The sequence below is a fragment of the Desulfitobacterium chlororespirans DSM 11544 genome (assembly GCF_900143285.1).
Classification (GTDB): Bacteria; Bacillota; Desulfitobacteriia; order Desulfitobacteriales; family Desulfitobacteriaceae; genus Desulfitobacterium; species Desulfitobacterium chlororespirans.
On sequence record NZ_FRDN01000008.1, the window covers coordinates 67,926 to 298,611 of the forward strand.

A 230,686-nucleotide genomic window follows, 5' to 3' on the forward strand; every position below is an offset into this window, starting at 1 on the left:
AATTTCTAAATAAAGCCGACCTGGGATCCCCAGGTCGGCTTTGTATTACATAGCTATTTTTGATTCCAATATTTCTATTCTTCTACGAAGCTCATTTATTTCAGTCTTATCGTCTCTCAGTTCCTTAACTGCTTGCCAAGTCATCTCCGGCTTAGCGGAGATTTCATCCAACTTATCAAGCTTTTTGTATGTTTCTCGATTGTCAGCCTTCAATGCTTTGATATCGGATTCAATCCGGGCAAGAATATCCAGCCTTTCAAGGATAATATCCAACTTGTCTATTGCTTATCCCTCCCGAGTTTTATAGTACCACAGTGATATTTGTAATACAATGCTTGGAGCTACCACTGGCTGAAATGAATGGATTAAGACACATTTTTTAAATCCTTTGCGCAAGCTCTAAAAGGGTCATTTAAGCTACGTTGCTCCCTGTGAGAGAGCGTGGAATACTGGAGAGATATATTTCTATTGAGGTTTTGCAAATAATCTGATAAATTATAGTTAATCGGTCGGCTGGCCGACTGAGAAGGAGGTTTTTTCAACTAGATGGCCAAGAAAGAAGCGACAGAACAACCCATCGACATGCGCCGGCATATTCTCACTGTGGCCGGTGGATTGATGATTGAAAAAGGAGTCAAGGAAACCAGCTTAAAGGACATTGCCCAGGAAGCGGGGATTAGCAAGGGGACATTATATTACTACTATTCAGCTAAAGAAGACATCATCTATGACATTGCCAACCATAACTTAAAACAAATTACGGACGGTCTGCTGGCCTGGATTGAAGATGCCAATACAGAAGTTGCCCCTGAAGACATTCTGAAAACATTATTTGAACAAATACTAGAGGCTGAGACCAGGGGAAAGCTTCATCTTTATCTTCTCAGCGATGCAGGAACAACCAATACCCTTCTCAAAGAAAAATTTAAAGAACAATATCAAGAGTGGAGAAAAACATTGCAATATGGTTTAGATAAGATCTTACCCTCCCAAAACCAAAAGAACGAAATGCTCTCTTACTTAATTCTGGCCGCCCTTGACGGACTGATTATTCAGAGGTTGTTCGGAACCGAAGAGATTCCTGTGCAAGAAATCGTCAAGCTCATGGTAAGTGCCGAATAACTTTTAAAAAAGGTCTCCCAAGAGTTGCTTAGAATAGGGAAGCTAGACCGTTGATTAAGATACCCAAATTGTAAAAGAAAGTGAGACGATCGAGATGAATACCTTGTATTGCAGATTGTATCAGAGGACTTTGCAATTAGCATCTTATTTCCTTCCCTGGCGCAAACCTACCTTGCTGGAAGGCGCAAATAGTTTAAACAAGCTGCCTGAGGTAATAAACCGCAAGGGTATGAGCAAAGTCCTGATTGTCACGGATCAGGGAGTTTCTTCATTAGGGCTGATGAATAGCTTTCTTCAGGGTCTTGATAAGGCAGGAGTCAGGTATAGTGTTTATGATAAAACCGTACCAAATCCTACCCTTGATAATATTGAAGAAGCCCTGAAAGTGTACCAGGAACATCGGTGCGAAGGCATTGTGGCCTTTGGCGGCGGTTCTCCCATGGACTGTGCCAAGGGGGTGGGAGCCAGAGTAGCCAATCCCCATAAGAGCATTTCGCAAATGAAGGGCGTTCTTAAAGTGAGGAGAAAGCTTCCGCCTTTGTTTGCCATTCCTACCACAGCCGGGACAGGAAGTGAAGCCACCCTTGCCGCCGTTATATCAGATCCCCGAAACCGTGAAAAATACCCGGTTAACGATACGGCACTTATCCCTCACTATGCCGTCCTCGATCCGTTGCTGACTGTGGGTCTGCCGAAACACATCACTTCCACAACAGGCCTGGATGCCCTGACCCATGCGGTGGAAGCTTACATTGGCAGAAGCAATACCCAGGAGACCAAGGAATTAAGCCGGAAAGCAGTGCGCCTGATTTTTGATAATCTCTATATAGCCTATTCTCAGGGAGAGAATATAAAGGCCCGGGAGAATATGCTCAAGGCCTCCTATTATGCCGGAGTGGCCTTTACCCGCGCTTATGTGGGATATATTCATGCTCTGGCTCATGCTTTGGGAGGCTTTTACGGAGTTCCTCATGGTTTGGCTAATGCCGTAATCCTTCCTTATGTTCTGGAATACTATGGAGAGGCGGTCCATGAACGGCTGGCTGAATTAGCCGATGTCCTGGAAATGGGTTCGCTTGGGGATAGCCATGAGAAAAAAGCAACCCTATTCATTGAGGCCATCAAGGAACTAAGTAAAAAAATGGACATTCCTCGAAAAATTGACGGTATTCTCGCCGAAGATATCCCTTTGCTGGTAGAGCATGCCTGGAAGGAAGCCACCCCACTTTATCCCGTCCCCAAGTTCTTGTCCAGAAATGACCTGAGTAATATCCTGCACCTGATTAGTACAGCCAAAAAGGAGGAGGTCTAAGATGTCGGATATAAAAGAAATTTTGGCCAAGCAAAAGGCTTTTTTCGAAACAGGGAAAACTAAGGAGCTACAGTTTCGGGTGAATATGCTGAATAAATTGCGGTCGGCCATAAAAACCCATGAAGAGGAGATTATGGCGGCTTTGAAGGCTGACCTGAATAAAGCGCCTTTTGAAGCCTATGCCACAGAAGTGGGCATGGTTCTGGAAGAGCTTAACTACACGCTTAAACATATCTCAAGCTGGGTCAAACCTAAACGTGTGCGGACTCCTCTGGTGCACTTTCCTTCCGCCAGCTATCTTTATACAGAACCCTACGGCTCCGTCTTAATTATGTCGCCCTGGAATTATCCTTTTCAGCTGACCCTGGCTCCTTTGGTGGGGGCCATAAGTGCAGGAAACTGCGCCGTTCTCAAGCCATCGGAGTATTCGGCCAACACTTCCGCAATGATCGAGAGGATAGTCAAAGAAATCTTTGACGAGTCCTTTGTGGCCGTGGTGCGCGGAGGCCGAGAAGCCAACAAAACCCTGCTCAATGAAAAGTTTGACTATATCTTTTTTACCGGCAGCATCCAGGTGGGAAAAACGGTGATGGAATCCGCCGCCAGGTACCTGACCCCGGTAACTCTGGAATTGGGCGGGAAAAGCCCCTGTATTGTCGATAACACTGCCGATCTTGAATTGGCGGCCAAAAGAATCGTCTGGGGAAAATTTCTGAATGCGGGACAGACCTGTGTTGCTCCAGATTATTTGCTTGTGCATAGGACTGTTAAAGAAAAACTCATCCAGGAGATCAAGAAATCCATCACCGCCTTTTATGGCCATGATCCTTTAGGCAACGAGGACTATCCTAAAATAATCAATCAGAAGCACTTCGAGCGGCTTTTAGGCTTGCTGAAGAGCGGGCGGGTTATAGAGGGAGGAAGGTCCGAAGAGAAAACCAGGCGGATTGCGCCCACCATTTTGGATGATGTAACCTGGGAAAGCCCAGTGATGAAGGAAGAAATCTTTGGGCCTCTGCTGCCGGTGTTGGAATTTGAGAGCTTTGACGCTGCCCTTTCTATGGTCAATCAGCATCCCAAGCCGCTGGCTTTGTATCTGTTCACCAGAAGCAAGGATCATGAGGCCCAGGCCATCGGCAAAACATCCTTTGGCGGTGGATGCATCAATGATACGATTATACATCTGGCTAACCCCAATCTGCGCTTCGGAGGTGTGGGGGAGAGCGGCATGGGTCAGTATCACGGCAAAGGAAGCTACGATACCTTTTCTCATGTGAAAAGCATTATGAAAAAATCCAATATGCTGGATATCCCGCTCCGGTATCCGCCTTTTAAAAATCATTTGTCCCTGCTTAAGAAGATTATGAAGTAAAAATTTCAGCACAGACTGCGATCAGTCTGTGCTGAAAACTATCCCTTGAATTTTAGAAGACAAGACCGAGAGCGATCAGAATAAGAATAGCAATGGCGATAATGCCAATTCCTGCTGCACATAGAAACATACATTCAACCTCCTTTAGGTTATATTCCATAATATGCAAAAAGTGCTCTTGTGGAATATTAAGGAAGAGGGATTGAATCTGATTTCAGGGAAGGACGACTTGGTATAGTAAGTTCACTTGAAGCATAAATCATTTTCGAATAATGTATCTTAGCATCTGGATGTGTAATGCTTGATCAATGACAAGCTGTACGAGCTTGGCGTTTTCAGCTCTCAATCTGCTGATATCAGAGGTTCTATTCAGGTTATAGTTCAGAGTATTTAAGAGTTTCTCGGTACAATATTTTATCATTGTAATATTTCCTCCTTTTTGAAAATCCTAAATTTGTTAATTAATTATATTTTGGAGGATAACATAATATGACAAGACCGACATAATTACATCTTATCATAAAATTAAACCTATATGAATCTGGATATAAGTTGTTGATATAATTTACATTTATTGGTAGAATAAAGTTGCCGGACCTCATAAGTCTGTGGATTGAAATATATATGTTTTTTTGTACGAAAAGGATGTCTTTCCATAAGATCTGGTAAAGATGTTCTTTTTCTTTATTGGGTTTGAAAAACGACAAAATACAACACAAAATATGGTAAAAGAGGAGCTATAATAAAAGACAAGCTCGAATTTAATAGAGAGGAGGATGTTCATGGTTCGATTATCTTATCCTATTGCCATGGAGATAGCCGGCAATACCGCTATGTGGACAAGGCCGGATAGCGGTGACTGTCCGGTTAGCTATCCAGCTCCGACCTATTCTGCAGTCAAAGCTATTTTTGAATCTGTGGCATGGGGGCCCGGCGTGGAAATAATTCCTACAAAAGTAGAGTTGTGTGCGCCTATACAATACCACTCTTATTGCACCAACTATGGAGGACCGTTACGAAGTACTAAATCGATTAAAGAGGGAAATAATTATCAGTTGTATGCTACCGTGTTAATTGATGTCTGCTATAGAATCTACGCAGAAGTTGTTCCTTTTAAAGATAAAAGCCGATTGCCGGAAAGTGCTGTGCAATGGGATAAAAAGACGACCTCACCCGGACATGCTTATCAAAGTATTTTTAAAAGAAGGCTTAAACGAGGTCAATGCTATTCCATTCCCACATTAGGATGGAAAGAATTTACCCCTTCTTATTTCGGCGAATTTCGGGACACAACCCAGGTGCTCTCCGATGCACTTCCCATCGTCATACCATCGATGCTAAGGCGGGTTTTTGCCAAAGGATATGGGTCTCCGGTTTCCTATGTCTATGACAATGATCTCGTCATCCGGAATGGCGTGCTGGAGTATCCGCAAAGGAGTGAAAACTATGCTCAATGAATTGTATAGTTTGTCCACTGCCATGAAAAGTAAAGGGATCAGCGCCAAGGAATGGCATAGGGAATATAAATCTTTACCTAAAGTAACAGCCAAATCACCCTGTATTAGAATATGGCTTGCTCAGGATGGCTCGATCTGTGGACTTGAGAGCATAAGTGCTGAACTTGCCCAGTCGTTGAGAAAATACGGGAACAACCAGGGAACTTTTCCCGCTTTCAATATCGCTCCCCTTTACCGTATCACAGAAGAAGAGCAGCTTACCCTGTTGGAACAAATTGAAAAAGGCACTATTCCTCTTGATCTTGACAAAATCAAATCATGGTGTGTCCATGACAACTGGAAAGGAAGCATTGTCAAAAAAGTCGATAGAAGCTTGCATACTATTCCTCAGACTCTTTCGGGTCTAATTGGGAATCAAGAACAACCCGAAGGAAGGCTCATTTCCAAGCTGATCCAGTTAGCCTCCGGTTTCAGAAATGAGCCAGATAAAAGCTTTAAGTCTGCCCTGGAAAAGTGCGTTTTCGCCAAGCTTCAAAAACAAGAGGACATTGGTACTTTGCTTGCAGTGCTATTCCATAAAGGTAACCCCAAAAAAGAACATAATGGTGATACAGGCTCAATTTCAATTGTATTGGATTTATTTGATTGGCAACAGTATGGGTACCCTGTAACAAGCCAACACTTCACCGAATGGCTCAACGATATGTTGTTGAAATCCAGCTTGCAGAGTGCGTCCCAACCATCTAAGGATGTTGAACGTGATGCCTTTGGTATTCCTTTTATCAATCCCGATGAACCGATGCCAAGCGTGAAGCTCAGTGGTTTTGAGGTAACCCTGCGTTCGATGTTCAACGGACAGCCTTGCCAGTACCGTTATGAACAAATCGATGATGGCTCTTATCCCATTGCCATGGAAAACCGCTCGCTTATCAAAAAATCGCTGGAATGGGCTGCCGATCTGGAGCGGGAGGGTGTCACATGGCGGAAAATTGATAAGAGCGAAATCGTATTTGCCTATCCTTCCAAGCTGCCGGAAGTTTTACCGAAATTTGTTTCAATCTTCGGCTCCGGTCAGGCAGAAAATTCGGCCCAGGCAGCAGCGCGTTTTGAGAATATCGCCAACGATTTTATTAGGACACTTAGAGGCCTTCTTCCAAAGGAAACTCCCCGATTTATTCAAATTTTCACGATCCGCAAACTGGATAAAGCCCGCTCAAAGGTGATATTTACCCGCAATTGTTCGCCGGATCAGCTTATTCAAGCGGCGGAAGACTGGCAGGCCGGTTGTGGGAATATACCGGAAACAGATCTAGGTAAAAGAGAGATTCCTTTTCCGCTGCAAGTAGCTCGAATCGTCAACAATGTGTGGAAGCAAAACGGGGAATTGGCTCAGGGTCAGACTGCCGTTGAACGAATGAAATATTATCAGGGCATGGAATTGCTTCTTGATCCTATGCAGGAAAATATGATTGATAATTATCTTCATGTCGCACTCACCCATTCATCCGGGTTAGCAAGCTATATTGGCAACTGGGTGCATGGCGGTTCGAACTGCAAGAGCAGGACAGAAGAGAAAGCTTTAGAGAAATTAAAAAATGAAACAGTTCTTCTGTTGGCTGTCTTAGGGTTGCTGCTGTACAAACGGGGGGAGAGAAAGGAGAAATACATGGAAAATATGGCGTATTTGGTCGGACAGCTCTTGAAAATATCCGACGAGCTGCATACCTTGTATTGCAAAGTTGTGCGGGGTGGGGATGTTCCTCCGCAACTGGCGGGCAGCGCTTTGTTTGCAGCGGCCAGCGAAAGGCCTTACCAAACGATAGCTCAGTTGTCCCTTCGCATGAATCCTTATATAACCTGGGCCAAACACTACCGCTTTAAAAATATTTCAACTAAAGATGAAGAAAGCTGGAGAGCACGCTGGTATCTCAATTTGTATGAAGATGCGGCAAATAAATTGCTTCCTGTAATGACGGATTCAACACGTTTTAATGATTTTGAAAAGGCACAGCTTTTTATTGGCTATCTGGCATCCTTTCCTAAAAGAGGGTCTTCAGTAACTGTGGCCGATGAGAGCGATAATGATAATATGTAGGAGGGGCTAATTATGAACAGTGAAATCAAGCGCGCAACCGGTTTAATGGTCATTGAAGTTGTAAATTCAAATGCAAACGGCGACCCGGACAGGGAGAGCGATCCCCGTCAGCGTCCTAATGGTATAGGGGAAATTTCACCAGTTTCCTTCAAACGCAAGCTGCGTGATTTGGTGGGAGACCACGATAGTGTGTTTTATCAAAATCTCCCGGCGGTTTACATTAAAAACTCGGATCACTACTGCATATTGGAATCGCGGGGGCGTGACAGGAAATCCATTCAAAGTGAGATGTCGAAAGATATTAAAAACTTTGAACAGAAGAGTTTTTTGGAGAGCACTTTTGTTAAAAAATATTGGGATGCAAGAATCTTTGGCAACACTTTTTTGGAAGAGGGAGCGAATAAAGGGTTTATCAAAACAGGTGTTGTTCAGTTTGGTGTAGGTACGTCGATTTCTCCGGTCAATATCATTCGTCATACCAATACGAATAAAGCCGGTGTGCAAGAGGGTAAAAATGCCGGAATGGCTCCCTTAGCCTTTCGCATCGTGGAGCACGGTGTTTATTGTATGCCGTTTTTTGTGAATCCCAATTATGCAGCCAAGACAGGCTGCACTCAAGAAGATATTGACCTGCTTAAGCTATTAATTCCCAAAGCGTATGACCTGAATCGTTCTGCCATTCGCCCCGATGTGCGCATTCGGCATGCCTGGTATATTGAACATCTGAATGCTCTGGGCAGTTGCCCGGATTATCTCCTCCTGGAAGCGCTTACACCAAAACGTACTGGCGATGTGACCACAGCATCGAAAAGCTGGGCTGATTATGAAGACAAGACAGATCTACCGGAAGAATTGAAGGCCAAAGTGAGCTCTGCAACCGACCTGATGCTGGTATGATATACTACGCGCACAGTCGCAAAGATGACATTCCTGAGCAGACGTATGCGGAGCATGTTTGTGGTGTAAGGTCGCGGGGCCGCGATTATGTTCAAGAGATAAGCTGCTATGCAAAATGTGATAATACACTGCTGTCACAGATTATAGAAAAAGCGTCCACCATTCATGATCTGGGCAAACTGAATAAGGAAAATCAGGATGTGCTTGCCGGTAAAAATACAGCCAAATTTCTTCCGCAAAATCATGTTGATGCAGGAGTCGCTTATTTTTTGAATAGCCAACACCCTTCAGTTCTTTCTGCTGCTGTGATTCAGGCCCATCACGTTGGTTTTCCTGATTTTACTGTCGAAGTGGATAGGGGTGATGCAGCTTTTCGAGATAGAGCCATTGCGTCTGATGTAGATAGAGAGTTGTCGGAACTTGAAGCCATCCATAGCCACCTCGTTGATAGTCAGTTTGAGTATGGTGAGGAAGAAATCAAGGGAGATAAATCAGTTTTTCTGAGGATGCTCTTATCATGCCTCGTCGATGCGGATCACACCGATACGGCCACCCATTACCGGAAGTATCCGGCCGAAATGAGCCCGGTCAGATTGCGCGCTGCGGAACGGCTTGCCCAATTAGACCGGCACATTGCCGGGCTGAAGCAAACAGGAGCTGATGATGATCGGAATGCTTTACGCAATGAGATGTATGTGGCGTGTCGAAACGCTGACATCGATGCCGGTATAACTTCCTGTGATAGTCCAGTTGGCTCCGGAAAGACGACGGCGATCATGGCCCATTTGCTTGCACAGGCAGAGAAGCGCGGACTGCGGCGTATCTTTGTTGTACTGCCTTTTACAAATATCATTAAACAATCCGTAGACATCTATCGGAAGACACTTGTTTTGCCGGGGGAAAACGCTGAGGAGGTTGTAGCGGAACTGCATCACCGGGCGGACTTCGAGAGCAAGGACGCCAGACACCTTACTGCGTTATGGAGAGCGCCCATTATTGTGACAACGGCTGTTGCTTTTTTTGAAACGCTGGCCTCGAATTCCACCGCAGCCCTGCGCCGCTTGCATGAATTGCCCGGCAGTGCTGTTTTTGTGGATGAATCCCATGCTGCATTGCCGGTGAAACTTCTGCCTATTGCCTGGAAGTGGATCAATGTTTATGCTGCGGAATGGAGCTGCTATTGGGTTCTGGCGTCCGGTTCATTGAATCGATTCTGGACAATACCGGAAATTACAGGAGACGAAAGTTTCCACCCTGTACCGGAAATCATTGATGATGAACTGCGCAAACGCCTTGCAGTCTATGAAAACAATCGGATTTCTTATCATTGTGATTTATTCCCCAAAGGCACGGCGGAGCTTGCTCAATGGATCAGCGGTTTTCCGGGGCCGAGACTGGTTATCTTGAACACAGTTCAAAGTGCTGCTGTATTAGCGGACTATTTTTCAGAGCACTTTGGCCGAGAATGTGTCGAGCATCTGTCTACAGCTTTGACTCCAGATGATCGGGGCAACACTCTCGAACGGATAAAAAAGCGCTTGATGGATAAAAAGGCTACGAATTGGACCCTGATCGCAACATCATGTATTGAAGCCGGTGTAAACCTGTCTTTCAGAACTGGATTTCGTGAACTTGGTCCGTTGGTATCGCTGCTGCAAGCTTCGGGGCGTGTCAATCGGGAAGGGGTTCTTGATAATGCGGAGATGTGGACATTTTGTATTTTAGAAGATGGAATGCTGAAGCTTAATCCTGGTTTAAAAGAGGCCGCCGCTGTTCTTAAAAGGTATTTTGAAGGGAACAGAGCCATTGTGCCGGAATTGAGCACCCAATCCCTCACTGATGAAATCGCTTTATATGGGCTGTCTGGAAAACATAAAAACTTGGTCACCAATGAGAAATTGCAAAATTTTCGTAAGGTAGAAGAGGATTTCAAGGTAATTGACAGCGATACTCGTCTTGTAGTTGTTGACCCGAGTATGGCAAAACGTTTGCAATATGGAAAAGTCGATTGGAAAAAACTTCAAAAAGCCTCGGTTCAAATTGCCAAATATAAATTGGATGAACTGAGAACGCCTATGGTAATGGATAAAATATACAGGTGGAACCTGGAATACGATGGCTTTCTCGGTTATATGGCTGGTATCGTGAAATTAAAAAAGTATAGCGGAGGGGCAATCATCATTTGATTTACTGGAGATTGTGAATGGCGAAAAGACACGACATTATCTGGAGGTTTTGAATGGAATACCAAGAAGACGATTTCCTGCTCTTATCGGGCATCCAGCACTATGTGTTTTGCAAACGCCAATGGGCCTTGATCCACATTGAACAGCAATGGCAGGAAAACTTCCGTACCATCGAAGGGGCAATCCTGCACGAGAAAACCCATGACTCGACGATCAAGGAAAAGCGGGGAGCGCTGATTATTTCCCGGGGTATGGGGATTTTTTCCCGTACCCTGGGGATCACCGGAGCCTGTGATGTGGTGGAGTTTCATAAGTCCCGGGACGGAGTCACCCTTTATGGCCGGGAGGGGACTTACCAGCCGGTTCCTGTGGAATACAAGCGGGGCAAACCCAAGCAGGATAATGCGGATGTGCTGCAGTTATGCGCTCAGGCCATGTGTTTGGAAGAGATGCTCCTCTGCACCATACCGGAAGGATTTCTATATTATGGTGAACCCAGACGCAGAACGAAAGTTATCCTGGATGAGGAGATTCGAGAGGAAGTCAAAAGGATTTGCCAGGAGATGCACGATCTCTATGCCAAGAGATATACCCCTAAAGTTAAAACGACAAAAGCATGCCGAGCCTGCTCCCTCAGTGAACTCTGTCTGCCCAAGCTGTGCAAGAACCCATCGGCCCTGGACTATATGAAGAAAATGATTGCAGAGATCGAGGTTGAGCCATGAGAAAATTATTGAATACCCTCTATGTGACTTCTCCCAATACTTATCTATCTCTTGACGGGGAAAATATTGTGATTTTGAAGGATGATGTGGAGGCCTTGCGAGTCCCTTTGCATAATCTGGAGAGCATCATTGCCTTTGGCTATACTGGGGCCAGCCCGGCTTTGATGGGTGCCTGTGCCAAGCGCAATATCTCCTTGAGCTTTATGAAATCCAGCGGAAAATTTCTGGGCAGAGTAGTGGGGGAAGTCAGAGGGAATGTCACTTTAAGAAAAGCGCAATACAGACTTTCGGATGATGAAGCGGCAAGCCATAGAATTGCCAAGAGTTTTATCTTGGGGAAAGTATATAATTCCCGCTGGGTAGTGGAGCGGGCCACCCGGGATCATGGGGCAAGGCTGGATGTAGAGAAATTAAAGGGAGTCTGCCAAACCCTGGCTAATGCTCTGAAATTGGTCGAGAACAGTAAGGATTTGGACCAGCTGCGGGGTGTTGAGGGGGAGGCTGCAGCCCAGTATTTCCGGGTGCTGGATGATCTGATTCTCCAGCAGAAGGAAGACTTTTACTTCAAATGTCGTAATAAACGGCCTCCTCTGGACAATGTTAATGCTATGCTCTCCTTTGTCTATACCTTGTTGGCTCATGATGCCGCTGCTGCTCTGGAAACAGTGGGGCTGGACCCCTATGTAGGATTTTTGCACCGGGATAGACCGGGAAGAATCTCACTGGCCCTGGATCTGATGGAAGAGCTGCGGGCAGTTTTTGCAGATCGCTTTGTTCTTTCTTTGATCAATAGAAGGGAAGTCAATCCCAGCGGGTTCACCCGGATGGAAAACGGAGCAGTTGTAATGGATGATGATACAAGAAGAGATATCCTCAAGGCATGGCAAAGCAGGAAACAGGAAGAGATAAAGCATCCTTTTTTGCAGGAGAAAATGGAGTGGGGGCTGGTGCCCTATGCTCAGGCTATGCTGCTGGCCCGGTTTATCCGGGGAGATTTGGACGGATATCCGGCCTTTATGTGGAAGTAGGTGAGGAAGATTTTAGTGCTGATCACGTATGATGTTAACACCCAAACCGCGGCAGGAAGAAAGCGGCTGCGTCAGGTTGCTAAGCAGTGTGTGAACTATGGACAACGTGTCCAAAATTCTGTTTTTGAATGTGTGCTGGATGCGGCAAAATTCCGCGAGGTTCAGCATAAGCTGGAGCAGATCATTGATACAGAGACGGATAGCCTGAGGTTCTATATGCTGGGGAATAATTATAAGAACAAGGTTGAGCATATTGGGGCCAGGCCTTCGTTTAATGTTGAGGATACTTTGATTATTTAGTGCGAACCTATAATGCACAGCAAATCCTCGGGAGGTTCGCACCGCGAAATGAGAGGGAATTTGCTGAAATTTGTAGGGGAAATGATAGGAATGTGCTGTAGTGGGGGGAAGAAGTTTAAGAAAATGAACAAAAGTTGACTTTAAGTAGATAGTTTTGATTACTTTTTGCAGTCGAGGCCTCTGCGAGGCTCGAGGGTTGAAATTTGATGGCCTCCCGTTGCTCCGGGGCATAGATGACGGTCGAGGCCTCTGCGAGGCTCGAGGGTTGAAATATGGCAGGGCGAATACCTGGTTGACCAGCATAAGGTCGAGGCCTCTGCGAGGCTCGAGGGTTGAAATAGTCTGAGCTTTACTGTCCTTTGTGACCTTTGCGGTCGAGGCCTCTGCGAGGCTCGAGGGTTGAAATTGCGACAAAAAACGACTTTCAGCTTAAAAATATGGTCGAGGCCTCTGCGAGGCTCGAGGGTTGAAATCTCATCGTTTGTGGGAAGATTTCGATGACCTTTTGGGTCGAGGCCTCTGCGAGGCTCGAGGGTTGAAAGTGCTAAACGCGGGGCCCTTTTCCTCTTAGCAGGGTCGAGGCCTCTGCGAGGCTCGAGGGTTGAAATAAAAGGATAATAAGAAGAAGGAGGAGGAATATCAGTCGAGGCCTCTGCGAGGCTCGAGGGTTGAAATATTACTTGTCCATGTTTATATTACACCAATCAGGTCGAGGCCTCTGCGAGGCTCGAGGGTTGAAATACTCAAGATCAGATGGCTGATGCCCTGGGTGTAAAGTCGAGGCCTCTGCGAGGCTCGAGGGTTGAAATCTATATTTGTATAGTTGTAATCTTGTCCTCTATGTCGAGGCCTCTGCGAGGCTCGAGGGTTGAAATGGGTTATATCTCTGAAATATGATAGAGGATGCCAAATAAAAGGCATCCTCTAACTTTTGTATTGAAGTTATTGCGGTTTCTTATATTTTAAGGTTCTATAGATTGCCTGACCACACTCGGCCAAAGAGCAAACTACGATAACAATGGAAATAAAAACAACAAACAAGTTCGGTCCGCTCGCTCCCATGAAGCTTAACAGGTCAAAGCTGCTCCAATCAACACTTTGCAGAAAGGCTATAAACTCCGCGCTAAACAAATCCGGCCTATTAAATAGATAAATCATGATGCACATGTTGATTATAGTGCTTACAACAACTGCACCGCAAACAATTGGCGTCCATCTGCGGACCTTGATTTTGAAAATACATGCTCCCACACCTAATATAGCCATGACTGCAATAGCGGGGACACAGCTTGCCAAAAAGCTGGGACTGAAAAGGGTGCGTATTTGTGTATCACCATTTAGGATAACAAAAGCGATGGGTAATACTCCGCGGCATATCAAAATACCTAAAATAGAGAATACAACAGTTAATACCAGCTCTGCAATGCTGTCTGACAATTTTATTTTACCTTTGTCATCAGGCAAGGCTTCCGGCAAATCTTCGATTTTCCATTCCTGCTCTTTGCTTTTATCGGACTTAGCACCTGTACGATCGGCGATTACAAAACCAACCGTTGTCCATATGAGTGCTTGAAAAACCGCAGATATGCCCATAGCAATACCCTTTGAGAAAATATTGCTCATCAAATAAGGCAAATCAACCATGCCATCTTTAATAGCATCGATAGCTCCCAGAATCATGCCGATAACCAAAACCACAACGCCAACCAGAGGCAAAACCCACTTTAAGACACGCACATAATCGTCGTAAACAGCCGGAGATATCAGGTAGCGGGGTTTTTGCCGGTATTTTTCCGCTAATGAAGCGGGCGAGCCTAAATTATACAACACCATTTTTCTTGCGTTTTCGTCCGCATTCTCCGGCAGCATGTCATAGATATTGGATTTCAACTCTTTACTTACTTCATCCCGGTCTTTTTCCGGGAGGCGGCGTATAACATCATAAACATAACGCTCAATCAGATTATCCATTACATTTATCCTCCCCGCAAATGGATTCAATGCTGTTCTGCAGTTTTTTCCATTCTGTCATCAATGCTTTATACACCATTTCGCCTTTTTCGTTGACAGTATAATATTTTCTTGGCCTGCTTTCACCTGTGTCCCAATCGCTGACAAGTAAGCCCTGATTTTCCAGCCGCCGCAAAAGGGGGTAGAGTGTGTTGGCTTCAACGTCTATTTGCTTTTCCTGCATTGTTTGCAGCAATGCATAGCCATAGTGCGGTTGTTTCAAACATCCCAAAACCGCCAGTGTCAAGCTGCCCCGGCGTAGTTCCGTGATAAAGTTTTGCATTTGCTCATTCTCTGACATCGTATCACCCCGTCATTATTATACTGTGTCATACACAATATCGTCAATTCAAACTTATTGTAATAATAATCGAATGTCGGAGAATCCCGGTGTCGTAATCCTTTTTTAGTCATCGCAGTGGGGAAAGTTGCTCTTTTTCCTTTTTCCCTCACGATTTGCCACCATTCGTGAATTTTTAACTTTTTCGTAAGAATTTTTAAAGGTTTTTGTAAAGCACTCCGGCTCAAAACTTGATAATGTGAAGAGGATGAAAGAGGCATGACGGAAAGCACCGCAGCCTGGCATAAAGTGGAGAGTGAGCAGATATGGATTGCAGCACAAAAACAAATCAATTCAATGAGCAGCCGAACCGGCAGTATAGGGGAAGAAGATTGAAGACAGTTGACCACGGCTATATGCCGGGGTTGGATGGCCTGAGGGCTTTGGCGGTGTTCGCCGTGATTTTTTATCACCTCAACTTGTCTTGGGCACCGGGAGGGCTTTTAGGGGTAACTTTATTTTTTGTGTTGTCAGGGTATTTGATCACCAATATTCTGCTGAAGCAATGGGAGAGCACCGGAACCATCGATTTGAAAGATTTCTGGCTGCGCCGGGCCCGGCGGCTACTGCCCGCGGTTTTTGTGATGCTGGCGGGGGTCATGGTCTGGATGCTGTTTTTCGCTCCGGAACGTCTGGCCGCCTTGAAGCAGGAAGCCTTGGCTGCGGTCTTCTATATCAGCAACTGGTACCTGATTTTCCATCAGGTCTCCTATTTTGAAAGCTTTGGCCCCCCATCTCCACTGGGGCATCTCTGGTCTTTAGCGGTAGAAGAACAATTCTATCTCTTTTGGCCCCTTCTTTTGGGACTGGGTCTGCGCTGGATTCGGCAGCGCAAATGGCTGGCTGTGGGAACCATTGCGCTCACTTTGGCATCGGCTGCGGCTATGGCCTTGATCTATAGTCCGGGTCAGGATCCCAGCCGGGTCTATTACGGAACGGATACCCGGGCTTTCTCCCTGCTTGTCGGTGCCGCCCTGGCTATGGTGTGGCCCGGCGGGAAAATGACCGGCGAGCTTACCGGCTCCAAAAAGCTGATTCTGGATGGGGCAGGGGCACTGGGGCTATTAACGGTTCTGCTGATGCTCGTGAAAACCAACCAATACCAACCCTTTCTCTATCAGGGCGGTCTGTTGCTTTTCTCCATTGCCGCGGCTGTTTTGGTAGCGGTTCTGGCCCATCCGGCCAGCAGTTTGGGCCGGTTCTTCAGTTGGGGGCCTTGGCGCTGGCTGGGAGAGTGCTCCTATGGAATCTACCTGTGGCATTACCCGGTGATCATTCTGACCAATCCGACTGTCAATACGGGAGGCGCGGACCTTTCCCGCAGCTTTTGGCAAATTGGCTTAAGTATCATTCTGGCTGTCCTGTCCCGCCATTTTATTGAGGACCCCATCCGCTACGGAAGGCGGAAACGGGGGCGGAGGCGGGTCCAGACCCTGCAATGGTGGCAGAAACCATTGGGTGCTGGTGCCAAAATGTCCCTGGGGATCATGCTGATGGTTTTACTGTTGTTTGTAATCCCTAATGGAGGGACAGGAATCTCAGCAAAAGCTATCGCCCAAAATCATGAAACAACAGAACAGGCCCAGAGCCAGACTCAGGAACAGGCTCAGAACCAGACTCAGGAACAGAATCAGAACCAAGATGGACATGGGACTCAGGCTCAGGAGACGGAGCAGGAGGATAGTAAAGACAAGGGAGAAGCCGCGGGGGCAGGGCAGGAAAATGAGATAACGATCATCGCCGATTCCGTCATGATCAATGTAGCACCCATATTACAGGAACAATTTAAGGGAATTGTTATCGACGCCCAGCTGGGCAGACAGATGTACCAGGCCTCGGAGGTCATTGCCGGGCTTCGGGAAGAAGGGAAGCTGGGAAAAACCGTCGTGATTCAATTAGGCAACAACGGTCCCTTCAGTGAGAAACAACTCAAAGAGACCTTGGACACCCTGCCGGGAAGTACGGAAATTCTCCTGGTCAATACCCGGGTTCCCAAGCCTTGGGAAGGGGAGGTCAATGAGACTTTGAATAAAGTTGCCCAGTCTTATCCAGGGGCTAAATTGATCGATTGGCATACGGTCAGCAAGGGCCACAACGATTACTTTTATAAAGACGGAGTTCATCTCACCCAGGCCGGGGTGGAAGCCTACGGGGAAATGTTGGTCAAAGCCTTAGCTGTTGAAGAAAATGATTACTAAAATGATCGAATGAAAATCGTGTTATAATAAAGGCCTAAAGTAAAAAACTAAGGGATGGGACTATGCGCGAAAAAAAGGTTAAAGTGTTGGTTGTGGAAGATGAAGCGTCCATCCGGCGTTTCATTACCCTCAACCTGGAGATGGCCGGATATGAGGTGGGAGAAGCGGAGAGCGGGGAAGATGCCCTGGCTCTCCTTACCGCATTTCTCCCCGACTTGGTGGTGTTGGATCTGATGCTGCCGGGGATAGACGGTCTGGAAGTTTGCCAGCATATTCGTGAAACCATGCCGGACCCTCTGATCATCATCCTGACAGCTAAAGGGCAGGATACGGACAAGATTATGGGGCTTGAACTGGGAGCAGATGATTATATGGTCAAGCCTTTTAATCCCTTTGAACTGATTGCCAGGATCAAAGCCATGCTAAGACGCCGGGATCGCTATGAAGCCGGAAGAACAGGTTATACCTACGGCAGCCTGCATCTGGACACTGCTGCCAATAAACTCCTCAAAAACAATCAGGAAGTGGAGCTGACCCCTACGGAATATTCCCTGCTGAAAATGTTTATGGAGAATCCGGGGAAAGCGCTGCGCAGAGAGGAAATGCTCAATGGAATCTGGGGAGAGGATTATTTCGGGGATACCAAAACTTTAGATGTGCATATTCGGCGGCTCCGGGAAAAAATCGAGGATAACCCCTCCGATCCCCGGTATATTAAAACAGTTTGGGGCTCGGGTTACCGATGGCAGCCGGAAATGGTCAGGAGGCTGCCATGAAAGGGATCCGCGGCAGACTGACGGCTAATTTTATGATCGTGATTCTGGTTTCGGTAGCCATTTTGGAAGTGCTGCTGATCTATACTGTCCAGCAGAATTATTACGGCAGCCTCAGGGGCAACCTGACCAATCAGGTAAAAATCAGCGCTGATATGTATTCCAAGTACTATTCCGATACCTCTTTGGAAGATAATATCCTCTATAATGTGGATGCTTTTTGGAATCAAAGCAATGCCCAAGTGGAAATTGTCGATAGAGACGGGAAGATCGTCATGGACTCCCTGGGAGCGATTTCAGAACAAGAGGGACCCACGGAGGATATTCAGGATGCCCTCAATGATAAGATGGGGGAATGGATAGGAAAATTAAACGGCCAGAAGGTCATGGCCGTAGCTTATCCCTTAAAATCTGAGGGGGAAATTGTCGGAGCCCTGCGGTTTATTGCTTCTACACATGAAATTGATCAGGATATTCAGGACACGGCCAAAATTTTTATCGCCATCGGTCTTTTTGTGGCCATGGTGGTGGGTTTCCTCAGCATTTTCTTAGCCAATACCATCCTTATTCCCTTGAAGGAAGTGACAGCCATTGCTGAAAGCATGGCTGCCGGCAATTTTCAAATCAAGAGCAGGAAAAAACAGGATGACGAGATCGGTAAGCTTGCCGATACCTTGAATTATATGGCTGAAGAAATAACCAAAAAAGAAAAGCTGAAAAATGATTTTATATCTTCGGTCTCCCATGAATTGCGTACTCCTCTGACCTCCATTATGGGCTGGGCCATTACCCTGCAAAGCGAAAAATTCCAGCAGAAAGAAATGCTCAACGACGGTCTTGGCATCATTGCCAAAGAATCCGAACGGCTCACCCGGATGGTGGAAGAGCTCCTGGACTTTTCCAAATTTGTTTCCGGCAGGATCAAGCTGAGTTATGAAGAGGTCAATATGGCCGAACTGATGGAGCATATCCGCAAACAACTGACCCCCCGGGCCACCAGGGAAACTATCCAGTTTACAGTGGATTATCCGGAAAACCTCCCCGACCTGTTGACAGATCCTAATCGGTTAAAACAAGTCTTGATCAATATTCTGGATAACGCCTTGAATTTTACGGCTGCCGAGGGGAGTGTCCGTTTTCAGGCCGAGGTAGGGGAGAAAGACTACACCTTTACGATCTCCGACAACGGATGCGGCATTGCTGCCGGTGAACTGCCCATGGTGAAAGAAAAGTTTTACAAAGGCAAGAGCTCACGTTCCCGCAACGGGATTGGTTTATCCATCTGTGAAGAGATCATTACCCTGATGAAAGGCCGGTTGGAAATCCACAGTGAAGTCAATGTCGGGACAACGGTGGTCATTACTCTGCCCAGAGAGGTGAGTGCCCATGGTTAAAAAAAGCCTCCTGCTCCCGCTGTTTTTCTTGCTGTTTTTCCTGGGCGGTTGTGCCGAATTTTCAGGGGCATCGGCCGGTAAGATTATTCCGCCCTCCGATCAGGTCAGCCCTTTAGGAGGCAAATGGACGGTGCTTGAGGAACTGGACAGCAACGGCAGCGAAGGAGGAGCGGGCCAGCCATGGTTAGGAAGTGATGTCCAATTTGCTCCAGGTGTTGTTTCTTTCGGCGGCCATGTCTGGGATAACCCTGCTTATAAAATCAAAAGGGTGAAGGCAGAGGATTATTTGTTGACCAAGTATATTCCATCTGTTGGGAGTTCCGGACTGAAGTCTCAGAAGGTGGATGTGATTACTGTTTACGCCTCCGGCAATTATCTGGGTGAATTTATGAAGCTGGATGATACCGGTATGATTTTTTTTGTGCAAAACAAAGCTCTTTTATTGAAGAAAATTGCCGATGAAGCAGACAGCACCCTGGTGGCCGGGAATACCGATGCTCAGGAGCTGAACCAGGACAGCAGGGAAGGAATTTCCGGAGTTTTGCTGGGACTGAGGATACCTTCGGCTACAGGATATACCTATCAGACCCTCTGGATTGCTGTTGATCATCAGCAGCTCAAACCGATTCTGACTTCCGAACAAATCTTTTTTCCGCGGACCAGCGGTTTTTGGGAACTCAGTGTCCGGAACCTCCCCACTGACGGCACGACAGATAATCTACTGACCGCTCGTAATGTAACAGCCAAGGCCCCCGACCTGAAGAGAGAGGATGGGGAAAGGGAAGGGGGAGCAGGAATAGAGGAGCAACCCTATGCCGAGGCGGCGGAGAGAGTGATCAATTATATCGGCAATGATTATGTTGCCATCGAAAAGAGAACCCCCGGAATCAATCACTTGCAGGTGCTTCCCGTGGATAAACTTTTATCCCCCACTGAAATCAAGGTGTCTGATTTACTGGGGGACAAGGGATTTAATGCCTATTTAAACGCCAGAGAGCAGGCAGCCGCTGCCTTAAGGGAGAAAGGGATCACCTCGATTAGCCAGGATGAATCTGGGGAAAACTTCGGCCTGATTCGCAAAAACGGCCGTTGGAGTTTAGTGGGAAGAATCCATTATCAAAGCGGCAGTAATTTTGAATATAAAGATTTCGATCTGAAAATTATTCCTCCGGCCAATTTGATCTTCTATGATGCCTTGATGTTAAGCTGGTACAATATCAAAGACCGGGTTCCCGATGCCACGGACGCTTTTACTTCCCCCAACCGGGATATCGCCCTGGTCAAAACCAAGACTAAGTTAACCATTTATCCTATCGGTGCTGATAAATTAGGAGAAACCCATTTGGCGGAGCTGGAACTGCCGGAAGGGGCCACCGTGATCATGGCGGAATGGGCTACCGGGTCCTATGTGGACAGCTGGGAAAAATCCTTTCTAGCTTATGGGGCCCAGGCCTTAGGCAGCGGCTCAGTGCGGGTGCGCTGATAATGCCGGAGAATAAGGGGTAACCTGAGTGCTTTCGATATAAATCTAGTGATATAAATCATATTAATTTGTATAGAAGAAGAAAGCTGAACAACCGATTACTACACTCGGGGTTCAGCTTTTTTTATGGGCTGGATACCTTAATGAAGCCAGATGCAGCATTCATTCTCTGAAATGATATAGCAGATAGTGCTTGGGCACCAACCAAAAGATTATCTTGAGAAATATTTCCCGAGTGGGGAATTATTTCTCAGGATGTTTCCCAAAGAGGGAAAAATAGAGGGCTTTCTTAGGATAAAAAAGAGAGCAAAAAATGCTTGAAATGGCTTGTTATTCGTATTTGTTCTGTTTGGTACAAAAATTGCAATTATTGTCTGCAGATTTCGAAATCAAATAACAGGTATAAGGTGGTGAGCGAAAGGATTGATAACGTAAGTTTCAACGCTGTTTTACAAATAAGAAGGTGGTGCACAAATTGAAAAACAGAGTATGGCTGGTAACGCTCATTGTAGTATTGACGGGGGTTGTCGTTGCAGCTTGCAACTTTAAGGTCCCGCCGACGATGGTTGTGCTGATGGATGAGATGCAGGTCAGTGTAACAGAAGGCGGCATTCTGATGTCAATGTCTGTTATTGCCGGAATTATCTTGGCCTTACCCGCAGGTGGCATAATCATGAAAACCGGGCCGAAAAAACTTGGCGCCTTTTCTTTGGCCTGTACCCTGGCTGGCAGTGTGGTTGGCGCAGTGGCTCCGAACTTTACAATTCTGATGATCAGCAGGGCCATTGAAGGGATAGGCTTCGCATTTATCAGTGTAGTGGCTCCATCCATTATTGCTTTATGTTTTCCCCCTGAAAAAAGGGGTCTGCCAATGGCCTTATGGGCGTTGTGGATCAGTATAGGCATGTTGTTCATATTTAATGTGACCAATGCCATCGTACCGGTTTTTGGGTGGCGCGGTGACTGGTGGCTGGTAGCAATTCTGGCGGCTGTTATGCTGGTGGTGTTTGTGATCTTTGTAAAAGTTCCCGAGCCGGAGGCAGACCCTGCTGAACAGGGAGCCCCTCAGCCTTCCTTAAAAGAAGGGCTCCAGTCCGTACCCTCATGGCTTTTGTGTCTGATCTTCATATGTTTCGCTACGGTGGTCTCCGCATTCACCACCTATTTCCCAACATATATCGTCCAAGTGCTGGGGCTGGATGTTGCCGCCGCCAATTCCTATTCCGGCTTTATGGCTATCGGGATGATCGTAGGCGGGCTTGCCATGGGGTTTGTATTGAATAAAGTGAAAAACCGGCCGGCCTTGCTGGTCCTATGTATGGTTTTAACGGGAGCAGCCGGTTACTTCACCTTTGAGGTAAGTAACCCCAATACCCTTCTGCTCTACGTGTTTTTGGCTGGTCTTGCCTACTCCATGCCTGCAGCCACTATTTTTACGGTAGCGCCGGATTCGGCAAGGTCTCCGGCGGCCATAGGCATGGCCATGAGTTTATGTGTTTTAGGTCAAAATATAGCCAGCGGCATTGCACCGGTGATTATTGGGGCAGTAGTTGAAAGCAGCGGCTATGTTTGGGGTTCGGCGACTCCCATCCTTCTGGGAGCGGGAGCCATGGGAGTGATTTTCGCCCTCCTTTTTGTCGTAGCGATGAATAAAAAAAATAGTGTCTTCCAACCATCGGGGAAAGGCATTTAAGCTTTTTTAAAATTTATTTGTTAACATGTTTAGAGGCTTAGAGTCCATTGTCCGCTGTGGATATTGCATTATGCAATATCCACAGCGGGCAATTTCCATTTCCTTCAGAGGTATCTGAATAGGCATTCTGTTTCTATGTTATGTTAATTGAAAGATTAGCCAAAATATAATAAAATTTTATTGTACTCATTAGTACTACCTATCATTGATATAGGAGGGCCTTAAGGATGTTAAAACAAGAATGGGATGGTATACTGGCTGAAAAAGAGCTTTACCTTAAAGGTGAATGGAAGGATTTGACGGAGTTCCGATTTATCCGTCAGGAGGTTATCGTCTCATGGGAGAAGGCCAAGAAATATAATATCAGTGAGGATATGACTACCAAACGAAAAGTGGCAAAACCTGATTTACTGGATCAGATCTCACAAAAATATTCCTTTCTTATCGAGCTTACCTCCTCGATTTTGAACATATTTTATAGTTTTGTGAGAGCTGATTTTGCTTTTTATCTTTGTGACACAAGCAGTGTAGTTTTGCTGCAGGGAGGTGACCTAATCGAGCAGACGACTAAAACAGATCAGATCGTTGGCTTTATCATGGACGAGGAGTCCGTTGGAACCAGCTCCCATCTTCTCTGCATGGAACAGCAAAAACCCGTTCAGCTTATCGGTCCGGAACACTATTGTCAAGACTTTTGGAATATTGTTGGTTCTTCAGCGCCAATCTTTGATCAGAATAATCAGCTGATCGGTGCCCTTGTTTTAATCCAGCCCATGCCCAATGAACCCTGGCAAAAGCAAATGGAGGATTTTTTTGCCTATACTCTGGGTTTTTTGACGACAATGTCCAGTGTGATCAACCTGCAATTAAAGCTAAGCAGTAAAAATGAGCACCTGAAAGCGATAAATCGATCGTTAATCGAAAGCCATAAAAATCTTAAAACTATGGGAGATACTTTAAATACGACACTGACACTGATGGACTATGGAGTCGTTACGATTAACTATGAAGGGAAAATTATCCATGCCAACGAAAAAGCCTATGATATTCTGCGTCTGAATAGTAATCATGAACATAAGATTGCGGATTTTTTTGGTGGCTACCCTGATTTTATCGAAGATGTAAAGAGCGGGCAAAAAACAGAAATAGAAGATAATTTTGTAGTGAATTTTTATGGCAAAAAATTTATTGTTACGGCGAATCCTATTATCAATCAAGAAACCGGAGCCATGGAAGTAGCGGTGCTTTCCTTTTTAAATGATCAGTCCATCAGTACCGTAGCCCACAATCGGTCCGGCTCCTATGCCCAATTCAGTTTTGATGGGATTATCGGCAACAGCATTGTTATCAAAGAAGCCATCAGGAAGGCCAAGCAGTATGCAGCTTCACCTGAAAACATATTGCTGCTTGGGGAGAGCGGTACCGGCAAAGAACTTTTTGCTCAGGCTATTCACAACAGCAATGATGAGCAGCAGCCTTTTATAGCGGTAAACTGTGCCGCCATTCCCCGCAGTCTGATCGAAAGTGAACTTTTTGGTTATGAAGGGGGAACTTTTACCGGGGCTGAGCGCAAAGGAAGGCCGGGCAAAATTGAGCTGTCCAACGGGGGGACTTTGTTTTTGGACGAAATCGGGGACATGCCTTTGGAATTGCAGGCTGTGCTTTTAAGAACCCTGCAGGATAAAAAGATTATGCGGGTGGGGGGGAATAAATATCTGGAGATCTCTTTCCGCCTGATCGCTTCGACCAACAGGGATTTATATCAAATGGTCAATGACGGGCTGTTCCGCCCCGATTTATATTACCGTCTTTCCGTTTTGACCGTCCGTATACCGCCACTGAGAGAGCGCTTTGGTGACGTTGATCTCCTCACGGATTATTGTATAGATAGTTACTGTAAAAAAGTCGGCATGCCCAGGCCGGAAATCAGCGCTCAAGTACGCAGTATGTTAAATAAGTATTATTGGCCCGGCAATGTGCGTCAGTTGGAAAATGCCATTATATACGGTATCAACACCGCAAAAGGCAATACAATCCTGCCTCAGGATTTGCCATGGGAAATACAAACAGAGAGTTATAACCCTCTTCCGGAAAAACATAAGGAGCAAGGAGATACGGTACTTTCCATGTCCGAGCTCGAAAGAAGATCCATGCTCATGGCCTTGGCCAAGACAAATAATAATGCCATCAAAGCCGCAGAGATTCTCGGCATGGGCAAATCTACCTTTTACCGTAAGTTAAAAAGATACGAGATAGAAATCTAATCCTGGGTATGAGATGATAATGGATCTTGAATAGAAAAAGTTTCGGGAATAGAGAGGCGCATCCTGCGCCTTTTTTATTTTATAGGATTGACTGGGCTGTTTTTCCCAAAGAGGGAAGGCATCTGCCCTTGTTTTAGGGTAATTCCCATTCGGGGAATGGCAATAAAGAGGGGGATGTTTAAAACCTTGTATTTTCCTGAAAATCACGGCTTGTAAGGGTTGGCATATAAATTGCATATTTAAAGGATCGATTTCGAAATCAAATAACTAATATAAGGAGGAATAATTGTATGACAAAACCATGGAAACGCGAAGAAAATGGTGAAACCATTATTCGCACCTGCGCCTGGTCGCCGCCGGGCTGCCATCCGGTGGGATGCGGCTTGCAGCTGCACGTCAAAGACGGCGTACTGACGAGTGTGGAAGGAGATCCTGAGCATCCCATCACCCGGGGGGCGCTCTGCCCCCGCTGTCTGGCGCTGAAGGACGTCGTCTACCACAAGGATCGGATCATGTATCCCATGAAGCGCGATCCCAAAGATCGCGGCAAGGACAAATGGGAGCGGATCACCCTTAAGGAGGCCTTCGATCTCCTCGAAGAAAAAACCAGATACTTCACCGAAAAACATGGCCCCGAATCCATCGTCGTCTTCTGCGGTACCGGCCGCGAGGCGACAGTGTTTCACAATGAATTGACTTTCATGGGTTTCGGCTCGCCCAACGCCTGCTACGCCCAGAGCGGCTGGTCATGCTATGCACCGCGGGTTTCGCAGATGGCTTACCTGATGGGCGGCGGTTATCCGGAAATCGATTATGCCGCCCGCTATCCCGACCGCTATGAACACCCCGGCTGGGAAGCGCCCAAGTACATCATGCTCTGGGGCAAAGAACCGCTGAAATCCAATGCCGACGGTCTGTGGGGCCATGCGATCATCGATATGATGAAAAACTATGGTACGAAACTCATCTGCGTTGATCCCCGCATTAACTGGATAGGAACCCGCGCCGAGATCAATCTGCAATTGCGCCCGGGTACCGACGCGGCGTTAGCCTTAGGACTCTTAAACGTCATTATCACGGAAGACCTGTACGACCACGAAGCCGTGGAAAAATGGACGTTCGGCTTCGACCAGCTGGCCGAGCGCGTTAAGGAGTACCCGCCCGACAAGGTGGCCGAAATCACCTGGGTTCCCAAAGAACTGATCATCGACGCCGCCCGCAAGTTCGCCACCAGCAAACATTCGGCTCTCGGCTGGGGTTTGTCGGTGGATCAAAACCCCAACGGCATCCAGGTCGGCCAAGCCCTGCTTGCTTTGCTGGCCATTACCGACAATATTGACGTTCCGGGCGGCTGTACCCTCGGCCTGCCGATCACGGATGATACCAATGTGGATATGATCAACCGTGCTATGGAGGCCGGAACCGTTTCCGAGGAACTGTTTGAGAAACGCATCGGCGCCAAGGAGTATCCCTTTGTCTGCCAGCTGATGTCCACCAACCACCCGGACGCGGTGCTGGATACGCTGGAAAGCGGGGAACCCTACCGCCTGCGCATGGGCGTGTTCCAGAGCAGCAATGTCATCGGCGGTGCCATCTCCGCCGCGCAGGTACGCTGGCTGGAGGCTATGCAGAAGAGCCTGGAATTCGTCTGCGCCACCGAACTGTTTCATAACGCCACCACCATGGCTCTGGCAGATTTGGTGATCCCGCTGAAAACCTTCGCCGAGCATAATACCATGGTAGAATCCCACTACGGCTTCAATGTCGCTTTCAACGGCGCCTGCAACGCGGCTGTGGAGGTGGTGGAAGGCGTCAGCGATCTGGGCTTCATGATGGAAATCGGCAGGCGGATGTTCCCGGATTATTGGAACCAGTTTGAGAGCGAAGAAGATTATCAATCCAAAGTACGTATACCTGACAAACTGAGCTGGGAAGAATTCCGCGAGATCGGTATCCAACAGCCCGAGGAGATTTACCGCAAGGCGGAGAAAGGCTTGATGCGCTTTGACGGCGAGCCGGGCTATATGTCCACCACCGGCAAGATCGAGCTCTACTCCACCGTTTACGAGCATTTCGGCGACGATCCCCTGCCCTACTTTATCGAGCCGCCCCGCAGCCCGGTCAGCACCCCGGAGTTATTTGAAAAATATCCTTTCGTCCTCACGACCGGCGGGCGCGTCTATCCTTTCTTCCATTCCGAGCATCGCCAAATCGATCGGCTGCGCGAAATCAACCCTCAGCCTATTGTGGAGATCAATTCCGCGGCGGCGAAGCGCCTGGGCATCGCCGAGGGTGAATGGGTGTGGATCGAAAACGAGTTAGGCCGCGTCAAGCAGGTCGCTCATCTCACGGAGGGAATCGGCGAACGGGTCGTCCACGCTCAGCACGGCTGGTGGTTCCCGGAGCAGGACGGCGAAGAACCCAATCTTTTCGGCTTCCGGCAGTCCAATATCAACGTGATCATGCCCCATAAAGCCATCGGCAAGATGGGCTTCGGCGATACCTTCAAATGCGAAATTTGCAATATCTACAAAGCAGCAGAGCAATAAGCGGAGGAGGAAAAACTGTGAAGAACGGATTACTGATTGACTATAGATACTGCTCCGGCTGCCACTCCTGTGAGGTGGCCTGTAAAAGCGAACACGACATCCCCGTGGGCAAATGGGGAATCAAGGTATTTGAAAACGGCCCGTGGAAGCTGCCCGACGGCACCTGGCACTGGGATTGCATCCCGGCACCCACGGAGATTTGCGACTTGTGCGCCGACCGTGTAAAACAAGGCAAAGAACCTTCTTGTGTCCAACATTGCCAGGCTAAGGTTATGCAGTACGGCCCCCTTAGCGAACTGGCGAAAAAAGCCGAAGAAATAGGGGAGAAGGTTGTTATCTTCCTGCCGTAATAGGGGTAACCGACCGCTCATACCTTTGGCTCAGGAAGAGGGGTGATTTATGATGGCGTGTTTTGTCTGTACCAGCACATGTGAAAGATGCAGGCCCAAAATGGTTAGCTGCCCCAATTGCGGAAAAAAAACCTACTTGCTGGCGGACTCCTGTATCTTCTGTAAAACGCATATCCCGGAAGAATTGAAAGAGGCCGCCAGACAGGCGTGGCAGGCAAAGCACCGGAAAACAAGGAGTAAAGAAAAGGGCCGCTCGGACGTCTAATCTAAAGGTTGAGAAAGATGCTTGGGCCGGGCCGCCGGACTTAAGTCCGGCGGCCGGAGCCCAGGCATTCGGTAATCAGATGAAAAGGAAAGGAGAACTATTATGTGTTTTAGACCACCTTCGGCAGGCAAAAAAGTTATATGCGAAGCATGCGGAACACCAAATCCGGAAATCGTTAAGAACTGCATTAAGTGCAAGGCTGAACTTAAAAAGGATACAAACCCCCCCAAAGAAGAACCGCCAAAATAGTCAAGGATATAGAAAAAGAAAACCTGATGCCCCTGACTGCCGGTAGGCAGCAGGAGCACCAGGTTCTTGGGTTAAACTAATCAATCATAAGCAGCCTTTCTGGTAAGTGCGGATGCTGCCAATCCGACTAAGGCAGGAATGAGAAGAAAACGGAAAATATCCACCGGTGTCATCCCCTGGGCAACAAATATGCCGATAACGATGGGGGAAAGGGCTCCGCCCAAACGGGTTACACCGGCGCCAAAGCCCAGACCGGTACCACGAATCGTCATGGGGTAATTGGCAGAAGTAAAGGGATAGATTAAACTTTGCGCACATAAGGTGAAACCTAACAGGAAGAGTAAAACTGCAAATACCGTGGTTGTCGACTTAATCGTCATTAAAAGGATGAACCCTGCATTGACGATATAGTAAAAGATAAGCGTTTTCTTATAGCCGAATCTTTGGGCAATTTTGCCGCTGACAATACCGCCGAAGATTAAACCCAGGTAGAGCAAGGAGTTTAGCAATAAGGCCGAATTCAGACTATAGCCCATTAAGGTGATGATCTTCGGCAGCCATACCAACAAAGAAGAAATGATAAACATATTGACAAAGAACATAATCCAAATCAAGATGGTATTCCAGGCCAAACCGCCTTTGAATAGCTCTGTTACGGATTGCTTCACTGTTTGTACGGAGTCCACCACATACTCATCATCCTCTTGGGGAACAAAACTGGGATCTGCTTGGGTCAAAACGGAGGCGATTTTACTCTTAGGATCTTTCTTCAGGGCAATAACCATTGTTTCCGGGATCTTAAGCAGGAAAGGGATGATGACCAAGCCCAAGATTGATATGCCAAAGAGTCCTCTCCAGCCAATTAAGGGAATCAATCCGATAGCAATCAGGGATGTAACCATTTGACCGATGTTGATACCGATGATATTGCTTGTGAGTAAAAAGCGTCTTGAGCTTTTCGGCGTAAATTCCGATAAGATTGAATTGGCGATGGGAGTAATCGCGGCGATGCCCATTCCCGCTAAAAAACGACAGGTGGCAAAAAGGAGAATATCATGGGCAACTATGGCGCAAAGGGCAGTAAAACTAGTATATAAGATAACGGCCACAACGATCATTTTCCTTCTGCCAACTCTGTCGGTTAGGTAGCCTAAAAGCAGTGCTCCTACGACAGCTCCCCAGAGACTGGCGCTGCCAAGAAGACCGCCTACTGAAGCACTTAGATTCAGATCTTTCATAAGCATGGGCAGTGCTGCTCCATAAACCGCCTGATCAAAACCATCAATGATTAGTGCAAATAATATTATGGTCCAGATTGAACGAAAGTAATTATTCATCTTACTGTTGTCAATGACGTCATTAACATTTACTTGGCGCATGGATTTAACCCTCCTTTAAAAATAATGAGAAGACATTGGAGCTGGAGCTTCATGGCATTAGTTCATTAAAGTTCACCTCCAAACCCTTAGGGGGTAATTGCCTGTTTTGTTCTATAAAGCACTTGTCTGCCTGGAGGATACTGGTTTTCATAACCCATAACTCATAACCCATAACTCATAGCTCGATAGATCGTTGTTTGAGTTTTTAAAACCGAACACAGGCTATGAGCTGAACCTCATGTTAAGTGATCACCTATTCACTAATAACCCTTATTTTTGTTGATTTTATTTAATATATCTTGGTTATTGATAAACTTTTTAAGACTTTCGCAAAATTGATTCATGGCTCTATCCATATAGAAAGGAGAATCCGCCGCCGTGTGCGGTGTGATAATCACGTTAGGCATATCCCACAGAGGGCTGTCTTGGGGCAGCGGCTCATCTTCGACACAATCCAGCCCGGCGCCCCCGATATCACCGTCTTGGAGGGCTTTGACCAAGGCCTTTTCATCAATGACCTTACCGCGGGCAATATTGATGATATATGAAGTTTTCTTCATAAGCTTAAACTCTTTTTCGCCAATAAGTTTTGTGGTTTCTGGTGTAAGGGGGACCACTACGACAACGAAATCCGCTTGGCAAAGCAATTTGTCCAGCTGATGGTCAGGATACAGCTCATCAACCCATTCACAGGCGACAGGCGTTCTTTTGGTCGCGACAACCTTCATTCCGAACAGCTTGCATTTCTTGGCAACTTCCTCGCCAATACTGCCTAGGCCGATAATTCCTACGGTTTTGCCCTGAGTTTCATCAGGCTTATGCTTCAGCCATACCTTTTCCTGTTGTTGTTTGAGCAATACCGGCAATTGGCGGAGAGAGGCCAGAATCAGGGCCATGGTATGCTCAGCCATTGGGATGCCATGTATTCCTTTAGTATTGGACATAACCGCATCCAAACTCATGATTTCCGGTATGGTTAGTCCTTCGATTCCGGCGGATACAGCGTGGATCCATTTTAAGTTGGTGGCTTTAGTGCAGAATTCTACGGGAGAGTACTGTCCCCAAGTGATGAGAACATCGGCGTCCAGCTCCCCGGGCAACAGCTCTGATTCAGTATAAGCCCGGACAACATTTACCCCTGGGACCGTTTGCCTGATCATGTCCAGATGCCGTTCTTCAAATTCGATAGGAACTTTGTTGGTGGATTGAAATAAGATTGCGATTTTCTTAATCTTCATTTTCTTCCCTCCAGATTTCGTAATTTATAGATTGGCTGGTCATTTTAAATTGTTAAAGTATGATCAATTCCTGGGGTGTTTTTTGAAGACGTTCAGCACCATTTTCTGTAATTAAGAAATCATCACAACAGCTGGCAAAAGCTTTATCATTCGAAAGTACCGGGTGTAAGGCAACAACCATATTGGCTTTTAAGGTGAGAGTTTCATGCCTGACAAAGGCCGGTCTCTCCACAAGATCATACCCCTGGCCATGTCCGAACAAACGGCCTTCCGGAGGAAATCCGATCTTGGTCATAAAATTGTTAACCTGATCAATAATTTCCGGCGGGTTAATGCCGGGTTTTAACAGGCCCGCAGCATACTGCTGAATTTTTTTAGAGGCTTCCCATGTATCATGCAATTCCTGAGACGGCTCGCCCAAACACCAGGTCCGCATAATCTCTGAATAAAATCCTCCTGGGCCATTGGCTTCCACCATGATCAGGATTTGATCCCCATTCATAAGCTGCCGGTTTTGAAAAAATGTATCCAAATGGGGGGTCGGTGTCCCGGATGGAGATGAGCCAAGCATAATGAGTTGTTCTTCACTGCCCAAGTTCTCCAGCAACCGTATGATTTCGCTTCTGATTTCATATTCATATATCCCGGGACGAATGATAGAGGGCATAGCGGAAGCAAAAGCATCATGCACTTTGACGGATTCTCTGACATAAACCAGCTCATCTTCACTTTTAACGGCTTTTATTTCGTCGACTAAATCGGAAGCATCAACCCAGTCTACATTAGGAAGATGATCATGCAAGTACTGATATAGAGCTGCATTGATCAGCCCCATGCCCACAAACCCCACTTTTTTGTCGTTTCTCCCTTTAACAATTTTGACAATTTCTTCAGCGTCGTAATGATTAGTATAATGCAGGGTTCTTAGATAAGGAGCGCCTAACCTTGTTTTGACACCTCTTGTCGACCAGGCAGGAGGCGCGGGATTTTCGGCAGAAGAGTGGAAGATTGTCGTTATTTCATCATCAACAGGAAACAGCACCGAAACAGGATAGGCATGCTCAGCGGGAATATCGATGAAATATCTTACATATCCACCCAGAAACTGATTATCATTTTGCATGATAAGCAAGTCTATACCCTGGGCCTTCATAGCGTTCCTAACCAGACGCCAACGCCTTTCCAATTCCCGTGTTGGAATAGGGAATCTGATTCTTTCTTTAAAAATGTTGTTTTCGGCCATAATATCACCACTCCTTTTGTAATTGAGATCAGTATAAGCTGCGGAGTGGATTAGGTATGTTAGCTGGCTAACAAATCGGAAAATTATCAATTTAAAAACAAAGGCAAAAAAAGAGAAGTGTTGCGAGTTTTTAGCGGTAACAACACTTCTCTTTTTAGGTAGGGAAATTAAAGATTATCACGCTCATGTTTGGGAAATATCAGCTTGTTCCTTTCCATTATGATGTGCTTTTTTTTAGATAAGTCTTTTAAGATCAGGGATACGGTTGGCCTGGAGCAGCCTGTTAAATCAGCAATGGTTTGATGAGTTATCGGTATGTCCACCTCGATATATCCTGATTTTTCTTGGCCAAAATTTTTACATAACCCTAATAACAGCTTTTCAACACGGTCCTCAGCTTCTTCAAATAGTTGTTCGCTTAATTGCTGGATCTGGATCTTTATTTTATAAATAGTTGAATATAATAGAGTCTTATACAATTTCTTTTCATGATAGTCGGAATTCAACGATAAAGAAATGTCCAAAACGGCTACAGTTACATCAGTTAAACAAACAGCAGTCGTAAGTCGTGGTGAATTGTCCAGGATTAACTCTCCAAAAAGACATTTGGGCTCATGAATACCGAGAATACTCTTTTTGCCGTACTCGCTTACCATGTGGATTTCTATTCTGCCTTTAAGAAGTAAATAAATTTTGTCGCTTAGCTCGCCTTGTTTAAAAACCATTTGACCTTTTGTATAGTCTTTTTTCATATAGATTTGGAGAATTCTTTCGACCAAATCTTCATCTATCATATTGGTCGTCCAAGGTACGTATTTTTTATTTTCCATAATTTCATCACCTTTTACTATTGTCTCTACGCGCCGTGAGGATACTGAATTACGGATGTTTTTTAAATATAATTTTGTTTCTTTCCATGCTTAGTTTGTCTTTTTTGGCTAAGTCGCTGATTATTTGAGATACTGTCGGTCTGGAGCAACCAGTCAGGTCTGCAATCATTTGATGGGTCAGAGGCAAATCAACTTGTACTTGTCCGGATTCTTCTTTGCCGAAATTTTTGCACAGAGCCAAGAGCAGCTTCTCTATACGCTCTTCAGCCTCTTCAAATACCTGGTCGCTTAATTGTTGAATCTGGATTTTCAGCTTGCGGCTTGTTGAATAGAATAAAGCCTGATACAGCTTCTTCTCATAATAATCCGACCCCAAATTTAAAGAACTGTCCAGGGCAGCCGCGGTGACGTTTGTCAAACAAACAGCGCTGGTAAGCCGGGGGGAATGATCCATGATCAGCTCGCCAAAGAAGCACCTTGGTTCATGGATCGAGAAAATAGTTTTCTTGCCATCTACGCTGACCATATTTATTTCAATTCTGCCCTGAAGGAGAAGATAAATCTGATCGCTCAGCTCACCTTGTTCAAAAACAAACTGTCCCTTTTTATATTCTTTGATTTGATAGACTTCCAGCACTTTTTTTACCAGATCATCATCGAGCATATTCGTAGTCCAAGGCAGCCATTTATTTTCTTCCATAAGCTCACCATCCGTTAATTATTTTATGGTCTTAGGACAGAACTATCTGTGTGTTGAAAATCAAAAGGCTTCGTGCAATTGACTCGAGTATAAAATTGAGTATAAAAAGGCTTAGGATAAGTATAAGCGGAAATTTATCTGTTTTCTGTAAGCTATCTAACAAGTAAAAAAATTATAATAATTCGGATAGAGCCCAAAAAAGGCTGTGAGCTGACTGCTCCAGCCTTTTCTCAGTTCTATGCCCAATTATAATTAAGGGAAATGTAGCCTCTAACTATCAAGTTTTTCCGTCAGGATATTTTTCTCATCAGCATATTTTCTGCGGTATTCCCCGGGAGTAAGTCCATAGGTTGCTTTAAAACAACGGTAAAAATAGCTCTTGTCGTGGAAGCCCGTGCTTTCCGAAATATTCTGCACGGAAAGCTCTGTGGAGACCAGAAGCCGGCGGGCTTGTTCCAGCCGCATTTCCTGCATTTTAGTCGTGAAATTGCAGAGAGCCTTTTTTTGAAACATGGCCGAAAAATAAGCGGGATGGTAGTTAAAATGGGCGGCTGTGCTGGCAAGGGTGGCGGTCGTGAAATGATCGGACATGTATTTGAGAATATCCCCGATCAAATAATCTTTCATCATACTGGATTCGTTGATCACCAAATGGGTACGGTGGATGCGATTAAGATTGGTCATGAAAAGCACTGTGGAACAGCGCACCGTTTTGACGGACAGATCATCCGTATTGCTCAGCTCCAGCTGCAGGGCTTTGGCGAACTGCTGAATCGGCATTTCCCGGCTGCAGTCAAAATAAAGAAACTCATCCTTGCAGTTGCTGAGGCCAAAGAAACTATAAATAAGTTGGCAATCGGCCAGCATGGAAATAAACAGGCTGTCAAACAGTTCTTTTTTGTACAGGGCCAGATAGATCTCCGCACCATCTTTAGGTTCAACGACAAAATTGCATTGGCTGCGGAATAAAAAGATGTTTCCGGCAAAACAGGTTGTTTTTTGTTGCCCGATCAGAACAGTGGCCGGTCCGCCGCAAAACAAAATGCTGACATGGCTGCTGGAGCAGTGTACGGGGTTGCCGTCAGCGGGCAGAAGCAGCAGAGCAAAGAGGGCGTCACTTTGTTCGAAAAGTAATTTGTCTTGAGAGAAGGAGCCGCTTGCCGGGTCAAAACAGAACTGCTGCTTTGATGCTGCCAAAACGTTTGGAAGCTGCCGGGAAGGAATAGTTGACATAAGACGTTCTCCTTTCTGAATGACCTGGATCTCTTTTGCATGTATAGTATAGCCTGTTTTAAGGCAAATGATAAGACCAATGATAAGACAGCTGATCATGTATTGAATTGAAGATATTAAAATAAACCACTTTTTTGACTAAATCAGAGAGATGTCCGGAGTAATAGGGCCTATGGTATCATTTTCATGTGAATTCAAGAACAAAAACTGAGGCCAATAAAGGAGGAAGCTCAAATGGAAGGTAGAGAAAAGGAGAACAGAACCGGAATGTCCCGCAGGGATTTTCTGAGAGGTGCGGCAATCGGTACAGCAGGGGTAGCTATGACTGGTGTATTGGGAGCGTGTGCACCGGCTTCGACTCAGGCCCCCGTGGGGGAAACTCCGGCAGGGGAGCCCACACCTTCAGGTAAACTGCCCTGGCTGGGCAAGGAACCGGAAATTGCCGATGCCAATGTGGAAGCGACGACCACGGTGGATGTTATTGTGATCGGTGCAGGTGTGGCAGGCGTCGCGGCGACCCGTTCGGCCAGTGAAGAAGGGGCCGCGGTAGCGGTATTTGAGAAGGGCAAGGGCCCTCAATGCCGCAGCGGTGAATACGCAGTGATCAACGGCAAGCTGCAGGCACGCTGGGGCCGGGACACTATGGACCCGGATGAATTGGTGGACAGCCATATGAAGGAAAGCTCCTATAAAATCAAGCGCTCCATCATGTCGCGCTGGGCTAAGGAAAACGCTGAAGTCTTTGACTGGTTTATCGCCGCCAAACCGGATCTATATATTTGCGATACCGCCCGCAGCGATGTTCCGGATGAGCATAAAGACGCCTTTTTAGCTCCCCTTCTGCACCCGCTGCCGGAGCATTACAATTTCAAAGAGGAGCAGTTTCCCACATTTCCCACTTCAGTCATTCTTTCACCGTCCCAGGCGCCGGTGGTCAACGCCAATATGGATAAAGCCATCAGCACCGGCAAGGTTAAGACTTACTATGGTCACTTCGTGGAAAAACTGATTATGGAAAACGGTCGCTGCACCGGGGTATACGCCCGCAACGCCCAAACCGGCAAATATGTCAAAGCTATCGCCAATAAGGGTGTCATTCTGGCTACCGGGGAATATGCCAGCAACGATGAAATTGTCAATTACTATTGCCCGGAAGTCTTGGAAAACAATATTCCCCGCATCTGGGTCAATATCGATGTGGAAGGAAATAAGACCAATACCGGAGACGGGCTGAAATTAGGGGCCTGGGCCGGGGCAAAGATCCAGCAGCATCATGCCCCCATGATTCACCACATGGGCGGGGAAGCCGATATTGAAGGAATCGGGGTCATGGGTATTGCCGGATTCCTGCAGTTGGATGCTAATGGCAAACGTTTTATGAATGAAGATGTGCCCGGCCAGCAGGTGGAAAACCAGATTGAGCTGTTAAAGGGGCAATACTCCTACCAGTTCTGGGATGCTAAATGGAAGGATGAAATCCAGTATATGCCGGCCGCCCATGGCACTCCCTGCTATTACGATGAATCCACGCCTAAAAACAATGCAACCAGTGCCAATCATAAAAGCCAGGCACAGCTGGATAAAGCCGTTGCCGATGGGCGCTGCGTTAAAGCGGATACCCTGGAAGAGCTGCTGAGCAAGTTGGAAATCGATCAGGAGACAGCCCGTAAATCCATTCAACGCTATAACGAATTATGCCATAAGGGCAAAGATGAAGATTTCGGCAAGGTAGCCAAGCGCCTGTTCCCTCTGGAAACCGCACCATTTTACGCCGTAAAAATGACCACAGCGGCCATGCTGGTTTGCATCGGTGGTCTGGAAAGCGATGAAGAGTGCCATACCTTTGATGAGAATCGCAATGTGATTCCCGGACTCTATGCGGCAGGCAATATTCAAGGTAACCGTTATGGCGTTGAATATCCCATCAGTTTAAAAGGAGTTTCTCATGCCACGGCTTTATTCTATGGCTACATTGCCGGGAAGAATGCTGTAAAACAGATTTGATTCCGAACCAAAACAAGGGCACCGCACCTTAAGACTGTAATATAAGAAGATTTAATGGACTTTTTGATGAAGCGAGGGGGAGAATAAAATGAAAAATACTAAAATGATCGCGTTAATGGGTGTTGTTTTATCCACGGTAGTTTTGCTGACGGGGTGCGGATCCCAATCTGCAGATGCCGGACTGTACAAGGACGGAACCTATGAAGGGTCCAGTGATAAAGGCATTCATCCTGGGCTTAAGGTCTCGGTTACTGTCCAGGGCGGAAAAATCGCTGAAGTTGCCGTCGTTGAGAATCAGGAGACCCCAGGCGTGGGCTCCATGGCCATCGAAGCCCTGCCTGCCAAGATTGTCGAAGCTCAATCCACTGAAGTAGAGGCAGTCAGCGGCGCCAGCCTCTCCTCGGCAGCTATTAAGGAAGCTGTCGACAAGGCCTTGGAGCAGGCTAAGAAATAAGCTCATCTAAGATCCTCTTCACCGTATTGGTGACGAGGATCTTTTGTTTTTAATTCTTCGGTTTTATTTCTGCATAGTTTTATTTTGCGTAGATCAGGATTGCCGATTTTCTGTTATCAGCGTTTGTTTACTATTATTTTTTCCGCAGCAACGACTCCGCAATAATCTGTTAAATACGAGGAAAGCTTTTCCAGCCAATAATCCAGTTCCTCTGCACCATCAAAAGAATAGATAATGGTAACTATGTTATGCCCGCCGGGTTGGATCATCGCTCTGCGGCTGTCGCTGCTGGGGTTGCCAAAAGGCCCTGACTGATCATAGAGAGTAGGCAGGTATTCGATGTTCACAGCAGACTTCCCTATACCATCGTAATGGGTTCCCTTTTCGGCACGCCGGAGTTCAAGGTTCCCCTGGAGTTGGTCTGCATCATATGAGCCGATGGAGTAGCCGGAGGAAATGGAAATCAGATTATTGATCTCGACAATGTTATTGATGCGATAAAGCCCTTTGCCTTGCACAATACGGCGAAGCATAGCTTCCGCTGCATTGCGGTAGTCATGGGGAGATTTTCCAAGGGCTTTATAGGCTTGACGGGTTGCCGCAATATGGGAGTTTTGAGCTATTTTTTCAGTTGAATAGCTCTCTGATAATACTGCAATCGCAGAGTCAAATAGTATGATCAATTCCTGGGTGCTGGGAACAACGTCAGCCTTGTAAGACAAAACGCCTAAGGCAGCTCCCGGACAAAGCGAATAGACCTCGTCTGAAATAGAAATTTTCATGTTTTTACCCACTCTTTCTATCATTGTCCTTAAATAAATGACCATAGCATAAATGACACTAGAGAGCATAGTTGTCCCTCTATGTAATCGCATTGTATAATTTCTTTTGTAGTAAGTAAATATGGAATGACTCAGGCATGATTTACACTGCCAAAACCTGTGATCATCCGCAACATAACTATCAGGAATTCATTTTAACGCTTTGCTATGATTCATTGGAAAGGAGGCGATAAGCAATGAATATGTTGGCTCAATTTAATGAGGTCATGGCTTATATTGAAAAAAACTTGCTGGATGTTATTGAGCCGGGGCAGATTTCCCGTATAGCCGGCTGCTCAGAATACCATTTTCGCAGAATGTTTTCTTTTCTGGCCGGAATGCCCTTGGGTGAATACATTCGCCGCAGACGGCTGTCATTGGCGGGTGCGCTGTTGAGGTCTGAACAAGTCAAGATTATCGATTTGGCATTGCAGCTGGGCTATGAGTCCCCGGAAGCTTTCAGCAAGGCCTTTCAGGTCATGCATGGAGTAGCTCCCTCCCAAGCCAAAAAAGCAAATGCGGAACTTAAAGTCATGCCCCCCATGACCTTCCAATTAACGATTAAAGGAGGAACAGAAATGAACTATCGCCTTGTGGAAAAAGATGAATTCTATATCGTTGGGTTTAAAAAACGGATTACCATGCAATTCAAAGGCATTAATCCGGAAATGGATTCCTTAGTACAAAAACTGACACCTGAAGTCATCGCTGAATTAAAAAGTTTGTGCGATACCGAACCGAAAGGCATGCTCAGTGTTTCCGCGAATTTTGATGAACGCACCGCAGAAGGCTCCCAGCTTGACCAGTACATTGGTGTTGCCGCATCCCAGGCAAATTCCAATCACTATGATCTTCTGCATGTTCCGGCAGCCACCTGGGCAGTGTTTAAAGCGGTGGGTACTTTCCCGGAAGCTCTTCAGAATACATGGGCCAAAATATACGCCGAATGGTTCCCCGCATCAGGATATGAAATGACCGGGGGTCCTGAATTATTGTGGAACGAAACCCCGGATACCAGCAAACCCGATTATAAAAGCGAAATCTGGATTCCTGTTCGCAAAAGTATCGGTTAAATTCATAACGGCTGTCCCGGCAGGACAGTTGGAAAGGCAGCAAAAGACGACAACCGGCGGAAGCTGGAAGTCGTCTTTTGCTGATTGTTGACATGGAAGGAAAAAAAACCTATACTTAGAATTGCTTCCATGGAAGTAATATGAGTAAGGAGTATAAAATGAAGATCGCCAAAGATATTATGGACACCTTGCTGAGCATACAACAAGATATGGATTCCATGACTCATAAATTTGATGACCTAAATTTTTCCCAGGTCCATTGCCTTCATTGGATTGGAACCATGGAAAACCCCAATGTGACCAAGATAGCAGCGGAGTTGAGAATGACCACCGGCGCAGTCACTAAAATATGCAAGAAACTGTCCGACAAAAATTACATTGTGAAGTATCAGAATCCGGAAAACAATAAGGAGGTGTATTATCGGCTGACAGAAAAAGGCCAGGCCATCTATGAAGCCCATGAGGTCATTCATGACAAAGCTCATCATTGTCAAACAGATGTTATAGACAGATATAGTATTGATGAACAAAGGGTTATACTGAAATTTCTGCAGGATATATATGCCCTGATGAATAACGAAGCTGAACAAGTAACAGAAATGGTTGAGAATAAGGAGAAACCGGATGCCTAAAATCGTGATATGCAAAAATACAAAAAAACATGCTGAAGTAATCCAAGCTTTAACCAATAGAAAGATTGATTTTGAGATCGTAGATTGTACCAAGAAATGCTTTAAATGCCGCACCAGTGTGATGATTAAACAGGATGACAACTATATCTCAGCCTCTACAGTGGAAAAATTACTGACAAAGCTGTCTCTTGACTGAGTTTTTTAAACCTCATATCCGAAAAGGGTGAGCTGGTTTTGGCCTGTGGTGCAAATCTCAATCTCCACAGCGTCCAATTGAATGGTATTGCCTATGCCTAACCCGGTATGGCTGCCGATAAATGAGGTTTGCAGGGTTGTGATGACATCCCAGGGGTTAGCGGCACCCAGCACAGCAGCGGTGATGTCGAATTCAACAGGGTTAGTTAAATAATTAAGAGTGCCGATGATGGAAAGGCTGATTTGATCCAATTGAGTCCAGGCTGCCTGAGGATTAGACCGCCAATTAAGGATCATCGAGCTGATACCTACGGCAAGGGTCAGGTTGAGCCGGCAATAGAATTTGATCACAACCTGCTCAATGTCCAAATAAGCAGCCAGGGCGGGGAGCAGGCTGTACCCCAGGACGATATTTCCTCCGGTTTGGGTGAGCAATGCCGAGGCTAAAGAGGCAACACTGCCGTTGTGAAGCCCTACGGCATTATTGACATTGGTGAAATCCGTGCGGCCGTTATAAGCTGTCTGAGTAGCGGTAACAGCGCCGGAAGTTTGGCAGTCTATCTGCTCGTCGGATGTTCTCACCATGAGGGTATTGTTCGTCTTGAGCTGATAGGGTGAAGGAAAGTTCTGACTCACGGTGCTGAAGGGCCCGGTTGCTCTCAGGGAAAGAAAGTCGTCATTGCCGTCACTTAAGATGATGGATGCCGCCAGAGGAGCCGACACCTGAGCCGCTGTCAGACAGACGCTTTTTCCTGTTTCCGGAGTCCAGAGGCTCTGCCTTGTGGGTAGAACACCGAAGCGGTCATATTTGATCATGGGGGAGCTTTTCTCAATTGCCACGGGAATAGCATTGGATGTTTGAAGAAGTTGTTTCATAATTCGTACCCCATAAGGGTGATATTGACTGTCCCCGCGGCACTTGTCGTCACTGAGATGGCTTCATCCTGGTTAAGCTGAACAGGGGAGGGAAAGCTTGCCCCATAGGTTGCCAGGGCGCTGGTAAGCATGATGGACATAAACGCAGCGTTGCTTCCTCTGTTCAGTTGAATGGTGACGGGAACGGAAGCGGACACTTGCAAGGCCGTCATAAAGACGCTTTTGCCGGAAGCCGGTGTCCAGAGCGCTGTATTGGTCTGAGCCGAGGTGAAGGTCCGGAACAGGACAATGTTCGACGGATACTCCCTCGTAATCAAGGGATCTTCCAAACTAAAAACGATGCTCATGAGTTTCGTGTTATCGCCCATCAAAAAACCCCCTTATAGCGTTACTTACTCATAGCCTCCACAGAGTCATGAATATAAAGACACAAATTGGATGGACATGGGTACTCCTTCCAGGGGCAGACAGACAACCTCCAGAGTAAGGAGACCTTTGCGCAGGGTATAGTTGCTCTTAGGCTGGCTCACTCCATTGATAAAGAGAGTGTGATAAGAAGTTTGCCGGGGATCGAGGATTCCTTCATGGCCGTACATGGTTATTTCATCAGCATTGGTATACTCTCTTTGGCCATTGGCACGAGTGTTGTATTGATTGAGTTCCGCTTTTAAAAGGGTATCCTTGCTGTCCCTGATAATCAGTGATTCAAGAATAACGGGAACTCCCTTTTGGGGAGGGCTGTCTACGGTCAGGATGAGAAGTCCTGGCCTTACTTTATAGTTGGTTTGAGGCTGCAATACCCCATTGATATAAAGATTAAAAAAAGAGATATCCTCAGGGGCGGGTATTCCCTGATTGCCGTAGATGATCAACTCATCACTGTCGGTAAAAGCAGTCTTGACCCCATCGGCAAGGGCATTGTACTGCTGGTTTTCGCCTTTGAGAAGTGCATCGGCTTGGGCATTAAAAGAACCTTTTACCTCTGCCGCCAAAACAACGGTCTCCATTGAATTCAGGGTCCCGATATCCCAGATCAATTTATTCTCTCCTTGGGATACTGTACCTTGGGTAAGGCTGAGGACGTTAAGGGAGGCTAAGCTGTCTGCCAGTATAGTATCGGTCATAACCACATTGCTGACCGGACCATAGCCGTCATTGGCAAGCTTGATTTCAATGGTCCAGATACCATTCGTTTGAGGATTTATTGCTGTAGGTCCTGTTGTGATGTATTTTTCCAGAGTCAGGTTGCCAAAGATCGGGGGACAGAGGAGGGCTTCCCTGAGCTGGGCCGGGGGATTGGGGGGTAAGACTTTGGCTTTAAGCTTATCTTGAGGGTTATCTTGAAATTTATCTTGCAGGTTACCTTGCAGTTTATCTCGCGCCGTATTCTGCAGCATATTTTGCGCAGGATAAAAATCCGGGAAAACCGCTGTTTTAAAACTATCGCAGATCTGATTCGGCAAAAACCCCTCGCACAGGGAAGGCTCCGGATCAACCTCCAGGCTGGGGATCAATAACTGTACTTTGCCTACGGCTTTGATCACGATAAACACACCTACGGTACAATGCCGGCCTTCCTCACAACCGGCGGGAGGGCCGAGCAGCTGGGAACGGGTTTCCACCACAATATCATAAGAAAACTCATCCCGTGGTTCCGGCATGAACATGATGAGGTCGATAGGGATAGGGGGCAGGGAGTCTTGGCCCAGAGTCGTGTCCCCGGCAACGATTGTAAAGGGTATCTTTAAAAGGAATTGAACTCTTTGGCAATGGGGGCGATCTCTTATAGCAGTGATCTCCAGAGTGTCTTCCATAATACGTCCCGGTTTAAAGAGAATCCTCTGAAAAGCGGAGATGGGGAGCGCTATATCTTCAAAGCAATACCGATCCTGACACTGAGAAAAGACTTTGTCTACAATAACACAAGCAAAAATATAGCCTGAGATGCGGATGAGTGAGCCGGAAGCAATATTGGACAGTACGCAAGAATTCAGGCTCCATCCTGAGGCGACAGCCCTGCTGAGAGAACGCAGGCCGGTAGTATTAAAAAGCCCTTCGACTGCAAATCTGGCAGTTAGGGTTCTGCCGGGCAAGAGCTCTTCTATAGTCCAGAGCAGGGTATTATGAGCGGTAGCCACCTCCCCTGGGGAGACAAAGACCGTGTCCGTCCACTTAAATTCATCAAGCAGGATAGTGTCGGTGACCAGGATATTGCGGATCACTTCATTGCTGAGGTTGGTGATTTCTAAAGACAGCTCCCAGCGTTTGGGAGTACCTATGGACCCGCTCAGAGGTATAGTTAATACAGAGGTTTGCAAGAAGAGCGCTTCCTGAACCGGAGTGATTTCCGGCAGAACGATGATTTGAACATCCCGGGCAAGATTTGTGGATAGCCTGCCGGTGTCTGGTTTGCCGTTTTCCAGCTTGCCCGAACCAGATGCAGTATCTAAGGGCCTCAAACCTTCCTGGGTAAAAGACCCTGTTATATCCAGGATGAGAACAGCCATTTCCAAAGGCTTCAGTCCGGCAAGGTTCCAGAGGATTTCCCTGTTTACCGGATGAGCATCACCATGAGAGAGGCTGATCACATTCACTTCGCCGATGTTCTCAATCAACAGGGTATCGGTGACCAGAAGATCGGACAGCTCGACACCACTAAGATTAGTCACTTTGAGTTCCACTTCCCATGTCCGGGTTTGGCCTCTGGTTACCTGGGTAGGCCCGGACAGAATTGTGTTGGTAAGCTCCAGTCCTTTGCTGACCGTGACGGGGCTTCCTCCCACCATGCCGGTTCGTTCAGGCGCTGCCGCGCTGCGGCCTGTGGCTGAACTCCTGCTGACGAAGCGGGTGCCGGCGGATTTAAACAGACCTTCCACACGGAAGCTTGCGGCGGCAGATTCTTCAGGATTTAAATGATCAATAGTCCAGGTGATAAGCTCATCATTAAGATCCAGATTCCCTTGAGACAAAGACAGAGTTTCTATAGCCAGCACAGAATCCAGGAGGATAAATTCCCTGACCACAATATCACGAATAGGCAGAGCCCCTTGATTGCTTATGGTAATGGTAAATACCCAAGTGGCCGCCTGACCGGCGGCCATAGATTCGGGCCCGGACAGGGTCAGCTTTTCCAGCTTTAGATCAGGGCGGACAGTATCACTTACCTCAATCCCCCTATCGGTCACCGGGCCGCGGGATAGCAGCCCCGAAGGCAAGAGCCCTTCAGCCAGGGCGGAATTGAGCAGAGTGGGTTCCTCATCCCTGAAAGTAACGAAAGTGATGATTATAGGAGAGCCCTTTAAAGGAGCATCTTCTGTTTTAAGGACGAGCAGGCCTTCATGAAGCTCATAGTTAACCCTGGGCTGCAATACACCGTTGATAAATAAATTGAAATAAGAGACTTGATGAGGATCAAGGATGCCCTGATCCCCGTATTCCTTTATCTCATCATCATTGGTATAAACTTTCTTAATGCCGTCAGACCGTGCATTATATTGATAAGCTTCCGCAGTCAGTAGATTCTTAGTGGGATTGAAGCCTATTTCCCCTTTAAACACAGACATCACTCCGCAATAAAGACATGGTTTCTGCCTTATTCTTTCCTTAGTCTATGTTTCTAATAGGAAGCAGGTTCTTTAAAGTGAAACAGAAATATAATAATGTAACAAACAACGGCAAGACGGCCTGGCTAAAATGACCAGGCCGTCTTGCTGTACGCTCTTATTGGGGGTGTGCCTTTGCGTAAGCTCCTTATTGTCGCCAGTCCGGATGTGGATGGCTGCACATCTTCAAGCTTAAAAATTAGGTTGTTACAGTGGTGTCGGAATCGGAAACCGGAGCGAAGTTAGTGACGACTAAGGTAATGGGGGCGCCGACAGGAACTGTATCAGCATCTGTGATCACTACTTGGGAACCGTCACCGCTGACCGTGTATAAGCTGGTTTGCTGCAACACGCCGTTGATAAACAATAGATAATAGCCATTGTCCGCAGTTACAGGAGTAAGGTTGCCTGTCATGACATTACCGGCATCATCAGTAAATTCGGTAGCCGGAATAGTGACCGTTCCGCCGGTTCTTTGATCTTCGCTTAACTCATAAAAATAGCTTTCGACGGCTGGATTGATCTCAGTATCTGTAGTCGTAACAGCGTCTATGGCGAGTTTGAATAATTTAGTGGCCATGAGTCGACCTCCTATTGTAATATTTTGGGAATTTACTTTACTATATTCTGTAAGTTGACAAGATGTGACCGAATAGCTCAGGGTTTTTATATTGCCAAGTTTTTAGGAGAAAATACTTCGACTGGCGGGAATCCAGCGGAAACTTATAAAATGGCAATTTATAAAAAGGAATAGGGAGCAAAATTTATGGTGGCAATGATTTGTAATACGAAAAGAAAAGCCGGCCAGGGATCCCCGGGCCGGGTATGTATTACATAGCTATTTTATTGAGCTTTTAAAATTGTAATATCTTCCTGGGCATCGACTACCGCCGACGCAATAACATCAAGCTTTCGATGTATAGATTTGTTATCCAGCCTCAAAGAGAGGAGATCAAGTTCTATTCTATCCAGGTCAGCTTGCATTTCTTTCATGTCAGCTTGCATTTCTTTCATGTCAGATTGCATTTCATTTTGCCCGGCTTCTAGCTTTTCCAACTTTTCCAGAATAATATCCAACTTATCCATTGCCTATCCCTCCCGATTTTTATGTTACCACAACAATATTTGTAATACAATCCCAGAAAAATTTATAAAATACAGTAGCTTTGGCAGCCACTAAGCTTCATTAATCTTTTAGGATAAAATTCCTGCCTCAACATTACTTGGCTTGTAATTCCCACCCAATACCCCTATAATGGATACAGGTGGAAATTAAAAGGCCGCCGCGGCCCGAAAGTGGAGGAACACTTCCAGGCACGCGCAAGGTGTACGAGCACCTACACGTAACAGCAAGCTGTCCACGACGACAGATCCATTATACAATGCCCTTCGCTCCAGTACAACAGTACGGGCGGCCAGGGGGTATAATCGGACTGCCGCTCAGGGGGCGTGCTGATTGTGTGCGACTTGAGCGCAGAAACTTGAGACAGAATGAATTCAGGCGCATGTGTAGGGATAAAAACCCTTGCATGCGTCTTTTAATTTCCCCTGATCACCGCCGGGCTGCCGGAAGCGGACCCTTGATGGGGGTCCGGTCCGGGGCCGGGCGGAAAAGGGGGAAGTATATGGATATGGATAGCAGAGCAGGAACGGATGGACCTATCCTCATGGTCACCCGGTGGAAGCCATGCTGACCGCCGGGTTGACTATTAGCCTATGTGATGACGGTGCACTTCAGCGGGCGTACATAAAACTTATCATTCAGGACTATGAAAGCAGATGCGGAGTCAAGTTTAACCTTTATGAATTCAGCAGCGGGGAGGAACTGCTGGAGAAATTCAACGAGAACCCTAATCTATTTGACCTTTTCTTTCTGGATCACCGGATGAAAAACATCACCGGTCTTGAGGCTGCCTCCTCTATAAGGCAGCGCAATAAAGCGTGTCACATCGTTTTTATAACAGCGTCGGAGGAGCAAGCGGATTTTGAAGCCGTGTCGCCGCTCCGGGTCTTGAATAAACCGGCCCAGCCGGCAGCCGTCTGGGACATTCTGGACAAGGTCACGGCAGAAAAAATAAGCTGCAGTCATAGTGGCTGATGAGCCCCGCCTTTTGTGCATGAGCTTCACGATTCATTACCGCCTGGCATATTCTGGATTATACTGTTGATGAAAGGGCGGGAAATGGAGCGTGAATGATTTATCCACTGAACGGACGCCGCTGGTGATCGCGGCTGAAATAAATATGATTACCCAGCAAACCCGGAAAATTCTGCTGGCCAGCGCCGTGGAAATCGGCCGCCGGCTCAAGGAAGCGAAGAGTATGATCAACCACGGGGAATGGGAGAAGTGGCTGGAGGAGTCGGTGAGCTATTCCCTGAGTACTGCCAGAAGACTGATGCAGCTCTACGAAGAGTATGGGGCAAGCTTCCTGGACGAGCTGGGCCTGTCAAATCACGCACCAGTGCGCGATTTGACATACACCCAAGCTCTCCTCCTCTTGGGCCTGCCGGAAGATGAACGGGAAGAATTCCTGGCCCAGAACGATGTGGCCGGTATGACCAAGCTGGAATTGCAGCAGGCTCTAAAAGACAGAGATCTGGCCAAGCAGAAGAGCGAGGAGATCCAGCAGGAAAATAAAGCCCTCAAAAAAGGGCTGGAGGGGATCAACAGTGCAATCTCCAGTTTGATGGTCCAGTCTGTTCTTCCGGAGAATGTCCAAAGGGAATCACCCGCTGCCGGTGCATCCTCCTCAGTCAGCAGTGCCAGCACTACCAGCACTACCAGCACTACTTCGTTGCAAAGCAATGCCCCCTTGCCGACTCATAACCTCAAAACAGAAATAGATCCCAATGCTCCAGCTAAGTATGCGGAACGTTGTGACACCTGCCGTGCCACTATTAGCACAGCCTTTTTTGAACTGACCACAGCCCTTACCAATCTGCATTATCTTGATGAGGAGCTGAAAGAGAAAAAAAGAAAAGAAGCTCAGAAGCTGCTTGAGACAATTGCGGAGACGATTAAGGTATGGCCGCCCCCCAAAAAGCCCCTGAAGGTTATGCGCTGATTGTCAGCGGATATTCCTCATGGCCAACAGCACACATACCGGCGTAGAGGGGCCGTTGCAAAACGAACCGAATGATTCGTAAGCAGCGGCCCCTGTTTTTGTGCAAAAAACTGAGGGCTTTTCAAGCCATACAGGGAGTAGCTCCCTCCTAAGCCGCTGGCGATCGGGAATCACCACCTGCCGGTGCATCTCTCCTAATTGTATGCTTGACATACAAAAGAAATGAATGTATGCTAGGTATACAATAGTTAGACATGGCTAACTGCATGAATGGGGGTGAGGTGATGAAATCAGAAACCATGATCAATGATTATGGTATTTTGGATCAATATCGGTATTATCCCGGTTAGAAGTCATAAAAGGGTTTTAGAACACGCCAATAATTTAATACAAAACCATGTGTAAACATAAGGAGGAAAAATGAGAAAGATACTGATACCTTTATTGCTGACAGCCCTTATCCTTTGCTCTTTGGCTGGTTGTGAGACAAAGCCATCAAATCCAACGAAGGCAAACATAACCAATAACACAGCTCTTCCCCCATCTGCAGCACAAACGAGGATTATTACTGATTTGGGCGGCAACGAGGTCGCAATACCATCCATATCGGAAATTAAGCAGGTGGTTATTATCACACCGCCGGTTACCTCTGTGTTGCTTGAGGCTATACCTGATAAAAACATGATTGTTGGACTAAGCCCCAAAGCCTTTGCTTTTTCCAATGCTGATATAATGGCAAAACTGTTTCCGAATTATACTGATGTAGACACTACCTTTGTGGGTGATGATTTTTCCATCAATACCGAGGCACTTCTGCAACTTAACCCGGATATAATTCTTTACTATGGCGAAGTACAAAAAAAGGGACTTGCGAATATTGGGTTGCCTATTATCAATTTCTTTTCACCAAAACTGACCGATCCGAAAGATGTCACAGTTGCGTGGGATAATCTGCTTCGTGAGATTTTTGACGCAGATACTAATGAGGGGTTGCAATCGGAGTGGCAGCTTTCCGACGAAAGGGTTGCAGAGCTGCTGGCAAAGCAGACCGGGGAGCCCAAACGAGCACTGTGCGTTTTTAGCAATGTAGGCGGCAGTTTGGTGGTTTCCGGGAGCAGTTCTTTTGATTCGTATGCCCAGAGTTTTTTTGATAAGGCTGGGCTTATCAACGTGGCGGCAGATATTGAGGGAACCGCCGAGGTTGACATGGAGCAAATATATAACTGGAATCCCGATCTGATTTTCATTTTCCATAACGCCCCGGCAAAAGCGTTTTTAGCTAACAGCATAGCGGGTCAGGATTGGTCACTGTTAGATGCCTGGAAAAATAAAGCAATCTACGATATCCCCCAAACTGCTTACTCTTGGGGTGCGCCTTGCGCTGATTCTCCCATGATGCCGTTATGGTTAATATCAAAAGCATACCCCGAATTGTTAAGTGAAAATGATTTTCGTGCCGAACTGACAAACTACTATGAACGTCTACATAGGGTAACACTCACGGATGGTGATATTACCTCGATTCTAAGTTTGAGAGAAGCCCGGTAGCTATGGATAATATCACACAAAAACAATATGTAGTAATAATTATCGCGTTATTTGCTGCCCTCACATTGGCTATTATCGGCTCAATGCTTTTCGGACGTTATGAAATGGGTTTTATGGACATTTATAATGTGCTGTTGAATCGGTTAGCAGGGACGTCCGATGATGCACTTAAAATCATCGACCACGTTTTGATAAACGTTAGACTTCCGAGAATTTTATTAGCTGGCTTGGTTGGCGCTGGATTATCAATATCCGGCGCCGCCTTGCAAGGCACATTTCAAAATCCACTGGTAAGCCCTGACCTTTTAGGAGTATGCGCCGGGGCGGGTTTTGGGGCAGCACTTGGCATTTTACTATTTTCTGATAGCAGCGTATTTATATCTTTGCTCCCTTTTCTCTTGGGCGTATCCAGTATATTGCTTGTATTCTTTCTTGCAAACACGAAGGGCCAAACGGAAACCCTGTCGCTGGTGCTATCAGGTATTATCGTATCGTCCATATTTAATGCGCTGATATCACTTGTTAAATATGTAGCTGATACGGGGGACAAATTACCGGCTATTACCTTTTGGCTGATGGGCAGCTTTGCCAACACATCATATACACAATTGCGGATTGCAATTATCCCTGCCTTAGTGGGGATTATTGGCGTATTAATTTTACGTTGGAAAATCAATATCCTTTCCCTTGGCGACGAAGATGCTTATACCATGGGAATCAACCCGCAACATACCCGTTGGTTGATTATTCTGTTTTGTACGCTGGTTACAGCCGCTTGTGTAACGGTATCGGGCATTATCGGCTGGATTGGCCTTGTAATACCACATATAGCCCGGCGAATTGTTGGGGTTAACCATGGGAAGTTACTCCCGGTTTCGTGCCTGTTGGGTGCGGTATTTATGATTTTGGTTGACTGCCTTGCGCGAAACCTAACAACCTCCGAGATACCCATCAGCATTTTAACGGCCTTAATCGGAGCACCCTTCTTCGCGGTGATTTATCGGCGCACGAAAGGAGGCGCATAATGCTGGTTGAGGTTAAAAACGGAACTTTCTACTACGACAAACATATACCGATACTTCAAAATGTTAATTTCACCATGCAAAACGGTGAGATTATGGCGGTCATGGGACGAAACGGAATAGGCAAAACGACACTGATTAAATGTATCGCAGGCATTTTGAAATGGAAAAGCGGCCAATCTTTTGTAGCCGGGCAAAATAGCTCTGAACAAAAAGCAAACCGTTTTATCGGATATGTTCCCCAGGCGCATAAATCCTCTTTTTCATATTCCGTGCTGGATATGGTGGTATTCGGTAAAGTTGGTCACGCCTCCTATTTTGCTGCTCCCAGTAAAGAGGATTATAGACAAGCGGCGAATATCCTTGAACGCGTTGGGATTGGAGATTTAGGTGACAAACGCTGCAATGAACTAAGCGGAGGCCAGCTTCAACTGGTTTTTATCGCAAGGGCATTGGTTAATTCTCCCCAACTTCTTATCTTGGACGAACCGGAGGCCCATTTGGACTTTCGCAATCAATTGCGGCTATCAAAGCTACTGCAAAGCGTTGTTTGCGAACAGAATATATCTTGCATTATCAATACCCACTATCCAAACCATGCCATAAGAATTGCGGATACGTGTTTTTTGTTGGGTGAGCATGATTATGAGGTTGGAGACGCTAAAGAGGTAATGACGGATAAAAATATTAAGAAATACTTTTCTGTATGTTCTCAAACCCTTTATACAGAGTATAAAGGAAAAGAAATACCAACATTCGTCTTTTTAGACGAGGCATGAACCAGTGATTCGTCCAACAGAACATTGTTGGGCGAATGATCGCAAACATTCAAAAAGCAGATAGGGCCGTTGCATCGCAATCAACAAAAGGATTGGGAATTTGCGGATTACACTGTCCGGGTCAAGGTACAGCTAGCTTTTGGCCAAAACAGCCCGGAAACAGTTTAAGCCATATCCGGCGATAGCATCAGCAGGGAGGGTGAAATCCACGGAACCATAAAAGGATAGGCCTTGCTGCTTGATCACAGTTTGCAATAAATCCAGGTTAATTACAGGGTAATCAAAGGTCAGGATAATGAGACCATCTTGTTTTAAGATACGGTTGAATTCCTGCAGTGCTGACTGAAGGGTAGGAAGATCAAGATGCTCCAAAACCGAAATACAGAATATCGTATCGAACATGCTTTCCGAGTAGGGGAGTTGAGCCAGGTTTGCCTGACTAAAGTGAATACGCTCAAAATATCCGGGGTGGATGGACTGAGCAGCTTCATAGCCCAGGTCATCCGCGATATCCTGGATGATCGATGCAGGATGAAGAATGCGTTCATCGATATCGCAGGCATAAACATGGGCACAATTATCGGCTAAAAAAAACTTAAAAGGGTGGCTGATGCCACAGGCGGCATCGAGCACCGTTGCTTCCGGTTCAGCAAAGGAAGCCGCCCAGGCATATTCATAAAACCGGCTCCACCATGTTGAACGCAGTTTGAAAATCATGGAGTCGATTTGAGCATCGGACTTAGTAATAAACCTGGAAGTATACTTGTCATTCATCTGCTGTAAGCTCCTTTCAACAATGTGATTATTTTTAAGCAGATTTTGCGGTAGGGTACGATGAATTCACTAATATTCGTATGCTTATTGATTCCGGAAAGTGCCTGCAACATGCTGAGTGCTACGCAAATAGCGTCCAAACCTCTAAATCCCCATAAGCCCTGGAGTTTAGCATAGCCTACTCTTTGAAACTTCCCCCAAATATTAGCGCCTAATAGACAATTTATTTAATCCCCGCTTGCTGTTATTATATAGATAACACTATGGACAGCGAAGGATATTAAAATAGATGAAAAAATTGGTCATTGGTCTATGTGCCCATGTGGACGCGGGCAAGACAACCCTATCGGAAAGTATGCTTTACTTGAGCGGTGCCATTCGCAAAATGGGCCGAGTGGATAATAAGGACGCTCATCTGGATAATTTCGAACTGGAACGGGCCCGAGGGATTACGATTTTTTCCAAACAGGCCATACTGGAAGTGGATCATACCCAGATTACCTTACTGGATACCCCTGGTCATGTGGATTTTTCCCTGGAGATGGAAAGAACCCTCCAGGTACTGGATTATGCCATTTTGGTGATCAACGGAGCCGATGGAGTACAGGGGCATACCAGGACCTTATGGCACCTGCTGGATATTTATCAGATACCGGTCTTCCTATTCATCAATAAAATGGACCAGGTGGGTACGGATCAAGAAAAGCTGCTGAGTGAATTAAAAAGCCAGCTCAGCGACGGCTGCCTTGACTTTGGACAACCTGAATCCGCTGATTTCTATGACCAGCTGGCATTATGTGATGAACTGCTGCTGGACGCTTATCTGGATACGGGACATATTGAGATCCCCCTGATCAGGGAAGGGATTAGGAAGCGCAAAGTGTACCCCTGCTTTTTCGGTTCCGCTTTAAAGCTGGAGGGTGTCGAGGAATTGCTCCAGGGTATTGTGGATTATGCTCACCTGCCGGCCTATCCGGAAAGCTTTGGGGCTAAAGTATTCAAAATAGGCAGGGACGAACAGGGCAATCGCCTTACCTATCTGAAGATCACCGGCGGAAGGCTCAAGGTAAGGGAGAGTTTAAGCAATGGAGTATGGGAAGAAAAGGTTAACCAGATTCGCATCTATTCCGGGAAAAAATTCGAGGCAGTCAATGAAGTGGAAGCAGGTTCGGTCTGTGCGGTAACAGGGCTTACCCTAACCAAACCGGGAGAAGGCTTAGGCACGGAGGCCGCCGCCCATGCCCCTCTCTTGGAACCCGTATTGGCTTATCAAATGATCCTTCCGGAAGGCTGTGATCCCCAGGTGATGATGCCTAAGCTGCGTCAGCTGGAGGAAGAAGACCCAGGCTTGCAGGTGGTCTGGGATGAGGAACTCAGGGAGATCCAGGTGCAGATGATGGGCGAGGTCCAGCTGGAAATCCTGCAAAGCCTGATCCGGAGCCGGTTTGGCCTGGAGGTGTCCTTCGGATCAGGGAGGATTGTTTATAAAGAAACCATTGGTAATGCCGTGGAAGGAGTAGGGCATTTTGAACCCTTGCGGCATTATGCGGAGGTCCACCTATTAATGGAGCCGGGGGAGCGGGGAAGCGGCCTTCAGTTCGGGTCGGAATGCAGCGAGGATAGCTTAAGCAAAAGCTGGCAAAGACTCGTTTTATCTCATCTGGAAGAAAAAGTTCATAAGGGAGTTCTCACAGGGTCACCGATTACCGATCTAAAAATCACCTTAGTGTCAGGCCGGGCCCATACCAAGCATACCGAGGGCGGTGACTTCAGAGAGGCCACCTATCGCGCGGTGCGTCAGGGTTTAATGGAAGCGGAGTCCATGCTCCTGGAGCCTTATTATGCTTTCCAGCTGGAATTGCCGGAAAAAATGGTGGGGCGGGCCATGAACGATGTGGAAAAAATGCATGGAACTTGCCAGCTTGCCCAGATCGAAGGGGAGCGGGCAACCCTTACTGGAAGTGCTCCCGTGGCAACGATGAGAAACTATCAGCAGGAGGTCATGGCTTACAGCAAAGGTCTGGGCAGGCTTTTTTGCAGTCTGAAGGGCTATGAACCCTGCCATAATCCCGATGAGGTCATAGCCATGGCTGGGTACGACCCGGAAAGGGATGTGGATAATCCTGCCGATTCCGTATTTTGTGCCCAGGGTTCCGGCTTTTTGGTCCCCTGGTATCAAGTCAAGGAACATATGCATGTGGAGAGCTGTTTCGCCAAAGAGAGTGAATTCATAGAAGCAGAATCTCATCTTCAGATACCCTATGCCGAGGAAAGGTGGATCGACCCCGAGGAGATCGACAGGATCCTCAACCAGACCTATTATGCCAACCAAGGCAAAAAATCCCTTTGGCAGAAACGGAAAAAAGCTGCGGAAAGCTATTATAGACCACCTGCTGATTTAAACAAACCTAAAGAAAGCCAAGCAGAATATCTGCTCGTGGACGGCTATAATATTATCTTTGACTGGCCGGAACTGAAAGAGCTTGCTCAGGATAATATGGATGGAGCCAGGATAAGGCTTCTTGATATCCTCAGCAATTATCAGGGGATTCGCAAGTGCCGGATTATCGTCGTCTTCGATGCTTATCGTGTTCAGGGGCATCCTGAGGAAGCCATCGATTATCATAATATCCTGATGGTCTATACCAAAGAAGCGCAAACCGCGGATCAATATATTGAAAGATTTGCTTATGATCATCAGAAAAAGTATAAGATCACCGTGGCTACCTCCGATGGCCTGCAGCAGATCATTATCAGAGGGGCAGGATGTGCCTTATTATCCGCCCGAGACTTGAAGGAAGAAGTCATAATGGCCAATAAACAGGTCATCGAGGCTTATCAGGCACAACAAACGCCAACCCGGCATTATCTGAAGGATGCCTTATCTGCCGAAAGCGAACAGCAGATGAAAGAGTTCCTTAAAAGAGAGAAGGATTAGCTCTCAATACCCCTTCATCTTTAAATATATTCAGCAATATATTTAGCGATGAAGGGGTATTTGCTATAAGTCTGTTGGAAATGCAACCGACATGGACAGGGAGTTGTGTTATACTTGCTTATATCAGAGAAAATTGTGTTGAGTTTGTTAGCTTTATAATCATTCCTGTTGTAATTATTTATGTTATGAGTGGTTGTGTCATAATCCATTGCATAGAAACCCAACAGAATAGTGGAATCTTTCGAATCGTTTCCCGCTAAAGCCATGCTATGCTGGGGCGATCTGAGCAAAGGCTCACAGGGTCGGCATAGAAATGTACCGGCCTCCCGTAAATGCGGCATCCTGTTCAGGATACGGCAGGAAAGAAAGGTGCAAAGACCCAGAATGATGGGATTTTAGGCGCATTTTCGATTGTGAGCGAAAGTGCGCTTTTGCTGTTGTTTTTGCTTTTGCTGGCCAAGGGTTCCGTAGAGGCCTTAGACGAGAGAAGGGGGAAAAAGGATGGCAGACTGTCTTTCCGCAATGCGTTCGGTGGAATTTCTGAGTCACTTTTCCGATGATGAGCTCCAGGAGATTGGCAAATGCCTGCTGACCAGGGTCCAGAGGTACAAAAAGGGTGAAAAGGTTTTTGAGGCGGGTCAGCCCGCTGTTTCCATGGGTGTTATTCTGCAGGGAAGGGTGTATATCGAGGATGATGATGCCTTCGGGAACAGGAGCATTCTGGCGGAACTGCACCGGGGGGATACCATGGCCGGCAGCTGTGTCTGTGCCCAAAGGCCCAGCTATCTCACCTCCTTTGTCGCGGCGGAACCGTCGGAGATTCTATTGCTGAATTGCGGAACCATCTATACCAACTGCAATAAAAGCTGCAGTATTCGCGGCAAGATGCTGGAAAATCTCCTGAAAATTATTGCGGCGGAGGCAGTCACTCAGAGCCGCAAACTCAAATGTTTATCACAACGGAGTATCAGGGGAAAATTGCTGGCTTTTTTCTCTTACTGTGTTCAGGAAAAGGGAGAAAACAGCTTCACTATCCGTTTTTCCAGACAGGAATTGGCGGATTTTCTTTGTTTAAACCGCAGTGCCATGTCCAAAGAGCTGGGCAAGATGCGGGATGATGGTCTGCTGCGCTTTGACCGGAACTATTTTGAGATGTTGTCTTGTGAAGTTAAAAGGGAATCACCGGAACAGGATAAGACAAATACGTTTTTGAAAGCTATTTGATGTGGGGTGCTGATCATCGAATTAAAGCGAACCAATAATCAGCCCTGGCAGCTGGGTGCCATCCTGGGGACCGGTGTTTTGACCGTTGCCTTAAGCCTGACCGCTCTTTGCCTGGGCCGTTATGAATTGTCCATAATTGATGTGGTGAAAATACTGCTTTCCGCTTTTTGGGATTTGCAGCAGACCTGGACCGACGCCATGGCGGATGTGGTCTTTCAGGTGCGGTTGCCCCGGGTTTTCGCCGCTTTATTAGTGGGAGCCGGTCTTGCCATTTCCGGGACAACCTATCAGGGAATATTCAAAAATCCCCTGGTCTCCCCCGATCTTTTGGGGGTGTCTTCCGGCGCTTGTGTGGGAGCGGCCATGGCCATCTTAAACGGCCTGGATGCGGGGGGAATCCAGATCTGTGCCCTCCTGGGCGGGCTGCTGGCCGTAGCCATTACCACAACCATTCCCAAGTTGCTGAGAAACAGCTCCAACTTAATTCTGGTGCTGGCGGGAATTATTGTCGCCGGCTTTATGAGCTCCGCTCTGGGATTGCTGAAATATGTGGCAGACCCGGAAACCCAGCTGCCGGAGATCGTCTTCTGGCAAATGGGCAGCCTGGCCACCACCTCCATGAGTGACGTCATGATGATTGTGCCGGCGATGCTGATCAGCATGGCCTTATTGATAGCCGTACGGTGGCGCATCAATATTCTCTCTCTGGGAGATGAAGAGGCCGGTTCATTAGGGATTAATATCAGGGTGATCCGCGGCTTGGCCATTGTTTGTTCCACCGTCACTACGGCTTGTGCGGTATGCATCAGCGGTACTGTAGGCTGGATTGGCCTGGTTGTTCCCCATCTCTGCCGGATGCTGGTTGGGCCGGATAATACCCGGGTCATTCCCTTATCCATCTTCGTGGGAGCCTCATTTATGCTGGTGGTCGATACGGTTGCCCGCACTGTGACCAGCGGTGAAATTCCCCTGAGCATTCTCACCGGATTCATCGGTGCACCTCTTTACGGTTGGCTATTATTTAAGCAGAGGATGAAAATAAAATGAACAGCTTATTGGAAGTCAATCAGGCAGCCTTCGCTTACCCCAGCGGCAAGACTGTGTTGAAAGATGTTAACTTTACGATCTCCCCGGGGCAGATACTGTCCATTATCGGGCCTAACGGTGCCGGCAAATCGACGCTGCTGAACTGTATCGCCGGGTTTAATACTTTGGATCGGGGCAATATCCGCATCGAAGGGATACCTTTGCCGAAAATGAACCGCAAAGCCATAGCCCGCTATATCGGTTATGTTCCCCAGATCCATAACCCGGCCTATGGTTATTCCATACGCGATTTTGTGGTGATGGGCCGTGCTCCTTATATCAGCACCTTCCGCATGCCGGGCCGGGAAGACTTCGCCAAAGCGGATGCGGCCATTGCGGCCATGGGGATTTCTCATCTGGCTCAGCGGCCATACACCGATGTGAGCGGAGGGGAGCGGCAGCAGGCCACCATTGCCCGGGTGATTGTGCAGGAGCCGCAAATCATTATGCTGGACGAACCCACTTCAGCCCTGGATTTTGGCAACCAATTAAGGACTGTCCGGATGATTAAGGAATTGGCGGGACGGGGTTATGCCATCATCATGACCACCCATAATCCCGATCAGGCCATGATGCTGGAAGGGCAGGTGGGAATCTTGGAGAAAAACGGGCGTTTTTCAGTAGGCAAAGCCCAGGAAATAATCAATGAAGAGACCTTGACCGAATTGTATCAAACTGAGGTCAAGATTCCCTATGTTGAACAGATTTCCCGCAATGCTTGTCTGGCCCGCTTATAAGAGTAAAAACTTGCTTATAGATGTGAAACCTGCTTATAGGTATGAAAAGTGTTGATTAGAATCGATCAGAATCGACTAGCTTGAAGGGAGTTCACTATGGAAAAAGCCTACTTACAGATTATGGATTTATACAGGCAAGAGGGACTAAAGCCGGGCCGATTAACCCAACTGGGTTACTTCCCTAAATGGACGGTAGTGATGGGGGATAATGGGCAGATCGGAAGAGCCTTTCATTTTGATGGGGAACACTCGGTATACCCCTTGCGCGATCCGGATGCTTTGCTGCCTCTCCAGCGCTTCGTGGGCAAAAGCTTATTGGCCTTGGCGGAGGAACTCCTGACGGAAACAGATATTCAATTGCGGGCCGTCTGTCTGGCCGTACTGAATGCCCTTTCCCATCCCCTGAATCAGGCCGAACAGTTAAAAAAGCGGGGGTTCGAACCTGTAGAATTCGACAATTTGGAATTTATCAATGCTGAGGATCGGGTGGTTTTGGTAGGCTATGGCGCACTGATCAAAGAAACCCTGGCCCGCTGCCCTGTCATTGATGTCTGTGATATGCGTTCCTTAAGCAGCCTGCGGACGGTGTCCATTGGCAGAACGATTGAATATGGGCCGCCGGGAATTCGCTTTCACGGAGCGGCGGAAAATCAAACCCTGCTGGCGGATGCAGATATCGTGCTGCTGAGCGGTTCCACCTTGGTGAACGGCACTTACAGGGATTTGATTCGTTACGCCCGGAAAGCACGGGTGATCGGCATGTTTGGTCCCAGTGCCCAGCTTATCCCGGAATTTTTGCAAGGAGGTGGCATTAACTACATTACAACCTCCGGCATCGCGGATGCGGACAGATTCTATCAGGTGCTGAGCAATCCGTATGCAGGGGAAGGGGAGTCCGGTACCTATAAGTACACCATCAGGATGTTTTAGAGGCTTCAGTCAAGATGTTCTAGAGGTTTTAGTTTAAACGAGTAGACAAGGAGTGTGGAGCGTGAGGAAATATTTTGCTGTTTTGCTGGTGACCGTCTTATTGATGGTCAGCACCTTAGCCGGATGCAGCCCCAAAAGCAGTCCGGCCAGTAACGCGCCAGGCAGCCCGGCAGGGGATTCTGCCCAGAATCCGGCCCCCGCCGCAGCTGAAAGAACCGTAACCGATGCCAAAGGGAGAGAAGTCAAGATCCCGGATAAGGTGGAGAAGATAGCCGTCACCTGTTACGGAGGCGCCACCCATGAAATGACAGTTCTCGGCTTTGCCGACGCTATTGTCGCCCAACCCACCATGAAGAGTTTTCCTCAGTTGAAAAAGATGTTCCCTCAATATGAAACAGTGATTGATCCGGGCTCCTTCAATGAAGTCAATATTGAAGAGATCATCAAGGCTGATCCGGATATGGTCTTTGTGGGAGTCAGCTCTCCGGAAGGGAACAAGAAAATTGAAGAAGCCGGATTCCCCACCTATACCATGTGGATTGGCTGGGCAGCCATCGATACTCTGAAGCAGGAATTTCTCAATATCGGGATGATCATGGGCAACGAAGAGCAGGCCAAAAAGCTGGTTGCTTACTGGGACGAAAAACTTGCCGCTCTGGAAACGATGCTGGCTAAGGTACCGGAGAGTGAGCGCAAGGTTGTCTATTATACCGGGGCCGATATAACCAAAGCCAATACCAGTGACTGGGCCTGGACCTTCATCGAAGAAGCCGGTGGCGTCAGTGCCATCAGCAAAGGAACCACCGGTGACGTCAATGTGGAAGTGGTTTTGGCCGCTGATCCTGATGTCATCATCACCCAGGGAGGAAACGGAACTGCGGGATTCCTTCAGGACAACCGGATTCAGAACTTAACCGCCATCAAGAACAAAACGGTCTATGAGTGTCCGATTGCCGCTTTCTGGTGGGACCGCCCATCTCCTGAAGCTCCCTTAGGGTTTATGTGGCTTGCCCAGACCCTCTATCCGGAATACACCAAGGATATCGATCTGAAAAAGGAAACCAAGTATTTCTTCTCGGAGTTTTATAATTATGATTTAAGCGACGAAGAGTACGCATCCTTTTTTGTGCATAAGAAAAAATAGACAGACCTGTCCAGCGTAAAATAAACAGATCTAAAAAATAAGCAGATGTAAAAAAATAAAACAGACGCAAATAAACAGATGTAAATGGGGGAGAGCATGTTTAATAACAAAAAATGGTTAGCAACACTATTGGCCCTGGGTATGGCGCTTACCCTTCTGGCAGGCTGCGGCAGCGGGCCGGCAGCATCACCTGCACCAGCGGAAAAACCGCCGGAAAAGCCGGCGGAATCCTTGAGCGGGAAATCCCTTTTCGTATACTGCGGGGCGGGCATGACCAAACCTTTTGGCGAAATTGCCGAAGCCTTCAAAGCGGAGAGCGGGGCCGAAGTGGAAGTGGTTTACGCTAATGCTGCCCAAATCCAGACCCAAATCAAAACAACTCAGGAAGGGGATCTGTTTATAGCCGGTTCCGTTGAAGAGCTTAATCCTGTCAAGGATGTTGTGGCCGGCAGCAAAGAGCTTGTCAAGCATGTTCCCGTCCTGGCCGTAAAAAGCGGCAACCCGTTGAAGATCACCGGACTGAAGGATCTGACGAAGAAAGATGTGGAAGTTGTCCTGGGGGATGCGGAGGCTACGCCAATCGGCAAAATCGCCAATAAAGCTCTCACTGATTTAGGAGTGCTGGCAGAGGTCAATGTCATTGCCAGAACGGCTACTGCACCGGAAATGATCACAGCCTTATCTGTCGATCAATGCGATGCCATTATCGTCTGGAAAGAAAATGTCAGCGGGTCCGGGATCGAGATCGTCAATACGACGGATTTGGACGCCCAGATCAAAAAGATTCCGGCAGCCACTTTGAGCTTCAGTAAGAATACGGAAACAACCGCAGCCCTATTGAAATTCTTTGATACAGATCAAGCCAAAAGTATCTGGGAAAAATACGGATATGAAGTGGTAAAGTAAAGATTTAAGGGGTTGCCATGAAAAAGAAGCTTTCGCCGTATAGCCTGTTCGATGTTTTTACCGCTGTTGTGACGCTGATCGTCGTTGCCTTTATTTCTGCGGCAATCTTGTCTATACTTATTAAAGGCTTCCCGTACCTTGGGGAAGCCTTTTTCTCAGAAGAAGTGAGGTTTGCGGTGAAATTGAGCCTGTATACAGCCAGTATCTCAACCTTTGTTTGCTTTGTGCTTGCTGTGCCCACCGCCTATTCACTGACGAGGGGAACATTCCCCTTTAAGAAAATAGCTCAGATTATTATTGAACTGCCTTTATCCATGCCCTATTTGGTCTTGGGTTTGTGTCTGCTGCTCATCTTCTCCTCGGAATTCGGCAAAGCATTGAGAGATATGGGCTTTAGGGTGGTATTTGATAAAAACGGGATTATTATGGCTCAGACCATCGTCAATCTGCCCTATATGATCCGTTTGATCAAGACAGCCTTTGCAGAAGTGGATGAACGGCTGGAGATCATTGCCGGAATGCTGGGTGCTTCCCGCTGGAAAAGGTTTTTGACGATCACCTTACCCCTGGCCCGCAATGCGGTGATATCCGCGGTGATTCTGGTCTGGTCCAGGGGCCTCGGCGAATTCGGCGCCACATTAATGGTCGTCGGCGCTACCAGAATGAAAACGGAAACCCTGCCGGCCAGCATTTATCTGAATATGGCCACAGGGGATATAGGAGCGGCCATGGCTTCCGCGATCATCATCCTGCTCATTTCTTTTGTATCGCTTTTTGCAACAAGCCGTTTAGAGGGGAAAAATCTTCAGGCAAGCCGGATGAAGGACGTGTATTGGCAGTGAACCCACTTGTTGAAATCAGGGACTACTCCCTCCGATTAGGAAAATTTAAATTGCAGCCGATCAATCTAATGATCAATGAAGGGGAGATTTTCGGAGTTTTAGGGAAAACCGGCTCAGGAAAAACCGTGCTTCTGGAATCTATAGCAGGTTTTTACCGGGGCTGCTCCGGGCAGATATGGATTCAGGGTCAGGATATTGCCGAGGTTCCTCTGGAGAAAAGGGGCATTGGTTTCGTGTACCAGGACTTTGGCTTATTTCCTCACATGACGGTAGCCGACAATATTGGGTATGGTTTGAGAATGCAAAGGAAAGAAAAGCAAACCATCAAGGATGAGGTAAACCGGATGGCTGAGATCCTCGCCATCAGCCCGATTCTAAAACAATACCCCGGAACCTTAAGCGGCGGGGAGCGGCAGCGGACAGCCATCGCCAGGGCCCTGGTCCTCAATCCCAGAATTCTTCTGCTTGATGAACCCTTTTCTTCCCTGGACCCGGCTACCAAAGAAACCATGTACCGGCAGGTGAAGGAGATTCATCAGCTCTTTGGCTGCACCATTCTCTTTGTAACCCATGACTTTAAGGAAGCCCAGACCATGGCGGACCGGATCGGCATTATGATCAAAGGGGAATTGAAAAGTATCCGCCGCAGCGAGGAGCTTTTTATCCGGGACAGCGATGAAGAAGTCAATCGGTTTTTGGGGCTGAGCGACCGGGTGTAAAGCAAAATCCTGGAGACAATAATGACAACGATAAGACAATTAGGGGCTAAGCATAAATCACTATTACAAGGGAGGTTTCACTATGCTGTACTTAACTCGTGAAGAAATAGACCGTTGGCTCAAGGAAGATGTTCCTTATATTGACCTGACCAGCTGGACCCTGGGGATCAGGGAGCAGCAGGGGAGCATCACGTATTTTACCAGGGAAGAGGCCGTGGTGTGCGGAACTGAAGAAGTCAGGCAGATTTTTGACCATTTGCATATCGAGACGGACCACATCATCCCCTCCGGTCAGCAGGTAAAGCAGGGCGAAGTTTTGATCACCGGGAGAGGAAGAGCCGAGGATCTGCATATGGCCTGGAAGGTGGGGCAAAACATTTTGGATCACTGCTCGGGAATCGCCACCAAGACACGAAGAATGGTGGATGATGCGAAAAGCATTAACCCTAAGGTAGCTGTTCTGACCACCCGCAAAGGATTTCCCGGCACCAAATCCCTGACCACCAAGTCCATCATGGTTGGCGGCGCACTGCCCCACAGATTGGGTATATCCGAAACGATTCTGATTTTCAAGCAGCATATGAACATGATCGGTGGGTTTGAGGTTTTGCTGAAAAAGCTGCCGGATCTGAAAGGGGAATGCTGTGAAAAGAAGATCATCGTGGAGGCCGGGTCTTTGGAACAAGCGATCAGCCTTTGCCAGGCCGGCGTGGACGGGATCCAGTTCGATAAACTAAAGAGCGAAGAGCTTAAAAATGCGGTGAAGTATTTGCGAGCGGAATTTCCCCACGTGGTTGCTTTGGCTGCCGGCGGCATCAATGAAACCAATGTCAAGGACTATGCGGAAACCGGGGTGGACGGCATCGTCACAACGAGCCTCTTCAATGCCAAGCCCCTGGATATCGGGGTGAAAATAGAACCGATACAGATACATTTATAATTATTAAGCCTTTGAAAAGGTATCAAGAAGTCGTTATCACAGTGGTGAGCGGCTTCTTTTGTTTAAAGAAGCGGCCTATATTTCACTATAAAAGTGGAATAAGGCCGCTCCATAATTACCCTTTGTGAACTTCTCCTTCCGGAACCATGGGCAGAACAATGGAGATCCGGGTGCCGACTTCCAGCCGGCTGAGAACTTCCAGGTGCCCGCCGTGCCGCTCCGTAATCCACTTGGCAATGGCCAGGCCCAGGCCCGAGCCGCCGGTGGCCCGGGTGCGGGACTCATCGGTGCGGAAGAACCGGTCGAAAATCAAAGGAACCGCTTCCGGTTCGATGCCGATTCCTTCGTCCTGAACCGTGAGGCGGGCCAAGTTTCCCTGGCCGGAGACGGATAGGGTGATCTGTTTTCCGGCAGGGGTATATTTCATGGCATTGTCCATAAGGATCCGGGTGGCTTGCTTAATCAGGCCTTTATCTCCCTTGATGTAAACCGGAGTAAGTGTGGTGGAGTATTCGTGACCCCCATCGATCATTTGGGTTTCCCGCAGAATCTCCTGGGCAAGGGCGGATAATTCAAAGGACTCGATTTGCAGAGCCATAGTGTTGTTGTCCCCCCGGGCGAGAAACAAGAGCTGTTCCACCAGGGTCTTCATATGGGCAGTCTCATTTTTGATGGCATCGATGGATTCCTGGAGCGTTTTTTCATCCTTTTTACCCCAGCGGTCCAGCAGATTGGCATAGCCTTGAATCACGGAGATCGGGGTCCTGAGTTCATGGGAGGCATCGGAGACAAAACGCGCCTGGGAGCGGTAGGATTCGTTAATACGGTCCAGCATACCGTTGATAGCAGCGGCCAGGCTTTGCAGCTCACTCTGGGTTTCGTCCACGGAAATGCGTGTATCCAGATGTGTGGCATTGATATCATCCAATTTGCCCGCCAAATCCTTGAGCTGCTCCGGTGAGAAAATCCCTTCATGACTTAAATTCCGGGCAGTTTCGGCCAATTGCTCAATAGGCTGGAGTGTACGGCGGATGACCCTGGCACCGGAAGCAATGCTTCTGAGCAAGGTGATTCCTTCGATCAAGAGCATAATACCGAACATGGCCGCTAAGAACCTGATCGTCTGCACAGGGCGGTAGGAGAGAAGATAAAAACTGTCGTCCATGGGCAGGACCACATTATAGCTTACCTGCTGAATTCGTCCCCAAATCCCCAGACCTTCTCCCCGGGGCGGCAGGTCAATACTCCTGATCTGCTGAGCGGTCAAAGAGGGAAGGTAAGCCTGTATCCCGGAAGGAATATGGAATCCTTCCGGTTCTGCGGCACTATGCTCAATACGAATTGGGGTAAGCTCAAGCCAATCGTCCACCTCCAGAGGGGGCGGCGGTCCTGCCTGAGTCAGCTTTTCAGCAACTGTTCCTGCGGTCTGTTCAGCATGGACAAACAGCCCGACTGCGGATATAAGAATAAGACAGATGTTCAGATTTATAAATATCCAAAACAACCGGAAGAAGAGCTTGATATTCAGTTTCCAGACGATGGAAAACCGCATTTTGTTACGAATGCGGCCAGGAGGACGGGTTGGGGATTTATTGGTCATCTTTAATCACATATCCTACTCCTCTGACGGTGTGAATAAATTTAACATTGAACACTTCGTCAATTTTTCCGCGAAGAAAGCGTATGTAGACATCCACAGCATTGGTGTCTCCTGCAAAATCAAAGCCCCAGACATTTTCCAGAAGGGATTCCCGGGAGAGGACGATTCCTTTGTTTTTCAGGAGAAAGTGCAAGAGGTCGAATTCCCGTTTGGTTAAATCAACGGGCTTGCCCCTCATGGTTACAGTACGGCGGTCGGCATCGAGCTCCAGACCGGAAGCAGAGAGGACCTCTGTAGAGGATAGGGGGGCCGTGTTTCTCAGGGCGTTGCGGATACGGGCCAGCAGTTCCTCGATGGCAAAGGGTTTGGTGATATAATCATTGGCCCCGCTGTCCAGGCCGGAAACCTTATCCATGACACTGTCCCGGGCCGTGAGCATGATGATGGGGACGGCAGAGGTCCGGCGGATTCTCCGCAGAACCTCCGTACCGTTTAATTTAGGCAGCATGACATCAAGCAGGATTAAGTCAAACCGGCCGGTTTCCGCCAGCTCAAGCCCTGTTCGGCCATCAAAGGCCTTGGTTACAGTATACCCTTCATAACCAAGCTCAAGCTCTACAAAGCGGGCAAATTTTTCTTCATCCTCAATAATCAGGATAGTTTGGCTCAAGGGAAGTCCCACCCTTTTCAAAATATTATTTATCCATGGACTTTTTGAGGTTTTCAGCGGCATCGGCTGCGCTGTCCATGGCATCATTGATGGTGGTGCCTTTAATATCAGTTCCCACAAAACGATAACGGAAGCCGAAGAACAACCCGATCACCATCAGGGGAATGGTCACCCAAAAGGCGAAGATCAGAAGCAGGACCAGAGCTGTAATGGGAACTGAGCCCTTCACTTCCTCACCGTGGAGCACTTCGAAGGAATTCGCGTTGCCCTTGCGCAGAAGTTTTACGAAAAGCTTCCAGGTATCTTTTAAGAAAGAAAGGAAAGGGTTTTCCTTATCGCTGCTATGGTGCTGTTTTTGCCAATCCTTGGCCTGATAAGAGACCACATGGGCATCGACGGTTTTTTCACTGTTGTAATAACCACCGCCGGCAGGGGCGTGGATTTTGCCCTGCTTTTCCAGATAGATGATGGCGTCCAGCAGATCACCGTTAGCGGCATCCAGGGCAGCTTTAGCCTCTTCAAAAGTTATATTGCCCATTGAGCATAGTTTTTCTACTTTTTCTAAAAGTGTCATCATGGGTTCCTCCTTGTTTTTTGGTATTTCAACTGGCACTATTTGAATTCTAACCCAAAAAACTTTAAGGATCGTTTGCTGGAAATTAAAATGGGATTAAAAAACGGTGAAAGTAAACAATGTATGTCAGGGTGCGTTGCAAGTGCTTAACTGCTGGCCCAGAATCCTGATTTTCTGTGCGTAATATATACGTAATAAACACATAATATACAAATTTTAGATTAAGTCAATGATTTCCTATAATTAAGTCATCAAACAAAAATGAAGGGCAAGATTTGTGTGGTAGATAGGTATTTCAGTAAATTGGAATTTACAGTAAACTATCATAAGAGTTTTCTATTACATTAGGTAATAGTGTGTATATATTGCAATCGCACAATTTATCAAAATAATTTTTTAACCCTAAAAATGCCTTCCATTTATCAAGAGTGAAACCTAGTAAACCATGTCTTAATGCTACATCAATTAACCTTTTCTCTATTATACAAGCACCATTTGGCAATGATATTGCGTCACACAATTGTATCAATCGGTCATAATCATCATATACCGCATTCTTTATAAAGCATGACAAGAAAGCCTTCTGTTCCTCTGTGCAATCAAATTTTCCGAAAAACGTATTTACATCTTGTATTGGATATGAATGAGTTAAACATATTCTGGCAATCTCCTCTTGGTTTAAACTCATCATATAATCATACCCGTCAATCGTATGCATAATTGATTTTGTGCCTTCTCTGCGGCCTATATCATGTAATAATCCCATAACATAGGCTTGATTGCCATCTAATATGCCAATTTTATCTGCAATCAATTTAGCATTCAGGCCAACTGACATGCTGTGTTTTATCCAGGGGCCTGGATTTAGTTTTGCACCTATTGACAGCTCTCTTTCTGCTTCTTGGGGACTTAACATAATAACTCCTTTAGTAAACTAAATTTTAATATATCAAAATTTAGTTTCATTTTTGCACAAATTCCGGTTAGTTTAGGAGATTATCTTTGTAAATGCACACGGATTCTTTCCAGATCAGAGCTGCAAAGAACATCAAGATTGCGGAATAGTTTCTCAGCCGGCCAATCCCACCATTTCAAGTCCAGCAGATAGTTTATCAGATCGTCGCTGAACCGCTTTTTGATGAGCTTGCCCGGATTCCCGCCGGCGATATGGTAAGGGGGAATATCTTTTGCCACGACGGTGTTGGCCGCGATAACAGCGCCGTCGCCGATATGTACGCCGGGCATGACCGTAACATTCTGTCCAATCCAGACATCATTGCCGACCACCGTATCCCCCTTAAAGGGCAAGTCCGCTAAAGAAGGGGTTGCGATCTCCCAGCCGTTGCCCATGATGTTGAAAGGGTAGGTAGTAACGGAAGACATCCGGTGGTTTGCCCCGTTCATGACAAACTCTATCCCTTTGGCGATAGCACAGAATTTCCCGATGATCAGCTTATCTCCCAAAAACTCATAGTGATGTGTCACATGGTCTTCGAACTTTTCCGGTCCCTGATCATCATCATAATAGGTATAATCCCCCACCATGATGTTGGGACGGGTAATGACATTTTTGATATAGCAAAGGCTTTTAATAGCTTCGTTGGGATAGATGGCATTGGGATCAGGGCCATACCGCATGCTTGTCACCTCGTACAAGGAAAGAAATATCGGATTCTCAAAAATCAGTGTATCATTTCTGCACAAAAAATGGAACTGCAACACCGACACCACCAAGGCACCATCAGGACATTATCAGCTGAGAGTGGAAGGATACAAAGGTAGGGTCCTTTATTGTGATAAAGTTAAATGATTTTATTTAATAAATATAAATGATATTAATTTAAAAAAATAAATAAATTACTGGAAATATTACTTTGTGTAGTTTATAATTATTGCAAAATAGCTGAAGGGGGTATAGAATTTGAGAAAGCTTGCATGTTCTATATGCGGGTATATCTATGATGAAGCCGCCGGCGACCCTGAGAGAGGGATTGCTCCAGGCACCCTGTGGGCGGATGTGCCTGAGGAATGGGAATGTCCCCTATGTGGTGCAACCAAATCCGACTTCCAAGAGCAAAGCGGTGCTCCAACCGTTGCCCAAGAGCTAAGTGACGAGCATGATGAGGAGGATATGCGGGAGTTATCCTTCGGTGAACTGAGTGCTTTGTGCTCAAACCTGGCCAAAGGGTGTGAAAAGCAATATCGGAATGAAGAAGCCGAGCTGTTTAACCAATTGGCAGAGTACTACAACAGCAGGAACAGCCTGGCAGAAGAAGGCAGCTTAAAGGATCTCATGGCACTTATTGAAGAGGATTTGAATTCCGCTTATCCCCATGTCAATGGTGTTGCGGCCCGGGCAGCCGATCGGGGGGCTCTCAGGGCTCTTGTCTGGGGAGAAAAAGTAACCAGAATCCTCAACTCTCTTCTCAATCGCTATAACAAACAAGGAGAGGCCTTATTGGCAAACACCCATGTCTATGTTTGTGAAATTTGTGGTTTCGTCTACATAGGTGAGGAAGCGCCTGAGATCTGTCCGGTGTGCAAAGTCCCCAGGAAAAAAATTACTGAGGTGAAAAGGGGGTAAGCAAGCTATGCCTGCAGTTAGAAATATTGATCTCTGTACCAAGGATTGCCTGTGTCTTTATGTTTGCTCGACAGGAGCAACCGATACAGAAACAGGTCAGATTGACCCTGACAAATGCCTGGACGGATGCCGGGCCTGCGTCGACGCCTGCCCATCCCACGCCATATCCTTTGTGCCTGAGGTATATCCTCCTCAGCAAGGAAAATCCCCTTCGGTAAAAAGAGCCATGTTATCTTTAGCGGCAAGTAAAACCAAACAGGAAAAGATCGCGGCCCAAGTGGCACAACGATCGGGCAGCCCGATTTTGCGTCAGTTTGCCGAAGCCCTAAGCGCCTCCAATCGGTTAATGGCCGAAGATATTCTGCGTGAAGCAGGGTATCTGCTGCCCCAGAGCGTCAACGCTCAGGATTTTCTTCAATCCTTGCTGGACAGCCCCCAAGGAGAGGATTTTCCCCGGGAAGCGGCGGCAAGATTATTAGCTAAACTAAAAGCCAATCAGGCAAAAGAGCAGGAGGAGAAAAAAATGACTCACTATCGTTGTTCAATTTGTGGTTACCTTCATGAAGGAGAATTAACCGAGGACTTTAAATGTCCAATCTGTAAACAACCCGCTTCCGTATTTCAACTGGTAGAAGAGAAGGGGACTGCAGGCAATCCTTACGCCGGCACCAAAACAGAGAAAAATCTTCTGGATGCCTTTGCCGGAGAAAGCCAGGCCAGAAATAAATATACTTATTTCGCCGCCATAGCCCAGAGAGAAGGATACGATCAAATTGCCGAACTCTTTTTGCATACGGCAAGAAATGAGCAGGAACATGCCCGCATCTGGTATGAAGAGCTGGGCAATCTGGGCAAGACCGCCGCAAACCTTTTGCATGCGGCTGAAGGGGAAAACTATGAATGGACGGATATGTACGATCGCTTTGCCAAGGATGCTGAAGCGGAAGGATTCAAGGATTTAGCGGCAAGATTCCGCAAAGTGGGTGCTATCGAGAAAGCCCATGAAGAAAGATACCGTGCCTTGCTGAAAAACGTGGAGATGCAGCAGGTCTTTGCCAAAGGGGAAGAAGCCATGTGGGAATGCCGCATCTGCGGACATCTTGTCATGGGCAGGAAAGCGCCTGATGTTTGCCCGGTATGCAAGTATTCCCAGAGTTATTTTGAAGTAAGGAAAGAAAACTATTAAACGATTCATGCTTATAGACTAAAGGAGGGGAGCTGTCGCGGGACAGCTCCTTATTTGCTCAGCCGTTGCTATGCTTGTTTTATATCTGCAGGCGACTGTCAGCACGAAAAGCTGTGCTATATTTGTCATACCAAAACTTTCAAGACATAGAAAACAGCGGCTTTGAATTAACGCTCATATCTTGATCTTTTACCTTCAGCTTTTTTCTCAATAAGGCTTCTTTGTTTGGTGCGTTTTCATCTCTTAAAAACGAGGCCCAAGTCATATCGACCTTATCATGATTAGCTTCCCAATACTTTAACCGATCTAAAAACCAATTACATTCTTTTGTCACAAAAGCATCGAAATCATCTGGCTTTTCAGCATACACGAGAGCAGTAAGGCCATAAAAAACAATACCCAAAGCATGAGTTTCTACATGGATAGTTGCTGCTGCATGGCCTATTGCTCTGGCGGCGGCTTGAGCCGCCGGATAACCCTCTGCGTCTGTTGCCGCATTGTGGGCCGCATGAATTGCCTTTTTGGCAACGGGCATTTTCACTTCGCCCTTTGCCCATTGTTTCGCTATCCCAATAAGTTCTCGTGGCCTCTTTTCATTTGGAAAATCCTTTTCAAATATATCTAAAAAACGTGGAGTGCAGTCAAGCGCCCATAATACTAATGTTTTGTGTGTTTGCTTTTCTATTAGGGAGCGTAGCGGCTGAATACAAGCGCTTTCTCTGGAAAAAAGTATTTTTCTCATTTTTAACCTCCTCTCTATCTTTTTTTAATTATAAAACATTAAAGCAAGCTGTAAGGTTTATGTGTATGATATTGCCTTTTGTGTAGAATTATATTGTAAGAAGTCTACTATATATTTATAATGTTGATTGAATAAATTTATCCATAGAACGGAGGTGTAGATACGCGTATTCGCCCTAAAGACATTGCTCAACATTTTGGAATAAGCAATACTACGGTGAGAGTATATGAAGAAATAGGGTTAATTCCTCAGCCAACTCGAACAAAGAGTGGGTATAGGATTTATACTAATGAACATGTTGCCTATTATGCTTGTATTAGAATAATGCTATCGGGGTTTTCATTAACAAAAATTGCAAAAATACTCACACCTGTAATTAACAAAGATATTGATACTGCTTTGTGGTTAGCAAACAAGGCACAGGCTGATTTGCAGCAAGAAAAAATCATATCTCAAAAAATGATGGAAAATCTCTTTGAAAGAATTGATAAATCCCAGAACAGCATTACGCAACTTTTAACTGTAACGGAAATGAGTAAATTAACAGGTGTCCCTGCAACAACAATACGATATTGGGACAAAGTAGGGTTACTAACTGCAATGCGCCAAACTGAAAATAATTACCGTATTTTCACTATTGCTGATATAAAAAAAGTTCATGTTATATATGCTATTAAGTTCGCTTCATTTGCAAGCAGCAAAAGATATTCCGTTAATATTATTAGGCAACAGCTTGATAATTTTGATTATGATAACAAGGAGCAGATCGAGAAACTTGCACAAGATTTTTATAGATATTTAGACAATCTAAACCGTAATCAAATAAAAAGCATTGCGGCTCTGTATCATTTATGCCAACAAGTTGAAGCAGATATTTTTGAACCGCTTATTGGGATATAAGAGCGATACTTTCCGATTTCCATAAAACGGTAAGCGATTCAAGACATTTTCTGATATCGATCAAGACATCGTTGATGCTGCCCATAAATTCCATGCCGAGAATAAAGATCCCCACTTGAATTATGGTCTTACTCATGAATTATATGGATACTTGAGTCAGGCTATTGAAGCGATGAATGCTGAATGATGAATGTTAAATGCAGAATGCTGATTAAATTCTATAAAAAATTGACCCCCATGGCAGGGACAGTTACTTGAAAAAGAGTGGAGGGCAAACGAATCATGTCCAAAGAACTAAACATCATCGCCCGCATCCGCACGGATTTTCCGACCAAGTTCGGAATTCCCCGGCAAAGCGGCCTTATTGATGACCTTAAAGCAGCCGTCGTCTTCGAGCCGGAATACCGCAATGCCGACGCTCTGCGGGGGTTGGAAGGGTTTTCCCATATCTGGCTCATTTGGGAGTTCTCCGCCGCCCTCCGGGACACCTGGTCGCCCACAGTGCGCCCGCCGCGGCTGGGGGGGAACAAACGCATGGGTGTCTTTGCCACCCGCTCCCCCTTCCGGCCTAACCCCCTGGGACTCTCTTCCGTCCGCCTGGACAGTATTGAAGTTGATCCGGAGCTGGGGCCGATTCTCCATGTATCAGGAGCCGATCTCCTGGATCAGACTCCCATCTTCGATATTAAGCCCTACCTTCCTTATACGGACTGTCACCCGGAGGCAACAGGAGGATTCATCGAGCCTCTTGCGGACCATGAATTGGTGGTGGATTTCCCTGAACAATGGCTGAACCGCGTTCCACCGCAGCGACGCCAAGCCCTGGTAAGGGTACTGGCCCATGACCCCAGGCCCTCCTATCAAAAGGACCCCCAACGGATCTACGGTCTCGAATTCGCCGGATTCGAGATAAAGTTTACGGTGCTGGATAAGGTGCTGACCGTGTGTGACGTGAAACAAACCGGAACACATCCTGTTTCTTAAAAAAACCACCCCAAGCCTCACTCCACGCTTTTCAGGGATGCCACCATATCGACATGTTTGAATTGTCTTCCCATCATAAAATTTACAAGCATGGTAAAGCCCAGCATGAAAGCAAACCCCACAGCAATGCTGGAAAGATCAATCATGGGCAGAATTTCCAGGTCCGGCGTTGTGGCCTGGTCAACAATGACGCCCAGCAGCAAAGAGCCCAGGATGTAGCCGAAAGGCAGACCGAATACGGTAATCCAGATCGTTTCCCGCAATACCAGCCTTTTCATCTCATTTTCATAAAACCCCAGGACTTTCAGGGTCGCAAGCTCGCGGATTCGCTCATAGTAATTCATCCGGCCCAGGACCATCATAACGGCAAAGGCCAGCAAGCCCGCAAATAAAATCAAGATCATTTGAAAGCTTTGCAGGCTTTCCAAAACAATCAGCATATTGCTGCGCATTTCCTCCTTTGTTTCTACCAGGGAAATTCTCGGATCGCTGTTCAGCTTGCTTAAATCAAGATCCTGGCCCTGTATGAGAAGGGTTCTGACCAGGAAGGGGAGAGGGGACACCTTGGCAAAGGCGGTTTTGGATAGATAGATTTCATTACCCACAGGGAAATCCACAATATCAGCGACTTTCAGGGCCATGACCGTTCCATCCAGGCTTTCCGCTCTGAGGGTATCCCCTACGTCCACGGCCAGAGCCTTGGCCATTCTGGGAGTAATCAAGGCCCCCTCCTCCGGTAAAGGAATCCCATTACCTCTGGTGTCCTTGAAGTTGAGGCTTTTTTGCCCTTCCTCCATCACGACAAGATAAGGGCTTTGTACATCGCCCTCTTTCCCATAGAGATAGACGCTGAAAGCCATGGTGGCGTCCACATGCTGCCCGTTCAATGTATTATAAATATCGGCAAGCTGTTCAACGGTGGCTGGAGTACGGAGTTTGATTTCCACGTCATAGTGAACCGTTTCCTTAAAGGCCCTGTCAAGCATCCCGTTAATGGAATTCATCAGTCCGAAGCCGCACAAAATCAGGGAAGTGGAACCGATAATCCCCACAAGCCCCATGAGCATCCGGCCTTTGTTGCGGAACAGATTCCTTGTCACGATTTTGCCGCTGAAGCTGAGCCGGCGCCAATAAGGAGTGATTCGCTCCAGAAAAATCCGGTGACCTTGAGCCGGTGGCTTGGGTCTCATCAGAGCAGCCGGTGTCAGCTTCAATGATCTGCGGCAGGAGAAGAAGGTCCCGCCGCAGGTAACCGCCGTCACACAGAGGGCCGACAGGAAGAAGTGGGGGGTAAAGGGGATGACACCGATGGCTTCGATGGTGTAATAGGTCATGCCAATCCTGTACAAAAATTCCGCGATCAGACAGCGGGCCACAATCCATCCCAAAATCATGCTGGGCAGGGTGATCAAAACCCCAAAAAGCGCGTACCGCCCGGTAATTTCCTTTTTGGAGTAGCCTAAAGAGCGAAGGGTTCCCAGATGCTGGCGCTGGTTCTCCAGCATTCTGGATACAGTAATCCAGGTCACCAGGGCCCCTGTCAGGAAAAAAGCCAGGGAAAACAGCAGGCCGATTTGTTTGATCCCGGTCATAGCATCCGCAACCTTCCGGTAGCTTGTCTGATGGTGGCGGCTGAGGATAGTGGCTCCGGCCAGCCTTTCTCGTATTTGGGCCGAAATTTCCGCCTGGGCAAGAGTTGAGCCTTCAGCAACAGTGAGGATGATTTCATTGAAAGGAACCTCCGGCAAAGAGGAAGCGTTGGTGTAGGCGAAGCCATATTTTGGGTAGTCGGGAACGGTTAAGCCTTCCGGCGCGTAATAAATGTATTCCCCGGCCCGGACAATTCCTTGGATCAGCCACTCTGTCTGTTTTTCCCCTTCTCCTGCCGTAATTCTGTCGCCGACAGACAGTTTATGAGCCTCAGCAAAGCGGCTGTCCAGCAAAAGGGCGTTGGCTTCACTGCCATCCAGTCCGCTGCCTTCCAGAAGCTCCGGCACATTGATGGTGGCTGTTTCATCCAGTCCGTGCAGATGAAGCACCGCCCCTGAGGCTCCGGGGAGAGTCATGTCGGTTACTTTCCGCCGCTGAACCTCTTGAACTTCCCCCCAAGATCGCAGGCCAGCCAAATGGGCAGGAGAAATTTCCCCTTTATAAATCCAGTAGTCAGCAAGATTTGCCTGCTTATAGGCAGCGGATACTGCAGTTTCGACCGTAGTCACATACATGTTAATGCCGCTGAACAGGGCAATTCCTAGTGAACAAATGCACACGATAGCCAGAAAGGACCAGCGATTTTCCCTTGTATCCCGAAGAACTTTTTTTTGCAGCATGTTTACCATGGGATCCCCTCCAGATCAAGGGGCGATTTTTCAAGGTGTTCGTTGCTGATCGCCCCGTTCTTCATCTCAATCAAGCGGTCGGCGATGGGTGCGAGCAGAGAATTGTGGGTAATGATGATTACGGTTTTACCCATTTGGCGGCTCACATCCGCTAATACTTTCAATACAGTTTTGCCTGTTTCCGTATCAAGGGCGCCGGTGGGTTCATCGCAGAGAAGCAGGTCAGGGTTTTTGCAGACAGCTCTTGCGATAGCAACCCGCTGCTGCTCCCCGCCGGAAAGCTGGGCCGGGAAATTATGAATCCTATCCTGCAAACCCACAATTCTCAGGGCCTCTTCCGGCTCGAGGGGGGATTTGCAGACTTGCCTGGCCAGCTCCACGTTTTCAATAGCAGTAAGATTAGGAATCAGGTTATAAAACTGAAAAACGAAACCAATCTTGTGTCTGCGGTAATCGGTCAATTCCAGATCGTTCATAGCGGTAATCTCCTTGCCGTTAAAGAGAATTCTCCCGGATGTGGCTGTATCTATGCCGCCCAGCAGATTAAGCACCGTGGTCTTGCCTGCGCCGGAGGGGCCGAGTATGATACAAAGCTCACCGCTCTTCACCTGAAAGGACACATCATTTGCCGCACAAATGACGACTTCTCCCATCTGATACTCTTTTCTAACCTTTTCAAAACGAATGTCCGCCACATCAATACCTCCTTCAAATATATGAACTAAAAATACCATTATAGTTCATATATTACTAGTCGTTCCTTGACTGGTCAAGGGCCCTATGCTATATTATTTACGTTTAAGGTATATATAGTTCATAATTTGAGGTGATTTGTTTTGGATGGATTTGAAAAGAGAAGAAGTGATAAGAAAAAAGCCATCATGCAGACGGCTTTGGAATTATTCGATCACTATGGATTTGATAAGGTCACGATGACGGAAATCGCCGAGAAAGCCCATGTTTCCAAAGTCTCTATTTATAACTTTTTTGAGAGCAAGGATAATCTGCGGCGTATCATCATCATGAATATGCTGGATGAAAGCATTGCCAAAATAAAAGAGCTCATTGAAAAAGAGGGGGATTTCTTCGCTAAAATCGAGCAGTATATCCAGATCCGCACCTGGTATTATGGCCAATACAGTTTGCGGTTCTTTTTTGAAGCCGTTGAGAGTGATCCGGAGCTTCGGAATTATTTTGACCATTACAATACCGCGAATAAAGAGCTGTTTATTAAATTCATAGCAGCCGGTAAGCGCTCCGCAGTTTTCGCGCAGGATGTTTCCGATACGGCAATAGGCATTTATCTTGATATGATTCAGTCCTATTTTTTGCATAATAAAGAAATCCGCAATCAGCTTGAGCACAATCCGGAATTGGTCCGACAGCTTAATGTGCTTTTCCTTGATGGATTAATTCAGCAGAAAAATAGAAAAAAAGTATGAAATTAAGTCTATTTAGATTTTTTATACTTTGATAAAAATATCTATTGACTAACTCTTAAAGCTATGTTAATTTTTACATGTCAGATACTTGTCGGTGCAATACTTGTTTATCTAATACTTGATTAGATAATAATTGTATCTGCAATAATCGAAGGATTTATGAAAGTTAGAACTTAGACTATATTTAAACAGTCAGTCCAAAAGCTACATAATTTTGCCTGTGTTTACCATGATTCTCACAAAGTGATATTGCCAGATAGCAGATAGATAATAAGCAATTATTGAGGGGTTAGATTTGGGGTTCATGAACTCAGGTTTGTGAATCCTGGAATAAAAAAATTTAAGGAGGAGTAACATGAAAAAAACCCTGGGTATTATTCTATCAATTTCACTCGCTTTTTCCGTACTGGCACTCCCGATTTTTGCTGCAGTTGATACCACAACGTCAGCAACAGTGGAGGCGACAACACCAGCTGCACCTGCGACACCGGCAAAACCAGCAGCAACGGCCCCAGCAGCAACCCCTAGTGTTGATACTTCTAAAATGGCAGCAGGAACTTACTACACAGTAGTAAGCGGTGATTTTTTCTGGCAAATTGCAGCAAAACATGGACTGACAATTGATGCATTAGCAAAATTAAATCCACAGATTAAGAATGTTAACCTGATTTTCCCCGGTCAAAAAATTCTTGTTAAAGCTGAAGAAGCTGCTGCTTCTACTTCTACTGCTGCCGTTGCCCCAGTAGCCAAGAAACTTTACCAAGGAATTGGTATGGCAGCCAACTATCGTGATAACACCGCCAGACAAAAAGATCATGACAATTTAAACGTTACTACAGTAGCCGCACTTTTTGATGATGCCGGCAAGATTGTAAAATTACAGTTTGATGTTGTGGAAATCCTTCCTGATATGTTCCCAGGTTGGATGGATCCTGAAGCTGCAGACAAATCGCTCTACAAAGATGCTCAAGCCAAAGGCTTTAACTGGGAAACCAAGAAAGAAGAAGGCGATGCTTATGGCATGAAAGCCAGTGCTGTTTCCGGTAAAGAATGGTGGGAGCAAATGAACTTCTATGAAGAGTACTTCAAAGGAAAGACTGTCGCTGAAGTTCAGGATTGGTTTGTTAAGTATTGCGATGCCAACGGAAGACCTTACAAAATGGCTTATCCTGATAAGTTAACTGACGCTGATAAAGCTAAAGTTGCAACCTTCACAGAAGCTGAAAAGAAAATGTTGGTAGACGTTACTACCGGTGCTACTATGTCACTCCAAGATCCACATTCCCGCTTCATAGATGCTTTGGTAAAAGCTTATGAAGTCAGAAAAGAAGTTAAATAAACATAGCAGATAATTACAAAGCATTGCCTTGAATTGGTTGTCTAATTCAAGGCATTTTTTTGCGCTAAATACCCCGTACATTTTCTGCAGATACAGAAGACATACGGGGTGCCAATCTTAGCAACAGCTTGAGCTGAGAATTGTTTTTGCTATTGTATAGAGCTGCTTTGCTCAATGTGAAGCTGTATTATAGGAATTGCTGCATCTTCATGGCAGCGGACATATTGCCTTTGATCTTGATTTTGCCAGTCATTACCGCAGACATAGCGTTGAGTTTCCCTTGGTTTTAAAGAAGTTGTGAATCTTAACTTAATATTAATTGAAAATATTTCAGGAAAAGATTATAATGTTGCATAGCAAACAATTCGTTGTGCAACATTATAATCTTATTGGCATAGAGAGGGATAAAAGCATGAAATCAATCCATAAAGACAAAAAAGAGATAGGCTTTCAGATTCGTTCTCTTAATCATCTGATTAAACGGCATGTGGAGAACTCGGCAAACTTTCAATATGCAAAAAGCATTACCGGAACGAACAGCTGGATTATAGCCTATCTGGCGGAAAACAGGGATAAGGATATCTTTCAGAAAGATATCGAAGAGATGTTTACAGTGAATCGGTCCACGACCTCAAAAGTGCTGAAGCTTATGGAGCAGAAAGAGCTTATTGAGCGCCGGAGTGTACCCGATGATGCCCGTCTGAAAAAGCTGGTGCTTACGCCTAAGGCCCTGGCTCTTCACCAAAGTATCGTTGAGGATATCGACAGCCTGGAAGCCATGCTGATTCAAGGTTTTACGGAAGAGGAAATTCAGCAATTCAATGCTTATATCGAGAGGATGAAAGAAAACTTAACAGGTAAAAGAGCTGACGACGGTCAGAGTAAGCAGTTATAAGTAGTTATAAGTTCATAAGTAGTTATAAGGTAGTTAATTGGGGGAGTTTGATCTATGCTTAAAAAACTGGCTGGAAGTATCCGGCAGTACAAAAAAGCCACTCTATTGACGCCGTTTTTCGTGGCTTTGGAAGTGACTATGGAAGTGATCATTCCTTTATTGATGGCCCAGCTGATCGACTATGGCATTGATGCGGGCAATATGAATTATGTGGTTAAAATGGGGGGTGCTCTTCTACTCGCCGCCTTGATCAGCCTGGCTTTCGGACTGTTGGCGGGGAGGACTGCCGCCGTTGCCTCGGCAGGCTTTGCCCAGAATCTGCGTAAAGACATGTTTTATAAAGTCCAGAGTTTTTCATTCTCCAATATCGACAAGTTCTCCACAGCAAGCATTGTGACCCGGCTGACCACAGATGTTACCAATGTGCAGAACTCCTTTCAAATGCTGACCCGTATGGCTATACGCAGTCCGATCATGCTTTTCTTTGCCCTCTTTGTCTCCTTTAGTATCGATCAGAAGCTGTCCCTTATTTTCCTGGGGAGCATCCCTATTCTCGGCGTGGGTCTATGGCTGATTATGAGCAATGTTCATCCCATCTTCGCCAGGGTCTTCCGCACCTATGATAAGCTCAATAATGTCGTTCAGGAAAATCTCCGGGGCATGCGCGTGGTCAAGTCTTTTGTCCGCGAAGACTTTGAAACCCGAAAATTTATGGATATTTCCAAATCCATTTACAAGGACTTTAGCAAAGCTGAGCGGTTGTTGGTCTTTAATATGCCGCTGATGCAATTTTGCATGTACGCCTGTATCCTTTTCGTATCATGGTTTGGAGCCCGGGCCATTGTGGCTTCCGGCGGTGATCCTGTGACCGGGCTTTCTACTGGAGAGCTTTTGAGTTTGATTACCTATGCCACTCAGATTCTCATGAGTCTGATGATGCTTTCCATGGTCTTTGTGATGCTGACCATCTCCCGGGCTTCTGCCACGAGAATCGTGGAACTCCTGGAGGAAGAGAGCAATCTGCAAAACAGGGACCATCCGGTCAGCCAGGTCCGCAATGGCGATATCTCCTTTGAAAATGTCAGCTTCAGCTATAGCAAGGATGCGGATAAACCGGTCCTGGACAGGATCAATCTGGACATTCGAGCCGGTGAGACTCTTGGCATTCTGGGGGGAACAGGATCTTCTAAGTCTACTTTAGTCCAATTGATTCCCCGTTTGTATGATGTGACTGAGGGCAAGGTCAAAGTGGGCGGTGTTGATGTCCGGGATTATGACCTGGAAACGCTGCGCAACCAAGTGGCCATGGTGCTGCAGAAGAATGTGCTCTTCTCAGGAACGATTAAAGAGAATCTGCGCTGGGGGAATGAGCAGGCTACTGAGGAAGAGATGGTTCAGGCCTGCAAGCTGGCTCATGCCCATGACTTCATCGCCGGGTTCCCGAACCAATATAATACCCTGATCGAACAGGGAGGGGTCAATCTCTCTGGAGGGCAGAAGCAGCGGCTCTGTATCGCCCGGGCTTTGCTGAAAAGCCCGCAAATTCTGATTCTTGATGATTCGACAAGTGCCGTGGATATGGAGACGGACGCCCAGATCCGCAAGGCACTGGCTGAGCATCTGCCGGATACGACCAAGCTGATCATCGCTCAGCGGGTTTCATCGGTCCAGGATGCCGATAGAATCATCGTCATGGACGATGGGAAAATAATGGCTGTGGGTTCCCATGAGGAATTGCTGCAGACCAGTGAGATTTACAGAGAAGTCTACGAGTCACAAGCGAAAGGAGGGGATGAAGGATGATAGGGAAACCGCCTGCCAGATTCAGCCCCCAGACTGCAAAACGGCTTTTGTCTTATTTGCGGGATTACAAGGTGCAAACCTTCTTTGTTATGGTCGCTATTCTGATCAGTGCCCTGGTCGGAGTGCTGTCTTCCGTATTCCTGAAAATCCTGATCGATGATTATATTGCCCCTCTTCTTCTGGAGGCTGTTCCCAACTATGCCGGATTGCTGCGGATCATGATGGTGATGGCCGGGATTTACCTGATTGGAGTTCTGGCCACTTTAATGTATAACTGGATTATGGTGTCGATCTCTCAAGGCATCTTAAAGAAAATCCGGGATGAGATGTTTTCCCACATGCAGAAGCTGCCGGTTAAATACTTTGATTCCCACACTCATGGGGATGTGATGAGCCATTACACCAATGATACGGATACTTTAAGACAGATGATCTCCCAGGGTATCCCTCAGACCTTTTCTTCCTTCATTACGATTGTGGCGGTTTTCTTTGCCATGCTTTATCTCAGTGTCTGGCTGACCGTGTTTGTGGTCTTGTGTATTTTCCTGATCCTAAAGGTTATTGGCAGCATCGCCGGCAAGAGCGGTAACTATTTTATTCAGCAGCAGCAATCCTTGGGAGCTCTCAATGGTTATATCGAGGAGATGATCAATGGCCAGCGGGTGGTCAAGGTCTTCAACTATGAGGAAAAAAGCAAAGAGGCCTTTAACCGCAAAAATAAAGAGCTTTGTGCCCATGCCACCGCTGCCAATTCCTATGTCAATATCATCATGCCTATGATGAGCAATTTTGGCTATCTCCTTTATGTAGCATTGGCCATTGTGGGCGGTCTCCTGGCGATTGGAGGAGTCACCAATCTGACCATCACCGGGACCAATGTGCTCACCTTAGGAACCATTGCCTCTTTTCTGCAATTGTCACGCAGCTTCATTATGCCTATTGCGCAGGTGTCCCAGCAGTTGAATGCCATTATCATGGCTTTGGCAGGGGCGGAACGGATCTTCAAACTCCTGGATGAAAAGCCGGAGAAAGATGAGGGGCAAGTGACTTTGGTCCATGTCAAGCAAGAAAAGGGCCGCATGGTTGAAACCAGATCGCATACCGATGGGTGGGCCTGGAAAGTTCCTCAGGAAGATGGCAGGGTGGACTATCGGGAGCTTAAGGGAGAAGTCCGCTTCTTCGATGTGGACTTTGGCTACGAGGAGAACAAGGTGGTTCTGCACAATATTACCTTGTATGCCGAACCTGGGCAAAAGGTGGCCTTCGTAGGGGCTACGGGAGCGGGCAAGACCACTATTACCAATCTCATCAACCGTTTCTATGATCTGGCCGACGGCAAGATCCGCTATGACGATATCAACATCAATAAAATCAAAAAGGAGGACTTGCGCCGCTCCTTAGGTATCGTGCTCCAGGATGTCAATCTGTTTACAGGCACAGTGATGGAAAATATCCGCTATGGCCGCCTGGAGGCCAGTGATGAGGAATGCATTGCCGCAGCTAAGCTGGCCAATGCCGACGGTTTTATCCGCATGCTGCCCCAAGGTTATCAGACGGTTCTTTCCGGGGACGGCAGCGGCTTATCCCAGGGTCAGCGGCAGCTTATCTCCATTGCCCGTGCCGCGGTAGCGGATCCGCCGGTGATGATTCTCGATGAAGCCACTTCCTCCATCGATACCCGTACCGAAACCATCGTCCAGCGGGGGATGGACTCTTTAATGGAAGGGAGAACGGTCTTTGTCATTGCCCACAGGCTTTCTACCGTCAAGAACTCCGATGTGATCATGGTACTTGAGGAGGGGAGAGTCATTGAACGAGGCAGCCATGAGAAGCTGATTGCGGAAAAAGGAAGGTATTATCAGCTTTATACGGGAGCTTTTGAACTGGAGTAGCGCTCAAACATCCCGCTGCTCGAAATGGCGGATTGCCCAGAACAACAAAGCCAGGGCATAGAAGACCCCATATCCGAGCATCAGGTTGCTGAGCTCACTCCCTGCCCCGCCATTCAACATGGCCATGGCGCCGTTTCCGGAATCGGTCAGCAAAGCATCGGTTTTGCGAAAGAGAGCATTATAGGGAAAGATGAGGCTGGAGGCGATGCCTGTGTTGATTAAGGACGGGTTATTGAGCAGGGTTCCGATCTGTTCCACCAGCCCGCCTACAAAGCCTACCCCATAGAGAATAATGAGAATGATGCCGCTGTTGATCGTGCTCATACGGGTACTCAGCCATAAACCTGCGGCGACGATGAGGAGAGGGGATAGGACGAAGATCAGCCCCCCTTGAATAACAGAGGAAGGTTCAAGGCGGGCGGCAATATCCCCGCCGGTCAGCTGATTAATCAGCAGTACACCAACGAATAAGCTGAGGGCATAAACCACGACTACGGTTCCCAAGCCGAGGAATTTTCCTAAGACATAAGAACGGCGGGGGAGGGGACGGGCCAGGATCGTGTCGATCTGATGGTTTTCAATTTCCCCGGCTACTCCTCCCACTGTGGAGAGGATGGTGAGCAGGGCCAGAATCATGCTGGAAAAATTAAGCCCCATCATAATAATCTGGGAACGTATGGAGTTTTGGATAACTGTGTTGGTGCTGTCAAAACCGTGCATGGCTTGAATAAAGCCTTGGGCAGCATAATGATTGGTCACCCCAAAGAAGATCAAAAAAGCGAGGGTCATGAGCAAGGTGATGAAAAAGATCCGCCGCGAAAGAATCTCCCTGAAGGTCAGCTTAATGATGGACAGCATGATCTTTCTCCTTTCGCTCCACCCAATGCATAAAGACCTCTTCTAAATGAGGCTGCAGGGAAACCACTTCATAAACCCCGATCCCCATCCCGCTGAGGTGATGGACCAGCTCCGGCACAGCCTCCCCGGAGCTGAGCTGCACCCGCCATTCCGTGATTTCCTGGGTCTGGGATAAAAGCTCGGCTTCCTGAACCGATGAGTTCATCGTGTTGAGGATTTCCCGGGTTAACCCCTGAGTCCGCAGTCTGATTTCCGATTTAAAGTCACAAAGGGTCCGCCAGTCTCCTTGGGCGACCACTTCTCCCTGATTGATAATAGCCACTTGGTCGCAGACATTTTCCACTTCGGCCAGGAGATGGCTGTTGAGAAACACTGTCTTTCCTTCTTTGCGCAGGGCAAGGATGAGATCCCGCACGTCCCGGCGGCCGATGGGGTCCAGGGCGGAGGTAGGCTCATCAAGAAAGATCAATTCAGGATCGGAGATCAAGGCACAAGCCAAGCCGATGCGCTGCTGCATTCCCTTGCTGTAGCGTCGGATTTTTTCCCGCTCACGGCCGGATAAACCTACACGTTCCACTAAGTTCTGAATCCGCTGTCTCCGCTCCGTGGGAGGCACTCCGGCCAAATCGGCATGGAGCTCCAGCAGTTGAACCCCTGTCAGCCAATCGGGATAACGAAAAAGCTCAGGGAGATAGCCTACTTTCGCCCGGGCCTTAACATTCTTGAGGGGATGGCCGAGGATTTCCGCCCGCCCTGAGGTTGGGTGGATTAAGCCCAGCAAAGTTCTGACAAAAGTGCTCTTGCCCGCGCCATTGGGTCCGATGAAACCATAGACGACACCGGGAGGGACCTGTAAGCTCACATCCGAGCACCCGGCTTTGCCATCATAGTGTTTGGTTAAATTCCAGGTTTGAATAACGAATTCCGACATAAGCCACCTCATTGCTTGATAAGCCTAAAGAGCAGCCGTGGGGCTGCCCTTTAGGTATTATGAAGGATTTAAATTTGGCTTGCTATAGCAAGCAAGCTGTTTCTCAGTTCCTTATTGCTTTGGGCTTCCGTTCCCTGAGAGCCCAGCATGTGCATTAAACCATCCTTTTGCCAAATCAGTACGGCATGCTCCCCGCCGGCATAAGCGACAAATACTCCGGGGTTCCCCTGGACTTTAACATCCTCGGAATAGTCCTGGCCTTCGACATAAGGAATGGGAAGGGTGGACTCCCAATCCTGGATATTGGCTAACTGCTGACGGACATTTTCGGGAAGGAGAGGAGTCATTAAGAGAGCACCTCTTACCTGATCTACATCAATCCCCTCGGGAACTTTGAGCTGGGGTGAGGCGGATACAGCATAATGCAAACGAGCCTGTGGGTTGCTCTCCGAGCTATACTCAATAAAACTGCTTTGACCAAAGGAGATAAAAATGGTTTCCTTATTCAGCTTGGGATCCAAGGCTACGGAAGTGCCTAATTGCTGGGCAAAGGCTTCAAACTGGGCTACATCAATTTGCATATTGGCAGAAAAAGGCTCCTGCTTCCCGGCTCGAAGCATGGTATAACCTGTTAGTTCAGGAACCGTTACACCGGCTTGGTGGGCTGCTTCAGTTGAGGTAAAGACTGCCGGTTCAGGCTGGCCGGCCACAGACATATGGCCCATGCCTTTAAGATCGATCTCCCCGTTGTGGAGGGCGCTCATATTGGCTTTAATCTGTTCAATATCTTCCGGAGTAAGTTTAACAGTTTGCAGTTTGTCAATGCGCAATAAACCCAGCATATCGCTGGCGACAACTCTCACCTGGGGTATGAACAGAGCGGAAGCCAGGACCGCAGCCGCTACTCCTCCGGCTATCCAGCGTTTGGGACTGATTTTCATCGTTGACCATCTTCCTTTCTTCAAGAGACCCTTTGACAGGTCTGGGGATAGTTCTGTATTTTGGTTGGGTAATGCCGAGGTTTCCAGGGCGTTGTCAAGGGAATTTGGACCGGGGGCTGCAGCCAACCGGGCTTGTAATTTCTCCCAAGCGGCCTGGGTATCGGGAGATACCTCGCTTTCGGTGTTTAATTTCAAGCTTTCCGTCAAAGCTGTCTTAAGCCATTCATCCAGTCTTTTCATCTTTTCCAGCTCTTCCCGACAACCGGGGCAGCTCCGTAGATGTAGAGCCATCTCTTTTCTTTCCTCTCTTGACAATTCCCCGTCAAGGTAAGCTTGAATAGTTGATTGTTCAAGGCTGCAGGACATTAATATTCCCCCCTTTTCAGGTAACGTTTGCGGAAACGCTCCTTGGCCCGTACCAAGGATTTTCCCACGGAAGCAAATTCCATGGGCATCGCCTCGCTGATTTCTTTGTAGCTTAACCCTGCAAAGCGAAGCAAGAGCAGAGACCGCTCCCGCTCAGGCAGATCTGTCAATACTTCTCTGACTCTTTGAATCTCCTCGGCTCTGAGCCATTGTGTCTCTGCTGAGGGTTCATCAGAAAAAGTCTGGCGGGTGAGCCTTTCCCAGAGACTATGCTGTCGTTTGTTGGTACGCAAATGATTGTAGGCGGCATTGATCCCGGATTGGATTAAGTAGGCCTTGAGATTCTCGATGTCTTGCCAGGGTGTATGATATAAACGCCAAAAGACATCCTGGGCTAAATCTTCAGCGGTACTTCTCTCCTGAACGATCTTCTCGATAGTCTGAATCACCATAGGGTAGTAGTATTGAAATACAGCGCCAAAATCAGAACTATCAGGAGACTGTTCTGCCGTCCGTTCCGCAGTAACTATAGGATCTTCTTTCATTTCCGACCCCCTCTCGACATTACTATAAAACCGCTGGCGGGGTTTTTGTGACAAGAAAAAATGGCAAAAATATATTCAGAATGGCTTCCGTCCGGTTCGGAAGAATTGAACGATTTGAAAGAGGATTTCCCATGATGCAAGCGAAAACATATGCATAATAGTCAACTATCTCCAGAAATTTAAAAAGTGAGGTGTAGTTCTTATGCAAAGCAAAATTGCCGAAGCGATTAAATTGGGAAACCAGCCTGTCGCAGTAATGCGCTCCGATGCCAAGCCCGAAGGGGCTATGCAGTTTAAAGAGGGGAGATGGGGGTGTGCCATCTCTCTGCTCAACATGGCGGCTAAAGGGCAGGTTGCGGTATTTGCCAACTCTACGACTACGTGTAACGGTGGTAAGGTAGGACTGGGATTCAGACAATTTGAGTTGGGCTTTATCGAGCATTTCTTATCTGTAGGCGGTGTAGGCGGACGGGAAGGGGAGTTTTATAAAAAGAACCCTGAACTGGCCGGTAAATTTGCTCTTGAGCTGCCTAAAGTGACGGCCAAAGAATATATTATCTTTAAGCCTCTGTCCGAACTAAAGGCTGACGAAACCCCGGAAGGAATCATCTTTTTAGCTAATGCGGATCAGATTTCCGCTTTGACCGTGCTGGCCAATTATGATCGGCCGACTCAGGATAATGTTAAAGTTGATTTTGGAGCAGGCTGTCACCAGACCGTGCTCTTTACTTTGGCTCAAGTGGATAAGGACGAGGATCACTGTTTTATCGGGCTCACGGATCCTTCGGCCCGCAAATTTATCGATAAGGATATCCTTTCTTTCAGCATGACCTATAAACGTTTTCTGGAATTGGAGGAACAGGTGGCAGAAAGCTTTTTGACCAAGGAAACCTGGCTGAAGGTTGCGGAGCGCATCTAGGCGTTTGGAGTGCATTTAAGCCTTTCTTGTCTTCCACCAGGTTCGGATGATTAAAGAGCAGAGGATAGCTGCTCCCAGAGTGAACAGGGAGCCCCAGAGAACCCGCAGAATTAAGTAAGGGTTGATGACTGAATTGACCGCCATGAAATCCATACCCATGATCCGCCACAGATAAGTCTGCAAAAAACCGGCTAGGATCAAGCTGCTGCTCATGCCGATCAGGCCAAGATTGAGGAGAATGACTCCGGATAGGCCATAGCCATAGGCTTTTTTGTCCAAGGGTTCTTTCTCACTTAAAATAGTATAGGCACCGGCCAGAACCAGAAAGCCGATGGTGCCGAACAAGGCCAGGTGGGCATGGCCTGAGGTTATATAGGTGCCATGGACATAGACATTGATCCAGGGGATCGTGATCAAGATCCCGAAAAGAGTCGCTCCGGTAAGATGATGAAAGATACTGCTTAAAATCAGCCCAACAGCAAGCTTTTCCCGGAGGCTGAAAGGTTTATGTTTCTTAAAGCCTTTATAGACCAGATAAGCCAGGAGAAAGACGGGCAGGACCTGAATGAGGCTGAAAAACGTGCCGAGAAAGAGCCAAACCGGGGGAAAGCCAATCCAGAAGTAATGGTGCCCCGTGCCGAATAATCCTCCGATCACTGAGAGAGTGGCTTCTAAGTAAAGCCACTTTTCTATATCCCTTTTCTCCGCAATACCGGCTGTGACAAAAAAGGAAGCGATGAAACCACTGGTGGTGAGTTCAAAAGCCATCTCTTCCCACAGATGGACGACCCAGAATTTTACCGCTTCATCAGCCACGGGATTAGTGAATCTTAAAACATTAGGGATGATCAGCACACAGAGAAACACTGCCCCTACTGCCATAATTCCGGCAGCAGGGGTTATTTTTTGTTTGTTCTGCCAAAGGGTCCGGATTAAATTATAGGCCCCGAGCAACAGCCCCAGAGAAATTCCCAGATAAAAAACAGGCAATCCATCCAGATACTCCCGACCGTTGCCGATCCCCAAGGCTAATGTTCCCAGGAGCCCTCCTGAAGCCATTAATAAGATCAGAAACTGCCATCTGGCTATCTTCGGCGAGTAGATATCTGCCTTAAGCTGCTCCACGGTGTAGTAATAGACCATCCCCATCATACCGATCACCGGCCAAAAAGTAGCCAGGGCCAGGTGCACTGCCCGGCCGTATGCATAGGAAACAGGGGAGGGCAAATCGGGAAATATCAATGAAGTCGCTCCCAGCAGGGCGACTATGCCCTGAATGGCAAAAAGGAACACACCATAGAGGACATATCTGCGGGCGATTTGTTTTCCGGAGAAGGTTTTCAAGGGGCATCCCCGCCTTTTAGCACCCTTGGCTGAGGAGGCCAGCCTAAAGTGGGAATGGTGTTCAGGTAGTCGAAATAGGCAGTCATAGCCTGGGTTTCTTTTTCAGTTAAAGCGACATGGGTCTCTTTTTGATGGGGTGGAATGACTGGCGGGTTGCTGAAAAAATCACTCAGCTGCTCAGGGCTGCGCCGCGCCGTGATCTGAGTTAAATCTCCGCCTACATAGCCGCCATTGCCGAATAAAGTATGACAGCTGACGCAGTTATAGCGCTGCCATACTTCTTTACCGGCCACCGCCTCCTCACTCATGGGAGCATCCAGCGCCCAGGAGGATTTAACGGCCCAGGCAAACAGGGCGAAAGAAGACAAGGAAATGAGAATAAAGGTTCTGAGTTTCAAAGCGTATCATCCGTTCTTTATACTGAAGCAGTATGCTTACGGGTCACTACTCTTTAGTATTCACGAGTTGGGCAGATCAATACCTCCCCGCCCTTAAGAATAATCTCTTTATAAACATAATAAATCCCCGGCTGTCTGTTCAGCCGGGGTCAGAAGCTAAAATTTATTTCCGCTAAAACCTATACTATCAACAATGCCAATTAGGAAAGCATGGTTTAATAGCTGATCAGCGCTGGCTCTTGTCGTAAGGTATCCCTTCAGCTTTCGGCGCTCGGGATTTTTGTGAGGTGAAGGCCAGGACCACCATTGTCGCCAGGTAGGGCAGCATTTTGTAGAAGGTTTGGTTGATGTTCAGGTCATGGAGGAAGGGAATAAGGGCAATGGAATAGGCTAAGGTGCGCAGGAAGGCAAAGAAGAGGGCTGCCAGCAGAATCTGAAAAGGCTTCCACTGTCCGAAGATCATGACGGCCAGGGCTAAGAAGCCGAATCCCGCTACTCCGGTGTGGCCGTTGATGTTGCTGTTCATGACTCCCACAGCATAGAAAAATCCGCCCATTCCGCCCAGAAAACCGGACATACTGACTCCTGCGTAACGCATAACATAAACATTGATGCCCACTGAATCCGCAGCATGAGGATGCTCGCCGCAGGCCCTCAGGCGCAAACCAAAGCGCGTCTTATAGAAGATGATCGCGGCGATAATCAGGAAAAGGAAACCGATATAGACGGTGATATAGGTGTTTTGAAAAAATAATTTGCCGATGACTGGCAAATCTCCCAGAACGGGAACCTTGCGCAGGTAAAAATTCACGTTGGTGGTGATACCGTCGCTGTTAAAGAACATTTTCGCATACAGCAGGATCATGCCGGGAACCAGCATATTTAAAGCCGTTCCCGAGATGGTTTGGTCGGCCTTCATCGTCACTGTGGCGAGAGATAGCAATAGGGAAAAGATGATGCCAGCCAGGGCGGCCACTGCCATGCCCAGCAAGAGTATATACTGCGGGTTCAGGGAAGAGCCTTGAATAAAGTAAACAAAGAGACAGCCGAAGAAGGCGCCGAAGAGCATAATCCCTTCCAGGGCGATGTTGATGATGCCGCTGCGTTCGCTGAACATCCCGCCCAAGGCCACTAAGAGCAGGGGGATTGCCACAGGAAGCGTGTTCTGAACCAAATAATATACGGTATCCATAATTACGCCTCCTCCTTGGATGTTGCGGAGCTTTTCTTGAAAAGCTTTTTAAAGAAGGATACTACCGTAGTATTCATCAGCATAGCAAAAGCTGAGAAATAGATGATGACGGCGATAACGATATCAATAATCTCCGGCTTGTAACCGTAGAGGCTGGCCAGGGTGCCCCCTCGTTGGATGTGAGAAATAAATACTGCGGCAAAGATAATTCCCAGGGGATTATTGCTGCCCAGAAGGGCTACGGCGATCCCGTTAAAACCGTTGGCGGCGATGACGTTAATGGGTTCATAAGTCATACTGCTGCCCTGAATAGTGGAAGGAGCCAGAATAGCAAAAGCGCCCCCCAAGCCAGCCATGGCTCCGGCGATCCCCATGGTGAGAATAATATTGCGCTTGCCGTTCATTCCGGCGTAAGTGCTGGCAAATTTATTAAAGCCTGTGGCTCTGAGCTCATAGCCAAAGGTGGTCTTATTTAAGATGATATAGAGAAGAACAGCGATTAGGACAGCCAGGATAATCGAGATATTGGCATTGGAACGCTCTATGCCTAGACTGGGTAATTGAGCGGAAGCGGGAAGATAGGCAGTACGGGTCTTGGAGGAAACATACATAGCAGCATTGCTCTGAATAAGCATATCCACCAAATACATTCCGATGTAGTTGAACATGATGGAGGTGATGACCTCGTGGACATTAAGCAGAGCTTTAAAGAGACCTGGAATCAAACCCCAGAGAAGTCCGCCGATCATTCCAGCTATAACGCAGGCCACCCAGTGGATGCCATCGGGAAGGTCCCACATAAATCCCACATACAAGGCGAAGAACATGCCCATGGTGTATTGACCGGCGGCCCCAATGTTGAAGAGCCCCATTTTAAAAGCAAAGCCAACGGCTAACCCGGTCATCAGGATCGGTGTGGCAAAATAGAAGACATCAGCCAGGCGCTTGAAGCCGCCGAAGAGCAGCATTTTCAGTCCGGAAGCGGCGTTGTCGGGACTGGCAAAGGCCATGATCAGGAAAGCAAAGACAAAGCCCAGGAAAATAGACATCAGGGCGGCCGTGAAGGCCGAAAAGCCTTTGCTGTGGATAAACTTATTGATTAGAGAGGGTTTTGAAGTAAGCGATGTTTTATCCTGCATGGGAGCCCTCCTTCAGGTTGCGTTTTGCCCCGGACATGTAAAGACCCAGCTCCTGTACGGTGGTGGTTTTGGGGTCCAGTTCGCCCACGATTTCCCCTTCATACATGACCAGAATCCGGTCACTGACATTCATGACCTCATCGAGTTCCAGGGAGACCAGCAAAACCGCTTTTCCGGCATTTCTCCTGGCTACCAGTTGCTTATGGATATATTCGATAGCACCTACATCCAGGCCCCGGGTAGGCTGCACGGCCACCAACAGTTCGTGATCCTTATCGATTTCCCTGCCGATAATAGCTTTTTGCTGATTTCCCCCGGACATACTGCGGGCGATGGTCAGAGGTCCTTGTCCACTGCGTACATCGTATTGTTTGATTAATCCTTCGGCATAGGAGCGCACGGCTTTGCGCCTGATAAAGCCAAACCGTTGGAACTGTGGCTGCCAATAACGCTGGATGACCAAATTGTCTTCCAGAGTATAATCCAGCACCAGGCCGTATTTGTGCCGATCTTCAGGAATATGGCTCATCCCTGCTTGGGAACGGGTGCGGACGGAAGCTTTGCTGATATCCTGATCGCAAAGGGTAATCGTACCGCCGGTATGTTTTTCCAGCCCGGTCAGGGCAGAGACGAATTCGGTCTGTCCATTGCCGTCGATACCGGCCAGGCAGACGATTTCACCGGCGCGAACATCGAAAGACACGTTGCTGACAGCATTTTTCTTACTGGTTTTGGAGGGAACGGAGACATTTCTTACAGATAAGACCACCCGGTCTGGGGTGCTGGTTTCTTTTTGAACCCGGAAACTTACATCCCGGCCCACCATCATCCGGGAGAGTTCTTCTTTTGTGGTATCTTTTATGTCAACAGTGCCTACATATTGTCCTTTGCGCAATACGGTGCAACGATCGGCAACTGCCATGATCTCGTTTAATTTATGAGTGATGAATAAGATCGATTTGCCTTCTTTGGCAAAACGGCGCATGATTTCCATAAGTTCATCAATTTCCTGAGGGGTTAAAACCGCTGTGGGTTCATCAAAGATTAAAATCTCATTATCCCGGTAGAGCATTTTGAGAATCTCAACCCTTTGCTGCATGCCCACGGATATTTTTTCAATGAGAGCATCAGGACTGACTTCCAGTCCATACTGCTTGCTCAGTTCAACGACTTTTTCCCTGGCTTTTTTCTTTTGTAAAAAACCAAGGGCATGGGGCTCAACTCCCAAGATAATATTTTCGAGAACGGTAAAGATCTCCACCAGTTTAAAATGCTGATGGACCATGCCGATTCCTAAGGCATTGGCGTCATTGGGATTGTTGATTTTTACGGTGTTGCCGTTCTTGCGGATTTCGCCTTTTTCCGGTTGATACAAACCGAATAAAACGCTCATCAGGGTGGATTTTCCGGCACCGTTTTCTCCCAGCAGAGCATGAATCTCGCCTTTTTTTAAACGCAGAGTGATATTGTCATTGGCGATGATGCCGGGGAATTCTTTGGTGATGTTGAGCATCTCAATAATATAATCGTTCATAATAACCCCTCTTCGTAGGTAGTCATGGACATGCGAATAGAGGAAAGGGGAAAGGGTATTCCCTTTCCCCGATCAAGTGCTGTTTAAATTATCTTACTTCAACCTTAACTTTGCTGAGCTTAAGTCCGGATACCAGCTCATCCGCAGTGGCGTAACCGTTGGCGTCTTCAACATCGATGGTGCGGATCGGATCCACAGTACCATCCACTAAAGATTTAAACGCGCCTTCATATTGTTCCATGGTGAATTTTTCGAAGCGGTCAAAGGCTTTGGCATTGGCATCCCCGATGACAATGGTGGGGAGTCCGATTCCCTCGTTGGCTGCTGTGAAATAGGTGGTTTGTCCGGCAAAAGTGCTCCAGCTGTTGGTTTTGTAAATGGACTCCAGAACTTGAACGACGGAAGCCCGCAGACCTTTGGTTGCGGAAGTGATGACGGTTTCACTGTCATAGCGTTGGTCAACGTCAACACCGATGACTTTTTTACCGGCTTCAGCAGCGGCAGACATGACGCTCTTGCCAACGGAACCGCCGCAGGCAAAGATCACTTCAGTACCGCCTTGATAGATGGTTTTAGCGGTGGCTTTATTGGTATCTGTCTCAGCGAAATCCCCGGTGTAATGGTAAATTGCCGAGATTGCTCCATCAGCCAGACCGAGTTCTGCGGCAGCTTTTTCAGCACCCTGCAAATAGCCGTAACCGAAAGCTTGTACGGCAGGAACAGCCATACCGCCCATGAAGCCAAGCTTGGTCATGCCATCCATAACGGCGGCGTAACCGGCTAGATAACCGGATTCTTCTTCAGCATACATAATGCTGGCTACATTGTCTTTGGTTTCAAAAGTTGCATAGTCGGCAGTGTGAGGTGCTCCATCCAAAAGGATGAACTTTACATCAGGGTAGATTGTTTGGGCTTCAAAGATAGGTACCTCAAACAGGAAGCCGGGGGTGACAATGACCTTGGCACCGCCGGTAACGGCTAAATCAATGGCGGCCAGATAGCCTGCGTCGGTAGCTTCTTCAGGTTTGTAGTATTTGTGGGTAACCTTGTTGGCTTCGGCGAATTCAACGACACCTTCCCATGATCCCTGATTAAAGGACTTGTCATCGATATTGCCTTTGTCGGTAATGAGAGCGATCTCAAAACCCTGGCCGGAGGCGCTGGGGGTGCCGCTATTGCCTCCATCTTTGGCGGCTGGAGCGCTGCTGCCGCATCCGGTAGCTAAAAGGGCTACCATCAAGACAGCCAATAGAACGGATGTAACTTTTTTCATCTTCTCTTCTCCTTTTTGTTCCTTTTTCTTCTGTGAGTTTCTAATGTATTTTGTATCCCAAATGTATTTTATCATTCTTATAGGAATTTACAACTATTCAATTTTTAAAGGTTCAGATAATTTTTTAGATTAACTTAACAAATGTTAATGAGGAGATCAAAAGAAAAGAGAAAGAAGGCAGGAGCATCGTTGATGAATACTTCATGCCTTCTTCAATTAATTAGAGAACCAGCGAAGGTGCGGAATAGACCCGAGCTCCAAGCTCTTGGTTCAGCATATAGAGGCTTTTGGGATCTTGGCCAAAAAGTTCAAATTTGCTGATCAGATCTGTGGAGGTTTTCTCTTCTTCACCTTGCTCCTTGACGAACCAGTCTAAAAACTGCATGGTACGGAAATCTCTCTTCTCGTAGGCCGCGGCGTAAATGGTGTTGATAGAGGCTGTCACCAATTGCTCGTGCTTCAAGGCAGCCAGAAGGGGAGCCTTAAAATCTTCATAAGTAAGGTCGGGAGCTGCTATGGCGCCGAGAGTGACTTTCTCATCGTTGTTGAGAAGATAAGTCCGGAAGAGCATGGCATGATCTCTTTCCTCCTGGGCTTGGATATAAAACCAATTTTCAAAGCCATCCAAACCATTGTCGGCATAATAACCGGACATATCCAAGTAGAGATAAGCAGAATAGAGTTCCTTGTTGATTTGTTCATTGAGCAATGAAGCAACTTCACGATCAAGCATAAGCAATTCTCCTTCTTTTTTATTTTTTAGATTTAACCATATTATAGCAGAAATTTACTCATAACCCAAGCAATCGCACTATTCGGTCAGCAATGCGGAGAAATATTTCTTTAATTTAGTAAATCCTTTCCGGGTAAAATAGAATGTCAAAAGTTGATATTTCATGCAGACATTTTTTAATTTATAATAGTGTCATTAAGTTTAATATTACATCTAAAGGAATAAGAAGCTATGAAGCAAAAGCAGCATCAAAAGCCTTCGTTTTTGATTATTTTACTGATATCCATCGTGAGTATAGGTTCTTTGCTCTATTGGGGCTGGCCCTACTTAGCTCTTTTAAGTGATCCGGATCAGGTCAGGGAGATCATCATTCGCTCAGGGACGTGGGGACCACTGGTTTTTATGCTTCTGCAGATCGTGCAAATCTTGATTGCTCCCATACCCGGCCAGGTGATTGGGGTCATTGGCGGATTTTTATTCGGCCCCTTACTGGGCTTGCTTTACACAATGCTGGGTGCCACCCTTGGTTTTACTCTGGTTTTTCTTCTTTCCCGGAAATTGGGGCGTCCTTTTGTGGAACGGTTTGTGGACAAGAAGACGATGGAGCGCTTTGACCATCTGACGGAGGAAAAAGGAGCCTGGGTATTCTTTTTCATTTTTCTTCTGCCCGCTTTTCCAGACGATCTTATTGCCTTTATTGCCGGACTAACGACAATTCCCATCCGCACCTTGGTTCTGATCTCTGTGGCAGGCCGGCTGCCGGGTTATGCTGTCCTGACCTTTATGGGCAATGGCTTAGCCTTGGAAAACCTCAACCCTGTGGTGGTTACCCTTGTGGCATTGATTCTTATCTTCATCCTGGGCTGGTGGAAACGAGAGTGGCTGAGGAAGTTTGTCGAACACAGGAACCGGACTCAATTCATAAGTGAGCAATGGAATCTGTATTGGCATAAGATCATTTTTGGGACTATTGTGCTGGTCATTATTTTTGTGATCCTTTATTATGCCGCTACAGTCACTCCCATTCAACGGTAAAAGCAAAGAATAATTACTCTTTGATAGGATTTTCACTTATGTTATAATGAGAAGGAATTATAGGGACTAATTATAGGAATTATTTGAGGAGAGAGTGAAAGGAGTCAGTCTATGATCTGGAAGGAAAAATATAAGGTCGGCGATCCTCTTATTGACAGTCAGCATGAGGAGCTGTTTTCACGGGTAGGGAGCTTTGTGGAAACATTGCGTTCCGACAAACCATGGGAACAAAAAGTTGAAAAGGTCAATGAAACCCTCGAATTTATGAAAGACTATGTGGTGACTCACTTTGCCGATGAAGAGGCTTATCAATTGGAGATTGGCTATCCGCATTTTGAAGAGCATCAGATGATACATAAAAATATGGTTGCTTATGTGGTTGTTGTATCCCGGGAGTACGCAAAAGAAGGCTTTAAAGAAGAGCTTATGCAGCAATTTGGGGGGAAACTTTTGGCATGGCTGATCAATCATGTGGTAGCTGATGATCAGAAAATAGCCGAATATGCAAGAAGCAAGGAGGGCAAGCAATGAGCACGAAAGACCTTCTGACCCCCTTTTCCAATGCAGCCAGCCAAACCTTTAAGCTCTTACTGGATCTGGATGTATCTACGGACTCAAGTCAACCCACAGAAAACTGCGAGGAAACTAAAGAACAAGTTAATATTGTCATTGAGATTACGGGAGATCTGGCCGGAGAGGTAATGTACAGCTTTCCTAAGGACACCACTCTGGAAATGGTCAAAATGATGAGTGGCATGGAGTTTAATGAAATCGACGACTTTGTGAAATCGGCTTTAGGTGAAATTGCCAATATTATCAGTGGCAATGCCATGACCGGGCTCTCACAATCTCAAGTCGTGTGCGATATCCGTCCTCCTAAAATTCTTGAAGGAGGAGCCCTTCCCGCTGGTAAGGAATGTTCTATTTACCGGACCAAAGTCAAGACCTCGATTGGGGATGTGGAGCTTAATTTCCGTACGGTTTAAGACAGCCAGCCCTATGAGTATCAAGCCCTATTCATTGCCAATGAACAGGGCTTGATTTTTGCTATGTTGAAAATAAGGAGAAACCAATGACCATACATAGTTTGCTTTCAGCATTTTCTTTACTTGCCGCAGTTATTTATATGTCTTTTGGTATTTACACATACAGACAGAGCCCTCAATCCCGCATTCATCAATCTTTTCTCCTTTTATGTCTGAGTTATTCAATTTGGTCTTTTGCCTATGCCTTTGCTTATTTGGCTCAGGATGCCTTCACCTTTTCCTTTTGGAATAAGCTGGCCGCCTTGGGTTGGTGCAGTTTTAGCGCTCTGATTCTTTACCTTGTTCTGCACATCACCGAAAGCCCTCTTGTCAAAAACACCGGGGTTAAGTTCATAATCTTTTTGCCTGGTTTTGTTTTTTACGTACTTGCCGTATTCTTTTTTGGCCCGAATCTGGAGACTCCTGCCCAAGTGGTCAAATTTTTCTATGCCGGTGACTTTTTGTATAACTTTTCCTATTTGCTTATCGCCATTGCCTTGATGTTTAAGTGGGGGTATGCATCTCCCCATATCCGGATTAAAAAACAATCCCGGATCCTCGTCATCACAAGCCTGATCCCATTTTTATTAAACTTGATGACCCAAACCATTTTACCTGCCCTGCTCCACATTGATTTTCCCGGGATGGGACAACTTTACTCTCTCATCATGATTTTGGGTGTTTTTGTTGTGGTAACCCGTTATAACTTTTTTAAACTTCCTGAAAGCATCATTATGCAGGAGATTATGAATGAAACGCTGGATATGGTGATTGTGGCGGACCAGGAAGGCCGGATACGGAAGGTATCCAGCCAAATGAAAGCTTTGCTTGGTTATGATGCAGATGAGGTTATGGACCACACTTTGGGATTTCTTTTTCGGGAAGGGGATCAAGGCAAATTTGACTTGCTCCAAATGAAAAACAGGGATCTTAAGTATACGGATATAGAAGTAATCAAGAAGGATCAAGGGACCTTGCCCGTCAATGCAGTATGCAAACAGATTAAGGATAGAAGACTCCATGATGTCATAGGTTTTGTGTTCATCTTGCAGGATAGTCGTCTTGTTAACGAACTCAGGCAAAAGAATGAGGAGCTCTTTTGGGAAAAAGAAAGGTATAAATTAAGTTTACAATCTGTTAAAGAAAAGCAAGAGAAGATCGAATATTTAAGTTACCATGATCAGCTTACCGGTCTCTATAATCGCAGATTTCTGGAAGAGAAGCTCACCCGCATTGACTTTAATCAGGATTTGCCCTTGACGATTACGATGGCGGATGTCAACGGGCTAAAGCTTGTCAATGATTCTTTCGGGCATGCTTATGGGGATCTGTTGATTCGCAAAGTAGCTGAAGTCATTCAGGAGGGGTGCCGGCAGGATGACGTGGTGGCCAGGATTGGTGGGGACGAGTTTATTATTCTCATGCCCAGAACCACTGAACTTGAGGCGCGAAGGGTGATCAAGGGGATTAAAGCCATGGCCTTGCAGGAAAAAATCGGTGCCTTCGAATTGTCCGTCTCTTTTGGTTACGAAACCATGGAAACTTCCGAAATGACCATTAGTGAACTGTTGAAAAAAGCCGAAGATTATATGTATAAGAACAAGCTGTCGGAAAGCCCCAGTATTAGAAGCAACACCATTGACACCATTATTAAGACCCTGCATGAAAAGAACAAACGGGAAGAGCAGCATTCTCATAGAGTCTCAGAATTATGCAGGAAAACAGCTACCGAACTGGATTGTTCCAATGACGAAATTGAGGAACTTAAGACAGTGGGTCTGCTCCACGACATTGGGAAAATTGTCATTAGTGAAGCCATTTTAAACAAGCCGGGTAAACTCCAGGATGATGAATGGAAAGAGATTAAGCGTCATCCCGAGATCGGTTACCGTTTGCTGTGTACTATCAAAGAGATGTCGGAAATGGCAGAGTACGTCCTCGCCCATCATGAACGATGGGATGGCACAGGATATCCTAAAGCTTTAAAGGGGAAAGAAATTCCTCTTCAGGCTAGAATTATAGCTATTGCCGATTCCTACGATGCCATGATCAGTGAGAGAAGCTATCGCAAAGCTTTGCCTGAAGAAGTGGCCGTAGCAGAATTGATCAAGAATGCAGGAACCCAGTTTGATCCCGAACTTGTGAAGGTTTTCGTAGAGAAAGTTCTGGGTAAAAAGATCTATAGCGGGTCCGGATGTGTACATTAATCCGAAATGGATTCTTATGTCTCTGGTGGTATCATCGGAGTGTAAAAAGGTGGTTCGGGTCGCGTAGCTTTACGCACAACGCGTACTCCATAGCTTCGGGGCTGGTTCACTCGCTTTCTTAACAGCTACGCCAAACCCCGCTGCTTTCTGCATGTTAACCGTGGCTCCGCTACGTTAAGAAAGCTTCGTTCACCAGACCGCCCCTCCGCTAAATCCGTTCGCTTATGTACGTAAAGCTACTGCTTGCGGGCCTTGCGTTAGTTTTTCTTGGGCCTTCTCCAGAGCCTTTCTTGAGCCACGCCGACCTTGCCGCTCAAAGCGGCGTCGGTAAAGACGGAAAAAACGGCTCAGATCATCTTACGGCTTCCCTTCAGTTCCCCCAACGCCTTGCATGCACAGACCCAGGAAGCGGCCCAAGGATTTTGATTTACACGAGGGAAGCGAATTTAAGCGAGCGGAAACAAAACTTCGCGAAAAGCACGCAGCGGAGAAAGGTCGGAAACAGGACGTTTCCAACCGCCCATTGAGCAGGAGCGATTTGGGCGGGCACCTTTCGGAGCGGCGGGCTTTTCGCGTTAGTTTTGTCCGCGCAGCTTATGGAGCGACCGGTGTAAAGCAAAATCCTGGAGATATAACTTTCGTCTTCTCACCACAAAGCTATTGCCATCAAGATGCAATTTCTGCCAATTCCTATCTAGAACGCCTGGAATAGGGTATTATAGAGAAGGGGGTGACTCAAATGGCAGATATTTATTTGCATGGGGTTAAAGAAGGGAATCTTAAGGATATTTCTTTAACCCTGCCGAGAAATAAATTAGTGATCTTTACAGGCTTGTCGGGTTCAGGAAAAACAACTCTGGCGATCGATGTCCTCTACCAAGAGTGTCAGAGACAGTATTTGGAGGCTATCGGGTACCAAGGGATTCATAAACCGAAGCTGGATGAGTTGCGCAATGCCTCTCCAGCCATACGCATCACTCAAAATGAATACCGCAAAAATCCTCGTTCTACAGTGGGTACGGTAACCAATATCTATACTGAACTGCGGATGATTTATGAGAAGCTTAGTCAACGGACCTGTCCTCATTGCCATAGAGACATCAGAGCGGATCAATGCCAGGAGGAACTGGAGAAGAGGGAAGATGAGTTTAAAGTCTATATGTACTGCAATCATTGCGGCTACAAAATGGACAAACTAACCCGGACTTATTTTTCCTATAACACCCGGGAAGGGGCCTGCCCGACCTGTCAAGGCTTAGGGAAGATACTACAGGTCAATAAGGATAATGTAGTCAATGAAAAGCTGTCGTTGGAAGCTGGAGCCGTCGATTTTTGGGAGCAAAAATATAAGGACTACCAAATCTCAGTTCTCTACAATGCCTTTCAGCATTATGGTGTTCCTATTGAACCGGACACCCCGGTGAGAGAATTTACTAATGTGCAAAAAGCCATTCTCTTTTACGGCGTGGACAGCGACCAAGTTAAGGAGTTTTTCCCGGATATCCAGGCACCAAAAACGGTGGGGGGAGGAAGATTCGAAGGAATCTATCCCGTTTTGTGGCGGCGCATCGCTGAAAAAAGCGGTGACTCCAGAGGGTTATCCGCTTACTTTGCCGAGCAAATCTGCCCGGACTGCGCGGGGGAACGCTTGAATGGGTTAAGCCGCAGTGTGACCGTATTAGGAACCCGCTTACCGGAACTGGCTTCATTATCATTAGAGGAGTTGCAGGATTGGCTGATCAAGCTGGAGGATTCGGTAACCGGCACCCATCAAGACCTTGTGGCATCCTATCTTAATGATTTGAAAACAAAGATACGAAGGATTGTCAAGGTGGGGTTGGGCTATTTATCTCTGGACCGCCAAACCATGACCTTATCCGGCGGGGAAGCCCAGAGAATTAAATTGGCGGCAATTTTAGACTCCACATTGACCGGGATTATCTATATTATGGATGAACCCACTATCGGTCTTCATCCCCAGGATACCCAGGGGATCATCCAGATTCTTAAGGAGTTAAGGGACTTAGGCAATACCGTCATCGTTATTGAACATGATACGGATGTGATGAGTGCCGCAGATTTCATTGTCGATATAGGTCCGGGTGCAGGGAAACTTGGCGGCGAGATTGTCGGCCAGGGCAGCATTGCTGAACTGAAGGAGCAAGGCAGCTCCGTTACCGGCCTTTATCTTAACCAGCCTGTACGGGAAATCCACTCTTACCGCAAAGGAACGGGGGAGTTTATCGAAGTCCATCGTGGCGATCTCTATAATCTTAAGAACGTCAATGTAAGATTTCCGGTAGGGTGTTTAATAAGTGTGACCGGTGTCTCGGGCTCCGGAAAATCCACCTTGGTGTTTGAGGTCTTAGCCAAAGGAAAGTTCAGAAATCAAGGGGATCCCATGAAGCGCAATCATGTCACGGGTACTGAACTATTTGAGCAGATTATCACCGTAGAGCAATCTCCCGTTACCCGGATGAAACGCTCTAATGTGGCCACCTATTCCGGTGTCTACACAGAAATCAGGAAGATTTTTGGCAATCTAAGTGAGGCGAGAAGGAAGGGAATTACCCCCAGGCACTTTTCCTTCAATAGCCGGGGAGGCCGCTGTGAGAATTGCGAAGGGCTGGGCTATGTGGTCAGCAATATGTTGTTCTTTGAGGATTTGGAGGTTTCCTGCCCGGTCTGTCATGGCGACCAGTTTCAGGATGAAGTGCTTTCAGTAAAGTATAAGGGACACAGTATTAAAGATGTCCTGCGCATGTCCGTGGAAGAGACCTTGGCAGTCTTCGCCCTGCATCCCCGGATTACTAAAGTCCTGGAGCTGCTTAAAGAAGTGGGCTTAGGCTATCTTGAGCTGGGGCAGACTCTGACTACTTTATCCGGCGGTGAAGGGCAACGCCTCAAGCTGGCTAAGGAACTGATCGGCAACGAGGGAAAGCCGAATCTCTATCTCATTGATGAACCCACAGCAGGACTCCATCCGCTGGATGTAGAGAACTTTCTGGCTCTGCTGAACCGGATGGTGGATGCCGGGAGCACAGTCATTGTGGTGGAGCATAACCAACAAGTTATGCGGGCATCCGATTGGATTATCGACCTCGGTCCCGAAGGGGGCCACAAAGGGGGCAGGGTCATGGCGGCTGGAACACCTGAACAGATAAAAAGTGAGCAGGGCTCAGTTACGGGAAGGTTTCTTTGAGGAAACTAAGTTCAGCTTTGCTGGAACGATGAAAACTGAAGGGATGTGAGGAAAATGCTCGGAGCTGTCGTTGGCGATATCATTGGTTCTGTCTATGAATTCGCGAATATAAAGAGTAAGGACTTTCCGCTGTTTTCCTCCCGTTCACGGTTTACGGATGATACTGTATTGACCATGGCCACTATGGATGCACTTATCCATAAGCTGCCTTTCGGGAAAGCCTATCGGGCCTGGTTTCAGCGGTACCCCCAGGCAGGATATGGGCGGAGTTTCAAAGCCTGGGCCGAGTCCGGTCAGAATGAGCCCTACAACAGTTGGGGCAATGGTTCCGCTATGCGGGTCAGCCCCATCGGCTTTTACTATAAAACACTGGATGAAGTGCTGGCGGCAGCCAAGCAGAGTGCCGAAGTCACCCATAGTCATCCTGAAGGAATCAAGGGAGCTCAGGCCACGGCAGCGGCTGTATTTCTCGCTAAGCATGGAGAAACAAAAAGTAAGCTGAAAGAGACGGTTGAGCAGGAGTTCGGTTATAATCTGAATGAACCCTTAGCGAAGATCAGGAATGGGTATACCTTTGATGTCTCCTGCCAAGGCAGTGTACCCCAGGCTATCCGGGCCTTCCTGGAGTCTGAGAACTTTGAAGATGCCATAAGAAATGCCATATCCATCGGCGGGGACAGTGATACCATCGCTTGCATAACGGGAGCCTTGGCAGAAGCCTATTATGGTCATGTCCCCGAAGAGATTAAAAAGCAGGCCTTAACTTATCTGGATGATCCGCTCCAGGTCTTATTGAATAACTTTTATGGAGTTGTTCAAGATTAGCCCTTCATCGGTCCAATAAGCCATCCTGAGCTGAGGATGGCTTATTTTGCTGTCTCAGAAAAAATAGCTTTAAGCAAGGATAAAAAATTATCTATAAAAATCTTGCTTAATTCTATGCAGATAAGATAAAATTAATTGTTTAAAGCCTAATGGTAAAAAATGTATAAGATGAAAGAGTGGAGGAATGCATATTGGTTGAAGAAGAAGCTATAGTACAAGCCTGTTTAACAAGAAATCATCAAAAGATGAAAATAAGAAGCCTCGTGAAGAGGGCGTTTTTTATAACCTTCGGAGCGGTTGCAATGGCTTTTGGCCTTGAGGGGATATTGATTCCTAATCATATTATTGATGGAGGAGTTACCGGAGTCTCCATGATGCTTTCCCATTTAACCCCCATCAAACTCGGGGTATTTTTATTTCTGCTTAACTTACCTTTCTTTTTTCTGGGGTATAAGCAAATTGGCAAGACCTTTGCGGTGAGCATGCTTTACGGAATTCTCACTTTGGCTGTTTCAACCTTCCTCATGCATGATTTGGCCCCTGTAGTGCATGACGAGATTTTGGCTGTGGTTTTCGGTGGTTTGATGCTGGGCTTTGGAGTCGGCTTGGTTATCCGTAACGGCGGAGTTCTCGATGGAACGGAGACATTAGCCATTCTTATCGAGAAAAAACTTCCTTTCTCCGTAGGCGAGATTATCATGATTATCAATGTTATTATTTTCTCCGTGGCTGCCTTTGTCTATGGCCTGGATAACGCCTTATATTCCATGTTAACCTACTATATTGCTTTTAAGACCATCGATATCGTGGTTAAAGGCTTTGAAGATATGAAGTCCGTTTATATCATCAGTGAATGCAATCAGGTCATCGCCGAAACCATTATGCAAAGATTAGGCCGTGGAGTGACCTATTTAAAAGGAGAGGGCTCCTTCTCCGGAGACGATAAGAATATCATTTTCTGTGTTTTTACCCGGCTGGAAGAAGCCAAAATGAAAGATATTATCAGGGAAATCGATCCCTCTGCCTTTGTGATTATCTCAGATGTGGGAGAAGTCAAAGGTGGGAGGTTTAAGAAAAGGGATATCCATTAATCTTGAGATTGGCAATAAGCTGCACGGAGGTCTAAGCGGCCTTGTGTGTTAAAAGGATAATAAAAAGGCTTAGTCAGCAGGGAATAGTTCTCTGATGGCTAAGTCTTATTTTATAAAAAGATTCTATAAAAAGAATGTAACAAGCAGTGTTTACGATCTGAGGATTTTAGTGTATAATAAAAAAATAGGCATAAAAATAACATTATAAATACATCTCACATATATCATATCATGGCTTGAGAAGAATGTCAAGATAAACATTTAATGAAAAGTGTTGAAGCAATACACCATGGTCACTAGACAGAGGGAGGAATTCTGATGCAGGACGATATACAAGGCCAAGACCAGGAGGGGGGCCAAGCAGAGGAGGAGCAGTACTATCTGTCGGAAGTCCTGGATTTAGTCAATCAGCAGATGGAGGAAGAACTGAAGAATGCGGCATTAAGCAAGGAAGAACTGATCGCCTTTCGTAAAGAAATGTATGAAAATACTGTTCACTATTCCAGGGATTTTACCCGGCTGACTGAAATGAATCAATACCTTGCTGTCGTTAAAAACCAGACAGAAAAGGTTACCCATACCACCAGGAGAGTGGAGCGCTATAAAAAAATCCTGGGCTCTCCCTATTTTGGACGCTTTGATTTTCAGGAAGAAGGCTATGAGCGGGAGAAGATCTATATCGGCCTTTATAATGTGATTGATGCCCGCACTCAGGATGTCCGGGTATACGATTGGCGGGCACCCATCTCCAGCATTTTTTACCGCTATGAGTTAGGTGAGGCCAAGTACCAGGCTCCGCTGGGGGAAATCAAGGGTGAGGTTTCCTTAAAAAGACAGTATAAGATTAGACACTCCCAGTTGAAGTATTTCTTTGACAGCAGTCTCCGCATCACGGATGATGCCCTTCAGGAGATTCTGGGCAGGAATTCTTCGCCCACTATGCGGCAAATTGTGGAAACACTGCAAAAGGAACAGGACGAAATTATCCGGGATAGGTCAAATGAAGTGCTGATCGTGCAGGGGGTGGCCGGCAGCGGTAAAACCTCCGTCGCCTTGCATCGCATTGCTTATTTAATGTATGAGGGCTTTAACTCCCGCCTGCGTTCCAATAATATCCTGATCATCTCGCCCAATGATGTGTTCTGTCAGTACATTTCCACAGTGCTTCCTGAATTAGGGGAAGAGAATGTGTTGCAGGCTACTTTCGACGATTTAATCTGCCGCGTCTTTTCAGGGAGATTCAGGGTGGAGACCAGGGATCAACAGCTGGAGCTTCTGCTGAACCGGCAGAACACACCACTGGGCAGCCGCAAGGAAAAGAACATCATGTTCAAAGGGTCCCGGTCCTTTTTAAAGCTCTTGGATCGCTTGATTTATCATTATGGCCATCAGCTTATCGAGTTTGAGGATGTCTATTACCACGGCCAATTAATCGAATCCAAACAGTTGATTAAAAGCCGCTTTTTGAATAATAAAATTGGCATACCCATGACCAAGCAGCTTAAACGTATCGAGAAAACTTTATGGGAACGGATTCATCCTTTGCAGAAAGAACGCAGAGTTGTTCTGACCCGACTTGTCGCCGTAAACCCGGAGCATTTGCTGGAGATCAAACCCTATGCCCGGCTTCTGGCCTTAAGGGAGGCTCATGCTTTAAAAGAAAGAATTCATCGATTTACCGAGGTGGATTATCAAGCGGTTTATGAGCGCTTATTGAAGGACCGCCGGCTTTTGGGCAAGCTGGCCCACGGCTTGGAGCTTCCTGAGGGGATTGAGGAGCTGTTGGCGGGAACCCTTGAAGATATGGCTAAAGGAGAGCTTAGTTATGAAGACAGCGCCGCCTTGTTCTATCTTAAGCTGAGACTGGAGGGAGAACATTACTCGGATATAAGGCAAGTGGTGATCGATGAAGCCCAGGACTATAGCCCCCTGCAGTACCAGGTGTTTAAGCTTTTGTTCCCCAACGCTCATTTCACTGTCCTGGGGGATGTGGCCCAAAGCATTGAGCGCAGTGGGGATGAGGCAGCCTATGACCAGGTTAAGGAAATCCTTGACCGCCCCCATACCCTTAAACTTACCTTAAGCAAAGGTTATCGCTCAACCTTTGAAATCAGTGCCTTTGCCCAGAGAATTTATGGAGAAAGCCGAGGCGGTTTTCCCTTTGAACGACACGGTCCGGAACCGGAAGTAAAGCTCGCCGCCAACCTGCAGGAGATGACGGAAAAAATGGTTCAGGACATTGCGGCTTTTCAGGAAGAGGGATTTGAAACCATTGCCGTGATCGGCAAGACCTTTGCGGAATGTCAGGAGATCTACAAGAGGCTTCAGCAGAAAATCAAAGTCCGTCTGGTTCATCCCCGGGAAGGGGAAATGGAGAAAGGGATTTTAATCATCCCGGCCTATGGGGCAAAAGGGCTGGAATTTGATTGTGCGTTGATTCATGGAGCGGATGCGCAGAATTACCAAAGCGAACTGGACAAACGGCTGCTCTATATCGCCTGCACCAGGGCTCTGCATCGTTTGCAGCTCTATGCTGTAGGCGAAGAAAGCCCTTTCTTGCGGTTCAGTATGCTTTAAATTTTGTTTTGGTGTGGTTTGGGCCAAGATTTGTTGTATAATAAATAACCAACACTTGGCAGCGCCTAAAATAAGGTCCGACAGTAAGGAGGGAAATAATGCAATTTATATGTTATTCCAGATGCACGACGTGTCAAAAAGCACGGAAATGGTTAGAGGAAAAGAAGCTTTCCTTTGAAGTCCGCGATATCAAAGGAGATAATCCAACCTTTGCCGAACTGCAGACATGGTATAAACTTAGCGGGTTGCCCTTGAAACGTTTCTTTAACACCAGCGGTCAACAGTATAAGAGCTTAAATCTCAAGGATAGGCTGCCGATGATGACTGAAGAAGAGCAGTTGAACCTTCTGGCTACCGATGGCATGCTGGTGAAACGCCCCCTTTTGCTGGGGGAGGATTTTGTACTGACAGGTTTTAAAGAAACTGAATGGGAAGAGAGACTAAATAACTTATAAGGCCGGCGCCGATAAACCCAGTATCCTGATCAATCGGGATACTGGGTTTGTTTTTGGCACAGAGTATGAATGACAAATCATGGTTGACATTCCTTTGGGGTGAATGCTATTCTATAATAGTTTTTAAAAAATAATATAAATATTAGAATTCCCATCAATACCACTATAAGGAGTCGAAAAGATGAAGCTTTCCAGCAAGGACATTTTAATTACAGGATTCGCACTTTTAGCTATGTTTTTTGGGGCAGGTAACCTGATTTTTCCCCCTATGCTTGGTTTGCAAAGTGGAGAGCAGCTTTCCTGGGCTTTATTGGGTTTTATTGCCACAGGAGTTGGCCTTCCTTTTTTAGGAGTAACTGCGGTGGCGAAAGCCGGCGGCGATTTGGAACTGCTCGCCAATCGGGTTCACCCCGCCTTCAGTAAAATTATCACCACGATTTCCGTTCTCTGTATTGGTCCGCTTCTGGCTATTCCCAGAACCGCCGCTACAACGTATGAAGTAGCGATTGCTCCTGTGACCCAATCCATCCATCCTCAGTTAGCTTTGCTGCTGACGTCGGTGGCCTTTTTTGCCATCACCTTATTTTTTGTGTTAAGACCGACCCAAATCCTCGACAGTGTGGGTAAAATCCTTACCCCCCTCATGCTGATTTTTTTAGCGATTATTATTTATGTCGGAGTCACCCATCCCTTGGGAACGATGGCTCAAAGCAGCTACACCAACCCCTTTTCCCGGGGATTTTTAGAAGGTTACAATACCATGGATGCCATTGCCTCGGTGATTTTTGGCATGATTATCGTTAAAGGCATCAAAGATAAAGGGGTTACCGATAACAACCAAATAGCCAGAATCACCATTACGGCAGGGATGATTGCGGCGGCAGGTTTATGTTTTATCTACATCGGCTTAGCTTATATCGGAGCGACGACGGGTACCTTATTTACCGGTACTAATCATGGACAGATGCTGATCTTTGTCAGTGAATCCTTGTTAGGGGTCCTGGGCCGGACTATTATTGGGGTCGTGATGGCTCTGGCCTGTCTCACCACGTCGATTGGACTGGTGGCCAGCTGCGGAGAATATTTCAGCCGTTTAACCCATAACCGGGTGAGCTATAATACCGTAGCAATCATCACTACTTTGGTCAGCTTTATTTTGGCGAACATGGGCTTAGCTAATATTCTGAAGATATCCGTACCCCTGTTGGAGTTCGTCTATCCGATCATTATTGTGCTGATTATGCTTGCACTTCTTCACAACTTCTATAAAGGCCGGCGGGCAGTTTATGTATGGACAACGGGCATCATTGTACTCTTCGTCATCCTCGATACTCTCTATGATTTGGGAGCAGCCCTGGGAATCAATCTGGCCTTTATCCGGGATGGGCTGAATCTGCTGCCTTTCTATCATTTAGGTTTGGGGTGGCTGATTCCCGCTGTACTCACCTTGGTTTTAAGTGTCGTCTTTACCGCCAATAAATCCGTTAAAGCTTAGTACTCTGTAACAGGGAAAATCATGATCAAGCAGAACTCTTCTAAGGGTTCTGTTTTTTTACAAAAAATTTTCATGATCAGGGAAATGAAAAACCCCGGTTAGTTTCTCTAATAGATAGGAAGGGGGGCGGACATGGGGATATTTGGCGCCCAAGAAATCGATAAAAAGACCTATGTGGCTTTGGTCACAGAGTATAAAAGCACGATGTATCGCCTTGCTTTCGGCTATCTCGGCGATGAAGACAAGGCTCTGGAGGCAGTGGATGAAGCTGTCTATTTAGGCTATGTTCATAGAAAAGAGCTGCGGGAACCCGGTTTTTTCAAGACATGGCTGACCCGAATTCTCATCAATGAATGCTATCGGCTGTTGAGAATGGGAAAACGGGAAGTGAGCATGGAAGTCCTGCCGGAGCAAGGGCAGCCTTTTCCGGAAGGCACATTATCGATCAAGATGGCCATACAAGACCTGTCTGAAGACCTCAGAAAGGTTGTCGTGCTGCGTTACTTCGGCGGTTATACCATTGCCGATACGGCCGTACTCTTGGGAATTCCGGAAGGGACGGTAGCCACCCGTACACGAAAGGCCCTAAAGATCCTAAGAGTGGAACTGAGCGATCAGGAGGGGGGAGAGCAGTATGACGGAAGATAATCAAGATATGTCCAGGAACAGCCTTAATGGTGGGCAAGGCTGGGAGGCTTTGCTGGCAGAAGCTCATGCTGAACCTGAGGGCTTAGACTTTGTCGAAGAACGGCTGGAAAACAGAATCGGGCTGACTAAGAGGAAAAAGAGAAGAAAGAGAGCAATCTACAGTTCCCTCTCAACAGTTGCCGCGGCACTGGTGTTCATCTTTTTGGTCAATACCAATGCGGCTTTTGCCCACACACTGTCCCGGATTCCCGTGATCGGCCAATTGATTGAGTATATCCAGTTTGATAAGAGTCTGAGCAGAGCCATCGACAATAAATATATCCAGGAGGTCGATCTGACCGCCTGGGATGGGGATAAGCGCTTAGGGCTGCCTTATGTGCTGGCCGATGCCAAGAATTTAGTGCTCTTTTTTCAGCTGCCCGATGATTTTGAGCTGGGGGCTGATCAATGGGCCCATATCCATCTCAAGGAGATGAGGGAGGGCAGGACAGGAGAGAAATTGGAGGGTTTTGCCTATACCACCTCCGGTTTGCCCCAGAATGGTCTGCAAGAGAATCATGGCTTTATCATGCAGCGCTATCACTTTTCGGAGGGTGAGCTTCCTGAACAGATCTCTTTTGAGGTGCTTTTGGAGTTGGAAACCCTCCCCCATGAAAAGAGCGATGCTCCCGTAGGGGAATTCTCAGACGATGTTAATGAGCACCAGATGAAAGAAATAGGGAGCTTTACCTTTGAAGTCAAATTTAAAAAATTTGCTGAGCCCCTTGTATCGGAATTTCATGAGCAGCTCAGCATCCGTGGTCAGAGCATCACTCTGGAAGAGATGAGGGTTTACCCTACAGGAACGGAAGTGTCCTTTGCCTTTGCCGACGAGAATACAGCCTGGGTCAAAGGTTTGGATTTGACTGTAGAAGAAGGGGAAAGCGTGCTGAAAGGCAGTCAGGGGATCAGTGCCATATATAAAGAAGATTACAGCGGCATGACGGTTTTTATCGAATCGAATTATTTTGACAAGCCCCAGGAACAGGAGCTTCTGATTCGGGGCATGCGCTTGCTGGCTAAAGAAGAGGAATTTATTACGGTGGATCTGGAGACACAGGCCATCACCCCGGCGATTGAGGGTATGGAGCTTAAAGAAGTGAGCAAAGGAGAAAGGAAAGCCAATCTGGTGTTTGCCACCAAAGTGATGGGAGAGGAAGCCTTCGGTGCCTTCGCTTTCGATTATCAGGACGAACAGGGGAATACCTATACCCTGAAAAACATGGGCACTTCTTCATCCCAAAATTCCTGGATGGAAACGCACATAACTGTGGACTATCCCAAGTCCGGCCGGATCATCCTGCAAAGAGTGTCGGCCCCGCTGCTTACTTTGGAAGAGCCAATCCGCATCCCCCTTCCTCAACGTTAGATTGATCTGAATTTATTAGTAAACGTTAAATTAATCTAAGTTCATTAATATTAGTTGTTTTTAGGGGAGGAGAAATAAAAGCGGAAGTAGAATTATATAACTTATAGTGAAATTACTTTTTTGGAAAGGGGAGGAATTAATGAAAATTAGCAGGAAACATTTTGCGATATCTATTCTGTTAACAGCAGTTCTTGTCTTAACAGGATGTACAGCAAACCAAAAAGCCATCTTCGATGCCTCAATGAAGATGCAAAAGGTCAATTCCATACAACAGCACATGACATTGTCTATGGAACTTAAGGGTACAGGACTGGACCCCATGATTCAGGAGCAAGTCGATCAAGTGGCGGCAATGCTCAATGGCACTAAGATCGAGCTTAACCTGAAGACCAAAACCAATGAAAAGCAAACCATGGTTCAATCCCAGGCAGATATGAATTTCAGTATGCCGGGACTGGAAATGAAGATGCCCCTCTGGATCGACATGGATCTGACAGGAGATCAGCCTAAGTTCCTGGAGATCATTCAAATGCCCCTCATGGCTAAAGCATCCTTGCCGGCTGAGTACATGAGCAAAGATTATATGGTTATGGATCTTGCTAATGCAAGCAACCCGGGCTTAAGCCCCATGGACATGACCAAGCTGATGGATTTCAGTGTGAACTTTCAAACCAAGTGGACGGACTTTTTGATGAGTTATGCTGACCGTTTTAACCCTGGCCTGGAGGTAGTCAGTGTACCCGTTCAGGATCCTTCAACGCAGAAATACGCCATTCACCTTGATGACAAAGCATTTAAAGAGCTGTTAAGCTACACTGTCAACAATTTTGCTCAGGATAAAGAAGCTCAAGGCTTTTTGAAGGATTATTTCCAAGCCGTTTTCGATCTGAGCGGTGGGGCGGCCTCTTTCGAAAGTGCCCTGGATGCCGAAGAGATTTTTGGCGACTCGGAAAGCTCTGCAGAGGCTTTAAGCCAGTTCAATACGATCTTGGAATCCCTGCAGGATGTAACTCTGGTCGGTGAGAGCGGTATTCAATTGAACTACACCATTTCCGGCGGTTACATTACTCAAACTGATGGAAGCTTTGATCTGCAGATTGATTTAGCCCAAATGGCAGGGTTGTTGAATATTCCCAGTGAAGATGAGGAATCAATAGAGGGCACTCTGAATTTTGTCATTAACTATAAGGCAGAGAATTCCAATATCAATCAACCTTTGGATATCCAAATTCCGGAATTAACCCCGGAGAACTCTTTCGACTACTTTGAATTTATGGAAGCATCTCTGTCTGCGCTGGAGAACGTCGAGGTAGGTGTTGAGGAAGTTATTGAGACACCTGCTCCGCAACCCAGCCCGGAACCTGTTTCGCCGGCAGCCAATTCTTCTGAGGAATCCGTTGCAGCGGCATCCGCATCTACGGATTATACAGTGCAGCCGGGAGATACATTAGCTACTATCGCCCTTAATCACTACGGAAGCTATGAACAGCATGCCGGCATCTACCAAGCCAATTCCGCAGCTTTTAAGAAGAATGGCAACCGGCTGGATGCAGGAATGGTCTTAACACTTCCGGCTGAAGGACTGCTTGCACCATTGCCTACAGAGAATGTAAAGCAAGTCTATACAGTAAAAGCAGGGGATACTTTAGGGACTATAGCTAAACAGATCTACGGCGACAGTTCCCTCTATACCAAAATCTATGAAGCCAATCAAGGAAGACTAAAGAGTCCCAACCTGATTTTTGAAGGACAAAAGCTGATCATACCTAACTAGAGTTTTTAATTATTGAATAGAAAAGACTGCTTTAAAGAGAGTGAATCTACCTTCGGGTAAATCACTCTCTTTAAAAATAAAAGATTAAAGGAAATGGCTAATCCAGAGAGAATAACTATAAAGTAAATTTCGAAATTTGAAAATTCGGGTAAGTAGAAAAGACAAAGGAAATGATGAGCAGAGAAGACTAAAGAGACCAAGTCCATGAAGAGGAGGATGAATGATGGATTTAGAGCAGGCTTTCTATGAAAGTTCCGCAGGCCTGTTGGTTACCGACGCAGACTTCAAAGTGATTTGGGCCAACCGTTTCGAAGAAGAGTTCTATAATAAGCCCGTCATTGGTTTGGAAGTGGTGGATTGTCATAGGCCCGAGAACAGAGAGAAGATTCGCGAATTCCTCGCTCAGTTTAAGGCCGGAGCGATGAAAGAATTTACGAAAACTGCCGTGGGCATGATTATTACCTATAGCAGCTATACAGTGGATGGCGAGTTCGCCGGACTAGTCAGGACCAGAATTCGGCTGCCCAAATGAATTGACTATCTGTATAACAAAGCCCCTCAAGCTATGTTTGATATCTTGAGGGGCTTTGTTATATATAAAAAACTATTGACTAAACGTTCATAGTGTATATAATGAGTATATACACTATGAACTTAGATAACAGGGAGGTGATCCTTTGGATATTATCATCAGCAACTCCAGTGGGAAGCCTATTTATGAGCAGATCACTTCTCAAATCAAAAATCTAATTATCACAGGGGAGCTCAAGCCCGGGGAGGCACTGCCCTCTATGCGCCTCTTAGCTAAAGAACTGCGTATTAGTGTGATTACGACGAAAAGAGCTTATGAGGATTTGGAACGGGATGGGTTTATCCAGTCCATCATGGGGAAGGGAAGCTTTGTAGCTACGCAAAATACAGAGTTTATACGGGAAGAGCATTTACGGAAGGTGGAAGAGTACCTTCAAAAAGCTATTGAGACGGCTAAACTCTCTGATATATCACTGGAAGAGCTTGTCGAGATCACGACCATGCTTTATAAGGAGGGGGAGGAATAAATGGAGAATGTCCTTGAAACAAAGAATCTATCGAAAAGATATCAGGAGTTTGAATTGAAGAATGTCAGCTTTTCCTTACCCAAGGGCTGCATTATGGGGTTAGTCGGGGAGAATGGAGCGGGAAAAAGCACAACTATTAAGCTGCTGCTCAATTTAATCCGGCGTGATGGGGGAGAGGTGAAGATTTTAGGCAAGAATAATTTGAGCCATGAGAAGGAGATCAAGGAAGACATAGGAGTTGTATTTGATGAGAGCAACTTTCCGGATAATATGAATGCTGTGGATATATCCCTGGTGATGAACAATATCTATAGGAACTGGGATCAGAAGCTTTTTGAGGGTTATCTGCGGAGATTTAGTTTGCCGCCCCAGAAAAAGGTCAAAGATTATTCCAGGGGTATGAAAATGAAGCTGTCCATCGCCGCGGCCTTGTCTCATCACCCTAAGTTCTTGATTCTTGATGAACCTACCAGTGGTTTGGATCCTATGGTACGGGAAGAGATTCTGGATATTTTCCTGGAATTTATCCAGGACGAAGAACATTCTATTTTGATCTCCTCTCATATCATCAGTGATCTGGAGAAAATTGCCGACTATATTACGTTTATTCATAAGGGAAAAGTATTATTTAGCGAGGCCAAGGATCAGCTCCTTGAGGATTATGGGATTCTCAAGTGTAGCCATACGGAACTGGACCAATTGGATAAAGGGTTGATCATCAGCTATCGAAAAAATCAGTTTGGCGTTGAAGCCCTGGTCAAAAGAAAAAAACTCAAAGGTAAATTCCTGATCGATTCAGCGGGACTCGAGGATATTATGCTGTTTCATAGCAGGGGGGTAGGGAAATGAAAGGATTGATTATTAAGGATATCTTTGCTTTAAGGCAGCAAGGCAAAATCTTTTTAGCGCTGCTGATGTTCTATGCTGTATATTCGGTCGTATATGAAAATCTAAGTATGCTGGCGGCCATGATCGTTCTTCTCTGCGTTATACTGCCGATCACGACTATGGCTTATGACGAAAAAAGCAAATGGGATAAATATGCTCTATCCATGCCTATCCAAAGGAAGACCATTGTCTGCAGCAAATATCTGTTGGCGATCATAGCTGAGTTTTTAGCAGTAATTACAGTGAGCATTATCGGTGGGATCATCGTCTTTTTTACAGGTGAAATAGCCATCGGGGAGATGATCATCATGACCTTGGCCCTAGGTGGAGTTGGTTTGTTCTCTCTTGCTCTGATCCTGCCGCTCCTTTTTAAATTTGGTGTGGAAAAGTCCCGGCTTATTATGCTGCTTATCCCTTCAGTGATAATAATTATGCTTCCCCAGCTGGGGATTGAGCCTCCCAGTGCTCAAACCCTAAGATTTTTAGGATATCTATCACCTTTGCTCATTGCCGGGATACTCCTGCTTTCCGTAAAAATCTCCGTCGGTATCTATAATAAAAAAGAGTTTTAGCCTTTGCTCTCATCAGAAGGGGCTGGGAGCCGTTGAAAAAGAGGATCTTTGGACTGATGTTCAGAGATCCTCTTTATATTGAGGATGGGGATTCCCTTTATTTGGCATACTAACTCAAGATAGTCAGCTGTTGAAAATGGCGAGAAGGTCAGGGAAGTGTATGTTTAAGGAATTGATTCAAAAAGCCCTCTCTCCGGGGAATGAAAAAAATGACAATGAAAAAGATCAATGGGAAGTCCAGGCTAAGGCTTTGGATCATTCCCTTCAGGAAAACCTGCAAAGTTTGCAGCAGATCTTTGAGCGGTGTGGCGATATTGCCTTTCGGGAGTTCAAGATTAATGCCGGTGAGTCCATCGATGCCGCCTTGATTTATTTCCAGGAGATTACCGATGCCAAGAAAATTTCCGAGTATATGCTGGGGCCGATAATGATGCATGAAGCATCCGGGGCGGTTGATGATGGTCAGCCGGTGGCTGAGAAAATCGTCGACTATGTCCGGGATCACTTAAGCACGGCGGCCAATGTGGAAACGGCCCGGGACATAGGCGAACTAACCAAAGGGATATTGGACTCCAAGGTGGCTTTACTTATCGAGGGAGCGTCGACTGCCTTATTGATGGATGCTCATGGGGAAAGAGCGAGGAGTATAGCAGAACCTGATTCAGAGCCGGTGGTCAGGGGACCTAAAGACGGCTTTGTGGAGTGTTTGGCCACCAATGTCATGCTGCTCCGCCGCCGTATACGCACCAGCCGCTTTAAGATGGAGGCCTTCGAGATAGGTGATCTGACCCGCACGAAAGTAGGTGTCTGCTATATTCAGGGAATCGCTGATAATAAAATCGTGGAAGAAGTAAAGATCCGTCTGCACAGGATTAAGATAGATGGAGTTCTGGCCAGCGGCTATATCGAAGAAATGATTCAGGATGAATCCCTATCGAATTTTCCTTTGATCTTCACCACGGAACGCCCTGACCGGGTCGCGGGCTGTTTGCTGGAGGGCAGAGTCGCTATTATGGTGGACAATACTCCTGTGAGTCTGGTGGTGCCCTGCACTTTTATGACACTGCTGCAGGCCTCTGAGGACTATTTTACGACTGCCGAATTTTCCACCTTTATTCGTATTTTGCGTTTTATCGGCCTCAATTTCTCTCTGATGCTCCCGGCCTTAACGGTGGCTGTTTTTTCCTTTCATCAGGAATTGATTCCCCTGCCTTTGCTCGCCACTGTGGCAGGCGCCCGCCAGGAATTGCCCTTTCCCATTTTTCTGGAGATTCTCGCTATGGAGATAACCTTTGAATTGCTGCGGGAAGCAGGGGTCCGCCTTCCTAAAACCATAGGCCAGGCGATCAGCACCGTAGGGGGTATCGTCATCGGCCAGGCTGCGGTAAACGCCGGGTTTGTGTCGCCACTGTCCGTGATTGTCGTGGCCTTGACAGCCATCTCCTCCTTCACGATACCCAACTATCCGGCCGGGACGTCCATTCGTATTTTGCGCTTTTTCCTTTTGATGTGTTCGGCGGTTTTAGGAATCGTCGGAATTATGTTTGCGCTTATGTTTATTCTTTTTCATCTCAACAGTTTAAGATCCTTTGGGGTGCCTTATCTTACCCCCTTTGCACCCTACAGCTTCAAGGATCTTAAAGACACTATCGTTCGTGTGCCCTGGTGGGCCATGATCACCCGTCCCCGGTTGGTGAATGAGGGGACGGAACGTCAGGCACGGAATCAGGGTCCGCAAAAGCCGGATCAGGAGGGAGGGGACTCCCATCGCTAGAGTGCGCATATCTACTTTACAATTTGCCGTGCTTTTGTTTTTAACGATTATGGCGACGGCTGTTCTTATCATCCCCAGCGTTACGGCTAAGACGGCCGGTCAGTCGGCCTGGCTGGTACCTTTTCCGGCAGCGGGATTGGGATGCCTCACTCTTTGGCTGACGACAAAGCTTAACCGGCGTTTTCCTGAAAAAAATTTAATCCAATACAGCAGGATTATTGCCGGAAAGTATCTGGGGAAAATGATCGGGATCGGCTATATGATCTTTTTCTTTGTGTTCAGTTTCTTGATTGTACAACAAGTTGCTGAGGTTCTGTATTTTTTTCTTTTGAAAAATACTCCTCCCTGGTTTCTCGCTCTTTGTTTTGTCGTGGTTTGCAGTTACGGTGTTTCCCTGGGAATTGAAGTGATCGCCCGTACCGCTCAATTTGTGCTGCCCCTGTTTGTGATCAGTTTTCTTAGCATTGTATTTTTTGCTTTTCAAGATATGCAGCTGAAAGAATTAATGCCTTTGCTGGAAGGAGGAGTGAATCCGATCATCAGGGCCTCCGTAGTTCCGGGCTCCTGGTTTGGTGAATGCATCATTCTGGCTTTTCTGTTTCCCCACATCCATAAGCAGCAAGAGATTTTTCGCCAAAGCCTTTGGGCTATCCTGGCCGCCGCCGTTTTCCTTACCGGAAATATACTCTTAACCGTGCTCATTTTAGGTCCGGAATTGACTGCCGCCTACGATTTGCCTTTTTGGCTGGTCATTCGTTTTATTGAAGTGGGAAGCACTTTTCTGCGCATTGAGACGATCATTGTTTTTCTCTGGATTTCCGCAGTTGTCGTGAAATCTACCCTTATCTATTATTTAGGATGTGTCACGACCGCCGAAGTGTTTGGCTGGAAATCCTATCGGCGGCTTGTGATCCCTTTTGGGGTAGTTCTCGGCGCAGCTTCCAATTTTCTTTTGAACAATTCGATGGAGTTAAATTCATTCTTAAGCAACTATTGGCCGCCTTTTGCCTATGTTTTTGAACTGGTGATACCAGGTCTGTTATTGGCGGCGGCGGTACTCCTTAAGAAAGGAAGAAAAGCACAGTGAAGAAGAAGGTTCATGGTTTATTATTGCTCAGCCTTTTGGCAAGCGTCCTTCTGATGAACGGATGTTGGGACAGCAGGGAAGTGGAAGACTTAGCTGTATCAACTCTTGTTGCCTGGGATAGGGTTACCGTCGAGGGAAAGGATCTATGGCAGATCTCCACCCGTATCCTGGATTTAAGAGTACCTCAGGGCAGTGGGCTAAAAAAAGATTCAAGTGCGCGGGAGCTCCTGCTGAAGGGGACAGGAATTACGATCCAAGATGCTTTTAATAATCTGGTCAAGCGTTTGCCGGCTACGGATTTTGTTGAGCATAATGTGGCGATTGTTATCGGGGAAAGAGTGGCTCGGGAAGAACTTCCCAATATCATGAGTGCGGATCTGCGCTTACCCTTCTCCCGTATCAGTGTTTATATGTTTGTTTGTGAAGGGGAAGCTAATAAAATATTGCAGACAGAACCGGAATTGAGTTCAGCTTTATCAAAAGAGGTACGCAAGATTGCTGATAAAACCATGGAAGAAAGCGGAGCCGCCCTTAAAATGACCGCATTGGATTTCAGTAAGCAGCTTATTCGCAAGGACCGGGATACAGTATTGCCCCACATCAAAATTTATACCAGACAGGAGGGAGAGGAAAGCGTCGAATCCTCTATAGAGATTCAGGGATTTGGAGTGATTCGTGACTCGAAGCTGGTTGGGTGGCTGGAGGACGAAGAAGCTTTAGGGTATGTTCTCAGTGTGGGACGTCCGACGAATCCGGAAATCCCTCTGGCAGTGACGGTGGGCGATGTTCTCTTCAGTTTTTATATGACCAATATCAAGGGGCAAATATCCTCGGGGCTGGTGGAAGGGAAACCCAAGTTTACCATCCATATCAAAGCCGACGGTGTAGTCCACGAGGCAAGCGTACCTATGCTGAATGAAGGGGATCGGCCGGTCTTGGAAAAGGCTATTGAGGAAAAGATTATAGATGTGGTCTGGAAAACTGTCGCTAAGGCGAAAGAATATGATGCCGATATTTTCGGCTTTAACGAACATCTGCATCGATATCACCTCAAACAATGGGAAACCATTGCTCCTGAATGGCGCAGGTATTTTAGAGATGCTGAAATTGAAGTGGAAGTAGATGCGGAAATTAAGGCTTTCGGTACATCCAACACAGGGTTTGATCTTTAAAGATTTGATTTTTAAAACGATCCGGGCAAGTCAAAGCAGGCCTCTTGCTTTTGACATAGAAATTTACAGAAAAAAATTATACAATAGAAGAGATTGATTAAAAACAGAATGCAGAGGAGAAAGAGGATTATATGCAAGGAGTCAGTGAAGGCCAACAAGACAAAATGGGCCAAAAGCGCCTGGGTAGAAAAGGCATTATTGCCTTTATCGTATTGATGAATATGTTCATTCCTTTATCCATGGATCTCTATTTGCCGGCACTGCCGACGATGAACGAGTATTTCGGCAGCAGTGCCTCCATAACCAATTTGACCCTAAGCCTGTTTTTCTTATTTTATGCCATAGCCATCCTTGTTTGGGGACCTTTAAGCGATCGATACGGCCGAAAGCCGATCATCATGGTAGGGAGCGCTATTTATATTGTCAGCAGCATTGCCTGTGCCCTATCCACTAACATCACTCTTTTAATTATTTCCCGGGCCTGCCAGGGAATCGGCTCAGGAGGAATCACTTCCGCCTCGATGGCAATCATTAAAGATTGCTTTACCGGGAAGAGCAGAGAAACCATCCTGGCCATCACTCAATCGATCGCAGGACTGGCGCCGATGCTTGCGCCCATAGTCGGCGCCTGGCTTCTGTATTTTACCGACTGGCGGGGATCCTTCTGGTTATTGGCTTTGATCAGCATCATCAATTTAATATTGACGATCCTCTATCAAGAAACATTAAAGGAAGAGGAGCGCTACCGGGGCAGCCTGATCGGATCCTGGAGCCGTTTAGCGGTGGTGGCCGGGAATAAAAGCTTTATCATCCCCACCCTTATTTTCGCTTTAGGCTCTATCCACTTTATGGGCTATATCGCTGTGTCCTCCTATGTCTATATCGATTATTTCGGTCTCAGCGAGCAAATGTACAGCTATTTTTTTGCAGCCAATGCTCTAATCTCCATTTTAGGACCCGCTATCTATATTCGGTTCCTTCTTAATTTCAACAAAAAGAGGTTAGCCATTCTCTGCTTCGGTGTGTCTGCCTTAAGTGGAATTCTGATTATGACCTTGGGGCAATTGTCGCCCTTGATCTTTTTAATGGGAATTATCTTGATGTCCCTGGCCGGAACTGTCATGCGTCCCTTCAGTACGAATATTCTCATGGAACAGCAAAAAGGGGATGCGGGTTCCATGTCCTCTATTCTCAATATGTCCTTTACTTTATTTGGCAGTTTGGGAATGGCCATCGCCTCCATCTCCTGGGGAAATATCGTAGCAGGTCTGGGAGCGCTGATTGTCGTAGGTTCAGGGATTTCCATACTGGCCTGGTACGCTTTTATGAAGTCTGATATTCCTTGTGCCGGCGTCAAAGACAGTCAGTAATCTGAAGCAAAGAGAGCCGGGGTGGGAAAAGTATAGTGGATCAAAACATAAGAGCCTTTGTGGGAATTGACTTTGCAGAGAAAGTTAAAGATCAAATCCATGAATTGCAACAGAAGCTGAAAGGTTATGCCCGAAAAGGAAGATGGAAGGGACGGGATAATTTTCATCTTACCTTAAAGTTTTTGGCTCAAATCTCTTTTGCTCAAAAAGTTCAGATAGATGAATCCCTGCAGAGCTTATGCCGCAAGGAAAGACCCTTGAATTTGGAGCTGAAGGGTCTGGGAGTATTCGGCGGCAAAGAACCTTACCGGGTGCTATGGCTGGGCTTAGCCGGCGATATTCAGGATTTGGGAGCCCTCCATAAGAAAGTGGATCAGGCTCTGGCTCCCCTGGGCTTTCCTCCCGAAAAAAGGCCCTTTAATCCACATATTACTTTGGGACAGGATATTGTGTTGGCAAGGGGATTTGAGGAAATCCAGGCAGAGGTCGGCGGATTTGAGTTCACGCCAATCCACGCGGAAAGGATTCATCTCTTTAAAAGTGAGCAAGTTCGGTTCAAGAGAATCTATACAACGATCGCAGATTATCCCCTGGGTTAGAGAATCGTTGAGATGTATCAATATTGCCTTATGCATGCAAAAGGAGCCGCGACAGCAGTTGTTGCGGCTCCTTTTATGGATATCTCGTAGGTGTATGCCCTGAAAAGTCTATTGTTTGAGCATATCTTTCAGTATGGTTTCCAATGTACTCTTCTTCAAGGGTCCCCGGTACCCGGTCTCGATATATCCTTCCCCATCGATGAACAGAGTGGTGGGAATGGTGGAAACTCCATAGACAGAGGCGGCTTGATGGTTTTTATCCAGATAAATGGGGAAATCATACCCTTCTTGATCCACAAAGGCTTGGCCGGATTCTTCGGTTTCCCGCTGGCCGTCTACCAGATCCACCATCAGAAAGGTTACATCATCTTTATATTGGGCGTAAACTTCGTTAAAATGAGGCATTTCTTCACGGCAGGGAGGGCACCAGGAGGCCCAGAAATTTAAGACAACAGGCTTCCCGCGAAAATCGGATAATCTATGTTCGGTACCATCGGTCCCATAGACGGTAAAATTCGGTGCTTCTGTTTTCTTTTCTTCCTGTGCAGCAGGATCTCCGGATTGGGTATCCGGCTTGTCTTGGCCCTGAGTCACCGGCTCCTGAGCAGGATTGTAGTTTTCAGATAAAGAGGAGTAGGCCGTATAGGCTATCCCCAGGAACAGGACAAAGGCAACGATGCCCACAATTAACTTGGTTTTACTATTCATAATTACCCTCCCAGGATTAGTTTGATAGTTATCTTTCGTTTAGTTTTTAAAAGGTGAGCAGGGTTAAGAAATACCCCATCATCCCTGTAGCCATTAATACTCCCACCAGGACCAAAAGTCCTCCTGAGATAAGATTAATAATTCGGTAGTTCTTCTTAATAAAGTCCAATGTGGATTTCAGGCGTTCAATGAGCAGAGCGCTGGCCACGAAGGGAATTCCCAATCCTAAGGAAAAACACAGCAGCATGAGTATCCCCTTGAGGCTTTCCCCTTCGCTGGCAGCGAGCATTAAGGCGGAGCCTAAAAATGCCCCCACACAAGGAGTCCAGCCAATGGAGAAAATGATGCCGAACAGCAAAGAGGAGAAGAAGCCTAAATTCACTACCTTCATATTGACCTGTCGATTGATATTGAGGAAGGGAATCCGGATCACTCCCATAAAATTCAGACCAAACAACACCACGATAAGCCCTGTAACAAGATTTATCACTTGATTGTAGTCGCGCAAAAAGCTGCCCACAGTACCGGCAAAAGCCCCCAGAGTAACAAAAACCAGAGTGAATCCGAGGACAAAACCAAGAGCATTGGTCAGGGTTCTTATTTTTTTGTCATCGGCCCCCTGTCCGGCAAAATAGGAAATGTAAATGGGCAACATGGGAAGCAGGCAAGGAGAGATAAAGGTAATAACTCCCTCCAGGAACAACAAAAGATACTGCACATGATCATCCTTTCCAAAAAATATAGTTCAAGACCCAAAGGTATGGTTCAAGACCAGTACTATTCACTTCTCCGCCTTGACATATAAAAATATTCCTGGGCGTTAGAAGTGAAAGCCGAATCGAGTTCCTTGACCGGGTTGGCTGTCCACAATGATCTGAATCCTGTGCCGATGGGCGATTTGTTTGGCAATAGCCAATCCCAGGCCGGTTCCCGTTTTGTTTTCCACAGCGGAGGATTTATAAAAGCGGTCAAAAATATGGGGTAAATTATCGGGGGGAATACCAGGGCCTTTGTCCTGGATGGTTACCGTATTATTGACAAAAGTGATCCATACGTTTTCCTCAGGTGGTGAGAACTTGATGGCGTTATCCAGGATAATCAAGAACATTTGCCGGAGGCGCACATAATCGCCCCGGATAGAACCAAGGGAAGCTTGCTGATCAATGTCCGCTTTTAACAGGATACCCTTGCCGTGGGCGATATTTTGGGCACTGCGGAGGACATCCCTGAGCAAATCCCCAAGACTGATGTTTTCCATTTCTATCTTAAAATCGGGATTTTGTAAACGGGTTAAATCCATAAGATCGTTGACCAAGTGCTGTAAAAAGATGCTTTCCTTGAGCATCTGCCGATGGTAGGCCTTGATCTGATCCGGCTCGGTAATGACTTCGTCACAGAGGGCTTCCAAAGAACCCCGAATGACGGTTACAGGGGTCCGGAGCTCGTGGGAGATCTTGGCGATGAAATCGCGGCGCTGTTGTTCCAAACGGTCACTTTCATGACTGGCTGACTCCAGGCGCTCACTGAGAATATCAATGGCTGAAGCCAGTTCCCCGATTTCATCTTCTTGCTGAACTCCGGTTTTGGCCAGATAATCTCCCTTAGCCAGTTGCAGGGTGGAGTTTTTCATGCGGTTCAAAGGCTTGGTAAAAGTATATGCCAGGACAATGGAAAGGAGAAGAGATAAGAGGAGAGCAACGATGATACTCATGGCCAGAATCCCTGCTCCTTGCTGCAGCGCTTCCTTGGTTCCCTGGATAGGAGAATGAAGAAGCAAGGCACCGGCCACTTTATCGCCGGCTTTGATGGGGGCTCCCACAGTCAAGGTCGGGGTATTGAGAAGGGAGCTGAAGCCTTCGCTAAAGGTGGTATTGCCCTGAAACACTTCTTTGACGACCTGGTCGGCGTCCGCCGGTAAATCGGCATAGTTGATCTGCCGGTTGGTCATATGGCCAATGGTCATCAGCTGAAGGGTTTCATCCACGATCCAGACATCGGCCATAGCGATCTCGTCAAGGAATTGGAGATAAGAGCTGTATCCGCCCATACCTTGCATCATGCCGCCCATTCCACCCATCCCCATACCGTGCATCATGCCCCCCATACGGTTCGCGCTGTTCATGCCGTTTGTTCCGGCTTCGCTGCTTTGGGTAGCGGTGGCGGTACTGGCGTTGCTGATTAAGGTTGAGAGTGTTCCCGCAATAGAGGTTGCCCGTTTTTCCATGTCAACCTTGTGCAGCTGAACCGTCTGATTCTTGAACAGGGTCATAAATACACTGCCGATAATAAGGGAGAACAAGAGCAGGCTCAGGGAAAAATACAGGGTGAGTTTAAGGGCGATTTTATTCTTCATTGGTTTTCTCCCCGAATTTATAGCCTACACCCCAAATGGTTTTAATCTCCCATTGTTCATGGGGGAAGGAATCCAGCTTGGAACGCAAACGTTTAATATGAGAATCCACGGTACGGATATCGCCAAAGTAATCATAGCCCCAAACGCTGTTGAGCAGATTATCCCGGGAGAACACTTTGTTGTGATTGGTTGCCAGAGTCCAGAGGATTTCGATTTCTTTCTTGGTTAAGGAGACAGGGCATTGGTCAATGGTCACCAGATAGTCATCCAGATTGATCATCAGATTAGCAAAAGACAGGATTTGTTTTTTCTCCTCGTCGTTTTGACTGATTCTGCGCAGAATGGCTCGGATTCTCGCCATCACCTCACCGGGGGAAAAGGGTTTGACGATATAATCGTCGGCCCCGATATCCAGCCCCATGATCCTTTCAAAATCCTCGCCCCGAGCGGTGATCATAATGATTGGGACATTTGAAGTTTTACGAATTTCCCGGCAAACTTCAAAACCATCTACTTTGGGCATCATCACATCCAATAAGACGAGATCGGGTTGAAGCTGCTGAAAAAGTTCCAGAGCTTCACAGCCATCCCCAGCTAGATGGGGATGATAGCCTTCTTTTTTCGCATATTCTTCTAAGATCGATGTAATTTGTTTATTATCATCGGCAATCAATAGAGTTAGCATAACACTCTCTCCCTAGTACTCTTTAGCCCATTTTACCATAGTATTGCAAAAACTCGTGTGACAAAAATACAATGGTTTTAACTTAGAAAAGACATAGTTCTGTCAAACTTTTGGATTACTCTATATACAGCAAAAGACTAGGAGGTATGATTATGAAAAAGTTCAAAAAAGCAATCATGATTGGAGTCATCGTGCTCGGTGTAGGGGCATCTTCCTCAACGGTCCTGGCGGCCTCTGCCTATAACAACCCTGTAGAGGCTTTAGCCGGAATCACCGGAAAAACAGTGGAAAGTGTACTGACTGAACAATATGAAACAGGCAAAAGCTTGGGAGTCATGGCCAATGAGTCCGGAAAACTGGATGAATTCCAAAAAGAGCTTCTGGAAATGAGAAAGGATGCTTTGGCGCAAAGAGTTGAATTGGGGAATTTGACGCAGCAGCAAGCCGATCAGATGATCACAGCCATGGAAGAGAATCAGGCTTATTGCTATGGGGATGGTTATGGTCGCGGATGGGGAATGATGGGAGCCGGTAATGGCGGTATGTTTGGCCGTGGTGGCCAGGGCGGCTGCGGCGGTGGCTATAATCAAGCCCGCTAGTCATTTTGGGAAGGCACATTATACAGGCAGGCTGTAAGGGCATAGATCCTTACAGCCTGTTTTAATTTTTATGTAAGCATTTGTCAATCCCAGGAGCGGATCAAATATCTTCAATCTGCCAATCAATAGGTTCCTTACCCTGGGACACTAAAAAATTATTGGCTTTGGAGAAAGGCTTGCTGCCAAAAAATCCGGCATGGGCGGAAAGTGGGCTGGGATGAACAGATTTTATGATGAAATGCTGAGGGCTGATGATACTTTGTTTAGCCTGAGCATTTTTTCCCCAAAGGATAAACACGACAGGGTCCTGGCGCTGGCTCAGGGTCGCGATCACTTTATCTGTAAATTGATGCCAGCCGATCTGAGCATGGGAGTTGGCTTGACCGGCGCGAACCGTCAGAGAGGTGTTCAGGAGCAAAACACCCTGCTCCGCCCATTTTTTGAGGTAGCCATGGTTGGGGATCCGGCAGCCCAGGTCACTCTGCAATTCCTTAAAGATATTTTGCAAAGAAGGCGGAGCCGGTACACCGGGTTTGACAGAAAAGCTCAGGCCATGGGCTTGGTTTGGACCATGGTAGGGGTCTTGCCCAAGGATGACCACTTTGACATCTTTATAAGAAGTAAAATGCAGTGCGTTAAAAATATCATACATATCAGGATAGATGGTTCGTGTCCGGTATTCCTGTATTAAATGCTTTCTCAGTTGCTGATAATATTCCTGTTCAAATTCATCCTTTAATAATTCATGCCAATCATTTTTTAATATTTGCATCTTTATCACCCTTGTTTATTATACCATAGCCTAGGATACGATTGTTTTATGGTTTTTTGTTAAATTTGTTCGAAAAGCTAATTGAGTATAGTCTGAAAATAGTGTATAAATAACTAAGAGGAGGCATGCGGATGGGAAATATTAGCACTCATAACTTAATGAAAAAGCTCGTTATCATCCTGATTGCCTTGATAATGTTATTTATTGGGCAAAAACCATTATTGATTCAAGCACAATCGAACCAGCGGGTCTTATTCATTAGTTCCTACTCGGAAAGCTTTGCAACCGTACCGGAGCAAATCGCTGGGATTCACCAGGCTTTGGATCCGCATAATATTCTGTTGGATATCGAATACATGGATACGAAACGGTTTGATACTCAGGAAAATATCCATAATTTCTTTACTTCTCTGCGCTACAAACTGGATAACCTTCAACCTTATGATGCTATCATTGTAGGGGATGATCGAGCTCTTGATTTTGCTATGGCCTATCAGAAGGAGCTTTTTGACGAGCTCCCTATTGTTTTTTTAGGGATTAATGATGTGAACCGGGCGGAAGAGGCAGCCCGCAATCCTTACATGACCGGCATAGTGGAAAGTGTCCCCATTAAGGAGAACATAGAGCTGGCTCTGAAATTCAATTCCGATGTCAAGCGGGTTGTAGGTCTGGTGGAAGGCAGCATCACCGGTAGGGGAGAGAAGGATCAATTTTATGGAGCGGTAGGGTTTTATCCCAGCCTGCGTTTTGAAGATATCAGTATTTCCGACCATACCACTGAGGAAATGGCCTGTATCCTGCAGGAGATCCAGGATGATACCATTATCTTATTTTTAGGCAGTATGTATAAAGACCAGGCAGGGCTTGATCTTTCCATTGATGAAGCGGCAGCTTTTATCAGTGCCAATACCCAGGTTCCGGTGTATCGGGCGACCAGCGGCGGAGTGGGTCAAGGATTTTTGGGAGGAGTTCAGGTATCCTACCGGGAGACCGGAAAGAGAGCCGGAGAAATGGTTTTTCAGCTGCTGCAGGGAACCCCTGTCCAGGACCTGCCGATGATGAACGAGAGTCCTTATTATACGATCTTTGATTATCAAATGGTCCAGCATTTTGATATTCCGGAAAGTCTGCTGCCTCATGATGCCTTTTTGCTCAATAAAAAGAGCAGCTATTTTGAACAGAACATGAAGCTGCTCTTGGGTGTATTTGCAGCTTTGTTTATTATGTTAATCATCAGCACATTGATGGGTATGGATAGTCTTAAGCATCGTACCATGCAGCGGAAATTAAGGGAGAGCAATGAAGAACTCTCAGCCACTTATGAAGAATTGGCAGCTACTGAAGAAGAACTTCGCCATCAATACCGGCTTATTGAAGAGAACGTCCGGAGAATTGAGCTTCTCAATCAAAAATACGAGCATGCTATTAACAGTACCAATAGCGTCGTCTGGGAGCTTAATTTGAGCAATCGGAGCATCTATTTCTCCCGGAACTTTGAAAACTGGCTTTCCCGCCCTTTTCCGTGGCATGAGCCGGTTGATCAGCTTATGGATAAATACCTTAATGAAAAGATTGTCCAATTGCTTAATGAAGAAATTGCCGCTTATTTGAACGGGGAAAAGGGTGAGATCAAGGTTGAGTTTCCGGTGAAGTCCAGTGCCAAGCCATCCCGGTGGATCAAAGCACAGGGGAAAGCCATCCGGGGAAGCAGCGAAGAAGAGATCTTTCTTTACGGAATTATGACGGATGTGACGGACCAGAAGCTGCAACAGGAGTATATAGATCACCTTGCTCACTATGATTATTTAACCAATCTGCCTAACCGCATCTCCTTTATGGAAAAACTTCAGGAAGAGATTGAAAAAGGGCTGCCTTTATATATTCTGTTGATGGATATTGATAATTTCAAGGAAATCAATGATACTCTGGGCCATGTTTGGGGAGATAAGGTCTTGAAAGCAGTGGCTCAAAAGCTGTTGGATCATGCCTGCCCCAATATGTTCATCTCCCGGTTCGGCGGCGATGAATTTCTTATCCTGATGACGGATCGGGATAGCTGTGATATAGAGGAATGTATCAAACAGATTCGGATCATGTTCTCCCAGCCCATTCAGATTGAACGCAATGAGTTTACCCTTAAGTTCAGCATGGGGATCACCCGTTATCCCGAGGACAGCACAGATATCGATCAATTGATTATGAATGCGGATACGGCTTTATATCAAGTCAAGCGCAGCGGTAAAAACCATCACCTTCACTACAATAAAGAGATGCAGCAGGAACTCCGCAATAAGGCGGTTACGGAAGGAATTATTCGGAAAGCGGTACAGGAAGACGGATTCTATCTGGTTTATCAGCCTCAAGTCAACGTGAAAACAGGCGAAATAGAAAGCTTTGAGGCTTTGGTGCGCCTGAAGCATCATTCTATTTCTCCTGATGTGTTTATTCGTATCGCTGAGGAATCGGATCTAATCTATCAAATTGGCAGAGTTGTGACCAAGGAGGCCATTCGTCAGGCAGCAGCCTGGCGGGACAAAGGATATCCCCGTAAATCCATTTCCATCAATTTTTCCAGCAAGCAGATCCGGGACAGGGATTATTTGCAATTCCTCGTGGATACTCTGGCGGAGTATGAGATGGATCCTCAGTGTTTAGAAATTGAAATTACGGAGAGTATTTTAATGGAGGAAACTGATCTTACCCTGGAGCTGCTGGAGAAGATCAAGGAATTAGGCATAAAAATAGCCTTGGACGACTTTGGCACAGGGTTCTCCTCACTTAACTACCTGACCTATATACCGGTGGATAAAGTGAAATTGGATAAGTCTCTCTGTGATAAGTTTTTAAGCCCTGACAATATCAAGGTCATTGAGAGTATCATTTCTCTGGCTCACAGCCTTAACCTGGTGATCACTGCCGAAGGGATTGAAGAGCAATGGCAGTATGAGCAATTAAAGCTAAGCGGCTGCAACAGCATCCAAGGATATTTGTTCAGCAAACCATTAGTAGCGGAAGAAGCAGAAAAAATTTATGAGAAAAACTTTCTGGATTCGCTTTAAGCGATAATTCCGCATACTCACGCCTTTTCCGGCTATACTAGCGAAAAGGAGTGTGACCTGCATGAATGGAAATGCCGAGCTGTTAAATTTCGTCTATCAGAACTCCCAGATGGGTGTGGCAACCCTTAATCAGTTGATTGAAATCGTAGAAGATGGTGAGTTTAAGAACCATCTGAAATCTCAATATAAGGAATATCAGGAAATCCATAAGGCAGCCGAAGCTATGCTGAATGAAAAGGGCTTTGATGAAAAGGGTATCGGTACTTTGGAGAAAATACGTACCTACCTGATGATTAGCTTTGAGACCCTAACGGATAAAAGCCCCTCTCATATCGCAGAAATGCTGATGATCGGCAGTACTATGGGAGTAATCAATGCCGTGAGGAATATCAGAAGTTATCAGAACGCTGAAGAACATATCCTCAAGCTTATGGAGCGGCTCTTGCGTTTTGAAGAGAATAATGTGCAGGAATTGAAAGCCTATCTGTAGGTCCGCAATAAGATCGGATGAGCCCCAGAGTCCTTTGCGTTGATGCAAAGGGTTCTGGGGCCTGCAAGAAAGTTGTGAGTGGATTGATATTGAATCTTTGCAAGATATCCGGTTGTTGCCAAAGGTTATAGGAAACAATGTTTTAAGCATAATAAACAATTCGGGGCCCATCTTTTTAGGATCGGAATATATCGACGTCAATCATGGATAACTAATTAAAGGAAGATAGTAGTAATGCCTTCCCGGATCCATTGTTCAATCTGGGTCACTTTCAACACTCTCAATAATTTCCTTTTGTTACTTCGGAGATAGTCTGATTACAGAAAAAACAGAGCGCATGTTCCCGTACGAGAATAATATGGATTTATATTTATGGAGGTTGAGTTTATGGATGATTTCACAAGAGAGGATAGGGAAGAAGCACTCCGAGCCATAGCTTCAATGATTAGCAGGACTGAGAAAGCAAAAGAGAAATTTGTGCAAGGTACTTCTCAGCATACGTTACAAATGAATAGGCTTAAAGCGCTTCAGATAGCTTCATCACTGATAGCTAAAGAATTAACGGAGAGTAACGCTGTGGATTGTTATAGCGGAGAAGATTTGAAAAACGCGCTTGCACCAATCACTTCTCTGATTAGCAAATCTGAGAAAGCACGGACAAAATTAGCTCAAGGCACTTGGCAGTATACGATGCTCACCAATAATCTCAAAGCACTCCATATAGCTTTGCCATTGTTAACGAAGGCATTGAGCGAGGTATTATAAGCATAATGGGAAACAGTCAAATTCCAATTTACTTAGCAATGGTGAGGTTGGTCTATGAAAGATGTCACAGCTGCAATCATCATTAAAGGTGAAGAAGTCCTGATTGCCCGCAGAGCTCCCGGTGAAAAGCATGCAGGAAGCTGGGAATTCCCCGGCGGCAAAGTGGAAGCGGGGGAGACCCCTGAAGCCTGTTTAAAACGTGAGCTTGCGGAAGAGTTCGGCATAGAGGTTAAAGTTCAGGGGTTTGTCAAGTCAAGCCTTTATGAGTACCCCCAAGGCTCAATCCGGTTATTGGCTTACCGGGTCAAGATCCTCCATGGGGAAATTGAACTGCGGGCCCATGATCGATACGAATGGGTCGGTGTGAAGCAATTGCCGAATTATGAGCTGCTGCCGGCCGATGTACCTATAGCGGACTATTTACGGGAATACCTGAGCTGAACAATAACTTGAGAGAATCCTGCAAGAGTTTGATGGATTGCGCCAATGATAGTTACGAAGTGAGAGCCTGCCTGCTTTAATGAATATGCCCGTGATGCATATCCGGAGTGTGATGAGGATCCTTATGGGAGTGGCGATGATCATGGCCAGGACATAAGGGAAATCTTTCTGGGTGATGGGCCTCCTTAATCTCCGTTCCTTGCTGATGGTTAAATAAGGATCACCTGTTCAGTATAATCTAATTATAGGCGGGGTGGCTGAGACTTTTCAATCCTTGAGGGGCGGATAAAAGCATAGATAAGCAAAAAAGCACGAGTCACCCCTGGTGGGCGGCCCGTGCTTATCGGTAAAGCCAGATCCGGTTTAGTATTTAATAAATTTATCACCGGGAACATTACAGATGGAACATTTTTCGGGGATGTATTTTTCGATGTTGCCGCAGACGGGACAGAGATAATAGAATACCTCTTCCGTTGAGTCTAAATTCTCCAAAGCCTCTTTATAGAGCTTGGCATGGACTTCTTCCGCTTTCATAGCAAAAGTAAAGGTGGTTATAGCAGCTTTATTGCCTTCTTCTTCAGCAACTTTAATAAAATCAGGGTACATGCTTTCAAACTCATAGGTTTCACCGGCAATGCCATCTTTCAGATTATCCACGGTGGAACCTACTTTACCGGCGAGCTCCAACTCTCTGTGGGCATGCAGAGTCTCAGCATCGGCAGCTGCCTGAAAGAGTTTGGCGGCGTTGAATTTACCCTCTTTTTCGGCCTTTTTGGCGTAAGCCAGGTACTTCCGATTGGCTTGTGATTCACCGGCAAAGGCATCCATAAGATGCTTTAATGTTTTTTGTTCGCTCATTGTTGATCCTCCAATTCTTAATATAATTTAGAGAGTGCTTGATTTTCTCTAGTATAAACTAGATTCTACAATTTCATTAAATTTCCTCTAAAGAAATAGTTGATGAGTACATAATACAAAATCGGTTCGGGTTGACAAGCTGTCTTATGTTATTGTAGACTGAAGATAAATTCATAGTGAACCTCACTTTTCAGGTGAGGTAGAGGTGCGGTATTTAACAGTCCTTTTTGGAGCATGAGCAGCGAGGAAAACAAGGAGAAGGAAATATCGCCGAAGCTTTTAATACGCTCAGTATTAGGGGCTGGGTCTGCAGTGAACAACTGCAGAACTGTCTCAATAGACGTCCCGGTTTATTGAGTTGTGCTATCTCGGCGGGGGAAAAGAGGGGTTTAGGAGCAATATGACTTTTGCGGCCTGAGTACCAACTCAGGTCTCATTTATTTTTCACAATTTTTAAATATTATGAAAAAGGTAAAGAGAAGAAGGAGAGGTTCCAATGAAAAGAAAATTATCAATAGTGATGGCAGGGTTGATTTCTGTCATGCTGCTGGCCACGGGCTGCGGTTCAAGCGGTCAGGGAAATGCTCAAACACCGGCCGCAGGAAATGAAGGAGGCACGTTTAAAGTCGGCTTAGAGGCAGGCTATGCTCCTTTTAACTGGACGCAAATGAGTGACTCCAACGGTGGAGTCAAAATTGATGGCGGTGCTGAATATGCCGGTGGCTATGATGTGGAAATTGCCAAAAAAATTGCCGCAGGCTTAGGCAAAGAACTGGTCATTGTTAAAACTGAATGGGATGGTCTTGTTCCTTCTCTGACTTCCGGGAAAATCGATGCGATTATCGCCGGTATGTCCCCGACTGCAGAACGGAAAGAAACCATTGATTTCTCCGATATTTATTACCAATCCGATCTGGTGATCGTGGTCAAGAGCGGCAGCAAATATGAAAACGCCACCTCTCTTAAAGACTTTAATGGGGCTAAAATTACGGCTCAGTTAAACACCTTCCACTATGGTGTTATTGACCAAATCGAAGGGGTTGCCAAACAAACCGCTATGGATAATTTCCCGGCCATGCGGGTCGCTATACAATCAGGCATGATCGACGGCTATGTTTCCGAACGTCCGGAAGGGGTCAGCGCCCAAGCAGCCAACAGCGATTTTAAAATGGTTGAACTCACCGATGGATTCCAAACCGATCCTGATGATACGGCCATTGCCGTAGGGGTAAAAAAGGGCAGCGAACTTACCGCTAAAATCAATGAGATCTTAAAAGGGATTCCTGAAGCAGAGCGTATCCAAATTATGGATAATGCAATTAAGAACCAACCAGCAGCTAACTAAGACGCTTTAAAGGACATTTTGCTCCGCAGGGAATAATGTTTTATAAAACCGGCTACATTCAATGCAGTCGGTTTTGTCCTGTTTTTTGAAAATGCCCCAGCAATTATGGAGTTAGTGATATTTTGTAAGGAGGAGAATGATGAGCTTAGATTGGATCATACGCATTTTGACCGAAAACTGGCCCATGTTTCTGCGCGGAGCAGGGTTCACCCTTTTAATTTCCATCATCGGTACCATCATTGGCTCTCTCATCGGACTTATTATCGGTGTTATACGCACTATCCCTATGCCGGAGCGGAGAATGAAACGCATCTTGCTGAAAGTAGTCAATGCTCTTTTGGCAAGCTATATCGAGTTTTTCCGGGGAACCCCCATGATCGTTCAAGCCATGGTTATTTATTATGGCTCGGCCTTAGCTTTTAATATCCATATGAATCATATCTTTGCGGGAATTTTTATTGTTTCCATCAATACAGGGGCCTATATGGCCGAGATCGTCCGCGGCGGCATTATATCTATTGATAAAGGACAGTTTGAAGCGGCTCATGCGATTGGGATGAATCATATCCAGACCATGACCAATGTGGCATTGCCCCAGGTTATCCGCAATATTCTTCCTGCCACAGGGAATGAATTTGTGATCAATATTAAAGACACCTCTGTACTCAATGTGATCTCCGTTACGGAACTGTATTTCCAAACCAAGTCCATCGCCGGGAACAACTTCCGTTACTTCGAGGCCTTCTTTGTAGCCTGTATCCTTTACTTCATTATGACCTTTACGGTAACGCGCATCCTTCGTTATATTGAAAAAAGGATGGATGGACCGGAAAGCTATACTATGAATCAAATGCAGGTGCAAACTGCTGAGGGTATGCTGCGCAGGACCAAGACCTGATGGACAAGATCCGATTGAGGAAGGAGGAGATACACTTGGCAAAAGTCATTGAGGTTCAACATTTAAGCAAATCTTTTGGCTCTAATGAAGTTTTGAAGGATATCGATTTTTCAGTGCGCAAAGGAGAAGTGGTCTGTATCATCGGCTCGTCCGGATCCGGTAAATCCACCCTTCTGCGTTGCATTAACCTTTTGGAGAAACCCAGCGGCGGCCAGATTATCTATAAAGGGGAAAACATTCTGGATGATCAGCATGATGTCTATCAATACCGTCAGAAACTGGGGATGGTTTTTCAGCAGTTCAACCTGTTCAATAACCATAATGTCTTAAACAATTGTATGGTAGGGCAAGTTAAATTATTGAAGCGTTCCAAAGCCGAGGCTGAGGAAGTGGCCATGAAATATCTGAGAGTGGTAGGGATGGAGCAATATATCAATGCCAAGCCCAAGCAATTGTCAGGAGGGCAAAAACAGCGGGTAGCCATTGCCCGCGCCCTGTCCATGGAACCGGATGTGATGCTCTTTGACGAGCCTACCTCCGCCCTGGACCCGGAGATGGTGGGAGAAGTGCTGAAGGTTATGAAAGAACTGGCCGATTCGGGGCTGACCATGTTGGTGGTCACCCATGAAATGGGCTTTGCCAAAGAGGTTTCCGATCGGGTGGTGTTCATGGATAAAGGGGTGATCGCCGAGGAAGGTCCTCCGGAGGAGATCTTTAATAACCCCACACAGGAGCGGACCCGGGAGTTCTTAAAACGGACGTTGACTCCCCAAGCTTAATATGCGACATAAAGGCACCCTCAAGACTTTACGGCAAAGCTTGAGGGTGTTTTTTGCACTAACGGTGCTCCAGATCCTCCAGGGCCATTTTAAACTGGGTCTCATAGAGCAATTTGTAGAGTCCGTCCTCTTTGAGCAGCTCCCAATGGGTCCCTTGTTGGACGATTTCCCCCTCTTGTAAGACGATAATGTCATCCACGGCCATAATCGTGGAAAGCCGGTGGGCGATAATAACACTGGTTCGGCCTTTAAGTATGGGTTCGATAGCTTCCTGGATCAGGGATTCGCTGAGGGAATCCAAAGAAGAAGTGGCTTCATCCATGATCAGTACTTTGGGGTCTTTGAGGAGAACCCGGGCGATGGCAAGACGCTGCTTTTCGCCGCCGGACAGTTTTAACCCCCGGTTGCCGACCAACGTGTCAAAACCGTCAGGCAGGGTACGGATAAAATCATAGATATTTGCTTCCTGACACACTCTAATCAAATTCTCTTCTTGGGCATGCTCATTGGCATAGTGGAGGTTCTCGCGAATGGTTCCGTTGAAGAGATAGGTGTCCTGTGAAACCATGCCGATGTTTTGGCGCAGAAAGTTCAGGTCAAGGTCCCGAACATCCTGCCCGTCCAGAAGGACTCTGCCCCCGGTCACATCATATAAACGAGGGATGAGGTTGATCAAGGTGGTTTTTCCTGTACCCGAAGGCCCCACAATAGCCACAGATTTCCCTTTTTCGATGGTCAGATTGATATTCTTCAGGACGGGTTTTCCCTCATAATGAAAGGAAACCTGCTCAAAGACGATTTTTCCGGCACACTCCTTGGGGGCGATAGCCTGGGGCGAGTTTTTAATTTCAACAGGGATATCAAAATATTCAAAGATTCTGGAGAATAAGGCCAGAGAACGGATGATATCCACCTGAATGGTTAAAAGGACATTTACAGGAAGATAGAGACGTCCCAGCAAGGCGACGACCACGGTAATATCCCCTACAGTCAGGTCTGAGCCCATCTTGATCATGAGGAAGCCGCCGGCTAAGTAGATGATCATGGGTCCCATATTGGTGAAGGTATCGAAGATGACCCGGAACCAGCGGCCCACGAGAATTTCCCGGATGCTTAAACGGGTGATCTCCCGGTTGATCTTCTCAAATTTCGCATACTCCTTGCTCTCACGGGTAAATAATTTAACCAACAGTTGACCGCTGACACTTAAGGTTTCATTAAACAGTTGATTGGAGGCATCTGTTTGCTCCTGCTTAGCCATGGTCAGGGACCAGCGGCGATTGCCCACTTGATTAGTGGGGAGAATGAACAAAGGGACGATGATCATGCTGATCAAAGCCAGAAGCCAGTTCTTTTGGACAAGGGCAGCAAAAGTTGTCACGAGGATAATGGTATTGCTGACAAGTCTGGTTAAAGTACCCACAATGACGCTTTGCACGCCGTTAATATCCGTGGTCATGCGGGTAATGATATCTCCTTGATGATTGTTCGTGAAAAAACGGTGAGACATTTGCTGTAAATGGTCATACATCTGATTTTTCATATCGTAGATGATATGTTGAGCGACCCAGGTAGTCAGGTAGTTCTCCAGGACATTAATCAGGTTGGCAATGATCAAAACGATAAAAGAAAGCAGGATCAACTGGACCAAAAGGGGGAAGTCTCTGCCGAGCAGTCCGTCGTCAATAATACGTCCGGACAATAAAGGGGGAAGGAGCCCGAGAAGAGATGAAAGAATGATCGCCGCGAATACCAGGGCGAGTCGCGGCCAGTAGGGCAGGAGATAGCTTAAAATCCGCCGCAGAAAGGCTTTGGTGACCTTGGGCTTATTCAGTTTTTCTTCTTCAGTTAGCGGAGAGCGGGTGCTTCGCACTTGGGGCCTGCCATACCGCATGAAATCCTCCTCCTTGTGTAATTACCATTATAGGGTATTATTTTGTGGCTGTCACTTTGACTTAAAAGGGAATATTATGGAGCAGAGGGGAAAAACAGATTGAATATTAACGGATTGATGGTATAATATTGACGATATGAGGTTTCCATGGGGGAGTAGTCAGCATAGTTATGGCTATGTGGCAAGTCAACATAATGACCGCTTAGGTCTGGCTTGTCTTAAAAGACAAGACTCATGGGTAGTTCTTAAAGCTACCCGTGGGTCTTGTTTTAATTCCGGTGGATTTTGTAAGTAAAATTCACGGCAATCCGGGGAACTATAAAATTAAGTTGAAGTAAGGAGTATGATAATGGGAAATCTGGAGTTACTCTTAATCGCTGTGGGGCTTTCCATGGATGCTTTCGCCGTAGCCATCAGCAAAGGTTTATCCTTGCGGCGGATGAGCTATAAGACAGCGTGGATCACAGGAGTCTTTTTCGGAGGATTTCAGGCGTTGATGCCTCTGCTCGGTTTTTTGTTGGGAATACGGTTTGAGTCCTATATTACGGCCGTCGATCATTGGATTGCCTTTATCCTGCTTTCTCTCATTGGCTTGAAGATGATCAAGGAATCCAGAGGACCCTGTGAAATCATTGAGGACCGGTTTAGCCTTAAGGAGATGGTCACTCTGTCTTTAGCCACCAGCATTGATGCTCTGGCGATTGGCATTACCTTTGCCTTTTTGCATGTGGATATTGTGCCTGCCGTTTCGATGATTGGTGTGACCACCTTTGTTTTTTCCTTCCTGGGAGTTAAGATCGGCAATGTTTTCGGAGAATGTTATAAGGCCAGAGCGGAGCTGGCCGGCGGTGTGATTCTGATTCTGATGGGGCTTAAGATTCTGTTGGAGCATCTGGGGTTCCTTGGTTAGCTCCCGTTTTTAAAGTAGTTTTAAGCTGAACAGGATAGAATAATTGAAAAAGACTCTGGCCGATCCCATGAAAAAAGGGAGGGGTATGATGAGATTATTATTAGCAGAGGATGAGCTGGAACTGGCCAATGCTTTAACAGCTATTCTCAAGCACAATAATTATTCTGTGGATGCGGTGGATAATGGGACGGATGCTCTGGACTGGGCTTTGGCCGGGAACTATGACGGCATCCTTCTGGATATCATGATGCCTCAGATGAATGGTCTGGAGGTTCTCGCCAAGCTGCGGGAAAAAGGAATTTCCACCCCGATCTTAATGCTCACAGCTAAAGGGGAGATCGAGGACCGGATTGAAGGTTTGGATCATGGGGCAGATGATTACCTGACCAAGCCATTTGCCATGGGAGAATTATTAGCGCGGATTCGGGCCATCACCCGGCGCAAGACGGAATTTGCCCCCAATCTTCTCACCGTAGGCAATTTAAAGCTGGATCGGACAAACTATGAATTATCCGGTGAGAAAGGTTCCATACGGTTGGGCAACAAAGAGTATCAGATGATGGAAATGATGATGAGCAGCCCCAACCGACTGATCTCCACGGAACAGTTTATGGAACGAATCTGGGGCTTTGATGCGGAAGCGGAAATCAATGTAGTATGGGTCTATATATCCTATCTGCGCAAGAAACTAACGACCTTAGGCTCCACTGTAACGATTAAAGCCTCCCGCGGTTTAGGGTATACCTTGGAGGACAGTCATGGTTAAAAATCTGCAAAAGCGCTTTATCGCCATTGCCATGCTTTCCCTATTGGTTGTCATGGTGGTTGTCCTCGGTTCCCTTAATCTGGTTAATGTTGGGCATATTACGCAAAATGCCGATGGTCTATTGGCAACCCTGGCCGAGAATGAGGGGCGGTTTCCCCCCTTGGGTCATGGCGAGCCGCCCCGCCGGGAACCCCGCAGCGGTCTTCGGATGACGGAGGAAACTCCCTTTGAAACCCGTTATTTCCTGATTCGGACCAATAAGGACCAATCCATTACCGAGATCGACACCAGCCATATTGCCGGTGTTTCCTCCACTGAGGCCATGGACTATGCCCAAAAGCTGTTGAAGGAGGGACGGGTTAAAGGTTATTGGGGACAGTACCGCTACTTGATTGCCGAAAAAGATTATGGCAATTTGTTGATCCTTATGGATTGCAGCAGGCAGATCAATACCAGCAAAGACTTTCTCTGGAATTCTATCGGTATTGCGCTGATTAGCTTATTGATCCTCTTTGTGCTGGTCTCCGCCTTATCGAGAAGGGCCATACGGCCGGTTATTGAAAATATGGAGAGGCAAAAGCAGTTCATCACCGATGCCGGTCATGAAATCAAGACTCCTTTGGCCATCATTGCCGCCAACAGTGAAGTTTTAGAGCTGACCAACGGCAAAAATGAGTGGACACAAAGCATTCAGCACCAGGTGAAACGGCTGGACGAACTGGTGAAGAACCTTCTCACCCTGGCTAAAATGGATGAAGGGAAAGTGGAGTTAACCTTCGAAAATTTGTCCTTCAGCGATCTTGTCGAGGAAACGGCCGGGAGCTTCACGGCTCTTGGGGAGAAAAAGGGACTGGAATTTGTGCTGGACATTCAACCGGGTCTGCTGATTAAAGGAGAAGAGAGCAGCCTGCGTTATTTAGTGACTATCCTGGTGGATAATGGGGTAAAATATGCTGCTGAACATGGACAATTAAAAGTTTCCTTGAAGAAACGGGGTAAAACCACCTGCTTAGAAGTATATAACACTTGTGATACCTTGCCTGAAGGGGATCTTAACCGTCTTTTTGATCGCTTTGCCCGCGGTGAGACATCCCGTTCCCGGGAAAGCGGCGGTTACGGAATCGGGCTCTCCGTAGCTCAGGCTATAGTGACTACTCACCACGGCAAGATTACTGTGGAGCAGCGGGAGCAGGGCATAAGTTTTATGGTAATCATTTAAACTATAGATCAGAACTAGTGGCCCATGGGTTCTGAAACAGGAAGAACAGTTTAAATACGTCACCAGTGTCGCATGTCAACCCAAGCTCTCCTGTTGCTGGGTTAACAGTAAATATATTTAGGTCAAGGAAAGCTAAAGAGTGAATTATATGTTATAATTAGCCAAATATAAAGTATTCCCTTGGCAAGAAAACTTAAAATGAGGTGATGATTTATGAGTCGAATAAAGGTCGGCGTTCTGGTGGGAAGCTTACGCAAGGATTCTTTTTGCCTGAAGCTGAGCAAGGCCCTTAAGGAAGTGGCCCCGGAATCCCTTGAGCTGGAAAACGTGGAGATCGGTGAGCTGGCTCTATACAATCAGGATCTTGACGAGCCGGGCTACCTTCCGGAAGCCTGGACTGTCTTTCGTGAAAAGATGAAAAGCTGCGATGCCGTTCTCTTTGTGAGCCCCGAGTATAACCGGTCGGTGCCTGCGGTTCTTAAGAATGCACTTGATGTAGGGTCCAGGCCGCCCAGTAAGAGTGTATGGGGAGGCAAACCCGGAGCGGTCCTGACAGCTTCGCCGGGTGCAATCGGCGGCTTTGGGGCGAACCATCACCTCCGCCAAACCCTCTCCTGCTTAAATGTGCCGACGATGCAGGCCCCGGAAGCTTATCTGGGCAATATCGCCACTGTTTTTGATGAAAACGGTAATCTTACCAGTGAGAGGACCCGCGGGTTTTTACAGAAATTTATGGAGTCTTATGTCATTTGGGTGGACAAGAATAAGCTAACATAAGCTAACTCATTGAACAGGAGGGATTGCAGTGAATGCTTTAGAATTTGCAATTAAAATGGAGCTGGATGGAGAACGCTATTACCGGGAGCAAGCAGAGATTAATCAAGGAAACAGCTTAAGAGCGATTTTCTTAATGCTGGCCGATGATGAAAAAATGCATGCTCACATCTTAGAGAAGAAGGCCAAGAACCTGAACTATACCCTGGAACCGAATGAGACCCTAGCCACGGCCAAAAACGTCTTCAATGATAAAGACAGGATTAAAAACGAGATTAAGGAAATTCCCAGTCAGATCGATGTCTATCGGGCTGCCCTGGACAATGAAAAGGAAAGCATCTTGCTCTATCAAAAATGCTCTGCTGAAGCAGCAGATGGTGAGACCAAGGCTTTGTTTGATTATTTGATTGTCCAGGAAAAGGAGCACTATGCCATTCTGGAACAATTGATCGCTTTGCTCAGCCGCTCGGAGGAGTGGGTGGAAGATGCCGAGTTTGGCCTCCGGGAAGACTATTAAGATAAGTTTATAATCAGAAGATAGGTTTATAATCAGAACCACGAGTCTGTGCTTAGGACAGATTCGTGGTTCTTTTTTTTATGAAGGTAAGTTTTTGATGAACTTCTCTGAAGTGCGGAAGCTTTAAAGTGAGTTTAAGGTTCAGCAGGTAAACTTTAACCATAGCAATGGTAAAGCTACCGTTAAGACATTGTAAAGTTAAGTTAAATAAGAAATTGGGAGGGCAAATAGATGAGCACCTATCAATCCGTTTTTAAACGCTATGAAAAGAAATATATGCTGAATGAAGAGCAGTATAGACACCTACTCAAAAGAGCGGAAGGAAAAGTCAAAGAGGATAAGTTCAAGCAAAGCATGATTAACACGATCTACTTTGATACCCCGGATTATCACTTGATTTCCGCGTCCCTGGAGAAGCCTCTCTATAAAGAAAAACTAAGACTAAGAAGTTATGGTACTCCCCATGGTCATGATCAGGTTTTTGTAGAACTTAAGAAAAAGTTCCAGGGTGTGGTCTATAAGCGACGAACGGTAATGCCTCTGGAAGAGGCGGTGGATTATCTCTACCATAGAAAATCGGTCCGCAACGCCAGTCAGATCACGAATGAAATCGACTGGTTCCTCAAGTTCTATGGGGAGATTAGTCCTGCCATGTATATCTCCTATGATCGCCTTGCTCTTTCCGGTATTGAGGATCCCGGACTAAGAATTACCTTCGATCAAGATATTCTCTGGCGTCAAGATGAGCTTGATTTAAGCCTGGGATCTTGGGGGCGCTCCTTGCTGGCTCCGGGACAGCGGCTTATGGAGATCAAGATCGCCGGTGCCATGCCTCTGTGGCTTGCGCACGTTTTGGATGAACTGGCGATCTACCCAAGCTCTTTCTCCAAATACGGCAAGGCTTATCTGAATGCGTCAGCAGGTCAACTATTAAATAAAGGGGGAAAAATCATTGCCTGACAGTATTTTTCAAAGTATATTGAATATAGAGGCCGCTGCAACGGCTTTTCCCTGGCAATCTTTTTTGCTTTGCACAGGGGTCTCCCTCTTACTGGGGATTATTATTGCTTGTTTCTATATGTATCGCAACGCTTATTCTTATAGCAAAAGCTTCGTGGCTACTTTAGCCACATTGCCGGCAATCGTTCAGCTGGTTATCATGCTGGTCAACGGAAACCTGGGAGCCGGTCTTGCCGTTATGGGAGCGTTCAGCCTGGTTCGTTTCCGTTCCATTCCCGGTTCTGCTAAGGAAATCAGCAGTATTTTCCTGGCTATGGCCATCGGTTTGGCCACGGGTATGGGATTCCTGGGAATTGCCGTTATGTTTACATTGATACTTGGCTTAACCAATCTTTTGCTGGATCGGGTGGGGTTTGGCGAACAGAAAAAGGCTGAGAAAACCTTACGGATTACGATTCCTGAAGGGTTGGATTACTCTGGAGTTTTTGATGATCTTTTTGAGCAGTATCTGAGCAAGTGGGATTTAGTCCAGGTTAAAACCACCAATATGGGAAGCCTCTTTAAATTGGATTACCGAATCCTATTGAAAGATATGAACAAAGAACGAGAACTAATTAACGAACTTCGCTGCCGCAACGGCAATCTGGAGATACTCTGCGGCAGGGTCAGTGTGCGTAAGGAGGAACTATAATGAAGAAAAAAAGGTCAAAGGGATACACAGTGCTCTCCCTTTTCCTGGTCTTGACCTTGGGGCTCACAGGCTGCAGCAAGGCCGGAAGCCAACAGGAAATGGGTGATGCCTCTGTGGTCATCTCCTCCCCGGTAACTTCGTCAGCGGAATTTGACCTTAGTTTTTCGGCTCGTGATTTGGACGTGGGTTTTGACGAGGGGACGGCCACCCAAATTACTTTAAGTGATAGCGGCATTGAGGTAACGGGTTCAGGTGCCGAGGCTGAGGGGGATACCGTGATCATTGCACAGGAGGGGACGTATGTTTTGTCCGGATCCTTGCTTGATGGGCAAATCATTGTCGATGCGCCAGACACGGATAAAATCCAGCTGGTCTTGCGGGGAGTAAGTATCCACAATGAGGATCATGCGGCTTTGTATATTAAGGAAGCAGACAAAGTGTTTATAACCCTGGCCACAGACAGCCAAAATACCCTGAGCGATGGCACGGAGTATGTGCAAAAGGATGAGGTCAATGTGGATGGGGTGATTTACAGCAAGGCTGATCTCACCATTAATGGAGGCGGCTCCCTGAGTGTCATCGGTAATTATAAACATGGGATTGTCTCCAAGGATGATCTGGTCATCACCGGCAGCAAGCTCTCCGTGACCGCTCAAGGCCAAGGATTGCATGGCAAGGATTGTGTCAAAATCAAAGATGGCATATTTGCCTTGAAGACTCAAGGAGATGCTGTTCAATCAGATAACACGGAGGATGAGACCAGAGGGTTTGTCTATATCGCCGGCGGCACCTTTGCCATTGAGACCCAAGGAGATGCCTTCCAAGCCGAAACCCTTCTCCAGACCGACGGCGGTACTTTCAAGATCCTGACCGGCGGGGGCAGTGAAAATGCCAGTACGGATTCCCAGGGCAATGAACGGGAGGGCTGGGGCATGTGGGGCGGGCCTCCGGGAAATCCTGAGAACATCACTGGTGCCTCACCTGAAACAGCAAGTGAAACCGCAACGGTCGAGGATACTCCCGGCGCCAAAGGATTTAAAGCCGGTAGAGAGATGATTCTTAATGAAGGAAGTTTTGATATCGATTCTTCCGACGATGCCCTGCACAGCAATGGCAAGCTGGTCATTACCGGGGGCACTTACGCTATCAGTTCCGGAGATGATGGGCTTCATGCCGACGCTGATTTGACCATCACCGGGGGAATTCTCCTGGTGGCTAAAAGCTATGAGGGCATTGAAGGAAATACCATAACCATCACAGGCGGTATCATTGAAGTTACTGCCCGTGACGACGGCCTGAACGTAGCCGGGGGCAACGACGGTTTAGCTTTGGGCCGGCCTGGACAGAACAACTTTACTCAGGTAAGCACAGATCACTATTTGCGGATCAGCGGCGGTGAGATTAAAGTCGATGCCGCCGGTGATGGCCTGGATTCCAACGGCAGCCTGTTCGTCGAGGGAGGAACGATTACTGTAAGCGGTCCTGTCAATAATGGCAACGCTGCCCTGGATTATGACGGAACAGCCACGATTAGCGGCGGAGTGCTGATGGCCACAGGGAGCAGCGGGATGGCTCAAGGGTTTTCTGAAGAGTCCGGTCAATATTCCTTGCTTTATAATCTTCCCGCCTCTGTGGCAGCAGGAAGTGAGGTAACCTTAACCGATGTCAATGATAAGGTCATATTGAAGTGGACGGCAAATAAGGAATTTACCTCAGTTCAGCTCAGTTCTCCGGATCTTGTCCAAGGGGGGACCTATACTTTGGCTGCCGGACCTCTTGTGGAAACGGTGACTCTATCTTCAGTATCCACCTCTAATGGCGGGGGCGGCATGGGAGGCGGCAAAGGGGGCAACTTTGGCGATACGAAAGGCCAGCCGCCTCAACCGGGTGTAAAACCGGATCGTCCCAATTGAACGAGGTTAAACTACAGTGGAAAACCATGAATATTAGCTAGTTAAAACCCCCTGGGCTATCCCGGCGCATTGCACTGCACTGGATGGGATGCCACAGGGGGTTTTTAAATTTGCTATTTGAGCCAGCTGTCCACAAGGTCCCGATTCTCAGCGATCCATTTTTGGGCCGCTTCTTCAGGTTTCATACCCTCGTTGATATAGCCCTCCAAGGTACCGATCTGTCGATCATCGAGCCTAAATTTCTTGAGCATTGCCGCGACTTCGGGATGAGCTTGGGTAAACTCTTTGTTGGCCAAAGTGTGAATCTGTTCAGACTGGCCATAGCTGCCCTTTGGATCTTCAAGGTATTTTAATTCGTATTTGGCGAATTTCCAGTGAGGGCTCCAACCGGTAACGGCAATCCATTCTTGGTTGCGATAGGCTTTATCCAAAGCAGCCAGCATAGCGGCTTCAGAACTTTGGATCAGATTAAAATCCAGGTTATAGCTGTCTATAGCAGTTTCAGTGGCTTTCATAATTCCGGCGCCGGGATCAATACCCGTAATTCTGCCGCTGAGTCTGTCTTTGTGGGCGTTCAATTCTTCGATGGAGCTGATCTCCACATACTCAGGCACGACAAGGCCGATTTTTGCTTCGTCGGTATACCATACACCATAATCATCCAGCTTGTTTTTGTATTTATCCCAGAAAATCCGATGAGTAGTAGGGAGCCAGCTGTCCATAAAGATATCTAAATTTCCTGCGGAGAGTCCCACAAAGAGGGGAGCCGCATCGAGGCTGGTCATCTTTACTTTATAATCTTGTTCCTCCAGGATAACTTTCCAGAGGTTGCTGACGGCTACGGCTTCCGCCCAGTTAACATAGCCAATATTGACAGTTTTGTCGCCGTTGGCCTTTTTATTGCCTGATGGGCCGCCGGAAGTTGCTCCACAGCCGGTCAGCCCAATGGCGAGCATAGCTGTCAGCGCCCAAAGGAGGGCTTTAGGCCAGGATTTTTGTAATTTCATTGAATCATCCTTTATATCTTTTAATAATTTTCTGTTTTTCTTTCTCTATACTTCTCTATACTTTCTTAGCTACCCGGGAGTTTCGCAAGGCTCCTTGGCTGAGACGGTCAAGGATCATGGCCAGGATAACCACTGCTAAGCCATACTCGAATCCTTTGCCGATATCCATTCCCGAAATCCCTGCCAGTACCCCGGCTCCCAGGCCCTGAGCTCCGATCATGGCGGAGATAACCACCATGGATAAGGAGAGCATCATGGTTTGATTGATGCCGGCCATGATGGTGGGCAAAGCTAAGGGCAATTGAATTTTCCAGAGCATTTGCCGGGAATTCGAGCCAAAGGCCTCTCCTACCTCCACCAGATCGGCGGGAACCTGACGAATTCCCAAAGCCGTTAAGCGGATGACGGGTGGCATAGCAAAGATAACGGTGGCAAAAATCGCCGATACCGTTCCTAAGCTAAAGAACATCAAAGCGGGAATGAGGTAGACGAAGGAAGGCATGGTTTGCATGAAATCCAGGATAGGGGAGAGGACTCTATGAAAACCATTGTGCCGTGCTCCCAGTATCCCTAAGGGAATGCCGATTACTAAGGAGACAAGGGAGGCGAGCAGGACCAGGATAAGGGTATCGAGAAAAGCCGGCCATAACTCTAAATTATAGATCAGACAGAGGCCGACAATAGTTCCTAAAGCCAGGCGCCATCCTTTGGCCCGCCATGCTAAGGCTGCGAAGAGTAGGATGAGGATAAACCAGGGCACGATGTCCAGCCCGTCCCTCATGGCATCGGTCATTGAGGTTACCGAATTGGTAAAGGTATCGAAGGCACTGCCAAAATAGAAGAGAAGGGTATCGACACCCTGATTAACCCACTCCCCCAAAGGAATTTTCGTCATTAGGTTTCACCTCCTGTTTTATCTGCTGAGTTTCCGGCTTCCGCTAAGGCGGCAAGCACGACGCCGCGAACAATGATGCCGATCAGATGCTCTTCTTCATCAACTACAGCCAGTGGGACCTTGGTGTTGGCGATGACCGGAAGAATATCCTGAACGAGGACATTGCCCTGAAGAGCAGGAACTTCAGTCAGCTGGACTTCCTGAAGGTTATGGACACCTTTCTGACGGGCTTCAATGGCCAAATCCGCATTAATAAGTCCGTGTAAACGCTTGCTCCTGTCTACGACGAAAACGCTGGACAGACCATGATCTTTCATAACCTGAAGGGCTACATTGGGACCGTCTTTAAGCTGTACCACAGGGTGAGGGCGTTTCATAATATCCTTCAAGGTGAGAATCTTAGTGAGATCCACACCACGGGCGAATTTGGCCACATAATCATCAGCAGGGCTGCCGACAATGTCTTCAGCCGTACCCACTTGGACCAGGGAGCCGTCGCGGACAAAGGCGATCTGGTCGCCGATTTTCAGAGCTTCGTTCAGGTCATGGGTGATAAAGACAATGGTCTTATTCATCTTTTGCTGAAGATTAAGCAGCTCATCCTGCATTTCTTCCCGAATCAAGGGATCCAAAGCGCTGAAAGCTTCATCCATGAGCAAAATATCCGGATCGTTGGCCAAAGCCCGGGCCAGGCCGACCCGTTGCTTCATGCCGCCGCTCAATTCATCAGGGTAAGAGCTTTCCCAACCTGCCAATCCCACCATGGCCAGACAATCCCGGGCCTTTTGCTCACGAGCGGCCCTGTCGGCGCCTTGAATCTCCAGGCCGAAGACAGTATTTTGCAGAACTGTGCGATGGGGAAGGAGGGCAAATTGCTGGAAGACCATACCTAACTTTTTCTGTCTGGTTTGCCTCAGCTCTGGGGGTTTTAATTGGGTAATATCCACGCCATCGATAAGGATAGAGCCGGCACTGGGTTCGATTAAGCGGTTGAGACAGCGGAGAATGGTGGATTTACCGCTGCCGGAAAGGCCCATGATCACGAATATTTCTCCTTCGTTAACGGTAAAGCTGACATTATTTACACCGACGGTCAGGCCGGTCTCGCTTAGAATCTGCTCCTTGCTCAAGCCTTTGGCCAAAAGCTCCAAGGCTTTTTGTGGCTGGGGGCTAAAAACTTTGATGAGGTTATTGACTTCAATTTTTACTCCCATAATCAACCTCCTCTTCATAGGGATTGTATTTTTGGTGACAACCTTATAAATATAATAGAGTTGTCACTTTGACTATTCTATAGGCTTTTCTGCCGGAAGTCAAAATGGTTCAGTCCCCATAATCTTTGCTAAGCCGGTCTTGGCTGGCGTGAGCTTAAGGATCCTTACGGATTGAGGGAACTGCTGCACAATCCTGATGCATTTGTTAGCCTATACAAGTTTTCTTTTTTATATTCTTTTCAACACTGGATTTAAACATATGAAGAAACCGATATGTAAAAGCTTTCAGGGTGATCATTGCAGAGAGTTTGCAGTTGGTGCTATGATAAAACATAATAAGCTAAGATGAAAGAAGAGGGGATGGCATGATTTCCAGGACCATGCAACAGCAGGTTAACAGTTCCTCGATTATTCGGGCGATGTTTGAAGAAGGAAAACGCTTGGCCGCTCTGTACGGAGCTGACAATGTCTATGATTTTAGTTTGGGCAATCCTAATGTGGAGCCGCCTGCTGAAGTAAAGCAGGCTATTATGGACATTTTAAATGAAGAGAATTCCACAACCGTTCACGGCTATATGAATAATTCCGGTTTTGAAGATGTGCGGGGGGCCATCGCTGCTTCTCTTAACCAACGATTCGCCACAGGGTTTGCGGCTGATGATATTCTCATGACGGTAGGCGCCGCCGGAGGCTTAAATGTGATATTTAAAACCCTGCTCAACCCGGAGGACGAGGTGCTTACCTTTGCTCCTTTTTTTGGCGAGTACCGCAACTATGTTCAAAACTATCAAGGGCAGCTGATCGTGGTTTCACCCAATACCAAGGATTTTCAACCTAATTTAGAGGAGTTTAAAGAGAAGATTACCCCAAGGACCAAAGCTGTTCTGATCAATTCTCCCAACAACCCCACAGGTGTGGTTTATTCAGCGGAGACCATAGCTTCGCTGGCGGATATTCTCAGGGCCAAGCAGGAGGAGTATGGCACAGCGATCTATCTGATCGGAGATGAGCCCTATCGGGAGCTGGCCTATGACCAGGTGGAAGTGCCCTATCTGACCAAGTATTATGAAAATACCATCGTCGGCTATTCCTACAGCAAATCCCTCTCCTTGCCGGGAGAGCGAATCGGTTATCTGGTGATTCCCCGGGAGGCCGCAGATTATGAGAACTTAATCGCCGCCGCGAATATAGCCAATCGCATTCTCGGCTTTGTCAATGCGCCCTCCCTTTTCCAGAGAGTAATCGCTAAATGCCTTGAGGCCCAGGTTGATCTTGAGGGCTACAACCGGAACCGGGAGCTCCTCTATAATGCCCTTGTATCTTACGGTTATCAGTGCATTAAACCCGAGGGGGCTTTTTACTTATTCATTAAGACACCGCTGGAGAGTGATCTTGAGTTTTGCACCCTGGCCAAGAGTAAAAATATCCTCATCGTTCCGGGCACTTCCTTTGCCTGCCCGGGATATGCGCGGATTGCTTATTGTGTGGCTTATGAGACCATCGAGAAGGCTCTGCCGGGATTCGAAGCGTTAATCAATGAAGTGAGTTAGGACTACTATAAAAGCCTTGGGTCGTGTAGCTTTACGCCCAACGAACCTTCGGGCGTGAGCTCCTGAAACCCTCCACCGGAGGCTTTCTCCATCGGAGCTCACGTACTCTATAGCTCCAGAGCTGGCTTACTCGCTTTCTTAACAGCATCTGCAGCGGATAAGTAATCTTTGGGGCGCGCCGCTTTGAGCGAAACTGTCCACTGGACACTTTCGACGCCAAACCTTGGGGTAATACCTGATGTGAACCGTGGCTGCGCTACGTTAAGAAAGCCACGTTCACCTGACCGCTCCTCCGCTAAAGCCGTTCCCTATTGTGCGTAAAGCTACGCTTGAGGGGTGGCTTTTTCAGGTTCGTTTCAGGGAAGCCGGCTATGCTGCAAGCGGTGCTGGTAAGGACGGAAAAAGCAGCCCAAGGATTTTGCTTTACAAAAGGGAGCGAATTTAAGCGAGCGGAAACAAAACTTCGCGAAAAGCACGCAGCGGAGTCGGGTTGGAAACAGGACGTTTCCAACCGGCTATGAGGCAGGAGCCGATTTAGCCGGGTACCCGACAGAGCGGAGAGCTTTTCGCGTTAGTTTTGTCCGCGTAGCTTATTCAGCGACCGGTGTAAAGCAAAATCCTGGAGAACCAGCTTTTCGTCTCTCTTTCGAAGGAGAGAGAAACCCTGTAAAAAAAACTTTAAAAAATAATGTCAGATTTAAACAAGCTAAAACGTCATTATAAAACAAAGACTTACTCCAAAACTTAAGAAAAGAGTAAGTTTTTGTTTATTTTTATTTAAGAAACAAAAAGCCCAAACTATGGTAAATTTTATATAAGACAGACAGAGGACAGAGGGGGAACGATAATGATGAACGATTGTCAATTGAGGCCGATGAGTCTGAAAACCTGTGTGACCATGCTCTTTTTAGCAACAGCTATCGCATTGTTGATTCCTTCGGTTACTTTGGCGTCAGCCGGCCCGATGATTCAATACTTCGGGGGTTCGGACTGGGAAGTCTTCAATGGAGTGGATAACACTCATGATGGAGGCTATGTGGTAGTAGGCCATAGCAGCTCCAACAACGGAGATATGGCGGGATTGAACAAAAGGTATTCTGATGCAGTGATTGTGAAGTTTTCAGCGAATGCTGAGGTTCAGTGGGTCAAAACTTTCGGCGGCCGCTCTGTTGATAGTTTTCAAAGTGTGAAACAAACCAAGGATGGCGGATACATAGCGGTCGGCTCAAGCTCTTCCATCGATATGGATATGGAGAATTCCCGCAAAAAAGTTCGGGAAGAGGGACAGGATATTTCTAATAATGACGCCATTATCGTCAAGTTTAGCTCCCTGGGGGAGGTAGAATGGTTCAGGGATTTTGGCGGCAGCCTGAGTGACAGCTTTAATGGGGTGGTGGAAACTCCGGAAGGGGATTTCATTGTCGTAGGAGAGGCTGAATCAAAGGATGGAGATCTGGCCGGTCTTGCTCAGGGAAATAGTGATGCTGTCTATGCCCGTTATCAACGTGACGGGAAATTTATAGGAGCTTACAGCTATGGCGGCTCCTCCAGCGACGGCTTCAATGATCTGGTTCTGCTTGCCGATGGCAGTGTGGTGGCTGTGGGCTACAGCGGCAGTAATGATCAGGATATGAAGGATACAGGGCCATGCCTGCTTAAAGGGATCGTGGTTAAGATCCATAAGAATATGAGTATTGCTTGGGCGACTTCCGTGGATTTAACCGATCCCAGCTATCAGCGCTTGGTGCATTCTGCCGGCAACGGGCTTCAGGATATCAAGGTCACCCATGATCAGGGCTTCATCGTCGTGGGCAAAGGTATATATCTTGAGCGCAAAGCTGATGGCAGCAGCAATATGAATGAAGATGGCAGGATTTACAAATTTGATGCTCTGGGCTGGGAAGAATGGCATGACACCTATGTAAACCAAGCCTATACCCGTTTCTTCGGTGTTGCGCAAGATCAGGCCGGCTCTTACACGGTGGTGGGGGACAGCTATATGCCGGGAGCGAAAAAGATCATCGCTCTGCGCTATGATTCTCATGGGGTACGGCTTTGGGATAAAGAAGATGAAGGAAGCCGCAATCGTTATTTATTGAGCCTTGTGCCCAAAGGAGATCAATTCGTGGCCGTAGGGGCCAAGTATATCCAAGGCAAAAGCGAAGAGGGCCTTTTATATATTGGCCGTTTTGAAGAAGAGGGCAGCAAGCTGGTGATGGCCCCCAACACAGGGAGCCATCCCGCCGGGACAACGGCACAGCTGGAAGTTGGCGAGACAGAGCGCCTTGCAGGTGATGACCGTTATGAAACAGCCATTGCCATCAGCAAGAAGGGATGGCAAAAAGCAGAGCATCTTGTGCTGGTCAACGGCAATAATTTTCCTGACGCTCTGGTTGGTTCAAGCTTTGCCTACCTCCAGAATGCCCCCATCCTCATCACCCCCGCCGACAGGCTGGATAACCGGGTAAGTGCGGAAATACAACGATTGGGAGCTAAAACAATTACTATCCTGGGGAATAGTGCTTCAGTCTCGCCAACGATTGAAAATCAGTTAAAAGAGAAATATAAAGTGACCCGGATCGGCGGGACGGAAGTGCTCGACACTGCAGTTAAGATTGGGGAGGAGATCAGAAAGGTTAAACCTTTTGATACGGTTATTATCGCTACCCAGAGCAATTTCCCCGATGCTCTGGCCATTGCTCCTTATTCGGCGAAAGAAACGATCCCCATTCTGTTTACGGAAAAAGACAGGCTAAGACCGGATACTAAGAAAGTTTTGGCAGGGTGGGGGATTAAGAACGCTATCATTGTAGGTGGTACCGGTGTGGTTTTCCTTGATGTGGATCTTGAGCTGGATGCTCTCGGCCTGACGATTACCCGGCTGGAAGGGGAAGACCGTTATGATACCGCTTTGGAGATAGCCAAACACTTTGGGGCGGGAACTCCTTATTCCGCTATAGCGGTGGCTACCGGCGAAAATTATCCTGATGCTCTGACCGGGGCCGTTCTCTCCGCTAAGAACAACACGCCGCTTATTTTGGTAACGGGGGACCGCGCCAAGAGTACAGTTTTGGACTATCTAAATCCCCTATCGTTAAAAAAAGCGACCATCTTTGGGGGAACCGGGGTGGTTGCGGACGAAATTTTTAAACACTAACAGCTGAACAGGCTATAACCCGAAGACTATCTCTTCGGGTTCTTTATCTGGCGGTTTTTTCATCTTCCGTCCCCTGCCGTTCGGGGGCGGCAATCTTCCGGATACCGGCGGAAGATTGCCTTAGAAGAAGGAACTAGGACATTTAATGGAGAATATAGTAGAATATTTAGACAAAACTCAGAGAAAGCGGCAAATGACCGTTAGAGTTGCACCAAATAACAGGGGGTGTCTTGGGGCGGTTGCTGGGGGTGAGATGATGTTTCATTCATTTTTGAGACGGAGAGGTTGGCTAAAGGCGATCTTTTTTATTCTGTTTTTACTTGGTGTCTCCATCATACCTAAGTTTGGTTATGCTTCCCAGGAGCCGGTCCATATCCTGATTCTTAACTCCTACCACCAAGGGTTGGAATGGACCCATGATCAGACCGATGGAATCCTGCAAAAATTGCCAAGTCACGGGGAGCAGCAGATTTATGTGGAATATCTGGATTGGAAAAGGTACCCTACCTTAGAGAATCTGAACAACCAGTTTGACTATTTACAAGCTAAATATAACGGCCAACAGCTGAATCTTATTATAGCCACCGACGATATGGCTTTAAAATTTGCCTTGGCTCATCGCGAGGAGATTTTTGCCAATGCTCCCATTGTTTTCAGCGGTATCTTAGAAAACAGTGCCGAAGAATTATTGCAGGGTCAGGAGAGGGTCACCGGGGTTTATGAGATTCTCGATTCGGAAGGGACCATCAGGCTGGCTTTGGCCATCAATCCCCAAGTGAAGCATATTTATGTTTTAAACGATCTATCGGAAAGCGGTCTGGCCTGTGGTGACGATGTATTTGCTGCTGTCCGTAAAATCAATGGGGAAGAAGCCCGCGGGCTGGTTGCTCACAGCCTCGCTTATTCGACCATCAATGAGATCCTTCACAAGGTGTCGGCACTGGATAATGACAATATCGTGTTGCTTGGCTCTTACAATATGGATAGTACCGGGCTGATATTATCCACAGAAGACGTAGCCAGCCAAGTCAGCCGGAGCAGCAGTGTGCCCATCTATTCTCTCTATGAGTTTCTACTGGACAGCGGGGTGACCGGCGGCAGCTTATTGAGCGGGCGTGTTCAAGGCGAGCAGGCGGCAGACCAAGCTCTCAAGATCCTGGCGGGTCAGGATGCCGATACAATACCGATCATCAGGGAGCACACCTTTGTTACGGGCTTTAATTACAATGAGCTGGTGCGTTTCAATATCCCGGAAAAATTAATCCCTCAGGACAGCATGGTCATTAATAAGCCTTTTTCCTTTGTGGACACTTATCGTTCCCTGGTCTATATAACAACCGGGGTCCTTTTGCTCCTCATCCTTTTGGTGGCAGGCTTATTATTCAATATCAAAAAAAGAATCAAGGTAGAAACTAACCTGAGAATCAAAAACGAAGAAATATCGGCCATGCATGAGGAGCTTACAGCCACGGAGGAAGAGCTGAGACAGCAATTTGACGAACTGCTGAGCAATCAACGGCAATTGAAGGAGACTCAGGAGCTCCAGGAATTGGTCCTTGAAGCGGCTATCGATGCTATTTGGGACTGGGATATGATTCGGGATATCCGGGTTTACCACTCCAAAAATTCCTCCCTTTTGGGATATAAAGGGGACGAAATCCGCAGTGTTGAGCATTGGAATGCTCTGATGCATCCCGACGATAAAGTAGAATTTCAAAAGAAGCTGAATGAGCACCTGATTGAGAAGACTGCCCGTTACAGCTGCGATTATCGGATTAAGGATAAAGAAGGAGAGTATAAATGGATCCGCGCCTTTGGCAAGGCCTTGTATGACCAGGGCGGCAATCCTTACCGGATGGTGGGGTCTCACCGGGATATTACAGACATCAAAGAAAAAGAGATGCATATCAAGTATTTAGCTTATCATGACTTCCTTACGGGGCTCCCCAACAGGGCTCAGATCCAGGAGATTATTAAAAGTGAAATCCTCAAAGCGGAGGAACAGGGTACTCTTCTTGGTGTTTTATTCCTCGATATCGATAATTTTAAAGCGATCAACGATTCCTTTGGCCATCCGACAGGGGATCAGCTTTTAATCACAATCAGCCGTCATCTGACCCAGATCCTAGACAACCATGTGGTAGCTCGTTTGGCTGGGGATGAATTCCTTATTCTGATCCGGGATATTCAGGAAAAAGAGCAGGCCATCGACTACGCAGAAAGAATTATGAAACTCTTTGAAACGGCCCTCGTCATTTATAAGCAATATTGCTATATCTCAACCAGTATCGGTATCACTTTCTACCCTCAGGATGGGGAGAGCTATGAAAGCCTTTTGATCAACGCGGATACCGCTATGCATAAAGCCAAAGAATTAGGCAAGAGAAACTATGTAGTATTTAATATGGAAATGAAAAGAGCCGTAGTGGAAAAAGCGGAGATTCAAAACAATTTACGTAAAGCCATAGAATTTGAAGAATTCGTTCTCCATTATCAACCCCAAGTGGAACCCCATACAGGAAAGGTGCTTGGTTTAGAGGCCCTGATCCGCTGGGAAAAAGATCATAAGCTTATTCCTCCCAATAAGTTTATCGGAGTTGCTGAAGAAACCGGACTTATCGTACCCATTGGGGACTGGGTCATTGCAACAGCCTGCGCTTTTTTGAAAAAGCTCCATGATTTGGGTTACCAGGAGTTGACCATGTCCGTCAATATCTCGGCAAGGCAACTCCAGGAAGACAGCTTCGTAGAAAAGGTCTTAAAAGTCCTCAGGGATAATAACCTTGATCCAAGCAAGCTTGAACTGGAAATTACGGAGACGATGCTGATTGAATTTTTAGATGCTAAAATAAGCGATATTCTGGCCCGGCTGATTGAAAATGATATCAAAATCTCTTTGGACGATTTTGGCTTGGGGTATTCTTCCCTTAACTATATTAAGCAATTGCCTATTTCGACCTTAAAAGTGGATAAGTCATTTATTGATGACATCCATTCCGCTCCGGAAGGCAAGAATATCACCGGCTTAATCGTCATCATGGCTCATCAGCTGGGCTTAAAAGTGGTGGCTGAAGGGGTGGAGAAACCCGAACAAAGAGAGTATCTGATTAAATACGATTGTGATGCCATTCAAGGCTATTTAGCAAGCAAGCCCTTGCCGGAAGAAGAACTTATTAAAGTCCTGAATAAGAATCTTTTATGAAAGAGTTTTTATACAACCTGTTAACCTGAACTAAGCCTAAGAGCACAGCTGTAGACAGTTATTGTCTATGGCTGTTTTATTGTCTAAAATTGTATTATTTTGCACTATTATTTTTATTTTTGGAGGAAATTTGAATAATTTGACGAAAGAGTATTAGGTTAAGTGCTACTAATTTTTTGGGGGATTGAAATGATAAAAATCTTAGCGGACTCGACATGTGATTTGTCACAGGAAGTATTGGAGAAGTACAAGATCGACATTGCACCTCTTACCATTTGTATTAAAGATAAGGATTATCGGGATCGCATCGATATTACACCCGATGAATTCTATGGCTTTATTGAGGATCTGGACGCTCCCCCTACTACATCAATGCCGAGTCCCGCAGAGTATCTGAAGATTTTTAAGCGAGCTATTGAAGAAGGTCATCGTTCTATTCTCTGTATTTGTATGTCCAGTGGTACCAGCGGCTCTTATCAGTCGGCAGTTATAGCACGGGACTATTTTTTTGAGGAATATCCGGAGATGACGGATCGGATTCATGTCGTGGATTCTAAATGCATGAGCCATGGCAGTGGCTGGTTAATTTTAAAAAGTGCCAGAATGAGAGAGAAGGGGGCCGCCTTTGCCGAGCTTGTGGAGTTTAATGAGGCCCATAAGACCAGTGTGAAGCATTACCTTTCGGTTGATGATTTGGATCATCTGATTCGCAGCGGCAGGTTGAGCAATGCCAGTGCTTTTGTGGGCAAATTGTTGAAGTTGAAGCCGATTATGACCATGAAAAAAGGCAAAGGCTCCATTGTAGCCAAAGAGAGAGGACGGAAGAAAGTCCTTGAGCACTATGTTTCCGAGTTTTCCCGGCGGGTTGACGATGGGCTGACCGATTTTATTATTATCGGCTATACCTCTGATATGACTTATGCAGAAAATTTAAAGCATAAAATTGAAAAAGATACCGCTTACAAGGGCGATATCTATATCATGCAAATGGGAGTAGCGGTAGGGACCCATGTTGGTCTTGGGGCTTTATCCATGTTCTTCATGGAAAAAGGCCACATGAAAGACAATCTCCTTATTAATGAAGTCCACGGATTGACTGCTTTGAAGAATCAACTTTTAAGGAATTAACCTTAAGGAATTAGCTTTCTGAATGAGAAGGGGCTGATGCCAAGAGCTGCGAAGTTTATTGAGCAACAGCCTCTTTGTATTGTTAATCTGCTTTTGTTATGGTATTCTTTAAATAGGAAAATTATGGGATGGTGATGCCCGTGGATATTTCGCGCTATGTGCTTGGACATAAAGAAAGAGTTAAGAAAGAAGACCAAAATCGGGAGAAGTTTCTTGATGAGGCTATGGATAAGGCTAAGCAAATCGCTGAGGAATTACCCAGAGTCTTTCCTGATGTAGAAGTTTATCTTTTTGGTTCGTTGACGACGGAGTTCTATGAATTGACTTCAGACATTGATCTTGCTATTAAAGGGCTCCGGGAAGAGGATTACTTCAAAGCACTCAAGATAGCTGAGAAAATTGCGGCACCTATTTCAGTCGATCTTGTGCAAGTGGAATATGCACAGGAAACCTTGCAAAAGAATATTGAACGAGAGGGTGTGAAATTATGACCGGCGGGGAAAAGAAGATGATTCAGTATCGTAAGCTGCTTGGCGATTTGCAGCTGGATATGGACTCCATTATGAAACTAAGCCGGGAGATTAGGTTGATAGCACAAGATATTGAAAAGAGCCAAGGGGAAATTCCTAATCGAGACTTGATTTCTTGTGCAGCCTATCTTCATCATTTTTACACCGGCATTGAATCCATGTTTGAAAGAATTTCGCGGGTAATTGATGGCGGGGCATCAACAAGTGGGGGAGATTATCACCGGGAGCTGCTTAAGTCGATGGCCTATGAGATTCCGATGATAAGACCTTCGATCATCAGTATCGAATTAGCAGAAGAGCTTGATGAATACCGGAGATTCAGGCATATGTTTCGTCATGCGTATGGTTCGGAATTACGGTGGCGAAAAATGCAGCCATTAGCTAATGGAGTATCTTCTACAGTTGCAGGAATTGAGGGTGCTTATCAAAAGACAGTCAACTTCATAGAAGAGCTAATCAGGGGTTTGTCTCAATGAAGCAGACAGGGGAGTTGTAATGCCCGTCCTGAATGAACTAGTTGAATTGCGGATAAGGGATTTAAGCAAAACAAAGCTCTTATTAGGGGCTGCTTTGATAGATTTAAGAATATAATAAAAACACCTGTGTTGTTAAACGGAGAGCTCCGCCTAGCACCACAGGTGTTTTTATTCATAAGAAAAGGGTGTATAATGTAGTGTCAGGCTTTTGAGCTGACGCCTTATCTTTGATATAACCGATTTAGTGAGGTCAAAATGGAAGAGAAATCGTCAAAAACCGGAGTGTTGTCTGCCTTGGCTGCTTACACAGCCTGGGGACTGCTCCCTATCTATTGGAAAGCTTTACAAGGTGTGCCGGCACGGGAAATTTTAGCTCATCGGATTATATGGTCCTTTGTTTTTGTCGTTTTGTTAATTGTATATAAAAAGCAATGGGGTAATATCAGAAGTGTCCTCCAGGATCGCTCAAAAGCGTTGGGACTGCTGCTAAGCGCCTTGTTAGTCACATCCAATTGGTACATCTATATTTGGGCAGTAAACAGCAATAAAGTTGTGGAAGCAAGCCTTGGTTATTATTTTAATCCCCTGATCGTTGTTTTGATGGGAATTATGGTATTGGGGGAACGGATCGATCGCTGGCAGATTGCCTCCATCGTGTTGGCATGCCTTGGGGTACTTATCCTTGCTTTGGAGTATGGAAAAATTCCCTGGATTTCCCTGGGTCTTGCGACAACATTTGCTTTATATGGTTTGGCGAAACGGTTAGTGGCTGTGGACTCCTTACTCGGCTTGACTTTAGAAACCGCCGTGGTTACACCCATTGCCATAATTTATCTTTGGACCACAGGGGCAAACGGTGGAGGAACAATCAGTCATTTGGGTACTTCAACCCTTCTGTTGCTCATGGGAGCGGGAATCGTGACCGCCATACCTTTGTTATGGTTCGCCCATGCCGCCAAGAATGTGCCCTTTACAACGATAGGCTTTATTCAATATCTATCACCTACGTTAAGCCTATTGCTTGGCGTGTTCGTCTATCATGAGGAATTTACATCGACTCATGCCTTGAGTTTCGGCTTTATTTGGTTGGCTTTAGCTGTATATTCGATTTCCAGAATATTTGTTTTCCGAAAGGCTAACCTGGGTGCGGCTCATTCGTTACAAGGAAAATAAGCTCAATTCAATGGGTTGGGAATGAGAGGCATTTTTTCATTGAGTTCTTCTTAATCGGCATAGGATGCACTTAGCTCCTGGAGGAGAGCATAGATTCTTTCCGCCAGCTCCATGTCCAAGGTACCGGTGCCGCAGCTTGGGGTAAGCATGCTTTGTGACCGCAGCCGGTCTTCGTTGACTCCTCTTTTGGTGAGTTCTTTAATGTTCGTTTCCAGACGCTCACGGAGGCTCGCCGCTGATTCTCCCCAGGCTTTGGCTGACGTGGGAACGATGCCCCAGGAGAGAATGCCCCCATTCTGGAGAAATTGATCGAGAGGTTCGGCAAGGACGGCCATGCTTGTCATATATTCATAGGCGTCAAAGTTGACGACCCTGATCCTGGAGTCGAAGAGGAGAGTCCAATCCATTCCTGCACAGACGTGAGCCCCGGGTATCCCGCCTTCGGCGAGAATTCCTTCGGCCACTTCATTAATATTCTCGATTAAAATAGTTCGATCTAATGTCAGGTGGGTTGAGGCGCCATAAGCATACAGGCCGGGGTCATCGATGGACATCAGGACGGGCAGCCCGTACTGAGCCAGGCGCTTCGTCTGCCAGCGGGCGTGACAGCGCAGGGATTTAACCAGGATATCCCGTTGGAAGTCGTCATAATAGGCAGCTTTGCGGTTGGGGTCCGTAATTTGCATTCCCAGGGTTACCGGGCCGCTTAACTGCCCCTTCAAGAGCAGGGCTTCCTGAGTGCCTTGCTGATCAAGTATCGCGCAAAACTCGTTGAACCCCAATCCCCCCTCCGGAGTGAAGCCGAATTCAGCCAAGGCATTGGGATCGCCTGCTTCAGCATGCAGATAATACTCGTAAAAACGAGCCATCCGCTCCGTCCAATCCGGGGCGTCCACTTGGAAACGGGGCTGTTCAAATCCGCCAATACAGCCTGTTTCAATCAGGATTTTTAGATACTGTCCCACAAAGGAGCTTTCTGCGCCCAGTTGGGGGAGCTGGGGCCAATGAGGTGCTTGGGGGAGGGTTTTCCATATCTGGCTTAAAGCTGTTTCAGCTTGAGCATAGGGGAGGCTGCCTACGCCTGTGGCGAGGAAGCGGGGCTGCCAAGAGGATGAATCGAACATAGCATGAACCTACTTTCTCCGAAGAGTATTGATGGATGATAACTTTATAATCATATATTTTGGATTGATATACATAGATTATATCTTTAATGGAAGTCATTAGCAAAGAGATTAGTAGTTCCAGACCCGATGTGAAGCCCCAAATGCTGAAAACTGCCTAGTCGAAGTAGGGATGTTGAAAGGTATATGGACTATAACAACTGCTTAAAGGATAAATTAAAAGATCTGCCGGAGCAGCCGGGAGTTTATTTAATGCACGATTCCTTGGGTAATATTATCTATGTGGGCAAAGCTAAGAACCTCAAGAACCGAGTCTCCCAATATTTTTATAAGCAAAAGAGCCGGGACCCTAAAGTGGAGGAAATGATCCTGCGTATTGCGGATTGGGAGTACCGGATAGTGGATACAGAGCTGGATGCCCTCCTGGAAGAGTGCCGCCTGATTAAGGAACTCAAGCCTCATTACAACAGGCAGATGAAAAATCATCAGAAGTATGTCTACATCAGGATACCTGATGAAAGCTTTCCCAAGGTAGACATTGTTCAGGAGAGGGAGGAAGGTGGAGGGGTATACTACGGCCCTTTCAGCAGCCGTCATTGGGTAGAAACCGCTGTGGAATGTCTCAGTGACATCTTCTTAATCCGTAAATGTTCCGCTCCTGGCCGAGGCAAGGGGCGGAATGGCTGCTTGTACCGGCAACTGGGCACCTGTGCCGGGGTGTGCACCGGGAAGGTCAGCTCTGAGGAATACCGGGAGAGGCTGAAGGCAGTTTGTCAAGCGATTGAAGCCGGGGACAAGGAAGCCATGAAGGAGCTTAGCAGCCAATTGGCAAGGGCAGTCGAGGCGCTCAATTTCGAAACGGCGGCTCGTTATCGGGAGTATCTGCTGGGGCTACGCTATATACAAGGAAGGCAAAAATTCCTCAAGGGCACATGCCGCAATAAAAACCTGCTTGCTCTTGAAGATTTGGACACTGAAAGAAAGACTGTCAAGGTCTTCCTAATCAAAGGAAATAGAGTATTGATGAGCAGGGTGCTCACTTGGCTTGATGAGAATTTAAAGCAATTTCTCAGGGAAATCCCTCAAGCCCTGGCAGACCAGCCGGGCTGTTCCCGACAGCTGACACAGGAGGAAGTGGACGAGGCTCAAATCCTTGATTCCTATCTTCGCAAAGACCGGGTGATCTCTATTCCCATTCCCCAAAAAGCGCTGAAGCAAGGGGAGTTCGTTGAGGGCATGCTCAAGCGGATAAAAAATAAAAAGGGGGATAATTATGGCCAGGAAATCCTTTAATGAGAAGCTCAAACAAAACAAGGATCTACCCAAAGTGGTCCAGGTGACGGACCCGAAATCGGTTATGCGCTATGGCGGTCATAAAATGCTGGTGGCGCCGCCTTTGGCTTATGACGAGCAGATGAGGAGAGTCCCCGAGGGCAAAGTGATTACTGCAGATTATCTTAGAAGCTATCTGGCCCAAAAGCATGAAGCGGATTTTACGTGTCCTCTCACAGCCGGGATATTCATCAATATTGCGGCCCATGCTTCTGCAGAACGGGGAGAAGAGCCAACACCTTATTGGCGGACCTTAAAGAAGGATGGCCGGCTGAACGAAAAATATCCGGAGGGAATTCAAGGGCATAAAGCCTTTCTGGAGAGTGAAGGGCATACGGTGATCCAAAAGGGCAACACTTATTATGTGAAGGATTATCAGGATAAAGAATTTGACCTCAACTCATGAGGATTAATTCTTTGGATAAATTTAAGGAGAATTTTCATGAGCAAATTCTATGAATTTAATGCGGAGATCAAGAAGGTGCCGGATATGGACGGGGCTTATATCGAAATACCTTTTGATGTGAAGGCTGAGTTTGGGAAAGGCCGCGTTCCGGTAACTGCGACTTTTGACGGTGAGGTCTATGCAGGCAGCTTGGTCAGAATGGGAACTCCCTGCCATATCCTGGGCATCCGTAAAGATATACGCGCTAAAATCGGCAAACAGCCTGGGGATACCATCAGAGTCACCTTGCAAGAACGAGAAGCAGATGAGAAGAAAACATCTCAATAGCAGACCCTATTAATTCCAATGAAGCTTTAATACGACTCATGTTATAATCGAAAAGTGACTATTCTTGTCGATGTAGCTTGAGGAGGAAAATTTATGCATTGGAAACGAGTTTCTTCTTTATTAATTGCTTTGGTTCTTTTCTTAAATTGTTCTCCTTTAACAGTTTTAGGGGCCGAAATCTCCGAAACTGCTGCCGAGTCTGCACATGCAGGAGCCATGACCACAAGGCTTTATGGCAAGGATCGGACGGACACTTCTATCGCCGCATCCCAACAAGGGTGGACGACCTCAGAAACCGTCATTCTTAATGAATTAAATAATTATGCTGATGCTATTTCCGCTACTCCCCTGGCGGTTGGACTGGATGCGCCGGTTCTTCTGACCTATGGCGCTCATCTTGATCCCCGGGTCAAAGAGGAATTAAAGCGCCTGGAGGCCAAAAAAGTGATTCTCCTGGGCGGAAATGGGCGGTTATCCACTTATCTGGAGAAAGAACTTACTGACCTCAATTATGAGTGGGAAAGAATTGGCGGAGCGGATCGCTATGAAACATCGGCTCTTATTGCGGAAAAGGTTCCCAGTGATACCATGATTCTGGTCAATGGGGACGATTTCCCTGACGCCCTTTCCGCGGCGTCCTATGCTGGAATCCAACAGATCCCTATTCTTTTGATGTCCAACCCTGAATTTCCCCAAAGTGTATCTGAATATTATCAAAAGCATAAACCCTCCCAGGTCATTGTCGTGGGGGGAGATGGCGTGGTTCCCGCTCAATTGCTTGAGGAACAGAATATCCCTTTAAGCCTTCGCTTGGGAGGACAGGACCGCTACGAATCGGCGGCTGAGCTCTACGAGTATGCTCAAACTCAAAACGTCTATGATGCAAACCAGCTTTATCTGGCTTCAGGTCAGCACTATCCCGACGCCATGGTAGGAACCGTTCTTGCTGCCAAGAATAATTCGGCCCTGCTTATTACGAAAAGTTATACTTTGCCTGAGTCCATCGCTCCGATTTTTAGCCCGGATAAGATTGCCGCTATGGAGGTCTTTATTCTGGGGGGCACAGGTGTGGTTTCGGGGAAAATTCAGGCTGAACTCGAAGGCAAAGACTTTATTAAGAACTTGCTGATTGGCAAAACGGTGGTTGTGGATCCCGGTCATGGCTCTCCGGATCCGGGAGCCATCGGACCCGGCGGCTCCCAAGAGAAGGATAATAATTTGGCTATTGCCCGGTATTTGGCCGTGGAGCTGGAGGCGGCCGGAGCCAAGGTGGTCTTGACCCGCAACGATGATAACTCTCCGGCTTATGCTCCGGGAACACCCTACACGCAAAGAGGAGACCTGCAAAAACGTGTGGATATAGCCAATGAAAACAATGCGGATCTCTTCATCAGTATTCATAATGACTCTTGGCAAACAGCCCAGGGCACGACGACCTTCTACTCCTCGGAGAACCCCAGTGGTTCGCCAAGCTACAAACTGGCCCAATATATTCAAAGCGAGCTAACCCAGGAGATTGGCACCAAAAATCTTGGTGTTAAGGATTCGCGGCTTTATGTGCTGCGGAACAATACCATGCCGGCAGTTCTGGTGGAAGTAGCTTTTATCTCCCACCCGACCGAGGAGAAACAGCTCAGTGACAACATTTTTAGAGAAAAAGCCGCTCAGGGAATAAGTCAAGGGATTCAAGCTTATATCCGTTACCTTGAAAGAGTTTAAATAAGCCCGGCAAAGAAGCCCTCGGAAATCCGAGGGCTTTAGCATTGACCGTCGAGCAAAAGCGTTTTAGCTGTAGAAAAGAAAATCATTCTGCTTAAAGGACCAATTGACCTCCTTAGCCATCTTGTCCAGCGGAGGATAGGCTAAGGAGCTGTAAGGATTCATTTCATAGCAGTACTTGGCATGGATGCAATTGGGGATCTTGAATAAATCGAGAATCTGCTTCGTTATATAGACACACTCTCCATAGCCGCCGCCGATAAGATGGACTTTGCACCCCTGGCATGATTCAAGATAGTCTTTGAAGGCGGGGGGAAGGTACTCCAGTAAGTACTCTTGGAGGTTCTCCGAATGGCAGACCTTATAGTCCGGTATATAGCCGGGTTCAATAAGAGCCATTAATCCATCATGAAAGGGCAGGACGCGGTGATGAGTGAACAATTCCTGCTTAAACTCTGTGACATCGATCCCCTCTTCGGCCAATAGACTTATGGCAAAATCAGTGCAATACTGCTTGAAAATCGGCTGACCGGTTAATTTTTTATCTATGAAAGAAGGGATGAATTCCCCTGAATACACTTCAGCAAAGACATCAACCAGCATCCTGATGTCGTCAAAGGAGTGCTTAGCCATAAAGCGTTTCACTTTAAGGAGATAATTGAGGTTATAGAAGCGAGAATAAGCTTTTTGAATATCAACGACCAATAACCGGTGTAGGCGGCGAGGGATAATCGACATAGGTTTCACCTCTGATATAAAATGGTTTTTATTCTTCCTTTTCCATTTAGAAAAATAGTACCGATTGCTATCAAAGAGGTAGGAGCACTAATAAGACTGCGTACTCGTTCTATTGTTCACTTATAGTATATAAGAAGACTGGTGATAAAGTCCATACATAAGCTGGATTATTTGGATGATTTGTGGAAGTTGGCAGGGTGTAAGTTGAGAGGTAAACTGAGACTTATAACCAGGGAGTTTATTGACAAGAGAGGTTTATCGGGATAAACTTATTATAGGTTTATTTGAATAAACCTATGTTTTTTACCGCCAGGCAAGAAAGGAAAATTATTAAACTATGGGGTGATAAAGATGGATTCTGTTGAAGAACATATATGGCAGCTGGAGAAGGATTTATTAGCATCGCAGGTAAGAAAATCAGCACAAAGGATAAGCGATCTATTAGCACATAATTTTATCGAGTTCTGCAGCAATGGCAGTGAATATCATTATAAAAATGGTGATGTATTTCAAGAGCAGGATGATAATAAAGAACTATGTTGGCAGATTAAAGACTTTAGAATAGAACATTTATCAGATGGTTGTCTATTGGCGCTGTATAGGGTAATAAAGCATAACGAGCCGGATGAAAATAAAAGATATTCATTACGCAGTTCAATATGGAAGCGTATGGATGGGAAATGGAAAATGGTTTTTCATCAAGGAACATTCACGACTAAGTTTGATACATGAAAATACCTTATTAGACACTAAAAGTGACTGGTAAGAAGGAAAGGAGTATATGCTGTGGAAGAATTTAAACTGTTTGATGCGGAGTATAAATTCCTCGATATTATTTGGAGGCTTGAGCCTATCAATTCAACGGAATTGACCAAGGTCTGCCGGGAAAAGCTGGGCTGGAAAAAACCGACCACCTATACCATGCTGCGCAAGCTTGCTGAGCGAGGGTTATTAAAAAACGAAAATGCCACGGTGACTACCCTCGTTAAACGGGAGCAGGTGCAAAAGTACGAAAGTGAGGTGCTCTTGGAAAAGTCTTTCGATAATTCTCTGCCCGCTTTTTTAGCGGCCTTCCTCAAAGATAAGCGGCTCTCCCGGCAGGAGGCCGAGGAGATCAAGAAGATGATCGAGGAGGCGGCGCAATGAGTGGCTTACTGAGCAGTTTGCAACTGAGCAGCAGCTTACATAATGCCTTGGCAACGGTTTTGAGTATGAGCCTTACGGCCACCTATGTGGCGGCAGTGGTCATCCTTGTTCGTCTTTTCTTAAAAAAAGCCCCGAAAATTTTCGCCTATGCCTTATGGTCGGTGGTTCTGTTCCGGCTGCTTTGTCCTTTTTCATTGCCTTCGGATTTCAGTCTTCTGGGAGTAGTCACTGCAAATCTGCAGACTCAAGCCGGTGTCCTGGAATATGTTCCGGAGAGTAGAGGCATGATGCCCCAGCCCACCATTCCCTCCGGTGATGCCGGGTTTGAGCAGGGAGTTAAGCATCCGGCGGCTGCAGCTTCGCCCCCATCCTCAGCTATAACCACTATAACCACCGGGGAGCCCCTGGCGGTGGGGATGGAGGTTTTAAGCGTGATCTGGCTGGTCGGTATGGTGATCCTGCTTTCTTATAGTGTCCTTTCCTATCTGAAAACGAAACGACTGCTGCAAACGGCTACTCTGGTTAAAGATAATATTTATGAATCTGATCGGCTGAGTACAGCTTTTGTCTTTGGGTTTATTCGTCCGAAGATTTATGTGCCTCTGGGTGTAAGCGGGTCTGATCTGGATTATATCCTGGTCCATGAACAAACCCACATCAAAAGAAAGGACTATCTCCTCAAACCTCTGGCTTTCTCAGCTCTTACTCTCCATTGGTTTAATCCTGTGATGTGGCTGTCATTTGTCCTGATGAGCCGTGATATGGAGATGTCCTGTGATGAAAGTGTGCTGAGAAGGATAGGGGGAGAAGGGAAGGGTGAGTATGCCAAGTCACTGCTGACACTTTCCGTAAAAAGAAGCGGACTTTTTACCTTGAGCCCCTTGGCCTTTGGGGAAAGCCATGTCAAATCAAGAGTTAAAAATATCCTTAATTACAAGAAGCCCGGTTTTTGGGTTGTGACTCTTTTAGCCATTGCCGTGGGTGGTATGGTATTCACTCTTTTGGTCAACCCTGTCGATAAGGAACCGGACCTGTCTTTCCTCAATCCGGATAATCTGGCCTCCCTCCTTGTACAGAGAGAAGGGGCGCAGATTAACGAAGCGGGTTATCCTTCCCCCATCATCGTGTCCAGTGTGGAGTTGGGAAAATGGCTGGATAAGGCAGCGAATGATTGGAAGGAAAAAAAGTTCTCTTTCTCTTATGAGCTGACACCTTCCATTACGATTCAGGTTAATGGGGATAACGAGATTCACTTTTTTGAAGCGGAACCGACTCTGGCGATGATTCAATCCGGTGAACAATACCGTTACTATGCCATTCCTAAAGAAGATTTCCAAGTTATTCAGAAACTATCTTTGCTCGGCTATCCTAAGATCCAAAGCGTGACCATGTCAAAATGGGAAAAAGGGGAAGAGGTTGCTTCCGTGACCAGCACAGACAGCACGATTTTGGAGATGGCGGTACACCTGGCTCAGGAAGAAAAATATTCACCTTTTCTCTTCAGGTACACCAGTGTAAATGATACGCCAACTGTGAGTGATTATATGCGCATCATTATGGAAGGTCCGAGTGTTGCCTATACTTATTTTCTCTACACCGAGGATGGGAAGAACTATGCTATCGAAAAACCCTATGAACGCATCAATAAAATCAATCCGGATACAGCCCAAGCTATTATCGGCTTGTTGGCGAAGGCTGAGGACAGGTCCCAGGATTATATCCGTGCCCATCCGGATGATTATGAGAGAATTCTTAAATATGGCGGGGAAGAGCTCATGGAGATTCAGCTTGAGAACTTAACTAAACATTTGCAGAAAAACGGCGTAACCAATCCGATAATCGTCAAGCCTAGTGAGTCATCCCTTTAAACTTTCCAGGCTGTGATCTGGGTTTGGGGGCGGAACCGGCAAGGGATTAGGAAAGACTTATTTATGATATTTTCCGGTACATTCCTTAATCTGTAGTTCAATCACCGCAGTACCTTTCACCATATTCTCCGGAAGCTCCTTACCAGCAAACTGCGGCGTATATTTTTCAACCAATCTGTTCAGAACCTCGCGTTTATAAGGGATATCTTCGAGAATATGTGCGGTTCCCATCACCACCACGCTGTTGTAAATGGCCTCTGTATCGCAGGCCGCCGCTTCGCCTGGCTGCAATCCCAACAACTCATCCACTTCAAAGCAGACCTTTGGATTAGCCTTCACATTGTCGAGTTTTAATCCCTTGGGCAGTCCGTGCATATAAATAGTTCCGTTATAGTAGACAAAATGCATGGCAGTGACATAAGGATATCCGTCCCCGCGGACTGTTCCGAAGCGTCCAATATCCACTCTTTCCAGGAGTGTGTCAATCTCCTCTTTGGTTAATTGAAAATGTTTCATCCTGTTTTGCATAGATCGTTCCTCCTAATGTGTTTAATCCAGATGGCGGAAGAAGCAGGAGTCAGGGTATATCCGGTCACCCCCTTCTGGAGTGTTGCAGAAGACTGTCCTTCCAATCTGCTTTTTGCAGGATACAGCCTGTTGAATGAGGTGCAGATACAAGAGGGGGTCCGTCTTTTGAAGCAAGCGTGGGTTCAAGTACCGGAAATTAAATGATGCAAAATCGGAAGACGTGATCCTAAAAATAAAGTACACTTAACCACATAAGAAAAAGAGATATTCCCCACATGGCTCGATGGCTTCCATTTATGTATGGAAGCTTGCCTTTTTATAGCAGCAGTGTGAGGAAAGGAGTGGTAAACACATGATTCTTAACATCAGCGGGCGGACGGATATTGTCAACCATTATTCAGACTGGCTTTTCAGACGATTTGAGGAGGGTTACGTCTTCTCCCGCAACTCTCTGTTTCCCAATTCGGTGCGGCGTTATGAATTGACATCGGATAAAATTGATTGCCTTATCTTCGGGTCAAAAAACTATGCCCCCGTTCTCCAGCGCATCCATGAGATCACGGAGCGGTTCCACACCTATTTTTACTATACCATTACGGCTTATGGGCGGGATGTTGAACCAGGGGTGCCGGATATCGATACAAGTATCGCCACCCTTTTAAAGCTGTCGGAAATTGTCGGTGCCCGGCGCGTTGCCTGGCGATATGATCCCGTGCTTTTGACCAGTGACTACACCGTAGCGCGGCATCTGGAAACCTTTGATTATATCGCCGATCGCCTGGCGGGGCATATTGACCGCTGTATTTTCAGTTTTGTGGAAATGTACAAGAAGCATGAAATCAACTTTCCGGAACTGATTGCTTTGCGGGACGAAGATAAAGATAAAATAGCCCGGGGATTGGGAGCAATTGCGGCAAAGTATGGTATTCACCTGCAGACCTGTGGCCCGGAGGAAAACTATGCTCAGTACGGCATTGAAACCTCCGGATGTGTTACTTTGGATATATTAGGCCGGGCAAACGACATCCAGTTTCGCGAGCTTAAGCATAGAGGGTTTCGCGAGGGCTGTCACTGTATGGAAAGCCGTGACATTGGAGCACTTAACAGCTGTCCCAACGGTTGTAAATATTGCTACGCCAATAAAAACGCTCAGTTGCCCCGGGAAAACTATCTGCTGCATGACCCGGAATCTCCCCTGCTAATCGGGCAACTGAAACCCAGCGACAACTTGCAGCAGGGGTTGCAGAAAAGCTTCCTGAAGCAGGGGCATCAGGCTTAGGTGGAATGAGGTGTTAAGCCAATAACTTTTCAATAGTGTGAAGCCGCTTAATTTTAAGAGCTGCCATGATATCCAGGCGGGTATGGTTATCCGTCAATGGTTTACCTAAGATGTTTTCAATTTTATTTAAGCGGTAGCGCAGAGTATTGGGGTGCATGAAGATGGCTTTGGCGGTTTTGTTTACGTCAAACTGGTTCTCGGCAAAGCTCTCCAGGAGGGCGATCAGGGAACTTTCCGGATCATCTTGTTTGTGCAATTCCCCCAGAACATGGAGATAGTATTCTTTTAAATCCTGGAGATCATGTTTATACAGGATTCGTTCCAAGCCCAGTTCACTGAAGAAGGGAACAGGTATTTCCAATAGCTTGCCCATTTCAAAAGCCACTTTAGCTTCCTGATAACTGCGAAAGAGCTCGGTAGAGTCAGAATAGACCTGTCCTACTCCACAAGTTACTAAATTATTTAATTCTGTGGTTTTGATTTGAGAAGAGATTTTTTCAGCAAAACCAAGTATTTCTCCCTTTTGTAAAGCAGGTTTATCTGCCTGCAGGGGAATGAGGATCACCAGTTCATTTTGGCGGAGGATGAGTGCCGGATTTTTATAATAATTATCGATAAAAGTTTGCTCTATGATGCGGGAGAGAAAGTCCATAAGATGATGCTTTGGATGATGATGATCCGAATTATGATGATCAGGATCAGGAAGGAGAAAAACCATAACCGTATGGGGGCATTGAAAATTCCAGCCCCATATCTCGCCGGTGGCAATGATATCTTCGCTGCGCTTGAGGTTCCCGTAGAGAAGATCATAGAGAAAGGCATTCTTAAACTTGCTCTGCTCTTGTTTAAGCTCTAATCGGCTCTGAAGGTGGACGGCATAGAGTGATGATGTATAATCCAGCAGGGGTTGAATGGCTTCTTTATCCGGATTATCTTCATCACTAAGAATGAAAATATAGCCAATGACGCGGCCAAGGGGAGCAATAGCACGACCTATGGCACGTACCTTAAAAGTACCCGCAGAGATGTAACAGAGAAAAAGGCTTTCGCTGTGGCTCTGGGGGTCATCCAATTCAACTTGTAAGAATTCGCAATCATAGTGTGAAGAGGAGGCAACCAGTTTATAAGCAGAGGTTGAAACCAGTACAGGCCGATTAATGACCTTTGCTAAAGTATGGGTCAGAAGATCCAGTCCCTGTCCTGAAGCCATGACCAATTCTTGCATATAATCCGGAACTGAAAATTGCTTGTTCATATATACCACCTTTCTCACGATTTACCAGGGCAAAGTTTAGGCGTTCATTCTGGGCGGCTCTTAAAAGTTAGGGTAGAATGGTATTTATAGTAATAGATTAATTTTGATTCTATAAGGGATGATTGTAAAGCCATTTGATCTGTACACTGGAATAAAAAAAGCGTGGCTTTTTTGTACTTGTGAACATATGACCAAAATAGGCGGCAAGCTATACTGATTATAGATTCGGGAGTGGCTCTCGTCAAATAAGAAGGAATGTTCTTTTTTAGCACACGAAGGGGCCCCGAATTTTAAGCAGGATGGAACGCTGATTTAAAGGAGGTTCAAGGTACTATGTCAAGCTTTCTAAAAAAAGTAACGGATAAAACGATAAGCCGCAGGAATTTCTTAAAAGCAACTGCGGCGGGTACTGCCGGCTTGGCGCTGACTGGTTGCGGGAGTGTCTTAGCACCGGCGGGGGGAAAGGTCAATGGGTTAGGAGAGGAGCAGGGAGAATGGATCCCGGCAGCCTGCTGGCACAATTGTGGTGGACGATGTTTGAACAAAGCACTGGTGGTGGATGGGGTAGTCATGCGCCAGAAAACGGACGATACCCATGAAGATTCCCCGGATTATCCACAACAGAGAGGATGTTTGCGAGGACGCTCGCAACGCCAGCAGGTCTTTGGCGCGGATCGGTTGAAATATCCCATGAAACGTAAACATTGGCAGCCTGGCGGAGGGGATAAATCCCTGCGCGGCCAGGATGAATGGGAGCGGATCAGCTGGGATGAGGCCTTGGCTTATATTGCCGATGAATTGAAGCGGGTGAAAAAAGACTATGGCAACCGATCGATTCTGCATATCGGCGGATGGAGCAGCCGAATTACGGATATTTCGAGAACCTTAGGATTATTCGGAGGATATTGTGAATACTGGAATACCAATTCCTTTGGCAGTTGGGCCATGACTCCTAAAACTGTTGGCTTTATGCAATTAGGAGTATGGGATCAGACGGTTAACGATCGTTTTGATCTGCGGAACTGTGAGACCATTATCATGCTCAGCATGAATCCGGCCTGGAGTGCCATGGGAAGTTCCAGTTGGCACTATAGGCAAGCCAAGAAAGCCGGAGCGAAATTTATCGGGATTGACCCCTTCTTCAATGCTACCTATTCCATGTTGGGTGCCCAGTGGGTACCGGTCCGACCAAGTACGGACGCAGCCTTGCTGCTAGCCATTGCCTATGTGCTCATTACCAAAGATCACCCGACCCTTAATCCTTTGCTTGATTGGGAGTTTTTAAATAAGTGTGCTGTTGGCTTTGATGCTGAGCATATGCCGCAAGGTGAAGATCCTAAAGGAAATTTCAAGGACTATGTGCTGGGAACTTACGATGGTATCCCTAAAACACCGGCATGGGCCAGTGAAATTTGCGGAGTGGCTGAAGATCAGATCGAGCAATTAGCGTTGGAGTTCAGAAAAGATAAAAAGGTAGCCTTCATCTGCGGAATGGCTTCCGGAAGGACCAGAAATTCGGATAACCTGCCCCAATTGATTATGACCATCGGAGCCATGACCGGCCATATGGGCAAATCCGGACATATGACCGGCAGCACCATGCATGCAACATCCGGCAATGGGGGCCCGGCTCTGGTGTGTGCCGGTTCCAACGGCCTGCCGGGAATCCCTAATCCTGTCGATGACAGCATTAATGCAGGCCAGGTCTGGGACGCGATCCTCAACGGCAAATACAACTTCACCGGAAGCGGGGACTTCACTTCAGCCGACCAATACCAGCCCGGTGTAGAAAGGGATATTGATATCCGGATCATTTATCATTCAGGCGGTGCGACGTTGCAGACCAGCGATGGCATGAGCAAAGGGATCGAAGCCCATCGCAAGGTGGATCTGGTTGTCTCTCATTCTCAATTCGTCACCACGAATTCCAAGTATGCGGATATTGTCCTTCCGGTGACGACGGAGTGGGAGAAAATCGGCGGTTTCTCCGGGGGGACCTTGGTGCACAGCGGCAACCGTGAAATGATTATTATGTATTCCCAAATCTCGGAACCCCTTTACGAAGCCAGGAGTGATCAATGGATCGCCATTGAACTGGCCAAGAAGCTGGGAATCGATGAAAAAGCAGCCTTCCCCTTTGATGAGAAGCAGCAGTTCTTTAATGCCTTGGCCAGCACGACAGTGGTCAATGAAGATGGGAAATCCTTTGGGCCCTTAGTGACCATAACCCAGGAAGATATTGATGAATTAGGGGTGACCGGCAAACCGCAAACCGGAAAAATCACTTATCATGAACTCAAGGAAAAGGGAGTATACCAAGTTAAACGCTATCCAGAGGATAATTATGGGTATATTGCCTATGAAGATTTTGTCCGGGATCCCGAAAATAACCCCTTAAGCTCGGAAAGCGGCAAGCTGGAAATCTATAGCCGAACCTTGGCGAAAACCATCAATGACATGGGATTCAGTACGATTCAGCCGATTCCATCCTATATCAAACCTGCCGGCGGATTTGAAGATACCTTCCAGGAATGGGAGAGTAAAGCCAAAGGGGAATATCCTTATCAGGTGATCAATCCTCATTACCTGCGCCGTTCCCACTCTGTCTTTGATAATGTCAAATGGCTGCAGGAAGCTTGGCCTAATCCGGTTTTCCTCAATACCAACGACGCCAGGGACACTGGTCTTGCTGATGGGGATACGGTTCTGATTACCAGCCCCTATGGAAAAATCTTAAGAAATGCCTGCCTTACAGAACGAGTAAGACCCGGAGTCGTTGCTCTGCCTCATGGCGCCTGGGTGGACATGGATGAAAAAACAGGAATCGATGTAGGTGGTGCGGATAATATCCTCAGCGGCCAAATTCCGACCGGACAGGGAGTTTCAGGGTTTAATACCGGGATTGCCAGGATTGAGAAATACACAGAATCCCAACTTATTCCCGATGTAGAAAAAGCAGCAAGAATCGTATTCCAGGAAGGGGTGTAAGGAAAAAATGGGTAAAAAGGGTTTTTACTTTGATATGGAAGCCTGCATCGGCTGTCGCACTTGCCAGATTGCCTGCAAAGATAAAAATAATAACGATATTGGCGTGTTATACCGCCGGGTAAAGAATTTTGAGACCGGCGTTTATCCACGACCTGATGCTTTTAACTATTCCTCTTCCTGCAACCACTGTGCCGAGGCCAAATGTGTCAAAGGGTGCCCCACCGGCGCCATGCATTATGCAGAAGATGGTACTGTGCAGCATGATAAGGATAAATGCATCGGCTGTAAATATTGCATCTGGAACTGCCCCTATGGCGCACCTCAATTCATTGAAGAAAGCGGCATCGTGGGGAAATGCGACAGCTGCAAGGGGCTACGTGACCGCGGAGAAAACCCAGCCTGTGTGGATGCCTGTATTATGCGGTGTCTGGAATTTGGGGACTTAGATGAACTTAAGGCAAAGTATGGCGACCGCTTTGTTCAGGAATTGCCCATTTTGCCGTCAGCAAAGCTTACGAATCCATCAGTGCTGATTAAGCCCAAAGATTGTGCTTTAGACTCCAATTCTCGTGAAAAAGAGGTGTAATCAGTGGAAAATTTATCCTTAATCCTATTCTCAATCTGCATTCAGGCAGCTATTGGCACGATGTCCTTTGTGGCTCTGGGCAAGTCTTTCAGCAAGGAAGGACAGTTTAAATCAGCTGTTCTAACCGCCGCCGCCTTGGCCGTTATCGGGCTTCTTGCCTCTCTTATGCACTTAGGGAAACCCCTTTCAGCCCTGAATTCCCTTGCTCAATTCAGCACCTCCTGGCTGAGCCGTGAAATTTGGTTTACCGGTGTTTTTACCGGATTAACCATATTAACGGCAATAGTAACGGTTGTTAAGCCTGGGGCCAAAGGGGCCGTCAAGGCCCTGGCCCTTCTTGCCGCAGTGGTAGGTTTAGCAGATGTCTATATGATGGTTTCCATCTATAACTTCACATCTGTTCCGGCTTGGCAGCACGGTTCGATTTATGTAGAGTTTTATGCTGCTGCCATCTCCATGGGAGCAGTCATCTTCCTCGCTTTAAGCGGGCAGGAAGCTGCTAAAGTGAAAAAAACTGCCTCCTTGGCAGTGGGGGCTGCGGTAATTGTGCAGGTAGCAGCTATGGTGCTCTACTATATCCAGCTGGGAACCAGCGGGAATGCGGCTGCCGGGCAAAGTCTTGCTCTCTTGAACAGTATGAGCGGAATCATGGCTGTGAAATGGCTCTTCATTCTTCTCGGTGCAGGAGTGCTATTATTCCCCATGAGTAAAGGGAACATGAATGTTCAGGCAGGTCAAGCCGCTGTTGAAGTGGCGGCAACGGCTGAAGGGACGTTAAGCCTCACATTCTATCTTGGGGCTGCTTTAGTGGTCATCGGCCAGATTCTGGGACGCTATCTCTTCTATGTCATCATGGTGATCAATACGGTAGGTTTAAGTTAGGATTATTATGGCGGTCTTTTGATAAATTCAAAAAAGAGGTGAAAAATAGATTAAAACCCTCGGAAGAATCATTCCGAAGGTTTTAATCGCTCAATAAGACCTTTGCTTCACTCAGAACAACACCCGAATGAGATATATAGAAAAGCCTGCCAGATTGGCAGGCTTTTAGGATAGGATTATATGAAGTGGTAAGTGATCCTAAATTAGAGATAACAGTTCATCGAGAACTAAATTATCCGTTTCTAAGAACTGTTTCGTCAAGACTGCCATTTGCGGATAAAAATGATGAGTTTTCGATTTTTGAATATCCTGAGCAAAATCCCCAATCCAAACCAGTAAGTGGTCCTGTAGAAAGGCTTTCTGATCGGTCAGCAGTTTTATAACCTCATCTATCCTCTGTTGGTCAAACCTTTCCAGAGTTAACTTCGCTAAATGGGCCATAAAGTCCAGCTCAAAGGCCAGGTGATCATCAGCTTCGTGAGGATAATTGGCCGGCAGGAATTGATAGTTCAGATAGGTGCGCCGTACCTTGAGAGTGCTTTCCTGGAAAAGCGCCCGTTCCTTGGTCACATAGACAGATTCCCAGAGGGGAGCGGGCAGCTTATGGGGACCGATCATTAAGCTGGTATATTCACTGGTCAGCTTATCCAGGGTGGGGTCGGGATCAGCGGACAGCGCCAGCCTTAATTCTGTGAGCAAAGCCAAGTAAGTATTAAGGTCGCAATTTTCCTCATCGAGCATCAATTCCAAGGCTTCTTGGGTGTGTTGGTTGGTGGCGATGTCAAGCAGTTCCCGGTTCGGCTCGATTCCGAAAATATGCTGAAGCAGCTGGTAGATATAGTGTCGGTTGGCTAAAATTATAGCAATTCCATCATCTTGTGTTGCCATAGCAAGCACCGCCTTTACGGATTTTTGGGTTGAGATTTTTCCATAGGCTAGAAGTACTTTTCACTATAATGGGGAGACAAAGCGCATTTTTTAGGCTTAATTAATACGGATGGATTTGTCAATGTTGAGGAAGGTAGAATAGGCAAATCCTGAATGACATCTGCACCATGTTTTGCCGCAAGCTCATCTAAATCGCCAAATTCCAGGCAGCGCATAAGACAGGCATCCACACAAACCGGATTTTTGCCCTTGTCACGCAACCCCTTGCAACTGTCGCATTTGCCGATGGTGCCGGTTTCTTCAATAAATTGAGGAACACCATAGGGACAGTTCCAGGTACAGTATCGACAGCCGATGCATTCATTTTTTTCATGTTGAACTGTGCCATCATCGGCGTAGTACAACGCATCGGCAGGACATCCCTTAACACATTTGGCATTGGAACAGTGGTTGCAGGCACTGGAATAATGATACAGCCTGGCGTCGGGATACACCCCTGTTTCATAACTTTTGACTCTGCGGAACAAAATGCCCACATCCAACCGGTTTCTATCTTTGCAGGCTACTTGACAAGTTCGGCAGCCAATGCATTTATTGATATCGAAATAAAACCCCAAAGCCATTCCTATTCACCTTCCTTCGATGTAGAGATCTCTTCAGAGGAAATTGCGGAAGGCACCAAAATCCCTTTATCAAATTGATAGGATATTCAGAGACAAGGTTATGATAATCAAGAGAACGTACACAAGCAAAATACCAGGAAATACTTTTTCTTTGCCGAGCAAATCAGCCCAGCGTATGGGATCTTGACCGGGATGTTCGAAAATCGAATCAACAGGCTGATTTGCTGGTCCAGTGGGGCGGAAGAGCATCCTGGTTCTTCCCTTTACAGAAGCAAGGAAGTTAAGCACAGTCCCAACCGGGCAAACAAAACGGCACCAAATACGGTAGATGAAGATCCCGGTTATCAAGACCAGACCTAGAGTGAGCCAGTGGCCGAGATTCCCTTGACCGCCAAAGCTTACCGCAAAAGGTTCATAACTGGCGATACTGGGATTGTTGAAGATAAGCGCCGCCATCACTGCGGCCCAGAGGATGCCCCAGCGAATTTTGTGAGCCAGAGCCGTCACTGGAGACGTAGGATTGAACTTCATAAACCCCAGGACTTTGTAGATACCCTCCTGAAGTCCGCCAAAGGGGCAAAGCCAGGCGCAGTAGAAGTTTCTCCCCCAGAGTAAGGTAAGGATAAGAACTCCCAGCGTCAATAGATACCAGAAGGGACGTTCCAAGGGGGCTGGTAAATTGCCGCTGATGAGGCTGGTGAGATTCGCCAGACTCAAGGCAGCGTTGAGGAAAAAGCCCAGAAAGAGAAGGGAGATGGCTAAGGCCCAGGGGCGCAATGCATGGCGCCGTCGTGATACAGCGATGAATACCAGGCCATATAAGATAATCAGCCCAAGCTCCTGCCAACCCAGCGAGAAGCGGTTCCCGGCAGGAATTTGGAGGCCCAGCTCATGTTTGCCTACCTGCCAGGAGCCCTTGCGAACAGCTTGGGCGATTCCTTTAACAGTATAGGTAGCTCCGCTTACCACGTCAAGATCCTGTCCGGGCTCAAAGGGATCATGGGCATGTTTGCCGATAAATTTGTTCAGATAGCCTTCATTCAGCACGCGATTGAAATAAGCGGGGGTTTCGCAATTCTCGGTAATGATCACATTCTTAAGGGTGCCATCCATTCCGAGAGAGACTAAGACGCTGAGAGGCCCGCCATATCCGGAGGCACCAGCTGCCACAGCATAACCCAGGATAGTGTCATCCTTATCCCATAACTTATAGGCAAGATATCCGCTAACCCCGGCAATCGGTTCGCATCTGGAGGCTGCTGGTTCGAGATGCTGAATGAAAGCAACTGTCTCCTGCTTGTTTACAAACTGCTGGTAGACGATAGCGGCCAAGATAAGAACAACTGGGATGATTATAGTGATATACCGAATGGAAAAACGCTCATGATTCATTGCTGTGTTCCTTTAAAGTCTAAAGTCCGCTGCCGGTAATAAGAACAGCATAAAACAAATATCTGCTCACCATTAAGCCGCCGCCTAAAGCTGCCGTGCCTATATAGACCATTGACATTCTTCCGGAACCCGTCTGTTCCTTGGTGGGTTTCAACGAGGGAATAAACAATAAAACAGCGCCTGTCAGAAACAGGAGAAGGTGAATGCCAAGGAGCAGAACAGTATTTGGGGTATCAAAACTATTATAATTGAGAAAAGTTACTACCCCTAGAATAACTGCACTGGACAGCCCGATCAGGCCGTACATTTTTTGGCTTTTTATAGCTAGCCCACTGGATTGAATGGTCAAAAAGAACGCAACTCCCAAGATAATTGTAACCGCTAAAAAATCTATAAGGGGAACGATGCTTTGCCAACCAGGGCGGCTGGTGCTCATATAGACATTAGCCATAGAGATAACATCAATCAAACCAACGACACCGGCAGTCCAGCCAAAACGCTTAATGGAAGGATTGACATATTGCACTACGGCATGAATGATGGCAAGCCCAATAAAAAGAAGAGAAAAGACCAGTACCCGCGACAGCCAGGAATGACTGAATTGGGATATGGCATTAAAAATAAACGCCGGCCTGCCCAAATAAAAAGCAAAAGCCAGAAAGCCGATCATACCCAATAAAGCAGAAGCAACCGAAGCCTGTTTATATTCATTGCTGCCATTCATTTTAACAGTGGCCATCATGGCGATCATGATGCCAATAGCAGCTTGCAGGCCGATGGAGAAGATAACCAGCTTAACATCCTGAACCATAGTTTCATCATCCTTCTATAAGTAGAGTAGCGAATCCTCTTCCCGCCCGTAAAAAGCGGGAAGAGGAAAATAAAGCGGAAGTAAGGTTTTGCTAGGATACAATCATAATGGCAAAGAAGAGATAGCGTCCCACGATCTGACCAAGCAAGACCAGGGCAGTGGCCCCAAGAATAATAGGCACCTCCTTGCTCTTTTCCTTGGCAGGGAGGAAGAGCAGACCGGCTCCGACAAGAATGGCAGCCCATTTCAGAACCATGGCCGGTGTCATGCTGCTGAGAATCGCATGACTTTGTTGGAGGGCAAGGTTGTCGCTACCCCCGAAACTATTGTAATAGGGGAGCATGACGACAGCTTGGATCACAAAGGCTGCAGCTACGGAAATGGCGACAATTTTTCTCATCCTGCCGGTATCCTCCTTGGCGCTTAAGGCGAGGAAAAGCAGTGCTCCCATGGAAATTGCGGCGGCATAGAATTCCACAACAATTGAGCCGGACTGCCAGGCGGCAACGCTGGAGGACGTATAGACCGAAGCCATAGCCAATACATCAATCAGGCCAATAGCGGCAGCCAGGATAATTAAAGTGTTAAGCGCCTTTTTAGCCGCAGGTTTAAAGTAAAGGAGCAAAACGGCGAACACTGTCAAGCCGGTAAAGGCGCTGGTAAACCAAATCTCGCGGCTTAACCAGGAGGTGGCGAATCTTGTGAGAGTATTGACAGCCGCAAGGGGGTGACCCAGGTGCAGGAAGGAAGCGAGCAGGCCAACCACAGCTAAACCTGCGGAAGCGGCCACAGCAATTTTAAAAACGCCGGTTTTATTCAATTGCTTGGCAACAGCCGTAAATACCATCAGGCCGACAGCCGCCTGAACACAGATGGTGAATATAATCAAGGCGAACTCTTCCATGGTTTACACCTCTACTTCTTTATACTTGGGGTCCAGAGAGAAATTCCTGGGGTTAATCAATAAAGAGGGATTTGTCACCTGAGCGGAGGGCAAGACAGGCAATTCCTTGACCAGGTGAGCGCCATGTTTGGCAGCCAGTTGGTCCAGATCACCGAATTCCAGGCAGCGCATAAGGCAGGCGTCGACGCAAACCGGATTTTCTCCGGCGTCGCGCAGGTCTTTACAGCTGTCGCATTTGCCGATAACGCCGGCTTCTTCAATAAACTGCGGGACGTTGTAAGGACAATTCCAGGTACAGTATTTACAGCCTACGCATTTTTTTCTGTCGTGCTGGACGGTCCCGTCATCAGCGAAATGCAAGGCGCCCGTGGGACAGCCCTGGATACATTTGGCCTCCTCACAATGGTTGCAGGCGCTGGAGTAATGATACACCCTGGCGTCGGGATACGACCCTGTTTCATAACTTTTGACTCTGCGGAACAAAATGCCCACATCCAACCGGTTTCTATCCTTGCAGGCTACTTGACAGGTGCGGCAGCCGATGCATTTATTGACATCAAAATAAAATCCTAAGGCCATTTTGTTTTTCCTCCTTCGTTTAGAGTTTAACGGCTCTCATTGGCCATAAGTAGTCATGTGTAAGTGGCGCTCCGTCGTACTTTTCCATATTAACCAATTGAGTGTTATAGCCGGAAACGCCTTGACCGCTGGTAATAGGAGCGCAAAGGTAATTATCAGACCCGGACTTGTCGATACCGGTAGCTTCATCTAACTCTAACCAGGTACCGTGAGGCAGCTCAATATAACCGGGCATAAGCCGCTGGCTGACACTGGCTTGACGTATAACCTTGCCATGGGGATTGGTCAGAAGTACGGTATCACCATCTTTTATGCCTTTTTCTTCGGCATCCTGTGCGCTGATAAATACCGGATTGGGCATTGCCTCTCTCAGCCAGGATAAATAGTCAAAACCAGTATGTGCCCGCCTTAAATAGTGAGGATTGGTTACCTGGTATGGGTAATCACTCTTGATCTTTTTGCCCCAGTCTTTGAAGCTTTGCTCATAACCGTTTAAAGGTTGTATATAACTCGGATAGGGTTTGAGGGTGCTGCGTCCCATGGCGTTAATTCGATCGGCTTTGGTTTGGCAATAAATTTCAAACTTCCCGCTTTTTGAACCGAGGGGATTATTTTCCGGATCTTTGACAAAGGCTTCATAGGTAATATGGCCAAAGTTATCTCCCTCATGGCGTTCAATCTGGTACTTCCCTTGTTCCATGAGTTCTTTCAGGCCGATTCTGCCTTGTTGCGGTTTGCCATCTGTTTTTCCGTACTTTGATGCCCACCATGAAAGGTCTTCTTCAGTGATCGTTACCAAGGTCTCATAGCCGGTGCCCTCTTTATTAATAACCGTAGTTCCGGCAATGATATTAAAATACTGCTGCTCTTCGGACATAGGATAGGCTTTGCCCACATCAACTCCTAACCGCTTGCAAAGCTCCATGCCGATCCACTGATCGCTCTTCGCCTCATAGAGGGGCTCTATTACCTTAGAAGGGAAGAATTGTACATCCCGGTTATAAAACCCAAGATAAAAATAAGAGCTTTGTCTTTCCCACTGAGTAACAATAGGTAACACGATATCAGAGTATTGAGCACTGGCGTTTAAGGAATAAGCACAGCTTACCACAAAGTCCACTTTGCGATGGGCTTCTATGCCTTTTTTGACACCTTGGGTAGTCTGTAGGCTGTTTCGCCAAGAATGAATGATCACATGGATATCAATATCCTTAGGGCCAACACTGGCCAGATCTCCCCAGAGGGCTGGCCCGGTGCGGTTATAGTTTCCGCTGAGTACAGCATCCCATAGCTCAGGACCTGTAATGATATCTGTACAAGGATTGGGAATCACGGGAGCACCTGAAGCGCCCATCATAACCAAGTTCGGACCGCAGTTGGTGGATTGATAGTATTGACCGGAGCCACAGGCGTGACCAGGTTTACCGAAATGACCGCCCATAGCTGCCACTGTCATTAAGATTTGAGGAAAATCATCGGCATTATTACAGCGGGCCGGCGCACTGGCATGTAAAACGGTAACCTTCTTGTCCTTGCGCATTTCCTTGGCATACCAAACAATATCTTCGACAGGGGTACCGCAGATTTCTGAAGCCCATTGGGGAGTTTTGGGCTGGTTGTCGTATTTGCCCAGTATATAGTCCTTAAAGTTTTCGTTAAGAGCAGCATCAGCCGGCATATGTTCGGCATCAAAACCGACGGTGCAACGATTAAGAAAATCCCAATCAATAATTGGATTGCTGAGGGGGTCGTCTTCAGTAACCATCACATAGGCTATCGAAAGCAGGAAGGCCGTGTCTGTACCGGGGCGAACTTGTATCCACTTGGCATCGACCAAGTTAGCTGTTTCATTATAGCTGGGGCCGACATAAATGAACTTCGCCCCGGCCTCTTTGGCATGCACCAGGTTGTAACTGGGCAATCCTGCTGAAGCCCAGGCGGGGTTACAGCCATAAAGGACAATGGTCTCGCTCTTTAACAGATCCAAACGGTCATTGGCATCGTTCATACCGGCAGGCAGAATGCCCAATATGCCGGATACATGCAGGTATGTGCCTACCGATGAAGTATCCTGCACGGTGGTATAACCGCCAAACCCATTAATGGCATTATAAAAATCGCAAAAATTATCTCCCCAGGTAGGCATCAGGATGGAGCTGTTCCCGTACTTCTCTTTGGCATTTTTTAACTCGGCAGCTACGTAATCCAGGGCCTCATCCCAGGAAATCCGAACCCATTCATCTTTGCCGCGCAAAGACTTGTCTCCGCCGGTAAGCGGTTCCCAATGCTTGCGTTTCATAGGATATTTGAGCCGATCGGCACCAAATGCCTGTTGCTGCTGGGCCCGCCCGCGCAGGCATCCTCTCAGCTGCGGATTATTGAAGCTATCCGGGTGGGTATCATCGGTTTTCTGGCGGACAACCACATTATCCACGACAAGGGCGGCATTATAACATTTATAGCCGCAGTTAAACCAACAGGCGGCAGGTATCCATTGTCCTTCTCCGTTAATTGCGGCTGCGTCATAATTCGCTCCCACCGGAGCGAGGGCAGTGCCGCAGCCGGCCAGCGCCAGGCTGGCCGTTCCGGCCGCAGTTGCCGCTAAGAATGTTCTGCGGCTTATTTGTTTTTCGGTAATTTTTTGGAAAAGATTTGCCACACCTTTAACCTCCTCTTAATTACGAAATATCCATAGACTTATTCCGTCGGTATTGGCTGTAGCAGTCACGATTTACGGACACTGTTTGCACTAATAATAACATTCGAAGTTGCAGTGCCTCAAATTCAAATATTACCATCAGTCTTGGCAAGTAAATCGTGAAAGGCCAATGACTTTTCCTAAGTCTGGTTTCATTATATAATGGAACTTAATAAATCAAATGTTCACATGCACAAAGTGCCGGTTAGGTTATTGTGCACCGTAACCAATGGATAAATCAGGGATAAATCTTGGGTTGAAATTTTAGGGTCAGATAAGCTAAACTACGAGTGATTGGAATCCTATGAGCGAACCAAGGGAGAAGAGGGAGGAGATGAAGCATTATGGGTAACCTCAGTTCAATGCCAAATTACATGCGGAAGCTTCTTAAAACATCCGGCCAAGGGCTGGACGCTCTTACTTGCGCTATTGCTGAGGTGTTGAATCAACCTGTCTTGGTTTCTACTCCGACTTATGAGACCCTATCCACAACACTTCTTCACCCGGATCTGGATGTCTTTCAGATTGTAATAGAAGGGGAGCGGGAGGATAACGAGACCTTATTTCTCTGCACCATATCAACTGAAGCGTTGCACCTGAAAGGGGCGGGCTGGGCCATCGCCCCCAATGGTCGGATATTGGGGTATCTTTTTGTGATGTATGACGAAGTCAAGCCGGACTTTGAGGAGTTTCAAGCCATTATGGAAACGGCCCTATCCTTATACTCTATCCACCTTCAGAACAAGTTGGAGCTGAAGCAGGAAAAACATAAAACGAAGAACGCTTTTTTCTATGATTTACTCTATGGCAACCTTAAACGCAACGAAGATATTATGACGATGGGAGAAGTGTGGGGCTGGGATTTCCACCGACCCCATATGGTGCTGCTTTTAAGGGTACCTGATCTGGAGTCTCACTCTCCCGACTGGCACCTTATGGAGGTGCTGCAAAAGACTGTGGATCGAACCTTGATTAATAGATACTATAAAAATCCGGCAACGACAGTGAATCGAAATGAAGTCGTGACCATTCTGCTTGCGGAGAGTGAAAAGGCGGCTGAGCGGAAACTGAAAATCAGCTCCTTAATAGATGGCATTTCCAGTCAATTCAAAGCTATAGTACCCAATTATCGGGTCGTCTGCGGAGTAGGGCAAACCTACGCCCAACCCAATGACCTCTTTCGCAGTTACCAGGAAGCCAAAGTCGCTTGCGAGATGGGAAGCCTGCTGGGAGTTGAGGTGCCATTTTTCAGCGATATGGGCCTGGAAAGAATCCTATACAAACATGACCTGGAAGATTTGAAAGAATACTATCATCATGTTCTGGGAGATTTGCCTGAAGAGGATGACGGTGAAGATAACCTGGTTTGGCTATTGGAGAGTCTCGTGGATAACCAATTTGACATGAATAAAACAGCCCAAGCCACTTTTTTACATCGCAACACCCTTCGTTACCGTTTAAATAAAATCGAGGCCATTCTCGGACGTTCCTTAGCAGATATTAATACACGTCTGGATCTGGCCGCGGCTTTTAAAATCCGGCGGCTGCACAAGATTCATCTACTGCCCTGAAAAGGACCTTAAACATTAATAAAGGCTGGTGTTGGGTATGCCAACGTTTCGCAATACATGTCCGCGGCATTGTTATGGTTCCTGCAGCATGATTACCCATATGAGCGGAGGTAAATTGACCCGGGTTGTGGGAGACTCCGAACATGGTTATACCCGGGGAAGGCTTTGTGCCAAAGGGTATTCCTTAATTCAATATGCCTTGGACGAGTATCGCTTGAAGTACCCTTTGCGTCAGGTGCGGCGGGGGTCAGGGGAGTGGCGGCGGATTTCCTGGGATCAGGCTTACGAAATTATCGCCTCCAAAATTATCGAACTGAATGCCCGCTATGGCTCCAATCTGGGCTTAGGATATTATAAAGGGAATGGCAATGCCGGTTTGCTGCATCAGGCCGTGGAAGGAATGTTCGCAGGCATGGGTCCTCATACCCGGCCCATCGGGGATATTTGTTCCGCTACCGGGGAAACCGCACTGAGGGAGACCGTAAGTGAACTAAGAAATCCTGATCCGGAGAAGATGAGCGATGCCGGCTTGATCGTGATCTGGGGAGCCAATCCGGCCAATACCAATATCAATCAAATGAAGTTTATCTATGAAGCACGCCAAAAGGGAACTCCATTGGTGGTTATCGATCCGCTCCTTACTCATACAGCCAACAGAGCCGATTTATATGTTCAGCTCAATCCGGGAACCGATGCCTGGCTGGCTTGGGGGATCGCTAAACTATTGATCGAAAGTGACAAGATCGATAAAGAGTTCATTGGGCAAAAAACCAGAGAGTTTCATCGATATAAGCAAGGGCTTGAGGGGATTACTCTGGAGGAAGTCTGTTCCCACACCGGTGTCCATTTAAGGGTCGTTGAAGAATTAGCCGATCTGTATGCCCGCTTTCATCCAATCGCTAATTGGCTGGGTTTCGGCATGCAGCGCTATCCCAGTGGCGGAGAATCGGTAAAGGCCGTGAGTGCTCTGGCCGCTCTGACAGGGAGTTTTGGTTCGGTCGGCGGGGGAGTCTATTTCCGCCACCGGCCTCAGGAGGAATTTCCTCTGCATATAGTCAAGCATCAGGGAGTAAAGCAGCCTTTGCTCACCTCTTCCCGGGAGGTGCCGGTCAACGATTTTCCGGGCAAGGCGATGAAGCTTCAGGAGCCGCCTCTTAACATGCTGTGGGTTTCCTGCGGCAACCCTTTGGCCCAGGATTACAATCTACGGGCTTGGCGCGATTTGTTTCAACACCTGGAGTTGATCATTACCGTGGATCTCTATCTGAACAGCACCGCCCGGCAGTCCGACCTTGTTCTGCCTGCTGCGTCCTTCTTTGAAGAGGAGGATTTGCATGTGAGCTTTTGGCACCACTGGCTTTCCTATAATCAAAAAGTCCTGCCGGCTTTCTATGAAGCCAAGAGTGATTTGCAGATTGCCCGGGAGTTAACCCGTAAACTCAACGAACTCCAGCCAGGGTTTTCTAATTTTCCCGCGGAAAAAGAACCCTGGGATTGGATAGCAGGGGAGTTGTCTCCGGAGGTTAGGGAGCTTTATGGTTTGGAGGAGCCTGCTGATCTTAAGCGGCATTCCTATAGAAGGAAGAAGGAAAGCTTGCTCTCCGGTTGGAACTATTGCTTCCCAGGAGTTCAGCCGCAGCTTTTTAAGGATGTGAGAGAAACGGAGTCATCACTGCTTCCTTATCACCTGCTTACGCCCCAATCCCTGCTTAAATTCCATACCCAATATGAGACTCTTTCCTGGCTTAATGCTGAGCATAGGGAAGAACCCATGATTGAACTGGCGGAGGAAATCGCCTGCAAGCATAATATCCGGGAAGATTCCTGGGTTGAAATCTATAATGAGCAGGGCACTGTAAGTGGTCGGGCTAAAATCAATCCCTACCTCCCGGAGAAAATTATTCTGGTGGAGCAAAGCGACCGTTATCCCATCAATCATCTGATCAGCGGTCAGGGAAAAGATGGGGAAAGTATCCCTTATTTTGATTGCCGGGTCAATCTCAGGAGGGTGCGCAGCGATGTTTAAGAGAAAGGGCTTTCTGTTCAATGCTAATCTCTGTATAGGGTGCCGGGCTTGTGAGATGGCCTGCCGCAATGAAAATCATACACCGGCCAATATCCACTGGCGGCATGTCAAGGAAATAGATCTGGGGACCTATCTGTCCATGGCCTGCAACCACTGCGACAGCCCGGAATGTTTCCGCGTCTGCCCCCAGCATGCCTTTAATAAGCGAAAAGACGGCATCGTGGAGATCGATTCTTCCCTTTGCAACGGCTGCCGTCTCTGCGTCAAGGCCTGCCCTTATGATGCACCCCAGTACAACATTAATACCAATAAGGTGACCCGCTGCCAGATGTGCTATCCCCGTCAGGATCACGGGCTGCCGCCGGCTTGTGTGGAGGCTTGCACCACAGGGGCCTTGACAACCCTGGACCTCAATGATCCCCAGCTGCCGGAAACGGTGCGGGTGATCCCGGGGTTTACCGATATTCGTCTGACGAAGCCTTCGGTGCTCTTTTATCCGCCGCGGCCGAAGCGGAGATATTTTCTTAAGCAGAGTGACAATATATGATATAAAAGAAAGGATGAAAACCATGAACCAGGATGTAAAGGACTATGTTGCCCAGAAAGCAAAGGAATTGCTAAGTGCGCGCCCCAGCTGCCCAGAGGCCAAAGCTGCTGCCCAGAACTGGCTGGATGCTATGGGGACGGACAGGGAAGCGGAGCAGACCAAAAAGCTAATCGCGGAACTGGAAATGGACATCATGCCCATCGACGGACTGATTGCCTTTACAAAGTCAGCAACCGGTGTGCGGATATTTGGTGAAGAAAGGGTAAAGAAAATGGAAGCCCATGCCAGGGAACTCAAGGAGGCCGGGGTAAAATATTGCGATTGTCCCGCTTGCGCAGCAGCGGAAGCGATTCTTGAGAAGAAGGATGAGCTTTTGTAATAAAGATTTTTTGTCCACAGTCCGGGGGCTGTCGCAGTAAGACAGTCAGAAAAAAATAAGAAAAGAGGGCGACTGGCAGATGCCAGAAGCCCTCTTTTGCCGTAAAATATAAGTTGATGAACGCCCATACTTTACGGCCAGATTATACATCAAACGGGAGTGTATATCAACTGGTTCTTCCTATGGATATTGGAGAATTAATCCCGGCCGATGATTCGGTAAGGCTTCTGGGCAGTGTCTTGGAAAGGATGAATTACAGTAAATTGCGCGCTGCTTACTCCCGCCTTGGGAGAATCGAAACCTCCCCGGAGAATCTATTCAAAATTGTGGTCTACGGCTATATGAACGGGACCTATTCCACTCGCAAGCTGAAACAGGCTTGTCAGCGCGATATCAATTTTATGTACCTGTGGGGCCGAGCTCCCGCCCCCAACCATGCTACCATTGCCCGTTTTCGTAGTGAACGCCTGACGGATGCTATGGAGGATTTATTTTTACAACTGGTCCAGCTCTTGTCCGAATTAGGTGAACTGTCCCTTTGCAGCGTGTTTATCGACGGTACCAAACTAGAAGCTGATGCCAACCGGTATAGTTTCGTATGGAAGAAATCCACTCAAAACCATGAAACCAAGATGCAGGCCAAGATGAAACGTGAGTTACCCAAACTGGCCGCTGAACTAGGCCTGCGCTTTGATGTCAGAGAAAAGATCCGGACCAAGGACTTAAAGAAGCTGCGCAAACACCTCTACGCTCTCAAAGGTGAGCAGACATTCGTTCATGGTAAAGGCAAGAGAAAATCTCCCTTGCAGAGAGCCATTGAAACGGTTGAAGGGTATCTGGCTCGTCAGAAAAACTATGATGACTACAACCACAGCTTCGGAGAGCGAAACAGTTTTTCCAAGACCGACCGGGATGCAACCTTCATGCGGATGAAAGAGGACCACATGAAAAATGGCCAGCTCAAACCGGCCTACAATGCCGTCTTAGCCGTCGATGCCGAATACATCGTCAGTGCCCTCATCTCTCAGGAGCGCAGTGATGTGAATACCTTTATTCCTATGATGAAAACCCTTAAGAGCCTTGGCTACACTAAACCGGTGGCGGATGCAGGGTTTGAGAGCGAAGAGAACTATACCTGGTGCGAAGACAACGGTCAGATGGCCTTCATCAAGCCCGCCAACCATGATCGGGCCAAAACCCGCAAGTATAAAAGCGATATCGGTAAACGGGAGAATATGCCCTATGATGCAGACAGCGATGCCTATATCTGTCATGCGGGCCACAGACTACAAGCGGCTTATGAAAAGAAAACCAAGTCCAAAAACGACTATCCTATCGTGACCACCGTCTATTCGTGTACTCAATGTGAGGGTTGCCCTCATAAAGCCAAATGCATCAAAGGCTCAAGCCCCAAACCCCTGGAAGAGCGCAGCAAGAACCTCTATGTCTCCAAGACCTTTCAGAGACAGCGTCAAGCGATGGAAACCCGAATCCAGAGTGATGAAGGGATTGTGTTGAGGGTCAATCGTTCCATCCAAGTTGAAGGAGCGTTCGGTGTGTTGAAGCAGGACATGAATTTTCGACGTTTCCTCTTACGCGGGCAGGTGAAAGTACAGATTGAGCTGTGGCTGTTGGCTACAGCGTTTAACATAAATAAACTCCACAACAAGATTCAATCGGGGCGTTGTGGAAGCCATTTACATCGTCTTAAAGCAGCGTGATCTAAAACAGAAGAGGGTCTACAGGGGAAAGGGTCTTCCCTTGCTTTGCTGTGTTCAAAAGAGTGCTTAAATGAGGCTCTCTTCCTCTTGTTCGGCCTTTTCCTCAAGAAAAAGAGGGGGCCGCATTACGTTTTCTCACAAACGTTTTGCGACACCCTCTTATTACGTGTATAGGGAAACTTCCAGAGAAATTATATCCATAATTTTCTTGAACGAGAACATACGTTCTGATATTCTATAAATAGAAATTGTCCCTCATTGTCAAGAGCAACCTTCTGTAATAAAATAAAGAGAGGAGAATAGATTTGAACACCGAGATATCCTATCATAACAATGATGTGCTTATGAAAGTTTTAGCCGAACAGTTTAGAAATAAAACTCTGGACGTTTTCGGGATTAAAACGGCTAAAATCAAAACGTTGCTCCCTTCCGCCCATCCGACGATTGATGCCAAGGAAACTCGCAGTGATATCATCTTTCTGTTGGAGGATGACACCTTACTGCACCTGGAATTCCAGACCACAGCCTGTGAACGGGACTTAAAGCGTTTCTTGTACTACGACGCCCGGCTGGCGAGCCGGCAGGAGCGTCAGATCCGCACCTTCGTCGTCTATTCCGGTCATATCGAACAAGCCAAGGAGCGGTTGGACTGCGGTTCCATCCTCTATCAGGTCGAGAATATCTACATGAAGGACTATAATGGAGATCAGGAATACAACAGACTGAAAGCCAAGATCGAAAGCGGTCAGCTCTTAAATGAGACGGATACCCTGAAACTGATCTTTCTGCCACTCATGAAAAGCAGGCAACAAGAAGAAGAGCTGGCGATACAAGCGGCCGAACTAGCTAAGGCTACCGATGAAAAGACGAAAGTATTCGCCATTGCTGCGTTGATCGTGATCACCGACAAGATTATGTCCGAAAGTAATAAAAGGAAATTGTTGGAGGTGTTGAAAATGACCCAGATTGAACAGTGGATCCGGGAAGAGGGCAGAGAAGAGGGCAGAGAAGAGGGCAGGCAAGAAGGAGAACTGAAAGGCAGACAAGAAGAGAAAAGGGAGACGGCCCGAACCATGCTGAGTATGGGAATGAGTCCGGAAGTGATAGCCAAGGCGACCAAGCTCTCCCAGGAGGAAATCCTGCGAATAGAGAAGGAAACGAAAAACTAACCTCTCATACTGGCTAAGCGCTGCTTGTAACCCTCTATCTCAAATAGCCAAGTGTTCGGAAATTTGAGATAGAGGGTTACAGAGAATTTGGCAATTGTATAAATATACTTTTTAGTTATAGAACGAGAGCGGCTTTTGATTCCCCACATAGGAATAAAGGAATAGTTTGGAAATCAATAGCGGATTAAGACGTAAAACGACCTCTTACTCAAAACAGTAAGGAGGTCGTTTTTAGGCTTTACCGCAGAGGATCATACTTTGTAAGCGCACAATAAGTTGGTGTATAGAAAATCCTCGAAAATTCCTATTCCAGAACGATGTGCATAGAATGCAAACGAAGATAAGAGGCCATCCCGGGATAAAATCCCGATCTTCACTATCCACTTGGCTTAAAATTCCCTCCCGATACCCCTATAATGGATTCAGGTGGAAATTAAAAGGCCGCCGCGGCCCGCAAGTGTAGCAGCACTTACAGGCACGCGCAAGGTGTAGAAGCACCTACACGTAACAGCAAGCTGTCCACGACGACAGATCCATTATACAATGCCCCTCGCTCCAGTACAACAGTACGCGGGCCTGGGGGTATAATCGGCTGCCGGTCCGGGGGTGTGCTGATTGTGTGCGACTTGAGAGCAGTAAACATGAGACAGTATGAATTCAGGCGCATGTGTAGGGATAAACCCTTGCATGCGTCTTTTAATTTCCCCTGATCACCGCCGGGCGGCCGGAGCCGGACTCTTATAAAGGGTCCGGTCCGGTGCCGGGCGGAAAAGGGGGAAGTATATAATTATGAATCGTAGAGCATTCCCACAGAGCATAAGCCCGGCCCGGATAAGGAGCCGGGTTTATGAGTCTACGCCCGGTTTTCCCGGTTTTTCCGGGTTTGCTGAAAGGGGGGCGTCGTGTTGAATATTTGCCTGTGTGATGATGGTGCCCTTCAGCGAGTCTACCTAAAGCTGATCATCCAGGAGTATGAAAGCCGTTCCGGAATCCGGTTTAGCCTGTCTGAATTCAGCAGCGGGGAGGACCTTCTGGAGCAATTCCAGGAAAACCCCACCCGGTTTGATCTTTATTTTCTGGATCAGCGGATGAAAAATATCACCGGTCTGGAGACCGTCTCGTCCATCCGGCAGCGCAATAAGGATTGTGCCATCGTTTTTGTCACTGCCTCGGAGGGGCCGGGGGACTTTGAAGCCGTATCCCCGCTCCGGGTTCTGAACAAACCGGCCCAGCCCGCAGCTGTCTATGAGGTTCTGGATCAGGTATTCGCGGCATTGAGTCCTGGTTATAGCAGGTAGATGAGTATCGCTGTAGCTCAAAAGTTGTCCTCTGCCTGGACAGATACCTATGAACACCATAAGATTTTGTCAGGGAGTGTAAGCCCGGCCCATTAGGAGCCGGGTTTTATATGCTCTCTGCGGTGAGCTAAAAGTGCTTTCCTTCCTCAGTGGACGATTAGCACTGCATGTTAATGCTACCGTTTTTGAGATCACTTGACTTGTGAATATCTTAAGTTATATATTAAATTCCGCTCCTCAATGCAAGAGGGGGCATACAGTTTGGCGGCGAAAGAAGAGGATGTTAACCTTTCGCAAAATCGCACAGGCGTATCTGAAACATAGAGTATTACAAAGAATTTCACGGGTAATGAAGATAAGATTTCAGATGTTAGAGGAGAATAAGATAACCGAGGCCGCAGCCTCGGTTATCTTAATAGACTATGGGTTTGTTCTCAGTCTATCGATCAACCGGCAGCGGGATCGAGAAGATCGTTGACTGTCGTATCGACAATCTTTACATCCTTGATCCCGGTTAAAGCTCCGGTAGCTGTCAGATAGATATCACTTGCGATGAGGGATTCCATAGCGGCCACGATCTCAGTCACCTGCACATCTTCCCTTGGATCGGAAAGAGTAAGAGTGAACGTTCCACCACCGGCGGTGGTGAATACCAATCGCGCCACTTTATTACTTGATATGGCCATTCTGAAGCCTCCTTATTTCAATTATTTTTTTATTATTCTTCCTCCGCCAGTTCCCATGTTTTTCGAAAAAACACATCGAGAACCGGATGCTTCGTCAAACCAAACAACGCATGTGCTGCGTCATATACAGCTTCTTCAGGCGCATCAAAGCGGATCGAGTTAAACGTTTTCTGCCTTGTGATGGGAGCTCCAAGAGGGGAAAACCCCGTTTGGTAGACCACCACCAATGCCGCAGAATAAGGAATTCCTTCGATTGCCATCTTAATCACCTACCTATATTTGATGGATTCCTGATGAATCGACAGACCCGGGCTGTCCCTACATCCTATGAAGTTTCCCCGGCAGTTGTTACAGGTTGTCACACAGAGAAATTTTTCCGGCTACTGTTACGGGTTGTCACACCTGTCACATCAGGTCCATATACTGTATTAAAAACCCGGGAAGGGATGGGCATGAGTGAACAAGTAAAGGAACGCACCCCCCAGGTCATCGCGGCGGAGATCAACAGTTATAAAGTGTCCAGTGGGAGAATCCAATTAACCTGCGCCGTGGAGATCGGCCGGCGGCTGATAGAGGCGAAAGCCCTTCTTCCTCACGGGGAGTGGGGAAAATGGCTGGAAGAGTATGTAGAGTATTCCCAGGCTACGGCGGAAAATTATATGAGAGTTGCCCGGGAGTACGGGCAGGCAGGGGGAGACTCCCCGGAGGGGGAAAAAGCAAAATCTGAGACGTTTCCGATTTTATCGTACTCCCAGGCACTGACCCTTTTGGATGTTCCGGAAGAAGAGCGGGCAGAGTTCATCGCCGAGCTGGATATCGAAAATATGTCCGTACGTCAGCTGCAGAGGGCCATCAAGGAGCGGGAGCAGGTCAGGCAGGAAAAAGAGGAGGCTGAGCAGGAGAGCAGGGAGCTCCAGAAAGCTCTGGAGGGGGAAAAGGAGAAAAACAGCCAATTGGAAAAAGAGCGGGATGGGCTGAAGCTCAAGGCAGGGGAGCTGGAAAAGGAAAAGCAGGGATTGAAACAGGAAGTAGCTGAAAGGAAGGCTGAGAACAGCAAGCTCAAAGATAAGCAGCTCTTCAAAAACAATGAAAAGCTGCGGAACCAGCTTACTGCCGCCCAAATCAAGAATGCTACCCATAAAGCCGCCTTTAAAATGGAAGCTCTGGAAAGGGCCTTCAAAGAAGTGGTGTATGAACTGGGCCTGCTGGTTAAGATCGATAAGAATGTGCATGGGGAGTATCAAAAAAATCTGAGAAAGTTCCTCCTGAAATGCCTGGATGAAAAGGTGGGGGATTGAATAGTTTGGAAATCAATAGCTCATTAAGACGTGAAACGACCTCTTTACTCAAAACAGTAAGGAGGTCGTTTTAGGCTTTACCCCAGAGGGTCATACTTTCCGTTATTCTTCAATATGCTCACGGATAAACAGCATCTTTTTTTCCGTGTCGGCCAGTGTAGTTGCGCAATCCAGCAACATGGCGGCGTACTGTTGGGTATCGCTGTCATTATTTTTGTATCGCAACATGTGTTCCAGGCTGGCCCAATAGTCCATGGCAACTGTGCGCAGTTGGATTTCCACCGGAATCTCTTCGGTGCTGCCGGACAGGAAAATCGGCACTTTGACGACAAGATGCAAACTCCGGTATCCGTTTTCTTTGGCTTGCGCAATATAGTCCTTCCGTTTAACCAAGGTAACATCGGCTTGTTGCAGGAGCATTTTCTCCACCGCATAGACGTCATCCAGGAAATTGCAAATCACGCGGATGCCGGCGATGTCAAGAACTCTCTCCCGAGCGGCTTCGACCGTAAGCGGCAAGCCGTACTTTTGCAGCTTTTTGCCAATGCTGAGGGGACTTTTAATCCGGCATTCAAGATGATGAATCGGATTATGCTTGTTGCTGAATTGAAATTCATCATCGAGTAATTCCAGTTTGGCGCTGACGACTTTCATGGCGCCGTTATAGATCTGCATGGTTTGGGCGAGCTTGATCAAGGAGGTTCTGGCATCCTCCCGGGAGCTTTGAAACAGATGCCCATCCTGCTCTGTGAGATCGGGAAGATTGACTTTGGATTTGCGTTCAATGATCATCGGCTGCTCCTTTGCTTTTATGAGTTTTTTTATGAGGCCTGCTCAAATTGGCTGTTATAGAGTTCGGCGTAGAATCCGCCCTTTCCGAGGAGTTCCTCATGATCGCCGCTTTCGATGATGTCGCCGTCTTTCATCACCAAAATCAGATCGGCATCTTTGATGGTGGACAGGCGATGGGCGATTACAAATGATGTCCGGCCCTGAGTCAGCTTATTCATGGCATTCTGTACAAGCCTTTCCGTACGGGTGTCTACCGAGCTGGTCGCTTCGTCCAGGATCAGAAGCGGTGAATTTTGAATGATCGCGCGGGCAATGGTCACAAGCTGCTTTTGGCCTGCCGACAGGTTGGCTTTATCATTGAGTAGGGTGTCATAGCCCTGGGGCAGGGTGCGGATAAAGTGGTGGATGCCCACAGACTTGCAGGCGGCGATCACTTCTTCATCGGTAACGCCCTGCTTGTTGTAGATGATGTTTTCTTTGATGGTTCCTTCAAAGAGCCAGGTGTCCTGCAATACCATACAGAATTGGTCATGGACGTTTTCTCTGCTCACATGGCTGATGGGGATACCGTCTATGCGAATCTCGCCGCTGTCGATTTCATAAAAGCGCATCAGCAGATTGACCATGGTCGTTTTTCCCGCACCGGTAGGGCCGACAATGGCGACCTTCTGGCCGGCTTTGATCTGAGCGGAAAAATTATTGATAATGGTTTTGTCCTTCTCATAGCCAAAGTGAACATTCTGAAACTCCACGTGGCCTTTGACATTCTCCAGCTTTTTGAGCTGCTGGCCTTCATCGGCCAACTCTTCTTCAGCGAAGAATTCAAAGACACGCTCACTGGCGGCGGCTGTTCTTTGCAGCTGCTGCATGGATTGAGCCAACTGGGATAAGGGCTGGGTAAAGAGGCGGATATAGATCATAAAGGCAACGATGACGCCGAAGGAGATCGTGCCTTTCATGGCCAGGGCCGCGCCGACTACGCACACCGCCACATAGCCGAAGTTGCCGATGAAACCCATAATCGGCATCATCATCCCCGACATAAACTGAGATTTCCATCCGCTGTCATACAGGGACGTGTTGATCTCCTCAAAGGTCTTTTTCGCCTTGCTGCCGCCGTTATAGGCTTTGACAACATTATGGCCCGAATAGATTTCCTCAATGTGGCCATTGATATCGCCGAGTCCCTGCTGCTGCACAGTAAAATACTTTTGCGATTTGGACATGATGAGAGCCATCAGGACAAACCCGATCAAAGTGGAGCCGATGGCAACCAGGGCCAGAATCCAGCTGTTGTAGAACATCATGACCAGGGAACCGACAAACATGGTGACTGCCCTCACTAAATTATCGAGGCTCTGATTGAGGGTTTGGCCAATGGCGTCAACATCGTTGGTTACGCGGCTGATGACATCGCCATAACTTGTTTTATCAAAGTATTTGAGGGGCAGTTTGTTGATCTTTTTGGAAATATCGGTACGCATATTTTTCGATAGTTTAGCAGTTACCGTGGCCATGATAAAGTTCTCGGCAAAGCTGAAGATACCTGAGGCTGCGTAGAAGCAGACAAGCAGCATGCCAATATTGAAGACAGCGTTAAAATCGATGGCCCCAGACACAGGAACTCCGTTGATCAGGGCCGGCAGCCCCTTGGCAATCTCATTGGTCATGTTCTTCAATTGGTCCGGACCAATGATTTGCAGGAGTGTACCCAAAGCCGCGATGACAAGGGCAGTGATAATGATGGGCAGATAGCCTTTACAGTAGCGGATCAGCTTGCCCCATGTTCCTTGGAAATCCTTTGCTTTTTCGCCGCCCCCCATGCCGGGGGAACCACCTGCCGGCCCACCCATGGGGCCGCCATTTTGTGTTCTTGTGGAATTCTCACTCATGATGCCAATTCCTCCTCGCTCAATTGCGACATGGCAATTTCTCTATAGACAGTGCAGTCGCGGAGTAAGTCTTTGTGTGTTCCTTTGCCGACGATTTTACCTTCATCAAGCACAATAATCTGGTCGGCGTCCATGATGGTGCCGATGCGCTGGGCTACGATCAGGCTGGTTACACCTGCGGTTTCCTGTTTCAGCGCACTGCGCAGAACCCGGTCGGTCTTGTAATCAAGGGCTGAGAAAGAATCGTCAAAAATATAGATTTCCGGCTTGCGGCACACCGCTCGGGCAATGGCCAGCCGCTGCTTTTGACCGCCGGATACATTGGCTCCGCCCTGAGCAATGGCAGCTTGGTATTGGCCGTCCATTTTCTCAACAAAGTCTGCGCCCTGGGCAATTTGTACGGCCTTCTTCACTTCGTCCAGAGGATAGCCTTCGCCGCCGTTATCGCCGTAAGCTACATTGGATTCTACCGTGCCTTTGAACAACACTGCCTTTTGGGGGACATAGCCGATTTTATTGAAAAGGGCTTCCAGCTTATAATCTTTCACATTGACGCCGTCAATCAATATTTCTCCCTGGGTTGCATCAAAGAAGCGGAGGGCAAGGTTGACAAGGGTTGATTTGCCGCTTCCGGTCGAGCCGATAAAAGCAACGGTCTCACCGGGGGATGCCGTAAAACTGATATCCTCAAGGACAGGCTCCGCAGCATCGGGATATTTAAAGCTGACAGACTTAAACACAACTTCACCGCGCAGGCCAGGCTGACCATCGGTTTTTGTTCCGTCTAAAATCTGGGGTTCCGTATCCAGTACTTCGTTGATGCGTTTGGCCGAAACGCTGGCGCGAGGCAGCATAATGAAAATCATGACCAGCATCATAAAGGACATGATAACCTGCATGGCATAGCTGGAAAAGACGACCATGTTGGAAAACAGGCCTAATTTATCCAAGGCCCCTGCCGCGTCAATCAAATAGGCTCCTATCCAGTAAATCGCCAGGGACAGCCCGCTCATCAGCACAGTCATCACCGGCATCATGACTGCCATGGCGCGGTTGGTGAACATCTGGGTGCTGGTAAGCTCTTCGTTGGCCGTCTCAAATTTCTCTTCCTGATAATTCTCGGCGTTGTAGGCGCGGACAACGCGCAGGCCGGTGAGATTTTCTCTTGTGACACGGGTGATGTTGTCGGTAAGGGTCTGCATCTTTTTGAATTTGGGCATGGCAACGATGAGCAGAAAGGTAACCATCATGATCATAATCAAAACGGCGACACCTGTGACCATGGTCCATTCAAAGCCTTTGCCCGAGATTTTGGTGATGGCCCATACCGCTGTAATGGGAGCTTTAATCACTAATTGCAGACCCATGACCACCAGCATTTGAATTTGGGTGATGTCGTTTGTGGAACGTGTAATCAGACTTGACGTTGAAAAACGGTTGATTTCTTCCATAGAAAAGGATTCAACCTTATTGAACAATAGGCTGCGCAGCCGCTGGGAAAAGGAGGCGGCTATTTTCGCCGCAAAAAAACCGACGACAACGGCAGCTGCCAGACTTCCCAAGGCACACAACAGCATATAACCGCCATTGAGCCAGATGTCACTGATGGCGCTGTTGGGGGTCTGGGTCAGCGTTGTGATTTCCGCCATATAATCGGGGAGTTTAAGATCAAGCCAAACCTGGGCGACGATGAAGATCAAGCTGATGCCCGCCATCAGCCATTCTTCCGGCTTTAGATACTTGAAGATTTTTAACATAGATGTTTGTTCCTCCAGTCGTTTGTATAGGGTTCGGCGTAATCTGTATTCGTTACGAACTCTGTTAGCAATGGGACTATAATTATGCGGACTTTATGGTCCGCATAAATCGCGCTGTTCTTTAGTGAGGGATGCCTGCTTAATCGCTCTGAGTGCATCCTTCTTCTTGAGGGGAATACTTTTGCATAAGCCCGGAAAAGAGGCGTGTCAGGCGGATGAACTCGATCGTATCCGCTTCACCCATGTCAGTAAATATCCGCACCATTCTGTTTTTCATGTCCTTCATCTCGGCTTCGGCGCGGTTGCGCCCATCTTCGGTGATGGTCACAAGAATATTGCGGCGGTTGCTCTTGTCGATGTCGCGGACAATCTGGCCCTTCTTTTCCAAGGCGCCGAGCAAGGCGGAGATGCGCGCTGTACTGGCCTGCAGCGCCGCGCTTAGTTCAGAAGGGAGAACTTCCCGATTGCATACCGCCAGGTAATGCAAAACAAAAAGTTCTCCTTTATGGGCGCGATTGAGGTTTTCCATCATATCTTTCCGACTGCTGGCCATGATTTCATTAAAAGCGGTCAAGGCCTTGTCAACATAGCTCAAGCTGTTCTGATTCTCTTCCCATGGCATATCCGTACACTTCCAATCCAAGTCTTATTACAGTACATTAGGAAGGGGGGCTTTTTTAAAATATGGTCAAGAAATATGATAACTAACTGTGTTAATAATATATACTATTTATAGTTTCTAGTCAAGAGGAATTGAAAATCTAAGTTTTAATTTCCGTAATTATCCATTGTTTTTCATCAATGCGTTGATGTCTATTTTTATTTTGTGGGTAGGGAAGAAGAGAAGAGAAAAGCCGCCCTCGCGGACGGCTTTGGCAATGCCATGATTTAATAGCTTCATAACAGCTCATCACAATAGCTCATTACAGATTATTCGCTACAGCCTGTTCATAAGATAATTTACCGTCGGCAATAAGAACGGCGGTATCATATTTATCAGCTATTTCTTCATAGGCCAGGTAGAGGTTGTTCATAATCATGGGCAGGAGAGCGTCCGGTTCCGAGTCTTCATCCACGAGAAAACGGTTTTTATAATACATTTGGTCAAGAGGGTAGTATACTCCGTATGCTCCGGTCAGAGCGGAAAGGTTCCAGCGGGTGATCATTTTTTCCAGCACCGGCAGGTTCTTACCGATATCCGGCAGGAGGGTGGCGATAATTTGGAAGAGTGTAAATTCATCGGCATAATCCACCATGCCAAGCTCGAAAAAGACCAATCCTGAGCCGTCGTCATACATGGGAGTAAAAAAGCTTAAGGAGAGCTGTTGATTTTCTAAGGTTGTAAGACGGACTTCGGAGCCGACTTTTTGAACCTCAGCTTCCAGTTGGGATAGTAGCAATTCTTTTTTACTTGCATCCATGGGGTTACCTTCCTTTACACTCGTTCATCTTCATCTTCATCTTCATCTTCATCTTCATCTTAAGCTGATTTTTTCTTTCTGGCAAAGGGATTGCGGCGGCTGTCAATGGTTACTTGTTTCTGCTGCTCAAGGGTGCCCGAGCCGATCATTCCTAGCCGTTCACCGATTAATTCCCGGTTATAGCCGGTTTTGGTCTTTCTTACCCCCATATCGGAAAGCATGCCTTCGGCTTCAGAATCGCCGGAGGTTGCATTCTGAGCCAGGAAGTCCGCTCTGTCGATGGTAAAATGCTGGGCAGCTTCGGTTCGTCTTCCCGAGGAAAAGCCCAGGCCCTTAAGGGCAACATGCTTGACTTCCCGTTCGGAAAGGTTGGGATGCTTTCTCTTAATGCGTTCCATGCGCTTATCTAACTCCAGTTCTTCCTCAACCACCTGGCTGCGGACATCCGAACGCTGGCTGTCGGCCACCATACCCCCAATAGCGGAAACTCCGGAGCCCACGGCGCTTAAGGCGGTGCCAATCAGGGGAGGAGCACCGGCAATCGTGGAAATTCCGCCGGCGGTCTTAAGCCCGCTGCCGATAGCGGCAGTGGTATGCTGAGTCACATCGGCTTTAGCGGCTCCTTTGCCTTGTCTGGCAATACGGCGCATTTTTTCATCCCGGGTGCCCAGCTTTTCACCCTTCTTAACCCGTTCTTCATAGGCTCTGCTGCGGTCTCCCATTTTTTTCATCCGAACGCCTGAAGCAACCGCTTGAACACCTTCTGCAGCTGTATCGAGGCCGTTAATTGCGACATCAATTCCGGGGGTAACATTGCCCAGAACTTCCGTGGCCGCAGGAGCAATATACTGGGCCGCGGTCAGGGCGCTCTTGCCGACGGAGGCCGCCTTACCCATGGTTTTTAAGGAAGTGCTGGCTGCTCCGGCTCGGTCGCCCATCTTCAGCCGCTGATAGGCCTGAGTGCCGGACTCCACGGTATCTGTTATTCCTTGCATACCTTCGAATATTGAGCCGGCAGCCCCGAATCCTTGCTCCCGGCCGCTCATAAGGGAAGCATTAGGGTCGCCGTGCAGAGCTTTGTAATGCTCCTCAAGGTCGCCGCCCAAGGCCCCTGCACCGGAGGAAGCTGTACCCAGTAAAGAGGATACGGTGGACAGACTGCTTTCTTCCGCTTCCCCGGGGTGACTGCCGCTTTCTTGGGAGCGTTGGAAGGCTGCAGTGCGCATATCGCCGGTAAGTCCCTGCCGGTAATCCCCCGCTAAAGATTCGATCTGAGCATTTCTGGTGTTGCGCTGCTGTGTCCCTTCTTTCCGGTGCTCCGCTGTTAGTCTGGCCAGAGGATTTTGGACGCTCCACATGAATTTGTCCCAACCGGACATTTGATCATAATCTTCACGGTGGTTATTGAACTGATCCACTGCGCGGTCATTGCCCCGTTTTAAAGCGCTGAGTCCGCCGGCAACCTTATCCACGACAAAGTTTCCCCCGGCTTTGACTTTATTCCCAACCCAGGAGGCCGCTTTGCCGATACCCTTGCCCATGCTCTGCATCCACTTGGGAAGCTTGCTTTCCTTTTCCGGTTCGGGTTCCTGGAACAGATCGGCCAGCCCCAGGTCTTCAGATTCACTGGCGGCAGGGTCGATTTTTTCGCCGGAGCGTTTGTCAGCCCAATCGAAGATACCGGAGAAAAAGCCGTCGGATTGCTTAACGACATTACCCATTGTCTCGGAGCCGGCAACTTTATTGATCAAGCCTTCCCCGACGCCGCCGACAGCATTCACCGCTTTATCCTTTAAACCCATGCCCTTGTCATAGACGCTTTTAGCACCGGTCTTAGTTTTATCCCATAAGGTACTGGCACCGGTCTTCGTTTTGTCCCACAGGTTGCTGGCTCCGGCCTTGGTTTTATCCCAAAGGCTCTTGCCTCCGCTTTCTGTTTTCGGAGGAGTTTCTTCTTGCTTTTTCTTGCTCCAGGGCCACATCTGAACGCCGCCTAAAGGAGCGGAAACCGTCAGGCTTGAAGCGGGGGCGGCACCCTGTTGAACTGTGTGAACCAGTTCATGGGCGGCAATATCCGGCTCAAATCCCTGGCGGCCGAAGTAAATATCATTCCCTGCCGTATAGGCCCGGGCTTTCATGGCATCGACCCGGGCGGCGTTGGCGGGATCCATATGAAAGCGGACACCCGAGAAATCTGCACCCAGTCTTCTGCCCATGGATTCCTTGACTGCAGAAGGAGTACGATCCTCCATGTGAGCAGATAACCTGTCGGCTTCTTGTTCCGCGGCCGGGATCTGTGTACGGGAGGGGTCTATGGATTCCGGAAGCCGGGACCTGATGGCATTTTTCAGTTCCATAGTTTTGTGGGGAGCAGGGGAGGCAGGGACATTTTCTGCGGCCCGGCGGTTCAGGGCGGCCAATATCATGCTGTTGGGAATTTGCTGATTTGGGGTATGAATACTATAATCCTCTTGCTTTTTTCCCTTCGTTAAGGTACTTCTTTGGACAAGTTCTTTCATAAAGCACCCCTCAATCCTTTAAAAAAATAATCATCGGCAATCATGATTAATGCGGAGTATTGCATGATGAAAGATTTAAAATGCCAACACTACAATAATTATCCAGATTCAGCTTATTATGGCCCAAATAAAAAGTCAAGGTAAATTCAAATCAATCAAAAAAATTTGAGCTTTTATTCATAAGAGGAAAAGGGGATTGTGAGGAGTTGACGAAATATTAAACTACTTATGCCAGGTCAGAGGTGAGGTGGGGTTATGAAAGATAGCGGGAATGTCAGGAAGCCGGAACAGGATCAGGAACGAGGCCAGGAACGGGACCGGGGCAGGGAACGCCCCGGGCAGGAGAAGGGCGGCCTCCATAGTCCGGCAAAGGTAAAGGTTGATAAGGCATCCTTTATGGCGGCTCTGGCTCAGGGAGTAGTTCCCCGCTTTCAAGGGCAGGAATTGTCGGAAAGTCTGAGTCAAATGGGGAATTATGCCTTTCTTCAGGCTTGGCAACGACGGGAACGCAAGGAGCAGGGATTGCTGAAACATGCCGGGAGGGAAAGGTTCCCGGCCGAAAGCCTGAAGACGATTCTTAAGGATGTCACAGAAGGGCTTCATCCCCAAGAGGGAGTAAATACCATCGACGTGATGCTCCCGCTGCCCCGGCTTGGGAGCAGCTTTGTTCCGGAAGATTGGCTCACAAATGACAAGGGTTCAGTATCGGCATTAGCGCCCATTTCTTTTGAGCAGGCTTCCTTCAGCGGCCAGGGGATTCAGGGAGATCTTGGGGGCTCAGTCGGCGGATCAGATGGAACAGGAGAACAGTGATGGCGAATCACCGACGAAAAATAGAAGAAATCCTTGACAGTGAAGGCTGGAGCTACCGAAAAACGGAGCGGGACATACGTTTGATCGCTTCCTTCGGGGCTCATAAATGGAAGATGAACCTTCACTGCACCGATAAGGGGCATGTGAGCTGTTGGGCAGCCTATCCCTGGCCGGTGCCTGAAAACCGGCGCTCTTCTTTGCTGGCGGGTCTGAATGAGCTGAATCTGCAACAGCAAAGAGGTTGTTTTCTGTTCAGCCCTGCCCACGGGAAAGTGCTTTACCGGTGCGGGGTACAGATCCTGGATGATTATGCGAGCTATGAGGCGATCAGGGATCTTCTGCTTACAGGCGCAGCTCTTACCGAAGTGAACTGGAACCCTGTTTACCGCCTGATTTTTGGCATTAATGAGGAAGCTGCTCATAGTCGTCTGACCGAGGAGGTTAATCATGGAGAATGAGGGATGGACCATGGACCTGGAAAAAATGACGGAGCCCTATCCGGATCAATGGGAAATGATGCTGGATTTTATGTCTTTCCTGGATATGAGGCTGTACTATCTGTATAAATATCATGTATGGGTGGGGCCGGAAAACCATTTGCAGAATATGATGGGTCTGGCCGTATCGCAAGCCGAGTTCGAACATAATCTGGCCAAAGCGGTGGATGGGGTGATCGGGGTTAACCTGCAGCAGGAGGAAATTGCCGATATTCAAGTGATTAACGGCTATTTCGCGGCCAGAATGAGGCAGACGGAGCTTCAGCACGGGGAGCTGCCGATTTTAAAGCTGATCAGGAAGTTTTCCCTGGATGAATTTGCCGGGAGCTGCTTGCTGCTGGCTTTTGCCGTACAGTTGGACCGCAAATACGAAAAGATCTTCAGCTATTTGCAGGATGATATCACCAAAAAATCCCCTACGGCGGAAACAGCGATTCAGCTCTTTGCCTTGCCGGGAACCCATAAAATCGATTATGTTCATTACTTCACAACAAAGAGCGTACTCATGAAGTATCTGCTGGAGCCAGCGGAAGGAAGCACCTTGTTTGAGCTGAAACTCAGCCTCAGAGAGCGCTTGGTGGACTATCTTGCCGGCCATGGAGCCGGCTTTGCCAAGGGGTACTGGGAGCTGTTCGACTGGAAGACCAGGCTTGACGAATCGGAGATCGAAGACAGCACAGCCCGTACCATTGAAAAACTTCTCTCCTCTTCAGGCAAGAGAGGTGGGGAGCGAAGGGAAGAACAGGGGGCCCCTCGGGAGCTGGCCATGGTCTTTGTTACCGGTGCCAAGGGGAGCGGCCGTAAGTTTCAGATCAAACAGGCTGTGAGCAGGAGCAAGGGCCGGTGCTTGTTTATTAACCTGGAGGCCCTTCGGGAAGGCACGGGTTCCTGGCCGGGCAAACTTCAGGAGATCGTCTGTGAAGGAGTTCTGCAGGAGGCCGGGTTTTGCTTTACCGGCTTTGATGCCCTTGTGGAGGACCATCAGCAAAGGGAACTCTATGATTTTCTGACGGCCCTCACGGATCATGGGGAGTATTTGCCGGGAATCCTTTTCATCACTGCGGAAAAGATTTGGAAAGATCCCAGCCTGCCTCACCATCTGGTCAAGATCGATCTTCCCATAGAGCCCGTTACGGAAACGATGCGTCTGCAATTCTGGCAGTCCTTTACCCGGGATCTGCCCCTGGAGGACATCGATCTGGAGGAACTGGCCTCAAAGTTCCGCTTTACCCCCGGACAGATCCGCAGTGCGGTTTCTCAGGCGGCGAGTTTCTGTGAGCTCAACGGTTATCCGGCTCTGAATGCGGCAATCCTGCATAAATGCTGTTATGATCAGGTGGTGGTCCGCCTGGAGACTCTGGCCGGCAAAGTAAAGCCAGCCTATGGCTGGGAGGATCTGGTGCTGCCGGAGGACCAGGTGGAGCTGCTTCAGGAAGCCTGCACCCATGTGAAATTCAGACATACGGTTTACCAGCAATGGGGATTTGACCGAAAGGTATCTTACGGCAAAGGGTTAGCCATGCTCTTTTCCGGACCGCCCGGAACGGGCAAAACCATGGCCGCTCAGGTGATTGCCAACCAGCTGCATATGGAGATGTATAAAATCCAGCTCTCCCAGGTGGTCAGCAAGTATATCGGGGAAACGGAAAAGAATCTCCGCCAGGTCTTCGAGGAAGCGAAGAATGCCAACTGCATTCTGTTCTTTGATGAGACCGACGCTCTCTTTGGCAAACGCTCCGAGGTTAAGGACTCTCATGACCGGCATGCCAATATTGAGACGGCTTATCTCCTGCAGCAGATCGAAGAGTACGACGGGGTGATCATCATGGCCACCAATCTGCTGCAGAATATTGACAACGCTTTTATGCGGCGGATCAATTTCGTGATTAATTTTCCTTTTCCCGATGTGCTCACCCGTAAGCTGCTCTGGAGCAGGATGTTGGGAGGGGGAGCCCCTCTGGGGGAGGATGTGGATCTGGATTTCATGGCCCGGCAGTTCAAAGTGGCCGGGGGAAATATCAAGAATATCGCTGTCCATGCGGCGTTTCAGGCAGCTTCCGGGAAATCCCCCATTACCATGAAGCATCTCCTCAAGAGTGCCGTCAATGAGCTGAGAAAAAACAATATGCTCATCGTCAAAGAGGAGCTTAAGGAATATGCGGATTTGATTTTTGACTAACAACTCCGCAGCTGCCGCACAAAGGCCTTTTGCACATCGCTCATAAACGTGCGGCTGACCGGGACCGCCTTGCCGTTGACGGCGATGGCATCCTGTTTGGTAAGCTCCCGGATGTTGCGGATATTGACGGCATAAGCCTGGTGGCACCGGATAAAGTGTTCCTGGGGAAGCTCGCTCAGCAAGTCGGTCAGCTTGCCGGGGACAGAGATCAAACCCTCCCGTGTTGTGACGGCCACCCTCCGTCCGGAGGTTTCGAGGCAGATAATATCCTTGATTGCTATGCGCCGCTTGCTGCCGTTGGTTGCCAACATAAAGAATTCATTGGCAAAGCGGCTATGGTAATCCCCATGGATAAGCCGCTCCAACGTTGCGCCGTCAACGGGTTTTATTAAATAATGCAGGGCAGCTACGTCATAGCCTTGCAACGCAAAGTCCGGGTGGGAGGTTATAAAAATAATCGCCATGTCCGTATCTGTTTCCCGTATTCTGCGTGCCAGGGTCATGCCGTCCGTGCCTTCCATAAGAATATCCAGCAGGAGCAGATCGTAGCGTTCCCCCTGCTCCAGAAAGGCATTCAGGAAATCATGGCCGTTTTCGAACACGGAAAGATGGTATTCTATAGTTAATCCGTCCAATATGTCGCGGCAGATTTTTTCATGCGCTTCAAAAAAAACTTGCTCATCCTCGCATAGGGCAACTTTGTACATCGGGATTCCCCCTCGTTCATAGGGCTATTATATCATTTGCTGACCGGTGAAGAAAGAAGGAGAGACGGCTATGAAAGGTTTGCCTGTGAAGAGCTTGAGCCATAGATTGCCAAAAACAGAGCGCGGCAGCCTGGTGTTTGCCATGCTGATCTTGCTTTGCGCCGCTATGGTTGTCATGTTTTTGAGCTTTTATTTCCAAGGGTACCGTCAGCCGTACCTGATGAAAGATGTGGTTGACCTATCGGAAGGCTGGCAGTATTCTACGGAGGGTTTTAGTCCAACTGAGCTGGCCACCCTGGGCACCGGTCCCCAGCTGCAAAGCGGGGAAACCATGACCCTATCCAGGAGGCTGGATTCGGAAATCAAAGACGCTGCCATTCTCATCCGCGCCAACCATCAGGCGGTAAACGTCTATCTGGACGGTGTGCCCCTCTATCTGGACCGGGACATCAAGCCGGGGGAAAACCCCGGCATGGCACTCCACTTTATCCCGCTGCCGGAGGATTATCTGAAGAAGACGCTGCAGATCGGGCTGACTTCACCTTACACCCTCTACGCCGGGCGCACCAGCCCTATCTTGCTGGGCGACATCCCATCCCTGGAAGCTTATGCCCTGTCCCATTCCATGCGCTCGGTCATCCTTATGGCCATGTGTCTGCTGATTGGCATGGGTATCATCGCCCTGACGCTGGTACAGGCGCTGGGAGGAATCCGCCGCCCGCAAAACTTAGCCATGGGTGTGTTTGCCGTCATTTGGGCCTTGTATTATGTCTGCACAGAGTACATTGTGTTTCAGTTCTTTGCGCCTTTTTGGGTGTCGGCACTCAGCCTGGGCCTGTACTTTACTTTTCAGGTTCCCTTGACGCTGTACTTTTATTTTTCATTTCAGCATTATAAAAAATGGCTGCTCCCCGCCGTTATCCTGCACAGCGGCTTTGCGGTGACGGCAATTCTGCTCCAGCTTACCGGAATAATGGACTTGCCCCGTCTGCTCAACATCAACAATATACTTTTGATCGGTCTTGCCTATACTATTGTGCTGGCCATTTTGGAAGGGTTGAAGAAGAATCGCCTGATGCTGCTGGCGGCTCCCTTTCTGATCCTTGCCTATGGTTCCATGCTCTATAACTTTGCCGTGTTCTACTCACGGCATGGCATCGTGCCGTACACGTATAAGGATACCTATTTCCTGCTCATTCTGTGTGTGTTGCTCTACAACATTCAGCAGTTTTTCAGCGCTTATTACAAGGGACGGCGGGAAAGCGCAGTGCTGACCCTGCAAAACCGGCTTGCCAAGGAAAGCTACGAGCAGATGAAATCTCATCTTCGGGAAGTGAGCGGTCTGAAGCACGAGATAAAGAATCATCTTGCCGCCCTGCAAACCTATCTGACGGACGGACGTCACGAGGAGGCCAAACGGTATCTGGAGCGTTGCTCCGGGCAAGTCGAGGCCGTACTCGAAGCGATTTACCATGCCCACTTCCTCATCAATGCGGTGGTGGGGAACTTGCTGCGCAGAGCGCAAGGACTTGGCGTAAAAGTGGAACTGGACCTGAAAGCAGGGCCTTTGCACATCGCCGATCATGATTTGTACAGCTTGCTTTCCAATATGCTGGACAATGCCCTGGAAGCCTGTGAGGCTATGCCCGGGGGACGGGAGCGTTTTATCCGCTTAAGGATGATCCGGCAGGAGCCATACTTGAGCATCACCTGCGTCAACAGCAGGGCCGACGGCATCCTCAGGGAGAACGGAAATATCCAAACCACCAAGCGCGGCGAAGGGCACGGCTACGGCCTGTGGACGGTGGAGAAAATCGCCGACACTTATGATGGGCTTGTGGACACGGATTATGATGAGAGCACTTTTACCATTACGGTGGCACTCAAAGACAATCAGGTAAAAACAAGCGGCTTGATGGGGTAAAGCTTCCCCGTCAAGCCTTTTTTACAAGTTACGTCGCTTTTTCTACCAGTTTTGCATTCACTCTTGTGATAGGAGGCAAGGGGCGGTAAAATGCCTTTGGGCTACCTTCCCTCATGGGAAAAAGATTGAGAAAATTGAGAAAGTTGAGTTTGATCTATAAAAGGATTTTGTCTGATTATAGAGAAAATAATTTCTAAAAGGAGCGTGAGAACATGAGCAAAAGGACATTTAAAGCGAAGTTACTGCACCGGAGACGCATCGATCAACTTTTGGCAGGAATCTTTGACGTCCCATTGCTTGTGCTGCTCTCCTCCATGGGCTATGGTAAAACTACGGCGGTGCGGCAATTTTTGAACACCCAGAAACGTATGAACCATTGTTGGTTTCCCTTGTGCACAGACGAAGACGATGGGGAATGGATGTGGCGAAAATTCTGCCACAGCCTTGAAGAGGTGAATGGTGAGCTGTCCAAAGCTCTGGCTGAATATGGACTGCCTAAGAATAATGTGGATCGGGAGCGGGTTCTCGGCCTGTTTAAAAACTCCCTGACCGAACCCCTGATTATGGTTATCGATGATTACCACGAAAATAAAAGCCAGGAAATGGATCAGCTGATCACCTATCTTGCCAAAGCCGCCCTTAAGGATCTGCACCTTCTGCTGATCAGCCGGTTCCGGCCTGAACTGCCTGTGGAAGAATTGGCCGTGAAAGGGCATTGTCTGCAGATTGCTCAGGACCAATTTGCTTTCAATGCAAAGGAAACCGCACAATTGTTCCTGGAAAACGGGTTCTCACTGTCTGCCCATGAGCTGGAGGCTCTGCGCGAGAATAACGAAGGCTGGGCGGCCGCTATCTACCTGAGCCTGCTTAGATACGCTGAAGATGGAAGCATCAGCGACATCAAGGATATTACCCGTTTAATCAAAACAGCAGTATTTGATAAATTCGATCTGGAAGTGCAAGCGGTACTCATCAAACTTTCTCTGCTGGACGCTTTTGATCTGAAAGGGGCGGTTTATGTCACCGGTAATCCCAAGGCGGGAAAGATTATCCTGAATTTGGCCAGCAATCATTGCTTTATCCGCTATGATGCCAAGAATGAGGCCTATGTCATCCATGCTATCTTAAAAACAGTGCTGCAGGAACTTTTGGTGATTGACGATCTGGGCCGGGAAGCGTTGCTGACCCGCTGCGGGGATTGGTGCCGGGACAATAAGAATGCTATCGAAGCCATATCTTTTTATACGGCCTCCGGGAATTATGAGGGGATTTTGGCTGTTTTTGATCAGCCTGGCTCGACAAAGTATTTTCTCCAGGCCCCCCAAATCATCATACGGGCTTTCCAGGAGATGCCGGAAGAGGCAAAATGGGCTTATCCCTACGCTTATCTGACCTATGTTTACTGCTATCTGGTAAGATACAACAGCAGGGAAGGGGCCAGGATGTTCTACGAAGCCAAGGGATACTGTGAAGCTCAGGAAAATCTCAAGGATAAAGACCGGATCATGGGCGAGCTCGCTTTGATTGAAAGCTTCCTCCACTACAACGATTTAAGCGGGATGATTCACTATCATAAAAAGGCCTGCCTGAACTTTGCCGGTGCCAGTTCACGAATCGCCTATCATTCGATCGTGACCTTCGGCGCTCCCCATGTTCTCTTTCACTATCATAAAGAGATAGGGAAGCTGCGTGAAAAGGCAGAGCTGCTGGAGAAGGATGCCTGCTATTATATTCAGGCGGCCAATGGCTGCGGTACAGGCTTTGAGTATACGGCCTGGGCCGAGTATTATCTGGAGACCGGAGATCTGGATAAGGCGGAGCTTTTTGCCCATAGAGGGATTCTCAAAGCCAGGACCAGAGCGCAAACCAGTCTGGTTATTTGCGCCGCTCTTTGCCTGGCCAGAGTTTTTGCTTTAAAGGGTAAGCGGCTTGAAGCTTGTGCCCAATTGGAAGGGCTCAGGAGTGAAGTGGAAGCTTCACGGAGTTCGGTTATGCTGGACAGCTATGACATTGCTTTGAGTGAGCTCTATGGTATTCTGGGTTATTCGGAAAGAATCCCCCAATGGCTTCAGGAGGGTGATATCGATCAATGCGCTATTTACAGGCAGGGATCGGAAGTCATCTATATGGTCATGTGCATGGGAGCCGCTTTGCGCCGGAGCTACAGAGAGCTGGAAATCATCGCCGAAACCATGGGCCAGGCCTGCAAACCCTACAACTATCTCTTCGGCCATATCTATGCGGGAATTTATGATGCTATCGCCAAATATCATGGCCATAGTCCCGGGCAGGCCGCAGCATCCCTGCAACAGGCTATTGACCTGGCCATGGCCGACGGGATTGTCACGCCCTTTGCCGAGAACCTTGGGGAGCTTGCTCCCGTACTGGAAGAAATTCAGGGGATTCAGAAAAGTGAATGGCTGAAAAAGGTCTATAAGCTGGGCGGAAAACACCTCATGACGGCGGAAGCTAAAGACCGGCCCGATCCTCTGGGGGATAATCCTGGAGTGCGTCTGAGCAGGAGAGAGCTCGATGTGCTTGCTCTGATCGGAGAAGGGTATAAGCAAGCGGAAATTGCGGAGGAGCTTTGTCTGTCCCCCAATACGGTCCGCAGGCATTTGCAGAATGTCTATAAGAAGCTTGAGGTCGACAACAGGGTAATGGCTTTAAAAAAAGCCGGAAAGTTGAATATTCTTCCTTGAAGTTATAAAAAATGGTATTTTTGTGTGATATGGAGATTGGATTAAGTGCCCTATACTTGCTTGTATAGGGCTTTTTTTTACATTGGGGTTTCTTTGCTCAATTTCTATCCGCATACAGAGCATAAGGAGAGGTTATGGATTACTCAATGGCCTGCCGGAAGAAGAAAGATAAGCTGAGGGAGAAAAAGCCAAAGGAAGCCTCTGTATGGAAATCCTTAGCAGAGCAATCTCTGGCCAAAAGTGCGGGAACAGCCGGCATGGTGAGCCGTGATCCCGTTTATCATTTGACAGAGAGCTTTAAAGCAACCTTTGACTACTATGGACAGCAAAAAGCCGCTCAAATGGCCTTGACAGACGAAGCGGGAGCTGAAAAAGCGGGCGGGAATTCCGAGCAGGCTGCGCCGGAGAAGAGGGCAAGCGGTGAAGAATTTCCGGAATACCAAATTTCCAGGGAGGAAAAAGAGAGAGGTGATTTTTACAGAAAATTTTCCGATCTTGCCTTTCAGAATGGCCATTTGGCTTCGGCGGTTCTCCAAAATGAGGGCAAAACCATGTTGGTTTCCTGCCTGAAAAGAGCCCTGGGGCAATCCGGCCCCCATAACAACAAACAGACCCTGCTGTTTTCCCAAACCTCTGCCCATGTCCCGATCAAAGGCTGTGATACTTCAGCCAAGGCAGTGTTTAACCGCTATACCGAAGGGGCGGTGGGAATTGTCATCAGCTCCGGGAATTCCGCCCGGCAAGTATTGCAGATTTTTGAGCGGCTGGCCGGTGAAAGCCCTGAAGATGGGGTGCTCAGCATGCAGGGGAATAACCTTGCCCGGCTGTATCCCTTTTTGAACAGTTCCGAGGACCATAAAAATAGGGAGCTTTATGAAAAACGTTTAAAGGAGCTGGCCGTTCTGGAACAGGAAACCGGGCAGGAGAGTCAGGATATTCTGGAGCAAAAGGCAGTATTAATGGCGGCTATGACCAAGACTCAAGGGATTCTTAATAAAAAAAGTCAGATGAAACAGCAGTTTTCATCTCAACTGGCTCAACTTTTGGAAAATTCTCAGCAGGTTCTTAAGGATTTTACCCAACCGGGATTTTCATCCGCCCTTGCGGAAGAACTGTGGGAAGGACAGGAGCAGCCTGAAGATCCTCATGACGACGATCCCAGGAATAATCCGGAAGAACCCTCGGGAAGCTCTGAAGAATAATTCACTCACGATGCCTTCAGACTGCCTGCGGGCAGTAAATAATAAAAAGAAGGGGGGCAACTGATTCGGCCATCATAGGTTATGAGGGGCCGGATCAGGAACAGCATGCCAGAGTATTTATCACCGGGTGTCTATGTCGAGGAATATGAGTCCGGTTCCGTGCCCATGGCTGGAGTGGGAACCAGTACAGCAGGTTTTATCGGCCTGGCCGAAAAAGGCAATGTCATCGGCAAACCGCAATTTGTCACCAGCTTCAGCGACTATCTGCGGATCTACGGAGGCTATCTGACCGAGTCCAAATACGGAGATAAGCGTTATCTTCCTTATGCTGTGGAGCACTTCTTCATAAACGGAGGCTCGAAATGCTATGTCATGAGAGTCGCTCCCTCGGACGCCAAGCCGGCGGTGGGAAAAGCACCGGCAGTTTTGACATTTATGGCGGCCAACCCCGGGGAATGGGGCAATAAAATCAAAGTCACTGTTGAACCCTCCAGCAGGCAGAAAACACCGGTCTATGAGGCCCAGGGCAATGATTGCGTCTTCAAAAATGTCGACGGTTTCAATGTTGGGGATATCGTCTTGTTTGACGAAGGAAAAAATAAAGCCTACAACAAGATCAAAGCCATTCAGGAAAAAACAGTGACCTTTGAGAATCCGGTCAATCCGTCCATCGTCGATAAAGCACTGGTTCCCTCCAAGTTTGTCAGAAGCTGCGAAATCAACATCGTCGTCAAATGCGACGATCAGAAAGAAGACTATGCTTTTGTGTCTTTAAATCCGGATTCTCCGGATTACGTGGTTTCCCGCTTAGCCAAAAGCGAACTGGTTACCGTAGAGGTGAGCCTTAAAGCGCCTGAAAAGAGCAAAGCGGCTGAACCGAAAAATGCGGATAAGAATTCTGATAAAAAAGGAGATAAGGCCGAAGAGGGCGCACCGGTCACCCCCGTTCCACCGGCTGCACCCGTGGTAAGCGGACCGGTCTTGGCGGCTCCTTTTGAGGCCATCGGAGCGGCGGGAACAATGCTGGCCATCGCGTTTGCAGGAGGGTCCGACGGGAGCATCGCCGGTATTTCGGCCGCTGATTTCATGGGGTCTGATGCGGGTCCCGGCAAACGGACAGGAATTCAGGCTTTCATTGAAGTCAGCGATGTCAGTATGCTGGCTGTACCGGGCATTACTATTCCTGATGTTCAGCTTTCCCTGATTGCTCATTGCGAGAACACCAAGAGCAGGTTTGCTGTTCTTGATGTACCCCGTGATAAGAAAAAAGTGGATGAGATTCTTGAATATAAAGACATGTTTGACAGCACTTATGCGGCCATGTACCATCCCTGGCTGGAAGTATTCGATCCCTTGGCCAAGAAGAGCTTCTACTTACCTCCCGCGGCTTCCATGTGCGGAATTTATGCCCGCTGCGATCTGAGCATCGGTGTCCATAAGGCCCCCGCTAATGAAGTAGTCCGGAGCTGCACCGGTTTGGAATATGGCTACAACAATGCCGAACAAGACCGGCTTAATCCGGCAGGGGTCAACCTGGTCCGGGCTTTCCCCGGCCGGGGAATCCGCGTCTGGGGTGCCCGGACCTGCTCCTCCAACGGCAATTGGAAATATATCAATGTACGCCGGCTGTTTATTTATCTGGAAGAATCCATCAAGGCCAATACCAACTGGGTAGTCTTTGAGCCGAATACGGAAATTCTCTGGGCAAGGGTTCAGCGGTCCATCGAATTGTTCCTGGCTTCCACATGGAGATCGGGAGCTTTGGCAGGCACTACCCCCAGTGAGGCTTTCTTTGTGGATATTGGGCGGACCACCATGACTCAGGATGATATCGATAATGGACGCTTGATTTGCGTGATTGGGGTGGCCCCCGTGAAGCCTGCCGAGTTCGTGATCTTCAGAATTGGTCAGTATACGGCGCAAAGCTGATCAATCCAGCCATTGAACGGGGCTTCTTTCAGTGATAAATCTAGATAGAAGGGATTGGAAAACATGCCGGAGATTAGGTACCCTTTTAAAAATTTCAGGTTCAAAGTGGAATTTGACGGTGTGGAAAGTGCCGGTTTTTCAGAAGTTTCCGGAGCGGATATTTCTGTGGACGTTGTGGAATACAGGGAAGGCAACGAAATCAGAACAACGCCGAGAAAGCTGGCCGGACTCACCAAATACGGCAACCTCACTTTAAAATGGGGAGTCATTGGCTCTATGGAAATGATGGAGTGGCTCCATACTGTAGCCTCAACCAATACCGCGGGGCCCACAGGGATTGCCCGCAAAAATCTGGTCATTAAAATCCTCGATGATACCGGTGCGGACGGCCCCGCCTGGGAGATCATCAATGCCTGGCCCTCCCATTACAGCGGACCCAGTCTGAATGCCCTTGGTTCTGAAGTGGCGGTGGAAACCCTGGAAATTGTCCATGAAGGGATCATACGCATCGATGGCGGAGCCATCGACTCGGCTGCTCCATCGACAGTTTAATCCAGGTACTTAAGCACATTTGAATTCTAAAAACTTATAATGACGTTTAAAGGCTGTTCTGCCAGGCAAAATCCCGGCAGGACAGCCTGAGCAAACAATGAAGATAGGCGGTGCGGTCATGGCTTTTCAGACTGAATATGAATTCGAACTTCCCCGCGGCTATATGGATCCTTCCGGAGAAATCCATAAAAAGGGGTCCATGAGGCTGGCCACGGCAGCCGATGAGATCCTGCCCATGCGAGATCCCCGTGTCCAGCAGAATCCAGGTTATTTGACCGTCATTTTATTGTCCCGGGTTATCACCCGTTTAGGAACACTGAATTCCATCAATACCAAAACCATTGAAGGTTTGTTTACCATCGATATGGCTTTTCTGCAGGATTTATATCAACGGATCAATATGTCCGATGTGCCCTCTTATAAGGTGCAGTGCCCTAAATGCGAAAACACCTTTGAGGTTCCGTTGGATTTTTTGGGAGAGTAGAGCTCTCCCTTTATCCGGAAGGGAAGCTCTATGAAGAAGCTTCATTTTTGGGATATTATCTTCACTGGTCTCACGATCAGATTATGGAGCTGGATCACAAAGAACGCCGCCGCTGGTGTATGGAGGTTTCCAAGATCAATAAGAAGCTCAGCAATAAACCGGATAATCCTTTTGAGAAAATCTAAGCTAAGGGCAGGATGTTGATAGATATGGCTCGTAAGCGGTTAAACCCCATGGACATCAATGAATATTATCAAACGATGGGTGCACGTCCTGAATCGGATCTTTGGGAAATGCCCTTTTACAACACTCCCAATCATAAGCCCATTACCGGTCCCGCACGTCCGGCGACCGTCAACAGCGGCAATTTTAGTGCACCTGCCTATAATTATCAGGGTAACCCCATCTTAAGCAATAAAGATGTCCCGGCCGGTCCAGCCGGCAGCCCGGTGTATCAGATTCAGGTGATACGTCCCGGAACCAGGCCGGAACAGCAGTTTAAGCCTCCCGTATATAATGACTCTTCGGGAAAACCGGTGCTCAACGATAACCTTCAGGATAGCGCAGGCAATGGCGTATATCGTCCGTCCCAGCTTAAAAAGAGCGGCTCTCCGAACCTATCGGCCCGTAAGGAATCCATACTGGGCTGGGGAGAAACCCGTAAAGTATTTTTAAATAACAGCTTTTCTGCCGATGCCCCCGGCGCCCCGCTTCCTATTGGCAATTTTACGAGAATAGCCGGATTGGAAGCCGAATGGGAATTAGAAACCTATCGGGAAGGCGGGGATAACGGCGGTGAGCATATTTTTCCCAGCCAGATTAAAAATTCCCGGCTGGTTTTTGAATATGGTACGGGTTTTATGGATCCGCTTCTGATCTGGTTTAATACGATTCAAACGGGAGTCATACTCAAACTGCCCCTGCTCATCTATCTCTATAATGAATCCCAGTTTCCTATTAAACTCTGGATGGCCATGAATGCTATGCCGGTGAAGTATACGGCTCCCCAGCTTGATTCCATGGCTTCCGAAGTGGCGATTACACGCTTGGAGTTTATCCACAGCGGACTGATCAGTGTTTTGTAAAGGCAGGGTTCACGGCCCGGAAGTTGATGCAAAAAAGTCGGAGGCTGGTTATGGAAGGAATGCAAATCATCGGGGAAATTCACCGTAACGTAAAAAAGATGAAGTCCATAACAGACCCAACCTTTGCCAAGCTGATCAGGAATCAATACCTGATGCGGACCGATAAACGATGGGGTCTATTGTCCTTGTATTTTCTGGAAGATTCTCCATCCGAGGATGCTCAGCCCTTGCTCAACCAAACAGTGGTTTTTCGGCCGGAGGTTGTTTTTCAGTTTCTGCAAAACACCATTAACCGCTCTCAAATCTTAAATCACTCTCATGGTTTACATAATACAAACCGGACTGTCCTGCCTCAATCAGATCCCGTTTCAGGGCAAAGCTCAGAGCTGGAAAATCCCCAGGCGTACGGACCGATCAGGGAAGGCAGCAGAGAAGCAGGTTTGGGCAGCCAAATCCATAGATATTCCTTCAGCAAAAGTGTCAGCCCGAATTATCATCTCCGATACGGTTCCCATATCACTGGGAATAAGGGTCTTACAAACGCGATGCCAAACGATAAAATGCGCATCAATTCCAACAGTGCCCTTATCCATAACCCGTATCACGATGACGGCTCACTCTTTCCGGGAGCTTTGCTTTCTCAGAGCCCCTTGTTTCATTGGAAATTTCATCAGGAAAAAGATTTCCCCTCTCCCGGCTCAATACTCAGCCAAGTTCTTCTTCCCCTAAGTCAAGCCAACATTGCGCTGACATTCCGGCCAGCCTTGCAGGCCAACTTGCTATCGGCACTTAATTCGGTCAATCAGCCAAAATTCATTGCGGCTTATAGTCAAAGGGAAGGGCCAAAACTCATTTCAGCTTTCAGACAAACCGAACAGCCAAATTTCACTTCGGTTTATAGTCAAAGGGAAGGGCTAAAACTCATTTCAGCTTTCAGACAAACCGAACAGCTAAATTTTACTTCGGCTTTCAGCCAAAGGGAGCGGCCAAGGTTTACGTCAGCTTCCATTCAAGCCAATCAGCTTAATTTTGTTCCAGAGTTTAATCCGGTTAGTAATTCAGCAACCCGGCCAGGATTTACTGGGGTATTCACGCCCTTGATTCAACGAGGATTTAGCTCTCCGTTGAAAACTCAATTTACCCTGGTGCGAAACCCTGTAGTTATCCAAAAGTCAGCAAACAACCGGGAATATCCGGAAAACGGCCCTCTCTTATGGAGTACTTCGGAATTGATCAGCGAACTAATCGGCCCTAAAACCCCCACCTTTATAGGCGGCGGGTATCCAAGGACGGCTAAGTCCGGTATGGACTCGACTGACTTTCAGTGGGGGGCGAATCTCCTATGGAAAGAAGCCTGGTTCAAAGAACAGGATCATAAGGAAAGCTTAATTCGGGAACACAAGGAAACGATAAATCAAGATCATCCGCTTCAAAAGGAGCGCTTGAGACTATTAAGTTTTCTTGAACCAAGCTTTTATAAGTATTTCACGGATAATCTCCAGACAAATCTCAGTCAGAATTTTCGTCAACAGCGGAATTTCAGCAAATATCCTGATATCTACCCCATTCAAAACTTTCAGCAAAGATTTAGCCCCTTACCAGGAACGTGGCTCAATGCTCCTGGAGCAAACCTTAGAGCAAACCTTAGGGAACCACGCCGCTTCAGCTCGGCTCTTAACCAATCAAGGGACGTCAAGGCAAGCCTCCCAACCTTGGCTTGGGGTTATAAGCTTATTACCAATAATTTTACCGGCTTCAGCCCCGTTTCGGCACGCAGCCCAATGCCCCAGTCGAAATTTCCCTTCCTATATAATAGATCACTAAAACAAACATTTAATCGGGCAATCTTGTCACGTTTCCCTTTGATGCCCGGTCCGGCATTCGTCTCAATCTATAAGTCAGCATTTGCCTCAATCTATGAGTCAGCATTCACCCGGATATATCAACGGCTCTTTCAGCCAACACCGGGTTGGGAATTCACCCCAAGCCTAGACAAGAGTCGGGGACGTTCAGAAGACCGGCAATTGAAGAAGATAAGCTTATTTGCCAAAGATATGGAGTTCATTCAAGCAGAGCAACTAAAAGACTTAGTTCCGGACAATGAGCAATATATGAGTGAGCTTAATCAAAGTTTGATACAAGGCCTCACGCAAAGCGCTTCTCAGAATTTTGCCCAAAGCCTTAAGGAATTTACTCAAAGCCTCAATAGAAACTCAAATGATTATCCGAATCCAAATCCTGATTCCCTGCGGCAGAAAGAGCTTAACCGTGCCGGTGATGGACGGAGCGAAGTCTATAGGCTGTCTGATCTGTTCAAAGCCGTATCAGCAATGGTTAGGCCAAGTCTCCCCGGTTCCGGTGCCGTGTCAAACCGCTTTAGCTGGAATCTCGAATCAGGCCGAATTGAACCGAATCCTCAGCCCCTATTTAATCCGGTCAGAGGAGGCCGGTTTAACGCAAATCTTACTCTAAGCCTTTTTCTGGCATCTGAGAAGGCCGGAATGTTAAGTTCTTTTCAAAAGAAAAACTTAAGGCTAAGCAGCTCAGCGCCAAGCGGTAGGTCTGCAGAACCATTGCTTGACGGTCAATCCATTTTCCCCGTCATACTGCTGGGAGATACAGTCTTTGCCGGGCCAATATTAAGCCAAAGAAATACTATCCAGAGTTTCTTCCCGGTCCGGCCGGTTTTTAACAGCAGGCTTTTAAGCGGCGGACATTTAAGCACCTCTATAAGTGACAGAGTTATCGACAAAGTTATTGATAGAATTATCCCTGGAATGATCAATAGAGTTGAGATCAGCCATAGAGCGGTGTTAAACAACTCGCTCAGCCCTGTCACTCCTGCCGGTCTTGTCAACCCTGTCAGCCCTATCAGCCCTATCGCTCCTGTCAGTCTTGCTGGTCCTGTCAGCTTTCCCACTTCCATCGGCCTTGGTCAAGAAACTGTAGTTAAGGCTGGAAGTGGGAAAAAGCTTTATCCGACCAGACCGTCCCTAGGCATATCATCTTTCGGTATGCCACACCCGCGGACGCTGCATCTCCCTGCAGCAGTGCTGAATGCTCCCCATTTCAGTACACCCTATCTGAATACCCTGCATGCCGGTACATCTTATCTGAATGCTTTGCATGCCGATACATCAACATTATATTTTTTGGATTTGTACACTTCATTGACTAATATTCCCGGCAGAGATCATCCGGTTTCTGATCATGTCACTCCCAACCTGTTGGATTCAAGCCGGGAGATTTTAATAACCCCTCAGCTTAAAAACATTTCTTTGGCTGAACGGGCAAATCAATGGCTTGCAAGGATTCTAATAACACCAAGAACTCTGATGACGCCAAGAACTCCCGGAGCTCCAGGAACTCCAGGAACTCCAAGGGGTTCAATGACGCCAGGAAGTTCAGGGACTCCTTGGGAAATTCCCGGCTCTTTGATCTATTGGGAATCATGGAACAGGGAATCGCTGAACAGTGAATCAAGCGATACCGCTCCTTCTGCTTTAAGGAATGCAGAAAAGGAGTATGGCAGCAAAGAAAAACTCCATCAAGGCCGGGCTGAATTAAAGAATATTTTCCGCCCATCGGGGCTCCGGCTTATCGAGAAGCTTTTGGGGAATGTCTACAGGACATTGACACATAATCATATGGAAAAATATCTGGCAGGCAAAGAGAGCTTTGAAAAAAGCGTCGCCGGGAATCCGCTTCTGACCCTCCTGAAAAACGACCCCAAAAGCGAAGAACAGGAGAGGGGCCCCTTGGAGAGCAGTCTGGTAGAGAATTATGCCAGTTTCAAATCTGAATTGGAAAAGATAAAAAATCTCTTTGCGGTCCGGCAGTTTAGATCCCCACAATTTAAAATCCAATCCTTTAAATTCCCAACCTTTCAATCCGGAAGTGTTTTCAGTCCGGCCTTATCCAATCCTTTGCCTACCCATCAGAATTTGGAGGCCTGGCTTTTCCACAGAAGAGGTCAGGGTCCCCTAACCATCCTTCGTGAAAGATCCATCCCTCGTCTTGATGGTGAGAAGGATATTAAGGTTTCCAGGGACTTACGGACAGTATCCAGGTATGGAGAGAGCACCGTACTTTTGCAGGCTGACGAAGCCAGGCGCAAAGAGCTCCGGACTCTCAGGAATACTCAGCTGGTGGCTCTGGCCAACCCCATAGCTTATCAGGACAGAGAGGGAGAAGGGCCGGAGATGATCATTCTTGCGCCGCCGGTGATCGCTCAGGACTATAACTCGGGTTATACCCAAAGCCTCCCAACCATTACCTATCGGGAGGAGGAGGAAAAACACCGCCTGAATAAGCAGCACGAGCCGGTGATGAAGTCCTTGAATACCCCGGTGGAAATCGCTTCCCCATCTCTGAAACAAAGTATACAGAATGTGGATTTCATGAATCCTACCGAACTCAACCGACTTGTGGATAAAGTATATTCCCAGCTGGAGACAAGGCTGAAAAGGGAAAAAAGGCGTTTCGGTTTTTAATGAAAGGGAAAGGGGAAAGCAACCATGCTTTTTATGCCTAAAGCAACCATCAAAGTCGCAGACTCCGGCGGAAATTTCCAAAATGCTTCGGTTTCGATTCCCGGTTCCGGTGACTGCAAATGCTTATTCAATCCTGCCGAATTTGTGATTCAGCGGTCTGCCAACTATGTTGAACACAAGATTCCCGGACTGGACCGGCCGATTATCCAGTTTATCAACGGCGAAGCCGAGGTTATGAAATTTTCTTTGTTCTTTGATACTTACTCAGCCGGTCCGGAGACGGGAAATCTGGATCTGCTCGCCAATAATCTCAAGCCCACCTTGCTGAAAGCCGATGTCCGCAAGTTTACGGAGCCTTTTTATAAGCTTTTGGACGTATCGGAGGATAAGCATGCCCCCAGCCTGGTGAGCTTTGAGTGGGGAAAGACAAAATTCGCCGGGTATATTATGGACATCAGTCAAAAATTCACCCTATTTTCCCCCAATGGAGTGCCTTTGCGGGCTACTCTGGAAATCACTTTGAAATCCAATAAAAAAGATAATAATATCCGCAATTCACCGGATCGCACCAAACACCGGGTGGTTAAGAACGGGGAGGCCCTGTTCGCCTTCGCTTATGCGGAATACGGAGATTGTTCCCAATGGCGGAGAATAGCAGAAGCCAATGGGATTGACAATCCCCGGCGCCTGCGCTCAGGAGAAAGTATTGTCATTCCGGCCATTCTGCGCTGAGGACTTGACTTAAGCAGGAGGAACTGAACGTGGCAAAGTGTGAATTCAGCAAACTGGAAGAAAGTTATAAGGGATTCATCAACCCTGACTTCACCATAAAAGTCGGACAGAAAACTGTCCAGAAGGATTTCGCCATTGTTGACCTTAAGGTAAAAATGTCGGCTGCTTACGATATTGGCTCCTGCGAGTTTACCGTGGCGGGGATTATGGATCTTGAGGAAGGGGAAATCCGGAAAGAGGTATTGAGTACGTTTAAGACCGGCGAAGTGGTGGTGGTGGAAATGGGGTACACCTCCAGCCTGCAGGGAGTTTTTAAGGGATATATCAACTCCATAGCTTATGAGTTCAGCGGGCAGGGTCCGGCCATCACGGTTGAATGCTTGGATGCCAAAGGAGCCCTGGTCAACAATAAGACCTGGGTGAATTTCGGCAAGAAGGACATCAAGGAAATCGTCACCAGCATACTCAACGAAAAATGCAAGGATTATGCCGATATAGGCACCATTGAATCGGATTTTGACGCCGGTGAGGAAGGGGCCTATGATGAGAGCCCGGAGATTAAGAAAGATGTGGATGATTATCAATACTTAAAGGCTTTTGCGGAGCGGACTAATAATTCCTTTTGTGTGATCTATGATAAGATTTATTTTTGCAAAAACCTGGCTGAAAAAGCTGAAGTCGGGATTAAGCTGGAATGGGGGAAGCATTTGCTGACCTTCGCCATGGAGCATGATATTTCTCAGCAAATCGGTGCCGTAGAGGTTTATGGTATGGATCATATTGAGCATAAAACCTTTTCCGGGAAAGCGACCAATACGGATGAGGTTCCCACAGTAGTGAAAAACAAGGTGATTATGATCAATGATCCCAAAGGTGTGGTCAATGAAGGTCAGGCGACAGCTCTGGCCAAGCATACTTTGGCAGCCCACCAGACCCAGTTCGTAACCTGTAAAGGCTCCACCATCGGACTGCCCGATCTGAAAGCCGGAGACAAGGTGGAGATTGGGGGGATGGGTGAGGGCCTGAACGGAACCTATTACCTTACTCATGTGACCCACAGCATCAATGGGGGGGGCTATCTTACCTCCTTTGATGGGCTCAGACCGGCTTAGTGCTCTGCAACCCCTGATTCCTCACTACATAAAAGAATTACCTAAAAGACCGGAGGGTTGAATGATGTCGATTTTTGAGCAATTTATGCCATCCCAGGGACAAACGAAGGAGACCATGAGCGGGGTTATTCTGGCTAAAGTAACCAATATCAATGATCCGGAAAAATTGGGCAGAGTGAAATGTCAGTTTATCACTAAAAATGATGAAGCCCTGGAGCTGGATTGGGCTTACGTTATGACACCTTTCAGCGGCAAGGAATGCGGATTCTATTTTATTCCCAATGTGGAAGATACGGTGCTGGTAGCCTTTGAAAACGGGGATATTTATCGGCCTTACATCATCGGCAGCCTGTGGGGTAATCTGGCCAAGCCTCCTGGGGCTGTCAATGAAGGCAAGAATGAGACCTATATGATTAAGACGCCCAATAAAAGCACCTTGGAATTTTCTGATGTTCAAGGGAAAGAAAAGATATCCCTGACCACTCCTAAGGAAAGAAAAATCATCCTTGATGATGAAGGAAAAACCATTGAAATCACCGATGGCAAGAATACCCTGTCCATGAATGAAAACGGGGAAGTCAAGCTGACCTGCAAGCAAAAATTGATTATCGAAGTGGGCAGCGCGGCTAAAATCACCATTGACGGTACAGCCGGAAGCATCAAGATCGAAGGAAAACAAGCCATCAACCTGGAGAGTGCTCAGGTTGAAGTGAAAGCAACGGCCAATGCGACCATTAAGGCCAATGCCCAGGTGTCCATCGAAAGCAGCGGCATGACCATGGTTAAAGGGTCCATGCTTAAATTGAATTGAGGAATCCAGGGGGGAAACGTCAATGGCTGAAGCAGATACCAAAAGCTTTTTGGGCAGAGGATTTAAATTTCCTTTTGCTATCGATCCCCAGACAGGAAAAATCGCCATGGTGGAGCATGAAGAGGATATCCGTGAAGCCATCGAAATCATCCTGAAGACCAATGCGGGAGAGCGGGTGATGCGTCCGGAGTTTGGCTCAACAGCCAAGGATTTCGTCTTCTCTGTGAACCGGCTGGAAAGCATCGCCGCCTTCGAGACTGAGATTCTGGATGCTCTGGCCAGGTTTGAACCGCGCATTAAAGATATTGAGGTTGAGGTCAGAAACGATGATGGGGATAAAAGTGTGGTTATGGTCACTATCCGTTATGTGGTCAGAAGCACCAATAACCTGTTCAACAGGGTCTATCCGTTCTATATTCTGGAGGGGGCAGGAGCATGAATACGATGCCAAGGATTGATCCCAGAAAAGCCAAGGATCTTCTCCAAATCATCAAAGGGAAAGCCGGGATCTATACTCCCGAATGGAAGTATGAGCGGTCGGCTATGGATGGAGGGGCTGCCTTAGCCGAGTTGTTTGCCCAGATGTTCGGGGAGACGATCGACCGGCTGAACCGCATGCCCTATAAGAATTATTTGGAATTCCTGAATATCCTGGAAGTTTCAGCCCAGTCCGTGACCCCTGCTGCAGGGCTGGCCGTATTCCGCCTGGTGGAAGGTTCCCAGCGCAGTGTGGTCATTAACCGGGGGACCCAATTGTATTATGATCGGGGCCAGGAGGAAAGGGAAGAAGGGAGCGCCCGGGTAATTTTTGAAACCACCAAGGATTTTTATGCTACTCCGGCCAAATTGATGGGGTTTTATTCCATCAACCCCCGTCAGGATATTATTGAGAAACTGGATTTTGAGGAAGGATCGGTGACTTTTTTTAATCCCTCCGGGGCCAGGAATATTCAGCGCCATGCTTTTGCTCTGGCCAGTCAGGATGTGCTGAAACTGGTCAGCCCCGCCGACATTACCTTAAGTCTGGAGAATACGGCTTTAAGCTATTTAAATGAAGAATACCTGGCCCGTTTGGCCAATCCCGGGTTTGCCCGGTGGTCTTATTATGACGGAAAAGCCCAGATTCCTTTTGACCAGGTCAAGGTTAAGGATGGGCAGCTCCATCTGCTTAAGGATAATCATACTCCCCTCCGCCCCTATGTACTGGAGGGTGACTCCCCGGAAGAGGAAAACTTCTGGATCACCTGTACGATGCAGTCTGACGGCCAAAGGGATGAAATCCTCATGGACAGGATCGCTATGGGCAGTGCTTATCTGCATAGAGATCAACCTGGGGTGCATATTAAGCCGGATCTGCTGTACTCTAATGACCTGGCCCTGGATGAGGAGCAGGGAGGTTATTGCTTCGGCACACAGCTTATGCCTTATCAGTGCTTCTATATGGCATCCGAGGAGGTGTTCTCCAAACGCCGGGCCCGGATCAACATCGAATTTGCGCTGAACATGGTGACCCGGCAGGTAGGGGACGCCAACAGTGTTTATCAATATAATTTCTATCGCAAATATGTGGTGGAAAAAGTGGATATTCCCGCCCCTGTTCCGGACCGCATCGTTGTTTCCCGGGTGGTTTGGGAGTATTGGAACGGTGCCGGATGGACCCATTTAAAAGTGGAGGGCGACGTCAATCCTTTCCAGGGGGGAGAAGGTTCCTTCAAAAAGAGGATCTCTTTTCAGTGCCCTGAGGATATCGTCAAGAATTCCCAGAATTCCGTGGAAGGATATTGGATCAGAGCCCGGGTCGTGGAGGTGGAGAATGCCTTCTCCATGTATGCCCACCTGCTGCTGCCCTATCTGGAAGCGGTTTCTTTGGATTTTACCTATGGCGAGACCTTGAAAGCTGCAGAAAAGATTTATACAGAGAATAATTGCGTGAAAGCTTTAAGCGCTCCCGGTACTTTTGCCACCTTTAAGCTCTATGAGCCTTTGCGGGAGAAGGTTCATGGGGTGTACTGCGCTTTTGATCAACAGCCCAACGGCTTTCCCATCACCATGTATTTCAAAATAGAAGGGCAGAGTAAAGCCAAATCCCTGCTTAAGATCGAGTATCTGACCCAGGATATTAAAGGGGAAGGGGTTTGGCATGAGCTGAAGTTCACCGACACCACGGAAGGACTTACGGAGGATGGGATTATCTCCGTCTATGCCCCCCGGGATTTCAAAAAAGACACCCTTTTCGGCCAGGAAGGCTATTGGCTGCGGATTGGGGAGGGCAATCTGAACTACGCAGAACGGCCCACGATTCAACCCCTTGTGCAAAAAGTAATTCCCAATGTGGTGGAAATCATTCAGAAAGAAACCATTCGCGGCGAGCTGTTCCGCACGGACAGCTATGAGCCCAACAAAACCATCACTCTGCGCAACCGTCCTGTCCTGGAGTGTGAACTCTGGGTCAATGAGATCCGTGATATCAGTCAGGCGGAAATGGCTTATTTAAGGGAGAACAAAGCCAACTCTGTGGAAGTTCACTATGATCAAGGGGGACATCTCCAGGAGTTTTGGGTGAAATGGGACCCCTGTGAAACATTGATCAATGCAGGGGATAACAGCCGCCATTATAAGCTGGACCAAAACACCGGCAGAATTTCCTTTGGCAATGGCTTGAATGGGAAGGTGCCTTCTCCGGCTGAAGAGGGCAATATCAAGGTTAATTACGCCTTTGGGGGCGGCAAAAAAGGCAATCTGCAGGAAGGCACCATCGAAGGACTTCTGATCGGCATTCCCCATGTGGATCAGGTGACGAATCTGGAAATGACCTCAGGGGGAAGCGATGGACATGATCTGAAAACCCTGGAGAAAGTCGGTCCCTGCAAGTTGCGCCATCAGGGGCGGGCAGTCACGGCAGCCGATTATGAAAGCCTGGTGCTGGGGCAGTTCGCCGAGGTTAAAGATGTCAAATGCGTGGGCAATTATGATGCCTTCGGGCAGCCGGCCTGGGGATATGTTACCCTGGTGGTTTTGCCCGCCCATATCGAAAACAGAATGTATAGTTTAAAGCTATGCAGGAAAATCGAGCAGTCCCTGAAGCAGCGGGTGAGCTGTGAGCTTCTGGCGGGGGGAAGGTTCTCCGTTGTCCCCGCCATTGTTATGAAGGTCAATGTCATGGTCACCGTTTCCCTGGAGGACTATGACAGAGCGGCGGAAGCGGAAAGAGATATCAGGGAAGCCCTGAAAAGGTACTTAAATCAAGGCATGTCCGGCGGACAAAGCTTTAAAATTGAAGAAATCCCCTCACTGCGCAGTTTTTATATGCTGCTCAATCCCCTCAGGAATGTGGCCCGTATTCAGGAAATTATCCTGGAGGGCCGGTATTACGAGGGAAGCACTCTGCGGGTTATACCTCTGGATGGAGAGTTTAATTTAAGGTACGTGGTGGTAACCAGCGGGGAACATACGGTGAAGATTTTATAAAGAAATGGGGTGAAACCATGATTTCTTTGCCCAACTACGATGACCAGAGCTTTCAGTCCATTATGGAGACGGCCATACGGCGTATTCCGGTGATCTATCCTCAGTGGACGGATTTAAATGAACATGATCCGGGAATCACCATCCTGGAATTGTTTGCCTGGCTTAAGGAAATGCAGCAGTATCAATTGAACCGGATTTCCTCCCGGAGCTATGCAAGCCTTTTGAAGCTTTTGGGGGTAACCGTGAGGGGGCCTGCTCCCTCGGCAACCCGTCTTGGTTTTGCCGGCTTTTCCGGAGAACTCACTCTGCCCCGCGGTGCGCGGTTTTCTGCTCAGGATGTGGTGTTTGAAGCCCAGAGTTCTGTTCATGTGCACAGTCTGAAGGTAGATCATGTCTATGTGAGGGATGGCAAGGATTTTCATAATGTTACGGACATGATCAAAGAACCCAGTCTCTATTGCCAGGTTTTTGGCTCCGCACCCCGGGAAGGAGACAGTGCCCTCTATATTGGCCTCAATGGTTGGGCAGGGAAAGAGGAGCTGACCCTCTATTTTCAGATGGATGAAAGTTATCCCGTCTCCAGGAACCCTTTTCGGGAGAACGCCCTGCTCCCCCGGGAGATTGCCTGGGAGTATGGAGTAAGCGGGGAAGAGGGCCTGGAGTTTCAGGTCATGACCAATGTCCGGGATGGGACCTGGGGTTTATCCCAGTCGGGTCAGGTCGTCTTCTCTATGGATCGGGAACCGGTTCCCGGAAGTCCCGGGGAAGGGCTGCCCTTTTGCTGCTGGCTCCGTGTGCGCTTGATTCGCCAAGGGTGTGAAGAAAACCCCCGGCTTTTGAATATATTTACCGATACCTTGCCGGTGGTGCAGAAGGAAACTCATTGTGAGATGATGGGCTATTCCTTCGACCCGGCTGCCTCCGAAGTCCTGTGCGAACCGGACAGCCGGCTGGCTCAGGAGGGTGAAGTCATGGTCTTTGTCCGGGATGAGACCGGCTGGCAAATTCATGACCAGGTGGAGGTTTTACCGGACAGCCAGGGAAGGGGAAGGGTGTTTAAAATGAGCCTTCCTTCGGGAATGGCTGTGGATGGAGAAGAAAATATCCGCATTCTCTGTTATGAACCCTCCTTTAAGAGTGCAATGCTTCTTCCGGGTTCCAATGGCCTGCCCTGCCAACGGTTTCCCTTCCGGCATCAGGAGGCTTTGTTGAAAGAACAGCTCCGCCTCATGGTCTATGAAGAAACGGAAGAGGGTCAGCGCCGATGGACGGATTGGAACTATAGTCATAATCTTGCTCTGGCCGGGCCTTATGAGCGCTGTTTTACCTATGACAGTGCCAGGGGAGAGCTGGTTTTCGGAGATAACGAACATGGGGCGGTCCCTTTAGCCGGGGAGGACAATATTCTGATTACGGATTGTGCCGTCACCAAAGGAAACAGGGGAAATATCGGGCATCAGGACTTTGCAGTCCTGGACTATGGAGCATTCAGCCTGAAACCCTTCAACCTGCATCCGGTCAGAGGGGGAAAGGATGAGGAAAGCCTGCCGGCTGCCCTGGAACGATTTCAGCTCTCCCTCAAGGAGTGTACAAGAGCGGTCACGGCAACGGATTATGAGACCTTGGCCATGGGCACTCCCGGACGCCGGATCATGGGGGCCAAAGCGATTCCCTTTTATGATCCGGACAGTAAAGTGGCCGGTGCGAAACAAACTGCGGCCACGGTGACGGTGGTGGTGGTCCCCTATAGTGAGGAGATTTTTCCTCAGCCGGATCAAGGCTTTTTGGAGAGCGTCCGCCGGCATCTGGATCATTACCGCTTAATTACCACCCAGGTGAAAGTCATTGGACCTGCTTATATAAAGATCTCCCTTGATGGAGAAATCCTCGTGGACAGCAAACGCCGGGAATATATTGAGGAGGATGTGCGCAAGAACATCGAAGATTATTTCCGGGAACTGCGCCAAGGCAACTCTGCCCAAGGAGGGAAACCGGAATTCGGCAAGCCGGTGCAGGAAAATACCCTGGCGGTCAGGATCAGTCAAGTCCCCGGTGTCATTTATGTGAAAAAACTGACCCTGGGGGTAAAACTGGGGGAAAGCTACCGGGACAGGGACGGGACCATCGTCATTCCTCCCTATGGTCTTCCCTATCTGGGGGATCTGCAGATCCGTATTCTGATTTGATGCTTTGTAAAGGACCCGTAAGCGTAGCTTTATCCTACAGAAGAGAGCGAATTGCGCGGAAGGGTGACAAGGTGGACGATGTTTCTGCAGCATAGCGGAGCCACTGGTTCACATCAGGTATTACCCTGAGGTTTGGCGGGAGCTGCTGCGGAAACAAGTACGCCAGCCCTGGAGTGCCTGAGCGGCGCGGATGTGGGATAAAGCTACGCGACCCGAGCAAGCAGCATAAAATCTGATTTGAAAATACTGTGAGGTAAACGGCCATGAATAAAGGGCGAATGTACATCACCTTGAACCGGAACCGTGAGTGGAAGCGCAGCCTTTTGCTGAATCTGGAACTCCAGGATCACCGGCTTGTGTTTGCCCACAACCAGGAAAATGACTATGGGATGCTGGCCACAGCCGTGATGATCACCGGTTCCATCGACAGCACCGAGCCGGATTTCCAGTGGGAAGGCCTTTGGCTGGATGCTCAGATGCCGGAGAATTCTTTAGTGAAGGTGTCCTGCTATGCTGCCAACAGCAAAGCGGTTCTGCTGGGGGAGCGGGCGGTGGATCTGGATGAATATCTCAGGGAAGCCCAAAGTGACCCTGCTCAGGGACTGAAGGGAGCAGCTCCTCTTTTTAAGCTGGCTTTTGCGGGAGCGGTCGATGGGCTGCTTCCGGCCCAGGGACGGTATCTCTGGCTGCGGCTGGAATTCCTGGTACCCCAGCCCTCTGCATTTGCACTGAAGAAAATCAAGCTGCTTTTGACGGATGAGAAGATCATTCAGTACCTTCCGGAGATCTATCGGGATCATCAGGAAAATAATTTTTTCCAGCGTTTTATGGAGATCTTTGACAGCATATTTTTTGATATAGAAGAACAGATCAACCGTGTGAGCGAGGAATTGGATTATACCCTGGCCGGGGAAGACATGCTGCGCTATTTAGCCGGCTGGGTGGACCTTCAGGGTGTACAGGATATGGGGACGGAGGAACTGCGGGAACGGATCCGAACCCTTATGCCTGAATACAGGGCCATTGGCACCAAGCCGGGGTTAGCAGGTTTCATCCGGCAGGAATTAGGAGTAGAGCCGCAAATCATTGAGTACTTCGACTACAAACAGATGCAGCAGGAAAGCAAGGACAGAGACATTTACCGGGAGCTGTTCGGGGATAACCCTTTTAAATTCTTCATCCTGCTGCCTGAAGAGGCTTTGCATGAGGTTAAGAACCTGGATCTTTTTCTGGCTAAGCTGAAAAGCACTATTCCGGCTCATACAGAAGCAGGGATTATCCGCCTTAAGCAGGGAACCATTCTGGGCAAACACTCCTATCTCGGCGTCAATTCCCTGGTCGGGGAGTATACCTATGGCAGAGTCGGCGGCAATAATGAGATATCCTATGATACCTTGATGGGAGGTACTGGCAATGAAGAATAGAAACTTATTCCCTCTGGAGCGCAATCGTTATTATCATGGCAAGATGCTTACCGCCAGAGATTTTGAGACGGAGCAAAACTATTACAATAACAAGCGCCGTCTGATCAACCGGTGTGTCCTGGGAGCCGGGGTGATCTGCGGTTTGGGAGTATACCGGAACGACGATACTTCTCTGTCCATTGAAACAGGTCTTGCTCTGGACTATGACGGCCGGGAAATTGCCGTGACTTCGCCGATTATCCGCAAACTGCAGATGATTGAAGGATTTGAGACCCTTGTGGGTCATGAACAGGCTTATCTCTGCTTAGAATATGATGAGCTGCTGCGAGAGCCCATGAACAATATTGGCGCCGCAGACAGTGAAAGTCAGCAATTCAATAAAATTGAAGAGAGCTTCCGTTTATACCTGGACCCCAACCAGCCGGATATAAACACCTTATTCGGTGAAGGGGGAAGGAATAATGTGCAGACCCTCTATCAGGGCCAAGGAGTATCCATCTATGAAGTGGTGCCGGCGATTGCTTTGGCCGGACAGGAGTTTACCGCTGAGTATGTGGTGCTCAAAGGGGCCGGGTTGCCGCCATTATCCTTTACCTATACTTATGAGTCCGACACGATCCGCAAGGAAGAGGGCGGCACCATTCAAATTCTTTTTAATGAAGATAAAAACTCGGACCAGGAGATTTATAGGGTGGGGTACACTCTGAAGGCTGCGGCTCTGGCCGATATGCAGGTGCCTTTCGGCAAAGGCAAAGGAATATTTAGCCTGGGCATGGGGGATTTGCGGGATCAGCTGGAGTTGCCCTTGAAGCACGAAATTTACTTAGCCGGAAGTCCAGCCAAGTATGAGCAGATGGTGGAGGTTCATCTCAGCAATCTGGAGAAGCAGCTGTCCGGGGGAGATACCCCCATTTATCTGGCCAGGCTCGATTATATCAGTGCGGGCAGCACCCATATTTTAAGAAAGGTCAATCCTCTGCCTTTTGGTCAGCGGATCACGGGGATAGGAGGCGGCCAGGAGAGGAAAGTCTCCGGCAACCCCTCCTGGCAGGAACTGCTGCAGAATGTAACCACGAATGTGGAAATCTTAAAATACTGGCAAAAGCCTGAGGTAAAAGTCCGCTATAG

General features: G+C 47.3%; 196 protein-coding genes, 2 pseudogenes, 1 CRISPR repeat array and 2 riboswitches (1 of these 201 running past the window's edge). Of the genes and pseudogenes, 132 read left to right on the top strand and 66 right to left on the bottom strand.

Annotated elements, in window-relative coordinates; genetic code table 11:
* Nucleotides 1-45: 45 nt before the first annotated feature.
* Entirely contained in the window at nucleotides 46-282 is a 237-nt protein-coding gene (locus BUA14_RS13000; protein WP_072772979.1) for a hypothetical protein, read from the bottom strand.
* Nucleotides 283-546: 264 nt separating this feature from the next.
* On the opposite strand from BUA14_RS13000, the gene BUA14_RS13005 reads away from it, so the two are divergent.
* The 10 genes from BUA14_RS13005 (at nucleotide 547) to cas2 (ending at nucleotide 12,494) form a co-directional block, all read left to right on the top strand.
* On the top strand, nucleotides 547-1,122 hold the full coding sequence (locus BUA14_RS13005; protein ID WP_072772980.1) for a TetR/AcrR family transcriptional regulator: 576 nt from the start codon (nucleotides 547-549) through the stop codon (nucleotides 1,120-1,122).
* Between the two features lie 94 nt (nucleotides 1,123-1,216).
* Entirely contained in the window at nucleotides 1,217-2,434 is a 1,218-nt protein-coding gene (locus tag BUA14_RS13010) for an iron-containing alcohol dehydrogenase (protein ID WP_072772981.1), read from the top strand.
* A 1-nt stretch (nucleotide 2,435) separates the two neighbouring features.
* Nucleotides 2,436-3,806, top strand: coding sequence for an aldehyde dehydrogenase (locus BUA14_RS13015; RefSeq protein WP_072772982.1), 1,371 nt, complete (start codon nucleotides 2,436-2,438; stop codon nucleotides 3,804-3,806).
* Nucleotides 3,807-4,588: 782 nt separating this feature from the next.
* On the top strand, nucleotides 4,589-5,263 hold the full coding sequence (cas5, locus tag BUA14_RS13020; protein WP_072772983.1) for a CRISPR-associated protein Cas5: 675 nt from the start codon (nucleotides 4,589-4,591) through the stop codon (nucleotides 5,261-5,263).
* Complete coding sequence (locus tag BUA14_RS13025) at nucleotides 5,253-7,358, top strand: hypothetical protein (RefSeq protein WP_072772984.1); 2,106 nt, start codon at nucleotides 5,253-5,255, stop codon at nucleotides 7,356-7,358. The genes cas5 and BUA14_RS13025 overlap by 11 nt, the downstream gene beginning before the upstream one ends.
* Nucleotides 7,359-7,370: 12 nt before the next feature.
* Complete coding sequence (locus BUA14_RS13030; protein WP_072772985.1) at nucleotides 7,371-8,255, top strand: type I CRISPR-associated protein Cas7; 885 nt, start codon at nucleotides 7,371-7,373, stop codon at nucleotides 8,253-8,255.
* 200 nt (nucleotides 8,256-8,455) lie between these two features.
* Entirely contained in the window at nucleotides 8,456-10,441 is a 1,986-nt protein-coding gene (locus tag BUA14_RS13035; RefSeq protein WP_242954653.1) for a CRISPR-associated helicase/endonuclease Cas3, read from the top strand.
* A 53-nt stretch (nucleotides 10,442-10,494) separates the two neighbouring features.
* Nucleotides 10,495-11,166, top strand: a complete 672-nt coding sequence (cas4, locus tag BUA14_RS13040; RefSeq protein WP_072772987.1) for a CRISPR-associated protein Cas4 — start codon at nucleotides 10,495-10,497, stop codon at nucleotides 11,164-11,166.
* A complete protein-coding gene (gene cas1c, locus BUA14_RS13045; RefSeq protein WP_072772988.1) occupies nucleotides 11,163-12,194 on the top strand; it encodes a type I-C CRISPR-associated endonuclease Cas1c in 1,032 nt (343 codons plus the stop codon). The genes cas4 and cas1c overlap by 4 nt, the downstream gene beginning before the upstream one ends.
* A gap of 9 nt (nucleotides 12,195-12,203) precedes the next feature.
* Complete coding sequence (gene cas2, locus BUA14_RS13050; RefSeq protein ID WP_072773205.1) at nucleotides 12,204-12,494, top strand: CRISPR-associated endonuclease Cas2; 291 nt, start codon at nucleotides 12,204-12,206, stop codon at nucleotides 12,492-12,494.
* A gap of 170 nt (nucleotides 12,495-12,664) precedes the next feature.
* A CRISPR array of direct repeats spans nucleotides 12,665-13,369; the repeat unit is 33 nt; unit sequence GTCGAGGCCTCTGCGAGGCTCGAGGGTTGAAAT.
* Nucleotides 13,370-13,436: 67 nt separating this feature from the next.
* Here the strand turns inward: cas2 and BUA14_RS13055 are convergent.
* Nucleotides 13,437-14,465, bottom strand: a complete 1,029-nt coding sequence (locus BUA14_RS13055) for a hypothetical protein (RefSeq protein ID WP_072772989.1) — start codon at nucleotides 14,463-14,465, stop codon at nucleotides 13,437-13,439.
* Nucleotides 14,458-14,805, bottom strand: coding sequence for a PadR family transcriptional regulator (locus BUA14_RS13060; protein WP_072772990.1), 348 nt, complete (start codon nucleotides 14,803-14,805; stop codon nucleotides 14,458-14,460). Before BUA14_RS13060 ends, BUA14_RS13055 begins: the two co-directional genes overlap by 8 nt.
* A gap of 395 nt (nucleotides 14,806-15,200) precedes the next feature.
* On the opposite strand from BUA14_RS13060, the gene BUA14_RS13065 reads away from it, so the two are divergent.
* The 8 genes from BUA14_RS13065 to BUA14_RS13100 all read left to right on the top strand — a co-directional run bounded on the left by BUA14_RS13065 (nucleotide 15,201) and on the right by BUA14_RS13100 (nucleotide 27,548).
* A complete protein-coding gene (locus BUA14_RS13065) occupies nucleotides 15,201-17,042 on the top strand; it encodes an acyltransferase family protein (protein ID WP_242954661.1) in 1,842 nt (613 codons plus the stop codon).
* A 62-nt stretch (nucleotides 17,043-17,104) separates the two neighbouring features.
* On the top strand, nucleotides 17,105-17,818 hold the full coding sequence (locus tag BUA14_RS13070) for a response regulator transcription factor (protein ID WP_072772992.1): 714 nt from the start codon (nucleotides 17,105-17,107) through the stop codon (nucleotides 17,816-17,818).
* The gene (locus tag BUA14_RS13075; RefSeq protein WP_072772993.1) at nucleotides 17,815-19,209 is read left to right on the top strand and encodes a sensor histidine kinase; all 1,395 of its coding nucleotides are present in this window, start codon (nucleotides 17,815-17,817) and stop codon (nucleotides 19,207-19,209) included. The genes BUA14_RS13070 and BUA14_RS13075 overlap by 4 nt, the downstream gene beginning before the upstream one ends.
* A complete protein-coding gene (locus BUA14_RS13080; protein ID WP_072772994.1) occupies nucleotides 19,202-20,692 on the top strand; it encodes a hypothetical protein in 1,491 nt (496 codons plus the stop codon). The genes BUA14_RS13075 and BUA14_RS13080 overlap by 8 nt, the downstream gene beginning before the upstream one ends.
* Before the next feature lie 466 nt (nucleotides 20,693-21,158).
* A complete protein-coding gene (locus tag BUA14_RS13085) occupies nucleotides 21,159-22,385 on the top strand; it encodes an MFS transporter (protein ID WP_427846690.1) in 1,227 nt (408 codons plus the stop codon).
* A gap of 227 nt (nucleotides 22,386-22,612) precedes the next feature.
* Nucleotides 22,613-24,649, top strand: coding sequence for a sigma-54 interaction domain-containing protein (locus BUA14_RS13090; RefSeq protein WP_072772996.1), 2,037 nt, complete (start codon nucleotides 22,613-22,615; stop codon nucleotides 24,647-24,649).
* A 290-nt stretch (nucleotides 24,650-24,939) separates the two neighbouring features.
* The gene (locus BUA14_RS13095) at nucleotides 24,940-27,198 is read left to right on the top strand and encodes a molybdopterin-dependent oxidoreductase (protein ID WP_072772997.1); all 2,259 of its coding nucleotides are present in this window, start codon (nucleotides 24,940-24,942) and stop codon (nucleotides 27,196-27,198) included.
* A 17-nt stretch (nucleotides 27,199-27,215) separates the two neighbouring features.
* Entirely contained in the window at nucleotides 27,216-27,548 is a 333-nt protein-coding gene (locus BUA14_RS13100; RefSeq protein WP_018305930.1) for a 4Fe-4S dicluster domain-containing protein, read from the top strand.
* Nucleotides 27,549-28,142: 594 nt separating this feature from the next.
* Here BUA14_RS13100 and BUA14_RS13110 read toward each other — a convergent pair.
* From BUA14_RS13110 to BUA14_RS13135, 6 genes are all read right to left on the bottom strand, one after another.
* Nucleotides 28,143-29,441, bottom strand: a complete 1,299-nt coding sequence (locus tag BUA14_RS13110) for an MFS transporter (protein ID WP_072772999.1) — start codon at nucleotides 29,439-29,441, stop codon at nucleotides 28,143-28,145.
* 260 nt (nucleotides 29,442-29,701) lie between these two features.
* A complete protein-coding gene (locus BUA14_RS13115) occupies nucleotides 29,702-30,679 on the bottom strand; it encodes a D-2-hydroxyacid dehydrogenase (protein WP_072773000.1) in 978 nt (325 codons plus the stop codon).
* A 52-nt stretch (nucleotides 30,680-30,731) separates the two neighbouring features.
* On the bottom strand, nucleotides 30,732-31,922 hold the full coding sequence (locus BUA14_RS13120; protein ID WP_072773001.1) for a M24 family metallopeptidase: 1,191 nt from the start codon (nucleotides 31,920-31,922) through the stop codon (nucleotides 30,732-30,734).
* Between the two features lie 167 nt (nucleotides 31,923-32,089).
* Nucleotides 32,090-32,752, bottom strand: a complete 663-nt coding sequence (locus BUA14_RS13125) for a Crp/Fnr family transcriptional regulator (RefSeq protein ID WP_072773002.1) — start codon at nucleotides 32,750-32,752, stop codon at nucleotides 32,090-32,092.
* Between the two features lie 49 nt (nucleotides 32,753-32,801).
* Nucleotides 32,802-33,452, bottom strand: a complete 651-nt coding sequence (locus BUA14_RS13130; RefSeq protein WP_072773003.1) for a Crp/Fnr family transcriptional regulator — start codon at nucleotides 33,450-33,452, stop codon at nucleotides 32,802-32,804.
* 270 nt (nucleotides 33,453-33,722) lie between these two features.
* Nucleotides 33,723-34,685, bottom strand: coding sequence for a helix-turn-helix transcriptional regulator (locus BUA14_RS13135; protein ID WP_072773004.1), 963 nt, complete (start codon nucleotides 34,683-34,685; stop codon nucleotides 33,723-33,725).
* 234 nt (nucleotides 34,686-34,919) lie between these two features.
* Between BUA14_RS13135 and BUA14_RS13140 the strand changes: the two genes are divergently transcribed.
* Together BUA14_RS13140 and BUA14_RS13145 are read left to right on the top strand one after the other, a co-directional pair.
* Nucleotides 34,920-36,689 (top strand): FAD-dependent oxidoreductase, encoded by a 1,770-nt coding sequence (locus tag BUA14_RS13140; protein ID WP_084078612.1) that lies wholly within the window; start codon nucleotides 34,920-34,922, stop codon nucleotides 36,687-36,689.
* Nucleotides 36,690-36,777: 88 nt separating this feature from the next.
* Entirely contained in the window at nucleotides 36,778-37,143 is a 366-nt protein-coding gene (locus BUA14_RS13145; protein WP_072773005.1) for an FMN-binding protein, read from the top strand.
* A 116-nt stretch (nucleotides 37,144-37,259) separates the two neighbouring features.
* Here the strand turns inward: BUA14_RS13145 and BUA14_RS13150 are convergent, their stop codons facing one another.
* Nucleotides 37,260-37,925, bottom strand: coding sequence for a B3/B4 domain-containing protein (locus BUA14_RS13150; protein ID WP_072773207.1), 666 nt, complete (start codon nucleotides 37,923-37,925; stop codon nucleotides 37,260-37,262).
* Nucleotides 37,926-38,161: 236 nt separating this feature from the next.
* On the opposite strand from BUA14_RS13150, the gene BUA14_RS13155 reads away from it, so the two are divergent.
* The 3 genes from BUA14_RS13155 (at nucleotide 38,162) to BUA14_RS13165 (ending at nucleotide 39,865) form a co-directional block, all read left to right on the top strand.
* Nucleotides 38,162-39,037 (top strand): AraC family transcriptional regulator, encoded by an 876-nt coding sequence (locus tag BUA14_RS13155; protein WP_072773006.1) that lies wholly within the window; start codon nucleotides 38,162-38,164, stop codon nucleotides 39,035-39,037.
* A 158-nt stretch (nucleotides 39,038-39,195) separates the two neighbouring features.
* A complete protein-coding gene (locus BUA14_RS13160) occupies nucleotides 39,196-39,669 on the top strand; it encodes a MarR family transcriptional regulator (protein ID WP_072773007.1) in 474 nt (157 codons plus the stop codon).
* A complete protein-coding gene (locus BUA14_RS13165; protein WP_072773008.1) occupies nucleotides 39,662-39,865 on the top strand; it encodes a hypothetical protein in 204 nt (67 codons plus the stop codon). Before BUA14_RS13160 ends, BUA14_RS13165 begins: the two co-directional genes overlap by 8 nt.
* Before the next feature lie 5 nt (nucleotides 39,866-39,870).
* Here BUA14_RS13165 and BUA14_RS13170 read toward each other — a convergent pair whose 3' ends face one another.
* The 5 genes from BUA14_RS13170 to BUA14_RS13190 form a co-directional block, all read right to left on the bottom strand.
* Nucleotides 39,871-40,740, bottom strand: coding sequence for a hypothetical protein (locus BUA14_RS13170; RefSeq protein ID WP_072773009.1), 870 nt, complete (start codon nucleotides 40,738-40,740; stop codon nucleotides 39,871-39,873).
* The gene (locus tag BUA14_RS13175) at nucleotides 40,737-41,108 is read right to left on the bottom strand and encodes a hypothetical protein (RefSeq protein WP_072773010.1); all 372 of its coding nucleotides are present in this window, start codon (nucleotides 41,106-41,108) and stop codon (nucleotides 40,737-40,739) included. The genes BUA14_RS13170 and BUA14_RS13175 overlap by 4 nt, the downstream gene beginning before the upstream one ends.
* Nucleotides 41,109-41,153: 45 nt before the next feature.
* Entirely contained in the window at nucleotides 41,154-44,303 is a 3,150-nt protein-coding gene (locus tag BUA14_RS13180; RefSeq protein ID WP_072773011.1) for a DUF4183 domain-containing protein, read from the bottom strand.
* A gap of 238 nt (nucleotides 44,304-44,541) precedes the next feature.
* A complete protein-coding gene (locus BUA14_RS13185; RefSeq protein ID WP_018213145.1) occupies nucleotides 44,542-44,922 on the bottom strand; it encodes a DUF4183 domain-containing protein in 381 nt (126 codons plus the stop codon).
* 263 nt (nucleotides 44,923-45,185) lie between these two features.
* Nucleotides 45,186-45,428 (bottom strand): hypothetical protein, encoded by a 243-nt coding sequence (locus tag BUA14_RS13190; RefSeq protein WP_072773012.1) that lies wholly within the window; start codon nucleotides 45,426-45,428, stop codon nucleotides 45,186-45,188.
* Nucleotides 45,429-46,029: 601 nt separating this feature from the next.
* Here BUA14_RS13190 and BUA14_RS13195 point away from each other — a divergent pair.
* The 5 genes from BUA14_RS13195 (at nucleotide 46,030) to BUA14_RS13215 (ending at nucleotide 50,756) form a co-directional block, all read left to right on the top strand.
* Nucleotides 46,030-46,440, top strand: a complete 411-nt coding sequence (locus BUA14_RS13195) for a LytR/AlgR family response regulator transcription factor (RefSeq protein WP_072773013.1) — start codon at nucleotides 46,030-46,032, stop codon at nucleotides 46,438-46,440.
* A 91-nt stretch (nucleotides 46,441-46,531) separates the two neighbouring features.
* Nucleotides 46,532-47,407: a DUF3102 domain-containing protein gene (locus BUA14_RS13200; protein WP_072773014.1), complete on the top strand. Its 876-nt coding sequence runs from the start codon at nucleotides 46,532-46,534 to the stop codon at nucleotides 47,405-47,407.
* A gap of 420 nt (nucleotides 47,408-47,827) precedes the next feature.
* A complete protein-coding gene (locus BUA14_RS13205) occupies nucleotides 47,828-48,955 on the top strand; it encodes an ABC transporter substrate-binding protein (RefSeq protein ID WP_072773015.1) in 1,128 nt (375 codons plus the stop codon).
* A 2-nt stretch (nucleotides 48,956-48,957) separates the two neighbouring features.
* On the top strand, nucleotides 48,958-49,980 hold the full coding sequence (locus BUA14_RS13210; RefSeq protein WP_072773016.1) for a FecCD family ABC transporter permease: 1,023 nt from the start codon (nucleotides 48,958-48,960) through the stop codon (nucleotides 49,978-49,980).
* Nucleotides 49,980-50,756, top strand: a complete 777-nt coding sequence (locus BUA14_RS13215; RefSeq protein WP_072773017.1) for an ABC transporter ATP-binding protein — start codon at nucleotides 49,980-49,982, stop codon at nucleotides 50,754-50,756. Before BUA14_RS13210 ends, BUA14_RS13215 begins: the two co-directional genes overlap by 1 nt.
* 132 nt (nucleotides 50,757-50,888) lie before the next feature.
* Here the strand turns inward: BUA14_RS13215 and BUA14_RS13220 are convergent, their stop codons facing one another.
* On the bottom strand, nucleotides 50,889-51,530 hold the full coding sequence (locus tag BUA14_RS13220; RefSeq protein WP_072773018.1) for a class I SAM-dependent methyltransferase: 642 nt from the start codon (nucleotides 51,528-51,530) through the stop codon (nucleotides 50,889-50,891).
* 289 nt (nucleotides 51,531-51,819) lie between these two features.
* Between BUA14_RS13220 and BUA14_RS13225 the strand changes: the two genes are divergently transcribed.
* The 10 genes from BUA14_RS13225 (at nucleotide 51,820) to modD (ending at nucleotide 62,996) form a co-directional block, all read left to right on the top strand.
* Nucleotides 51,820-54,468, top strand: coding sequence for a translation factor GTPase family protein (locus tag BUA14_RS13225; protein ID WP_072773019.1), 2,649 nt, complete (start codon nucleotides 51,820-51,822; stop codon nucleotides 54,466-54,468).
* Between the two features lie 227 nt (nucleotides 54,469-54,695).
* Nucleotides 54,696-54,852, top strand: a riboswitch (molybdenum cofactor riboswitch).
* Between the two features lie 117 nt (nucleotides 54,853-54,969).
* A complete protein-coding gene (locus BUA14_RS13230; protein WP_072773020.1) occupies nucleotides 54,970-55,692 on the top strand; it encodes a Crp/Fnr family transcriptional regulator in 723 nt (240 codons plus the stop codon).
* Nucleotides 55,693-55,698: 6 nt separating this feature from the next.
* Complete coding sequence (locus tag BUA14_RS13235) at nucleotides 55,699-56,739, top strand: FecCD family ABC transporter permease (protein ID WP_072773021.1); 1,041 nt, start codon at nucleotides 55,699-55,701, stop codon at nucleotides 56,737-56,739.
* Complete coding sequence (locus BUA14_RS13240) at nucleotides 56,736-57,515, top strand: ABC transporter ATP-binding protein (RefSeq protein WP_072773022.1); 780 nt, start codon at nucleotides 56,736-56,738, stop codon at nucleotides 57,513-57,515. The genes BUA14_RS13235 and BUA14_RS13240 overlap by 4 nt, the downstream gene beginning before the upstream one ends.
* A 96-nt stretch (nucleotides 57,516-57,611) precedes the next feature.
* A complete protein-coding gene (locus BUA14_RS13245) occupies nucleotides 57,612-58,445 on the top strand; it encodes a DUF364 domain-containing protein (protein ID WP_072773023.1) in 834 nt (277 codons plus the stop codon).
* 61 nt (nucleotides 58,446-58,506) lie between these two features.
* Nucleotides 58,507-59,589 (top strand): ABC transporter substrate-binding protein, encoded by a 1,083-nt coding sequence (locus BUA14_RS13250; protein WP_072773024.1) that lies wholly within the window; start codon nucleotides 58,507-58,509, stop codon nucleotides 59,587-59,589.
* A gap of 96 nt (nucleotides 59,590-59,685) precedes the next feature.
* Nucleotides 59,686-60,495 carry a molybdate ABC transporter substrate-binding protein gene (modA, locus tag BUA14_RS13255; protein ID WP_072773025.1) on the top strand — a complete coding sequence of 270 codons (810 nt, stop codon included), beginning with the start codon at nucleotides 59,686-59,688 and terminating at the stop codon, nucleotides 60,493-60,495.
* Nucleotides 60,496-60,512: 17 nt separating this feature from the next.
* Nucleotides 60,513-61,337 carry an ABC transporter permease gene (locus tag BUA14_RS13260; RefSeq protein ID WP_005814372.1) on the top strand — a complete coding sequence of 275 codons (825 nt, stop codon included), beginning with the start codon at nucleotides 60,513-60,515 and terminating at the stop codon, nucleotides 61,335-61,337.
* A complete protein-coding gene (locus BUA14_RS13265) occupies nucleotides 61,328-62,056 on the top strand; it encodes an ATP-binding cassette domain-containing protein (protein ID WP_011459529.1) in 729 nt (242 codons plus the stop codon). Before BUA14_RS13260 ends, BUA14_RS13265 begins: the two co-directional genes overlap by 10 nt.
* Before the next feature lie 82 nt (nucleotides 62,057-62,138).
* A complete protein-coding gene (gene modD, locus BUA14_RS13270; RefSeq protein WP_072773026.1) occupies nucleotides 62,139-62,996 on the top strand; it encodes a ModD protein in 858 nt (285 codons plus the stop codon).
* A gap of 115 nt (nucleotides 62,997-63,111) precedes the next feature.
* On the opposite strand, the gene BUA14_RS13275 is transcribed toward modD, so the two are convergent.
* The 5 genes from BUA14_RS13275 to BUA14_RS13295 all read right to left on the bottom strand — a co-directional run bounded on the left by BUA14_RS13275 (nucleotide 63,112) and on the right by BUA14_RS13295 (nucleotide 67,478).
* Nucleotides 63,112-64,596: a sensor histidine kinase gene (locus tag BUA14_RS13275; RefSeq protein ID WP_072773027.1), complete on the bottom strand. Its 1,485-nt coding sequence runs from the start codon at nucleotides 64,594-64,596 to the stop codon at nucleotides 63,112-63,114.
* A complete protein-coding gene (locus tag BUA14_RS13280) occupies nucleotides 64,586-65,266 on the bottom strand; it encodes a response regulator transcription factor (protein ID WP_072773028.1) in 681 nt (226 codons plus the stop codon). The genes BUA14_RS13275 and BUA14_RS13280 overlap by 11 nt, the downstream gene beginning before the upstream one ends.
* A gap of 25 nt (nucleotides 65,267-65,291) precedes the next feature.
* Nucleotides 65,292-65,843 (bottom strand): hypothetical protein, encoded by a 552-nt coding sequence (locus BUA14_RS13285; protein ID WP_005814380.1) that lies wholly within the window; start codon nucleotides 65,841-65,843, stop codon nucleotides 65,292-65,294.
* A gap of 307 nt (nucleotides 65,844-66,150) precedes the next feature.
* Nucleotides 66,151-66,756 carry an HD domain-containing protein gene (locus BUA14_RS13290; RefSeq protein ID WP_072773029.1) on the bottom strand — a complete coding sequence of 202 codons (606 nt, stop codon included), beginning with the start codon at nucleotides 66,754-66,756 and terminating at the stop codon, nucleotides 66,151-66,153.
* Nucleotides 66,757-66,836: 80 nt separating this feature from the next.
* Nucleotides 66,837-67,478 carry a Vat family streptogramin A O-acetyltransferase gene (locus tag BUA14_RS13295; RefSeq protein WP_072773208.1) on the bottom strand — a complete coding sequence of 214 codons (642 nt, stop codon included), beginning with the start codon at nucleotides 67,476-67,478 and terminating at the stop codon, nucleotides 66,837-66,839.
* Between the two features lie 283 nt (nucleotides 67,479-67,761).
* Between BUA14_RS13295 and BUA14_RS13300 the strand changes: the two genes are divergently transcribed.
* Both BUA14_RS13300 and rbr read left to right on the top strand, forming a co-directional pair.
* Nucleotides 67,762-68,424 (top strand): rubredoxin, encoded by a 663-nt coding sequence (locus BUA14_RS13300; RefSeq protein WP_072773030.1) that lies wholly within the window; start codon nucleotides 67,762-67,764, stop codon nucleotides 68,422-68,424.
* Between the two features lie 7 nt (nucleotides 68,425-68,431).
* Nucleotides 68,432-69,610 carry a rubrerythrin gene (gene rbr, locus BUA14_RS27490; RefSeq protein WP_072773031.1) on the top strand — a complete coding sequence of 393 codons (1,179 nt, stop codon included), beginning with the start codon at nucleotides 68,432-68,434 and terminating at the stop codon, nucleotides 69,608-69,610.
* A gap of 139 nt (nucleotides 69,611-69,749) precedes the next feature.
* On the opposite strand, the gene BUA14_RS13310 is transcribed toward rbr, so the two are convergent.
* A complete protein-coding gene (locus tag BUA14_RS13310; protein ID WP_084078625.1) occupies nucleotides 69,750-70,352 on the bottom strand; it encodes a putative immunity protein in 603 nt (200 codons plus the stop codon).
* A 183-nt stretch (nucleotides 70,353-70,535) separates the two neighbouring features.
* Here BUA14_RS13310 and BUA14_RS13315 point away from each other — a divergent pair, with 183 nt between their 5' ends.
* The gene (locus tag BUA14_RS13315; RefSeq protein ID WP_282433366.1) at nucleotides 70,536-71,252 is read left to right on the top strand and encodes a MerR family DNA-binding transcriptional regulator; all 717 of its coding nucleotides are present in this window, start codon (nucleotides 70,536-70,538) and stop codon (nucleotides 71,250-71,252) included.
* Between the two features lie 282 nt (nucleotides 71,253-71,534).
* Nucleotides 71,535-72,236, top strand: coding sequence for a tRNA (N6-threonylcarbamoyladenosine(37)-N6)-methyltransferase TrmO (gene tsaA, locus BUA14_RS13325; RefSeq protein ID WP_072773033.1), 702 nt, complete (start codon nucleotides 71,535-71,537; stop codon nucleotides 72,234-72,236).
* A gap of 17 nt (nucleotides 72,237-72,253) precedes the next feature.
* Here tsaA and BUA14_RS13330 read toward each other — a convergent pair whose 3' ends face one another.
* Together BUA14_RS13330 and BUA14_RS13335 are read right to left on the bottom strand one after the other, a co-directional pair.
* A complete protein-coding gene (locus tag BUA14_RS13330; protein ID WP_072773034.1) occupies nucleotides 72,254-74,575 on the bottom strand; it encodes an ABC transporter permease in 2,322 nt (773 codons plus the stop codon).
* Nucleotides 74,569-75,228 carry an ABC transporter ATP-binding protein gene (locus tag BUA14_RS13335; RefSeq protein ID WP_072773210.1) on the bottom strand — a complete coding sequence of 220 codons (660 nt, stop codon included), beginning with the start codon at nucleotides 75,226-75,228 and terminating at the stop codon, nucleotides 74,569-74,571. The genes BUA14_RS13330 and BUA14_RS13335 overlap by 7 nt, the downstream gene beginning before the upstream one ends.
* Nucleotides 75,229-75,411: 183 nt before the next feature.
* On the opposite strand from BUA14_RS13335, the gene BUA14_RS13340 reads away from it, so the two are divergent.
* A complete protein-coding gene (locus tag BUA14_RS13340) occupies nucleotides 75,412-76,017 on the top strand; it encodes a TetR/AcrR family transcriptional regulator (protein WP_072773035.1) in 606 nt (201 codons plus the stop codon).
* A gap of 355 nt (nucleotides 76,018-76,372) precedes the next feature.
* Nucleotides 76,373-77,356, top strand: coding sequence for a chlorophenol reductase (locus BUA14_RS13345; protein WP_072773036.1), 984 nt, complete (start codon nucleotides 76,373-76,375; stop codon nucleotides 77,354-77,356).
* Nucleotides 77,357-77,543: 187 nt separating this feature from the next.
* Here BUA14_RS13345 and BUA14_RS28750 read toward each other — a convergent pair.
* Nucleotides 77,544-77,627: pseudogene (locus BUA14_RS28750) on the bottom strand (SCP2 sterol-binding domain-containing protein); the annotation flags it as partial.
* A gap of 75 nt (nucleotides 77,628-77,702) precedes the next feature.
* Here BUA14_RS28750 and BUA14_RS13355 point away from each other — a divergent pair.
* Genes BUA14_RS13355 through BUA14_RS13365 form a run of 3 tightly spaced genes read left to right on the top strand, consistent with a single transcriptional unit; the run spans nucleotide 77,703 to nucleotide 81,946 of the window.
* The gene (locus tag BUA14_RS13355; protein ID WP_178371689.1) at nucleotides 77,703-78,251 is read left to right on the top strand and encodes a MarR family winged helix-turn-helix transcriptional regulator; all 549 of its coding nucleotides are present in this window, start codon (nucleotides 77,703-77,705) and stop codon (nucleotides 78,249-78,251) included.
* A gap of 54 nt (nucleotides 78,252-78,305) precedes the next feature.
* Complete coding sequence (locus BUA14_RS13360; RefSeq protein ID WP_072773037.1) at nucleotides 78,306-80,054, top strand: ABC transporter ATP-binding protein; 1,749 nt, start codon at nucleotides 78,306-78,308, stop codon at nucleotides 80,052-80,054.
* The gene (locus BUA14_RS13365) at nucleotides 80,051-81,946 is read left to right on the top strand and encodes an ABC transporter ATP-binding protein (protein ID WP_072773038.1); all 1,896 of its coding nucleotides are present in this window, start codon (nucleotides 80,051-80,053) and stop codon (nucleotides 81,944-81,946) included. Before BUA14_RS13360 ends, BUA14_RS13365 begins: the two co-directional genes overlap by 4 nt.
* A 3-nt stretch (nucleotides 81,947-81,949) precedes the next feature.
* On the opposite strand, the gene BUA14_RS13370 is transcribed toward BUA14_RS13365, so the two are convergent.
* The 4 genes from BUA14_RS13370 to sigX form a co-directional block, all read right to left on the bottom strand.
* Complete coding sequence (locus tag BUA14_RS13370) at nucleotides 81,950-82,804, bottom strand: ABC transporter permease (RefSeq protein WP_072773039.1); 855 nt, start codon at nucleotides 82,802-82,804, stop codon at nucleotides 81,950-81,952.
* On the bottom strand, nucleotides 82,788-83,735 hold the full coding sequence (locus BUA14_RS13375; RefSeq protein ID WP_072773040.1) for an ABC transporter ATP-binding protein: 948 nt from the start codon (nucleotides 83,733-83,735) through the stop codon (nucleotides 82,788-82,790). Before BUA14_RS13375 ends, BUA14_RS13370 begins: the two co-directional genes overlap by 17 nt.
* Nucleotides 83,736-83,803: 68 nt before the next feature.
* Nucleotides 83,804-85,042 carry an anti-sigma factor family protein gene (locus BUA14_RS13380; protein WP_072773041.1) on the bottom strand — a complete coding sequence of 413 codons (1,239 nt, stop codon included), beginning with the start codon at nucleotides 85,040-85,042 and terminating at the stop codon, nucleotides 83,804-83,806.
* Nucleotides 85,042-85,587, bottom strand: coding sequence for an RNA polymerase sigma factor SigX (gene sigX / locus BUA14_RS13385; protein ID WP_072773042.1), 546 nt, complete (start codon nucleotides 85,585-85,587; stop codon nucleotides 85,042-85,044). Before sigX ends, BUA14_RS13380 begins: the two co-directional genes overlap by 1 nt.
* A gap of 202 nt (nucleotides 85,588-85,789) precedes the next feature.
* On the opposite strand from sigX, the gene BUA14_RS13390 reads away from it, so the two are divergent.
* Nucleotides 85,790-86,506: a DUF169 domain-containing protein gene (locus BUA14_RS13390; protein ID WP_072773043.1), complete on the top strand. Its 717-nt coding sequence runs from the start codon at nucleotides 85,790-85,792 to the stop codon at nucleotides 86,504-86,506.
* A gap of 15 nt (nucleotides 86,507-86,521) precedes the next feature.
* Here the strand turns inward: BUA14_RS13390 and BUA14_RS13395 are convergent, their stop codons facing one another.
* From BUA14_RS13395 to BUA14_RS13425, 7 genes are all read right to left on the bottom strand, one after another.
* The gene (locus tag BUA14_RS13395; protein WP_072773044.1) at nucleotides 86,522-87,850 is read right to left on the bottom strand and encodes a cbb3-type cytochrome c oxidase subunit I; all 1,329 of its coding nucleotides are present in this window, start codon (nucleotides 87,848-87,850) and stop codon (nucleotides 86,522-86,524) included.
* On the bottom strand, nucleotides 87,847-88,248 hold the full coding sequence (locus tag BUA14_RS13400; protein ID WP_072773045.1) for a c-type cytochrome: 402 nt from the start codon (nucleotides 88,246-88,248) through the stop codon (nucleotides 87,847-87,849). The genes BUA14_RS13395 and BUA14_RS13400 overlap by 4 nt, the downstream gene beginning before the upstream one ends.
* A gap of 226 nt (nucleotides 88,249-88,474) precedes the next feature.
* The gene (locus BUA14_RS13405) at nucleotides 88,475-89,440 is read right to left on the bottom strand and encodes an ABC transporter permease (protein ID WP_018213111.1); all 966 of its coding nucleotides are present in this window, start codon (nucleotides 89,438-89,440) and stop codon (nucleotides 88,475-88,477) included.
* 2 nt (nucleotides 89,441-89,442) lie between these two features.
* A complete protein-coding gene (locus BUA14_RS13410) occupies nucleotides 89,443-90,579 on the bottom strand; it encodes an ABC transporter permease (protein ID WP_072773046.1) in 1,137 nt (378 codons plus the stop codon).
* Nucleotides 90,569-92,113, bottom strand: a complete 1,545-nt coding sequence (locus BUA14_RS13415) for an ABC transporter ATP-binding protein (protein ID WP_072773047.1) — start codon at nucleotides 92,111-92,113, stop codon at nucleotides 90,569-90,571. Before BUA14_RS13415 ends, BUA14_RS13410 begins: the two co-directional genes overlap by 11 nt.
* 88 nt (nucleotides 92,114-92,201) lie before the next feature.
* Nucleotides 92,202-93,386, bottom strand: coding sequence for a BMP family lipoprotein (locus BUA14_RS13420; protein WP_072773048.1), 1,185 nt, complete (start codon nucleotides 93,384-93,386; stop codon nucleotides 92,202-92,204).
* A 220-nt stretch (nucleotides 93,387-93,606) separates the two neighbouring features.
* The gene (locus BUA14_RS13425; RefSeq protein ID WP_072773049.1) at nucleotides 93,607-94,119 is read right to left on the bottom strand and encodes a ferritin; all 513 of its coding nucleotides are present in this window, start codon (nucleotides 94,117-94,119) and stop codon (nucleotides 93,607-93,609) included.
* A 231-nt stretch (nucleotides 94,120-94,350) separates the two neighbouring features.
* Between BUA14_RS13425 and BUA14_RS13430 the strand changes: the two genes are divergently transcribed.
* The 22 genes from BUA14_RS13430 to thpR all read left to right on the top strand — a co-directional run bounded on the left by BUA14_RS13430 (nucleotide 94,351) and on the right by thpR (nucleotide 120,381).
* Entirely contained in the window at nucleotides 94,351-95,154 is an 804-nt protein-coding gene (locus BUA14_RS13430) for a TVP38/TMEM64 family protein (protein ID WP_072773050.1), read from the top strand.
* A gap of 111 nt (nucleotides 95,155-95,265) precedes the next feature.
* Nucleotides 95,266-95,685, top strand: a complete 420-nt coding sequence (locus BUA14_RS13435; RefSeq protein ID WP_072773051.1) for a bacteriohemerythrin — start codon at nucleotides 95,266-95,268, stop codon at nucleotides 95,683-95,685.
* Nucleotides 95,682-96,140: a chemotaxis protein CheX gene (locus BUA14_RS13440; RefSeq protein ID WP_072773052.1), complete on the top strand. Its 459-nt coding sequence runs from the start codon at nucleotides 95,682-95,684 to the stop codon at nucleotides 96,138-96,140. The genes BUA14_RS13435 and BUA14_RS13440 overlap by 4 nt, the downstream gene beginning before the upstream one ends.
* 86 nt (nucleotides 96,141-96,226) lie before the next feature.
* Nucleotides 96,227-98,386: an HD domain-containing phosphohydrolase gene (locus BUA14_RS13445; RefSeq protein ID WP_072773053.1), complete on the top strand. Its 2,160-nt coding sequence runs from the start codon at nucleotides 96,227-96,229 to the stop codon at nucleotides 98,384-98,386.
* A gap of 739 nt (nucleotides 98,387-99,125) precedes the next feature.
* On the top strand, nucleotides 99,126-101,588 hold the full coding sequence (locus tag BUA14_RS13460) for an ATP-binding cassette domain-containing protein (protein WP_072773054.1): 2,463 nt from the start codon (nucleotides 99,126-99,128) through the stop codon (nucleotides 101,586-101,588).
* Between the two features lie 54 nt (nucleotides 101,589-101,642).
* Nucleotides 101,643-102,413, top strand: a complete 771-nt coding sequence (locus BUA14_RS13465) for an ADP-ribosylglycohydrolase family protein (RefSeq protein WP_072773055.1) — start codon at nucleotides 101,643-101,645, stop codon at nucleotides 102,411-102,413.
* 191 nt (nucleotides 102,414-102,604) lie between these two features.
* Nucleotides 102,605-103,504 (top strand): YitT family protein, encoded by a 900-nt coding sequence (locus BUA14_RS13470; protein ID WP_072773056.1) that lies wholly within the window; start codon nucleotides 102,605-102,607, stop codon nucleotides 103,502-103,504.
* 318 nt (nucleotides 103,505-103,822) lie between these two features.
* Nucleotides 103,823-106,081, top strand: a complete 2,259-nt coding sequence (locus BUA14_RS13475) for a HelD family protein (RefSeq protein ID WP_072773057.1) — start codon at nucleotides 103,823-103,825, stop codon at nucleotides 106,079-106,081.
* A 98-nt stretch (nucleotides 106,082-106,179) separates the two neighbouring features.
* Nucleotides 106,180-106,536, top strand: coding sequence for an arsenate reductase family protein (locus tag BUA14_RS13480; protein ID WP_072773058.1), 357 nt, complete (start codon nucleotides 106,180-106,182; stop codon nucleotides 106,534-106,536).
* Between the two features lie 181 nt (nucleotides 106,537-106,717).
* Nucleotides 106,718-108,031: a branched-chain amino acid transport system II carrier protein gene (gene brnQ, locus BUA14_RS13485; RefSeq protein WP_072773059.1), complete on the top strand. Its 1,314-nt coding sequence runs from the start codon at nucleotides 106,718-106,720 to the stop codon at nucleotides 108,029-108,031.
* A gap of 132 nt (nucleotides 108,032-108,163) precedes the next feature.
* Nucleotides 108,164-108,679: a sigma-70 family RNA polymerase sigma factor gene (locus tag BUA14_RS13490; RefSeq protein ID WP_072773060.1), complete on the top strand. Its 516-nt coding sequence runs from the start codon at nucleotides 108,164-108,166 to the stop codon at nucleotides 108,677-108,679.
* Nucleotides 108,666-110,087 (top strand): DUF4179 domain-containing protein, encoded by a 1,422-nt coding sequence (locus tag BUA14_RS13495; protein ID WP_072773061.1) that lies wholly within the window; start codon nucleotides 108,666-108,668, stop codon nucleotides 110,085-110,087. The genes BUA14_RS13490 and BUA14_RS13495 overlap by 14 nt, the downstream gene beginning before the upstream one ends.
* 139 nt (nucleotides 110,088-110,226) lie before the next feature.
* A complete protein-coding gene (locus BUA14_RS13500) occupies nucleotides 110,227-111,861 on the top strand; it encodes a LysM peptidoglycan-binding domain-containing protein (RefSeq protein WP_072773062.1) in 1,635 nt (544 codons plus the stop codon).
* A gap of 223 nt (nucleotides 111,862-112,084) precedes the next feature.
* Nucleotides 112,085-112,393, top strand: a complete 309-nt coding sequence (locus BUA14_RS13505) for a PAS domain-containing protein (RefSeq protein ID WP_072773063.1) — start codon at nucleotides 112,085-112,087, stop codon at nucleotides 112,391-112,393.
* A 145-nt stretch (nucleotides 112,394-112,538) separates the two neighbouring features.
* Nucleotides 112,539-112,919, top strand: coding sequence for a GntR family transcriptional regulator (locus tag BUA14_RS13510; protein ID WP_072773064.1), 381 nt, complete (start codon nucleotides 112,539-112,541; stop codon nucleotides 112,917-112,919).
* On the top strand, nucleotides 112,920-113,768 hold the full coding sequence (locus BUA14_RS13515) for an ABC transporter ATP-binding protein (RefSeq protein ID WP_072773065.1): 849 nt from the start codon (nucleotides 112,920-112,922) through the stop codon (nucleotides 113,766-113,768). It begins immediately after the preceding gene.
* Nucleotides 113,765-114,379, top strand: coding sequence for an ABC-2 transporter permease (locus tag BUA14_RS13520; protein ID WP_072773066.1), 615 nt, complete (start codon nucleotides 113,765-113,767; stop codon nucleotides 114,377-114,379). The genes BUA14_RS13515 and BUA14_RS13520 overlap by 4 nt, the downstream gene beginning before the upstream one ends.
* Nucleotides 114,380-114,539: 160 nt before the next feature.
* Nucleotides 114,540-116,153 carry a spore germination protein gene (locus BUA14_RS13525; RefSeq protein ID WP_072773067.1) on the top strand — a complete coding sequence of 538 codons (1,614 nt, stop codon included), beginning with the start codon at nucleotides 114,540-114,542 and terminating at the stop codon, nucleotides 116,151-116,153.
* Nucleotide 116,154: 1 nt separating this feature from the next.
* Complete coding sequence (locus BUA14_RS13530; RefSeq protein ID WP_072773068.1) at nucleotides 116,155-117,240, top strand: GerAB/ArcD/ProY family transporter; 1,086 nt, start codon at nucleotides 116,155-116,157, stop codon at nucleotides 117,238-117,240.
* Nucleotides 117,237-118,412 carry a Ger(x)C family spore germination protein gene (locus tag BUA14_RS13535; protein WP_072773069.1) on the top strand — a complete coding sequence of 392 codons (1,176 nt, stop codon included), beginning with the start codon at nucleotides 117,237-117,239 and terminating at the stop codon, nucleotides 118,410-118,412. Before BUA14_RS13530 ends, BUA14_RS13535 begins: the two co-directional genes overlap by 4 nt.
* A gap of 131 nt (nucleotides 118,413-118,543) precedes the next feature.
* The gene (locus BUA14_RS13540) at nucleotides 118,544-119,782 is read left to right on the top strand and encodes a multidrug effflux MFS transporter (protein ID WP_072773070.1); all 1,239 of its coding nucleotides are present in this window, start codon (nucleotides 118,544-118,546) and stop codon (nucleotides 119,780-119,782) included.
* A gap of 35 nt (nucleotides 119,783-119,817) precedes the next feature.
* Nucleotides 119,818-120,381, top strand: coding sequence for an RNA 2',3'-cyclic phosphodiesterase (gene thpR / locus BUA14_RS13545; protein WP_242954655.1), 564 nt, complete (start codon nucleotides 119,818-119,820; stop codon nucleotides 120,379-120,381).
* A 108-nt stretch (nucleotides 120,382-120,489) separates the two neighbouring features.
* Here the strand turns inward: thpR and BUA14_RS13550 are convergent, their stop codons facing one another.
* The 4 genes from BUA14_RS13550 to BUA14_RS13565 all read right to left on the bottom strand — a co-directional run bounded on the left by BUA14_RS13550 (nucleotide 120,490) and on the right by BUA14_RS13565 (nucleotide 124,127).
* Nucleotides 120,490-121,089, bottom strand: coding sequence for a TlpA family protein disulfide reductase (locus BUA14_RS13550; RefSeq protein ID WP_072773071.1), 600 nt, complete (start codon nucleotides 121,087-121,089; stop codon nucleotides 120,490-120,492).
* 46 nt (nucleotides 121,090-121,135) lie between these two features.
* Nucleotides 121,136-121,807 (bottom strand): cytochrome c biogenesis CcdA family protein, encoded by a 672-nt coding sequence (locus BUA14_RS13555; RefSeq protein ID WP_072773072.1) that lies wholly within the window; start codon nucleotides 121,805-121,807, stop codon nucleotides 121,136-121,138.
* 102 nt (nucleotides 121,808-121,909) lie between these two features.
* Nucleotides 121,910-123,442, bottom strand: coding sequence for a HAMP domain-containing sensor histidine kinase (locus BUA14_RS13560; protein ID WP_072773073.1), 1,533 nt, complete (start codon nucleotides 123,440-123,442; stop codon nucleotides 121,910-121,912).
* The gene (locus BUA14_RS13565) at nucleotides 123,432-124,127 is read right to left on the bottom strand and encodes a response regulator transcription factor (protein ID WP_072773074.1); all 696 of its coding nucleotides are present in this window, start codon (nucleotides 124,125-124,127) and stop codon (nucleotides 123,432-123,434) included. The genes BUA14_RS13560 and BUA14_RS13565 overlap by 11 nt, the downstream gene beginning before the upstream one ends.
* Nucleotides 124,128-124,273: 146 nt before the next feature.
* Here BUA14_RS13565 and BUA14_RS13570 point away from each other — a divergent pair, with 146 nt between their 5' ends.
* On the top strand, nucleotides 124,274-124,726 hold the full coding sequence (locus BUA14_RS13570) for a DUF2680 domain-containing protein (protein WP_084078633.1): 453 nt from the start codon (nucleotides 124,274-124,276) through the stop codon (nucleotides 124,724-124,726).
* Nucleotides 124,727-124,826: 100 nt separating this feature from the next.
* Here BUA14_RS13570 and BUA14_RS13575 read toward each other — a convergent pair whose 3' ends face one another.
* Nucleotides 124,827-125,498 (bottom strand): uracil-DNA glycosylase, encoded by a 672-nt coding sequence (locus tag BUA14_RS13575; RefSeq protein ID WP_072773076.1) that lies wholly within the window; start codon nucleotides 125,496-125,498, stop codon nucleotides 124,827-124,829.
* 125 nt (nucleotides 125,499-125,623) lie between these two features.
* Here BUA14_RS13575 and BUA14_RS13580 point away from each other — a divergent pair, with 125 nt between their 5' ends.
* From BUA14_RS13580 to mutT, 4 genes are all read left to right on the top strand, one after another.
* Nucleotides 125,624-128,557, top strand: a complete 2,934-nt coding sequence (locus tag BUA14_RS13580) for an ABC transporter substrate binding protein (RefSeq protein ID WP_072773077.1) — start codon at nucleotides 125,624-125,626, stop codon at nucleotides 128,555-128,557.
* A gap of 61 nt (nucleotides 128,558-128,618) precedes the next feature.
* Entirely contained in the window at nucleotides 128,619-129,047 is a 429-nt protein-coding gene (locus BUA14_RS13585; RefSeq protein WP_072773078.1) for a hypothetical protein, read from the top strand.
* 387 nt (nucleotides 129,048-129,434) lie between these two features.
* Nucleotides 129,435-129,812: a hypothetical protein gene (locus BUA14_RS13590; RefSeq protein WP_072773079.1), complete on the top strand. Its 378-nt coding sequence runs from the start codon at nucleotides 129,435-129,437 to the stop codon at nucleotides 129,810-129,812.
* A gap of 54 nt (nucleotides 129,813-129,866) precedes the next feature.
* The gene (mutT, locus tag BUA14_RS13595) at nucleotides 129,867-130,253 is read left to right on the top strand and encodes an 8-oxo-dGTP diphosphatase MutT (RefSeq protein ID WP_072773080.1); all 387 of its coding nucleotides are present in this window, start codon (nucleotides 129,867-129,869) and stop codon (nucleotides 130,251-130,253) included.
* A 363-nt stretch (nucleotides 130,254-130,616) separates the two neighbouring features.
* On the opposite strand, the gene BUA14_RS13600 is transcribed toward mutT, so the two are convergent.
* Nucleotides 130,617-131,111 carry a rubrerythrin family protein gene (locus BUA14_RS13600; RefSeq protein ID WP_072773081.1) on the bottom strand — a complete coding sequence of 165 codons (495 nt, stop codon included), beginning with the start codon at nucleotides 131,109-131,111 and terminating at the stop codon, nucleotides 130,617-130,619.
* 192 nt (nucleotides 131,112-131,303) lie between these two features.
* Nucleotides 131,304-131,485: riboswitch (Lysine riboswitch) on the top strand.
* A gap of 122 nt (nucleotides 131,486-131,607) precedes the next feature.
* On the opposite strand from BUA14_RS13600, the gene BUA14_RS13605 reads away from it, so the two are divergent.
* The 3 genes from BUA14_RS13605 (at nucleotide 131,608) to BUA14_RS13615 (ending at nucleotide 134,133) form a co-directional block, all read left to right on the top strand.
* Nucleotides 131,608-132,456 carry a transporter substrate-binding domain-containing protein gene (locus BUA14_RS13605; protein ID WP_072773082.1) on the top strand — a complete coding sequence of 283 codons (849 nt, stop codon included), beginning with the start codon at nucleotides 131,608-131,610 and terminating at the stop codon, nucleotides 132,454-132,456.
* A 136-nt stretch (nucleotides 132,457-132,592) separates the two neighbouring features.
* The gene (locus BUA14_RS13610; protein ID WP_345788638.1) at nucleotides 132,593-133,354 is read left to right on the top strand and encodes an amino acid ABC transporter permease; all 762 of its coding nucleotides are present in this window, start codon (nucleotides 132,593-132,595) and stop codon (nucleotides 133,352-133,354) included.
* Between the two features lie 35 nt (nucleotides 133,355-133,389).
* Nucleotides 133,390-134,133: an amino acid ABC transporter ATP-binding protein gene (locus tag BUA14_RS13615; RefSeq protein WP_072773084.1), complete on the top strand. Its 744-nt coding sequence runs from the start codon at nucleotides 133,390-133,392 to the stop codon at nucleotides 134,131-134,133.
* Nucleotides 134,134-134,191: 58 nt separating this feature from the next.
* On the opposite strand, the gene BUA14_RS13620 is transcribed toward BUA14_RS13615, so the two are convergent.
* Nucleotides 134,192-136,027 carry an ABC transporter ATP-binding protein gene (locus BUA14_RS13620; protein WP_072773085.1) on the bottom strand — a complete coding sequence of 612 codons (1,836 nt, stop codon included), beginning with the start codon at nucleotides 136,025-136,027 and terminating at the stop codon, nucleotides 134,192-134,194.
* A 343-nt stretch (nucleotides 136,028-136,370) separates the two neighbouring features.
* On the opposite strand from BUA14_RS13620, the gene BUA14_RS13625 reads away from it, so the two are divergent.
* From BUA14_RS13625 to BUA14_RS13660, 8 genes are all read left to right on the top strand, one after another.
* Entirely contained in the window at nucleotides 136,371-136,937 is a 567-nt protein-coding gene (locus tag BUA14_RS13625; RefSeq protein ID WP_178371691.1) for a manganese efflux pump MntP, read from the top strand.
* 88 nt (nucleotides 136,938-137,025) lie between these two features.
* On the top strand, nucleotides 137,026-137,703 hold the full coding sequence (locus tag BUA14_RS13630; protein WP_178371692.1) for a response regulator transcription factor: 678 nt from the start codon (nucleotides 137,026-137,028) through the stop codon (nucleotides 137,701-137,703).
* The gene (locus BUA14_RS13635; RefSeq protein WP_072773087.1) at nucleotides 137,696-138,922 is read left to right on the top strand and encodes a sensor histidine kinase; all 1,227 of its coding nucleotides are present in this window, start codon (nucleotides 137,696-137,698) and stop codon (nucleotides 138,920-138,922) included. The genes BUA14_RS13630 and BUA14_RS13635 overlap by 8 nt, the downstream gene beginning before the upstream one ends.
* Nucleotides 138,923-139,135: 213 nt before the next feature.
* Nucleotides 139,136-139,699 (top strand): NADPH-dependent FMN reductase, encoded by a 564-nt coding sequence (locus tag BUA14_RS13640; protein ID WP_072773088.1) that lies wholly within the window; start codon nucleotides 139,136-139,138, stop codon nucleotides 139,697-139,699.
* A 28-nt stretch (nucleotides 139,700-139,727) separates the two neighbouring features.
* Entirely contained in the window at nucleotides 139,728-140,213 is a 486-nt protein-coding gene (locus tag BUA14_RS13645; RefSeq protein WP_072773089.1) for a ferritin-like domain-containing protein, read from the top strand.
* A 231-nt stretch (nucleotides 140,214-140,444) separates the two neighbouring features.
* The gene (locus BUA14_RS13650) at nucleotides 140,445-141,173 is read left to right on the top strand and encodes a polyphosphate polymerase domain-containing protein (protein ID WP_072773090.1); all 729 of its coding nucleotides are present in this window, start codon (nucleotides 140,445-140,447) and stop codon (nucleotides 141,171-141,173) included.
* Complete coding sequence (locus BUA14_RS13655; RefSeq protein ID WP_072773091.1) at nucleotides 141,166-141,864, top strand: DUF4956 domain-containing protein; 699 nt, start codon at nucleotides 141,166-141,168, stop codon at nucleotides 141,862-141,864. The genes BUA14_RS13650 and BUA14_RS13655 overlap by 8 nt, the downstream gene beginning before the upstream one ends.
* On the top strand, nucleotides 141,864-143,777 hold the full coding sequence (locus BUA14_RS13660; RefSeq protein ID WP_072773092.1) for a carbohydrate-binding domain-containing protein: 1,914 nt from the start codon (nucleotides 141,864-141,866) through the stop codon (nucleotides 143,775-143,777). The genes BUA14_RS13655 and BUA14_RS13660 overlap by 1 nt, the downstream gene beginning before the upstream one ends.
* Before the next feature lie 113 nt (nucleotides 143,778-143,890).
* Here BUA14_RS13660 and BUA14_RS13665 read toward each other — a convergent pair whose 3' ends face one another.
* The 3 genes from BUA14_RS13665 to BUA14_RS13675 are packed head-to-tail and all read right to left on the bottom strand — an operon-like array spanning nucleotide 143,891 to nucleotide 146,893.
* Nucleotides 143,891-144,784, bottom strand: a complete 894-nt coding sequence (locus BUA14_RS13665; RefSeq protein WP_072773093.1) for a glycine betaine ABC transporter substrate-binding protein — start codon at nucleotides 144,782-144,784, stop codon at nucleotides 143,891-143,893.
* A gap of 55 nt (nucleotides 144,785-144,839) precedes the next feature.
* Nucleotides 144,840-145,679: an ABC transporter permease gene (locus BUA14_RS13670; RefSeq protein ID WP_072773094.1), complete on the bottom strand. Its 840-nt coding sequence runs from the start codon at nucleotides 145,677-145,679 to the stop codon at nucleotides 144,840-144,842.
* Nucleotides 145,679-146,893 (bottom strand): quaternary amine ABC transporter ATP-binding protein, encoded by a 1,215-nt coding sequence (locus BUA14_RS13675; RefSeq protein ID WP_072773095.1) that lies wholly within the window; start codon nucleotides 146,891-146,893, stop codon nucleotides 145,679-145,681. The genes BUA14_RS13670 and BUA14_RS13675 overlap by 1 nt, the downstream gene beginning before the upstream one ends.
* Nucleotides 146,894-147,258: 365 nt before the next feature.
* On the opposite strand from BUA14_RS13675, the gene BUA14_RS13680 reads away from it, so the two are divergent.
* The 7 genes from BUA14_RS13680 to rarD all read left to right on the top strand — a co-directional run bounded on the left by BUA14_RS13680 (nucleotide 147,259) and on the right by rarD (nucleotide 158,109).
* Entirely contained in the window at nucleotides 147,259-148,443 is a 1,185-nt protein-coding gene (locus BUA14_RS13680) for a pyridoxal phosphate-dependent aminotransferase (RefSeq protein ID WP_072773096.1), read from the top strand.
* 847 nt (nucleotides 148,444-149,290) lie between these two features.
* Complete coding sequence (locus tag BUA14_RS13690; RefSeq protein ID WP_072773097.1) at nucleotides 149,291-151,600, top strand: cell wall-binding repeat-containing protein; 2,310 nt, start codon at nucleotides 149,291-149,293, stop codon at nucleotides 151,598-151,600.
* 253 nt (nucleotides 151,601-151,853) lie between these two features.
* A complete protein-coding gene (locus BUA14_RS13695; protein ID WP_427846691.1) occupies nucleotides 151,854-154,802 on the top strand; it encodes an EAL domain-containing protein in 2,949 nt (982 codons plus the stop codon).
* A 189-nt stretch (nucleotides 154,803-154,991) separates the two neighbouring features.
* Nucleotides 154,992-155,930: a DegV family protein gene (locus BUA14_RS13700; RefSeq protein WP_072773099.1), complete on the top strand. Its 939-nt coding sequence runs from the start codon at nucleotides 154,992-154,994 to the stop codon at nucleotides 155,928-155,930.
* Between the two features lie 134 nt (nucleotides 155,931-156,064).
* A complete protein-coding gene (locus tag BUA14_RS13705; protein ID WP_242954657.1) occupies nucleotides 156,065-156,421 on the top strand; it encodes a nucleotidyltransferase family protein in 357 nt (118 codons plus the stop codon).
* Nucleotides 156,418-156,936: a ribonuclease toxin HepT-like protein gene (locus BUA14_RS13710; RefSeq protein WP_072773101.1), complete on the top strand. Its 519-nt coding sequence runs from the start codon at nucleotides 156,418-156,420 to the stop codon at nucleotides 156,934-156,936. Before BUA14_RS13705 ends, BUA14_RS13710 begins: the two co-directional genes overlap by 4 nt.
* Nucleotides 156,937-157,191: 255 nt before the next feature.
* Nucleotides 157,192-158,109, top strand: coding sequence for an EamA family transporter RarD (gene rarD, locus BUA14_RS13715; protein ID WP_072773102.1), 918 nt, complete (start codon nucleotides 157,192-157,194; stop codon nucleotides 158,107-158,109).
* 50 nt (nucleotides 158,110-158,159) lie between these two features.
* On the opposite strand, the gene BUA14_RS13720 is transcribed toward rarD, so the two are convergent.
* Entirely contained in the window at nucleotides 158,160-159,233 is a 1,074-nt protein-coding gene (locus tag BUA14_RS13720) for a methionine synthase (protein WP_072773103.1), read from the bottom strand.
* Between the two features lie 186 nt (nucleotides 159,234-159,419).
* Here BUA14_RS13720 and BUA14_RS13725 point away from each other — a divergent pair, with 186 nt between their 5' ends.
* The 4 genes from BUA14_RS13725 to BUA14_RS13740 all read left to right on the top strand — a co-directional run bounded on the left by BUA14_RS13725 (nucleotide 159,420) and on the right by BUA14_RS13740 (nucleotide 163,017).
* A complete protein-coding gene (locus BUA14_RS13725) occupies nucleotides 159,420-160,526 on the top strand; it encodes a GIY-YIG nuclease family protein (protein WP_072773104.1) in 1,107 nt (368 codons plus the stop codon).
* A complete protein-coding gene (locus tag BUA14_RS13730; protein WP_072773105.1) occupies nucleotides 160,507-160,971 on the top strand; it encodes an MGMT family protein in 465 nt (154 codons plus the stop codon). The genes BUA14_RS13725 and BUA14_RS13730 overlap by 20 nt, the downstream gene beginning before the upstream one ends.
* 36 nt (nucleotides 160,972-161,007) lie before the next feature.
* The gene (locus BUA14_RS13735) at nucleotides 161,008-161,298 is read left to right on the top strand and encodes a DUF1905 domain-containing protein (RefSeq protein WP_072773106.1); all 291 of its coding nucleotides are present in this window, start codon (nucleotides 161,008-161,010) and stop codon (nucleotides 161,296-161,298) included.
* A 93-nt stretch (nucleotides 161,299-161,391) separates the two neighbouring features.
* Entirely contained in the window at nucleotides 161,392-163,017 is a 1,626-nt protein-coding gene (locus tag BUA14_RS13740) for an N-acetylmuramoyl-L-alanine amidase (protein WP_072773107.1), read from the top strand.
* Between the two features lie 66 nt (nucleotides 163,018-163,083).
* On the opposite strand, the gene BUA14_RS13745 is transcribed toward BUA14_RS13740, so the two are convergent.
* Nucleotides 163,084-163,755, bottom strand: a complete 672-nt coding sequence (locus BUA14_RS13745; RefSeq protein WP_072773108.1) for a hypothetical protein — start codon at nucleotides 163,753-163,755, stop codon at nucleotides 163,084-163,086.
* Nucleotides 163,756-164,106: 351 nt separating this feature from the next.
* Here BUA14_RS13745 and BUA14_RS13750 point away from each other — a divergent pair, with 351 nt between their 5' ends.
* Genes BUA14_RS13750 through BUA14_RS13760 form a run of 3 tightly spaced genes read left to right on the top strand, consistent with a single transcriptional unit; the run spans nucleotide 164,107 to nucleotide 166,769 of the window.
* Nucleotides 164,107-164,487 carry a nuclear transport factor 2 family protein gene (locus tag BUA14_RS13750; RefSeq protein ID WP_072773109.1) on the top strand — a complete coding sequence of 127 codons (381 nt, stop codon included), beginning with the start codon at nucleotides 164,107-164,109 and terminating at the stop codon, nucleotides 164,485-164,487.
* 54 nt (nucleotides 164,488-164,541) lie between these two features.
* Complete coding sequence (locus tag BUA14_RS13755; RefSeq protein ID WP_072773110.1) at nucleotides 164,542-164,901, top strand: BlaI/MecI/CopY family transcriptional regulator; 360 nt, start codon at nucleotides 164,542-164,544, stop codon at nucleotides 164,899-164,901.
* On the top strand, nucleotides 164,898-166,769 hold the full coding sequence (locus BUA14_RS13760) for a DUF5301 domain-containing protein (RefSeq protein WP_072773111.1): 1,872 nt from the start codon (nucleotides 164,898-164,900) through the stop codon (nucleotides 166,767-166,769). Before BUA14_RS13755 ends, BUA14_RS13760 begins: the two co-directional genes overlap by 4 nt.
* Nucleotides 166,770-166,826: 57 nt before the next feature.
* On the opposite strand, the gene BUA14_RS13765 is transcribed toward BUA14_RS13760, so the two are convergent.
* Complete coding sequence (locus tag BUA14_RS13765) at nucleotides 166,827-167,297, bottom strand: pyridoxamine 5'-phosphate oxidase family protein (RefSeq protein ID WP_072773112.1); 471 nt, start codon at nucleotides 167,295-167,297, stop codon at nucleotides 166,827-166,829.
* A gap of 352 nt (nucleotides 167,298-167,649) precedes the next feature.
* On the opposite strand from BUA14_RS13765, the gene BUA14_RS13770 reads away from it, so the two are divergent.
* Nucleotides 167,650-168,576, top strand: coding sequence for a DUF1848 domain-containing protein (locus BUA14_RS13770; RefSeq protein ID WP_072773113.1), 927 nt, complete (start codon nucleotides 167,650-167,652; stop codon nucleotides 168,574-168,576).
* A 13-nt stretch (nucleotides 168,577-168,589) separates the two neighbouring features.
* Here the strand turns inward: BUA14_RS13770 and BUA14_RS13775 are convergent, their stop codons facing one another.
* On the bottom strand, nucleotides 168,590-169,831 hold the full coding sequence (locus tag BUA14_RS13775; RefSeq protein ID WP_072773114.1) for a PucR family transcriptional regulator: 1,242 nt from the start codon (nucleotides 169,829-169,831) through the stop codon (nucleotides 168,590-168,592).
* A gap of 333 nt (nucleotides 169,832-170,164) precedes the next feature.
* Between BUA14_RS13775 and BUA14_RS13780 the strand changes: the two genes are divergently transcribed.
* From BUA14_RS13780 to BUA14_RS13790, 3 genes are read left to right on the top strand one after another with little or no spacing between them, the layout of a single operon-like run.
* A complete protein-coding gene (locus BUA14_RS13780) occupies nucleotides 170,165-172,819 on the top strand; it encodes a molybdopterin-dependent oxidoreductase (RefSeq protein ID WP_072773115.1) in 2,655 nt (884 codons plus the stop codon).
* A 7-nt stretch (nucleotides 172,820-172,826) separates the two neighbouring features.
* Nucleotides 172,827-173,405: a 4Fe-4S dicluster domain-containing protein gene (locus BUA14_RS13785; protein ID WP_072773116.1), complete on the top strand. Its 579-nt coding sequence runs from the start codon at nucleotides 172,827-172,829 to the stop codon at nucleotides 173,403-173,405.
* A gap of 3 nt (nucleotides 173,406-173,408) precedes the next feature.
* On the top strand, nucleotides 173,409-174,287 hold the full coding sequence (locus BUA14_RS13790) for a dimethyl sulfoxide reductase anchor subunit family protein (protein WP_072773117.1): 879 nt from the start codon (nucleotides 173,409-173,411) through the stop codon (nucleotides 174,285-174,287).
* Between the two features lie 198 nt (nucleotides 174,288-174,485).
* On the opposite strand, the gene BUA14_RS13795 is transcribed toward BUA14_RS13790, so the two are convergent.
* The 7 genes from BUA14_RS13795 to BUA14_RS13825 all read right to left on the bottom strand — a co-directional run bounded on the left by BUA14_RS13795 (nucleotide 174,486) and on the right by BUA14_RS13825 (nucleotide 182,143).
* A complete protein-coding gene (locus BUA14_RS13795; RefSeq protein WP_072773118.1) occupies nucleotides 174,486-175,175 on the bottom strand; it encodes a TorD/DmsD family molecular chaperone in 690 nt (229 codons plus the stop codon).
* Between the two features lie 47 nt (nucleotides 175,176-175,222).
* Nucleotides 175,223-175,798 (bottom strand): 4Fe-4S dicluster domain-containing protein, encoded by a 576-nt coding sequence (locus tag BUA14_RS13800; RefSeq protein WP_072773119.1) that lies wholly within the window; start codon nucleotides 175,796-175,798, stop codon nucleotides 175,223-175,225.
* A 69-nt stretch (nucleotides 175,799-175,867) separates the two neighbouring features.
* The gene (locus BUA14_RS13805) at nucleotides 175,868-177,190 is read right to left on the bottom strand and encodes a 4Fe-4S binding protein (protein ID WP_072773120.1); all 1,323 of its coding nucleotides are present in this window, start codon (nucleotides 177,188-177,190) and stop codon (nucleotides 175,868-175,870) included.
* Nucleotides 177,191-177,209: 19 nt separating this feature from the next.
* On the bottom strand, nucleotides 177,210-178,001 hold the full coding sequence (locus BUA14_RS13810; RefSeq protein ID WP_072773121.1) for a dimethyl sulfoxide reductase anchor subunit family protein: 792 nt from the start codon (nucleotides 177,999-178,001) through the stop codon (nucleotides 177,210-177,212).
* A gap of 91 nt (nucleotides 178,002-178,092) precedes the next feature.
* Complete coding sequence (locus BUA14_RS13815; RefSeq protein WP_072773122.1) at nucleotides 178,093-178,905, bottom strand: dimethyl sulfoxide reductase anchor subunit family protein; 813 nt, start codon at nucleotides 178,903-178,905, stop codon at nucleotides 178,093-178,095.
* Nucleotides 178,906-178,908: 3 nt separating this feature from the next.
* On the bottom strand, nucleotides 178,909-179,484 hold the full coding sequence (locus tag BUA14_RS13820) for a 4Fe-4S dicluster domain-containing protein (RefSeq protein WP_072773123.1): 576 nt from the start codon (nucleotides 179,482-179,484) through the stop codon (nucleotides 178,909-178,911).
* A 19-nt stretch (nucleotides 179,485-179,503) separates the two neighbouring features.
* On the bottom strand, nucleotides 179,504-182,143 hold the full coding sequence (locus BUA14_RS13825; RefSeq protein WP_072773124.1) for a molybdopterin-dependent oxidoreductase: 2,640 nt from the start codon (nucleotides 182,141-182,143) through the stop codon (nucleotides 179,504-179,506).
* Between the two features lie 383 nt (nucleotides 182,144-182,526).
* Between BUA14_RS13825 and BUA14_RS13830 the strand changes: the two genes are divergently transcribed.
* The 7 genes from BUA14_RS13830 to BUA14_RS13860 all read left to right on the top strand — a co-directional run bounded on the left by BUA14_RS13830 (nucleotide 182,527) and on the right by BUA14_RS13860 (nucleotide 190,893).
* Nucleotides 182,527-183,753 carry a PucR family transcriptional regulator gene (locus BUA14_RS13830; RefSeq protein ID WP_072773125.1) on the top strand — a complete coding sequence of 409 codons (1,227 nt, stop codon included), beginning with the start codon at nucleotides 182,527-182,529 and terminating at the stop codon, nucleotides 183,751-183,753.
* Nucleotides 183,754-183,790: 37 nt separating this feature from the next.
* Entirely contained in the window at nucleotides 183,791-185,779 is a 1,989-nt protein-coding gene (locus tag BUA14_RS13835) for a molybdopterin-dependent oxidoreductase (protein WP_072773126.1), read from the top strand.
* Nucleotides 185,772-186,326 (top strand): 4Fe-4S dicluster domain-containing protein, encoded by a 555-nt coding sequence (locus tag BUA14_RS13840; RefSeq protein ID WP_005814572.1) that lies wholly within the window; start codon nucleotides 185,772-185,774, stop codon nucleotides 186,324-186,326. The genes BUA14_RS13835 and BUA14_RS13840 overlap by 8 nt, the downstream gene beginning before the upstream one ends.
* Nucleotides 186,327-186,348: 22 nt before the next feature.
* Complete coding sequence (locus BUA14_RS13845) at nucleotides 186,349-186,705, top strand: molecular chaperone Hsp90 (RefSeq protein ID WP_072773127.1); 357 nt, start codon at nucleotides 186,349-186,351, stop codon at nucleotides 186,703-186,705.
* Between the two features lie 116 nt (nucleotides 186,706-186,821).
* Nucleotides 186,822-188,426, top strand: a complete 1,605-nt coding sequence (locus tag BUA14_RS13850) for an IS1182 family transposase (RefSeq protein WP_026198991.1) — start codon at nucleotides 186,822-186,824, stop codon at nucleotides 188,424-188,426.
* 305 nt (nucleotides 188,427-188,731) lie between these two features.
* Complete coding sequence (locus tag BUA14_RS13855) at nucleotides 188,732-189,595, top strand: Rpn family recombination-promoting nuclease/putative transposase (RefSeq protein WP_084078635.1); 864 nt, start codon at nucleotides 188,732-188,734, stop codon at nucleotides 189,593-189,595.
* Between the two features lie 902 nt (nucleotides 189,596-190,497).
* The gene (locus BUA14_RS13860) at nucleotides 190,498-190,893 is read left to right on the top strand and encodes a response regulator (RefSeq protein ID WP_084078637.1); all 396 of its coding nucleotides are present in this window, start codon (nucleotides 190,498-190,500) and stop codon (nucleotides 190,891-190,893) included.
* Nucleotides 190,894-191,339: 446 nt separating this feature from the next.
* Here BUA14_RS13860 and BUA14_RS13865 read toward each other — a convergent pair whose 3' ends face one another.
* Together BUA14_RS13865 and BUA14_RS13870 are read right to left on the bottom strand one after the other, a co-directional pair.
* On the bottom strand, nucleotides 191,340-191,579 hold the full coding sequence (locus tag BUA14_RS13865) for a DUF2922 domain-containing protein (RefSeq protein ID WP_018307246.1): 240 nt from the start codon (nucleotides 191,577-191,579) through the stop codon (nucleotides 191,340-191,342).
* A 32-nt stretch (nucleotides 191,580-191,611) separates the two neighbouring features.
* Complete coding sequence (locus BUA14_RS13870) at nucleotides 191,612-191,839, bottom strand: DUF1659 domain-containing protein (protein WP_072773130.1); 228 nt, start codon at nucleotides 191,837-191,839, stop codon at nucleotides 191,612-191,614.
* A gap of 192 nt (nucleotides 191,840-192,031) precedes the next feature.
* Between BUA14_RS13870 and BUA14_RS13875 the strand changes: the two genes are divergently transcribed.
* Nucleotides 192,032-192,877, top strand: coding sequence for a DUF3102 domain-containing protein (locus BUA14_RS13875; RefSeq protein ID WP_072773131.1), 846 nt, complete (start codon nucleotides 192,032-192,034; stop codon nucleotides 192,875-192,877).
* Nucleotides 192,878-192,979: 102 nt separating this feature from the next.
* Here the strand turns inward: BUA14_RS13875 and BUA14_RS13880 are convergent, their stop codons facing one another.
* From BUA14_RS13880 to BUA14_RS13905, 6 genes are all read right to left on the bottom strand, one after another.
* The gene (locus tag BUA14_RS13880; RefSeq protein WP_072773132.1) at nucleotides 192,980-193,669 is read right to left on the bottom strand and encodes a GTP pyrophosphokinase; all 690 of its coding nucleotides are present in this window, start codon (nucleotides 193,667-193,669) and stop codon (nucleotides 192,980-192,982) included.
* Nucleotides 193,670-193,698: 29 nt separating this feature from the next.
* Nucleotides 193,699-195,561 carry an ABC transporter ATP-binding protein gene (locus BUA14_RS13885; RefSeq protein ID WP_072773133.1) on the bottom strand — a complete coding sequence of 621 codons (1,863 nt, stop codon included), beginning with the start codon at nucleotides 195,559-195,561 and terminating at the stop codon, nucleotides 193,699-193,701.
* Nucleotides 195,558-197,318, bottom strand: coding sequence for an ABC transporter ATP-binding protein (locus BUA14_RS13890; protein ID WP_072773134.1), 1,761 nt, complete (start codon nucleotides 197,316-197,318; stop codon nucleotides 195,558-195,560). The genes BUA14_RS13885 and BUA14_RS13890 overlap by 4 nt, the downstream gene beginning before the upstream one ends.
* A 139-nt stretch (nucleotides 197,319-197,457) precedes the next feature.
* On the bottom strand, nucleotides 197,458-197,940 hold the full coding sequence (locus BUA14_RS13895; RefSeq protein WP_072773135.1) for a transcriptional regulator: 483 nt from the start codon (nucleotides 197,938-197,940) through the stop codon (nucleotides 197,458-197,460).
* A gap of 301 nt (nucleotides 197,941-198,241) precedes the next feature.
* On the bottom strand, nucleotides 198,242-198,739 hold the full coding sequence (locus BUA14_RS13900) for a hypothetical protein (protein ID WP_072773136.1): 498 nt from the start codon (nucleotides 198,737-198,739) through the stop codon (nucleotides 198,242-198,244).
* Between the two features lie 59 nt (nucleotides 198,740-198,798).
* Nucleotides 198,799-201,258: an eCIS core domain-containing protein gene (locus tag BUA14_RS13905; RefSeq protein WP_072773137.1), complete on the bottom strand. Its 2,460-nt coding sequence runs from the start codon at nucleotides 201,256-201,258 to the stop codon at nucleotides 198,799-198,801.
* Nucleotides 201,259-201,513: 255 nt separating this feature from the next.
* Between BUA14_RS13905 and BUA14_RS13910 the strand changes: the two genes are divergently transcribed.
* The 3 genes from BUA14_RS13910 to BUA14_RS28530 are packed head-to-tail and all read left to right on the top strand — an operon-like array spanning nucleotide 201,514 to nucleotide 204,747.
* Nucleotides 201,514-202,071, top strand: a complete 558-nt coding sequence (locus BUA14_RS13910; RefSeq protein WP_072773138.1) for a hypothetical protein — start codon at nucleotides 201,514-201,516, stop codon at nucleotides 202,069-202,071.
* Nucleotides 202,071-202,529: a type III secretion system chaperone family protein gene (locus BUA14_RS13915; protein WP_072773139.1), complete on the top strand. Its 459-nt coding sequence runs from the start codon at nucleotides 202,071-202,073 to the stop codon at nucleotides 202,527-202,529. Before BUA14_RS13910 ends, BUA14_RS13915 begins: the two co-directional genes overlap by 1 nt.
* Nucleotides 202,519-204,747 carry an AAA family ATPase gene (locus tag BUA14_RS28530; protein WP_072773140.1) on the top strand — a complete coding sequence of 743 codons (2,229 nt, stop codon included), beginning with the start codon at nucleotides 202,519-202,521 and terminating at the stop codon, nucleotides 204,745-204,747. Before BUA14_RS13915 ends, BUA14_RS28530 begins: the two co-directional genes overlap by 11 nt.
* Here BUA14_RS28530 and BUA14_RS13925 read toward each other — a convergent pair.
* The gene (locus BUA14_RS13925) at nucleotides 204,744-205,454 is read right to left on the bottom strand and encodes a LytR/AlgR family response regulator transcription factor (RefSeq protein ID WP_072773141.1); all 711 of its coding nucleotides are present in this window, start codon (nucleotides 205,452-205,454) and stop codon (nucleotides 204,744-204,746) included. The two genes, BUA14_RS28530 and BUA14_RS13925, sit on opposite strands and share 4 nt — an antisense overlap.
* A 70-nt stretch (nucleotides 205,455-205,524) precedes the next feature.
* Here BUA14_RS13925 and BUA14_RS13930 point away from each other — a divergent pair, with 70 nt between their 5' ends.
* From BUA14_RS13930 to BUA14_RS14005, 17 genes and pseudogenes are all read left to right on the top strand, one after another.
* Entirely contained in the window at nucleotides 205,525-207,378 is a 1,854-nt protein-coding gene (locus BUA14_RS13930) for a sensor histidine kinase (RefSeq protein ID WP_072773142.1), read from the top strand.
* A gap of 212 nt (nucleotides 207,379-207,590) precedes the next feature.
* On the top strand, nucleotides 207,591-210,080 hold the full coding sequence (locus tag BUA14_RS13935) for a helix-turn-helix transcriptional regulator (protein WP_072773143.1): 2,490 nt from the start codon (nucleotides 207,591-207,593) through the stop codon (nucleotides 210,078-210,080).
* Nucleotides 210,081-210,214: 134 nt separating this feature from the next.
* Nucleotides 210,215-211,282, top strand: coding sequence for a hypothetical protein (locus tag BUA14_RS13940; protein ID WP_072773144.1), 1,068 nt, complete (start codon nucleotides 210,215-210,217; stop codon nucleotides 211,280-211,282).
* Between the two features lie 105 nt (nucleotides 211,283-211,387).
* Entirely contained in the window at nucleotides 211,388-213,211 is a 1,824-nt protein-coding gene (locus BUA14_RS13945) for a phage tail sheath family protein (protein WP_072773214.1), read from the top strand.
* A gap of 63 nt (nucleotides 213,212-213,274) precedes the next feature.
* Nucleotides 213,275-213,763, top strand: coding sequence for a phage tail protein (locus BUA14_RS13950; RefSeq protein ID WP_072773145.1), 489 nt, complete (start codon nucleotides 213,275-213,277; stop codon nucleotides 213,761-213,763).
* Between the two features lie 118 nt (nucleotides 213,764-213,881).
* Entirely contained in the window at nucleotides 213,882-214,247 is a 366-nt protein-coding gene (locus BUA14_RS13955) for a hypothetical protein (protein WP_072773146.1), read from the top strand.
* 20 nt (nucleotides 214,248-214,267) lie between these two features.
* Nucleotides 214,268-214,432 (top strand): annotated as a pseudogene (locus tag BUA14_RS27945) (DUF6760 family protein); the annotation flags it as partial.
* Between the two features lie 24 nt (nucleotides 214,433-214,456).
* The gene (locus tag BUA14_RS13960) at nucleotides 214,457-215,332 is read left to right on the top strand and encodes a phage tail protein (protein ID WP_072773147.1); all 876 of its coding nucleotides are present in this window, start codon (nucleotides 214,457-214,459) and stop codon (nucleotides 215,330-215,332) included.
* Between the two features lie 50 nt (nucleotides 215,333-215,382).
* Nucleotides 215,383-219,825, top strand: a complete 4,443-nt coding sequence (locus BUA14_RS27950) for a hypothetical protein (protein WP_072773148.1) — start codon at nucleotides 215,383-215,385, stop codon at nucleotides 219,823-219,825.
* 24 nt (nucleotides 219,826-219,849) lie between these two features.
* A complete protein-coding gene (locus BUA14_RS13970) occupies nucleotides 219,850-220,557 on the top strand; it encodes a CIS tube protein (protein ID WP_084078641.1) in 708 nt (235 codons plus the stop codon).
* A 29-nt stretch (nucleotides 220,558-220,586) separates the two neighbouring features.
* Nucleotides 220,587-221,669 carry a phage late control D family protein gene (locus tag BUA14_RS13975; protein WP_072773149.1) on the top strand — a complete coding sequence of 361 codons (1,083 nt, stop codon included), beginning with the start codon at nucleotides 220,587-220,589 and terminating at the stop codon, nucleotides 221,667-221,669.
* A gap of 61 nt (nucleotides 221,670-221,730) precedes the next feature.
* A complete protein-coding gene (locus BUA14_RS13980; protein ID WP_207649551.1) occupies nucleotides 221,731-222,480 on the top strand; it encodes a phage baseplate assembly protein V in 750 nt (249 codons plus the stop codon).
* A gap of 22 nt (nucleotides 222,481-222,502) precedes the next feature.
* Complete coding sequence (locus BUA14_RS13985; protein WP_072773151.1) at nucleotides 222,503-222,919, top strand: GPW/gp25 family protein; 417 nt, start codon at nucleotides 222,503-222,505, stop codon at nucleotides 222,917-222,919.
* Nucleotides 222,916-225,948 carry a baseplate J/gp47 family protein gene (locus BUA14_RS13990; protein WP_072773152.1) on the top strand — a complete coding sequence of 1,011 codons (3,033 nt, stop codon included), beginning with the start codon at nucleotides 222,916-222,918 and terminating at the stop codon, nucleotides 225,946-225,948. The genes BUA14_RS13985 and BUA14_RS13990 overlap by 4 nt, the downstream gene beginning before the upstream one ends.
* 17 nt (nucleotides 225,949-225,965) lie before the next feature.
* Nucleotides 225,966-228,134: a baseplate J/gp47 family protein gene (locus BUA14_RS13995; protein WP_072773153.1), complete on the top strand. Its 2,169-nt coding sequence runs from the start codon at nucleotides 225,966-225,968 to the stop codon at nucleotides 228,132-228,134.
* Nucleotides 228,135-228,397: 263 nt separating this feature from the next.
* Nucleotides 228,398-229,558 carry a hypothetical protein gene (locus tag BUA14_RS14000; RefSeq protein WP_072773154.1) on the top strand — a complete coding sequence of 387 codons (1,161 nt, stop codon included), beginning with the start codon at nucleotides 228,398-228,400 and terminating at the stop codon, nucleotides 229,556-229,558.
* Nucleotides 229,548-230,686: the 5' portion of a hypothetical protein gene (locus tag BUA14_RS14005; RefSeq protein ID WP_072773155.1), read on the top strand. The gene runs 655 nt beyond the window's last position; 1,139 of the gene's 1,794 nt are visible here — the first part of the coding sequence; its start codon is at nucleotides 229,548-229,550; its stop codon lies beyond the right edge, outside the window. Before BUA14_RS14000 ends, BUA14_RS14005 begins: the two co-directional genes overlap by 11 nt.

Bases quoted from the DNA above. Each gene is read 5' to 3' on its own strand.
- BUA14_RS13005 (WP_072772980.1), top strand. From the start codon at position 547: ATGGCCAAGAAAGAAGCGACAGAACAACCCATCGACATGCGCCGGCAT.
- BUA14_RS13010 (WP_072772981.1), top strand. From the start codon at position 1,217: ATGAATACCTTGTATTGCAGATTGTATCAGAGGACTTTGCAATTAGCA.
- BUA14_RS13015 (WP_072772982.1), top strand. From the start codon at position 2,436: ATGTCGGATATAAAAGAAATTTTGGCCAAGCAAAAGGCTTTTTTCGAA.
- cas5 (WP_072772983.1), top strand. From the start codon at position 4,589: ATGGTTCGATTATCTTATCCTATTGCCATGGAGATAGCCGGCAATACC.
- BUA14_RS13025 (WP_072772984.1), top strand. From the start codon at position 5,253: ATGCTCAATGAATTGTATAGTTTGTCCACTGCCATGAAAAGTAAAGGG.
- BUA14_RS13030 (WP_072772985.1), top strand. From the start codon at position 7,371: ATGAACAGTGAAATCAAGCGCGCAACCGGTTTAATGGTCATTGAAGTT.
- cas4 (WP_072772987.1), top strand. From the start codon at position 10,495: ATGGAATACCAAGAAGACGATTTCCTGCTCTTATCGGGCATCCAGCAC.
- cas1c (WP_072772988.1), top strand. From the start codon at position 11,163: ATGAGAAAATTATTGAATACCCTCTATGTGACTTCTCCCAATACTTAT.
- BUA14_RS13055 (WP_072772989.1), bottom strand. From the start codon at position 14,465: ATGGATAATCTGATTGAGCGTTATGTTTATGATGTTATACGCCGCCTC.
- BUA14_RS13060 (WP_072772990.1), bottom strand. From the start codon at position 14,805: ATGTCAGAGAATGAGCAAATGCAAAACTTTATCACGGAACTACGCCGG.
- BUA14_RS13065 (WP_242954661.1), top strand. From the start codon at position 15,201: ATGCCGGGGTTGGATGGCCTGAGGGCTTTGGCGGTGTTCGCCGTGATT.
- BUA14_RS13070 (WP_072772992.1), top strand. From the start codon at position 17,105: ATGCGCGAAAAAAAGGTTAAAGTGTTGGTTGTGGAAGATGAAGCGTCC.
- BUA14_RS13075 (WP_072772993.1), top strand. From the start codon at position 17,815: ATGAAAGGGATCCGCGGCAGACTGACGGCTAATTTTATGATCGTGATT.
- BUA14_RS13080 (WP_072772994.1), top strand. From the start codon at position 19,202: ATGGTTAAAAAAAGCCTCCTGCTCCCGCTGTTTTTCTTGCTGTTTTTC.
- BUA14_RS13090 (WP_072772996.1), top strand. From the start codon at position 22,613: ATGTTAAAACAAGAATGGGATGGTATACTGGCTGAAAAAGAGCTTTAC.
- BUA14_RS13095 (WP_072772997.1), top strand. From the start codon at position 24,940: ATGACAAAACCATGGAAACGCGAAGAAAATGGTGAAACCATTATTCGC.
- BUA14_RS13110 (WP_072772999.1), bottom strand. From the start codon at position 29,441: ATGCGCCAAGTAAATGTTAATGACGTCATTGACAACAGTAAGATGAAT.
- BUA14_RS13115 (WP_072773000.1), bottom strand. From the start codon at position 30,679: ATGAAGATTAAGAAAATCGCAATCTTATTTCAATCCACCAACAAAGTT.
- BUA14_RS13120 (WP_072773001.1), bottom strand. From the start codon at position 31,922: ATGGCCGAAAACAACATTTTTAAAGAAAGAATCAGATTCCCTATTCCA.
- BUA14_RS13125 (WP_072773002.1), bottom strand. From the start codon at position 32,752: ATGGAAAATAAAAAATACGTACCTTGGACGACCAATATGATAGATGAA.
- BUA14_RS13130 (WP_072773003.1), bottom strand. From the start codon at position 33,452: ATGGAAGAAAATAAATGGCTGCCTTGGACTACGAATATGCTCGATGAT.
- BUA14_RS13135 (WP_072773004.1), bottom strand. From the start codon at position 34,685: ATGTCAACTATTCCTTCCCGGCAGCTTCCAAACGTTTTGGCAGCATCA.
- BUA14_RS13140 (WP_084078612.1), top strand. From the start codon at position 34,920: ATGGAAGGTAGAGAAAAGGAGAACAGAACCGGAATGTCCCGCAGGGAT.
- BUA14_RS13145 (WP_072773005.1), top strand. From the start codon at position 36,778: ATGAAAAATACTAAAATGATCGCGTTAATGGGTGTTGTTTTATCCACG.
- BUA14_RS13150 (WP_072773207.1), bottom strand. From the start codon at position 37,925: ATGAAAATTTCTATTTCAGACGAGGTCTATTCGCTTTGTCCGGGAGCT.
- BUA14_RS13155 (WP_072773006.1), top strand. From the start codon at position 38,162: ATGAATATGTTGGCTCAATTTAATGAGGTCATGGCTTATATTGAAAAA.
- BUA14_RS13160 (WP_072773007.1), top strand. From the start codon at position 39,196: ATGAAGATCGCCAAAGATATTATGGACACCTTGCTGAGCATACAACAA.
- BUA14_RS13165 (WP_072773008.1), top strand. From the start codon at position 39,662: ATGCCTAAAATCGTGATATGCAAAAATACAAAAAAACATGCTGAAGTA.
- BUA14_RS13170 (WP_072773009.1), bottom strand. From the start codon at position 40,740: ATGAAACAACTTCTTCAAACATCCAATGCTATTCCCGTGGCAATTGAG.
- BUA14_RS13175 (WP_072773010.1), bottom strand. From the start codon at position 41,108: ATGGGCGATAACACGAAACTCATGAGCATCGTTTTTAGTTTGGAAGAT.
- BUA14_RS13180 (WP_072773011.1), bottom strand. From the start codon at position 44,303: ATGTCTGTGTTTAAAGGGGAAATAGGCTTCAATCCCACTAAGAATCTA.
- BUA14_RS13185 (WP_018213145.1), bottom strand. From the start codon at position 44,922: ATGGCCACTAAATTATTCAAACTCGCCATAGACGCTGTTACGACTACA.
- BUA14_RS13190 (WP_072773012.1), bottom strand. From the start codon at position 45,428: ATGGATAAGTTGGATATTATTCTGGAAAAGTTGGAAAAGCTAGAAGCC.
- BUA14_RS13195 (WP_072773013.1), top strand. From the start codon at position 46,030: ATGCTGACCGCCGGGTTGACTATTAGCCTATGTGATGACGGTGCACTT.
- BUA14_RS13205 (WP_072773015.1), top strand. From the start codon at position 47,828: ATGAGAAAGATACTGATACCTTTATTGCTGACAGCCCTTATCCTTTGC.
- BUA14_RS13210 (WP_072773016.1), top strand. From the start codon at position 48,958: ATGGATAATATCACACAAAAACAATATGTAGTAATAATTATCGCGTTA.
- BUA14_RS13215 (WP_072773017.1), top strand. From the start codon at position 49,980: ATGCTGGTTGAGGTTAAAAACGGAACTTTCTACTACGACAAACATATA.
- BUA14_RS13220 (WP_072773018.1), bottom strand. From the start codon at position 51,530: ATGAATGACAAGTATACTTCCAGGTTTATTACTAAGTCCGATGCTCAA.
- BUA14_RS13225 (WP_072773019.1), top strand. From the start codon at position 51,820: ATGAAAAAATTGGTCATTGGTCTATGTGCCCATGTGGACGCGGGCAAG.
- BUA14_RS13230 (WP_072773020.1), top strand. From the start codon at position 54,970: ATGGCAGACTGTCTTTCCGCAATGCGTTCGGTGGAATTTCTGAGTCAC.
- BUA14_RS13240 (WP_072773022.1), top strand. From the start codon at position 56,736: ATGAACAGCTTATTGGAAGTCAATCAGGCAGCCTTCGCTTACCCCAGC.
- BUA14_RS13245 (WP_072773023.1), top strand. From the start codon at position 57,612: ATGGAAAAAGCCTACTTACAGATTATGGATTTATACAGGCAAGAGGGA.
- modA (WP_072773025.1), top strand. From the start codon at position 59,686: ATGTTTAATAACAAAAAATGGTTAGCAACACTATTGGCCCTGGGTATG.
- BUA14_RS13260 (WP_005814372.1), top strand. From the start codon at position 60,513: ATGAAAAAGAAGCTTTCGCCGTATAGCCTGTTCGATGTTTTTACCGCT.
- modD (WP_072773026.1), top strand. From the start codon at position 62,139: ATGCTGTACTTAACTCGTGAAGAAATAGACCGTTGGCTCAAGGAAGAT.
- BUA14_RS13275 (WP_072773027.1), bottom strand. From the start codon at position 64,596: ATGACCAATAAATCCCCAACCCGTCCTCCTGGCCGCATTCGTAACAAA.
- BUA14_RS13285 (WP_005814380.1), bottom strand. From the start codon at position 65,843: ATGATGACACTTTTAGAAAAAGTAGAAAAACTATGCTCAATGGGCAAT.
- BUA14_RS13290 (WP_072773029.1), bottom strand. From the start codon at position 66,756: ATGTTAAGTCCCCAAGAAGCAGAAAGAGAGCTGTCAATAGGTGCAAAA.
- BUA14_RS13295 (WP_072773208.1), bottom strand. From the start codon at position 67,478: ATGCGGTATGGCCCTGATCCCAATGCCATCTATCCCAACGAAGCTATT.
- rbr (WP_072773031.1), top strand. From the start codon at position 68,432: ATGCCTGCAGTTAGAAATATTGATCTCTGTACCAAGGATTGCCTGTGT.
- BUA14_RS13310 (WP_084078625.1), bottom strand. From the start codon at position 70,352: ATGAGAAAAATACTTTTTTCCAGAGAAAGCGCTTGTATTCAGCCGCTA.
- tsaA (WP_072773033.1), top strand. From the start codon at position 71,535: ATGTCCAAAGAACTAAACATCATCGCCCGCATCCGCACGGATTTTCCG.
- BUA14_RS13330 (WP_072773034.1), bottom strand. From the start codon at position 74,575: ATGGTAAACATGCTGCAAAAAAAAGTTCTTCGGGATACAAGGGAAAAT.
- BUA14_RS13335 (WP_072773210.1), bottom strand. From the start codon at position 75,228: ATGGGAGAAGTCGTCATTTGTGCGGCAAATGATGTGTCCTTTCAGGTG.
- BUA14_RS13345 (WP_072773036.1), top strand. From the start codon at position 76,373: ATGAAAAAAACCCTGGGTATTATTCTATCAATTTCACTCGCTTTTTCC.
- BUA14_RS13355 (WP_178371689.1), top strand. From the start codon at position 77,703: ATGTTGCATAGCAAACAATTCGTTGTGCAACATTATAATCTTATTGGC.
- BUA14_RS13360 (WP_072773037.1), top strand. From the start codon at position 78,306: ATGCTTAAAAAACTGGCTGGAAGTATCCGGCAGTACAAAAAAGCCACT.
- BUA14_RS13365 (WP_072773038.1), top strand. From the start codon at position 80,051: ATGATAGGGAAACCGCCTGCCAGATTCAGCCCCCAGACTGCAAAACGG.
- BUA14_RS13370 (WP_072773039.1), bottom strand. From the start codon at position 82,804: ATGCTGTCCATCATTAAGCTGACCTTCAGGGAGATTCTTTCGCGGCGG.
- BUA14_RS13375 (WP_072773040.1), bottom strand. From the start codon at position 83,735: ATGTCGGAATTCGTTATTCAAACCTGGAATTTAACCAAACACTATGAT.
- BUA14_RS13380 (WP_072773041.1), bottom strand. From the start codon at position 85,042: ATGTCCTGCAGCCTTGAACAATCAACTATTCAAGCTTACCTTGACGGG.
- sigX (WP_072773042.1), bottom strand. From the start codon at position 85,587: ATGAAAGAAGATCCTATAGTTACTGCGGAACGGACGGCAGAACAGTCT.
- BUA14_RS13390 (WP_072773043.1), top strand. From the start codon at position 85,790: ATGCAAAGCAAAATTGCCGAAGCGATTAAATTGGGAAACCAGCCTGTC.
- BUA14_RS13405 (WP_018213111.1), bottom strand. From the start codon at position 89,440: ATGGATACCGTATATTATTTGGTTCAGAACACGCTTCCTGTGGCAATC.
- BUA14_RS13410 (WP_072773046.1), bottom strand. From the start codon at position 90,579: ATGCAGGATAAAACATCGCTTACTTCAAAACCCTCTCTAATCAATAAG.
- BUA14_RS13415 (WP_072773047.1), bottom strand. From the start codon at position 92,113: ATGAACGATTATATTATTGAGATGCTCAACATCACCAAAGAATTCCCC.
- BUA14_RS13420 (WP_072773048.1), bottom strand. From the start codon at position 93,386: ATGAAAAAAGTTACATCCGTTCTATTGGCTGTCTTGATGGTAGCCCTT.
- BUA14_RS13425 (WP_072773049.1), bottom strand. From the start codon at position 94,119: ATGCTTGATCGTGAAGTTGCTTCATTGCTCAATGAACAAATCAACAAG.
- BUA14_RS13430 (WP_072773050.1), top strand. From the start codon at position 94,351: ATGAAGCAAAAGCAGCATCAAAAGCCTTCGTTTTTGATTATTTTACTG.
- BUA14_RS13435 (WP_072773051.1), top strand. From the start codon at position 95,266: ATGATCTGGAAGGAAAAATATAAGGTCGGCGATCCTCTTATTGACAGT.
- BUA14_RS13440 (WP_072773052.1), top strand. From the start codon at position 95,682: ATGAGCACGAAAGACCTTCTGACCCCCTTTTCCAATGCAGCCAGCCAA.
- BUA14_RS13445 (WP_072773053.1), top strand. From the start codon at position 96,227: ATGACCATACATAGTTTGCTTTCAGCATTTTCTTTACTTGCCGCAGTT.
- BUA14_RS13460 (WP_072773054.1), top strand. From the start codon at position 99,126: ATGGCAGATATTTATTTGCATGGGGTTAAAGAAGGGAATCTTAAGGAT.
- BUA14_RS13465 (WP_072773055.1), top strand. From the start codon at position 101,643: ATGCTCGGAGCTGTCGTTGGCGATATCATTGGTTCTGTCTATGAATTC.
- BUA14_RS13475 (WP_072773057.1), top strand. From the start codon at position 103,823: ATGCAGGACGATATACAAGGCCAAGACCAGGAGGGGGGCCAAGCAGAG.
- BUA14_RS13480 (WP_072773058.1), top strand. From the start codon at position 106,180: ATGCAATTTATATGTTATTCCAGATGCACGACGTGTCAAAAAGCACGG.
- brnQ (WP_072773059.1), top strand. From the start codon at position 106,718: ATGAAGCTTTCCAGCAAGGACATTTTAATTACAGGATTCGCACTTTTA.
- BUA14_RS13490 (WP_072773060.1), top strand. From the start codon at position 108,164: ATGGGGATATTTGGCGCCCAAGAAATCGATAAAAAGACCTATGTGGCT.
- BUA14_RS13495 (WP_072773061.1), top strand. From the start codon at position 108,666: ATGACGGAAGATAATCAAGATATGTCCAGGAACAGCCTTAATGGTGGG.
- BUA14_RS13500 (WP_072773062.1), top strand. From the start codon at position 110,227: ATGAAAATTAGCAGGAAACATTTTGCGATATCTATTCTGTTAACAGCA.
- BUA14_RS13505 (WP_072773063.1), top strand. From the start codon at position 112,085: ATGGATTTAGAGCAGGCTTTCTATGAAAGTTCCGCAGGCCTGTTGGTT.
- BUA14_RS13515 (WP_072773065.1), top strand. From the start codon at position 112,920: ATGGAGAATGTCCTTGAAACAAAGAATCTATCGAAAAGATATCAGGAG.
- BUA14_RS13520 (WP_072773066.1), top strand. From the start codon at position 113,765: ATGAAAGGATTGATTATTAAGGATATCTTTGCTTTAAGGCAGCAAGGC.
- BUA14_RS13525 (WP_072773067.1), top strand. From the start codon at position 114,540: ATGTTTAAGGAATTGATTCAAAAAGCCCTCTCTCCGGGGAATGAAAAA.
- BUA14_RS13540 (WP_072773070.1), top strand. From the start codon at position 118,544: ATGCAAGGAGTCAGTGAAGGCCAACAAGACAAAATGGGCCAAAAGCGC.
- BUA14_RS13550 (WP_072773071.1), bottom strand. From the start codon at position 121,089: ATGAATAGTAAAACCAAGTTAATTGTGGGCATCGTTGCCTTTGTCCTG.
- BUA14_RS13560 (WP_072773073.1), bottom strand. From the start codon at position 123,442: ATGAAGAATAAAATCGCCCTTAAACTCACCCTGTATTTTTCCCTGAGC.
- BUA14_RS13565 (WP_072773074.1), bottom strand. From the start codon at position 124,127: ATGCTAACTCTATTGATTGCCGATGATAATAAACAAATTACATCGATC.
- BUA14_RS13570 (WP_084078633.1), top strand. From the start codon at position 124,274: ATGATTATGAAAAAGTTCAAAAAAGCAATCATGATTGGAGTCATCGTG.
- BUA14_RS13575 (WP_072773076.1), bottom strand. From the start codon at position 125,498: ATGCAAATATTAAAAAATGATTGGCATGAATTATTAAAGGATGAATTT.
- BUA14_RS13580 (WP_072773077.1), top strand. From the start codon at position 125,624: ATGCGGATGGGAAATATTAGCACTCATAACTTAATGAAAAAGCTCGTT.
- BUA14_RS13585 (WP_072773078.1), top strand. From the start codon at position 128,619: ATGAATGGAAATGCCGAGCTGTTAAATTTCGTCTATCAGAACTCCCAG.
- BUA14_RS13590 (WP_072773079.1), top strand. From the start codon at position 129,435: ATGGATGATTTCACAAGAGAGGATAGGGAAGAAGCACTCCGAGCCATA.
- mutT (WP_072773080.1), top strand. From the start codon at position 129,867: ATGAAAGATGTCACAGCTGCAATCATCATTAAAGGTGAAGAAGTCCTG.
- BUA14_RS13600 (WP_072773081.1), bottom strand. From the start codon at position 131,111: ATGAGCGAACAAAAAACATTAAAGCATCTTATGGATGCCTTTGCCGGT.
- BUA14_RS13605 (WP_072773082.1), top strand. From the start codon at position 131,608: ATGAAAAGAAAATTATCAATAGTGATGGCAGGGTTGATTTCTGTCATG.
- BUA14_RS13610 (WP_345788638.1), top strand. From the start codon at position 132,593: ATGATGAGCTTAGATTGGATCATACGCATTTTGACCGAAAACTGGCCC.
- BUA14_RS13620 (WP_072773085.1), bottom strand. From the start codon at position 136,027: ATGCGGTATGGCAGGCCCCAAGTGCGAAGCACCCGCTCTCCGCTAACT.
- BUA14_RS13625 (WP_178371691.1), top strand. From the start codon at position 136,371: ATGATAATGGGAAATCTGGAGTTACTCTTAATCGCTGTGGGGCTTTCC.
- BUA14_RS13630 (WP_178371692.1), top strand. From the start codon at position 137,026: ATGAGATTATTATTAGCAGAGGATGAGCTGGAACTGGCCAATGCTTTA.
- BUA14_RS13635 (WP_072773087.1), top strand. From the start codon at position 137,696: ATGGTTAAAAATCTGCAAAAGCGCTTTATCGCCATTGCCATGCTTTCC.
- BUA14_RS13640 (WP_072773088.1), top strand. From the start codon at position 139,136: ATGAGTCGAATAAAGGTCGGCGTTCTGGTGGGAAGCTTACGCAAGGAT.
- BUA14_RS13650 (WP_072773090.1), top strand. From the start codon at position 140,445: ATGAGCACCTATCAATCCGTTTTTAAACGCTATGAAAAGAAATATATG.
- BUA14_RS13660 (WP_072773092.1), top strand. From the start codon at position 141,864: ATGAAGAAAAAAAGGTCAAAGGGATACACAGTGCTCTCCCTTTTCCTG.
- BUA14_RS13665 (WP_072773093.1), bottom strand. From the start codon at position 144,784: ATGAAATTACAAAAATCCTGGCCTAAAGCCCTCCTTTGGGCGCTGACA.
- BUA14_RS13670 (WP_072773094.1), bottom strand. From the start codon at position 145,679: ATGACGAAAATTCCTTTGGGGGAGTGGGTTAATCAGGGTGTCGATACC.
- BUA14_RS13675 (WP_072773095.1), bottom strand. From the start codon at position 146,893: ATGGGAGTAAAAATTGAAGTCAATAACCTCATCAAAGTTTTTAGCCCC.
- BUA14_RS13680 (WP_072773096.1), top strand. From the start codon at position 147,259: ATGATTTCCAGGACCATGCAACAGCAGGTTAACAGTTCCTCGATTATT.
- BUA14_RS13690 (WP_072773097.1), top strand. From the start codon at position 149,291: ATGATGAACGATTGTCAATTGAGGCCGATGAGTCTGAAAACCTGTGTG.
- BUA14_RS13695 (WP_427846691.1), top strand. From the start codon at position 151,854: ATGATGTTTCATTCATTTTTGAGACGGAGAGGTTGGCTAAAGGCGATC.
- BUA14_RS13700 (WP_072773099.1), top strand. From the start codon at position 154,992: ATGATAAAAATCTTAGCGGACTCGACATGTGATTTGTCACAGGAAGTA.
- BUA14_RS13705 (WP_242954657.1), top strand. From the start codon at position 156,065: ATGCCCGTGGATATTTCGCGCTATGTGCTTGGACATAAAGAAAGAGTT.
- BUA14_RS13710 (WP_072773101.1), top strand. From the start codon at position 156,418: ATGACCGGCGGGGAAAAGAAGATGATTCAGTATCGTAAGCTGCTTGGC.
- rarD (WP_072773102.1), top strand. From the start codon at position 157,192: ATGGAAGAGAAATCGTCAAAAACCGGAGTGTTGTCTGCCTTGGCTGCT.
- BUA14_RS13720 (WP_072773103.1), bottom strand. From the start codon at position 159,233: ATGTTCGATTCATCCTCTTGGCAGCCCCGCTTCCTCGCCACAGGCGTA.
- BUA14_RS13725 (WP_072773104.1), top strand. From the start codon at position 159,420: ATGGACTATAACAACTGCTTAAAGGATAAATTAAAAGATCTGCCGGAG.
- BUA14_RS13730 (WP_072773105.1), top strand. From the start codon at position 160,507: ATGGCCAGGAAATCCTTTAATGAGAAGCTCAAACAAAACAAGGATCTA.
- BUA14_RS13735 (WP_072773106.1), top strand. From the start codon at position 161,008: ATGAGCAAATTCTATGAATTTAATGCGGAGATCAAGAAGGTGCCGGAT.
- BUA14_RS13740 (WP_072773107.1), top strand. From the start codon at position 161,392: ATGCATTGGAAACGAGTTTCTTCTTTATTAATTGCTTTGGTTCTTTTC.
- BUA14_RS13745 (WP_072773108.1), bottom strand. From the start codon at position 163,755: ATGTCGATTATCCCTCGCCGCCTACACCGGTTATTGGTCGTTGATATT.
- BUA14_RS13750 (WP_072773109.1), top strand. From the start codon at position 164,107: ATGGATTCTGTTGAAGAACATATATGGCAGCTGGAGAAGGATTTATTA.
- BUA14_RS13760 (WP_072773111.1), top strand. From the start codon at position 164,898: ATGAGTGGCTTACTGAGCAGTTTGCAACTGAGCAGCAGCTTACATAAT.
- BUA14_RS13765 (WP_072773112.1), bottom strand. From the start codon at position 167,297: ATGCAAAACAGGATGAAACATTTTCAATTAACCAAAGAGGAGATTGAC.
- BUA14_RS13770 (WP_072773113.1), top strand. From the start codon at position 167,650: ATGATTCTTAACATCAGCGGGCGGACGGATATTGTCAACCATTATTCA.
- BUA14_RS13775 (WP_072773114.1), bottom strand. From the start codon at position 169,831: ATGAACAAGCAATTTTCAGTTCCGGATTATATGCAAGAATTGGTCATG.
- BUA14_RS13780 (WP_072773115.1), top strand. From the start codon at position 170,165: ATGTCAAGCTTTCTAAAAAAAGTAACGGATAAAACGATAAGCCGCAGG.
- BUA14_RS13785 (WP_072773116.1), top strand. From the start codon at position 172,827: ATGGGTAAAAAGGGTTTTTACTTTGATATGGAAGCCTGCATCGGCTGT.
- BUA14_RS13795 (WP_072773118.1), bottom strand. From the start codon at position 175,175: ATGGCAACACAAGATGATGGAATTGCTATAATTTTAGCCAACCGACAC.
- BUA14_RS13800 (WP_072773119.1), bottom strand. From the start codon at position 175,798: ATGGCTTTGGGGTTTTATTTCGATATCAATAAATGCATTGGCTGCCGA.
- BUA14_RS13805 (WP_072773120.1), bottom strand. From the start codon at position 177,190: ATGAATCATGAGCGTTTTTCCATTCGGTATATCACTATAATCATCCCA.
- BUA14_RS13810 (WP_072773121.1), bottom strand. From the start codon at position 178,001: ATGGTTCAGGATGTTAAGCTGGTTATCTTCTCCATCGGCCTGCAAGCT.
- BUA14_RS13815 (WP_072773122.1), bottom strand. From the start codon at position 178,905: ATGGAAGAGTTCGCCTTGATTATATTCACCATCTGTGTTCAGGCGGCT.
- BUA14_RS13820 (WP_072773123.1), bottom strand. From the start codon at position 179,484: ATGGCCTTAGGATTTTATTTTGATGTCAATAAATGCATCGGCTGCCGC.
- BUA14_RS13830 (WP_072773125.1), top strand. From the start codon at position 182,527: ATGGGTAACCTCAGTTCAATGCCAAATTACATGCGGAAGCTTCTTAAA.
- BUA14_RS13835 (WP_072773126.1), top strand. From the start codon at position 183,791: ATGCCAACGTTTCGCAATACATGTCCGCGGCATTGTTATGGTTCCTGC.
- BUA14_RS13840 (WP_005814572.1), top strand. From the start codon at position 185,772: ATGTTTAAGAGAAAGGGCTTTCTGTTCAATGCTAATCTCTGTATAGGG.
- BUA14_RS13845 (WP_072773127.1), top strand. From the start codon at position 186,349: ATGAACCAGGATGTAAAGGACTATGTTGCCCAGAAAGCAAAGGAATTG.
- BUA14_RS13850 (WP_026198991.1), top strand. From the start codon at position 186,822: ATGAACGCCCATACTTTACGGCCAGATTATACATCAAACGGGAGTGTA.
- BUA14_RS13865 (WP_018307246.1), bottom strand. From the start codon at position 191,579: ATGGCCATATCAAGTAATAAAGTGGCGCGATTGGTATTCACCACCGCC.
- BUA14_RS13870 (WP_072773130.1), bottom strand. From the start codon at position 191,839: ATGGCAATCGAAGGAATTCCTTATTCTGCGGCATTGGTGGTGGTCTAC.
- BUA14_RS13875 (WP_072773131.1), top strand. From the start codon at position 192,032: ATGAGTGAACAAGTAAAGGAACGCACCCCCCAGGTCATCGCGGCGGAG.
- BUA14_RS13880 (WP_072773132.1), bottom strand. From the start codon at position 193,669: ATGATCATTGAACGCAAATCCAAAGTCAATCTTCCCGATCTCACAGAG.
- BUA14_RS13885 (WP_072773133.1), bottom strand. From the start codon at position 195,561: ATGAGTGAGAATTCCACAAGAACACAAAATGGCGGCCCCATGGGTGGG.
- BUA14_RS13890 (WP_072773134.1), bottom strand. From the start codon at position 197,318: ATGTTAAAAATCTTCAAGTATCTAAAGCCGGAAGAATGGCTGATGGCG.
- BUA14_RS13895 (WP_072773135.1), bottom strand. From the start codon at position 197,940: ATGCCATGGGAAGAGAATCAGAACAGCTTGAGCTATGTTGACAAGGCC.
- BUA14_RS13900 (WP_072773136.1), bottom strand. From the start codon at position 198,739: ATGGATGCAAGTAAAAAAGAATTGCTACTATCCCAACTGGAAGCTGAG.
- BUA14_RS13905 (WP_072773137.1), bottom strand. From the start codon at position 201,258: ATGAAAGAACTTGTCCAAAGAAGTACCTTAACGAAGGGAAAAAAGCAA.
- BUA14_RS13910 (WP_072773138.1), top strand. From the start codon at position 201,514: ATGAAAGATAGCGGGAATGTCAGGAAGCCGGAACAGGATCAGGAACGA.
- BUA14_RS13915 (WP_072773139.1), top strand. From the start codon at position 202,071: ATGGCGAATCACCGACGAAAAATAGAAGAAATCCTTGACAGTGAAGGC.
- BUA14_RS28530 (WP_072773140.1), top strand. From the start codon at position 202,519: ATGGAGAATGAGGGATGGACCATGGACCTGGAAAAAATGACGGAGCCC.
- BUA14_RS13925 (WP_072773141.1), bottom strand. From the start codon at position 205,454: ATGTACAAAGTTGCCCTATGCGAGGATGAGCAAGTTTTTTTTGAAGCG.
- BUA14_RS13930 (WP_072773142.1), top strand. From the start codon at position 205,525: ATGAAAGGTTTGCCTGTGAAGAGCTTGAGCCATAGATTGCCAAAAACA.
- BUA14_RS13935 (WP_072773143.1), top strand. From the start codon at position 207,591: ATGAGCAAAAGGACATTTAAAGCGAAGTTACTGCACCGGAGACGCATC.
- BUA14_RS13940 (WP_072773144.1), top strand. From the start codon at position 210,215: ATGGATTACTCAATGGCCTGCCGGAAGAAGAAAGATAAGCTGAGGGAG.
- BUA14_RS13945 (WP_072773214.1), top strand. From the start codon at position 211,388: ATGCCAGAGTATTTATCACCGGGTGTCTATGTCGAGGAATATGAGTCC.
- BUA14_RS13950 (WP_072773145.1), top strand. From the start codon at position 213,275: ATGCCGGAGATTAGGTACCCTTTTAAAAATTTCAGGTTCAAAGTGGAA.
- BUA14_RS13955 (WP_072773146.1), top strand. From the start codon at position 213,882: ATGGCTTTTCAGACTGAATATGAATTCGAACTTCCCCGCGGCTATATG.
- BUA14_RS13960 (WP_072773147.1), top strand. From the start codon at position 214,457: ATGGCTCGTAAGCGGTTAAACCCCATGGACATCAATGAATATTATCAA.
- BUA14_RS27950 (WP_072773148.1), top strand. From the start codon at position 215,383: ATGGAAGGAATGCAAATCATCGGGGAAATTCACCGTAACGTAAAAAAG.
- BUA14_RS13970 (WP_084078641.1), top strand. From the start codon at position 219,850: ATGCTTTTTATGCCTAAAGCAACCATCAAAGTCGCAGACTCCGGCGGA.
- BUA14_RS13980 (WP_207649551.1), top strand. From the start codon at position 221,731: ATGATGTCGATTTTTGAGCAATTTATGCCATCCCAGGGACAAACGAAG.
- BUA14_RS13985 (WP_072773151.1), top strand. From the start codon at position 222,503: ATGGCTGAAGCAGATACCAAAAGCTTTTTGGGCAGAGGATTTAAATTT.
- BUA14_RS13990 (WP_072773152.1), top strand. From the start codon at position 222,916: ATGAATACGATGCCAAGGATTGATCCCAGAAAAGCCAAGGATCTTCTC.
- BUA14_RS13995 (WP_072773153.1), top strand. From the start codon at position 225,966: ATGATTTCTTTGCCCAACTACGATGACCAGAGCTTTCAGTCCATTATG.
- BUA14_RS14000 (WP_072773154.1), top strand. From the start codon at position 228,398: ATGAATAAAGGGCGAATGTACATCACCTTGAACCGGAACCGTGAGTGG.